156 protein-coding genes, 7 tRNA genes, 1 pseudogene and 1 riboswitch (1 of these 165 cut by a window edge) are annotated in these 169914 nt (G+C 34.6%); of the genes and pseudogenes, 68 read left to right on the top strand and 96 right to left on the bottom strand.

The window, feature by feature from the left end:
- The 7 genes from AR685_RS06225 to AR685_RS06255 all read right to left on the bottom strand — a co-directional run.
- Positions 1-1003 carry the 5' end (the start) of a peptidase domain-containing ABC transporter gene (locus AR685_RS06225; protein WP_059124040.1) on the bottom strand. 1154 nt of this gene lie to the left of the window's left edge, so only the first 1003 of its 2157 coding nucleotides appear in the window; the start codon lies at positions 1001-1003; its stop codon lies off the left edge, out of view.
- A 9-nt stretch (positions 1004-1012) separates the two neighbouring features.
- Positions 1013-2020 (bottom strand): MvdC/MvdD family ATP grasp protein, encoded by a 1008-nt coding sequence (locus AR685_RS06230; RefSeq protein ID WP_059124041.1) that lies wholly within the window; start codon positions 2018-2020, stop codon positions 1013-1015.
- Positions 2010-2969: an MvdC/MvdD family ATP grasp protein gene (locus AR685_RS06235; protein WP_059124042.1), complete on the bottom strand. Its 960-nt coding sequence runs from the start codon at positions 2967-2969 to the stop codon at positions 2010-2012. Before AR685_RS06235 ends, AR685_RS06230 begins: the two co-directional genes overlap by 11 nt.
- 83 nt (positions 2970-3052) lie before the next feature.
- Positions 3053-3247, bottom strand: a complete 195-nt coding sequence (locus AR685_RS06240; RefSeq protein ID WP_047442566.1) for a microviridin/marinostatin family tricyclic proteinase inhibitor — start codon at positions 3245-3247, stop codon at positions 3053-3055.
- Between the two features lie 102 nt (positions 3248-3349).
- The gene (locus AR685_RS06245; RefSeq protein ID WP_047442565.1) at positions 3350-4135 is read right to left on the bottom strand and encodes an alpha/beta fold hydrolase; all 786 of its coding nucleotides are present in this window, start codon (positions 4133-4135) and stop codon (positions 3350-3352) included.
- Positions 4136-4230: 95 nt separating this feature from the next.
- A complete protein-coding gene (locus AR685_RS06250; RefSeq protein ID WP_047442564.1) occupies positions 4231-4950 on the bottom strand; it encodes a pyridoxine 5'-phosphate synthase in 720 nt (239 codons plus the stop codon).
- Between the two features lie 89 nt (positions 4951-5039).
- Complete coding sequence (locus AR685_RS06255) at positions 5040-6305, bottom strand: mechanosensitive ion channel family protein (protein ID WP_047442563.1); 1266 nt, start codon at positions 6303-6305, stop codon at positions 5040-5042.
- Positions 6306-6468: 163 nt separating this feature from the next.
- Here AR685_RS06255 and AR685_RS06260 point away from each other — a divergent pair, with 163 nt between their 5' ends.
- The 3 genes from AR685_RS06260 to AR685_RS06270 all read left to right on the top strand — a co-directional run bounded on the left by AR685_RS06260 (position 6469) and on the right by AR685_RS06270 (position 8703).
- The gene (locus AR685_RS06260; RefSeq protein ID WP_059124043.1) at positions 6469-7644 is read left to right on the top strand and encodes a carboxypeptidase-like regulatory domain-containing protein; all 1176 of its coding nucleotides are present in this window, start codon (positions 6469-6471) and stop codon (positions 7642-7644) included.
- A gap of 70 nt (positions 7645-7714) precedes the next feature.
- Entirely contained in the window at positions 7715-8206 is a 492-nt protein-coding gene (locus AR685_RS06265; RefSeq protein ID WP_059124044.1) for a DUF456 domain-containing protein, read from the top strand.
- A gap of 5 nt (positions 8207-8211) precedes the next feature.
- A complete protein-coding gene (locus AR685_RS06270; RefSeq protein ID WP_059124045.1) occupies positions 8212-8703 on the top strand; it encodes a hypothetical protein in 492 nt (163 codons plus the stop codon).
- On the opposite strand, the gene AR685_RS06275 is transcribed toward AR685_RS06270, so the two are convergent.
- The 3 genes from AR685_RS06275 to AR685_RS06285 form a co-directional block, all read right to left on the bottom strand.
- On the bottom strand, positions 8690-9331 hold the full coding sequence (locus tag AR685_RS06275) for a uracil-DNA glycosylase (RefSeq protein ID WP_059124046.1): 642 nt from the start codon (positions 9329-9331) through the stop codon (positions 8690-8692). The two genes, AR685_RS06270 and AR685_RS06275, sit on opposite strands and share 14 nt — an antisense overlap.
- Before the next feature lie 4 nt (positions 9332-9335).
- A complete protein-coding gene (locus AR685_RS06280; RefSeq protein ID WP_131777601.1) occupies positions 9336-9899 on the bottom strand; it encodes a hypothetical protein in 564 nt (187 codons plus the stop codon).
- A gap of 141 nt (positions 9900-10040) precedes the next feature.
- Positions 10041-10550, bottom strand: coding sequence for a GNAT family N-acetyltransferase (locus AR685_RS06285; protein ID WP_059124048.1), 510 nt, complete (start codon positions 10548-10550; stop codon positions 10041-10043).
- Positions 10551-10684: 134 nt separating this feature from the next.
- Between AR685_RS06285 and AR685_RS06290 the strand changes: the two genes are divergently transcribed.
- The 5 genes from AR685_RS06290 (at position 10685) to AR685_RS06310 (ending at position 15794) form a co-directional block, all read left to right on the top strand.
- On the top strand, positions 10685-12832 hold the full coding sequence (locus AR685_RS06290; RefSeq protein ID WP_059124049.1) for an endonuclease MutS2: 2148 nt from the start codon (positions 10685-10687) through the stop codon (positions 12830-12832).
- A gap of 443 nt (positions 12833-13275) precedes the next feature.
- Positions 13276-13554: a hypothetical protein gene (locus AR685_RS06295; RefSeq protein WP_047442555.1), complete on the top strand. Its 279-nt coding sequence runs from the start codon at positions 13276-13278 to the stop codon at positions 13552-13554.
- Positions 13551-14213: an ATP-binding cassette domain-containing protein gene (locus tag AR685_RS06300; protein ID WP_059124050.1), complete on the top strand. Its 663-nt coding sequence runs from the start codon at positions 13551-13553 to the stop codon at positions 14211-14213. The genes AR685_RS06295 and AR685_RS06300 overlap by 4 nt, the downstream gene beginning before the upstream one ends.
- A gap of 33 nt (positions 14214-14246) precedes the next feature.
- Positions 14247-15044 carry a hypothetical protein gene (locus AR685_RS06305; RefSeq protein ID WP_059124051.1) on the top strand — a complete coding sequence of 266 codons (798 nt, stop codon included), beginning with the start codon at positions 14247-14249 and terminating at the stop codon, positions 15042-15044.
- A gap of 66 nt (positions 15045-15110) precedes the next feature.
- A riboswitch (cobalamin riboswitch) is annotated at positions 15111-15297 on the top strand.
- Positions 15298-15410: 113 nt separating this feature from the next.
- Entirely contained in the window at positions 15411-15794 is a 384-nt protein-coding gene (locus tag AR685_RS06310; protein ID WP_059124052.1) for an acyl-CoA thioesterase, read from the top strand.
- Between the two features lie 169 nt (positions 15795-15963).
- On the opposite strand, the gene AR685_RS06315 is transcribed toward AR685_RS06310, so the two are convergent.
- Together AR685_RS06315 and AR685_RS06320 are read right to left on the bottom strand one after the other, a co-directional pair.
- Positions 15964-16554 carry an HD domain-containing protein gene (locus tag AR685_RS06315; RefSeq protein ID WP_047442551.1) on the bottom strand — a complete coding sequence of 197 codons (591 nt, stop codon included), beginning with the start codon at positions 16552-16554 and terminating at the stop codon, positions 15964-15966.
- A complete protein-coding gene (locus AR685_RS06320) occupies positions 16551-17237 on the bottom strand; it encodes an XAC2610-related protein (protein ID WP_059124053.1) in 687 nt (228 codons plus the stop codon). Before AR685_RS06320 ends, AR685_RS06315 begins: the two co-directional genes overlap by 4 nt.
- A gap of 286 nt (positions 17238-17523) precedes the next feature.
- On the opposite strand from AR685_RS06320, the gene AR685_RS06325 reads away from it, so the two are divergent.
- The 9 genes from AR685_RS06325 to AR685_RS06365 all read left to right on the top strand — a co-directional run bounded on the left by AR685_RS06325 (position 17524) and on the right by AR685_RS06365 (position 25603).
- Positions 17524-17853 (top strand): PadR family transcriptional regulator, encoded by a 330-nt coding sequence (locus AR685_RS06325; RefSeq protein ID WP_047442550.1) that lies wholly within the window; start codon positions 17524-17526, stop codon positions 17851-17853.
- Between the two features lie 11 nt (positions 17854-17864).
- Entirely contained in the window at positions 17865-19586 is a 1722-nt protein-coding gene (locus AR685_RS06330) for a PspC domain-containing protein (protein WP_059124054.1), read from the top strand.
- Between the two features lie 302 nt (positions 19587-19888).
- Complete coding sequence (locus AR685_RS06335; RefSeq protein WP_047442548.1) at positions 19889-20485, top strand: 1-acyl-sn-glycerol-3-phosphate acyltransferase; 597 nt, start codon at positions 19889-19891, stop codon at positions 20483-20485.
- 37 nt (positions 20486-20522) lie between these two features.
- Positions 20523-20957, top strand: a complete 435-nt coding sequence (locus tag AR685_RS06340; RefSeq protein WP_047442547.1) for a PaaI family thioesterase — start codon at positions 20523-20525, stop codon at positions 20955-20957.
- 99 nt (positions 20958-21056) lie between these two features.
- Positions 21057-21512, top strand: a complete 456-nt coding sequence (locus tag AR685_RS06345; RefSeq protein WP_052187645.1) for a protease complex subunit PrcB family protein — start codon at positions 21057-21059, stop codon at positions 21510-21512.
- Between the two features lie 60 nt (positions 21513-21572).
- Positions 21573-22634, top strand: coding sequence for a hypothetical protein (locus AR685_RS06350; protein WP_047442546.1), 1062 nt, complete (start codon positions 21573-21575; stop codon positions 22632-22634).
- Positions 22635-22638: 4 nt separating this feature from the next.
- Positions 22639-23727 (top strand): RNA polymerase sigma factor, encoded by a 1089-nt coding sequence (locus AR685_RS06355; protein WP_082671894.1) that lies wholly within the window; start codon positions 22639-22641, stop codon positions 23725-23727.
- 10 nt (positions 23728-23737) lie between these two features.
- A complete protein-coding gene (locus AR685_RS06360; RefSeq protein WP_059124056.1) occupies positions 23738-24610 on the top strand; it encodes a hypothetical protein in 873 nt (290 codons plus the stop codon).
- Positions 24611-24634: 24 nt separating this feature from the next.
- A complete protein-coding gene (locus AR685_RS06365) occupies positions 24635-25603 on the top strand; it encodes a chorismate-binding protein (RefSeq protein ID WP_059124057.1) in 969 nt (322 codons plus the stop codon).
- Positions 25604-25761: 158 nt separating this feature from the next.
- On the opposite strand, the gene AR685_RS06370 is transcribed toward AR685_RS06365, so the two are convergent.
- The 9 genes from AR685_RS06370 to AR685_RS06410 all read right to left on the bottom strand — a co-directional run bounded on the left by AR685_RS06370 (position 25762) and on the right by AR685_RS06410 (position 34178).
- On the bottom strand, positions 25762-25956 hold the full coding sequence (locus tag AR685_RS06370) for a hypothetical protein (RefSeq protein ID WP_059124058.1): 195 nt from the start codon (positions 25954-25956) through the stop codon (positions 25762-25764).
- A gap of 3 nt (positions 25957-25959) precedes the next feature.
- A complete protein-coding gene (locus tag AR685_RS06375) occupies positions 25960-26562 on the bottom strand; it encodes a MarC family protein (RefSeq protein WP_047442541.1) in 603 nt (200 codons plus the stop codon).
- Positions 26563-26606: 44 nt separating this feature from the next.
- Positions 26607-28343, bottom strand: a complete 1737-nt coding sequence (locus AR685_RS06380) for a BatD family protein (protein ID WP_059124059.1) — start codon at positions 28341-28343, stop codon at positions 26607-26609.
- The gene (locus tag AR685_RS06385) at positions 28343-29080 is read right to left on the bottom strand and encodes a tetratricopeptide repeat protein (RefSeq protein ID WP_052187638.1); all 738 of its coding nucleotides are present in this window, start codon (positions 29078-29080) and stop codon (positions 28343-28345) included. The genes AR685_RS06380 and AR685_RS06385 overlap by 1 nt, the downstream gene beginning before the upstream one ends.
- A gap of 195 nt (positions 29081-29275) precedes the next feature.
- The gene (locus AR685_RS06390; protein ID WP_059124060.1) at positions 29276-30283 is read right to left on the bottom strand and encodes a vWA domain-containing protein; all 1008 of its coding nucleotides are present in this window, start codon (positions 30281-30283) and stop codon (positions 29276-29278) included.
- A complete protein-coding gene (locus tag AR685_RS06395) occupies positions 30283-31275 on the bottom strand; it encodes a VWA domain-containing protein (protein WP_047442538.1) in 993 nt (330 codons plus the stop codon). The genes AR685_RS06390 and AR685_RS06395 overlap by 1 nt, the downstream gene beginning before the upstream one ends.
- Positions 31268-32164 carry a BatD family protein gene (locus tag AR685_RS06400; protein WP_059124061.1) on the bottom strand — a complete coding sequence of 299 codons (897 nt, stop codon included), beginning with the start codon at positions 32162-32164 and terminating at the stop codon, positions 31268-31270. Before AR685_RS06400 ends, AR685_RS06395 begins: the two co-directional genes overlap by 8 nt.
- Before the next feature lie 50 nt (positions 32165-32214).
- Positions 32215-33078, bottom strand: coding sequence for a DUF58 domain-containing protein (locus tag AR685_RS06405; protein WP_047442536.1), 864 nt, complete (start codon positions 33076-33078; stop codon positions 32215-32217).
- 95 nt (positions 33079-33173) lie between these two features.
- On the bottom strand, positions 33174-34178 hold the full coding sequence (locus AR685_RS06410) for an AAA family ATPase (RefSeq protein ID WP_047442535.1): 1005 nt from the start codon (positions 34176-34178) through the stop codon (positions 33174-33176).
- A 250-nt stretch (positions 34179-34428) separates the two neighbouring features.
- On the opposite strand from AR685_RS06410, the gene AR685_RS06415 reads away from it, so the two are divergent.
- The 9 genes from AR685_RS06415 (at position 34429) to AR685_RS06455 (ending at position 42978) form a co-directional block, all read left to right on the top strand.
- Positions 34429-34899, top strand: a complete 471-nt coding sequence (locus AR685_RS06415; protein ID WP_047442534.1) for a DinB family protein — start codon at positions 34429-34431, stop codon at positions 34897-34899.
- A gap of 74 nt (positions 34900-34973) precedes the next feature.
- Complete coding sequence (gene rlmB, locus AR685_RS06420) at positions 34974-35774, top strand: 23S rRNA (guanosine(2251)-2'-O)-methyltransferase RlmB (RefSeq protein WP_052187630.1); 801 nt, start codon at positions 34974-34976, stop codon at positions 35772-35774.
- A gap of 65 nt (positions 35775-35839) precedes the next feature.
- On the top strand, positions 35840-36886 hold the full coding sequence (locus AR685_RS06425; protein ID WP_059124062.1) for a DUF6263 family protein: 1047 nt from the start codon (positions 35840-35842) through the stop codon (positions 36884-36886).
- 13 nt (positions 36887-36899) lie between these two features.
- Positions 36900-37520 carry a hypothetical protein gene (locus AR685_RS06430; RefSeq protein WP_059124063.1) on the top strand — a complete coding sequence of 207 codons (621 nt, stop codon included), beginning with the start codon at positions 36900-36902 and terminating at the stop codon, positions 37518-37520.
- A gap of 85 nt (positions 37521-37605) precedes the next feature.
- Entirely contained in the window at positions 37606-37839 is a 234-nt protein-coding gene (locus AR685_RS06435) for a hypothetical protein (RefSeq protein ID WP_059124064.1), read from the top strand.
- 107 nt (positions 37840-37946) lie between these two features.
- On the top strand, positions 37947-40487 hold the full coding sequence (locus AR685_RS06440; protein ID WP_059124148.1) for a YfhO family protein: 2541 nt from the start codon (positions 37947-37949) through the stop codon (positions 40485-40487).
- A gap of 122 nt (positions 40488-40609) precedes the next feature.
- The gene (locus tag AR685_RS06445) at positions 40610-40852 is read left to right on the top strand and encodes a GIY-YIG nuclease family protein (protein WP_317040565.1); all 243 of its coding nucleotides are present in this window, start codon (positions 40610-40612) and stop codon (positions 40850-40852) included.
- A 57-nt stretch (positions 40853-40909) separates the two neighbouring features.
- On the top strand, positions 40910-42208 hold the full coding sequence (locus AR685_RS06450) for a glycosyl transferase family 1 (RefSeq protein ID WP_059124149.1): 1299 nt from the start codon (positions 40910-40912) through the stop codon (positions 42206-42208).
- Between the two features lie 11 nt (positions 42209-42219).
- Positions 42220-42978, top strand: coding sequence for a hypothetical protein (locus AR685_RS06455; protein ID WP_059124065.1), 759 nt, complete (start codon positions 42220-42222; stop codon positions 42976-42978).
- A 14-nt stretch (positions 42979-42992) separates the two neighbouring features.
- On the opposite strand, the gene AR685_RS06460 is transcribed toward AR685_RS06455, so the two are convergent.
- The gene (locus AR685_RS06460) at positions 42993-43628 is read right to left on the bottom strand and encodes a hypothetical protein (protein WP_059124066.1); all 636 of its coding nucleotides are present in this window, start codon (positions 43626-43628) and stop codon (positions 42993-42995) included.
- A 138-nt stretch (positions 43629-43766) separates the two neighbouring features.
- Between AR685_RS06460 and AR685_RS06465 the strand changes: the two genes are divergently transcribed.
- Both AR685_RS06465 and AR685_RS06470 read left to right on the top strand, forming a co-directional pair.
- Positions 43767-44729 carry a YpdA family putative bacillithiol disulfide reductase gene (locus AR685_RS06465; RefSeq protein WP_059124067.1) on the top strand — a complete coding sequence of 321 codons (963 nt, stop codon included), beginning with the start codon at positions 43767-43769 and terminating at the stop codon, positions 44727-44729.
- 4 nt (positions 44730-44733) lie between these two features.
- Positions 44734-45489 (top strand): hypothetical protein, encoded by a 756-nt coding sequence (locus AR685_RS06470; protein WP_059124068.1) that lies wholly within the window; start codon positions 44734-44736, stop codon positions 45487-45489.
- On the opposite strand, the gene AR685_RS06475 is transcribed toward AR685_RS06470, so the two are convergent.
- The 3 genes from AR685_RS06475 to AR685_RS06485 all read right to left on the bottom strand — a co-directional run bounded on the left by AR685_RS06475 (position 45490) and on the right by AR685_RS06485 (position 50792).
- Positions 45490-47520, bottom strand: coding sequence for a TonB-dependent receptor (locus tag AR685_RS06475; RefSeq protein ID WP_059124069.1), 2031 nt, complete (start codon positions 47518-47520; stop codon positions 45490-45492).
- Positions 47521-47710: 190 nt separating this feature from the next.
- A complete protein-coding gene (locus AR685_RS06480) occupies positions 47711-48934 on the bottom strand; it encodes an MFS transporter (protein WP_059124150.1) in 1224 nt (407 codons plus the stop codon).
- A 184-nt stretch (positions 48935-49118) separates the two neighbouring features.
- Entirely contained in the window at positions 49119-50792 is a 1674-nt protein-coding gene (locus AR685_RS06485) for a glutamine--tRNA ligase/YqeY domain fusion protein (protein WP_059124070.1), read from the bottom strand.
- A gap of 161 nt (positions 50793-50953) precedes the next feature.
- Between AR685_RS06485 and AR685_RS06490 the strand changes: the two genes are divergently transcribed.
- Positions 50954-52084 (top strand): alpha/beta hydrolase, encoded by a 1131-nt coding sequence (locus tag AR685_RS06490; protein WP_059124071.1) that lies wholly within the window; start codon positions 50954-50956, stop codon positions 52082-52084.
- Positions 52085-52305: 221 nt separating this feature from the next.
- Here the strand turns inward: AR685_RS06490 and AR685_RS06495 are convergent, their stop codons facing one another.
- Together AR685_RS06495 and fbp are read right to left on the bottom strand one after the other, a co-directional pair.
- Positions 52306-53310 carry an o-succinylbenzoate synthase gene (locus AR685_RS06495; RefSeq protein WP_047442522.1) on the bottom strand — a complete coding sequence of 335 codons (1005 nt, stop codon included), beginning with the start codon at positions 53308-53310 and terminating at the stop codon, positions 52306-52308.
- A complete protein-coding gene (gene fbp / locus AR685_RS06500) occupies positions 53311-54327 on the bottom strand; it encodes a class 1 fructose-bisphosphatase (RefSeq protein ID WP_047442521.1) in 1017 nt (338 codons plus the stop codon).
- A gap of 237 nt (positions 54328-54564) precedes the next feature.
- On the opposite strand from fbp, the gene AR685_RS06505 reads away from it, so the two are divergent.
- The 7 genes from AR685_RS06505 (at position 54565) to AR685_RS06535 (ending at position 60188) form a co-directional block, all read left to right on the top strand.
- Complete coding sequence (locus AR685_RS06505; RefSeq protein WP_059124072.1) at positions 54565-55803, top strand: aspartate kinase; 1239 nt, start codon at positions 54565-54567, stop codon at positions 55801-55803.
- Positions 55804-55825: 22 nt separating this feature from the next.
- On the top strand, positions 55826-57667 hold the full coding sequence (locus AR685_RS06510; RefSeq protein WP_047442519.1) for a lysophospholipid acyltransferase family protein: 1842 nt from the start codon (positions 55826-55828) through the stop codon (positions 57665-57667).
- Positions 57668-57766: 99 nt separating this feature from the next.
- Positions 57767-57839: transfer RNA gene (locus AR685_RS06515), tRNA-Phe, on the top strand.
- A 116-nt stretch (positions 57840-57955) separates the two neighbouring features.
- Positions 57956-58028, top strand: a tRNA-Phe gene (locus AR685_RS06520).
- Positions 58029-58146: 118 nt separating this feature from the next.
- Positions 58147-59322, top strand: coding sequence for a thioredoxin family protein (locus AR685_RS06525; protein WP_059124073.1), 1176 nt, complete (start codon positions 58147-58149; stop codon positions 59320-59322).
- 7 nt (positions 59323-59329) lie between these two features.
- Positions 59330-59980, top strand: coding sequence for a DUF3575 domain-containing protein (locus AR685_RS06530; protein WP_059124074.1), 651 nt, complete (start codon positions 59330-59332; stop codon positions 59978-59980).
- 1 nt (position 59981) lies between these two features.
- Positions 59982-60188 carry a hypothetical protein gene (locus tag AR685_RS06535; protein ID WP_059124075.1) on the top strand — a complete coding sequence of 69 codons (207 nt, stop codon included), beginning with the start codon at positions 59982-59984 and terminating at the stop codon, positions 60186-60188.
- A 50-nt stretch (positions 60189-60238) separates the two neighbouring features.
- Here AR685_RS06535 and AR685_RS06540 read toward each other — a convergent pair whose 3' ends face one another.
- On the bottom strand, positions 60239-61435 hold the full coding sequence (locus tag AR685_RS06540) for an exo-beta-N-acetylmuramidase NamZ domain-containing protein (RefSeq protein ID WP_059124151.1): 1197 nt from the start codon (positions 61433-61435) through the stop codon (positions 60239-60241).
- A gap of 4 nt (positions 61436-61439) precedes the next feature.
- On the opposite strand from AR685_RS06540, the gene AR685_RS06545 reads away from it, so the two are divergent.
- Both AR685_RS06545 and AR685_RS06550 read left to right on the top strand, forming a co-directional pair.
- On the top strand, positions 61440-62669 hold the full coding sequence (locus tag AR685_RS06545; RefSeq protein WP_059124076.1) for an ABC transporter permease: 1230 nt from the start codon (positions 61440-61442) through the stop codon (positions 62667-62669).
- A gap of 122 nt (positions 62670-62791) precedes the next feature.
- Complete coding sequence (locus AR685_RS06550; protein WP_047442514.1) at positions 62792-63775, top strand: PLP-dependent cysteine synthase family protein; 984 nt, start codon at positions 62792-62794, stop codon at positions 63773-63775.
- Positions 63776-63825: 50 nt separating this feature from the next.
- On the opposite strand, the gene AR685_RS06555 is transcribed toward AR685_RS06550, so the two are convergent.
- The 3 genes from AR685_RS06555 to AR685_RS06565 are packed head-to-tail and all read right to left on the bottom strand — an operon-like array spanning position 63826 to position 65616.
- Positions 63826-64362, bottom strand: a complete 537-nt coding sequence (locus AR685_RS06555; protein ID WP_228376396.1) for a hypothetical protein — start codon at positions 64360-64362, stop codon at positions 63826-63828.
- A gap of 31 nt (positions 64363-64393) precedes the next feature.
- Positions 64394-64696 carry a chaperone modulator CbpM gene (locus tag AR685_RS06560; protein WP_047442513.1) on the bottom strand — a complete coding sequence of 101 codons (303 nt, stop codon included), beginning with the start codon at positions 64694-64696 and terminating at the stop codon, positions 64394-64396.
- 2 nt (positions 64697-64698) lie between these two features.
- The gene (locus AR685_RS06565; protein WP_059124077.1) at positions 64699-65616 is read right to left on the bottom strand and encodes a DnaJ C-terminal domain-containing protein; all 918 of its coding nucleotides are present in this window, start codon (positions 65614-65616) and stop codon (positions 64699-64701) included.
- Between the two features lie 94 nt (positions 65617-65710).
- Here AR685_RS06565 and AR685_RS06570 point away from each other — a divergent pair, with 94 nt between their 5' ends.
- Entirely contained in the window at positions 65711-66910 is a 1200-nt protein-coding gene (locus AR685_RS06570; protein ID WP_059124078.1) for a dicarboxylate/amino acid:cation symporter, read from the top strand.
- A 147-nt stretch (positions 66911-67057) separates the two neighbouring features.
- On the opposite strand, the gene AR685_RS06575 is transcribed toward AR685_RS06570, so the two are convergent.
- Both AR685_RS06575 and AR685_RS06580 read right to left on the bottom strand, forming a co-directional pair.
- On the bottom strand, positions 67058-67444 hold the full coding sequence (locus AR685_RS06575; protein ID WP_059124079.1) for a DUF779 domain-containing protein: 387 nt from the start codon (positions 67442-67444) through the stop codon (positions 67058-67060).
- A gap of 536 nt (positions 67445-67980) precedes the next feature.
- A complete protein-coding gene (locus AR685_RS06580; RefSeq protein WP_059124153.1) occupies positions 67981-69510 on the bottom strand; it encodes an aldehyde dehydrogenase family protein in 1530 nt (509 codons plus the stop codon).
- A 181-nt stretch (positions 69511-69691) separates the two neighbouring features.
- On the opposite strand from AR685_RS06580, the gene AR685_RS06585 reads away from it, so the two are divergent.
- Entirely contained in the window at positions 69692-70612 is a 921-nt protein-coding gene (locus AR685_RS06585) for a helix-turn-helix domain-containing protein (RefSeq protein ID WP_059124080.1), read from the top strand.
- Between the two features lie 38 nt (positions 70613-70650).
- Here AR685_RS06585 and AR685_RS06590 read toward each other — a convergent pair whose 3' ends face one another.
- From AR685_RS06590 to AR685_RS06645, 12 genes are all read right to left on the bottom strand, one after another.
- Positions 70651-71979 (bottom strand): hydroxymethylglutaryl-CoA synthase family protein, encoded by a 1329-nt coding sequence (locus AR685_RS06590; protein WP_059124081.1) that lies wholly within the window; start codon positions 71977-71979, stop codon positions 70651-70653.
- A 304-nt stretch (positions 71980-72283) separates the two neighbouring features.
- Positions 72284-74794 (bottom strand): M1 family metallopeptidase, encoded by a 2511-nt coding sequence (locus AR685_RS06595; protein ID WP_059124082.1) that lies wholly within the window; start codon positions 74792-74794, stop codon positions 72284-72286.
- Positions 74795-74804: 10 nt separating this feature from the next.
- Entirely contained in the window at positions 74805-75035 is a 231-nt protein-coding gene (locus tag AR685_RS06600; RefSeq protein WP_059124083.1) for a hypothetical protein, read from the bottom strand.
- Between the two features lie 4 nt (positions 75036-75039).
- Positions 75040-76359, bottom strand: coding sequence for a serine hydrolase domain-containing protein (locus AR685_RS06605; RefSeq protein WP_059124084.1), 1320 nt, complete (start codon positions 76357-76359; stop codon positions 75040-75042).
- Positions 76360-76454: 95 nt separating this feature from the next.
- Positions 76455-77249: a thymidylate synthase gene (locus AR685_RS06610; RefSeq protein WP_059124154.1), complete on the bottom strand. Its 795-nt coding sequence runs from the start codon at positions 77247-77249 to the stop codon at positions 76455-76457.
- Positions 77250-77356: 107 nt separating this feature from the next.
- A complete protein-coding gene (locus tag AR685_RS06615) occupies positions 77357-78106 on the bottom strand; it encodes an SDR family NAD(P)-dependent oxidoreductase (protein WP_059124085.1) in 750 nt (249 codons plus the stop codon).
- Positions 78107-78208: 102 nt separating this feature from the next.
- Positions 78209-78859: a hypothetical protein gene (locus AR685_RS06620; protein ID WP_059124086.1), complete on the bottom strand. Its 651-nt coding sequence runs from the start codon at positions 78857-78859 to the stop codon at positions 78209-78211.
- Positions 78860-78862: 3 nt separating this feature from the next.
- Positions 78863-79303 carry a hypothetical protein gene (locus tag AR685_RS06625; protein WP_059124087.1) on the bottom strand — a complete coding sequence of 147 codons (441 nt, stop codon included), beginning with the start codon at positions 79301-79303 and terminating at the stop codon, positions 78863-78865.
- A gap of 168 nt (positions 79304-79471) precedes the next feature.
- Entirely contained in the window at positions 79472-80818 is a 1347-nt protein-coding gene (locus AR685_RS06630) for an alpha-amylase family glycosyl hydrolase (protein WP_059124088.1), read from the bottom strand.
- Positions 80819-81105: 287 nt separating this feature from the next.
- Positions 81106-81702, bottom strand: a complete 597-nt coding sequence (locus AR685_RS06635) for an IS1096 element passenger TnpR family protein (protein ID WP_047442500.1) — start codon at positions 81700-81702, stop codon at positions 81106-81108.
- Positions 81703-81835: 133 nt separating this feature from the next.
- Complete coding sequence (locus AR685_RS06640) at positions 81836-82816, bottom strand: sensor histidine kinase (RefSeq protein ID WP_410492911.1); 981 nt, start codon at positions 82814-82816, stop codon at positions 81836-81838.
- Positions 82817-82915: 99 nt separating this feature from the next.
- Positions 82916-83593 (bottom strand): response regulator, encoded by a 678-nt coding sequence (locus AR685_RS06645; RefSeq protein WP_047443018.1) that lies wholly within the window; start codon positions 83591-83593, stop codon positions 82916-82918.
- A gap of 187 nt (positions 83594-83780) precedes the next feature.
- Here AR685_RS06645 and AR685_RS06650 point away from each other — a divergent pair, with 187 nt between their 5' ends.
- Positions 83781-86342 (top strand): TonB-dependent receptor domain-containing protein, encoded by a 2562-nt coding sequence (locus AR685_RS06650; protein WP_059124089.1) that lies wholly within the window; start codon positions 83781-83783, stop codon positions 86340-86342.
- A gap of 33 nt (positions 86343-86375) precedes the next feature.
- Positions 86376-87548, top strand: a complete 1173-nt coding sequence (locus AR685_RS06655) for a hypothetical protein (RefSeq protein ID WP_047442498.1) — start codon at positions 86376-86378, stop codon at positions 87546-87548.
- 248 nt (positions 87549-87796) lie between these two features.
- Here AR685_RS06655 and AR685_RS06660 read toward each other — a convergent pair whose 3' ends face one another.
- Positions 87797-89083, bottom strand: coding sequence for an adenylosuccinate synthase (locus AR685_RS06660; RefSeq protein WP_047442497.1), 1287 nt, complete (start codon positions 89081-89083; stop codon positions 87797-87799).
- Positions 89084-89212: 129 nt separating this feature from the next.
- On the opposite strand from AR685_RS06660, the gene AR685_RS06665 reads away from it, so the two are divergent.
- Complete coding sequence (locus tag AR685_RS06665; protein WP_047442496.1) at positions 89213-90313, top strand: hypothetical protein; 1101 nt, start codon at positions 89213-89215, stop codon at positions 90311-90313.
- 67 nt (positions 90314-90380) lie between these two features.
- Here AR685_RS06665 and AR685_RS06670 read toward each other — a convergent pair whose 3' ends face one another.
- Positions 90381-91970, bottom strand: coding sequence for an ABC-F family ATP-binding cassette domain-containing protein (locus AR685_RS06670; protein ID WP_059124090.1), 1590 nt, complete (start codon positions 91968-91970; stop codon positions 90381-90383).
- Between the two features lie 424 nt (positions 91971-92394).
- Here AR685_RS06670 and hpt point away from each other — a divergent pair, with 424 nt between their 5' ends.
- From hpt to obgE, 3 genes are all read left to right on the top strand, one after another.
- Positions 92395-92949, top strand: coding sequence for a hypoxanthine phosphoribosyltransferase (hpt, locus tag AR685_RS06675; RefSeq protein ID WP_047442494.1), 555 nt, complete (start codon positions 92395-92397; stop codon positions 92947-92949).
- Positions 92950-93074: 125 nt separating this feature from the next.
- Positions 93075-93653, top strand: coding sequence for an adenylate kinase (locus AR685_RS06680; RefSeq protein WP_047442493.1), 579 nt, complete (start codon positions 93075-93077; stop codon positions 93651-93653).
- Positions 93654-93733: 80 nt separating this feature from the next.
- Positions 93734-94717, top strand: coding sequence for a GTPase ObgE (gene obgE / locus AR685_RS06685; protein ID WP_047442492.1), 984 nt, complete (start codon positions 93734-93736; stop codon positions 94715-94717).
- Positions 94718-94772: 55 nt separating this feature from the next.
- Here obgE and AR685_RS06690 read toward each other — a convergent pair whose 3' ends face one another.
- Entirely contained in the window at positions 94773-95504 is a 732-nt protein-coding gene (locus AR685_RS06690) for a class I SAM-dependent methyltransferase (RefSeq protein ID WP_059124091.1), read from the bottom strand.
- A 141-nt stretch (positions 95505-95645) separates the two neighbouring features.
- Between AR685_RS06690 and AR685_RS06695 the strand changes: the two genes are divergently transcribed.
- Together AR685_RS06695 and AR685_RS06700 are read left to right on the top strand one after the other, a co-directional pair.
- Entirely contained in the window at positions 95646-96134 is a 489-nt protein-coding gene (locus tag AR685_RS06695) for a DUF6438 domain-containing protein (RefSeq protein WP_047443016.1), read from the top strand.
- Positions 96135-96296: 162 nt separating this feature from the next.
- Positions 96297-97556: a DEAD/DEAH box helicase gene (locus tag AR685_RS06700; RefSeq protein ID WP_059124092.1), complete on the top strand. Its 1260-nt coding sequence runs from the start codon at positions 96297-96299 to the stop codon at positions 97554-97556.
- 1193 nt (positions 97557-98749) lie between these two features.
- On the opposite strand, the gene AR685_RS06715 is transcribed toward AR685_RS06700, so the two are convergent.
- From AR685_RS06715 to AR685_RS06745, 7 genes are all read right to left on the bottom strand, one after another.
- Positions 98750-99514 (bottom strand): TatD family hydrolase, encoded by a 765-nt coding sequence (locus AR685_RS06715; RefSeq protein ID WP_059124095.1) that lies wholly within the window; start codon positions 99512-99514, stop codon positions 98750-98752.
- A gap of 5 nt (positions 99515-99519) precedes the next feature.
- The gene (locus AR685_RS06720; protein WP_059124096.1) at positions 99520-100032 is read right to left on the bottom strand and encodes a DUF4269 domain-containing protein; all 513 of its coding nucleotides are present in this window, start codon (positions 100030-100032) and stop codon (positions 99520-99522) included.
- A gap of 6 nt (positions 100033-100038) precedes the next feature.
- Positions 100039-100989, bottom strand: coding sequence for a GSCFA domain-containing protein (locus AR685_RS06725; protein ID WP_059124097.1), 951 nt, complete (start codon positions 100987-100989; stop codon positions 100039-100041).
- 95 nt (positions 100990-101084) lie between these two features.
- Positions 101085-102056, bottom strand: a complete 972-nt coding sequence (locus AR685_RS06730) for a polyprenyl synthetase family protein (RefSeq protein ID WP_047442485.1) — start codon at positions 102054-102056, stop codon at positions 101085-101087.
- 101 nt (positions 102057-102157) lie between these two features.
- Positions 102158-103300: an inorganic phosphate transporter gene (locus tag AR685_RS06735; RefSeq protein WP_047442484.1), complete on the bottom strand. Its 1143-nt coding sequence runs from the start codon at positions 103298-103300 to the stop codon at positions 102158-102160.
- A gap of 19 nt (positions 103301-103319) precedes the next feature.
- Entirely contained in the window at positions 103320-103958 is a 639-nt protein-coding gene (locus AR685_RS06740) for a DUF47 domain-containing protein (RefSeq protein WP_047442483.1), read from the bottom strand.
- A gap of 396 nt (positions 103959-104354) precedes the next feature.
- On the bottom strand, positions 104355-106070 hold the full coding sequence (locus tag AR685_RS06745) for a DEAD/DEAH box helicase (RefSeq protein ID WP_047442482.1): 1716 nt from the start codon (positions 106068-106070) through the stop codon (positions 104355-104357).
- 376 nt (positions 106071-106446) lie between these two features.
- Between AR685_RS06745 and AR685_RS06750 the strand changes: the two genes are divergently transcribed.
- The 3 genes from AR685_RS06750 to AR685_RS06760 all read left to right on the top strand — a co-directional run bounded on the left by AR685_RS06750 (position 106447) and on the right by AR685_RS06760 (position 109585).
- Positions 106447-107115 (top strand): DUF2461 domain-containing protein, encoded by a 669-nt coding sequence (locus AR685_RS06750; RefSeq protein WP_082671896.1) that lies wholly within the window; start codon positions 106447-106449, stop codon positions 107113-107115.
- 190 nt (positions 107116-107305) lie between these two features.
- Positions 107306-108100 carry an FkbM family methyltransferase gene (locus AR685_RS06755; RefSeq protein ID WP_059124098.1) on the top strand — a complete coding sequence of 265 codons (795 nt, stop codon included), beginning with the start codon at positions 107306-107308 and terminating at the stop codon, positions 108098-108100.
- Positions 108101-108106: 6 nt separating this feature from the next.
- Positions 108107-109585 (top strand): lipopolysaccharide biosynthesis protein, encoded by a 1479-nt coding sequence (locus tag AR685_RS06760; RefSeq protein WP_059124099.1) that lies wholly within the window; start codon positions 108107-108109, stop codon positions 109583-109585.
- On the opposite strand, the gene AR685_RS06765 is transcribed toward AR685_RS06760, so the two are convergent.
- From AR685_RS06765 to AR685_RS06780, 4 genes are all read right to left on the bottom strand, one after another.
- Positions 109578-110621, bottom strand: a complete 1044-nt coding sequence (locus AR685_RS06765) for a glycosyltransferase (RefSeq protein WP_059124100.1) — start codon at positions 110619-110621, stop codon at positions 109578-109580. The genes AR685_RS06760 and AR685_RS06765 overlap by 8 nt on opposite strands.
- A 104-nt stretch (positions 110622-110725) precedes the next feature.
- Entirely contained in the window at positions 110726-111580 is an 855-nt protein-coding gene (locus AR685_RS06770) for a glycosyltransferase (RefSeq protein ID WP_047442477.1), read from the bottom strand.
- Positions 111581-111633: 53 nt separating this feature from the next.
- On the bottom strand, positions 111634-113034 hold the full coding sequence (gene aspA / locus AR685_RS06775) for an aspartate ammonia-lyase (RefSeq protein ID WP_059124101.1): 1401 nt from the start codon (positions 113032-113034) through the stop codon (positions 111634-111636).
- A 71-nt stretch (positions 113035-113105) separates the two neighbouring features.
- A complete protein-coding gene (locus AR685_RS06780; protein ID WP_059124102.1) occupies positions 113106-114131 on the bottom strand; it encodes an N-acetylmuramoyl-L-alanine amidase in 1026 nt (341 codons plus the stop codon).
- 137 nt (positions 114132-114268) lie between these two features.
- Here AR685_RS06780 and AR685_RS06785 point away from each other — a divergent pair.
- The 3 genes from AR685_RS06785 to AR685_RS06795 all read left to right on the top strand — a co-directional run bounded on the left by AR685_RS06785 (position 114269) and on the right by AR685_RS06795 (position 114549).
- Positions 114269-114355: transfer RNA gene (locus tag AR685_RS06785), tRNA-Ser, on the top strand.
- Between the two features lie 14 nt (positions 114356-114369).
- Positions 114370-114444, top strand: a tRNA-Pro gene (locus AR685_RS06790).
- A gap of 31 nt (positions 114445-114475) precedes the next feature.
- A tRNA-Arg gene (locus AR685_RS06795) sits at positions 114476-114549 on the top strand.
- 55 nt (positions 114550-114604) lie between these two features.
- Here the strand turns inward: AR685_RS06795 and AR685_RS06800 are convergent.
- Positions 114605-114976: a hypothetical protein gene (locus AR685_RS06800; protein WP_131777602.1), complete on the bottom strand. Its 372-nt coding sequence runs from the start codon at positions 114974-114976 to the stop codon at positions 114605-114607.
- Between the two features lie 168 nt (positions 114977-115144).
- On the opposite strand from AR685_RS06800, the gene AR685_RS06805 reads away from it, so the two are divergent.
- Positions 115145-115219: transfer RNA gene (locus AR685_RS06805), tRNA-Pro, on the top strand.
- Positions 115220-115248: 29 nt separating this feature from the next.
- Positions 115249-115322 (top strand) — tRNA-Arg (locus tag AR685_RS06810).
- Positions 115323-115427: 105 nt separating this feature from the next.
- Here AR685_RS06810 and AR685_RS06815 read toward each other — a convergent pair.
- Positions 115428-116276, bottom strand: coding sequence for a bifunctional helix-turn-helix domain-containing protein/methylated-DNA--[protein]-cysteine S-methyltransferase (locus AR685_RS06815; RefSeq protein ID WP_059124156.1), 849 nt, complete (start codon positions 116274-116276; stop codon positions 115428-115430).
- Between the two features lie 177 nt (positions 116277-116453).
- On the opposite strand from AR685_RS06815, the gene AR685_RS06820 reads away from it, so the two are divergent.
- Complete coding sequence (locus AR685_RS06820) at positions 116454-117116, top strand: HAD family hydrolase (RefSeq protein ID WP_059124104.1); 663 nt, start codon at positions 116454-116456, stop codon at positions 117114-117116.
- Between the two features lie 131 nt (positions 117117-117247).
- On the opposite strand, the gene AR685_RS06825 is transcribed toward AR685_RS06820, so the two are convergent.
- The 3 genes from AR685_RS06825 to AR685_RS06835 all read right to left on the bottom strand — a co-directional run bounded on the left by AR685_RS06825 (position 117248) and on the right by AR685_RS06835 (position 119946).
- Complete coding sequence (locus tag AR685_RS06825; protein ID WP_047442472.1) at positions 117248-118639, bottom strand: decarboxylase; 1392 nt, start codon at positions 118637-118639, stop codon at positions 117248-117250.
- A 118-nt stretch (positions 118640-118757) separates the two neighbouring features.
- Entirely contained in the window at positions 118758-119387 is a 630-nt protein-coding gene (locus AR685_RS06830; protein ID WP_059124105.1) for a thiamine diphosphokinase, read from the bottom strand.
- On the bottom strand, positions 119377-119946 hold the full coding sequence (locus tag AR685_RS06835) for a cob(I)yrinic acid a,c-diamide adenosyltransferase (protein WP_059124106.1): 570 nt from the start codon (positions 119944-119946) through the stop codon (positions 119377-119379). Before AR685_RS06835 ends, AR685_RS06830 begins: the two co-directional genes overlap by 11 nt.
- 441 nt (positions 119947-120387) lie before the next feature.
- On the opposite strand from AR685_RS06835, the gene AR685_RS06840 reads away from it, so the two are divergent.
- Positions 120388-120885, top strand: coding sequence for a DinB family protein (locus tag AR685_RS06840; protein WP_047442469.1), 498 nt, complete (start codon positions 120388-120390; stop codon positions 120883-120885).
- A 197-nt stretch (positions 120886-121082) separates the two neighbouring features.
- On the opposite strand, the gene AR685_RS06845 is transcribed toward AR685_RS06840, so the two are convergent.
- The 4 genes and pseudogenes from AR685_RS06845 to lptB form a co-directional block, all read right to left on the bottom strand.
- The gene (locus AR685_RS06845) at positions 121083-122183 is read right to left on the bottom strand and encodes a linear amide C-N hydrolase (RefSeq protein ID WP_059124107.1); all 1101 of its coding nucleotides are present in this window, start codon (positions 122181-122183) and stop codon (positions 121083-121085) included.
- Positions 122184-123137 carry a helix-turn-helix transcriptional regulator gene (locus AR685_RS06850; protein WP_047442467.1) on the bottom strand — a complete coding sequence of 318 codons (954 nt, stop codon included), beginning with the start codon at positions 123135-123137 and terminating at the stop codon, positions 122184-122186.
- A 231-nt stretch (positions 123138-123368) separates the two neighbouring features.
- Complete coding sequence (locus tag AR685_RS06855; protein WP_052187744.1) at positions 123369-125093, bottom strand: ABC transporter ATP-binding protein; 1725 nt, start codon at positions 125091-125093, stop codon at positions 123369-123371.
- Positions 125094-125603: 510 nt separating this feature from the next.
- Positions 125604-126329, bottom strand: a pseudogene (gene lptB, locus AR685_RS06860) (LPS export ABC transporter ATP-binding protein); the annotation flags it as partial.
- Between the two features lie 326 nt (positions 126330-126655).
- Between lptB and AR685_RS06865 the strand changes: the two are divergent.
- Positions 126656-126946, top strand: coding sequence for a TM2 domain-containing protein (locus tag AR685_RS06865; RefSeq protein WP_082002064.1), 291 nt, complete (start codon positions 126656-126658; stop codon positions 126944-126946).
- An 81-nt stretch (positions 126947-127027) separates the two neighbouring features.
- Positions 127028-127756, top strand: coding sequence for a hypothetical protein (locus AR685_RS06870; protein ID WP_059124108.1), 729 nt, complete (start codon positions 127028-127030; stop codon positions 127754-127756).
- A gap of 87 nt (positions 127757-127843) precedes the next feature.
- Here the strand turns inward: AR685_RS06870 and hemB are convergent, their stop codons facing one another.
- On the bottom strand, positions 127844-128833 hold the full coding sequence (gene hemB, locus AR685_RS06875) for a porphobilinogen synthase (protein ID WP_059124109.1): 990 nt from the start codon (positions 128831-128833) through the stop codon (positions 127844-127846).
- Positions 128834-128951: 118 nt separating this feature from the next.
- Between hemB and AR685_RS06880 the strand changes: the two genes are divergently transcribed.
- From AR685_RS06880 to AR685_RS06890, 3 genes are all read left to right on the top strand, one after another.
- Positions 128952-129302 carry a T9SS type A sorting domain-containing protein gene (locus tag AR685_RS06880; protein ID WP_047443012.1) on the top strand — a complete coding sequence of 117 codons (351 nt, stop codon included), beginning with the start codon at positions 128952-128954 and terminating at the stop codon, positions 129300-129302.
- A 100-nt stretch (positions 129303-129402) separates the two neighbouring features.
- A complete protein-coding gene (locus AR685_RS06885; protein WP_059124110.1) occupies positions 129403-130314 on the top strand; it encodes an ABC transporter ATP-binding protein in 912 nt (303 codons plus the stop codon).
- Between the two features lie 4 nt (positions 130315-130318).
- Positions 130319-131629 (top strand): ABC transporter permease, encoded by a 1311-nt coding sequence (locus AR685_RS06890; RefSeq protein WP_059124111.1) that lies wholly within the window; start codon positions 130319-130321, stop codon positions 131627-131629.
- Positions 131630-131752: 123 nt separating this feature from the next.
- Here the strand turns inward: AR685_RS06890 and AR685_RS06895 are convergent, their stop codons facing one another.
- The 7 genes from AR685_RS06895 to AR685_RS06925 all read right to left on the bottom strand — a co-directional run bounded on the left by AR685_RS06895 (position 131753) and on the right by AR685_RS06925 (position 140118).
- Positions 131753-132196, bottom strand: coding sequence for a hypothetical protein (locus AR685_RS06895; protein WP_059124112.1), 444 nt, complete (start codon positions 132194-132196; stop codon positions 131753-131755).
- A 3-nt stretch (positions 132197-132199) separates the two neighbouring features.
- Positions 132200-133642: a hypothetical protein gene (locus AR685_RS06900; RefSeq protein ID WP_059124113.1), complete on the bottom strand. Its 1443-nt coding sequence runs from the start codon at positions 133640-133642 to the stop codon at positions 132200-132202.
- Between the two features lie 18 nt (positions 133643-133660).
- Positions 133661-134035 carry a hypothetical protein gene (locus AR685_RS06905; RefSeq protein ID WP_059124114.1) on the bottom strand — a complete coding sequence of 125 codons (375 nt, stop codon included), beginning with the start codon at positions 134033-134035 and terminating at the stop codon, positions 133661-133663.
- 350 nt (positions 134036-134385) lie between these two features.
- Positions 134386-135159, bottom strand: a complete 774-nt coding sequence (locus AR685_RS06910) for a LuxR C-terminal-related transcriptional regulator (protein WP_228376397.1) — start codon at positions 135157-135159, stop codon at positions 134386-134388.
- A gap of 246 nt (positions 135160-135405) precedes the next feature.
- Positions 135406-136050 (bottom strand): porin family protein, encoded by a 645-nt coding sequence (locus tag AR685_RS06915; RefSeq protein WP_047442460.1) that lies wholly within the window; start codon positions 136048-136050, stop codon positions 135406-135408.
- 129 nt (positions 136051-136179) lie between these two features.
- Positions 136180-137052 (bottom strand): succinate--CoA ligase subunit alpha, encoded by an 873-nt coding sequence (gene sucD / locus AR685_RS06920; protein ID WP_047442459.1) that lies wholly within the window; start codon positions 137050-137052, stop codon positions 136180-136182.
- Between the two features lie 186 nt (positions 137053-137238).
- The gene (locus tag AR685_RS06925; RefSeq protein WP_410492908.1) at positions 137239-140118 is read right to left on the bottom strand and encodes a M16 family metallopeptidase; all 2880 of its coding nucleotides are present in this window, start codon (positions 140116-140118) and stop codon (positions 137239-137241) included.
- A 200-nt stretch (positions 140119-140318) separates the two neighbouring features.
- Here AR685_RS06925 and AR685_RS06930 point away from each other — a divergent pair, with 200 nt between their 5' ends.
- The 5 genes from AR685_RS06930 to AR685_RS06950 all read left to right on the top strand — a co-directional run bounded on the left by AR685_RS06930 (position 140319) and on the right by AR685_RS06950 (position 143711).
- Positions 140319-141149: a GLPGLI family protein gene (locus AR685_RS06930; protein ID WP_059124115.1), complete on the top strand. Its 831-nt coding sequence runs from the start codon at positions 140319-140321 to the stop codon at positions 141147-141149.
- The gene (locus tag AR685_RS06935; protein WP_059124116.1) at positions 141146-141703 is read left to right on the top strand and encodes a YdeI/OmpD-associated family protein; all 558 of its coding nucleotides are present in this window, start codon (positions 141146-141148) and stop codon (positions 141701-141703) included. The genes AR685_RS06930 and AR685_RS06935 overlap by 4 nt, the downstream gene beginning before the upstream one ends.
- 86 nt (positions 141704-141789) lie before the next feature.
- Positions 141790-142356, top strand: a complete 567-nt coding sequence (locus AR685_RS06940) for a hypothetical protein (RefSeq protein ID WP_059124117.1) — start codon at positions 141790-141792, stop codon at positions 142354-142356.
- Between the two features lie 168 nt (positions 142357-142524).
- Positions 142525-143088, top strand: coding sequence for a DUF4256 domain-containing protein (locus AR685_RS06945; RefSeq protein ID WP_059124118.1), 564 nt, complete (start codon positions 142525-142527; stop codon positions 143086-143088).
- Between the two features lie 224 nt (positions 143089-143312).
- Complete coding sequence (locus tag AR685_RS06950) at positions 143313-143711, top strand: immunity 22 family protein (protein ID WP_047442454.1); 399 nt, start codon at positions 143313-143315, stop codon at positions 143709-143711.
- 85 nt (positions 143712-143796) lie between these two features.
- Here the strand turns inward: AR685_RS06950 and polA are convergent, their stop codons facing one another.
- From polA to AR685_RS18225, 20 genes are all read right to left on the bottom strand, one after another.
- Positions 143797-146664 carry a DNA polymerase I gene (polA, locus tag AR685_RS06955; RefSeq protein ID WP_047442453.1) on the bottom strand — a complete coding sequence of 956 codons (2868 nt, stop codon included), beginning with the start codon at positions 146662-146664 and terminating at the stop codon, positions 143797-143799.
- 316 nt (positions 146665-146980) lie between these two features.
- A complete protein-coding gene (locus AR685_RS06960; RefSeq protein WP_059124119.1) occupies positions 146981-147436 on the bottom strand; it encodes a hypothetical protein in 456 nt (151 codons plus the stop codon).
- A 30-nt stretch (positions 147437-147466) separates the two neighbouring features.
- Entirely contained in the window at positions 147467-148030 is a 564-nt protein-coding gene (locus tag AR685_RS06965) for a hypothetical protein (RefSeq protein ID WP_059124120.1), read from the bottom strand.
- A gap of 22 nt (positions 148031-148052) precedes the next feature.
- Positions 148053-149348 (bottom strand): PAAR-like protein, encoded by a 1296-nt coding sequence (locus tag AR685_RS06970; RefSeq protein WP_082671897.1) that lies wholly within the window; start codon positions 149346-149348, stop codon positions 148053-148055.
- Positions 149349-149360: 12 nt separating this feature from the next.
- The gene (locus AR685_RS06975) at positions 149361-150419 is read right to left on the bottom strand and encodes a hypothetical protein (RefSeq protein WP_059124122.1); all 1059 of its coding nucleotides are present in this window, start codon (positions 150417-150419) and stop codon (positions 149361-149363) included.
- Positions 150420-150421: 2 nt separating this feature from the next.
- A complete protein-coding gene (locus AR685_RS06980; protein ID WP_410492912.1) occupies positions 150422-152395 on the bottom strand; it encodes a type VI secretion system Vgr family protein in 1974 nt (657 codons plus the stop codon).
- A gap of 393 nt (positions 152396-152788) precedes the next feature.
- Complete coding sequence (locus AR685_RS06985; RefSeq protein WP_228376398.1) at positions 152789-153694, bottom strand: ankyrin repeat domain-containing protein; 906 nt, start codon at positions 153692-153694, stop codon at positions 152789-152791.
- Positions 153695-153697: 3 nt separating this feature from the next.
- On the bottom strand, positions 153698-154951 hold the full coding sequence (locus AR685_RS06990) for a PAAR-like protein (RefSeq protein ID WP_059124123.1): 1254 nt from the start codon (positions 154949-154951) through the stop codon (positions 153698-153700).
- Positions 154952-154957: 6 nt separating this feature from the next.
- Positions 154958-155809, bottom strand: a complete 852-nt coding sequence (locus AR685_RS06995; protein ID WP_059124124.1) for a hypothetical protein — start codon at positions 155807-155809, stop codon at positions 154958-154960.
- 108 nt (positions 155810-155917) lie between these two features.
- Entirely contained in the window at positions 155918-156322 is a 405-nt protein-coding gene (gene tssD / locus AR685_RS07000; RefSeq protein ID WP_047442434.1) for a type VI secretion system tube protein TssD, read from the bottom strand.
- A gap of 296 nt (positions 156323-156618) precedes the next feature.
- The gene (locus AR685_RS07005; RefSeq protein ID WP_082671899.1) at positions 156619-157473 is read right to left on the bottom strand and encodes a lytic transglycosylase domain-containing protein; all 855 of its coding nucleotides are present in this window, start codon (positions 157471-157473) and stop codon (positions 156619-156621) included.
- A 78-nt stretch (positions 157474-157551) separates the two neighbouring features.
- Positions 157552-160047 carry an ATP-dependent Clp protease ATP-binding subunit gene (locus AR685_RS07010; RefSeq protein ID WP_059124125.1) on the bottom strand — a complete coding sequence of 832 codons (2496 nt, stop codon included), beginning with the start codon at positions 160045-160047 and terminating at the stop codon, positions 157552-157554.
- Positions 160048-160241: 194 nt separating this feature from the next.
- Positions 160242-161003 (bottom strand): hypothetical protein, encoded by a 762-nt coding sequence (locus AR685_RS07015; protein ID WP_059124126.1) that lies wholly within the window; start codon positions 161001-161003, stop codon positions 160242-160244.
- Positions 161004-161024: 21 nt separating this feature from the next.
- Complete coding sequence (locus AR685_RS07020; RefSeq protein WP_228376399.1) at positions 161025-161975, bottom strand: hypothetical protein; 951 nt, start codon at positions 161973-161975, stop codon at positions 161025-161027.
- A 1-nt stretch (position 161976) separates the two neighbouring features.
- On the bottom strand, positions 161977-164829 hold the full coding sequence (locus tag AR685_RS07025; RefSeq protein WP_059124127.1) for a hypothetical protein: 2853 nt from the start codon (positions 164827-164829) through the stop codon (positions 161977-161979).
- Positions 164830-164840: 11 nt separating this feature from the next.
- Positions 164841-165308 carry a DUF4280 domain-containing protein gene (locus AR685_RS07030; protein ID WP_047442429.1) on the bottom strand — a complete coding sequence of 156 codons (468 nt, stop codon included), beginning with the start codon at positions 165306-165308 and terminating at the stop codon, positions 164841-164843.
- Positions 165309-165329: 21 nt separating this feature from the next.
- The gene (locus AR685_RS07035; protein ID WP_059124128.1) at positions 165330-166322 is read right to left on the bottom strand and encodes a hypothetical protein; all 993 of its coding nucleotides are present in this window, start codon (positions 166320-166322) and stop codon (positions 165330-165332) included.
- 100 nt (positions 166323-166422) lie between these two features.
- Complete coding sequence (locus tag AR685_RS07040) at positions 166423-167031, bottom strand: hypothetical protein (RefSeq protein ID WP_059124129.1); 609 nt, start codon at positions 167029-167031, stop codon at positions 166423-166425.
- Between the two features lie 387 nt (positions 167032-167418).
- Positions 167419-169194: a hypothetical protein gene (locus AR685_RS07045; RefSeq protein WP_059124130.1), complete on the bottom strand. Its 1776-nt coding sequence runs from the start codon at positions 169192-169194 to the stop codon at positions 167419-167421.
- A gap of 3 nt (positions 169195-169197) precedes the next feature.
- Positions 169198-169914, bottom strand: a 717-nt coding sequence (locus tag AR685_RS18225) for a phage baseplate assembly protein V (RefSeq protein WP_228376400.1), incomplete at its 5' end; no start/stop codon positions are given.

Below are 169914 nucleotides of genomic sequence, written 5' to 3' on the forward strand. Positions count from 1 at the left end.
CTTTCTGATCTAAGATTTTTCTCTTATTTAAAAAAATAAAAATCCAGAACACTGAAAGAACACTCAGGGTAAAAAAAAGTCCCAAAATAATCAGATTGTAAGTTCCCAAAACCACCGAAAAAACGAGCAGATTAATAAACGAAAAAAGGATTGAAAGCGTATTGGTAGAAAGAAACGAGCTGATACGCTGATGATCTAAAATGCGCTGCTGGATATCTCCTACTCTCTTAGATTCAAAATAGGAAACCGGAAGATGAATGAGCTTTTCTATGAAATCACTGATGAGCTTGATATTGACTTTCGTGTTGACTTTCAACATGATCCAGCTTCTGATTAATTCCATCAAACTGTTTCCGAGAAAGAGCAGAATTTGAGCTCCCACAATCATCAGCACAAGATTTTTCTCCTTCAGTTTTATTGCTTTATCTACCAAATTCTGTGTAAGAAAAGGAAAAATTAAAGTAATCACACTTGTGATCAATAAGGTGAAGAGCAGAAAAAACAGTGCTTTCTTATGAGGTTTTAAATATGTAAATAAAAAATTAAAACCATTTACGGGCTGATCTTCTTTCTTGCTGAAAAATTCATCGGTCGCTTTAATGAGCAATGCTTTTCCAAGACCGTTTTCATCCAGCCAGCTTTCTTTAAATTCTTTCGTTGTGAGCTCTAATTTTCCATATTCAGGATCGGCAATTGTTATTGTATTTGAATGAATCTGAGGGATAAGAACTACGAAGTGCTCTTTTTTCCAATGCAAAATACAGGGTTTTGGAGCTTCGGAAATCAGTTTTTCAAAATCAATTTCTACCGCTAAAGTTTCAAGCTTTAATTCTTCAGAAGCAGAAATCAAATCATGAAAACTCACCCCCGTTCTGGACTGAAACGTAATCAGACGCAGGTATTCGGGAGAAAAGTTTTTACCGAAAAATTTTGTAATTATCCTAAGACAGGTTGGTCCGCAATCCATCGAATCGAGCTGTCTGTAATAGGTAATTTTTGCCACGCTTATCTTTTAAATTAAAACAGTATTACTTCTACGTTCAGATTGATTACAAAGCAAATCTGCAATACTTTTGGAGATGGCATTATCTGATGTAAGATTATCGAGCCAAAAGAACTCTCCTGCAGCATTAATTTCTATAAAAAAATACTCATCTTCCGGAGAGACAATAATATCTATTGCTCCGTAATCGACGTGATAAACATCGAGAAGTTTTCTAATTTTAGATTCAATGTTTTCAGGAAGTTCAGTCTGAACCCATTTATCTAAAAGATTGACACCATCTTTTCTCCAGTCTACTTTTGCGTCTTCAGACTGCTGAGAATCAATCTCGAAGGTGTAAATATCTTTTCCTACAACGGTAACGCGAAGCTCTTTCTTCTTCTCAATCTTTTTCTGAAACTGCATCGGACAATACAGCAGAGCATCTAGCCGATCCAGCTGATCTTCATTAATCTGATTGGTAAAAACCACATTTTCTACGCCGTCTTCATAAATTGCAAAACCGGTCTGCATTTTTGTGATGACACTTTTATGTTTCAAAATAAACTTTTTTGCTTCCTCAGGATTATTCGTGATACAGGTTTCAGGAATTTTAAAACCAATTTTAGAAGCAATTTTCAGCTGTTCCTCTTTGCTGTCTAATCTTCTGTAAACACTTGGCTTACCCAAAGAATAGCAGTCTAAAGACTCTAAAAAACCAAAAAGAGTATTTCTGATTTCTCCCATGGCTGCACCGAAAAACTTCTGATCAAGTTCCTCTTTAAGTCCGTTTCCGATATTGTATGCGCGTCTGTACCAAACGGTCGCAATATCATCGAGCCTGAATTTCCCTTCGGCATTTTCAAGAAAACTCATCCATTTCCCATCCTGAAAAGCCGTCGTAAGCTTATTTTTTAACGGATATAAATCGACATCGAAACGGATGACTTCAAAACCGTTTTTATAAATGTATTCCGTGACTTTATCGATTGAAAAATTATCTTCCGTGTGGGTGATGATTAATATTTTATTGTTCATTGGTGTGTATTCTTTTTAAAAGATAATCTGCAATTCTTTCTGCAATCGGAAAATCCAACTCCTTTTGAAGCATTCCCCATTCTCCCTGAGGGTTTACTTCCAGAAAATAATATTCTCCATCGGTACTTTTAATCATATCAATGGCTCCGAAACACAAGCCCATCTCATTCATCATTAACGTTAAATGATTTTCAATATTTCTGGGGAGCTGATAGGCTGACCAAAAATAATCGTCCCGAACAATGCGCCAGTCTGTATTTTTGCTGTTATTAATTTTTCCTGTAAAATATTCCCCATCAATATAAACAATTCTTAATTCATAGTCTTTTTCGATATACGGTTGAAAAATCATCGGACAATACATGATATCTGACAGATGCTCAACATTATTTTCATCAATAATCGTTGTCGAAATCAAACTTTCACCATTCATATTCCTAGAAATAGTACCATGAAGTTTTGCTATTGCCTTATTATTGCATTTTTCCTTTATAAACTTAAGAATTTCATCCTCATCGTTGGAAAAAAGGGTTGCAGGAATTTTCAATCCGTTTTTTTTAGCAATTTGTAACTGATACATTTTATGAGCATCAGCCTTCTTCTCGTTTTCTAAAGGATTGATCCATGGCAAATGGTCCAACATTCTATACATATTGGCTCGCAGACTTTCATATTCACTGATAAAAATCTTTTGATAATCTTTGTCTAAATCCATGGGACACTCTATTTCCCAGGATTTACGATGCCATACTGCCGTAAAATCTGTAGACTCTGTACGATTTCCATCCGCATCGGTAATTGAAAAAGAACCGTGAGTGATACTCAGTTTTTGGCTGTGATTCAGCTGATCAGAATTAAGTCTGAAATAAGAAATATTCTTAGAATTCAGGTACTCAAAGAAAAGATCAATCGTATAAAAATCCTGAGAATGCGTAATGCAGAGAATCATGATGCGCTTTATTAAAAAAGGAAACTTAAAGTAAGTTTCCTTTGGATATCAATTTGTTAACATGAATAATATTAAAATACGACCTATACCGTAGATTCGTCGCCGTCAGACGGATATTTCATCGTTTGCTGACTGTCGAGACTTGGTTTTGTAACCCCATCCTTCAAAGGTGTTGTAGCTCCAAAACTTGTACTTCCTCCTTTCACCTCTTTAGAATCTTTAATCTGACTTTCTAAAAACGAAGCAAAGAATGGTTTTTTCAACTTTTTCTTTTCCATAATACATTTTTTTTATTGATTTGATAAATCTAAGTTACAAAAAATATATTTCCAAAGATAAAAAGATAACGATTTATGATAATTTTAACCTTTCTTAAATAATTAAATAGTTAAGAAATTTCTGACAACCTCGCTAAAGTCTACCGGATTATCGGCTTGAACCCAATGAGCAGCATTTTTAATCTTAACAAACTGAGCTTTTGGAAACTGTTGCTTGATGGCAAACTCATCCTGCGGTAAAATATAGTTTGATTTTTCCCCTGCAATAAATAAGGTCTCTCCGTGGAAAACTCCGTATTTAATCGCATTTGAGACAAACTGATTGTATTTCTCCGAAAGTGTTTTCAGATTAAATCGCCAGTTCAGTTTTTTTGAATCTCCGTTTTCTTCCCAATACAGATTTTTAGCCAAAAACTGTATGGTTGATTTTTCCGGAATATATTGCGTTAAAACGGCTTCAACCTCACTTCTTGACTTCACTTCATCAAAGTTTACCGTTTCCAATGCTTTAATAATTCCCTGATGATGCGGCGGGTAAGCTTTTGGTGCAATATCTACAACGATTAATTTCTCCACTTTTTCAGGATAATTGATAGCAAACTGCATCACGGCTTTTCCGCCTAAAGAATGTCCTAAAACATGAGCTTTATCCATCCCATAATGATGCATATAATTGACAATATCATTTGCCAAATCGTCGTGAGACATTTCTTCTGAATGAAAACTTCTTCCATGATTTCTTAGATCAATCAAATGAACAGGGAGTAACTCACCGAGTTCTTTTCCGAAACTTCCCCAGTTATCGAGCATTCCAAACAAACCGTGAAATACTAAAAGTGGTGTAGACGATAAATTCTCGCCGAATATTTTTGAATTTAAAATTTCCATTTTTTAGATATTAGATTTCAGACATCAAATTTCAGATTGCAATTTAACAATCTTATGCAAGTCTGTTATCTGCAATCTAAAATCTAATGTCTTATTTACCATTTTGCCAATCTCTTCAGATACGCCTGAACTGTATTTTCCATTCCCATATATAATGCTTCAGAAATCAAAGCATGACCAATGGAAACTTCCAACAAATTTGGAATATTATCTGCGAAATATTTCAAATTATCTAAACTTAAATCGTGACCTGCATTAATCCCCAAACCGAATTTTTCTGCTTCGACAGCCGTTTCAATATAAGATTTGATTGCTTCTTCTTTATTTTTGGAATAGTTTGTTGCATATGCCTCTGTGTACAGTTCAATTCTGTCGGCTCCCGTTTCTGCGGCAAATTTTACCATTGCAGGATTTGGATCCAAGAAAATTGAAGTTCTGATTCCCGCATTTTTAAATTTAGCAATAACAGATTTTAGAAAATCCATGTTTTTTTCACAGTCCCAGCCTGCGTTTGAGGTTATGGCATCATCAGCGTCAGGAACCAAAGTAACCTGTTCAGGTTTCACTTCCAAAACCATATCAATAAAATCTCTGTGCGGATTTCCTTCGATATTAAATTCGGTCGTCACCAAAGGTTTTAAATCATAGACATCTTTTCTGGTGATATGTCTCTCATCCGGTCTTGGATGAATAGTGATTCCGTGGGCACCAAATTCCTGAATTTTAATTGCAGCTTCTGTTACACTCGGCGTTTCGCCACCTCTAGCGTTTCTGATGGTTGCAATTTTATTAATGTTTACGCTTAGTTTAGTCATTATTATAGATGTTAGAAACAAGATTTTCGATATCAAATTTATGTGATTACATGAACTGAGTCCTTATCCCGAGTCTTATTATATTAAATTTATTTTGGCAGACCGATCTGCATAATCTGCAAATCAAACTCTTTGGAAGCAACCAAAAGATGGTCAAAAATATCTGCCTGAATCTGCTCAAATTTTTCCCATTTCGAGTCGTTTGCAAAACAATAGACTTCCATCGGAAGACCCTGAGTGGTAATTTCAAGCTGACGAACCATGATTGGGCTTTCCTTATCGATTTCACGGTCGTTTTCAAGATATTTCTGAGCGTAATATCTGAATACCCCAATATTGGTCAACTGTCTTCCGTTGATCACTTTATCTTTGTGCTGTATTTCTGCTTTCTCTAAATTGATCTCTGAAGTTTTTTCGTTCAGATACTCTGCAATAAGATTGATATCTTTCAACCTCTCAATCTCTTCATTATTTAAAAATTTAAATGAATTGATATTAAAAAAGATTGATTTTTTGATTCTTCTTGTATTGGATTCTGACATTACCTGAAGATTTTTAATTTCAGTGGTCAATAAATCATAAGTTGGAATTGACGAAATCGTTTTATCAAAATTGGTAATTTTGGTTGTCAGCAAATTTATTTCCAAAATATTTCCTTCGATATTATATTTTGGGATTCCGATCCAGTCGCCAACTTTCAGACTTCTTGATGTTGCTACGTGAATTCCTGTAATAAATCCTAAAATAGTGTCCCTGAACACTAAAACCAAAACTGCAGTAATCGCTCCTAAACTCCCTACAATCGTAGTTCCTTTAATACCAAAAACCACACAAATACTGACAATTGAGAATATAAAGATTCCAAGAATTTTTACGGTTTCTGAAATGGCGTTGATGGCCATTACTTTATAATAATCCTGTTTTATGGTAAAATAGTATCTGAAACCCGTCAAAGATCTGTATAACATGCCTGCAAGAATGAGTACCAATCCTAAATTTACAGATCGGTGAATGAAAATAGTAGTTTGTTTTAATGCACCCAAAAAGATTGATTCATGAATGGAGCCAACAATTGCCAAGGCGACAAAATGTGCCACAGAATTGGTAATCCGCGACTGGTAAATTGATTTTACAACAGGGTATTTCTCCTCATTATGAAAGAAACGAAAGACATAATTGATTATGATTTTAAAAATTAAATCTAAAACCATAAAAATACCAAACAGCAAAGCCATTTTCACGATAATATGAAAAACCCACTCAAATCCTGTGGGGGAAATCTTCGATATATAAATATATAGCTGTTCACTAAGTTCCTGCAAAAAACTTTTGGTATCTTTTATTTCGTCTTTCATTATCGCAAATTTAATAAAATTAGAATCAGCAAAACCTTTACCATAACAGATTTTAATAATTATTTTGAAAATTAATTGTAAATTCTATAAATTAAACATAAAAACAAAACACATTTAATAATAAATTCATTAATTTAGTAGTCTAAACCACAAAACTATTATCATGAGAAAACTTAACTTTTTTTTAATTTTTATCATTCTATTATCTTTCGGAGCATGTCGTTCTGAATCAGAAAATCCAACCGAGATTACAGAAAACATTATGAAAACCGGAAAAGTATCCGGAAAAGTAATTTCACAAAACGGGAGTAAACCTATTGGTGGAGCATCAGTTTTCACATTTGATGAAAAATATAAAATCTACCACACTTTTTCAGATTCTGACGGTAACTTTACGTTAGAAGCTCCCGCTGGTGCAAGAACAGTTTATATTCAAACAGGAAACGGAAGCAACTTCCGAACAGAAATTTCTGCTACGATTAAAGACAACGAAACGGTCAATTTAACTACTAATGAGACAAAGCTTAATCAGGTTGCGAAAATTGCATATGTAAAAGGTTCTTATGACAAGATCGAAGACATCATTACAAACTTGGGATATACTGCAACAGAAATCACCAATGCAGATCTTGCAAATATCAATACGCTTGCGCAGTATGATATTATTTTCCTCAATTGTGGTTCACGAAACTATGCAGTCAACCAATCGCTTTATCCTGTGATTGATACCAATTTGGCTATTTTTGTTGCCAACGGAGGAAGTATTTATGCTTCTGACTGGGATGTAGCTTATCTGGTCGGCGGTACAAATAGTACAGATAATTGCGGAGTTTCAGGAGGCTTTGTTCCCGACGCAAAATTATGCTCAAAAAACATTGGCTCAAGCGGTCTTGTTGCAGCAAGTGTAAATAATGCAGGTTTAACTGCCGCACTGGGTTTCAATTCATTAAATATTAACTACGATTTGGCATCATGGCAGAAAATCATCACGTACGATTCTGCATATTGGGAAGTTTTGGTAAAAGATGCTACAACTAACGATGCTCTGATGCTTAGAACCAATCAGTTTACCGCTACAGGAATCCCTACGACACCAATCGGAAATGCTCCGAATACGAATTTTACAACAGTTTGCATTACGCTTCCTGGTAATATCCAGATCAGCATTTCAGTTCCTACAGTTGCAGTTCCTTATCTAGTAGCACTCGGAGCTACCGTTGGTCCATGTTCTGGAGCATCAGGCAGCGGTTATATTTACTATACTACTTTTCATAATCACGCCACAGGAAACATCGGTAGTGCTGGTGTAATTCTGCAGTACGTGATTGTTAATCTTTAAAAATCGGCTTAAAAATTGATACTTAGATAAAGTGGCTTTTAAAAGTCACTTTTTTATTAAAAACTAATTTATGGACCACTCTTTAATCTCTATTATCAGTATCATATTACTTGTTTTGGGAGTACTAGGAACCTTCTTACCTGTTTTACCCGGATTGGTTTTAAGTCTTGGTGGACTTTTAATTTACAAATACGGAACAGATTCAGACATGCCAATGATTTATATTTGGGCATTTATCTTTTTGACCTTAGCTTCTGTCGTTTTAAATTATGTAATTCCCGCAAAAACGAATAAGAAATACGGAGGAACAAATTGGGGTAGCATTGGCTCTGTGATTGGAACTATTGTTGGGATTTTCATTCCTATTCCACTTGGATTTCTGGTCGGGATGTTTGCCGGGGTTTTCATTGGTGAACTGCTGCACGACAGCAAAGATATAAACAAGGCACTACGCTCAACCAAAGGAGCATTCATTGGATTTATCTACGGAACAGGTTTTAGTCTGGTCGTAGGTCTAGCAATGCTGATGGTCGTAGTTTTAGATATGTTTAACGTAATTTAAAAGAAATGTTTTACAAAATTATTATTTCCGGCTTTGCCTTACTGTTTTTAACAGACTGCAATGCGCAAAAAGATACAAACAATCCTGAAAAAGTGGTTAAAAGAGATCTTAAAAACAAAAAAATTGAGGGCAAGGTAATTTACTTTACAGAGGGTGAAAATAAATTTCTGCCCGAATACCAGATGAATGTCACTTTCAAAAATATTGCAGAAGACAGCCGCTGTCCTGAAGGTGTCACTTGCGTTTGGCAGGGAGCAGCAGTTGCCAATATTGAGTTTATGGGAACCACAACAAGGTCGATGACTATTCCACTGGCAACTACCGAAAATGCAGGCCGAAATTACCACAAATCAGCCTTGTTCAACGGTTATAAGATTTCGCTGGTTGAAGTAAACCCAGCCCCGGCTTCAGGAGAAGGAGCAAAAGCACTTGCCGGAAAATACAGAATCGGAATTATTATTACTAAAGACGGATCAAATTCTTCTACCAGGAAATAGGTTTTTTACCTTTTGAAACTAAATATTCATTAATTTTCGAGAAAGGTTTGCTTCCAAAAAAACCTCTGTACACAGAAAAAGGTGAAGGATGTGCCGATTTTAATATAAAATGCTTAGCCGGATCAATCAGTTCGGCTTTTTTTTGTGCAAAAGCACCCCACAAAACAAAAACTATATTTTCTTTTTTGTCTGATATTTCTTTGATGATATAATTGGTAAACGTTTCCCAGCCTAAATCTTTGTGAGAATTCGGAGTATGTGCACGAACGGTTAGAGTGGCATTAAGCATCAAAACACCCTGTTTTCCCCAGTCGTCTAACTCTTTTGAAGTTCTTTCAATTCCAAGGTCGCTTTTTAATTCAATGAAAATATTTTTAAGAGACGGCGGTGCAGTTACCTGTTCGGAAACAGAAAAGCACAAACCATTTGCCTGAAAATCATTATGATAAGGATCTTGCCCGATAATCACAACTTCAATATCATCAAAAGGCGTGATTTCTAAAGCTCTGAAAATCTGTTTTTTTGGCGGGAAAACTTTTGTCGTTGCATATTCCTGTTTTACTTTTTCCCAAAGATTGGTAAAGTAAGGGGTGCTTTTTATCGGGGCTAAAATTTCGGTCCAGGTCATAAATCTAATTTTTCTTAATTGCTTTTATATCGTCAACATAATCATATCCTAAAACACCCTTTGACAAAGTAAGTTCTACATTTTGATTAATGTTAGAAATTCCATCATAAAATTCTCGACTTATGGTCAGTCGTTCATTATTATCGAATTCTGTTTTAATGTATATATAGTATGTTTTACCGCTACCTTTAGTATTATTAACAAAATCTTTATAATTAATTTCTATCTTTTCTTTTCTATCGTCTAAACTTGTAAATCTATAATTAATAAAAACACCTAAAGATGGTATTAAAAGTAGAAAAAAGATGCTAAGACTCAGAACATTATTTCTTTTTGGTTTATCATTACTAAAATGATAATAAAATGATAGAATATAAACTGTCGAAACGCTAAAAATAAGACTTGCAAAAGCAGATTTCCAAAATAACTTATATCCACCAATCGTATTTTCAAAATACCTGCCAAATATTAAAATAATAAAAAGAGGTATTAAAAATATCAACTCAAAATTTTTAACTGGCTTCTTCCCTATTTTCTTATTAGTAAATAGCAGAATTAATTCGGACAAATTATATGACATTAAAACGAAAATCGGTAAAGAAATGAACATATACCCGAAATCTTGTACTGAGAAAAAAAGAATTAAAAGACATATTAAAACTATGGAAATATTTTTCAACATTTAAATCTGCTTGAAATTTTCAACAATTCATTTATTTTTCTTCAAACTAAACACCAAATTATCCGCAAAACCTACATCAGTACTATCCTCTTGCAAAACAAAATCTTGTTTCAACAGAAGACCTTTAGAGTTTTCATTGAACTTATTGGTAAAAGCTAAGATCGTCTGCAAATTTAATTCATTAAAACCAAAGTTTAAAACAGCAGACAAAGCTTCAGACATGATTCCTTTTCTGTGATGATCTGGCAATAATTCATAACCGACTTCTGCTTCTGTTCTGTCTTCAGAAAATCTGTATAGACAGATAGTTCCTATCAGATTCTGTTGATCTTTTGATGAAATCCCCCAATAAAATGTTTCATTATTTGGGGTTCTTTTTTTGATCGTTAAAATAAAATCCAGAGCATCGTAATTTGTTTTGGGAGGAATTCTATTGACAAACTGATTGATGATTCTGTTACTTCTGATTTTAAAAATGTCTTCAACATGACTTACGTCGATGGGTTTTAAAATGAGTCTCTCGGTTTCTAGTTTCATATTTCAAATGTAGGAAAAAACGTATTTTAAATTTAAATTAATCTTTATCACGGAGACCTTAAGATGATTTAAATTAAAAAATACATTTTCAATTTTTCAAATTAACTCATTTTCAAATTAATTATCTTTGCACTGTGTATATAAATAAAGCAGATTTAAACGAATTAGAGTTTCCGCAATTGCTCGCGGAAATTGCTCCTTTTGCCTATTCTCCAAAAACGAGAGAAAAAATCCATGAGCTTCTTCCGATGAAGATTGAAGCGGCTGAAATTTCATTAAAAAAAACTTCAGAATATCTGTCAAGTTTTGAAAGCTCCAATGCAATACCATTTGATGAATACGAAGATATTGAAAGCGAACTAAAGTTGATGCTGATTGAGAATTACCGTCTCGAGAACTCAGCTTTCATCAAAATAAAAACCCTTACCGAGCAAATAGGAAAACTTCAGAAGTTTTTCCCGACGATGCCCGATACGTTTCCAAATCTGATGCAGGATGCTTCTGCTTTGGAATATAAAAAAGAAATCATTGATAAAGTTGACAAAGTTTTCAACCGTTTTGGCGAGGTAAAAAGTGAAGCTTCTCCCATTCTGAAAACATTGAGAGCGGAGATTCAGGTAGCTAAAAAAGCCATACAGGAAAATTTCAACAGAGTTTTATTCAATTACAGTCAGAGTGATTTTTTGGATGACATCCGGGAAAGTATCATTGAAGACCAAAGAGTTTTAGCGGTAAAATCTGCGTATAAAAAAAGAGTTCCGGGACGAGTTCTAGGGCTTTCAAAAACAGGCTCTATTACTTTTATTCAGCCTGATAGCGTTGTGAAGCATTATTTTAAACTTCGCGAAGATCAGGAAGAGGAAAAGAAAGAAATTGATAAAATCCTGAGACAGCTTACGGCAGAACTGGCGGTCTTCCAGCCACAGCTTTGGAGATATCAGGTGTATATTTTTGACTTAGATTTGACGAGAGCTAAAGCTAAATTTGGTGAGTTGGTAAACGGAGTTTTACCTAAAATTAACCGTCACAAAACTTTAAAACTAAAAGATGCGTACCATCCATTATTATGGTTGAGAAATAAGGCGGAAAATAAAACCATTTTCCCTCAAACTTTAAGCTTAACGGAGCATAACAGAATCATCTGTATTTCCGGTCCGAATGCCGGTGGAAAATCGATTACTTTAAAAACTGTCGGATTGCTCCAGCTAATGATTCAGAGTGGAATTCTGGTTCCTGTACATCCAAAATCTGAAATGTTTTTTTTCGAGAAAATAATGACCGATATTGGTGACAATCAATCTATTGAAAACAATCTTTCGACGTATTCGTCAAGATTAAAGAAAATGGGTGGAATCATCCGTGAATCTAATCCTGAAACCCTTCTACTTATTGACGAGTTCGGAACAGGGTCTGATCCCGAATTAGGTGGTGCTTTGGCCGAAAGCTTCCTCGAGTTTTTCTATGATAAAAAAAGTTTTGCAATTATTACAACGCATTACACCAACATTAAACTGGTGGTAGAAGGGCTTCCGAATGCCATCAATGCTGCAATGCTTTTTGATGAAGAAACATTGGAACCGATGTATAAACTGGAGGTTGGACAAGCTGGTAGTTCATTCACTTTTGAGGTTGCGGAAAAGAATAAAATCCCGAGATTTATCATTCATTCTGCGAAGAAAAAAGTTGAGCATGACATCGTTAATTTAGATAAAACCATTGTGAAACTGCAGCAGGAAAAATTTGAAGTAGAAAAACTGAAAACCGACCTTGCCGAAAGAAAAGGATCCGTGGAAGACAAACGAGACAATCTTCAGAAACTGAACGAGCAACTTCAACAAAAACTTTTCAACTTTCAGAAATTATATGAAGATGAGCACCGTAAACTTCAGTTTGGGACCAAGATTGAAGGTTTTATCGACAGCTATGTAAAAGGCAAATCCAGAAAAGATGTTGTAAAAGATTTTGTAAAGATTCTTGAGCAGGAAAAGTTCAGGAAAATCGGTGCTGATAAAGACGAAACTAAACGTCTTCAGATTGTCAAAAGAAAAATCACTCAGCAACTGAAAAAAGAAGATGTGATTGAAAAAATCTCGGAAACCAACGAGAAAATTGAGGAAAAACGTAAAACCGACCGCGCTGTCTGGATGAAAGTGGGACAACGTGTAAGAATTACAGGAAGTACAAGCGTTGGAACGATTGAAATGATTTCTAAAAACAAAGTGACGGTAAATTACGGTTCTTTTAAGACATTGATTAATGCTGATGAACTGGAAAGAATTTAAGCCGCATGATTACATTAAAGAATCATCATTTTTTTTTGATCCTGTAGGTATTTTCGGAATTAAATCTTAATTTCAGTAATCAACCCGTTCAAACAAATGGTGAAAATTTTGACATAGATTTCGCATAGAGAACCATTTATAAGCGGAAAGAAATCAAAGACTAGTTTTTTTGGATATCAATTGTAAGCCCACTATGAATATGGTTGGAAAAAGGAGCCTACTAAGACCAGATTTTAGAATTGAGGAACATTATATAATTGAACTTAAATTTTTACTTTGGTAAATTGAAATTCCTGATAAGAAAAGAAATAAAAAAAATAGTTTTTTGTCATACTATTGATTTTGAGATATTTGTCTAAAATTAAGTGTTAAATTACGAGATCAATCCATTGGAGTGAAAATAATCCAACATAAGTAATAAAATATTATTCTTGTTTTAAAAAATGTTTACCAATATCACAATTATTTGGATATTCTACAGAAAACTGCTGATTCCTGCGGTCTTATTTTCTGTACTACTGGATCTTCAATTGGGATTGAATTTTGAAAATTTCGGATTATCCTTTTTGGTTCTTTTACCCGTAATGCATTACTTCATTTATGAACTAAGATTTAAAAACGAATATATTTTCTACGCTAACTTTGGATTTTCAAGATTATTTCTGTGGATTTTCACATTATCATTCGGTTTAATTATAAAAATTATCACGATTTTTTTATGAGTACACTTCATGTTGACAGCATCACAAAATCATTTGGTAAAAAGAAGGTTTTACAGGATGTATACTTAGGTTGCAAAACTGGTGAAATTGTGGGAATCCTGGGAAGAAACGGCATAGGTAAATCGACTCTTTTCCAAATTATTTTCGGAATTCTGAAAAGTGAAACTCAGTATGTAAAGTTCAATGATTTTATTTTAAAAAACCAATCTCACCGTAAAAATAGGATTTCATATTTACCACAATCTTCTTTTTTACCAAAAAATATTAAAATAAAAAAACTCATAGCTTTATTTTGTGACGATGAAAACTCTGCAAAACTTTTGAATACAGAATTATTAAAATCTTTCATCGATGAAATTCCGCGTAATCTTTCGGGTGGTGAACTAAGAATTCTAGAAGTTTTACTAATTATTTATTCTAAAGCTGAATTCATTTTACTCGATGAGCCTTTTCACAGTGTTTCGCCAAAAATTGTTTCTAAAATAAAAACTATTATTAAAGAAGAGTCAAAAAACAAGGGATTCCTAATTTCAGATCATCAATATCAGGATGTTTTGCACATTTCAGACAATATTTATCTTCTTTCAGACGCTCGTTTAAAACCATTACAAGATTTAACAGAATTGCAAAGGTTTAATTATCTTCCGAAAAACATTTAATTTATATCTTTGAACTATAAATATTGTTTCCCAATGACTGTCATCAACAAAGCGATTTATGTATCGATATTCAGTTTTTTTTGTCTTTCATTAATTGACGCTCAGAATAAAGTTCCTTTCGGAGTGGTAAAAGCGACTGAAGGATATGCAATGGTACGTGTTCATAAAGAGGACTACCGAAAAATCGTAGACAAAATCCGTATGAAAAAAGGCGACGTCTTTGTTTATGTAAAGCCAGCACCCGGCGAAACCGACTGGATCTGGATCAAATATCCGGAAAAAGCTGAAATTGAAAAGCCCTTTGTAAGATATGACAGCCTGACAAAAGAAGGAATGGTCAATAAAGACCGTATAGCCTTTATTGATCAGCTCCCACAATTTACTCCATCAAAATCTAAAAACGGAAAATCATTGATCTTTACCGACAACAGTAATCCTAAAATTCCTACAGCACAGAGAAGTAAAGTAGTAATTGACATTTATCCCTCAAATGCAGGTTACCGTAAACAGGAAAAAGATGCGGACGGAAATATTAAAACCATCGATAAAGTAAAACCATGGGGAATTGATAAAGAATTGCCAACAGGAATGACTGAGATCAAGTCAATCAGAGTGCAGCAACCGGGAAGAGGTTCTGTTTTCGTGAGAGAAGCGATCAAAAATATGTTTCAGCCAACAATGGATTTTGAAAATATCGGAGTGACATCCATCGACGAAGATCATATTTTCCTTTATATGATCAATGGATCAGGATCGAACCGCTACACTACACTCTGGACTATAAGAGAAGGAAAAGTAATCAGCCAAATTATTTTAAAAAATCCTGAATAATTCATCTATTTATTCTTATTTTAGCACACGAAAAGTCAATCGCTTTTAGTTTCGAGCTTTTTGCATATAACTTTTCAGAAAATTGGTTCTGCCTAACCGCAGATAAAAAGGGAACCGTGTGAAAATCACGGACTGTCGCGCAACTGTAAAGTAACCGAAGTCTTTATTAAAATCCACTGTGCAAAACAAAATGCATGGGAAGGAAGTAAAGATGTTACAAGTCAGGAGACCTGCCATTTTCTTTAGACAAAAAACTTTCGCGAGTTGAAGTTTGTTGATCTCATGGTTTATTTCAGGAATTCCTTGTTCCCGATATTTCTATTTGTATCAATATATTTCATTCTCGCCATAATCGAGTAATGAAATATGAATACAGAAGAAAGAATTGAAAATTCCGAAACCCGCATCTTTAAAGCGGTTTTCCCCAATACAACCAATCATTACGACACACTTTTCGGAGGTACTGCAATGCAATTGATGGATGAAGTCGCTTTCATCACCGCAACCCGTTTTGCAAGAAAAAGAGTGGTAACGGTAAGCAGTGATAAAATCGATTTTAAAAAGCCAATTCCAGCGGGAACCATCGTTGAGCTAATTGGGAAAGTCTCTCAGGTCGGAAAAACAAGCATGAAAGTAAATGTGGAAATCTACACCGAACAAATGTATTCTTACGAGAGAGAAAAAGCAATTACAGGTGATTTTACATTTGTAGCAATTGATGAATTTAAGAAACCAATCCAAATACTATAGTCCTTAGGTGGTTTCGGCGGGCAAAGCCCGCCGAAACCTTTTTTAATCTAATATTCTACGGCCAGAATACATCTAGTTTGAATTGATGATACTTTAAAAAATGTGTGGTCATATAAATTGATAAGCGCACGTACTATATACAAATTGCCTTAGTGTTGCTAAATTCATTCTACCTCAAAACTTTTTCAGCTTCAAGATTTTTAAGCATCAAAAACTGAAAAGCTTCTCCCATTTCGTCAGAGGCTCTGCTAATTGCATTTTCAAGCATTTTCCTAACCTGTTTTTCAGTTACCGCTGCTTCTGTCCAGCTTTTTCCTGATGTGTGAGAATTGAGAATAAATGGCATAATTCTGTCGATGGCACATGCAAAAATTGCGTCAGGAGTTTTTTCTTCCTCAAATTCAAGCCATAGATTAAAGAATTCTGATCGGATGGGCTCGTCTAAAATCCCGAAAATATTCTGAGCCGAAAGTTTTTCTCTTTCAAATTTTCCAACCATTGCTGCCTCATCAAAAAGGAAAGTGTCTCCTGCTTCAATTTCTACCAAATCATGAATCGAAAGCATTCTAATCACCCTCAACAGATCTATATCTGCGCGGTTTTTGGCGTAAGGGAAAAGAATCTGAGCAAGAATAATGATCTGCCATGAATGCTCTGCTGTATTTTCTCTTCGAGAATCATCAGCATTGTAATTTCTTCTTTGTACATTTTTTAACGCATCAATGGCGACAATAAAATCAATTTCTTTCTGAATTTTCATTTTGTTTCTTTATAATAGACCTCTTTAGGATATTTTGTGGTTTTTGTAAACCATTTATAATCTGTGAAATCTGTTTTCTTTGTTACAACATTTTCAGCATCTCTGGTATCTTCTTCAAACTCATACACCATAAGCGGATCCCGTCCAGAAATCACTTCATATTCTTTTGTGATCTGTAAGCAGCATCCAGATTTTAAATGAGCAATAAGTCTTTTTCTTTCGGAGTCTACTGTCAGCATTGTGAAATTCTCTTTAACCAAAGCTGTCATTCCATTATTTAATAAAAATTGTTTTTCTGCGGCCTCAAAAATAAAAATATCGTATAAAAACTGTGTGCTATTTCTTGAAGATGCGTTTATCAGTGCAACGTCTTGATAACCATCAAAATTGAAATCTTCGAAAATAAATGGAACTATCTCATCAGCCAATTTAATATTTTTTGAATTCAAAGAATCCGGTTCGATATTAAAAGTGAAATTATCTGAGGAGATGCGAGGAAATATTTTCGAAGTATTTTTATCCTTTAAAATGATTGTGGTCTTTCCAAAACATTCATTCTTACTACAGGTAGCAATGTCGATGTTTACGTTATATTTTTCAGAAATATCATTTAATTCAAAATGATTTTGCGCAAAACAGAGCGATCCGATCACACTCAAAAATGGTAGAAATTTGTAGTACATGGTTTTAGTTAGTTTTAGGTGGAAATTTACTATAAATATAAGAATAAATATAAATTTGAGATCCTAAAATGTACTTTATTCCCAATTACATAGAGTACATCAAAATTAATTAAAATTTAATCTCTTTGAAAATCAATTACTTAAACTTATTTTAAAAATATTTTCACTACTTTGTATTGCATATTACCATTTTAATTACATATCTTTGTAATGTAGAATCAGAGAAGGTTTAACTAGCTAGGAACTGAAAACTGATTTTATGTAACTAATTAACAAACTTATAAAGATGAATACTGAAAATACCAAAGCGCAAATGCGAAAAGGGATTCTGGAATTCTGTATTTTAAGTCTTATCAACAATCGCGAAATGTATGTTTCTGATTTGATAGATGAACTGAAAAAAGGAAAACTGGATGTAGTGGAAGGAACCCTCTACCCTCTCTTAACTAGATTGAAAAACGGAGAATTTCTTTCTTATAGATGGGAAGAATCTACAGGAGGCCCACCAAGAAAGTACTACCAAATTACAGAAAAAGGTAAAACTTTCTTAGCCGAACTGCAAAATACCTGGAAAGAACTTACAGATTCTGTAAACCAAATCACTCAAAAAATATAAAAAAACAAGCTATGAACAAGACACTCTCAATAGGACTCGCAGGTTTTTCTTTCACCATCGAAGAACATGCATATATAAAGCTCAGCGATTATCTCAATGCACTGAGAAGCTCTTTAGATGCTTCTGAAGCTGATGAGGTAATGCACGACATAGAAATCAGAATGGTTGAAATCTTTAGAGATTCTTTAGGCAAACGTGAAGTAATCAACGATACTGATGTAGAAAGGGTAATCGCTCAAATCGGGTCTCCTGAAAAGATCGAAGAACAGGAAGAAGCATATTATTCTGAAAAAAACACAAAAAGAGAACATGCTTCAGGTACTAATTACACCGATAAAAAACAATTATTCCGTGATCCTGAAAGACAGAAAATTGCAGGGGTTTGTGCAGGTTTAGCGCATTATGTAGGGATGGATATTACTGCAATGAGAGCCATCTGGTTAGGAATTTTCGTTCTAGGAATTTTTACGGTAGCCATCTCTTCATCATTGATTGGTCTACTATACATCATTCTTTGGGTGGTTTTACCTAAAGCAGAAACTGCAGCGGATTTTCTGAAAATGAAGGGAAAGCCTATGAACTTCGACAATCTTAAGAGTGAATCTAATAAGCTGGTACAGTTTGCCAATGAATCTACCCAGAGAGTCGGAGAAATTTATATCGAAAACAAACCATATATCAATAATGCAGGAAGCGGACTTTGGAATGTAATCCGTTATGTATTAGGAGGAATCTTCGCACTGATGTCTTTTGGATGTTTGATTGGGGTTTTTGTAGTCTTCGGTTTTATGGGCAATGACAGCTTCCCACCCATCAACGAAATGGATTTCTACTTCGATGGTGACGGCATGAAATACATCATAATGGTGATGATTGTTTTAGGAAGCTTAATTCCTGCACTTTTATTCGGACTGTTGAGCATGAAACTGATTTCACCAAAAACAAAACTGAAAAACACAGGTTGGGTAATTGGAGCATTGATACTTGCACTAATCGCAGTGTCTACTTACTTCGGAATCAGCATGGCAAAAAAAGATATGTTCTTTAAAGGTCACAAAGAAGATACGGAAGAGGTTGCAATACCTACAACTTCAGACAGTATTTATGTTGATATTAAACAAATCACAATACCTCAAAATTATAGAGGATACGAGGATGATATTTATTCAGATAAAATCTCTGTTTACGAAAAAGATTGGGTACACGTAGACGTAACAAGAAAAGCAGATATCAAAACGCCTTATCTAATCATTAAAAAAGAAGCTAAAGGCTACAATATTCCACTTAATGCAAGTGTTCCAGTAGAAATCGTTGGAAACAAGGTAATTCTTCCTAATTACATCAAATATCCATACGATCACCGCTTCAGAGATTACAGCATTGATTACGAATTGGTAATTCCTCAAAATGCAGTGGTAATTCCATTAAAAAAAGACGGAATCAACTTTGACGGAGACACAGACGGAAACGGAATTAATGACAATGAAGAAGACAATGATGATAGCGATGACAACAATAATGTAAGCATCGAGAAAAATAAAATTTCCATCAACGGTTCTACTATTGAATACAGCGATAGCGACAAAGACAGTGTCATCATCAACGGAAAGAAATATCAAAAAGATGAAGCAAAAAAAATCATGGATACTATGAAGATGAATATTGATAAAATGAAAGACGTAGATATCAAAATAAAAGACGGTAAAAAAGAATTTTCTATCAAAACCAAATAATTAAACTTGAGAGAGTGGCGGAAGGTGTGGATGAATAGCAACCGTTTGAAACCCACACCCTTCTACTCTCAAATAATTAGCAAAAATTTTCATCAATTAGTGGTTTATATATTAAAATTGTCTTATATTCGTAAAAAAATTAACCAACACAAAAACATCGAATCATGGTACAAGTAGTTTTAGAAATCGCAGTAAAAATCGCAGATTTAATCAGCGGATTATTTTAAGAGACATAATATTTCAATATATTTGTAAAGTATAACCATTGTTTGGTTATACTTTTTTGTTTTAAAATTAAATTCATGAAAAAGCTGATTGGCAAACTGATGCTAAAAATTCTAGGTTGGAAAGTTGTTTTACAGGGCGATGTCAACAGTCTCAACCGATGTATTCTTGTTGTAGCTCCTCACACACACAACATGGAATATCTTTTGGGAAATCTTGCCTATTGGACTTTAGGAAAACCTTTGAAAATCATTATCAAAGATGCCCATACGAAAGCTTGGTACGGTTCTGTTGTCAGAGGTTTAGGAGGAATCGGGATTGACAGAAGTCAGAAAAATGATCTGATTAATTTTGTGGCTAATGAATTTAAAAAAGACGATTTCAGTCTCGTAATAACTCCGGAAGGCACCAGAAGCTGGGTTCCGAAATGGAGAAAAGGTTTTTACCACATGGCCTTGGCAGCAAAAGTTCCCATCGTTTTGGCTGCCGGAGACTTTAAAAGAAATATTGTTTACCTCGGGTATACGATTCCTTACGAAAGAATTGAATCTGCTACATTCCTTGAAATCATGGAAGAAATTCAGAATTATTATATCAAATACGACATTGGACCCAAAATTCCATCGAACTGGAATCCTAATATTATAGGAAACGACACAGAAGGCGCTAGCTAGAACCCAGATTACACATTATATTTTATTCATCACTTATATGTATACAGAAGGAAAAACAAAAGAAGAGATATTAGAATTCATCAACAATTGGGGGGAAGAAACTTTTGCAAAAACCCTTGACATACACTTCATCGATATCGATCTTGAAAACGAAACATTGACCGCAACAATGCCGGTTACCCCAAATATTCATCAGCCTTTTGGGATTATGCATGGTGGCGCAAGTTGTGTATTGGCTGAGACGATGGGTTCAAGTCTTTCTAATATTTTCATTGATGGTAGTAAATATTTTGGAGTAGGAACCAATATCAATTCCAATCATTTACGAAGCAAAAAAGACGGTATCGTGACTGCAGTTGCGAGATTCATCAGGAAAGGAAAAACAATGCACGTTTCAGAAATTGAAATACGTGATGAAAAAGATCAGTTGATCAATCATACAACCATGACGAATAATATAATTAACAGATAATATTTAAAAGGCTCAATTTATTTGAGCCTTTTTTTATATACTTGCTGCAACCTTTTGAGTTTTTTTCATCTTATAATTGTAACCAAAAAATGATCAATTATGAAAAATTACCTACTTCTGTTCTTTTGTTCACTTTTCTTTATATTAAACTCCTGCGATGATAATGAAAACAACATTGAATATAAAACTCCAATAACTACGCAGCCAATTGGCAAAGGAAATCTTTCAGGAAGCTATGTTTCTCAGCAAAATATAGTCATTACAACTACCGCACAATGGACTGCACTCCTTAATAGCTTAGACTCTGTCAATAATATTTCAGGTGGTTTTACAGAAACCAACATCGATTTCAACCAGTTTATGGTTATTGCAACTTTTGATCAGGTTTTCTCAAACGGAGGACATTCTATTGACATTATTACCGTAGATGAGAACCCGCAAAACATTGTCGTTGATCTTGAAAAACTTCTCACAGGAAACGCAACTTCAGTTGTCACGCAACCTTATCACATTGTGAAAATACCAAAGAGCACAAAACCTGTTTTATTTCAATAAACTACTGCAACCTTTTGAGTTTTCTACATCTTATTAGTATAAACTTTTAAACAAAAACTTATGAAAAAACTACTTTTACCTTTTCTTGTATTAATCTTATCACTCTTTAATTCTTGCAGCAATGACCTTGATACAAATGAGGTTACAGAAAAAAATACACCTCAATCTTATGACGTATATGTTGCGGGGCGAGAAAACAGCAAAGCCTGCTTTTGGAAAAATAATGTAAAAACTGATCTCACCAATGGTGATAATTTACTTCCAATAGAGATTAAGGTTGAAAACAATAATATTTATGTAACAGGGAGCTTGGGTATCAATCCTGTATCGTATAAATCAATACAATATTTTTGGAAAAATAATGTAAAGACTGAAATCAAGCAGTATCTGAGTATTCAAAATAATGTACAGTATGATATAACCGGTTTTGCTGTAAACAATGGAGACATCTATTTCGCCGGTTACGTGGAAAACCCAATCCCTGCAAGTTCGTTAGAACGATATGAGCTTTGTTACTGGAAAAACGGAGTGAAAACCTTGCTTCGAAAAGGCCAGTTTATTCCATCTGCTGAAGGTGTTTTTATAAATGGTTCGGATGTTTATGTTTCTGCATTAGTTGTAGATAATAACCAAAACATTGACAGGGGATATTTTAAGAATACAACATACAATTCACTGAATAATCCCGACTATGTCTTCAATTTTGCAAAAAATAATAATGGGTTACACATTCTCTATAAGAAAAACTCTAAGTATTATTCTAAAAACATCACTACAAATACAGAAACATTAATTGGTGATTATACTGCATCACTTCCTTTTTACGGGAAGATAGTTTCTGACAAATCAACAAACGATTTATACACAACATATTATGGTAACGGAATAAGCTATTTCAAAAATAATACGGTAATTAATCCAACATTTTCAGCTTTGCCTTTCATTCAGGATTTGTTTGTTCTTAATAATAATATTTACATGATAAAATATAACACTCAAAATAGTACCTATAACGGAAAAGTGTTTATTAATGGTGTAGAGTCTCAAAATATAAACAGTTTGCAAAACGGAACTATCAATTATACTGGAACTTTCAACTCCATCCATGTAGTAGAAAACTAAACCGATGCCTAAGACAAAAACAGATTGGAATACAATATATGTCGATTTATCCCCAAAACTTTTGGGGATTTGTCGCAGATATATCGCAGACCTACAGACTGCGGAAGATCTTTTGCAGGACAGTTTTATTCTGGCAATGCAAAAAAGCCATCAGCTGAAAGACGAAAAAGCTTTATTTGGCTGGCTTAAAACCATCGTTGTTAATAACGCTTTGCAATATTTAAGAAGCAGCTGCAAAGAAACTTTCGTCTCCACAGAAATATCAGAAATCCCTGAACTATTGATCGAAATGAATAACTCTGACACAGAAAAAAATCACGTTTTAACTTATGATTTCACCAGAGAAGAACTGTTGAAGTCTATAGACAGTCTGCCATTGCATCACCGTTCGGTTTTCAATTTATATTTTATCGACAACAATTCTCATCAGGAGATTGCAAAATTATTGGGCATCAATGTAAACACTTCAAAATCACATTTGTTAAGAGCAAAAAAATCTGTTCAGAAGTATTTATTAAACAATTTCGTCAATCAGAATACTCCCAAGAAAAATAATAAGATCACACAACTGTTTATATTTCTGGGATTGGGTGGCTTGATGTGGGCGCAGACTTTTCAGAGCAAATTTGCAGATTTTAAAATTACTCCATCAAGTAATTTTTCAATTCCGGACGATATTTCTTTCAATACTGTTTCATTTTCTGGCTCCACTAAGAATTTCCAGAAAAAACTGATTATTACCGCAACATTATTGATTACCCTTATCATTTCAATCGTAGCATTTGAAGAAAATAAAGCAATTAAACAACCAATTTCTAAAAATGAATCTTCAAGTAAAAATGAAATAAAAAATGGTTTAAATAACAATTCCTCAAAAGCAGAAGCTAACAAAATAACCAATGTCCAAAACGAAGAATTTACCAAAATCAATTTAAAACAAGAAACAGAAAATCAAAAGACAGTTGCCAAAGCAATTCTTTCAAAGGAAACAAAATTGCATTCAAAAGATTCCGCTATTATTGCTCCCAAAAAAGTCATTGTTGTAAAAAAAGTCATCCAGAGAGACACTATTTTTATTGAAAGAGAAAACTAATAACTCAAACATGTTTTTAAGAACCATTATTTTTGTTTTCACAGTTTTACTACTGCAAACCACACAGGCTCAAAGAACGAAAACAGACACGATATTTGTTTATGAACAAGTAATTGTTTACGATACGGTGTATTTGGAGAAAGCAGTAAAAAGCAGGATAAATGACATTCAAATTTCAATACCCACAGTAAAACATCAACTTGTAGAAAACAAAATTTTTAAAATAAATAAAACAACAACACCGAAAAAAACTTTTTCCCAAAGTTTTCAATACGGTATTGAAGGAGGAATTGGTTTTAAAAACAGTAGTTGGGCAAAACAACTCAGCAGCGACAAGCAACAATTCGGGCAAAATCTTGGAATCTGGATTTCTAAAAGTGTAAGTAAAAATTTATATCTGATGATATCCGCCAATGTCTATCACTGGAACTCAACTTTTGATCTGGATGCGAATAAAGAAGATACTTATCTGAATGGGTTTTATTTCACGCAAGACAGCCAACCTTTGCTTTTTCAGAGATTTACCAATAAACATTTTGAATATTCAGCACAGCTGAAAATCTTATATGTATGGAGAAAATTCAGACCTTTTGTTGGTATTGCTGTGAATAAAAACAGCTATACAATGCAATTTTTAGTTCCTGAAAACAATGTTGTAAATAAGATTGATGATTTTGAAAGCAATCAATTAAATGTTGGATTTTCATTCGGTGTTCAATATAGGGTTTTACCGAAAGTACTGATAATAGCAGATTATCAGCAGTATTCATTAAATAATTTATCTTTAAAAAACAGCTCGTTTGATTTTGACATTTTTAAGACTAATAATACCTTTGCTGAACGAAAACTGAATCTTGGAATTTCTTATGTTATTTCCAAATAATAGTTTTCATAAAGCATCTAATTTATGATTTACTTCAAATTTCCTTTTGACGAAAAACTCTATTCAACAGACGAAAGTTCAGATAAAAAAGTAGTGATTTTCAAATCTTTTGACCAGACTGAAAGTATACTTTTTAATGGAAATACTGTTGAAGTAAATAACATTCCTAAAACTCTCTCCAGCAAATTATTAACCAACACAGAATTGGTTTTTTCAGCAGAAACTCATGAAGAATATGTAGAAAAACTTCAGGAAGTCATTAAGGTTATTAAAGAAAATAATCTTCCAAAGTTGGTTCTTTCACGAAGAAAAATTTTTAAAGATTTTAAAGACATCAATTTGGATGAAAGCTTTAAAAATCTTTGCCAATCGTATCCGAATGCATTCAGATATATTTTTATTAAAGGTGAAAACGCATGGATTGGCGCCTTCTCAGAAGTTTTAGGAAAATTCAATAAAACAACTCACGAGTTTGAAACAATGAGCTTAGCGGGAACCATTCCGGTATCTGAAAGCTGGACGGCTAAAGAAATTGAAGAACAAAAACCGGTGTCGTCTTACATCAGAAATGTTTTAGAAAAATTTAAAATAAATTCTGAAATTCAGGAATCCGAAACTCACGATCATATTTCAGGTAACATTAAACATTTGAGAACTGATTTTAAGCTAAAGATTAATCCTGAAGATCTTGACTCAATTATTGAAGAACTTCATCCCACACCAGCCGTTTGCGGAATTCCTAAAAATTTTTGTAAAGAAAAAATTGAGGAATTTGAAAAATACCCGAGAGAACTGTACGCCGGATATATCAGAATTGAAACGGATAACTTCATCCAATATTTTGTCAATCTAAGATGTGCAAAGCTTTACAGCGATGCAATCCATCTGTTCGTTGGTGGCGGAATTACCGCACAAAGTAATCCTGAAAAAGAATGGAGAGAAACTGAATTAAAATCTGAGGCAGTTCTTAAAAACCTTTGCTTTTCAAATTGATGTTTTGATGTGAAAGATTTTATGGATGCTATGAAAGTTATGCTGATGATTAAAGAAATAATCTGTGTGATTTTAAACAGCGTATATCAATCTATTTTCTAAACAAAAAATCCTCTTTCAGAAGCCGAAAGAGGAGTATATTTTTATCATAAAAATGATTATTTCTTCACTCCTATTTTACTCCATGTATTCAGGATAAAAAGTAAAAACAACCCGACAACACCGCAGATAATTGAAATTACAAACTTCATATTATCTTCTGATGATATTTCAGAATGCCAATCTATCGCATAAATATTAATGGCGATAATTACAATAAATACAATTAAAAATACTTTATAAAACTTCTGCATGACTTAAAAATTAATATAGTTCTGCACTAATTGTGCAAAGTTTGCTGTAAATAATTTAATTGAAATTGCTAACAGGATAATTCCGAAAACTTTCTGTAAAATCGACAAAGTCGCTTCTCCCATTTTCTTTTCTAACCAAGGCGCTGATTTCAGCACCAAATATACGAAAATTGTATTGAGAATGATGCCAAGAATGATATTGATGTCATTAAATTCTGCACGCAATGATAAAGTTGTCGTCAAAGTTCCTGCTCCTGCTACCAAAGGAAAAGCAATTGGAACAATTGATGCAGCTTTTGCTTCTGTTGTTTTATTAATTTCAATACCCAAAATCATTTCTAAAGCAATGATGAAAATAACCACAGCACCCGCAATTGCAAATGAATTGACATCTACCCCAATGAATTTCAGGATCTTATTTCCTACAAAAAGAAAAACAATCATGATCAATCCAGCAGTTACTGATGCTCTTTTCGCTTCAATTTGTCCGAATTTCTGTTTTAAACTTACAATAATAGGAATAGATCCGATGATGTCGATCACCGCAAAAAGTACCATAAAACAAGTCATTGTTTCTTTGAAAGAAAAATCCTGAAGAACTTCCATTATTCAATAATTATTAATTTCGCAAAATTATGAATAAAAAATGATTATTTACTAATCTGAGAATACAAATTGATAATATCTTTCAGAAGTTCACCAATTGCATCTTGAGATTTTACAGGAGTAAATTTTTCTATCTGAATTCTCTGGGAAAGATTTCTGTATTCCTCTGCTACAGAATTTCCCTTATAGTTTTCCAAAAACACTCTGAACTCATCTTTTGAGCTTTGAAAATATTGATTTCTCACTTCAGAATCCAACTCATCAAAAGTCTTAAAAAACTGATCAAAACTCTGACTGTCTTTTAGGTTTTCAAGATAAGTGAAGTAATCTCCAACATCCGTTTTCAAACTTTCTCTTATTTCTCTTTCGGTTTCAGCAACTGATCCCAAATCTTTCGGAGCTTTTTTTTCTTTAATTTTAATTCGTTTTTTCTGCCAATTTTTAAACAAGAGATAGGCGCAAAATAATCCTAAAAGAATACCAAGATTGATAAATACAACACGCCAATTGAATCTGCTTTTTTCCTTTACTTTAAATGTTGTTGTTTTTAAAACCGGGCTGTTTACAGTTTCTAATAAAGTATTGGTATATTCATTTACTTTTTCAACCGTTGTACGTGCTTCCAGCACTTGATCGTGTGAAAATGCAGTAAGATTTAAATTTTCCTGACCGAGATTTACATATTCTTTTTCAACAGGATTAAAAAATGCAAATTCTTCAGTTTTCACTTGAAGTACACCTGTTTTATTAGGAATAAGCACATAATTAGCTAGTACATAACCTTTCATTCCATCTATTCCTGCAATCACTTTAGAAGTAATCTTCGGTGTAAAAACTTCATAATCGGGAGAGCTTTGAATTTTTGGCAAATGCATATTTACTAAATTTCCTTCTCCAGAAACTTTTAAAATGACATTGACAGGTTTTTTAGCCTCTATTTTCTCTCTCGACTCGCGATAAACATCCACCGTGAAATTTCCTACAGCATTTTTAAAACCTTCCGGCGAACCTTCAGGAAGTTTCTTGACATTCAGTTTTACTTTATTGGAAACGATCTTGTTTTTATGAGCGTAAGAATTTACCGAAGCTGAAACAGATGGTACTTCCACATTTCCCGATTCGTTTGGAAATACAATGAACATCGCTAAAATCTGCGACGGCATATTTCCATAACCTGAAGGATCAATCTCAGATTTATGAAAGTTGACGGCGTGTACGTTGATATTGTCCTGCTCAGGAAGATGAATGTTTTTTACTTTTCGGAGATTGTCGATATTTCGCGAATACACTCTTAAAACCGCCACAGTAGGCTGATCCTGATAGACATCCCTATCTTCAATTTCCATATTGAGATACACATCATTATCTGTGCTTTTCGCAATTGGTTTTTTCTCAACATCACGGATGAAGATATCAAAAGGCTCCGTTTTATAGATTTTATTGTTGACTGTGACCAATACAGAACCGATTCTTATTTTCCCCTTCTGTTTAGGTTCAAGTGCGATTTTGGTAATATATTGTTCTACAGCGAGATTAGTTTCTGGATCTCTGACTCCCTGATTAAATGATCCATTACCTATGATATTGAATTTAGATAAATCCGGTAACTGAATCTTACTCTGCTGTACCAAATTATCACCATTTAATTCTAAAGTGATGATCAGGTTTACAATTTCTTTACCATTGTAATCACTTTTATCAGGCTTCATGTTGAGCTCTACCTGTCCGTAAGCAATTACGGACACAAAAGTGAACAATATGTAAAATAATTTTTGTTTCATCACCAATCTTTCTCATTGCTTTGAGGCATTGAGTAGGAATTCTTGTTTAAAATTCTTCTGGCGGTTTCCTTTTCTTTCTCGCTTACTTTATTCAATATGGAGTTCTCAAGATCTTTAGGCATTTTGCCCTGATTATTTTTATCCTTGTCAGGCTGATCACCTTCAGGACTTTCTCCCTCATTCTTCTGGCCCTGTCCTTTCTCCTGCTTAGGATCGCCATTTTTATCTTTGTTTTTCTGCTGATCGTCTCCTCCGCCGCCTTTACCGGATTTGCTGTCCTGATTTTTCTTTTGCTGCTTTTCTTTTTCTTTCAGTTTGGCAATCTCAAAATTCTTTCTCGTTGCCTCATTATATGGATCCTGCTTCAGCGATTGCTTATAAAAATCTGCTGCCTTTTCAGGTTGCTCCATCTGCATATATGTATTACCCAAATTATGCAAAGCCGCTGCTTTATCTGGAATGGTCTGTGAAAGGCTTTGTGCTTTCTCAAACTCTGCTTTCGCCTCTTCATACTTTTTGCTTTTATATAAAGCATTTCCTAAGTTGTAGTGCGCCGTAAAGTCTTTCTCGTTAGTTTTTACGGCTTCCATATATCTTGATGATGCACCGTCGTAATCTTTACCACTGAATTTCTGATTGCCTTCATAGACCAAAGTCTTATAGTTTTTCTGCCCAAACAATATGCTTGAGAACGAGAAAGCCATCAACAACGATAAAAATAAAATTTTAGTATTCATCACTTGCAAAATTATTCCTTTATATGTTAAGAAACAGTCTAGTAATTGTTAAAATTGGGTTAAAGTATTCACCGTATTAAGATTTTCACAAATACAAACCATAAGAATTCTCCAACTCATTAAACTACATTTCACTGCCTCTAAATTAATTTTAAATCAACATTTAGTTATACAAGTTATTGAACTAAAATTGCTCTACACATTAAAATCTCTTTTAGGATTAAATAGAAAAATAATGAGAAAGAAGAAAATAGAAACTGCCAAAAAATACTGATAGTAATGATTTGCATTCTGAGATTTAACGATGCTTTCCGTAGAAGATGCTTTTTTGTTTAACGCCTCTATTATTCTATCTGGTGCCTCATTGATATTATTTCCATCAATATAGCTCCCTCCCGTTGATTCTGCCATTTTATGAAGTGCTTCTGTCTGTCTTTTAGAGATTACAGTTTGCCCATTCATATTGCTTTTATAACCCATCAGCTGCCCAAACTCGTAGTCTGGAACCGGCGCACCTTCATCAGAACCAATCCCTACTGAAGTAACGATGACCCCCTCTCTATTTGCAAGTTTAATAGCTGCATTATCGTTCCCCTCATTATCTTCACCATCACTTAGGAGAACTACTTTCCTTGATCCTTTACTGATATCTTTAAACTTATCAACAGCGGTCTCCATCGCTTTCAGAAAATCTGTTCCCTGAATTTTCACTGAAGTGGTTTCGACACCGTTAATATAAGTTTCTGCAGAATTATAATCAGTTGTCAACGGCATAATTGAAGTCGCCTGACCCGCAAAAATAATCATCCCTACCTTATCGTTTTTGAGCTTCTGCATGGTTTGAATCACAAGATTTTTTGCTTCAACCAAACGGTTCGGCTCAATATCTTCCGCATTCATCGAATTGGAAACATCCAGCATAAAAATCACATTATTAAATTTCTGATTGGTCGTCACCTCTTTAGAACCGCTCAACAAATCAATAATCGAGAAAATCAAAAACAATGTCGCAACAAAATATAGTACCGGAAAAATTTTAATAAATCCTGATTTTTTTTCAAATAAAGCTTCCTGAAAACGACTTTCTGCAAACAAATCTCTGCTCTTCTTTTTCCATCTTAAATATCGGATGAGAAAAAAAGACAAGACAGGCAAAAGCAACAAAAGTAATAAGTACCAATAATTTCCTAAATACAATTCCATCAGCTTAAAAATTTATATAATACCCATCTTAATAATGCATCTAAAAACAGCATTCCCAAAGCAACCCAAAGGAAAATCTTAAAATATTCCTGATAATTATAAAGTTTAGAAACTTTCACATCAGATTTTTCAAGCTGGTTGATTTCAGCATAAACTTCCTCCAAACTGCTGTTTGAGGTAGCACGGAAATACTTCCCGCCGGTTTCCAGAGCAATTTCCCTTAACACTGGTTCGTCGATCTGCACCTGCGTTTCACTAAAAACAAGATCTCCAAAAGGGTCAACCGCAGTCGGCATTAAAGCAATGCCGTTTGTTCCTAACCCAATTGAATAAACTTTAATACTATTATTTCTTGCCAGCTCAGCGGCAACCTGCGGTGGAATTGCATTCTCCACATTGTTTACACCATCGGTCATCAAAATGATGATCTTGCTCTTTGCTTTACTTGTACGAAGATGATTTACTGCAACAGAAAGTCCTTCACCAATGGCTGTACCGGGATAGAGTTCTGCCGTATTCAGATTTTTAAACTCATCAATGACCACCTGATGATCTGAAGTTACAGGAACCTTAGTAAAAGCTTCGGAAGCGTAGGTTACGACACCAATTCTGTCATTCGGACGTTTTTCCACAAAATGAATGGCAATTTCCTTCAATGCTGTCAACCGGTCCGGCGAAAGATCTTTAGACAGCATACTCAGCGAAACATCCACCGCAAACATAATGTCTACACCTTTCGTATCATCTCTATCCTGAGAAATGGTAAACGTTCGCGGTCTTGCCATCGCAATGAAAAGACAAGAAAGAATAATGTATTTTGATACTTTAAGTAAAAAAAGAACGGGTACAATTCCGCTGCTCGCATTCATATTGTCAACAGTAGGAACCTTAATTCCTTTCAGTTTCTTTCTGCTTACATCTCTTACCAATAAAGGAATAAACAGAACAAACAGCAGTAAAAACCACGGACTGTAGAATTCAAAACTAAACATCTTTTCTCAGGTTTTCAAATTCTATATCCTTTGATGATCTTTTCACAAAGTCTTTGATCTCGTTAAAATCTTTTTCCATTGTCTGCTGATCAGGAAAAGTTTTGGCAAATTTCACCAAGTCACCTCGAAAAAAGACATCTTCAATAATTTTCTCATTGTCCTGCGAAATGGTATTGTTTTCTTTCATGAGATGAACCAAATCATCAGTCAGCAAAACATCTGCAGGAATTCTATACTGTTTTGCGATAAAATTTCTTGAAATATCAATTAGCTCAACATAAAACGAACGAAAATTTCCGTCTTCGATATATTTTTTCTTTTTTAAAGAATCCAGTTCTTTTAACGTCTGATTGGTTGCTACCACAGGAGAATCTTTTGATTTTCTGCCGTATTTAGCAATCATAAAAATTGCGATTATGAGGGCAATCAAAGCCAAAGCAGCTAAAATATACCATTTATACAGCTGCCAATAATCTGTCACATCAAGTTTTACATCTTTATTATTCATGATATCATTGATGACATCACCTTTTTGGGCTGTGTTCACCACTTCAATCTCGTAAGGAATGGTTTTTAAAACTTTTTCTCCTACCTTAAATTCAAGTTCCGGAATCGAATAAGTCCCCTCTTCGAACACTGCAAATTCAATACTTCTTTGGTATGAATTGGGTTGAGTGCCGATACTGTCTTTAATTTCCTCCAAATGAAAAGGGAGCAATTCGTCCTTTGGGGCAGCTTTTACTTCCTGATTGTTGAGATTATCAATTTTCACAGTAAAGCGATTGACTTCACCGAGAGCCAAGGTTTTCTTTTCAAGATTCGAGGAAAGTATCTGCGAAAAAGCGTTTGCACAGATGAAAAATGATAAGAGTAATACTAATTTTTTCAATTCTAAATAGTCAATTTCGGCTACTGCCTAATTTATTTTTTAATTTAAATTTATTTCTTCTGAAAGTAATGATACAACAATTTTGAGTAATCATCGCCAGTACCGATATTCATAAAGCTTGCTGAACTGTTGGCGAAATCTTCTTCTAAAGCTCTTATTTTCTGCTTTTGAGCTTCAGCAAAAGTATATCTCCATCTTGCGTTTGAAGTATTCACCCAAACCTGTTTTCCCGTCTCAACATCGCTGAAAAGTGTATATCCCACGTCAGGAATTTCGTTGTCTTTATCGTCAAAAATTCTCATTCCCAAAAGCTGATGTTTTTTTGAAGCGACTCTCAACATTTTAGAATCATAAGCATCTCCAAAATCTGAAAGTAAAAACACCAATGATTTTCTTTTGAAAATTCCCATCATGTATTCTAAAGATTTATCGATTTTAGAAACCGTAGGGACGTAATCTGCCGTCAGAATATTGCTGATAATTGACAAAATATGCTTTCTTCCTTTTTGCGGCGGAATCACTTTGTAAACCTTGTCTGCAAATAAAATCAGTCCCACTTTATCATTATTTCCGGCAGCTGAAAACCCTAAGCTTGCCGCTATTTCTGCAACATATTCTCTTTTCAGCTGGGTTTTTGTTCCGTAATCCATTGAAGCGGAAATATCAACTAAAATCATCATCGTAAGTTCACGCTCCTCCTCCATCACTTTCACGAAAGGCTCACGAAAACGCGCTGTTTTATTCCAGTCGATTCTGCGGATCTCATCTCCAAACTGATATGGGCGTACTTCAGAAAAAGTCATACCCTGTCCTTTAAAAGCACTGTGATACTGCCCCATCAAAGAAGCTTCCGTCTTCTTGCGAGTACGGATTTCTATCTGCTTTACTTTTTTTATGATGTCTTTTATCTCCATAAACAATTTGAAAACATGCTAATTTGAGAATTTGAAAATGCCAAAAAATTCATGAGAAAATTTTAAGCTGACACATTCTCAGTTTTAAAATTAAATTACGGAGCCTGAATTTTAGCCAAAATCCTATTCACAATTTCTTCAGAAGTTATTTCTTCAGCTTCTGCCTCAAAAGTCAATCCGATTCTGTGTCTTAAAACATCTTTTGCCAATTCTTTTACATCTTCAGGAATTACAAAAGCTCTTCCTTTTAAAAATGCATACGCTCTTGAAGCAATGGCCAAGTTGATCGATGCTCTTGGTGATGCTCCGAAACTGATATAATTTTTCAGTTCAGAAAGACCATATCTTTCAGGGAAACGGGTTGCAAAAACCATATCAAGAATGTATTTCTCAATTTTTTCATCCAAATAAATCTGGTTGACAATTGACTTTGCTTCAACAATATTTTGTAACGAAATCACAGGTTTTACGTCGTACTGATGAGATGTAGAAACCATTCTCATGACCTTTCTTTCATCCTCAAATTCCGGATAATCAATGGTACATTTCAGCATAAAACGGTCGCTTTGCGCTTCCGGCAGAAGATAAGTTCCTTCCTGATCAATCGGGTTTTGCGTTGCCAACACCAAAAACGGTTTTGGCAAATGCATCGTTTCGTCACCAATCGTCACCTGCTTTTCCTGCATCACCTCTAAAAGTGCTGACTGCACTTTTGCAGGCGCTCTGTTGATCTCATCTGCAAGCACGAAGTTCGCAAAAACGGGACCTCTTTTTATAGAAAAATCGTTTTCTTTAATATTATAAATCATGGTTCCTACAACATCTGCAGGAAGTAAATCCGGCGTAAACTGAATCCTGGAGAAATCACCATGAACAGCTTCTGCCAAGGTTTTTATCGCCAATGTTTTTGCCAACCCAGGAACTCCTTCAAGCAAAACGTGACCGTTACCGAGCAACCCAACCAAAAGTCGGTCTATCATGTATTCCTGTCCGATAATTACTTTGTTGATCTCCTGCCTCAAAAGTGAAAAGAAATAATTTTGCTCTCTTACTTTTTCCGTGAGTTGACGAATGTCTTCTGCTTGATATGAATCTGACATAGTTTAAATTAAAATAAGTGGTAAATTTCTGATAAATACTTGCACTAATCAACACAATGAATGCCATTTTTGAGTTAAAATTTGTTAAATATTACAGTCACTCAGACAGATTCGGAATCACATAAATCATTAATTGCATTTCTTTTATTTATAAAATCATAAAAAATACATAAATTTTACTTTAAACCCCTGTTCAAAAATTGTCATTTTCAGTTTATTAAACTATTTTTGGTGATTAAATTTTTGAAACATGAATTATCATTTTCAAGCTCACAGACAGGTTAGAAAAAACCTTTTGGATATCTTGCGGGACACTTCTCACGAAGACCTTTTATTAATCCCCGATGGTTTTAATAACAATCTGTATTGGAATATTGCCCACACCGTTGCCACACAGCAATTGCTGCATTATTACCTAAGCGGAAATCCGTTCAGAATTGATAATTACTGGATTGAAACTTACAAAAAAGGAACAATGCCCAATCTGAATGTGCAGAAGTCTGAAGTAGAAGATTTGGAATTTCTCTTAACTGAAACTTCAAAGATTTTAATGAAGGATTACGACAGTGATTTCTTTTCAGATTACACGCCCTATACCACAAGTTTTGGCATGGATCTGAAAAGCATTCAGGACGCAATCATTTTCAACAACATGCATGAAAGCCTACATTACGGCTATGCAATGGCGCAAAAGAGAGCTATTTTAGGAGAGAAATTCTAAACGAGCCGCGGAAAAAGAATCAAGTAAAAAGTGAAAGAGACACTTTTATTCATTTAAATAATAAATATAAAATTTTGGAAGATTTTCAACATAAAAACTCAAAACCTGAATTCAGAAATTCAGAGCCTAGTAAAAAGGATGATTTCATTTTCGGACTACGTCCCGTATTAGAAGCTATTGAAGCAGGAAAAACGATTGATAAAATCTTTGTGCAAAACGCTTTGCAGGGAGAGATATATGCAGAACTGAAGGCGGTTTTAGCAAAATATAAAATTCGTCCTAACTATGTTCCTGTTGAAAAACTGAACCGTTTTACAAGAAAAAACCACCAGGGTGTAGTCGCATTTATTTCAGATGTGCCTTTTCACAAAATTGAAAATATTATTCCAGAATTATTTGAGGAAGGAAAAGTACCTTTTATCTTGATTTTAGACAGACTAACTGACGTGAGAAACTTCGGGGCTATCTGCAGAACAGCAGAATGTGTGGGAATTCACGCGGTTGTCATTCCGGAGAAAGGTGGAGCACCAATCAATTCTGATGCAATCAAAACTTCTGCGGGAGCGATGTATAATATCAAAATCTGCAAAGAAAATAATTTGGCTCACGTTGTTGATTACCTTCAGCAAAGCGGAGTTTCTGTATTTTCAGCAACCGAAAAGGCGCAAAAATTGATTTACGACGTCAACTTCACTGAACCTTGCGCAATCGTTATGGGGAATGAAGAAACAGGAATTTCAAAAGAAGTTCTTCATCATTCAGACGAAAAAATAAAACTTCCAATTGAAGGAAAAACTCAGTCACTGAACGTTTCTGTAGCTTGTGGAGCAATTCTTTACGAAGCGATGAGACAAAAATTAGTAAAAATCAATTAAAATTTAAAAAGGTATTTTTTTTCCCAATCTAAAAGAAGGAATTTCTCAAAAATCGAATTCTATTTATGAAAAATATAGCAGCAATAGCACTCATCTCTTTAGCGATCGTTTCTTGTAAAAAAGAGACGGCAACCATTACCAAAGTTGACCCAAAAACCGGAAAAACCATTACCGTAGAGGTTCCGGCAGATTCTGTGAACAAAGTGCAGGCAAACCCGGCCATCAAAGATTCTTTGGGCGTTTTTACACAATCATTTAAATTAGAAAAGGGTAAAACATATCCTCTTACGACTTACCAAAGAGACGTTAAAACAATGACTGATCCACAGGGGAAAACCTTGAATGGAACCAGCGAATCTACTGATGAAATGAGCTTTACAGTAAATGATGTGAAAGGTGGAATTTACGATATCACCATCAATCTTATTGGAAAAAGAAGCTCTCAAAGTGCTGATGGTAAAACGATTGTTGTTGATACGAAACTTCCAATTCCTAAAGAGGATAATCTGAAAATGATTTGGAATGTAAACCGTGCGTTGACTGGTAACAAACTGAACATGAAGATGGACAGCAAAGGAAATGTAATCTCAATTACTGGTTTTGATGCAATCTATACCAAAATTTCAAATGCGCTTGGAAAATTGATAAAAGATGCCAACCAGAAAGCAAGTGCTGTAGCAGGTCTTAAACAAAGCTTTAATGAAAAAGTTCTAAAAGATCAGTTTGCTAAAAATTTAACAATTATCCCTAAAAAAGGAGTGAAAATTGGTGAAAAATGGTCTACAAGTGAGAATGCTGATGAAAGTGGAAAATTCAAAGTAGTTTCTAATTATGTGCTGAAAAGTGTAGGAAATGGAATCGCTGAAATTTCTATCACTGGAGGAATTCCCAAAAAAGAGGAGAAAAAATCTCAAGGCGAAATGACGCACAGCATGAGCAGCGAATTGGCACAAAACGGAACGATTAAATTTGACCAAAATACAGGCTGGATTACCCATCAGAATATCAATGTAAAAACCACTCAGGTGGAAACGATTTCAGACGGAAAGCAGTCTCAGAGTATGAAGAGCGTTTCAAATTCTTCTGTAATGGTGAATCCGTCTGGAAAGTAATATTTTACATTTAATGAAAAATATTATAGTTGTCTTCTTTCTTCTAATTTCAGATTTTGTGTTCTCACAATCTGGTTTTGAAAAAGGAGAATTCATTACAAAAGATGATGAAAAAATTGAATGTCTAATCAGCAAATCTCTTTATAGATATGCTCCCGATTATTTAGTATTTAAAAAATTTGAAAACGCACCCACAGAAAACATTTCCACCAAAAATTTAAAACAATTTTGGGTAGGTAAGAAAAAATTTATCTTCGTAGAGGTAATGATAGATATGTCTGCGTCATCGAACAATATTCCTTTACTTTCAACAAATCCAAATTTTGAAAACAATTTGGAAATGAGATGGCTAGAAGTTTTACTAACAGGCAAAATAAATCTCTACAAGTTTTATAAAAATGAGGTGGTAAGATTTTTTTATAAAAAAGAATCCGAAAAAGAAATAATACCTCTAAATTTTAAAGAATATTTGGCGGACAATACAATCATGCGTAACGAAGAATATAAAAAACAATTGGTAGAATTATTTTCAGGCTTTCCAAACATTAGTAAGAATGAAATTAATAAATTACCCTACAGAGAAACTCAAATGAAGAAGATTTTTGATATTTACAATAATGTTGGAAAAAATTAATATTGAAAAATTAATATATTCTCCAGATTGAGAATATTTATGTAGGGCAAACTAAAAATTTTAGTAAAATATAAATTTAAACGTAATGAAATACTTATTCGAATTCGTCCTCATCACGATAATACTATTTTTCGTTTGGAATATTCTGAAAAGAATTTTTTTCAACAAATTTTATAAATATACAGGCTTCAAACCTCAAGAGCGAGCTCAGAAAGAGAATATCAAAAACTCAAATACTAATATTGAAAAAAAAGTAAAATGGGACGCAGAGACTGTGGACTATGAGGAAATAAAAGATAAAAACAGTTCGAAACATTAAAGCATAACTTTACCGTAAAAGGAATTTTTACATTTTGTAATCTAAAAAATTCAGCAAAATATTCTGTTTCTTTGGCGGTTAAAAAAAATATCAACTCAATAACCAAAATGGCGAAAAATAAAAACTTAATTTACATTGCAATTTCTATCGTTGCATTCTTAGTTTTAGCATTTTTATATTCCACTCCTGTATTTACCGGGAAGCAGCTTTTTCAGCATGATATCGTTCAGTATCGAGGGGGAGCGAAAGAACTTATTGACTACAGAGACAGTTACGATAAAGAAACGTATTGGAGTGATTCTATGTTTGGCGGTATGCCTACCTACCAGATGGGAAGCCGTTTTGAAGGTGATATTATTAAAAAATTAGACAGCTATCTGAATATTCTTCCTAGACCTGTCAACTACTTATTTCTTTTATTTTCTGGATTTTTCCTATTGGGAATGGTTGCCGTGAGAAACTGGAAATATGCGCTTTTGGGAGCAACATTTTTCGGGCTCTCCACCTATTTCTACATCATCATTGCCGCCGGACACAACGGAAAAGTCAATACCATTGAATATTTCGCACCGCTTTTAGCTGGAATTTTGTTGGTGTATATCAGAAAAAAATACGTCCTCGGATTTATTGTCACTACCCTATTCTTCGGATTGCAGGTGGCTGCCAATCATCCACAGATGACCTACTATTTATTTTTAGGACTTGGATTTTTATTTTTATCCGAATTGATAAGAGCCATTCAAAAGAAAACTCCGATGAAGCATTTTCTGATTTCGTCAGGAATTATTGCAGGTGCGTTAGCCATTGGTGTCGGAATGAATTCTCAACGAATCATGGCCAACTCTGAATACATCAAAGAAACAGTCAGAGGAAAACAGATTTTAAATACAGAAAGCCACACCGCCGGAAATTCGGGGATGGATAAAGAAAGCATTCTGATGTGGAGCTATAGTAAGCTGGAAACCCTGAACCTTTTCATCCCAAGATTAATGGGAGGTGGAAGCCAAGAGCCTGAGGGAAAGGAAATGATGGAAAATATACAGCAACTGGTACAAGAAAACGTCACTTCGCAAGCTGAATATGACAGAATTTCTAAAGGTTTTGGCAGCATTACCTATTGGGGTGACCAGCCCGGAACTTCGGGACCCGCTTATCAGGGAGCAATTGTATGTTTTTTAGCTCTTTTAGGATTCTTTTTTGCCTGGAAAAAATACCGTTACTGGATTCTTGGAGCAACAGTTCTTACCATTCTACTGGCCTGGGGAAGCAACTTCATGCCGCTTTCAGATTTCTTCATCGATTACGTTCCTTTTTACAGTAAATTCAGAGCACCATCTTCGATTTTGGTTGTGGTGGAATTATTATTCCCACTAGTTGCAATTATCGGACTGTACAGGTTTTATACAGATTCAACTTTAGAGGAAGATTACAAAAAGAAAATTCTAACGTATGTGAGTGGTGGAGTTTTAGGCTTAACTTTATTATTTATTGTTTTCGGAAAAGCTTTATTAGGTTTTCATACGGCTAACGAAAAAACATATTTGCCTCCATTTTTACTCGATTATCTATCAGAAGAAAGATTCAAATTATTTAGGATTGATGCGATAAAAGCGCTACTCTATGTAGGAATCACTGCAGCGGTTTTATTTTTTAGCTTAAAACAGAAACTCAATCAGAATGTTGCATTACTCATTATCGGTGCGGTAAGTTTATTTGATTTGTGGACAGTCAACAAACGTTATCTTAATGACGAAAATTACGTTGATAAAATATTTGCTGAAAATCCATTCCAGACCGAAGGTTCAGATTATTTGGCTGAAAAAGTAGGTGATAATCCAAATTTACAATCTATTTTGGCAAGCATTCCAGTCAATAAAACTTTGGAAACTATTGCTGAAAAAGACAAAAAACATTACAGAGTTTACAATCAGGTTTTAGGTGTAACCAGTGAGACCAATACATCTTATTTTAAATCTTCCATTGGTGGCTACCATGCAGTGAAATTGAGACGTTATGATGATTTGTTGAATGAATACATTTCAAATGCAGACAGTGTAAAAACACCAAAAATCCTGAATTTACTGAATACCAAATACATGATTTTCGGTAATCCGCAGGAGCCACAGGTTGTTCCGAATCCTAATGCCAACGGAAACGCGTGGTTTGTTGCTGATCTAAAATTTGTAAATACTCCAGACGAAGAAATAAAATCACTTGGAAGTATCAATTCTAAGAAAACTGCAGTTATCAACGTTTCAGATAAAGGTTATTTGAACGGAAAACAGGTTCAGGCAGATTCCACAGCTTCCATTAATTTAACGAAATATGAAGCTAATGAATTGGAATTTAAATCTCAGTCTAAAACGCCACAGCTAGCTGTTTTTTCAGAGATTTATTATCCACATGGTTGGAAAATGTTTGTGGACGAAAAAGAAGTTCCATACATCAAGGCTGATTATTTGTTGCGTGCAGTACACGTTCCAGCTGGAGAACACAGTATCAGAATGGTTTTTGAGCCTGAGGTTATTGCTACAGGAAAATGGATTTCTTTATTATGTTTCGGATTGTTTGTCGTTTTAAGCGCTTTTGGAATTTTCTGGCTGAATAAAAGCAAAAAGAAAGAAGTTTTGATTGAAGAAAAGATTTAACATTCTGTCATTCTGAACGGAGCAAAGCGAAGTGAAGAATCTCAATAATATCTTAAAAAATGAAAACTTTAGGAACTCATAATTACTACGTTTATATTTTAACTAATAAAATATAAACGGTATTGTATACAGGAGTAACTAATGACTTAAAAATTAGATTGTACTGGCATCAAAATCCTGAAGCAATTGATAAACATTTCACCACGAAATATAAATGCTTTTATTTAATCTACTTTGAGCAATTTAATGATATTGAAACTGCAATCAAAAGAGAAAAGCAAATAAAAGGTTGGACAAGAATTAAAAAAAACAACCTAATAAAAGAATTTAATCCTACTTGGAAATTTTTGAATGATGAAATTTAATGAGATTCTTCACTTCGCTTTGCTTCATTCAGAATGACAACAACACTTTTTAAACCAATGCAGGAAAAAAAAATCCTTATCATAACCTATTACTGGCCTCCTGCAGGTGGGCCGGGAGTTCAGCGATGGTTGAAGTTTGCAAAATATTTACCGGACTTCGGCTGGAAACCCATCATTTTCACGCCGGAAAACCCGAGCTATCCTTTGATTGATGAAAGTTTGATGAAAGACGTTCCTGAAGATTTAGAAATTATAAAAACTAAAATCTGGGAACCTTATCAATTGGCTGAAAAACTTAATAAAAGCAATAAAAAATTCAAGGCAGGTCAGTTTGATGTAGGGAATAACCAAAGCTGGAAATCTAAGCTTTCGATTTGGGTGAGAGGAAATTTTTTCATCCCTGACGCTAGAGTTTTTTGGGTAAATCCTTCAGTAAAATATTTAGAGCAATATTTAAAAATAAACAAGATCGATGTTGTTGTCACTTCGGGGCCGCCACATTCTTTGCATTTGATAGGTTTAAATCTAAAAAAGAAATTTCCAGACCTGAAATGGATCGCCGATTTTCGTGATCCTTGGACTGAGATTTCGTATTACAAACATTTAAAACTCACCAACAAATCAGACAAAAAACACCGCCAGCTCGAAAGTGATGTTTTCAAAAATGCTGACATTACTCTAGCAACAAGCTACACCGATGCTGTAAATTTCAGAAAAAATGGAGCCAATGCAGTTTGCATCACCAATGGATTTGATGAAAGTGACGCTTCAAGCACCCAAACTATCCAATCTTCAAATTCTCCAACAAAATTCACACTCAGCTACATAGGTGTTCTCGAGCAACTCAGAAATCCTGAAAATCTTTGGAAAGCACTTGATGAATTAGTGAAAACAGATTCTGAATTTTCGGAAAATTTCAGATTAAAATTTGTCGGCAGAGTTGATGATAAGATTTTAAAAGCTATTGAAACTTCAAGCCTAAAAAATAATATTGATAATTTGGGTTATCTGTCGCATGAAAAAGCAATTGATGAAATGTCAAATTCTTCAATACTTTTAATTACTAATTTTCCGAACGAATCTTCTAAAGGAATTATCCCTGGGAAGATCTTTGAATACTTGGCGACGGGGAAACAAATTATTTCTTTCGGACCAGATGAAGCTGACGTTGCAACGATTTTAGATGAAACAAAAGCAGGAAAGCATTTCGGTTATCAGGATTCTGAAACAGTCAAGCAATTTATCTTAGCGAAATTTGAACTTTGGAAAGCTGGAAATCTTTTAGAAAACAATGGAAATATTGAGAAGTTTTCACGGAAAAATTTAACAAAACAATTATCTGAAATACTTTCTTGATAAATAATTTTATGAAAATTATAGTCCATCTGTTTCTTTTACTATTGTTAGCAGCATCTACAAGTTATAATAAAAGTGAAGATAAAACCCCTTTATTGATAGCCTCGCAAAAATTTAGTGATTTAAACCATATAGAAAGAGTACTGACAATTTATAACGATAGCAGTTATGTTTTTATTGAAACTAAAAATGAAATAAATCACGATAACATCGAAAAATGGGAAGGAAATCTTCAGATTAAAAAAGACACTATAAAGTTTTTACCTCTTCCTTTTGATTATAATAAAAGTGAAACAGCCGTTTTAAAAAATGGATTTATAGAGTTTTTAGATGGAGAATATTCAGATAGGATGAAAATATCTCAAACGTCATTATTAGTTAAAAATAATATAAATTTAAAAAAAATTAATAATTATGCAGTTTTTACTTTTTATAAGAACCATCATAATTCTGATTGGGAAAAAGACTTGTCAAATTACGACTTAAACACTGCAGAACTTCTTGAAATTGATTCAATTTTTAAAAAAGAATTTAAAAATAATAGAAAAGTACGCAAATATTCAGATTACTTGAAGCAAATTATTGCTGTGAAAAATACTAAAAATGAAATCATCATACGGTCACATTTTTTTTGTAGAACTAAATCTCTACTTGAAAGTTACGAATATTACGAAATCGATATGATGGACGGTGGTGAATGTAATGTATATTTTGAACTTAATCTGTCAACAAGGAGCATAACTTTTATTAAAATTGCAGGATTGGCTTAGGTTACATGATATTTTCATATCGTCCACTCATCGTTAATGACTGCCACCACATAATATTTGCCATCGAATTCCTCAAAGACAAAACGCAAAACATTCCAATCCATTCCACCGTTTTTTTCTGAGCCGGGAATGTAATTTTCTGTGAAATTGGTATTGGGATACATCTCTTTTAAATTATTAAGAGAATTACCTCCACCACGAAATTGATTCAATGAATATTCAGATTTGGTAAAGTCTTTTTTGAATACCCAATCTTTAAGATATTTATCTAATGTGGATTTATAAATTTCACCAGAACCGTCTCTTGAACCCCATGTAAAAATGGTTTTCGACGGTACAAATTTCTCAAAATCAGCTTTTGTGAAATGTTTATCTTCATTTTTATTAATGAAAGCATACATCGAAAAACGAACTCCTTTCTGTGGATGTATGTAATTGGCAAAAATATCGTAATAACCAACTTTGAGAGCCTGAAGAAGTTCATCATTGGTCTTTTTTAATGCAACCTCAGTTGATAATGCGTCTTGCTTGGTATCAGTTCTTTCGTTTGACCTTTTTAGATTATCGGTAGCAACTGCCGGATTTTTATCCTGCTTTTTTTCGCACGACAGTACAAATAAGAGTAAAAATATCGCAAAAGTTTTTTTCATTCTAAAATTTTAAGAAAAAGTCCAAAACCAGTGCCACAGTTGAGTTGAAGGATTGGAGACTTTTTTTGAGTAAAGTTATTGAGTCTATAATGATCATTAGTTACGCTTTTTCAAAATGTATTTTCGTAAATTAGTGAGATGGAAATTCTAGATATTCTGATTATCGGAGCGGGGCCAATCGGTTTGAATTGTGCTCTTGAAGCAAAGAAAAACAACCTCAGTTATTTAATTATCGAAAAAGGGACAATTGTCAATTCTCTTTACAATTATCCTCTGTACATGAGATTTTTCTCCACTTCCGAAAAATTAGAAATCGCTGAAATTCCTTTTATTTCTGCGGCTTCCAAACCGGGACGACAGGAAGCTCTAGAATATTATCAGGGAATTGCAAGACAAAAAAATCTGAATATCAATTTGTATGAAAAGGTATTAAATGTTTCTAAAAAAGAAGAAATATTTGAAGTTGAAACTTCAAAATCAAAATACCTGGCAAAAAATGTCATCATCTCCACAGGTTTCTATGACATCCCCAATCTGATGAATGTTCCGGGAGAAAATTTAGAAAAAGTAAAACATTATTACACTGAACCTTACCCATATGCAAAACAAAAAATAGTAGTCGTGGGATCGAGCAATTCTTCTGTGGATGCCGCTTTGGAAACTTACCGAAAAGGCGCTGAAGTCACGATGATTATCCGTCATTCTGAAATTTCTGAGAATGTAAAATATTGGGTAAAACCTGACATTGAAAACAGAATTGCTGAAGGAAGCATAAAAGCGCATTTCAATTCTCAATTAATAGAAATCAAAGAAAATTCAGTCATTTTTAAAGATGAAAATGGCGAAAATCAGGAAATTGAAAATGATTTTGTGTTGGCAATGACGGGGTATCTACCCGACTTTGATTTTCTTAAAAATGCAGGAATAGATTTACAAGGAGAATGTTTTAATCCGGTTTATAATCGTGAAACCATGGAATCCAATATTCCGAATTTGTATTTGGCAGGTGTTGTTTGCGGAGGTAAAGACACCCATCTCTGGTTTATAGAAAATTCAAGGATTCATGCCGAGATGATAGTTCAACATATCATTACAAAATAAAATCATGAAAAGAATTGTAATTTTAATAGCATTGTTACTGGGATTTAATTTTTTATCTGCTTGCGATTGTGTAGTCAGTTCGCTTGCTGAGAATTACAACAATAACCTTATCGTAGCAGAAATCACAATTTTAAACACCTATGATAACGATCTTGTAAAAAGAACCTACAAAGCTGATATTAAGTTTGATAAAATTTTCAAAGGAGTTCCCAATACAAGCACTTTAACCGTTAGTGGTTTAACAGGTTTCTCATCTGAAGATTTACTTGGTGACGCATGCGAATTTGGATTGAAAAAAGGCGACAAGTACCTTATTTTTCTAAGGAGTACAGAAGAGATTATTTCTACCTGCACTCCCCATTACCGTTTAGATAAAAAAGATGCTGCTAAAAGTAAAATTACCGCCACAGAAAACCTCTTTTCATTCTTAGAAAAGGCAACTGTTAAAAATTATTCATTCAAATCTTATTTTGAAAATAATAAGGATGGGAAATCAAGTTTATCCGGATTAAAAAACTTCAATCCAAAAAATAATTTTGCGGTCTATGAATTATTATTAGATAGTGATAAGAAAGTTTCAACTGTAAATATTATTTCGGGATTTGGAGATCAAGACACTGCGATTGCCAATCTTATTAAAAAGAATTTCTGGATACATCCGCTAAAAATTTCCGGTGACAAAATCAGAATTGCTCTTGTTTACATTCCTGAATACGTGAAAATAAAATACCGTGATCATATCAGTTCAGAATTGTATTAATTAAAACTCAGCGTTTACGCCCAAAACAAAATTTCTTTTCGCTGCAGGATTGTAATAACGGTTTCCGAAAGCGTTGATATCAAAACCGAGCACATAATCGCTATTGTACAAATTCTGAACTTGCACAAATAAATTCAGTCTTGCTGTTTCAAATTGTACAGGATATCTGAACTGGATATTTCCAATCAGATTCGAATCTGACCAAACAGTATTTGCATCATTCAAAGGCATTTTCGAGGTATAAAAATGAGAATAGTCAACCGAAAGCTTGTTGAAAAAAGTAAAATTAAACAAACTGTTAATAGTAGTTTTGGGAACTCCAGTTAATTCATTTCCAGAGAAATCAGTTGTACCCTGCTGATAATTTTTAAATTTAAATTCATAAAAGCTTCCTGAAAATCTGAATTTAAAATTACTCAAGAAATCATTTTTCAGATTGAAATTTTTAGACTCTAAAAGTAATTCTAATCCTTTTTGAGCTGTCTCACCGGAATTCACAAAAAATTCCTGACCACGGTCATTTTGTCTTCTCACAATCGCATCTTTCATTTGAAAATCGAAATAACTCGCTTCTGCAAACAATATACTTCCAAACTGTTTTCTGATTCCGATTTCTTTATTCCAGCCATATTCAGGAACTAAACTTAAATTAAATTCTTGATTCGATGAGCGGATTTCTTCACTGGTTGGGGAAGAATTTCCTTTGCCAACTTTTCCACGAACTGAAAAACCATTTCCGAGAAGATATGTCAGTCCAAAATTGGGAAGAAACTGATCTTTAAATCTAGTTTTCCCATTTTCTGATGCTGGATAAATCTTTTCCCACTCGTAAGAATTTGAATTTAAACTCAAAGAAATATCTGAAAATAGTTTCTCACTAAAATTCAATTTTTGCGATACAAAAAAGAATCCTGAGTTGTTTGTTAACTTATCAAAATTCTGCGGGTCACTTTCTACTCCTTTATTATTATCAAAATTTTTAATGAAAATATTGTTTATTCCACCTTCGAAGCCTATTCTCCATTCTGCAGAAACTGCATCCCATTGCTGCTGGTAATTCAAATGGGTTCTCAACGCCAAATTGCTCTCAAAACGATTCTCAAAATTGGTAATAAACGGATTTTCAAAATCAACATAGGAACCCTGAACTAAAACAAAATGCGACAGATTTGGCAGAATGTTAAACTCATTAGAAAGTCCTGCTAAAATCATTTTATTTCGAATTCCCGCGTTTTGTTCTTTTGCCCCAGGAACCGTCGCCGTCTTTGGTCTTGCCTGTTTTCTGTTGAGCTGCATTTGTTCTAAAGTTAATCCACCCGGAGTTTGATAATCCATATCTGAAAGGAGAATCATGGCTTTCAGTACTGCATTTTTTGAATACTGGAAATTATCCTTGATGAAAATCTGTTTACGATCTACAGCAGACTGCTCACGGTAAGAATCGCTACGATAATAATTCTGGAAAATTTGAAAAAAATGCTTTCCGAACTGTTTCGAAAAATTCGCACTTTCATTAAAAGTTCCATAACTTCCGACAGAAAGATTGGCCATAATCTGTTCTGAATTTTGTGTCTTCAGCAAAACCGCTCCTCCGGTTGCTGCTCCAAAATCACCACTTTCCGGTCCTTTAAAAATTTCAATTCTGTTGATTAATTCGGGAGAGATTATATTAAAATAGGTATTTCCAGAAGCATCAGACAAGATAAAATCATCTAAGTAAACTTTCACATTACGAACTCCAAAAGGCGATCTCAAACTGCTTCCACGCAGGGAAATCCTATAACTTCCGGGTGAGCGTTCTTCCATTCTTGCTCCGGCAATCTGGTTAACAGATTCAAGCAATCTTTCAGGAGGATTCTGATTCAATAAATTTTCAGAAACTACAGAAACTGATTTTGTAGAATTGATGAAAAAAGTCGGTTTTTTATAAGCATCAATTCGTACTTCGGAAATGAATGTCACAGAATCTTTTTCCTGAGAAAAGACTAATGAACCGTAAAAAGTAAAAGCTAAAAAGTAAAATTTGATCATGAAACTGTTTGTACCCTTGCATTAGCAAATATTGTACAGTTTTAGTTGAACCTGCATTAAATTTATTGTATTCATAAAAAAAGAAGCTGCAGAAATTCTGCAGCTTTGTAATCTATACATTCTTTGGATAGGACTTTATACTATCCTTTGCTAAATAGCCCGTTTGGGACTTAATACTTGAAATTTAATTCTATACTTTTTTATCTGTTATCATCCACGGCACAATAAAATAAAAACCAATGGCTATAATGGTCGCCAGAATTCCAGTGCCTATCCAGAGTATATTAAATCCAAATTTTTCAGCAATTAAAGTTCCTAAATAAGGCGTAACGATAAATGCTATCGAAAAGGAAATTCCATTCAGGCCCATGTATGCACCTTTATTATTTTTCCCTGAACGTAGAGCCGTAATGGTTGACATGAAAGGTAATGCCCAGATTTCACCAGCAGACAACAAACTCATTGAAATCACCAACGTCATAATGCTATGATCGAAGCCAAGCATTGCGTACGAAAGTCCGCAAATAAATGTTCCCAAAAACATGGTACGGGCCAAAGTAAAATACTTTTCAGCAATCTGAACCAATCCCATTTCGAGTAAAACCACTAAAAATCCGCTGTACCCTAAAATATAACCAATATTCTGCTGACTTAAATGTGCTGTATCTTTGTAAAATATTGTCAGAGTACTGAATAGCTGAAAGAAACAGATAGAAAACAGCATACAGAAGAAACAGTAAATCAAGAATTTACCGTCACTATAGGGCGAGTTTTCTTTCTTAATTTCCATAACTTCCCGTACCTTTTTTGCTTTTATTTTTGCCAATTTATTTCTTTTGTAGAAAAACCAGATATAGATTAAACCTGCCAATAAAGCTGCTAAAGCATTGCTGTAAAACAAAAAATCATAAGAAATTGCAGACAGAATTCCACCCAGTGCAGGACCAATTGAAAACCCTAAATTGACCGCCATTCGGTTGAGTGAAAATGCCCTTGTAATATTTTCAGGTTTTGCATATTTTGTAATGGCCACAGAATTGGCAGGACGAAATGAATCACTGACGATACTTTGCAGTAAAATAATCAATGCAACTCCAGCCTCTGTTTTAAAAAGCGGGATAATACAAAACAATGGTACACTCAATAATAAACTGAGATACTGAACTTTGTATTCGCCAATTTTGTCGGTTATAAATCCGCCCAGCCAAGAACCAATTACAGAACCAATTCCGAAAAAACTTAAAACAATTCCGGTATTTTCTATACTGAATTTCAGATGCGCAGTCATGTATACTCCCAAAAACGGAAGTACCATAGAGCCGGAACGGTTGATAAGCATTACTAATGCCAACATCCAGCTTTCTTTTGAAAGTCCTTTGTAAGAACTTGTATATAAATGTATAAGTTTCACAATTTTTGATTTAATGATTAATGACGTCACTTCGAGTAGATTTTTGAAGAAAATCGTATCTAGAAGTTCATTGATAGTTCTCGATACATTTTTCACCGCTTTGCGGAGAAAAATACTCGAACTGCCAAAAAAAAACAGGACTTAAAAAATTAAGCCCTGTTTCATTTATAATGATATAAATAAATTTTTACTCCGGCTTATAGGAGTCTTTTAATGTTACGGTTCTGTTGAATACAAAATTTGTATCCGTTGAGTCCTGATCTTTCGTGAAATAACCAATTCTCTGGAATTGAAGCGGTTCTCCCACAGCAACATCTTTTAAACTTGGCTCAGCAAATCCCTGAATCGTAGATACAGAATCCGGATTGATGAAATTTAAGAAATCTACATCTTTCTCAGCATCTGGCTGTTCAACAGTAAATAAATTATCATAAATTCTCACATCAACAGGAATTGCATGAGATGCAGAAACCCAATGAAGTGTTCCTTTTACTTTTCTTAAACTCTCTTCTGTTCCACTTCCAGACTTAGATTTTTCGTCATAAGTAGCGTAAATGGTTGTTATTTTTCCGTTTTCATCCTTATCCACTCTTTCAGCTTTGATGATGTAAGCCGACTTTAAACGGACTTCACCACCTAATTTTAATCTGAAGAATTTTTTGTTTGCTTCTTCCTGAAAATCTTCACGTTCAATATATAATTCTCTTGAGAAAGGAACTTCCCTTGTTCCTGCATTTTCCTGCTCAGGATTATTCTCAGTTTCCAGCCATTCTTCCTGTCCCTCAGGATAATTTTCGATAACTAGCTTTACCGGATCAACAACTGCCATGACACGTTTTGCAACTTTGTTCAAGTCTTCACGCACACAGAAATCCAATAACTGAATTGAAATAAGATTCTCTCTTTTAGCAACTCCTACTTTATCTATAAAATTTCTAATAGAAGTCGGTGTAAACCCTTTTCTTCTCATTCCAGAAATGGTAGGCATTCTTGGATCATCCCAACCTGTAACTACATTTTCAGCGACAAGCCTTTGTAGTTTTCTTTTGGAAGTAATCATATAAGAAACATTCATCCTGGCAAATTCCCTTTGCTTATTTTTAACCTTACCATCTTCGTACACCTGGTCTAAATACCAATTGTAAAGCGGCCTGTGGTTTTCAAACTCTAAAGAGCACAATGAGTGTGAAATTTGTTCAATATAATCGGATTCACCATGAGCCCAGTCGTACATCGGATAAATTTTCCATGTCGTTCCTGTTCTATGGTGAGGCTTATTTAAAATTCTGTACATAACAGGGTCACGCATATTCATATTTGGCGAAACCATATCAATTTTTGCACGAAGTGACATTGATCCACTTTCAAACTCACCGTTTTTCATCTTTTCGAATAAATCTAAGGATTCTTCAACAGGACGATTTCTGAATGGAGATTCCACTCCAGGTTCTGCAGGATTTTTTCTCTGTTCGGTAATCGTCTGTGACGGCTGTTCGTCTACATAAGCTTTACCATCTTTGATAAGCTTAACAGCCCAATCGTAGAGTTGCTGGAAGTAGTCTGATGCGTATAACACTTTATCCCATTTAAAACCTAACCATTCAACATCTTTCATGATAGAATCTACAAACTCCTGTTCTTCTTTTTCAGGGTTTGTATCGTCGAAACGAAGGTTTACTGGAGCATTGTATTTCTCACCCAAACCAAAGTTGATACAGATCGCTTTTGTATGACCTACATGCAGATAACCATTGGGTTCAGGCGGAAAACGGAAACGGATCTGATCATTGCTCATACCGTTTGCCAAATCATCTTCTATAATTTGCTCAATAAAATTGAGTGATTTTTTTTCTTCTTCCATTAGAGTAAACTTACGTTGCTGCGTGGATTACACAGCAATTTGCAAATTTAAGAAAATTTAAGGTTTAAAAAAAACGATATTTTTCATCTCAAATCCCAGTTTATATGAAAATTTTTCGGAACTTTATATCGTTTAAAATTAATTTTACAAAACTAATAATCATGGGTGTCTATATTCTCAGCAATCGTAAGATTGTTCGACATACTGGCGATATACTCGATTCGTTCTCCAACGATGAATATTCTATCCCAAATTTTAGGATTGCTAAATGTAATTTTACCAAATTCAATAACGCAACTTCTCAGTCAAAAAAGAAAAAAGAGTACTCCAATAGAAAAATTTTAGATTACAAACTATTCTCAGAACCTGAAAAACAGGGTTATGAAGAAGTTCTTGAGGTTTTATTGAGTGAAAAAGGTCTTAAAGATTCAAACTTAACTGCAAATAATCTTGGAGGAACTCAAAGAATGTTTTATGAATTATATAAAGAGATGTCTTCTACAAAATTGAGAAGTGATGTTTTGATATTTATTCATGGCTATGCATATACTTTTGACGATGAGTTGAAAGCTATTATTGATCTAAAAAAACTGTTTATTGATAATACTGAATCTCCTATTGAGCATATTTTGTTTGTGAGTTGGCCGGCTTCGAGCAGCTTGATCCCGATGACGTATTTTGATGATAAGGCGGCGAGTATTAACTCGGGAACTTCGTTGGTGAGGTTGTTTTATTTTTATACACAATTTCTGAAAGACATTTTCTCGCACAAAGATCTAAAACCTTGTAATCAGCATATCCACATAATGACCCATTCTCTAGGAAATCGCGTTCTTCAGAGCATGCTGTATAGTTTGAAAAGCGAAAATATACTGAGAGTCGTTGATCAGGTTTTGTTATTGAATGCCGATGTCTCTTATAAAGTGTTTGATGATGCTGAAGATTCTTTTAATAAACTTCCGTTGTTAGCAAACAGAGTTTCAATTTATTTAAACAGAAAAGACGCTATTTTAGGAATTTCTCAGTTTACAAAAAATATTCTTACCCCAAGATTAGGGAAAAACGGCCCTTCAAATATTGAGCAGTTTAAGGATATTATATCGATCGTAGACTGTACATTTATTGAAAATGATTTGAAAAATTCTTTCAAATTTGAATTCGGAAATCATTGGGGATACCTTTCGAGCAGTGAAGTACAGAATGATATTTTCCAAACACTGAACGGTATAGACAGGAATCTGATAAGCAATCGTGTAAAAAACAACGACTATACATTTACAGTTATTTCTTGAAAAAAAATTGGCGCTTAAAACACTTAATCATGATTATTATTAAAATTGGTACAGCCTTTGCGATAGCATACACATTTAAATCTAAAACTATTTATTATGAAAAATATTAAAAAAAAGTTATCTGATATTTTAGAATATATCAAGAAAACAATATTCATTCAAAAAGATGTGATTTAATCAAGCTAAATTTTCTTTTAAAAGCAGAATTATAGATTAAACAATTACTTCTTAAAAAACAATCGATCACCTTTTAATTCCAAATCACTTTTGAAATTATTGGTAAAAAGACCTCCTGTTCCTAGACCTTGAGGCATTTTACTGTTTTTTAGATAGGTGTATTGAGCGATTGCATTTAAACCAATATTACTTTCTAAAGCAGACGTTACCCACCAGCCAATATTATACTGATCTGCTAAGGATACCCATTCATCAGAACCCGAAAAACCGCCTATTAAAGAAGGTTTTAAAATGATATACTGAGGTTTTATCGTTTCTAAAAGCTGTTGCTTTTTATTCACATCAATAATCCCAATTAATTCTTCGTCTAAAGCGATTGAAGTTGGAGTTTCAGCGCATAACTCTGCCATACCGTTCCAATCTCCCGCTTTAATAGGCTGCTCAATAGAATGAATATGTAAATCCGACAATTGCTGTAATACAATTTTAGCTTCATCTTTAGAAAACCCTCCATTAGCATCCACACGTAATTCTAACTCGTCCTTGGAAAATTTTCGCCTCAACTTTTGAAGAATACTGTGTTCCGATTTCCAATCAACACCTATTTTCAATTTAATGCAATGAAAGCCCTCTGATAATTTTTCATGAATCTGCTCTTCCATAAAATAGATATCTCCCATCCAGATCAAACCATTAATCATCATTGAGCTTTTCCCTTCTGTAAACGAACTTGGAAAATAGAGGTTTCCTCCATGCTTTAAATTTAAAACTGCCTGTTCGTAGCCAAACCAAATTGAAGGAAATTCTTTTAACTCTTCTTTTAAAAAATTAAAATCCTGCTGAATATTTTCACAAAGCCATTCTAATTTGCTTTCATAATCCGGTCGATCATCAATACTCAGTCCTCGGAAAATAGCACACTCTCCTATCCCTTTATTTCCATTTTCTGAAATTTCAAGAATAAATGTTTCTTTTTCATACAAAACGCCTCGAGATGTTCCACTCGGGCGTTTGAATTTTAATAAATATTGTTGATAGTCTGCCTTCATTTATTTTACACTGTCGATTCGCATAAATTCTTCAGCTTTCTCAACCATATCGATACTTCCAGCAAAAAAAGGTATTCTTTGGTGAAGTTCAGTAGGTTCAACCTCCATAATTCTTCTGAAACCGTCAGTTGCTTTCCCACCCGCTTGTTCAGCTAAAAAAGCCATTGGATTACATTCATACAATAATCTCAATTTCCCGTTAGGAGACTGCCCGTATGACGGATAGATGTAAATCCCCCCTTTCAGCATATTCCTGTGAAAATCAGCGACCAGCGAACCTATATATCTCGAAGTGTAAGGACGATCTCCTTCTTCCATCTGGCAATATTTAAGGTAATTTTTCACACCTTGAGGGAATTTAATATAATTTCCTTCATTAATTGAATAAATTTTACCTGTTCTCGGGAATGTCATATTAGGATGAGAAAGATAATAAGTTCCCAACGACGGATCTAAAGTAAATCCGTTTACGCCATTACCTGTTGTATAAACAATCATGGTAGATGAACCGTAAATAACATATCCGGCAGCAATTTGGTTAATCCCTTTCTGCAGAAAATCTTCCAACTGAACAGGTGTTCCTGGCTCTGTAACCCTTCTATAAATGGAGAATATCGTTCCTACAGAAACATTTACATCAATATTTGAAGAACCATCTAAAGGATCAATCAATACAACATATTTGCTTAGGTGTCCGTTTTCACCACATTTTATGTCTATAAAATCATCATTTTCTTCTGATGCAATACCACAAACAACTTCTCTTTGTGAAAGAGCCGTGATAAAAATATCATTGGCAATTACGTCGAGCTTCTGTTGCTCTTCACCCTGAATATTCTGATTACCGGCGGCACCGGTGATATCTACAATTCCGGCTTTGTTTACTTCTCTGTTTACAACTTTTGACGCCAGCCTGATCGCACTTAGAAGACGTGAAAATTCACCAGTGGAATACTGAAAATCTTCCTGTTTATCAATTAAAAATTCCCCTAAGGTCTGTAATGGTTGATCTGACATTTTTTTGATTTTACTTTACTGCCAAATTTCGTAAAAATTATCAGACCAGAAAGAATTTTCTTTCAATTAAGTTAATAAACTCAATTACAAAACATTACAACAGAAATTTAAGTATTCAAAACAATTATGCAGTAATTATTAATCACCAAATCGTGCTCTTTCATATCTCGTCGTAAATTTATAATTTTGTCGATTCAAAAACTTTTATTTATCTAACAATTTTATTTTTAATACTAAATGAAAATTTTCAAGTTTGGTGGAGCTTCGGTGAAAGATGCCGAAAGTGTAAAAAATGTGTCTATGGTTCTGAAAAGTCAGGGCTTTGATAAATGTCTGCTTGTCATATCAGCAATGGGTAAAACGACCAATGAGCTGGAGAAAGTAGTAGAACTATATTTTAAGAAAGAAGACTACCAAACCGAAATTGAGAAGATAAAACAGAAGCATATAGAAATAGCCAAGGGGCTTTTCCAGAATGACCATGTTGTTTTTGATGAAATCAATTTGTTTTTTGATGATATTGTATCATTTTTAAGAAGAAACAAATCTCCCAATTATAATTTTGTTTACGATCAGGTTGTAAGTTGTGGAGAAATGATTTCAACTAAGATTGTCAGCGAATATCTGAACGAAATTGAGTTCACCAATCAGTGGTTAGACGCAAGAGACTATATCAAAACCGACGATTCTTATCGAGACGGGTTAGTAAATTGGGAGAAAACAGAAGAATTTATTTCAACTTTAAATCCTTCAATCTGCTATGTTACACAAGGTTTTATTGGTTCAGACGATAACAATTTTACCGTAACTTTAGGGAGAGAAGGCTCAGATTACTCTGCTGCTATATTTGCTTACTGTTTGAATGCTAATGCAATGACAATTTGGAAAGATGTACCAGGTGTAATGACTGGAGATCCAAGAAAATTTGAAAATGTTTCGTTGCTTTCCAATATTTCTTACGAAGAGGCGATAGAGATGGCCTATTATGGTGCAAGTATTATTCACCCAAAAACCTTACAGCCTTTACAGCAAAAAAACATTCCTTTTTATGTGAAATCTTTCGTAGATCCCACAAAAGAAGGTACAAAAGTGGGAGCTTCTGAAAAAAATCAACATGAAGAATCCTATATTTTAAAGGAGAATCAAACACTACTTAAAATATCAACAAGAGATTTTTCTTTTATAGCGGAAGACCATATGAGTTTGGTTTTCGGTTATTTATCAAAATATAAAATTAAAGTTTCACTAATGCAGAATTCGGCGATTTCTTTGGCTTTATGCTTAGAAGATAAATTTCTGAAGATTGATGAGCTGAACGAAGAACTTCAAAAAGTTTTTAAAACTGATGTTGTAAAAAATGTATCTTTATTTACTGTAAGGAATGCAAAAATGGAAAACATCGGAAAATTTTACCAGGAAAAAAGTGTATTATTGGAGCAGATTGCTAAAAACACACTTCAAATGGTAACACAATAAAACTAATCAGGACTAAAAACACATGAGCCTAATTTCGAAAAATGATTTAATCAAAGCTTCCGGCTTAAATAAAATGGGATTCCTCAAGAATCCTATTGCGTCGGCTGTGATGAGCGTTGCCAAAATAAATGAAGTAAACAGACTGTACGATAAATTAAAAGAAAAGGAAGGCAAGGATTTTTTCGACTCATTTGTTAGAGAAAGAAATTTAAGTTATATAGCATTTGCAGAGGATTTAGCAAAAATCCCAAAAACAGGACCTTTCATTTTAGTTTCGAACCATCCGCTGGGTGCTATAGACGGAATTCTTATGTGCAAAGTATTATCAGAAGTACGTCCGGACTTTAAGGTAATGGGGAATTTTCTTCTGGAAAAGATAAAACCGATGGAGCCCTACGTAATTTCCGTAAACCCTTTTGAGGGCAGAAAAGAAGCATACAGCTCCTCTTCAGGAATGCGCGGTACTTTAAAACATCTTGAAAATGGTGGTTGTGTAGGAATTTTCCCGGCAGGTGAAGTATCCAACAAAAATAATTCTTACGGAGAAATTTTGGACAGAGAATGGGAAAAACCCGCTTTAAAGCTCATAAAAATGGCAAAAGTTCCCGTGGTTCCGATGTACTTTCATGCAAAAAACAGCACTTTATTTTATCAGCTTGCTAAAATTCATCCTAGTTTGCAAACACTGATGCTTCCCGCAGAAATGATGAATGACCGCGAAAAGCCAATCCGTATCAGAATTGGAAAACCCATTACGGTAAAAGCCATGGATGATATGGAAACTATTGAGGAATTGGGAGAATTTTTAAAACGTAAGGTTTACATGATGAAGTCTTACTACGAAAAGAGAAAATCACTGGCGCAGGTTATCAATCTAAAAAACTTATCCTTAAAATTTCAGCTTTTAAGAGAAGAAAATATTGTACAGAACATTATTGATGAAACACCTAAAGAAGATATTTTAAAGGATATTAATAAACTGAAAGGTACAGATAAGATGCTTTTCAGTAATGGCAACTATGAAATTTATTTTACACCTTACGAGCAGATTCCGTCTGTGATGAGGGAAATAGGACGTCAGCGTGAACTCACATTCCGTGCGGTAGGTGAGGGAAGCAATCTTCCATTTGATTTAGACGAATATGACAAACATTACCACCACCTTTTTCTTTGGGACAATGCCGCCGAAAAACTGGCCGGAGCCTACAGAATGGCGCTTGGGAAAGATGTAATGAAAAAATTCGGCATCAAAGGTTTCTATACCAGTTCACTTTTTGAATTTGAGCAGGATATCCATCCCTTTTTCAAAAAAGTGATTGAGATGGGACGTGCTTATATCTGCGAAGAATATCAGCAAAAACCACTTCCTCTTTTCCTTTTATGGAGAGGAATTGTACATGTTTGTCTGAGAAATCCGGATCACAAATTCCTGATGGGAGGCGTTAGTATTTCCAATAAATTTTCTGAATTCTCAAAATCATTAATGATTGAATTTATGCGATCCAATTATTATGATTCTGCAGTGGCACAGTATATTACTCCTAGAAATGAATACAAAGTGAAACTTCGTGACAGAGACAAAAATCTTTTCTTTGATGAAATGGAATCTGACCTTAATAAATTGGACAAAATCATTGACGATCTTGAGCCTGAATTAAGATTACCTGTTTTAATTAAAAAATATATTAAACAAAACGCTAAAGTGATTGCGTTCAACGTAGACCCCAACTTCAATGATGCAATAGACGGATTGATGTATATCAGAATCAGCGATCTTCCTGAAAGCACAATAAAACCTGTATTAGAGGAAATGAGTGAGCAGATCAGGAAAGAACAGGAAAATAATACCACTGAATATCAGTAAGTTTTTAATTTTAGTTAAAAAAAAACAGTCAATACTTGCATGATATACCAAAAGATAGTACTTTTGCATCACTTTAAAACAACGAAGTAAATCAATAATGGTTTCTTAGCTCAGTTGGTAGAGCAATGGATTGAAAATCCATGTGTCCCTGGTTCGATTCCTGGAGAAACCACTTAAACCGCCTTTCATTAGGCGGTTTTTATTTCAAAACTGTTTAAAGTAAATTTGCAGAATTTAATATTAATTATTATTTTTGCATCACTTCAAAGAAGAAGTAAATCAAACAATGGTTTCTTAGCTCAGTTGGTAGAGCAATGGATTGAAAATCCATGTGTCCCTGGTTCGATTCCTGGAGAAACCACAAACCGCCTCAAAAAGGCGGTTTTTTTTGTGCTAAAATTTTCAAATCCATATAATATTTTAGCAATACCAATAAATCAAAATTAAGTATCTTCGCTTATTAAAATTTAGATTTGAAAATGCAAAAGATTATCTCCGGATTATTTATTTTTATCACCATATTCAGTTTTGCCCAGGACGAAATTCAATTTCAGGACATTCCTTTCAAAGATCTTATTGCGAAAGCAAAAAAAGAAAACAAACTTGTGTTTATTGATGCCTATGCTTCCTGGTGTGGTCCCTGTAAAATGATGGAAAAAAATGTTTTCACAAAAAAAACTGTAGGAGACTTTTACAATAAAAATTTCGTCAATGCAAGAATTGATATGGAAAAAGGCGAAGGAAGAGAGGTTGCACAAAAATTTGGTGTACGCTCTTATCCCACTTATTTATTTCTAAATGGCGATGGTGAACTGGTTTCTCAAAACTATGGGTACATGGAGGAAGGTATTTTTCTCGCAATGGCTCAAGACATCAATTCTCCCAACAATAAAAAAGGTTCGTTGAAAGAACGCTTTGCAAAAGGAGAAAAAGGAAATGACTTTTTAATCAACATTATGAAGCTTAATTCAAATGCTGATTATGAATTTGCAAAACAGGCATCAGAAAGATACTTTGAAAACAAAAAAAAGACCGATGAATTCACAAAAGAGGATGTAGGTTTTCTATTATATTTCTTAAAATCAATCGAAGATGTTAATTACAAAACATTTGTCTCTCAAAAGTCGGAAATTACAAAGTATTTACCTGAAGAAAATTATACTGAGTTTAATAATCAGTTGGTTTTAGCTAAGGTTGTACAAGAATCTATTGATGAAAAGGCAAAAAAAATAAATGAAGAATACTTCATGAAAACTGCAGAACCACTGGTTGGAAAAGAAGCAGCAATGCTTAAACTTAACCAAACAAAACTTGCATATTATGAACAGAATGCTAATTTCGCTGAATACGAAAAAGCGGCTTTGGATTATTATAAAAATGCAGATTCATTTGAACCTAACGAACTTTTAAAGGCTGCTTGGATTTTCTCTGATCATGTAAAAACAAAATCTTCACTGAAAAAAGCGGCTGAATGGACAGAAAAGTCTGTCATGAGAGGTGAAACTGCTGAAAACACTTATATTTTAGCAAAAATATATTTCGCTCTTGGAATTAATGATATTGCTAAAAACTATGCAGAAATGTCTAAACAGATGGCCGAACAGTCTGGAAAAGACGCAACTTTGGCAAAAGAATTATTAAATAAAATCAAATAAATACGCTTTGAAAAATAAAATTTTTATCGCAGTGTTAAGTTTATTGTCAATCATAAACATTAACGCACAAGAAACCCTAGCACAGGAAAATAAGTCTGCAGGTGAAAAAAAATTATATGTAAAAGGAAATGCGCTACTGATTCCTATCGCTGTAATCAATGCCGGATTAGAATATCAGCTTAACAATAAATTCACCATGCAAGGCGATGTTTTGATATCTCCATGGAAATCTTTTGCCGGACATGAAGCCCAAATTTATATGGGAACTATTGAAGGAAGATATTATTTCAAAGAAGCTTTTAAAGGTTGGCATGTGGGAGCAAATGTCTCTGTAGGAGCTTTTATACTGCAGAAACCACAATATTGGAATCAGGAGGGATATTATTATAATCCCAAAGGTTTTCAAACAAACTATGCTCTTTCGAATCTTTATCAAAAGGGATATGCAATTCTACTTGGCGTAGAAGGTGGTTACCAATTCAGACTCTCAGAAAACTGGAACATGGATATCTTTGCCGGATTTGGGACTTCACAAGACTTTTACAAAGGTTATGATCGTGTTTCAGGGGATAGATATGATGAAGCTACTGGTTGGAATAAGAGTGGCGAGATCATACCATACAGAGGTGGTGTAATGCTTTCTTACAGACTAAAATAATATGAAATTACTAGGAAAAAATCACATCATCATATCGGTGATTACTTTTGTAATCCTTTTCTTGATGAATTATTTGGGGAATCATGCAGCAGATAAATTGGAACGGGCGCTGATGACCGCTTTCGCAGGAGTTATAGGATTATCGATAGGACTTTTTATTTTAAATAAGGGAAAAGACGATAAAAATCCGCCACAGAATTTTGATTAAGAAATAATATTAAAAAATGTCAACTGCTATATAGTAGTTGACATTTTTTTTTAATCTTGATAGAGCATGTATTTCTTTCTGATTTTCTCAAATTGATCTAAGCCTGATTTCCAAGTAGCTCTGATTTCCTTTTCTGATTTCCCACTAACTATCTGTTTTCTTAACTCATCACTTCCAGCTAAAGTGTCAAAGAATAAATTTTTAAGAAAAAAATCTTGTTGAGGATTTTTATAATTCTTGTACGCTTTTAAAAGCCACTCTAGATTAAGCTCTCGTAAATCTGTTGAATGGTTGGAGAGATTTTCGCCATAACATAGTGTACCGTTTAAGAAAGGATCTTTAGCTCCAAAGTTTGGTTTGGGAGTGAATTGATAAGGCAAGTCTTTCGTCCACGCTGAACCATAGATTTGAAAAGGGAAGTCAGTTCCTCGCCCCACTGAAACTTGTGTTCCTTCAAAAAAACATAAACTCGGATATAGATTTATTGCTTTATCATTAGGTAAATTAGGAGATGGCTTGTCTAAAATCCCATAACGCTTTTGCTTATGGTATTTCTGCATCGGAATCAAAGTGTAGTTTGCCTGTACACCATTTTTAAGCCATTTTTCGCCATTAACCATTTTTCCGTATTCACCAATGGTCAATCCATACACCACAGGCACTTCGTGCATACCTACAAAACTTTCCCATTTCTTTTTCAAAACCGGTCCGTCAATATATCCGTCATGTGGATTGGGTCTGTCTAAAACTACAATTTCAACGTTATTTTCCGCTCCGGCCTCCATCAAATATGTTAAAGTTGAAATATAGGTGTAAAATCTCACACCCACATCCTGAATATCAAAGACAACAATATCCAAACCTTTCAATTGCTCAGGTTTTGGCTTTTTATTAGGTCCATATAGAGAAATGATAGGAATTCCGGTCTTCACATCTACTCCATTCTTCACTTTTTCGCCTGCATCTGCATCACCTCTGAAACCATGTTCGGGAGCAAAAATTGTTTTGATTTTAATACCGTTTTTTACTAAATAATCTACTACATGAGTTTTATCTTTCATCAAACCGGTTTGATTGGTCACTATTCCGATTGTTTTTCCTTTTAGCAGAGGCAAATACAATTCAGGTCGGTCGGCTCCGGTTTTGAAAAAATCCTCATCCTGCGTCTGAGAATAATATGGGTTGATTACTCCTAAAAAAATTAGGCAAATAAGAACTAAAGTTTTAATTTTGAAATCTAAATTCATAAGCTTGAAATTTCCTTTATATTTCTCTAGAAAAATAGCGTTTTCCAAAGATAACAAAAATAACCTTTCTCGGGTGATCATCTTCATCGGCAGGCTGTCTGTCGCTTTGGGAATCATTGTTTCTTTGATAACCGTATCTACAGGTTTCGGCTCAAAAAAAGCAATTAAAGAGAGACTGGCAGATTTCAGCGGACATATCACAGTAAAATCTACCCGTTCAAACTCATCCTATAATACTTCTATAATCGACAGTCAGGGTTTGAATATCAATAAGCTGAAAGAACTTCCCGATGTTGAAAGCGTACAGAAATACGCGATGGTAACAGGAATTATGCGGAACGAACACAGTTTCGCAGGAATTATCTTTAAAGGTGTAGGAAAAGATTTTGACAGCTTAAGATTCAAGAAATTTCTGCTTGCCGGAAAAACACCACATATCACAGAAGATGGGTACAATAACGGTGTTACTATTTCTGAGAAAATTGCTAATGACCTTCATCTTAAATTAAATGACAGCATTGTCACAGTTTTCGCAAAGGAAAATCAAAAACAGATTTACCGAAAATTTCAGGTGGTTGGAATTTACAAAACGGATATTAAAATGATTGACGATCAGTTCGTCATTGGAGATGTCAATCATGTAAGAAAAATTCAGGATATGGCACCTGAAGATATTGGTGGAATTGATATTTTCTTTAAAAATGTAGATGATATAGACAAAGACTCTCCGGAAATTGACAAACTGATTGGTTACAAAAATTACGCTGAAAAAGCAACTGACAAATTCCCTCAGATTAACGACTGGATCAGTATTTTTGATGTGAATATCGCACTCATTATTTCTATTATGTTGATTGTAGTGATCATCAATATCGTCATGGTTCTTCTCATCTTGATTATTGAAAGAACCAACTCAATTGGTTTGCTGAAAACTTTGGGTGCTACAAATGCACAAATTCGAGCAACATTTATCAATTACACTTTAATCATTATGGTTCCAGGATTGCTGTATGGAAATGCAATAGGACTTATACTTCTACTTACTCAAAAGTTTTTAGGAATTATTAAATTGAATCCCGAAAATTATTATGTAAGCACAGTTCCTGTCGATTTAAATCCGTTAGTCATTCTTTCAATATCTGCCGGAATTTTATTAATTTCAGGATTGGCTTTGATCATTCCGAGTTATCTGATCAGTAAAATTTCTCCGGTGAAGTCTATCAAATACAGCTAAAAGTTGAATAATGATAGTCATTGTGACCTTCACAAACTGAATGCAAAAAATCATTAAATGTTTCCTCTTCTTTTTAAGTGATTTGAAAGCCGTATCTTTGCCCCGCAGAAAAAAAATCAAGCATGAAATACGCAGAAAATATTCTCGAAACCATAGGAAATACACCTCTTGTGAAGATTAATAAAGTGTTGGGAGAAGATTTCCCGGCATTGGTTTTGGCAAAAGTGGAAACTTTCAACCCAGGAAATTCGGTGAAAGACAGAATGGCTCTGAAAATGATTGAGGATGCCGAAAAAGACGGAAGACTAAAACCGGGCGGAACCATTATTGAAGGAACTTCAGGAAATACAGGCATGGGGTTGGCTTTGGCAGCCATCATCAAAGGGTACAAATGTATTTTCGTAACCAATGCTAAACAGTCTAAGGAAAAATGCGATATTCTTCGTGCAGTTGGCGCTGAAGTGATCGTTTGCCCAACTGATGTAAAGCCGACTGATCCGCGTTCTTATTATTCAGTTTCAAAGAGACTTGCAAAGGAAACAGAAAACGGATGGTATGTTAATCAATACGACAATTTATCAAACAGAGCAGCTCATTATGAGTCTACTGCCCCCGAAATCTGGGAGCAAACAGAAGGTAAATTGACTCACTTTTTAGTGGGAGCTGGTACAGGTGGAACGATTACCGGTTGTGGGATGTTTTTCAAAGAGAAAAATCCTACTATAAAAGTGATTGGAGTAGATACATACGGTTCAATCTTAAAAGAAATACACGAAACGGGAGAAATTAATTTAGGCAACGCTTATACTTATATTACAGAAGGTATTGGCGAAGATATTCTTCCGGAAAATTATGACATGTCAGTTATCGATCATTTCGAAAAAGTAACTGATAAAGACGGCGCAATCTACGCAAGAAAATTGGCAAAAGAAGAAGGAATTTTCTGTGGATATTCTGCGGGAAGTGCGATGGCTTCTTTGGTTCAGATGAAAGATCAGTTTACAAAAGATGATGTGATTGTGGTATTACTGCACGATCATGGCTCTAGATATGTAGGGAAAATCTACAACGATGAGTGGATGAAAGAAATGGGTTGGTTAGATTAAATCAATCTCTTTATATAAAACAGAAATCAGAGCATTGGCTCTGATTTTTTTTATTTTAAAACGTTTTTCTGGACTGCCTCTTTCAGCAATTCGAAATCTGCTTCCTGCATTGATTTTTTCGGAAACATATAATTAAACTTCCCTTCTAATCCGATAAATTTATCGCTTATTTCACCAGCCGTAAACTCAGTCCAGAGGCTGGTTTCTTTACTATCATTAATATTTACTTTAAAAACTTTTGTATTGAACTCAATCTGATAAATCTCGGTATTCTCAAGAGTTTTCAGGTATTTCACCACCTCCTTTTTCCATTTTGAAACCTTATTGATGGCTAAAGAGAGATACACGGCACAAAGCAGAAAAAGAAAACTCATAAAGTAAAAAATCCCGAATTTCTCTTTGCTCAAATCGTCTTTGAAGAAAAACAATATCATCAAAATCAACGCAACAACCACCGTTGTAATCAATTTTCCTTTTACTGAAGGTGAAAAAAATAAACTTCCCTGATTTCCGTTGAGATAAATCTCTTCAAAATCTATTTTATTGATTTTTAGGTTGATGATTTTATCGTCATTTATTCTAGCCATATTGTGAGTCTTATTGTTTTACAAAACTAAATTAAATATCCTCATACTTCTCACTAATTGCCAAAAGTTTATTCATCAGGTCGCGATTTTTTTGATTTAAATCATCCATTTTTTGAAGCATGTGATGAATCACTTCTAAGCCGGGAAGATTTATTTCGAGATCATAATGCAAGTTGGCAAACTTTTCAAAAACCTGAAGATCTTCGTAAATCAAATAGCGGACTTCATCTTCAGTTTCTACCTTCAGCAGACCATAATCGACCAGGTCATCAAAAAAATTAATTTCGACATTGTATATTTTTACGAGCTCTTCCCGTGATATTCTTTCGCTCATGATTAAGAATTTTTAAGTTGTTCAAAAAGTTCTTTCTGCTTTTCCGTAAGATTTTTCGGTAGTTTCACATCATACGTCACAAACAAATCACCAAATTCACCATCTTTTTTATAGACCGGAAAACCTTTTCCTTTTAATCTCACCGTGGTTCCACTTTGAGTTTCAGGCTTCACTTTTAGATTGACACTTCCTTCTAAAGTCTCCACTTTTACGTCTCCACCCAAAACTGCAGTATACAGATCAATGCTAATCTTCGATTTTAAGTCATCTCCTACCCTTTCAAAATTCGGATCCGGAGTGATGTTGAATGTAATGTATAAATCTCCGGCCGGACCACCATTGAAACCAGGATTTCCGTGACCTTTCAGTTTTATTTTTTGTCCATCAGAAACTCCCGCAGGAATTGTGATCCTTACTTTCTTGCCGTTAATATCGAAAGTCTGCTGATGAGTTTTTGCGGCATCTTTTAAATTTAAATTCAGCTCTGCATGAACATCCTGTCCTTTGAATTTTCCAGATGCACTTCCGCGCGAATTCCTTCCGAATCCGCCACCTTCACCACCAAACATACTCTGAAAGAAGTCTGAGAAATCTTCACTTTCACCAAAATCAGTACCTGAAAAACCACCACCGTAGTTTCCACTTTGTTGTTGATATTGTCTTTGTTGTTGCTGAGCTTGTTCGTATTGTTCGCCGTGCTTCCAGTTTTCACCGTACTTATCATATTTAGCACGGTTTTCGGGATTACTGAGCACTTCATTGGCTTCGTTCAGCTCCTTGAACTGCCTTTCAGCTTCTTTGTCGTTGGGGTTAAGATCCGGGTGCAGTTTTCTTGCCTGCTTTCGGTACGCTTTCTTGATATCTTCCTGCGTTGCGCTTTTGTCTACGCCTAAAATTTTGTAATAATCTATATAAGCCATAGAAACAAATGTTTACTCAAATTTAGCCATTTCAAAGCGAAAAATAATGTAATAAATTGTTAAAAATAAATCTATCTTTACTAAAAATAACCGCATGCAAGAGGTCTTAAAAAACTATTCGGGAATTCTTTTTCTCCTTTTGGGGATCACTGTCGGAAGCATTATCGGCATTGTAGCTCAACAGATTGTGGAATACATTAAACCGCTGGGAGATATTTTTCTGAATCTTCTTTTTGTAAGTGTAGTGCCGTTGGTATTTTTTGCGGTTTCCAATTCCATTTCATCATTAGAACAACAATCGAAGTTTGGTAAGATTATTTTTACCATGTCCTTTACTTTTCTTTTATTCATACTAATAGCAGCTATTTTCACGATTGGGATGGTATATCTATTTCCAGTTTCCTCCATTTCAGGAAGTTCTGAAATCATTGCAGAAGCAACAAAGGAAGGAAATTGGGGTGACAGAATTGTCAGCTTTTTCACTGTGGGCGAGTTTACAGAACTCTTTTCACGAAAAAACATGCTGGCATTACTGATTTTCGCCTTCCTTACCGGATTTGCCGCAAGAAAATCTGGAGACAACGGGAAACCTTTCAGACTTTTTATTGCATCGGGTTATGAAGTCATGAAAGAATTGCTTCTCATGATCATGAAAATTGCACCGATTGGTTTGGGCGCTTATTTTGCGTATCAGGTGGCAACTTTAGGACCTCAGCTTTTTGGGTTTTATGCTAAACCATTAGGATTATACTATATCTCAGGAATTATCTATTTCTTCGTCTTTTTCTCTCTTTACGCTTTCATCGCAGACAGAAAAAACGGAATTAAAAACTTTTGGACCAATGCAATTTTACCTACTTTAACTGCTTTAAGTACCTGCAGCAGTTTTGCCACAATGCCTACAAATCTGGTCGCAGCGTCAAAAATTGGCATTCCGAGCTCGATTGCTAATTTGGTGATTCCGATTGGAACTACTTTGCATAAGAATGGTTCATCAATGTCTTCCATTATTAAAATATATGTGGCTTTTCAGATTATCGGCAGAGATTTTTTCGAGCCTTCAAACCTGCTTCTAGCTTTGGGAATTACTGTGTTCGTAAGTATTGTTGCAGGAGGAATTCCAAATGGTGGTTATATTGGTGAAATGTTGATGATTTCTGTCTATCAGTTGCCACAGGAAGCCATTCCTGCAGTGATTATTATCGGAACTTTGGTTGATCCTTTGGCTACTGTTTTAAATGCAGTGGGAGATATTGTGGCGGCAATGTTTGTGAATCGGTTTGTGAAAGTTTGATTTTCTGTATACACGAATTTCACAAAATATTTTTGCACCAAGAACACTCAACAGTTATCTTTTCTGTCAAAAATTTTAATGATTAAGCAGATTATAAAATTTATTTATAGTCTGTGAAAATCTTTTTCATCTGAAAAATAAACGGATTTACTCGCTTCTCTTCACCTCTTCCAAATTCTGTAATTCTTCCGAAGTAAATAATTTATATTGTACTTTAAATGTTTTTCCCAAAGGGGTTTCCAAAGAAAATCCGCCGGGGCCAAAACCTTCTAAAACATCTAAAGTGAAATGGGAATACTGCCAATATTCAAAGAGGTCGCGGTCGATCCAGAATTCGTGACCGTTGATCGCTCCGATCATCGCGTCGTTCATTCTCGGAAAGTAGCCGCCTTTCTCGAAACATTGCGGCTGTGTACCTTCACAACATCCACCTGCTTGGTAAAACATCAGTTCGCCGTGCTTTTTTTCGAGTTCCCAAATAAGCTCGAGGGCTTTTTCTGTAACTGAGAGTCTTGATATTTTTTTTGTTTCCATAATGATCTTCTTCAAAAAGGTTTATTGGTTTCAGTTAAATTTCTCTGTTCTTTTGGCTTAATCCAAAAGAACCAAAAAATCAAGACTGGAAACTCCGGCTAAAAATAATCTGTACTCACTAAAAATTCTAAACTTGCGCGAGAGCTTATTATTTTCTTCGGTTGAACATTTGTGTTGCGCTTCGAACAGAAGAATTTTTTTTACATTCATACAGTTTATTTTCTTAACGCCTCCATTTCCTAGGTCGGTTTTATGTCTTCAAACAAAATTTGGTTTATTAAACTGTGATTGAGCCGAGCTTAGCCTTTGTCTACTATTTTATAAAGTTAAAAAAAGTCTGACAAAACAAGCATTGTCAGACTTTACATAAACCAAATATAGAGATGTGTTTTGCACACCACTTTTGCGTGAGGGATAGGAAGGGTGGCGAGGAACTCGCCGGTGCGAAGCACCGAAACAAAGTGCAGCCCTGGATAGCCCGACCGTTTTCCCCGTGACAAACGGGGAAAACGGGCACGCCCTTACATATTTATTAATTAAAAGAAACCTAATTTGTTTTTGCTGTACGAGATCAACATGTTCTTTGTCTGACGGTAATGATCCAGCATCATTTTGTGGTTTTCTCTACCAATCCCCGACTGTTTGTACCCACCAAAAGGTGCTCCTGCAGGGTAAGAGTGATATTGATTCACCCAAACTCTACCCGCCTGAATCTGACGTGGCACATTGTACAGCTGATGCGCATCTCTCGTCCAAACTCCAGCACCCAATCCGTAAATCGTGTCGTTGGCAATCTTGATTCCTTCTTCTTCATCTTTGAAAGTGGTAAACGCTAATACAGGTCCGAAAATTTCCTCCTGGAAGATTCTCATTCTGTTGTTTCCTTTGAAAATGGTTGGCTGAATGTAATATCCTTCTTCAAGGTTTTCACCGACATGATTCACGTCACCACCCACTAACACTTCAGCACCTTCCTCTTTTCCTAATTTAATGTAAGACAAAATTTTATCTTTCTGAATTTTTGAAGCCTGCGCTCCCATCATCACAGTTTTATCCAAAGGATTTCCAACTTTGATCGCTTTTACTCTTTCAATTACTTTCGCGATAAATGCATCGGCAATGTCTTCCTGAACCAATAATCTTGACGGACAAGTACAGATTTCACCTTGATTTAAGGCAAAAAGAACTGCACCTTCAATGGCTTTATCTAAAAATTCATCATCTGCATCCATCACCGAACTGAAGAAAACGTTGGGAGATTTTCCACCCAATTCCAAAGTTACCGGGATGATATTTTCTGTTGCATACTGCATCACCAAACGACCTGTTACGGTAGAACCGGTAAATGCAGCCTTGTTTATTTTCGGATTCGTCACCAAAGCTCTTCCAAGCTCCGCTCCGAAACCGTTGACAATATTCACCACGCCCGCGGGAAGTAAATCTTTAATTAAATCGATCAAAACCAAGATTGAAATTGGTGTACTTTCTGCTGGCTTTAAAACCACACAGTTTCCTGCAGCCAATGCCGGAGCTAACTTCCAGACCGCCATAAGGATTGGGAAATTCCATGGAATAATTTGTGCAATCACGCCCAGTGGTTCGTGCACGATTAATGAAACCGTGTCCTTATCCAATTCATTATGTGAACCTTCATCTGCTCTGATTACTGAAGCAAAATACCTGAAATGATCTACTGCCAACGGTAAATCTGCGGCTAAAGTTTCTCTTACGGCTTTTCCGTTATCGATGGTCTCTACGATTGCCAAATACTCCAGATTCTGTTCGATTCTGTCGGCAATTTTATTTAAAATAATGCTTCTTTCGGTAGACGAAGTATCTTTCCACGTCTGGAACGCTTTTTCGGCTGCATTCACCGCCAATTCCAAATCTTCCTTCGATGAATGTGCCGCCTGCGTGAAAACTTTTCCGTTAACTGGAGAGATGACATCGAAATATTGACCATTAACCGGTGCGGTAAATTCACCATTAATGAAGTTGTCATATTGCTTTTTGAATTCCGGCCATTGTAAGACCGTATTTGATTTTTGTTCTGTTGCTGTGCTCATATTCGTATTGTTTTGATTTTTATCTACAACCAAATTACACCGACTGCTGTCAAACCAATAGCAAAATCCTACAAAAAAACATCATTATCGTACAGGGAGTATGATTTTATCATTTCATTAACATCATTGTAGTCATATAATTTCTATATTTGATAGAAGTCGCAACAAAAAAGGTTTAGAAATGAATGATCATAAGTTTTTATTGAATACTCCTGAATTAAAGAAGGAAAGTCAGCTTATCAACTTAGTTGAAAATCAAACTAAATTTAATCTCAACAACTGCGAATTCAGCATCTATGAAACTCACAAGTCGGCATTTGATATAAAACTGCATTTTGATACGATCGCTTTCACAGCAATGCTCCAGGGCAGAAAATACATGAAGCTGGAAAACAAAACCAATTATTTCGATTATTTTCCCGGAGAAAGTGTTTTGGTTGCGCCCGGCGAAACGATGATAATAGATTTTCCAGATGCCGATGAAACGCCTTCACAATGTATTTCTTTGAGTTTAAATCCTGAGTTCATCGAAAACTCTTTGAATCATCTGAACTATAATTTTGCGAAAGTAGATGAAACCTCATCCTGGAATCTGCAACTCGACGAATATTTTTTATTTAACAACAAATCACTCACTTCGGCGACCAACAATATTATGAGAATCGCTATGGATGATAATTCCGAGAAGGATATCATGGCTGATTTTGCGTTAAAAGAACTTTTAATAAGACTTATGCAGACACAGGCAAGAAGTATGGTAGAGAAAAATTTGGCTAAAAATAAATCAAGAATAGGTTTTGTGGTAGATTATATCAAAAACAACATCCATCAGAAACTTTCGATCGACAGTATTGCGAAATTGGCGTACGTAAGCAAGTCTAATTTCTTTAAAATGTTTAAAGATGAGCTGGGAACTTCGCCAAATGATTTTATCCTTCAAGAACGCATCAATAAAGCAAAGGAACTTTTAGCTTTAAAAAACAGCATTAAAGAAACTGCTTTCCAGACGGGTTTTTCTGATACGAATTATTTTACAAGAGTTTTTAAGCAATTGGTTGGGGTGACACCGAAGAACTACCAGAATGGAATAATTAGTTTTTAGCTAAAAAAGCACCTCATTGAGATGCTTCCTGTAATTATTTATTCTTTAAAACCGTAATATCTTGCTCCTAATAAGACAGGATTTTCATGTTCGACAGACTCTAATCCAAAACCACTGTATTCAGGATTTACAGAATGTTCAAGCTTTTTTCTGTGAAGTTTTTCATACGTATCAAAGTCAATAGCTAAACGTTCATTCAAATTTTCAAATAAATTCCATTTTGTGACAACATTTTTCCAATTATCAGAAACTTTTCCGGCAAAAACTTTAGATTTTGAACCGCTTCCGTACCCTAAAAATCCTATTTCCTGTCCAGCCAATTCTTCATTTTCATTAAAAGAAGTCTGTAGTCCTGAAAGTAAAGCCATAAAAATCGAAGCGGTATACATATTTCCGATCTCAGAAGATGCACGCTGTGTTTTTTCGATCTTTTCACTGATAAATTTCAGATAATCTTCAGATTTTGCTACCGCTTTCTGTTCTTCAGGATTCGAGTAGGAAAGTCCGTTTTCTAAGCTGTAAATTTCAGTAAAAACTCTCTTTCCATGGAATGCGTAAGGAAGATGGAAGATTAAATATTTCCAGTTTTGATAGGGTTTTTCTTTACCTGAATCTTCTTTATAGTGTTCATATGCTTCTCTGATTCTGTCCTGATAACACTGATTAGAATACTGGCCATCAAAAACCGGCTCGTCTGTGAAAATTTCGATTTTATCGGGAAAATTTTCTGAAGCATTTGTTAAATCTTCTTTTTTGAAATGACGTCTCGGTTTAAAGAAATCAAAAACACTTTCTGTGGCAACTCCCCAATTGTTTTCTATTTCAAGTAAATCAGGTTTTGCAGAAATTAGCAGAGAAACAGCTCCTCCACCTTGAGTATATTCACCAGAAGAAGCCAATTCGTATTTTGCATAATCGCTTGCGATAACCACAGCTTTTTTATCAGGATTTACTCTGACAAAATCTAATGAATTGTGAAGAGCATCAACTGCACCAACACAGGCGAAAGTCAAATCAACTACATCGCAATTTCTGAAGCACCTTTCGCCAAACTCAGCTTCCAAAACCTTTTCCACCATTTGCATTGCATAGGAAGCAGTAGGTTTTGCGGCATCGATTGCACTTTCTGTTCCTAAATAAATTCTTGAAATGTCTTTTGGATTGATTTCATAGTCTTTGATCAATTTTAATAAAGCTTCTGCTGCAAAAGTTGCTGCATCTTCGTGAACATCAGGAAGGCCCATTTTATGTAAGCCTAAACCCTTTTCCAGTTTTGCCGGTTCTATTCCTCTTTTTTCTGCTAAGTCTTTAATTTCCAAATACAAAGATGGCACATAGTAACTCGCTGCCTCAATTCCAAAACTCATAATCTTCTAATTTTAAAACGAATTTATAAAAGATAACGCAAAAAAAACTTCATTATCGTCTAAATTTTTGATGATTTATTAATTTTATTAGTTTGTGTTTGTACCAAAATTATTTTTAACGCAAAGTCTGCTAATATTTTTTTAATTACTGAATGTTTTTAAGTTCGCAAAGACGTTTGACTTCATCGAATCTTTTGATTTCACTCAGCTAAAACCACAATTTTTTTTAATCAGGAATTACTAAATGTTCAAACAAAAAAGCATCTCCAATTTAGAGATGCTTATAAAAAAATATGTCGATTTACTATTTGAAATTTTCAATAGCTTTGTTGATCGCGTCAATCTGAGGATTGATGCTGGAGGCCTTTTGAGGATTCTGTTTTAGAAGTTCCATCTTTTTAGCTAAACCATCTTTTAGCATCTGTGTAATCATCATTTTCACCTGAGGATTGTCTCCCATCTGACCTTTTGCCTGACCTAAAATTTTGGTAATACTTTCTGTTGCTTTCAGATTATCAGAAGTCATAATCCAATTGTATCCTTCTTCTGCAGATTTTCCCAGTTCCGGATTCTGGAATTTAATGAATGGATAAAATGCTACAAGTGAAGCAATATTTGACATTTGAGACGTTACTTTATTTTTAACAATAATCGGAAGCATTTTACTTAATAAATCTTCTGAAGCACCGTTTAAATCTATTTTATCCGCTAAAGTGTTTGCTTTTGATGGATCAACATCTAACGCCGCCGCTACAGCATTTCCTCTTACAGAGTTTGATACTGCATTGACCCCTTTCTCAAAAATAGGAAGATATTTTTTATCTTTCGTTTTTGCTAATGCCGCAATTGCTGCTCCCTGAACTAATGTTTTAGGATCATTTGATGCTAATTTTTCAACCTCAGTTCCTAATGCTTTCAATTGTTCAGCATTCGATAAATCCATCAATTCCAACGCTCTCTCTCTCACTCTGAAATAAGGATCCTTCAAAGCTGCCGATAATAATTTCGTCGCTGCAGGATTTTTTCCTACCTGATCTTTAATTGCATTTAAAGCGTTATATCTGCTTTTAAATTCTTTAGATCCTGTAAACTGCATCAGATTTTGCTCAGGAGTTTTTGTTTCAGTGATGTCCGCAACCAATATTCCGTCTGCATTGATATTAATTAAATCCGGATTTTTTGAAACATCAAAGCTGAATGTATTTTTTGCCGCTGCATTTACCCAGACCTGTTGTCTTTTTGGTTTTCCGTTGTCATAAACATCGATGGTCAAAGGAAACTCAAAAGGCAATTCCTGAGACTGATTGACAATAACAGTTACCTGTTTTTTTACAGGTTCGAAAGTATAAGAATAATTCAATTTTGGATGTCCGCTACCGAAATACCACTGATTGAAGAACCAGTTTAAATCCCTACCCGAAACTTTTTCAAATGATAATCTTAACTGATGAGCTTCAGCATTTTTGTACTCGTAAGTCTTCAAATAATCATTCATTCCGGCAAAAAAAGCTTCGTCGCCTAAGTAATTTCTCAGCATATGAAGAATTCCTCCTCCTTTCTGATACGTCACCAAATCGAAAACATCTTCACGTGAAGCATAATCAAATCTAACAAGATCTTTTTTGAAATCTGCAGGATTGTGAATATAGTGACCTACATCTTCCATCTGATGATAGTCTGCCTGATCCTTCCCATACTTATACTCATTCCAAAGATATTCTGAATAGTTCGCAAAAGATTCATTAACCGTTAAATTACTCCAGCTTTCTGCAGTCACCAAATCACCGAACCAGTGGTGAAATAATTCGTGAGCAATGGTGTCTTCCCATTTATTCTCATCGACTAGCTGTCCCGGTTTTTGTAGAATATCACTTCCATGAAGCGTTGCTGTGGTGTTTTCCATGGCGCCACTTACATAGTCTCTACCAGAAATCTGAGCATATTTTGACCATGGATAGTCGTAACCCAATTTTTTTGAGAAAAACTCAATCATTTCAGGAGTATTACCATAAATCTGTTTTGCGTATGGCTCATATTCTTTCTCGATGTAATAATCAACAGCAATATTTTTCCATTTATCTTTTACAACCGCATATTCACCAACTCCCATGAAGAAAAGATAGGTAGAGTGTCTTTTATCCATTACCCAATGATCTGTTCTTAAGCCGTTAGACTCTTTTTGAGAATCTTTTAGCAGACCGTTTGAAAGGGTCACATATTTATCAGGAACCGTCATGTAGATTTCCTGAGTTGTTTTCTGGATTGATTTATCAATGGTAGGAAACCATGCTGACGAAGATTCAGTCTCTCCCTGTGTCCAGATTTGGGTTGGCTTATCAGGATCCTGACCTTGTGCATTGATAAAATAAAGACCTTTTGCATCACTGATGGCCATGCTTCCTTCCTGCTTCACTTCGTTCGGACGAGCAGTGTATTTAATGTAAACTGTATAATCCTGATTTTTTTGATAGGTTTTATCTAAAGTAATTTTTAAAACATCATTTTTATAATCAAATTTTAAAGGAGATTTTTTTCCGTTTACATCTAAAGCCACTTCATGAATCAACATTCCTTTTGCGTCCAAAATCAACTCATTGGTTGCGTAGAAATACGGAGAGGCTGTTAACCATTCTTCCCCGTTCATCTGCTCTTTCTGATAGTCGAAATTGACTTTTAGTTTGGTATGTTTAAGTTCTGTAACTTTTGCAGATGTCGCTCTGTAGACTTTTTCTCTGCCTGAGGTTTCAGTTTGTGCAGATATATTTCCGGAAAACAAAGATCCCAATATTGCAATCGATAAAATGACTTTTTTCATTTCTTTATTCTTATTTTTTTGTATTATTTTTTGTTATGATCTCGAAAATATCGTTGACCAAAGTCTCGTAGTCGCCTTTTTTAAGCTGTTCTTTGGTCTTTGCAAAAGCTTTTTTCAGTTCGCTTTCAGGATTTTCATCATCAATGATTTCTACTGAACTTACACCTTTCAGTTGATGAATTGCATTTTGAAGCAATTCGAGATCAGCTTTTTCTTCGGTATTTACTTTTAGATATTTCATAAGATTATTCTTTAGTGAATATGGTTTCTATTCCACCTTGAATGATTCTAAACTGCTTTTTTGACGGATCAAAATTGACAACAATTCCAGCCATATCAAATTTAAAGCTATTTTTTGAAGTGGCTTCCAATGGAAATGCACTTTGCCCTGTCGCCTGAGCCATTAAAGTCTTATCTTTTATGAAAATATCAAATTTAACAGGAATATTTGCAGCAGAATATATTCCGACAAACTGCTGAAGTTCCACTTCAGAAACAGCGAATGATTTAAAATTAGGAATTTGAAAATCCTGTCCGCTGGCAATTTTCAACATATTAATCGCAATCTGGTTGTTATCATAATCTGACTGATTGGTCAAAGAACCCACCGCAACTTTCAAATCAGGAAAATAATAGAGAAAAGATTTGAATTCATCAATTCCGCCGTTATGTCCGTAGCCTGAATATTGATTGAAAGGAACTTTCACCAATCCGTATCCATAATTATCTGAAAAATTTTTCATTTGTTTCAGGCTTTCTTTCGTAATTAGCTTTCCATGTTCCAGGCCTAGAATAAATTTCAGGAGCTCTGTTGGAGTTGAAATGATATTTCCTGCACCACCCGGAATACTCATATCAGTTTCCGTAGATAAATGATAAGTTCCGTTTCGATAAGTATAAGATTTAGCCTGATTTTTTGAAGCATCTATTTTACCGCCAACCTCTGTTAAAGTCAGTTTCAAAGGTTTTGCTATTTTATCTTTAATTAATTCAGCGTAAGATTTTTTATATACCTTTTCTAAAATAAAGCCTAAAAGAATATAGTTTGAATTGCTGTATTCGAATTTAATTCCGGGATTAAAATCACTTTTGTATTTCTTAATAATTCCGACTAAATCTTTTTCTGTTTTCGTCTGAGTATTGTACTGCAGATACTCTGCTTCATCCGTAAGATTGTGAATTCCGGTTCTGTGTTGCAGAAGATTTTCGATGGTGATCTTTTCGGCATTTTCTATTTCAGGAAAGAACTGAGACAGTTTTGTACTTATAGCCAATTTTTTATCCTCAACCGCTTTCATCACCAACACCGCAGTAAAAGTTTTCGAAATAGAGCCAACACGATATTGTGTATTCATATTCGCTTTCTGCAGCTTTTCAACATCTGAAAATCCGACAACTTTGATGAACGAAGTCTGATCATTATCTGCGAAAGCAAAACTTCCCATTACTTTGTGATGAACATGTAAAGAATCAAAATAATTACTTAATTTTTCTCTGACATTATTTTGAGAAAATGCAAATGATGAAACACTTACCGCAACTAAAAAACAAACCTTTTTAATCATAATGGATATTTACTGATAAGTTGCTAAAACTCACAATTAGTTACAAAAAAAGTGAAGTTTTTAGGCTTCACTTTTATATTTTGTTTCATTAAGTTTTAAATTGCTACAGGCGCTTTAATTCCTGGATGCGGATCATAGTTTTCTAAGTTAAAATCTTCAAAATTAAAATCGAAAATATCTTTAATCTCAGGATTTAATTTCATTGTCGGAAGCGGTCTTGGATCTCTTGAAAGCTGTCTGTCGACTTGCTCAAAATGATTATTGTAAATATGAACATCACCAAAACTATGAACATAATCTCCCACCTCGAGATCACAAACCTGCGCCATCATCATTAACAATAACGCATAACTCGCAATATTAAAAGGAACTCCTAAAAACACATCAGCACTTCTCTGATACAATTGTAAAGACAATTTTCCGTCAGCAACATAAAACTGAAATAATGCGTGGCAAGGCGCCAAAGCCATATTTGGAATCTCAGCAACGTTCCATGCAGAGACAATCAATCTTCGTGAATCCGGATTTTTTTTAATCTGGTCAATCACTTCTGAAATCTGATCAACAACTTTATGGTCTGCTCCGTTCCAGCTTCTCCACTGAGCACCATAAACCGGACCTAAATCTCCATTTTCATCCGCCCATTCATCCCAAATGCTCACGCCGTTGTCATTCAGATATTTTACGTTGGTATCGCCTTTTAAAAACCAGAGCAATTCGTAAATAATTGATTTTAAATGCACTTTTTTGGTTGTCACCATCGGAAAACCTTCAGACAAATCATATCTCAGTTGATACCCGAAAACACTTCTCGTTCCGGTTCCGGTACGGTCGGTTTTATCGGTTCCGTTTTCTTTGATATGTTTTAGAAGATTTAAATAATTTTGCATTCCACAGTTTTTTGAGAGTTCAAATTTAAAGATTCTAATCCAAAAATGAATTAAAAAAAGCATTCATTTTAATGAATGCTTCGTATCGCTTTTTTAAATAAAATCTATTAAACCGCAGTATAACCTCCATCAACAAGATAGTAACCGCCTGTCATAAATGATGATTTTTCTGAACTTAAAAACAGTACCAATTCTGCTACTTCCTGCGACGTTCCCAATCTTCCCATCGGATGTTTTGCAACCAAAGCTTCTTTCACATCGCCACTTACACTTTCCAACAAAGGAGTTTCGATGTAAGCAGGTCCTACCGCATTACAACGAATGTTTTTCTGTCCATATTCTGCTCCGATATTTTTAGTCAAACCTACCACCGCATGTTTTGCCGCAGTGTAAGCTGAAGAAAGTGGCGCTGCCACCGTTCCATGGATCGATGCAATATTGACGATCACTCCGCCGTCGTTTTTTTCCATTTGTTCTAACTGATATTTACAGCCATAGAAAACTCCGTCTAAATTGACACTTAACACTTTTCTCCAGCTGTCTAAACCATACTCACCGGTAAGTTTTTGTTCGCCGCTAATTCCTGCGTTGTTACAAGCAATATCCAGTCTTCCATAAATTTCCACTGTTGATTTTACAAGCGCCTCCACTTGTTCTGCATTTGAGGTATCTGCCTTTACGAAAGATGCTTCACCGCCTTCACCTCTAATTTTTTCTACTGCTTGCTTTCCGTGCTCCTCATTGATATCTGAAACAATTACTTTTGCTCCCTCTTTAGCATATGATTGAGCAATTGCCAACCCGATTCCTGATCCGGCTCCTGTTACGAGAGCCACTTTATTGTCTAAAATTCCCATATGGATAAAATTTTATTATTTGTATTTAAATCTATCTAAATTTACGATAATCAGATTAAGATTCAATACGAAGCAATGATAAATTTTTCTTAAATTTTCCGGTTACCATACTAAGTTGACAGAAACATCTTTTGTGTTTCCTTTAATTAATTTAAGCTTTCCATACTTTTCTTTATCAAAAACTTTATCATTCCAATACTCCAAATTAACGGAACCGAATTTGATCAATTTTCTATATTTACTTGAATCTATGATGTCTTTAAGACCATAATCGATTCTGAGATGATCTATTGATTTCAATTTCCCCAACCTGCTGTTATCAATCACATCCCTGTCCCAATAATCAATCTGCAGATTTCCAATTTTCTTTACTTTACCTGATTTTTCTCTTTCAAAACTATCGTAATATTCTATCTCAACAGTTCCAATATTTTTAATCTTACCGTATTTCAAATCACTCTTATCTAAAGTGTCCCAATAGTCAATTTTTAAATGACCAATTTTTTTTAGCTTCCCAAATCGGTAAGCATCAAAATTTGCATCATCATAATAGTCGACCTCTCCATCAAAGTAGCCATTTTGAAAGCCTGAAATCTCTCCATCCTGATTTATTTTGACAAGTACATCTTCAACCAATAGATCTACAGATTGTAACTCATAATTCTGTGCTGAAATATTTGCTTTAATCTGCGCAAAAGCCAAAGAATGAACAATCACAAATAAAAAAGGCAGAAAGTTTCTAAGATGTATCATATTTTAACTGATTTCTTCAATGATTTGAGTGACATTATTGATGACAAATATTTCAGCTATTTTCTTGCCAAACATTGCTTTTGATAAAGGAGATTCACTCGAGATAGTCATTATTTTCATATTCTCTACCACAATCTCTCCTGCAGAAACGGAAATATAGAAAAAACCATTTTTTAACTTCACCAAAGCTCCGTTCTGTACTTTGTCACATGTTTCCGTATTTATCTTTTTTAGAAAATCCTGCTGATTCAACGTTTCGTTCAATTGCCTTTGTACGTTGTTGATTTCCTGCTGCAACATTTCACGACCTGTTTCGTATTTGTCACCCATTGAACTTTTAGTATCATTACTAGAAGCGCGTGTTTCCGCAATTAAATTTTCAAAAACAAGAATTTTTGCTGAAATTTTATCCTTAAGAGCCTGTAGTATTTCCTTTTTATTCATTTTGAAACTGATCTTTGATTTTTTATAATTAAATACAAAATGTAAACGATGCTTAATGAAGCAGTTTGAAACATTAAATTTTGGGTAAACCCATTTTTACTTCTTAAAATGAAAGCGGACTAAAGTCCGCTCCTATTGATATTAAAATATTCAAGGGTAATTTATATCTTATTTTTCAAAAACAGCAAAATCACCAACTTTAAAATTAAAATCTTTTCCTTCCCTGAAATCTCGTTTTGTTTTATCAAACACATTTGTAAAGTTTCCATTTACATTATCATCCTGAATGCTAAAATTGACGGGTTCTTTTGAAAAATTTAAAACAACTAAAACCTCATCATTTCCATTTTTTCTTACATACGCCAAGATTTTATCATTAGCAGTTGTGTTAAGAAGAAAAGTTGAAACTGCAGAATCTCCTCCTCGCAGTGCCGGATTTGATGATTTTAAATTTAATAAAGTTTGATAGAAATCTGCCATTTCATACTTGCCGTTCCAGCCGATGACATCTTTTTCGAAAAACTCTAATCTCTTCATGTTTGGAAGTTCCTGACCTGAATATAAAAGCGGAATTCCGTTCCAGGTTGCAGAGAATACGGCCATGGGTTTTGTGATATCACCGTATTTCTCAAACTCTGTCCCATTCCATGAATTTTCATCATGATTGGTAGTAAACCAAGCTCTCATGGACGAATCTCCTATTGCAGAATATTTTTTAAGCAAATCTGTAAGCTCTGTTATTGGTTCATTTTTTTTGTAGTAATCAGCAGATTTGTGCATCCATTTCCATGAATAGCTTGCATCGAAAACTTTACCATAATCAGGATTTTCGAGCTCATCGTATTCTCCTATAAAGAAAAGAGGCTTCAGTTTTTCAACTTCAGGTCTTGCCTCAATCCAAAAATCCACTTCTACCCATGAAGCTAAATCACATCTAAAACCATCGATATTGGTTTCTTCCACCCAAAATTTCATGGCCTCTATCATAGCTGTTCTCATCTCCTTATTTTTGTAATCCAGTTCGATGATATCATCCATTCCGGAAGCTTTGTGGAAACTTCCGTCAGGATCTTTCAAGTAAAACTCAGAATGCGTTTTTGTCCAAACATGATCCCAGCCCGTATGATTGGCCACCCAGTCGATTATGACTTTAAAACCTAAACGGTGCGCTTCATTCACCATATGTTTAAATTCGTTCATGGTTCCGAATTCCGGATTAATGGAAGTATAATCTGATGCAGCATACTGACTTCCCAAACTACCTTTTTTGTTGAGTTGGGCAATAGGTGTAACAGGCATAAACCAAAGAGTTTTTACACCCATATTTTTAAGGCGTGGCATTTCTTTCTCGAATGCTTTAAAAGTTCCTTCATCAGTATATTGCCTTAGGTTGACTTCATAAATATTAGTGGTATGTTTCCATTCTGTAGGTAAATCCATATTCTTTTTAATGTTTTTAGTGGTACAGGAGAGAAGTCCCAGACCGGCAGTTGCGAGTAAAATTGCTTTCCTCATATGCTTTGTTTTAACAAAAATAGGAATTTGAAGATGTAAAACGGAACTGTAACTGGGAAATTTGCCGCTGTGGCTTATTTTTTCTTATGCAAACCATATATTAGAGAGTCTTAATCCTAGCCCCGGTAGAAACGGTTACCCCGCACCAACAAGGGGCTATGGCAATGGCGCAAGGAGTAAGAGTGGATGACGCGAAATAGCTCCTTAGAACGTTGGATCGCTCGGAGACTTTTATATTATTTTCAAAAAAAAAGCCCTGAAACTTTTATATTCAGGGCTATATTATTTTAAATTCTGTCATCGTCGCTGTCATCTTCGTCATCGAAAACATCATCGTTGTAATCGTCGTCTTCATCATCAAAACTGTCATCATCTTCATCTGCAAAACTGTTTCCTCCACCAAAATCATCATCAAAACCAAAGTCATCATCTATTAAAGGCATTGCTGATTTTTTATTTTTTGAACCAGCCCCGCTTTTGCTTGGAGCTTTTAAAGGAGCATTACCAAATCTGAAAACGGTAATCGGATAATTAACCCCTTTTGTTTCGTCAACCACCTCTACCAATTCGCAGAAAAACTCCCAAAGGTCAAGTAAACCGTACTGAAACTGTGCTTTATCACCTGCAGTTTCAAATGCTTCATCGATGTAAACGTCTGACATAATCTCGCCATCACCTTCATCACTCATATCTTCCAAAGGAACACTCTTCACAATGGTACCATCTTCTTCAAGGAGATTAAACGTAGAAAGCTCATCACCACTGAGGTTAAATGCACTTTTGATTCCTAAATGAAGGTTCCACAGGGTTTGTTTTCCTTTTATTTCAACATCACGGAAAATATCTTCTTTTGTATCTAATATTACACGGATTTTGTAAACCATATCACTATTCCAATTTCTATTTTTACCTTATTTCTATTGATCAATTTCTGTTGCAAATATATAATAAATGAGATTTTAGAAAAGAATATTTAATGAATTTTTAGAATTTTTTTTTGCTTACATTTTACACGCATTATTTGCTTTTTTCTAGCATAAAGCTGAATTTAGTACCTTCAAGATATACACTTTCTACGGTAATGTTTTCGTTATGAGCTTCTAATATATGCTTCACGATTGCCAATCCAAGACCTGAACCGCCCTGTCTGCGGCTTCGGCTGGTTTCTACGCGGTAAAAACGCTCGAAGATCCTTGGGAGAAGTTCTTCTTTAATTCCCATTCCATTGTCTATCACTTCGATGAGCACTTTATTTCTGAGAATACTTGTTTTAACAACCACTTTAGCTTCCTGTCTGTTAGCATAATGTATTGCATTTGAAATAAGGTTAATAAAAACCTGGGAAATTTTTTGTTTGTCGGCTTCTACAAAAATCTGGCTGTGTAACGTCTGCAGTTGCAAAACGGTATTGTTTTTCTCAGCTTCCAAATCGAGAAGATCGAAAATTTCTTTCACTAAAATATTAACATCAAATTTTGAAACGGTAAGGTTGATTTCTCCGGCTTCCAGTCTGTTAATCATATCTAGATCATTAACGATTGCAATCAGTCTTTCTACAGAAATACCGATTCTTTCAAGATATTTATCTCTTATATTAAGATTATCTACACCACCTTCACTCAAGGTTTCTACATATCCCTGGATGGAAAAAAGCGGAGTTTTGAGCTCATGAGAAACATTTCCGATATACTCTTTACGATAACTTTCCATTTTCTTCATCACTTCCATCTCGGTGACTTTCTGCTGGTTAAAATCGGAAAACCTTTCACCCAATTCTTTTAAAGTGATGTTTTCCTGATTATCATAGATGATCTCTTCCGGTAAAATTTTGGAAATATTTCTTACCTGTTTTTTGGCGTAGTAACTGAAAAGCAATTCGAGAACCACATAATTAACCACAAACATAATTAATACACATAATATAAAGCCGATTTTAAAAAAAGAATTCTTATCGTACTTTTCATTAAGTGTATCAAAAATGATTACTAAAACAAGCATCACCAATGTCAAAAGACATGATGAGATAAAACTAAGTCTGTAAAATCTCAATTTTACAAATATTTTAAGGGTTATAAGTTAAAGATAGGAATTTTTGAATTAAACAATGAGTTTATATCCTATTCCTTTTAAGGTCTGAATGGTGTTGATTCCTAATTTTTCTCTTAGTCTTCTGATGTGCACGTCAATTGTTCTTTCACCTACGATAACATCATTTCCCCAAACTCTTTCTAAAATTTCTTCTCTTTTGAATACTTTCTCAGTGTTTGAAGCTAAAAGATATAGAAGGTCAAATTCTTTTTTGGGAAGTAAAAACTGCTGTCCGCTTTTTGAAACTCTAAAGTTATCCTTATCTATTACCAAATCTCCTACCTCAATTAATTTTGCATTATCAGACACCTGAGAAGTCAGCTGTAATAAAGCGTTTACTTTTGAGATTAAGATTTTCGGTTTAATAAGCTTTACGATATAATCATTAGCACCTGCCTGAAAACCTGCCAACTGAGAAAATTCTTCACTTCGTGCAGAAAGAAAAACGATCAAACTTTTTTGAAGTTCTTTTACTTTACGTAGTTCCTGACAAGTTTCGATACCATCTTTTTCAGGCATCATGACATCTAATAAGATAAGGTCAGGGATAATTTCTTTGGCTTTCTCTATACCTTCGTTTCCGTTTGTAGCGGTGGTCACATCGTAGCCTTCTTTTTCTAAATTGTATGAAAGAATTTCGAGAATATCCAGTTCATCATCAATTAATAGAATCTTTTTTTGGTTCATTTTCATTTTTTACAATTCAAAGTTAACAAAATTTAAGCAACACGATTGATAATTAGTTTTCATTCACATAAACTTAATATTACAGGACATTTCGTAATGTTTAGTTAAGAAATATTTAAAACTAACTAAACCATTTCCAACCCATTTGTTTTATTCCTTTGCACCGAAAGTAATTAGTAAAAAAGAAATGAATTTTAGAAAACTGAGTATCGCTGTATTGTTCCTTACAACTTCCGGAACTTTATTTTACGCTCAAGAAAAAAACGACACTGTAAAGAACGAAAAAAAAATTGAAGGTGTTGTAATTCAAGGTACCACTAAAAAAGGAGGTGAAGCAAACATCATCAGCGTACAGAGAAAATCTGTTGAAGTGATAGAAAGAGTAGGTTCTGTACAGCTTGAAAAACAAGGTGTAGGTGATGTCTCGGTTGCAGTAACTAAAGCAACAGGTTCACAAAAACAGGAAGGTAGCGGACAAATCTTCATCCGTGGTCTTGGTGACCGTAACAACTCAACAACAATTAACGGACTTCAGGTTCCTTCAAACGATCCTTTATTCAAAAATATCGATTTAAGCATCATTAAAACCGATATGATTGATTTTGTAGGATTAGAAAAAGTATACAACCCGAAACTTTGGGGAGATATGTCTGGAGCTAACGTTGATATAGTAACAAAAGTATACACAGGAAAACCTTACTTCAAGGTTAATTTAGGATCTTCTGTAAACTTCAACGCAATTCAGAAGAATAATTATTTCTTACAAGACGGACCAAACTATTTTGGCTCGGAAATTTTGAAGAAACCATCTAAAAATGCTGTATTAAATAGAGGATATGTTTTCACCACTTCTTTAAAAAATCAGGAAATAAACAATCCTTTTAACTCTGCATTAAGTTTTGATTTTGGAACTAATTTTAAGATTGGAGAACAAGGCAAATTAAGCATTTTCGGATTTGGAGGATTTGATAACAGCTACGATTATTTCCAGGGAAACACCGGTGGTTCATTTGATACTGCAAAGGGGCCTAATAAAATCTATGACAATTCTGAAGAATTTAAATATACCACCAATACTACAGGTCTAGTAAATATCAATTATAAAATTAATTCTAACCACAATATCAATCTGTCTTCAAATTACATCCACACTACTGAGCAAAAACTTGGTAACTATAACGGATACAACAGAGATTATTATGATGTGGATGTATCTCAGGATCGATATGTTACGCAATTAAGACGTGCGACATACAGAACCAATGACTTACTAGTAAATCAACTTAGGGGCGAGCACACAATCACCGAACCACTAAAAATAAGTTGGAACATTGGTTTTAACAGACTTGACAGTAGAAGACCTGATAGACAGCAAAATGTAACAATTTATGATAAACTTAATAATACCAGTTTCTTTGCAAGCTCTAACCCAGGTGCTAACAACAGATATTATGATAGGTTATTAGAAAATGATTATGTAGGAGATTTACATGCCGACTACAAACTTGGTGAGAAAGCTAAAATTACTCTAGGCTATAGCGGAAGATACAAGGATAGTGATTTTAAAGCAACTCAATATAACTTCAGGATTCTACCTGTACAAGGCTCTTATTTTGTAGACCCCAACAATTATGATTCTTTCTTTAACAATGCCAATTACCAAGCGGGGGGATTCTTTGATATTGTTACGTTTAGAGGTGATATAAAATCTAATGAAAATGCCTTCGTACCTCAGTATTTCACTTCAGAAATCATGAACAACGCGGGATATTTGAACGTGGATTATAAATTCTCTGAAAAACTAACCGCACAGGTAGGAGTACGTTACGATAACCTGAAACAAGAAATCATTTACAACACCGCTCTATTTGCAGATGGAGGAAAAGTCAATAAAGATTATTCTAAAATTTTACCGGCATTCAACTTAAAATATAGTCTGAATGACAAACACAATTTAAGATTAGCAGGTTCAAAAACATATACTACGCCATTACTATTGGAGGTTGCTCCTTTTGAATATGAAGATATAGATGAATCAAGTATTGGTAACAGAGACGCTTATCTTGCAGACAATTACAATGTTGATTTGAAATGGGAATGGTTCCCGAAGAAAAACGAACTGATCTCAGTTACCGCTTTTGGTAAACTTATCGAAAATCCTTTAGCAAGAGTAGTAATTGCTTCGTCTTCAAACTCAGTTTCATTTATTAATGTTGGAGACAAAGGTAGAGTTTTTGGTTTGGAAGCAGAAGTAAGAAAAGATATCTATGATTCTGGTAAAACAAGACTTTATACCTTCTTAAACGGAACATATCTAAATACAGAACAGGATCTTGATGATCAAAAAGTAATACGAGAAAACCGAAACAGTAAGTTTAGCGTAAACTTTAATTCAGATAAAGATAAAATACAAGGAGCTTCAGAATTTTTAGCTAATGCCAACTTGGGTATTGAGCAAAAATGGGGAAACAAAAATACGATGGATTTTGTAGTCTCTTACTCTTATATCTCTGATAATGTATATGCTATTGGTACTTTAGAAAAAGGCAATTTGGTAGACAAGGCATTCAGTACGCTAGATGCAACTGTCAAAATTAAATTAGCCAACGGAATGGGCTTCTCTGTAAATGGAAGAAACTTGCTTAATCCCTATTTCACTAGAGTTCAGGACAACAGTGTAGGCGAACAAATTTCTAGAAAATATAAAAGAGGAGCTGGTATAGGTGCTAGCGTTTCTTACGAATTTTAAATTACTGAAAATAAATTATAAAAATATTATAAAATGAAAAAGAACACTTTAAAATTATTAGCTGCTGCATTCATTATGTCGACAACAGCTGTAGTATTTCACTCTTGTAGCGATAGTGATGATGAAGAACTGATTATCACAAACCCAGGATCTGGTGCTGCTTCAGACCCTAACAATTTCAAGGGCGAAATCAAGTCTGGAGAAACAGTAACTTTAGATGCAACAAAGTTATACAAACTTACAGGTGCTCTAAAAGTAAAAGCTGGAGGTACATTAATAATTCCTGCAGGAACAAGAATTGAAGCTAACGGAGGTACTTCTGCTTATATCTTAGTAGAGCAAGATGGTAAAATCTTTGCAAATGGTACAGCTACATCTCCAGTTGTGTTAACAGCTCCTGCTCCGACACCGGGAAGCTGGGGAGGTTTGGTAATCTGCGGAAAAGCGCCAATCAATAGAGGATCTACTGCTACTTCAGAAGTAGGAGAAGCAATTTATGGTGGTACTGTTTCTAATGATAACTCAGGATCATTAAAGTTTGTAAGAATCGAATACGCAGGAGCAGTATATACTGGTACTAAAGAATTTAACGGACTTTCTCTTTTCGGAGTAGGTAGCGGAACAACAATCGATAACGTATCTATGATCAATGGAACGGATGACGGTATTGAGTTCTTTGGTGGAACAGTGAATGTATCAAACATTATTTCTGTAGGAAATGAAGATGATGCTTTTGACTGGACAGAAGGATGGAATGGAACTGCAACCAATATTTATACTAAAAGAAGAACAACTGGTGTAGGTAACAGAGGTATTGAAGCTGATAACAATGCTGATAACAAAGATGCTAACCCAAGATCAAACCCTACTATTAAAAATGCAACATTTATTGGTGCTACTTCAGGTGAAGCTGACGGATTAAAATTAAGAGAAGGTACTTACGCATCAATCGATAACGTTGTTTTGTCAAACTGGACTACAGGTATCAACGTAGAACACGATCAGTCTGTAACTTACTTCAATGGTCAGAACAAAATCACAAAAGTGAAATTTGACAACGTAACAACAAAGGCCTCTGTAAAAGCAACTACAGGAAGTGCAGCTGCTACTTTATTACCAAACACTTACACAGAAGATGCTACTGCAACAGGAGCTGGAAGTGGTACTGCAACACCAACATGGGCTGCAGGATGGGCTGGAATCTAATATTTAAGTAATTAGTTTCTTCATATTAAATTGAATCCCTCAGGAAAATTTCCTGAGGGATTTTTTTAAGCCTGCTTTTCCAGGAGAGTAATAAATATTTGCGAATAGACTCTACTCAGTTATTTAAAATATTATTGTGTATTGTAAATCAATAAGATTTACAAATAAAGTCCTAAAGTATCCAACACTTTTAACCAAAAAAATCCCGCTTTCGCAGGATTTTGATTGTATGTAGAAACTATTGTTATTTAAAATAATTCTTTTCTGATGATGTTCTGACTTCTTTCAGGGCCCACAGAAACTAAATAAACATTGATTCCTAAGTACTCTTCGATGAACTCAATGTATTTCTGAGCTGTGTCAGGAAGTTCGTCGTAGCTTCTTACTTTGGTTAAATCTTCATTCCAACCCGGTAAATCTTTATAAATTGGCTCGTAGTTGTACAATTTTTCTGTCGAAGAAGTGAAATAATCGATGATTTTTCCGTCTTCAGTTTTGTAATGCGTAACGATTTTTAGGTTTTCTATTCCTGTAAGAACGTCTAATTTAGTGATTACTAAGTTATTGATTCCGTTGATCATACAAGCGTGCTTCAAAGAAACTAAGTCTAACCAACCTGTTCTTCTTGGTCTTCCTGTAGTCGCTCCAAACTCACCACCGATCTGTCTGATGCTTTCTCCTAACTCATTGTCCAGTTCAGAAGGGAAAGGTCCGTTTCCTACTCTTGTGCAATATGCTTTGGCAACACCTATCAAATTCTGAAGTGAAGTTGGTGGAACACCCGCTCCTGTACAAACTCCTCCAGTTGACGGAGAAGATGAAGTCACGTAAGGATACGTTCCGAAGTCGATATCCAACATCAAAGCCTGCGCTCCTTCGAACAATACGTTTTTACCGTCTCTGATTGCTTCGTTAAGCTCCAACTCAGTATCAACAATTCTTTCCTGAAGCTGTTTTCCGATTTCTAAATATTCGTTGTAAATTTCTTCAACGTCTAAAGTCGGTTTTCCATAATATTTTTCGAAAAGAGAGTTTTTAACTTTTAAGTTTTTCTCAATTTTATCTCTTAAAATCTCAGGATTCAAAAGGTCTACCATTCTGATACCGATTCTTGCGATTTTATCTTCATAGCAAGGTCCGATTCCTTTTTTGGTGGTTCCGATCTGAGTTCCTCCGTGCTCTTCCTCACGGTAAGTATCCAAAAGAATGTGGTAAGGCATGATGACATGCGCTCTTCTGCTGATAAAGATGTGATCTGTTCTCAAGCCTTTGCTTTCGATCTGGCTCACCTCTTTAATGAAAGATTTAGGATTTACCACTACGCCATTGGCAATGATACATTTCCCTTTACACTGCAAAACTCCTGAAGGAAGAAGGTGCAAAACAAATTTCTCTTCACCCACATAAACCGTGTGACCTGCGTTGTCTCCGCCCTGGAAACGTACAACGTAATCAGATTTTGCCGATAAAACATCAGTGATTTTTCCTTTACCTTCATCTCCATACTGAAGACCTACAACTACGTAAGTTGACATATTTTACTTTTATTTTAGATTCGTACAAAATTACTTTTAAAAAATTGGGTGGGCAAATTTGCGGTGGATTTTATTTTTGGTGACTTTAATTTTAATAAAATCGTTTATATTTAGCCTAATGTAAATTAGATGGAAAATAACACGATCGAAAAATTACATAAGATAGCTGAGATTTGGAATAATTTCATTTTAGGATATAAATTTTGTAACAGTAAAATAAGGTTTACTGATGAAATTAAAACAAATTATTTTGGTGATATTCTAGGCTATTTCCATGACACATTCTCTTTAATTTCCGATGTTCCAAAAAATTCAGGAAATTCAACAAAATTTTCCTTTTATATAAGTTTTTTACAAGCAATATATGTACAACAAGATTTTGTAGAAGAATTACTTTATATTTTTAATTGTAAAAAAAATAAAAGTTATTTAAAAAAAGATATTAACTATTCTAAAAATAGAGAAATAAGAAATGAACTTGTAGGTCATCCGATTAGGAAAATCAATGGTAAATTTATTTCATCAACATTATTTAGTTACCATTCTAAGGATGACGAAATCGAATATTTAAGATATCATATAGATAATAATTATAGTTTTGAGAAAATCAATATTAAAATTGATGATGTTATAAAACGTCATATTAACTTTCTAGATACAAATTTCAACTTAATAATTAGGAAACTAGAAGTTATATTATTAAGATTCAAAAAACAAATAGAAGCCTTAGAAAAAAATATTTTAGTTCAAGACTTTGAAACTCTTCTTAAAATAATTTCAGCTTATTTTGAAAAATTTTTAGAATCAGATTTTATTTATGATGTTGAGTCATTAAAAGTCATCTATTCTAAAACTCATGACCATGAAAGATATAAGTATTTTATTGAAAATTTTTATTCAAGTTTAAAAGAATATATTTTCTGCACTAAGGATGATATTGATTTATTCACAGGTAAAAAAGAAAGTGATTTTTCAGAAATAGAATCACCAATAATTACAATAACAAAAAGTTCAAATCAAAATAAAAGTGAGGTTACTTATCATTATGAGTTAGGCAAACTTTCTACAAAAAGAAATTTTCATGATTTTGAATTTTTCAGTTCTCTTTTAAAATCTAAATGTAATAATGGTGACGTTTTAGCTGAATTAAACTATATGGAAGTAAACTTACATAATGATATTGAATATTACTGTGCTTATAAATATCTGAAATGGTCATTAAAAAATTAAATACCATTCCGCAGAAACCTTTCAACAATTGAGATTCCTGCGGAATGACAAACATTATGGATATTTCTTACTCTAAAAAAACCTCACTCACCACCCCAATCTCCCCCACAAACACCCCATCATGCGAAATCACCACTAAAGTTCCATGATAATGTTTAATTGAATTTGTGAGAATTTCCACATTTTGAAGGTCTAAATTATTTGTCGGTTCATCGAGAATAATCATATCGGGCGCTTTATTGCTGATGGAAAGTCCGCAAAGCAAAAGTCGCAGGCGTTCTCCGCCACTCAGAACATCACCTATTTTATCCCAACTTTCCTTTCCGAATAAAAATCTTGATAATAGTGTTTTCACTTCCGATTCCGGCATCGCATTGTCATTGAACTGTTGGGCAAAATCATAAACTGTCGCATTTCTGTCAATCAGAGAATATTCCTGATCAATATAAATAGTCTGAAAATCTGATTTAGAAATTTTCCCTGCAGAAGGTTGTAAATCTCCTAACAACAATTTAATCAACGTCGTTTTTCCTGAACCGTTCAAACCTTTAATTGAAATTCTGTCACCGCTGCGGATTTCAAGATTGAGATTGTCCTTCCAAAGATTTTCTTTATCATATTTAAAATTAATTTCCTCTGCCGAAATCAAAATCTTCCCCGAATGCATATTCGAATCATTAAAATTCACTTTCATCTGACCCGAATTTCTCACAGACGAACGCAAATCCCGCAAGTCACCGGAAATATCATTGATTTTTTCAGCGTGAATACTTTTCAATTTCGAAGAATTTTTCTCGGCATTATTGCGCAGCGTATTCATCATAATTCTCGCCACCCCAGATTTTTCCTGCTTTCCTTTTCCCCGTGCATCAAGTTTTTGCTTTCGTTCGATCGTCTCTTTTTCCTTTTCTCTAGCTTTTTTCAGCGCCCTTTCTTTCGAATGAATATCGTTTTGCAACGCTTCATTTTCAATTTCTTTTTGTTCGGCATAAAAATCATAATTTCCACCGTAGGTCGAAATTCCCTGATTACTCAGTTCAAAAATCGTATCCACTAGATTCAGCAATGCACGGTCGTGGCTGACGATGACAACCGTTGAATTCGTCTTCTCGATAAAATCGTACAATAGATTTCTTCCTTGCAAATCGAGATGATTGGTAGGTTCGTCCAATAAAATAATTTCCGGCTGATTGATTTCAATTCCGGCAAGAAAAACTTTTGTTTTTTGTCCACCACTCAAGCTTTCTAAGGTTTGATTTAAATCTAAATTTTCTAGTTTCCAATGTTGCAAAGCGATCTGACAGCGTTCTTCAATACCCCAATCCTCATTTAAAATTTCAAAATAGATTTCATCCACTTCCCCACTCGTAATTTTTTGAAGGGCATTTAGTTTTTTATCAATTTTTAAACATTGCGCAATGGTCAGATCATTAAAATTTCCGAACATCTGCGGAATATAGAACAGATCACCCTGAATATTGACGTTGCCTTCCAAAGGTTCAATTTCGTTAGCAATTATTTTCAGCAGAGTTGATTTTCCTGTGCCGTTGCTTCCGACCAAAGCAGATTTTGAGTGAGTAGGTATCGTTAAGTTGATAGAATTAAAAAGCAGATTCCCCGAAGGAAACCCAAAGGATGTATCGTGTAGAAAAAACATAACTTCTTTATTTATTAAGGTTAAACTTCAATAACTTTTTAGATTATTGTTGATTAAATATGAAAGAAATTAAATTCTACATGCGGGTTGTTTGGGTTTTGTATTGCAAAGATAGAGATTTCTCCTTTTGTCTTGAAACAAAAGGAGAAAAAATTCAAGGTTTAAAATCTTTCACTAAAAATAAATTCTGTTCTCTAAAAATTCTACCATAAAAAATAACTTTTAAATCTTCTTGAATAGCTATAAGCATAAAAGCCACCCCGTCAAAAATTTCTTTGAAATTTTCTCCACCCCTCCAGCGGAGGGGAATCCGAATTCGTAAAAATTTCAACAATTTCTTTTATAAAACAAGTTTCACAAACCTGACAGACCTCACAAAAAACTTTCATCAAAATTCCGTAACTTTGCCGCCTACTAAAATTTTATGGAAAGTATTCAAGTTCACGACAAAACTTTTGTCCCTTATTTAGAGGACGCCGAAATTCAGGAAATCGTAAAAGCTACGGCTTTAAAAATTTATGAAGATTACAAGGATGAAGTTCCTGTTTTCATTGGTGTTTTGAACGGAGTGATTATGTTTTTCTCTGATCTTCTAAAGCATTATCCGGGAGAATGCGAAATTGCATTTATCCAGATGAGTTCTTACTCAGGAACAGAATCTACCGGCATCGTTTACCAGAAAATGGAACTGACGAAGGACGTAAAAGACCGTCATATCATCTTGGTAGAAGATATTGTGGATACAGGAAATACTGTGGAAAGTTTATTTAAATATTTTAACGAAACACAGCGTCCTAAATCTGTAAAAATTGCTTCATTCTTATTAAAGCCTGAAGTGTACAAGAAAGATTTCAAATTAGATTATATCGGGAAAGAAATTCCAAACAAATTTGTTTTGGGCTACGGTCTTGATTATGATGAGTTGGGGAGAAACCTTCCGAATTTATATCAGTTGGAAGAAGGAACGATCAACCATTAAAACGGCTTTTGGCTATTTGCTGATTGCTTTTAGCTTAAAAAATTAAAAAGAAATAAATTTAATAATAACTAAATATAGCTAAAGGCAGGAAGCCGACCGCCCATTGCCAAAAGCACTTCACTATTATGATAAACATTGTTCTGTTTGGCCCTCCAGGAAGTGGAAAAGGGACTCAAGCTCAAAATCTGATCGAGAAATTTAATTTAAAACAAATCTCAACAGGTGATCTTTTCAGATTCAACATGAAAAATGATACTGAACTTGGGAAATTGGCAAAATCTTACATCGACAAAGGAGAATTGGTTCCTGATCAGGTGACGATTGATATGCTGATTGATGAATTAAGAAAGCCGACTGATGCTGCAGGATTTATTTTCGACGGATATCCAAGAACAGCTGTACAGACAGAAGCTTTGGAAAAAATCGTAAAAGATGAGTTGAATGACGAAATTGATGTTTGTCTTTCACTAATTGTTGAAGATAAAATTTTAGTGGAAAGATTGTTGAAAAGAGGTGAAACAAGTGGCAGAACCGACGACAGCAATGTGGAAATTATAGAAAATAGAATTAAAGAATACTATGCAAAAACAGCAGAAGTTGCCGAGCTTTACAAACAACAAGGAAAATATGTAGAGATCAACGGTGTTGGTGAAATCGACCAGATTTCTGAAATGCTTTTCGCTGAAGTAGAAAAAATAAAATAGTTTAAAGTTGTGAGTGATGAGTTATAAATTAATACAATTCATTCTCATAATTCATAACTCATAACTCATAATTGTAAAAAATGTCAAATTTTGTAGATTACGTAAAGATTCATTGTAAAAGCGGTCATGGTGGCGCAGGTTCTGCCCATCTTCGCCGTGAAAAATATATTCCCAAAGGTGGTCCTGATGGTGGAGATGGTGGCCGTGGCGGTCACATTATCATGAAGGGGAATTCACAGGAATGGACTTTACTTCCACTTCGTTACACGCGTCACGTGAAAGCAGAACGCGGACAAAACGGAGCAAAGAACCAGTTAACCGGAGCATACGGAGAAGACACGTACATCGAAGTTCCTGTAGGTACGATTGCTAAAAATGAGGATGGCGAAATTGTAGGTGAAATTTTAGAGCACGGTCAGGAAATCATCCTGATGGAAGGTGGAAAAGGTGGAAAGGGAAATGAGCATTTCAAATCATCAACCCACCAGACTCCACGTTATGCCCAACCAGGAATGGACGGACAGGAAGGGTACATTATTTTTGAACTTAAAATCTTAGCTGATGTAGGTTTGGTAGGTTTCCCTAACGCAGGAAAGTCTACCCTTTTGGCTTCTGTTTCGGCAGCAAGACCTAAAATTGCTAACTACGCTTTTACAACGTTAACACCCAATTTGGGAATTGTAGACTACAGAAACTACAAATCTTTTGTGATGGCAGATATCCCCGGAATTATCGAAGGAGCTGCAGAAGGGAAAGGTTTGGGACATCGATTCTTAAGACATATAGAAAGAAATTCAATCTTATTGTTTTTAATTCCGGCAGATTCTGAACATCACTTCCAGGAATTTAAAATTCTGGAGAATGAATTGAAAGAATACAACCCAGAATTATTGGATAAGGATTTCGTTATTTCTGTTTCAAAAGCCGATCTTCTGGATGATGAACTGAAAAGAGAAATATCAGCAGAATTTCCAGAGCACCGGAAACCATTATTCTTCTCAGGAGTTACCGGCGAAGGTTTGATGGAACTAAAAGATGCTATCTGGACACAGTTGCACGGATAAAATTTAAATAAAAATTATAGTAAAAGGATAAGCATTTTTGTTTATCCTTTTTTTATTATTTTGTACAGATAATTACGGTTTCATTATCACTCAGACCATGATAATTGTCTGATTTAAAACTTCTGATTTCGGTAGCAAAACCAGCATTTTTTAATCGGTTTTCCAAACCTGAGATAGAATAAATCCTCACATGATCCTTTTGCCCGAAATGCTTAAGTCTTTCTTCCGGTGATGAAACATTTGGGTCTTCATAAATTTCTCCATCTTTAAAAGGTGTTTGTATAATTGCAGTTCCTCTATTTTTCAGAACTCTGAACAGTTCGTTCATAGCCAGCTGATCTTCTGTAATGTGTTCTAACACATGGTAACACATAATGAGATCAAACTTACCATCCTCAGCATCAATTTTTGTAATATCATAATGATAATCTGCTAAAAACTCATTTTCAAAATCTGAAGAAAAATAGTCAATATCTTTCCTCTTTTTCATCTCTCTATATAAGATTCTGGAGGGAGAAAAATCTAAAACTTTTGCCTGCGAAAAAAGAAAATCATCGTTTAAAATCATAAAAAGTCGGCGTGTTCTTGATAAGCTTCCGCAAATAGGACAAATTTGATCTCCATTTCCCAATAATGCGAAATTCTTGAGCTTTGTTCCACATAAATTACATTGGCAGTTGTCACCATGATACATTGGAATCAGAAGCTTTCTGAAATCTCCCTCATAGCGAATCATCATATTTTTCGGTACTATCCTTTTCGCAACCGACTTTAAAAAGTTATACATATCAGGAATATCTTATAATTTTCAAAATAACAAAAATTAATTCGAAGAATATGACTAACACTGCATAAATACAATTTAAATAAACTGATCTATTGTTTGTTTGGAACACTTATTGAGAGACTCAACACAAATTTAAAAACAATGAAATATTTATTAGGTCTTTTTGCAATTGTAGTTTTATTCTCTTGCCAATCTCAGAAAGTAGAATCGAAATACTCAACGATAGAATATGAAGCTGGAGCATGCTTCGGGTTTTGTCCCATTTACAAAATGACCATTCAGGCAGACAGAACCGCAGTTTTGGAAGCTGAACATTTTAATTTCTCTAAAGGAACTTCAAAAGACGAATTTTCAAAACCTAGAGAAGGAACTTTCACAACAACAATTAAAGAAGCTGATTACAATAAACTGTTAGCTTCATTGAACGATTTGGATGTTAAAAGTCTTCAGGATAAATACGGAAGCCGTAACGTAAGCGATATGCCGACTTCTTATTTAAGAATTAAACTAGCAGACGGTACTTCAAAAAACACAGAAGATTATGGTAAAAGAGGTTCTGAAAAATTGATCAAAGTGTACCAGATTTTTGAAGATTTAAAGCAAAGTCAGCAGTGGACGAAAGTGAAATAACCAATTTTAATTAATTTAGTCTATCTTTGCAGTATATTTCGCGGCATTCTCAGCCAGTAAAGTAATTTTTTACTTAAAATTCTGTTAAAAGTTTTTAGCAGATTTGCTAAAAATGATGAAGTATACTGCTTCACCCGCACTATTTTAATACACAATACCATTTTGTTATTTACAGACTTAAACATTATCAAGCCCATTTTAGATGCGCTTCAAAAAGAAGGTTATGAAAAACCTACACCTATCCAGGAACAATCTATTCCTTCAATATTAGAACACAGAGATCTTTTGGGTACAGCTCAGACAGGAACCGGAAAAACCGCAGCTTTTGCGATTCCTATCCTTCAGAATCTTACTGAAAGAAAAGGCCCGAAAAACAATCATATAAAAGCCCTTATTCTTACACCAACAAGAGAATTGGCAATACAAATTGAAGAAAGTTTCAACTCTTACGGTAAGAATTTACCTTTAAGAAAACTGGTAATTTTCGGAGGAGTAAAACAAGGAAGCCAGGAAACAGCCTTGAGAAGAGGTATTGATATTTTGGTAGCAACTCCCGGAAGATTATTGGATTTTATCGCTCAGGGAATTATCAGTTTGAAAAATCTTGAAATTTTTGTATTAGACGAAGCCGACAGAATGTTGGACATGGGTTTTGTACATGACGTAAAGAGAATTATCAAGCTTTTACCCCAAAAAAGACAGACGCTTTTCTTCTCTGCAACGATGCCGACAGAAATTCAGAAACTGGCAGATTCAATTTTGAATACGCCAATCAAAGTTTCTGTAACTCCGATTTCTTCAACTGCAGAAACAATCAAACAGGCTGTTTATTTTGTTGATAAAGAAAATAAGCTTGAGCTTCTTACCCACATTCTTCAAAATAACATATCAGATTCAGTTTTGGTTTTCTCAAGAACGAAACACGGAGCAGATAAAATTGCAAGGAAATTACAAGCCAATAATATCTCAGCAGAAGCGATTCACGGGAATAAGTCTCAAAATGCAAGACAGAATGCTTTAAATAATTTTAAATCAGGAAGAACACGTATTTTGGTAGCGACAGACATCGCAGCGAGAGGAATTGATATTGACGAACTGAAATATGTTGTTAATTTTGAACTTTCGGATGTAGCGGAAACTTATGTTCACAGAATCGGAAGAACGGGACGTGCCGGCGCAGAAGGCTCTTCAATCTCATTTGTTGACGGATTGGATTTACTGAACCTGAAAGACACTGAAAAATTAATCGGAATGAAAATTCCTGTTGAGAAAAATCATCCTTTCCATACAGACAATCTGGTGGTGGAAAAAAGAGATTCAAACAACAAACCTTTTATTCCGAGACCGAAACCTGCAGGTCAGCAAAAATCTGATCACAGCAAGAAGCCGAAAAATAAAAGTAATTTTTCCAGAAAAAAATAAAATAGAAAGTCCTTCTCAATGCGAGAAGGACTTTTTTATTATATCTAATTCTTGTCTGTAGTACTGTTTAACAAAAAACAATAACTGACAATGCAAAATGGTAGTGAAGCAGCAACATAGGTAATATTCAAGAAGTTAGAATGATATCCTTTAATGATCTGTTCAATTACATGATCGCACATCAGAGAAAAAACAATTATTGTTGACAAATAAAATACCTGTTTAATATTTTTAATATAAAAAGAAAAAACAAAAGATAATACCAGAAAAAACAAGACTACAAAAATATTCGACTGACCCTGCATTTTTAAAGGATTATGCTTTAGAATATACTCGAAGTTTTCAGCCGGTAAAAGGACTGAAGCTAATAAAATAACTACCGTTAAAGAAAAAGCAATCAGTAATTTTATTTTTTGTTTTAGGTCAGTTTCCCAAAAAGGTTTAAATAAAAACAAAATCAAAGGTATTACAACAACACTTCGGGTAAGACACAATATTCCCAAAACAAAACCTAATAATAAAGGCTTTTCAAAATAGTTTTTTTCAAATTTTTTGTGCCACAAAAGAATGAAAACTGATGCTATAATAAATGACGAAATAAAGTCACTCTTGCAAACGGCTTCATATAAAAATGACAATGATATGAGTAAAAGAAAAATTCCGTAGAACTTAATATTATTATTCTTAAAAAAACCATATAATCGTACCTGAAAACAAAAGCAATGATGCAACCTGAATATATCCCACGTTACCTATCAAATAAAATCCAACTAAAAAAATTAGCTATCCCGGTAAATAAGACGGTACATTTCCCATAAAATTTCGGGTATCATAAATATTTTTCCGTGAAGCCAATAATCTAAAGAATATTCTATTGTCTGCCATCTGTCAATCTTTAATTGATAAGGATCTTTCATGACGTGACTGAGAAAAATATAAAAAACTACGCCTAAAAAAGTAAAAATATAAACAAGAGATTTCGTAATTTTTATCTTTTTGAAAAGAAAATTAAACCCTTTAAACATCAAAATCTGAGAGAGACAAAACAAAATAATCAGCAGAAAAATCGGCATTATATCTTGTCTTGTTCCGTATTTGATAATAAACAGCAAATTGATAACGAAGTAAATAAAAGACATTAAATACTTCATTATCCGAGTGTTTTCGAAAAAATCAAAAATTCTGCTGATCATTTATTTATTAAATAATTGCTTTGCATTCTCAGTCGTAATCCTGTCAATCTCGGCAAAATCTTTTTGATAAATATCAACCAATTTTCCCGCAACCAAATCCAGATAAGAACTTTCGTTTCTTTTTCCTCTGTATGGAACAGGAGCCAAATATGGAGAATCTGTTTCCAAAACGATTTTGTATAAAGGTATCTCATGTAAAAACTGATCGATTTTTCCGTTTTTGAAAGTCACTACTCCACCGATTCCTAAAATAAAATTTAAATCTATGGCGTGTTTTGCCTGTTCAAGATTTCCCGAAAAACAGTGGAAAATCCCTCTTAATTTCGGATGTTTTTTTCTTTCTAAAACTTCAAATGTTTCGTCAAAACTTTCTCTTGTATGAATCACGATTGGTAAGTCTTTTTCAATTGCCCAATCAATTTGCTGTTCAAAAGCTTTAACCTGAATATCTAAAGTTGTTTTATCCCAATACAAATCAATCCCAATTTCTCCGATAGCCGGAAAACTCCTTTCATCAAGGTATTTCTTTACAATTTCCAGTTCATTCTCCCAAGTTTCAGGTTTTACATAACATGGATGAAGTCCCATCATTGAGAATATCTGATTCGGATAATCTCTTTCAAGCTGAAGCATTTTCTTGTGGGATTCAGAATCAATTGCAGGAAGATAAAACTCCGTAATTCCTTTTTCTAAAGCTCTTTGAATGGCTTCTTTTCTATCTACATCAAATTCGTCTGAATATAAATGGGTATGTGTATCAATCATCGTTTTTAAAATTTTAATAGATCTTCATAAGGATTTTCTAAATTCAGCAACATTCCAAAAGCAGGTTCTGTTTTGATTCCTTGTTTTTTCAATTCTATTATTTTTTGCTTAAAATCTTCTCCTTTTTCCAATAATATTTTATGTTCTGCAATCATGTGTAAATAGGCGTTTTGATGAGTTGTTGGTTTGTTTTGTCCAAAAATTTCGATTGGCAAACCTTCAAGTTCAAAATTACAATTCGTTGATTCTATTTTGTTGATTATAGCTGTTTCAATTTTTAAATCTAAATCTGAAAAGATATTGGTTAAAAATTTTGAAAATTCAAACTGTTCCTTAACCTCGCATACAATATCCAGATCGCTTCCTTCAACATCAATTTCTATCGGAATTGTTCCTGCTAAAATCGGAGAAAAATCAGATAATTTCTCAAATATTCTGTATTTTGTAAGAACTTCATAAGCTCTTTTCTGTCTATCATTTCCGTTCCTGAGATAATCAATTTTGCTAAAGTCAGTCATCCGAAATCAGAATATTTTATGTTTCGTTTTCTGCTGCTGCATCGTCATTCTTTCATTAAGTTTTTCTCTGAATTCAATGTATTTCGGATCTGTCTCATCATCAGATCTGTGTTCTAAAGCTTTTTGAATTTTAAAATTTTCTTTAATAAAATCTTTAGTTTCCTCAGAAAAATAAGCATTCCCAAATTTCTCAAAAATATAATTGACAGCCTGCGCATTCGGATGAATCATGTCTTCCTCATAAAAACGGTAATCTCGAAGATCATCCATTAAAATCTCGTAAATTGGAAGATAATGACAGTTTTCTATTTCTGAAATCAACTCATGAATGGCCGTAATAAGTTTCGATTTGCTTACTTGATTCTCAATCATTCCGTCTTTGGTATGACGGACAGGTGAAACAGTAAACAATATTTGAAGATCATCTTTGCAGATATCCTTAAGATTTAAAATTGTGTCATAAATAGAATCTGTGAGCTCTTGATGAGTCAACAATCTTTTTCCAAAAAACTTTTGTGGAATTTTATGACAATTGGCAACGAGCTTTTTCTTAGGTTCAAATTCATAGATGAATGAAGTTCCGTAGGTAATAATCACCCAATTTGTATCCTGCAGAAACTGATTTCCTTCAATAATTTTTGAATTAATTTTCTCTAAAGTCTGATGAATAAATCTTGTATCGAAACTCGAATGATGATCAAGCGAAATATACTCATCATTGAACGTGATCAGTTCTTCTTCTTTATAAAAGTCAGAATCATGAAGTCTTTTGATAGAATTGTTAATCGAATATGGATTGAATAAAGTCCCGAAAGGATTGTTCACGGTCTGTAATTGTCCCTTATCAAACAATTCAGACATCTCAGAAGAGAAGCATGATCCTACTGAAAATATTTTATCTTCAATTTCAATCTTTTTTTCAGATTCAGCGATATTTACTTCGGTCCGGAATTTCATTTTATTACTTTGAAAACCTGAGAATGTGTCAATTTGAAAAATTACTATGATTCAATTGATCATTTTTTATATTTTCAAATTGACACATTTTCAAATTAACTTTCTCTTCTTAAAAGATAGTTTGCCAATTCAGCAAATGGTTTTTTCTTTTCTTCAGGAATATCAATTTTCGCAAGATAGCTTTGACCGATTTCGTTATGCTTTTCAATCAAACGTAACGCTTTCTCGTCAACCTTTGTTCTTCTGAAAATCTTTTCAACACCGTACACTTTATCGATGTTATCTGTTTTTTTTGAATACCAGTAATCCAATTCTTTTTTCTCCTCTTCAGTACCATGTTCTTTGGCTAAAAGATAAAGAACAGTTTTCTTATTTTCATAAATATCTCCTGCATGCTTTTTCCCAAATTGTGCCTGATCACCGAATACATCTAAATAATCATCCATAATCTGGAAAGCAATTCCGATGTGTTTTCCGAAATTGAAAATCGCTTTTGCATCTTTAAACTGCGCTTTTGCAATCAACGCACCAATTTCAAATGAAGAAGCACTCAAAACTCCAGTTTTATAGGTAATCATTCTGATATAATCATCAAAAGTCACATTTTCCTGAGTTTCAAAATTGATATCGTATTGCTGGCCTTCACATAAAAGCAGACCTGTATGAGTGAAAATTCTGATGCACGCTTTGAAAATATCTGGTTCAAGATCTTCGAAGAATTTATACGCTTTCAGCATCAATCCATCACCTGAGAGAATTCCCACATTGATTCCGTGTAAAGTATGAATCGTTGGTTTGTTTCTTCTTAAAGGTGCTTCATCCATAATATCATCATGAATCAAGGTAAAATTATGAAAAAACTCAATGGCCAAAGCGGGCTTTATGGCCTGTTTCATATCACCTCCGAACAAGTCACATGCCATCAACACCATAATCGGACGAAGACGTTTTCCTCCGTGTGAGATGATGTAATTCATCGGTTCGTACAATTCTGCGGGTTTATCTTTGAACGTGTATTTGGTAATGGCATCAGCAACAATCTGTTGGTAGGTGTCTAAGAATTCCATAAAAGTTTTTAATTTGAACAAAAATACGATTTTTCGAGGGGTTGTAAAACAAAAAACTTTGCCTGTTTAGACAAAGTTTAGTGATATTATATTTTTTTTAATTAAGCTAAAAAGGTCACCGCAAGATAAGTAATCGCAGCAACAATTGCTGAAATAGGAATGGTTAAAACCCAAGCCCAAAGTAAGCTTACTGTAATTCCCCAACGTACTGCAGAAACTCTTTTAGTTAAACCAACACCGATGATTGAGCCGGTTATTGTGTGCGTTGTAGAAACAGGAATTCCAAAGTGATCTGTAATGAATAATGTGATTGCACCAGCAGTTTCAGCACTTACTCCTTCCAACGGAGTCACTTTCGTAATTTTCGTCCCCATTGTTTTGATAATCTTCCAACCTCCACTCATTGTACCTAAAGCGATCGCAACGAAAGAAACTAACGGCACCCACATATAATGCTCTGCAAAATAATTAAAACGTTCAGCAGATTCAATATTTAAATAAACAGGATCCTGAAGCATATTTACGTGGTAGTAGATCAATGCCGCACCGATGATCCCCATTACTTTCTGAGCATCATTCAAACCATGTCCTAAACTGAACAAAGCAGATGATACTAACTGTAATCTCTTGAAAGATTTATCAGCTTTATGCGGATTTGATTTTTTATACAGATGTACAATAATTAAGGTAATGATAATTGAAATGACCATCCCGATAACCGGAGCAAGGAAAATAAACAGGAAAATAGGAATTACCTTGCTGAATTTCACAACATCCTGACTGGCAACTTTAGAAAAAGTCTGCTTTAAAGTTTCAAACATCCCTAAATCTGGAGTGGCAGCTACAACTTCACGGTAATCCATTAAGAAGGCGTGCATCAATGCAGCTCCCAAGAAACCACCAATCAATGTGTGAGATGATGATGAAGGAATTCCGAACCACCATGTCAAAAGATTCCAAGCAATAGCAGCGATCAATCCTGAAAAAATCACTTCCAGCGTAATAAAGTTTTCATTGACGGTTTTTGCAATCGTGTTACCGATTTTAAACTCACCAATGATATAAGCTGCGATAAAGAAAGCTGCAAAATTCCAAACTGCTGCCCAAAGTACCGCCTGAAACGGAGTTAAAACTTTTGTAGAAACAATCGTCGCAATAGAGTTGGCAGCATCATGAAAACCATTAATATAATCGAAGATTAATGCCAAAGCAATAATAACCGTAAGTAAAATAGGAAAATCCATTTTTTGTTATGTATTGTTTTTAAGCGTATTTAATCATGATGTTTTCAATCGTATTGGCAACATCTTCTGCTTTGTCGGTTACGATTTCAAGGTAATTTAGAACAGATGATATTTTGATGATATTGATGGCATCATTCGTTTCGAAAAGCTCTACCATAGAGTTTGAAAGAAGATCATCAGCAATATTTTCTATCGAATTTACTTTGATACAAGCTTCTTTTACCTGCTCCATGTTTTTGAAACCTTTAAGGTTTTTCATGGCATTCTGAATTTCAAGACAAGCCTTGTGAATCAACAATGAAAAGTCTGCATAAGCCTTCATCATCGGAGATTTGTACAAGAAAATATATTTTGTTGAAGCGTAGATATAATCTGCAATATCATCAAGACCTGTTGCAAGCGTGTGAATATCTTCACGGTCGAAAGGTGTGATGAAGTTTTTCCCCAATTCAATAAAGATCTCGTGAGTAAGCTCGTCATTTTTGTGCTCGTAGTCGCTCATCAGTTTCAACATTCCATCGTCGTTCAGATCAAAATCTTTTACTCCGTGGTTGAAATCATTAGACATCGCAACTAAATTCTCTGTTACTTTTTCGAAAAGCACAAAGAAGATTTTATCTTTTGGCTGAAATGCGTGGAAAATATTACCAATTGCCATTTGTAAATTGTATTTAATTTATTCGTGTGCAAATTTCTTAAAAAAGCATCTTAACAAAAAGCATCTAGCATTAATTTTTGTTAATATTGGATTAATATTTGTTCACATCTCAACCACACATAAAAAAACACATCTCAACAATCTGTAATTCAATTGTTTAAATAAAAAAAAGAAGACGACATTTATTCGCATTTAATTAACTAGTGTTTCTCAGAAAGTTTAATTTCAGCACAAAATCCACTATTTCTTTTGACCATTAACTGTTTTGAGCATGCTAAAACATTTGTGTATTTCGAATCAACGATTTGATGACGAAATTTCTCAAAGGACCGATAAAATTAAAGACAAAAAAAGCCGACAAAATTGTCGGCTCAAATTATATGTTAAGTATTAAGATTAGTTCGCCTCCTCAGCTCTCATATCTTTTCCTTTAAATTTCATTGATTGAATATTACCTAAAAGCTCGTTGCTGTAAGATTTTTCAACTTCAAAGAAAGAGAATTTCTCAAGAATTTCGATGTTTCCGATCTCAGCTCTCTTACTTCCTTTGCTTGATGTAGCTTTGTTAATGATTTCCAATACATCTAATTTTTTCAACTGGTCTTTTTTACCAAGGTTGAAGAAAAATCTGGTCATATTCTCATCTCTGTGTCTTGGCTTACCACCACGATCTCCTCTTCTCTCACCTCTGTCGCTACGATCTCCTCTGTCACGATCTCTTCCTCTGTCGCGATCTCTTCCACCTCTACTGTCTCTATCTCTTCCACCTCTGTCATCATCTCTGTTGTTGAATTTCTGATCCACCAGATCCTGTTTGTCTTTATAGTACAAAGCAAGGTCTTTCAACTGGAACTGTAGCAACTGTACAACCAATTCTTCTTTTGTGAAATTACTTAAATCAGGAACAAGACTTTGATCAAATTCAAAGATGTTTTCGTGCTCTGTCATCAGTTTTTCAAAAACTCCTGTTACCTGAGCCGAAATTACTTCGTCACCTGTAGGAATTTTCTTTTCTATGATGTCAATTTTCGTTGTAGATTTGATCTGCTTCAGCTTTCTGCTTTCTTCAGGCTTGATCAAAGACATAGAAATACCGTCTTTTCCAGCTCTACCTGTTCTTCCGCTTCTGTGTACAAAAACTTCAGGATCATCAGGTAAAGAGAAGTGAATAACGTGCGTCAAAGAGTTTACATCTAAACCTCTTGCAGCAACATCAGTCGCAACCAAAATATCGATATTTTTCAATCTGAATTTCTTCATTACCGTATCTCTCTGCGCCTGAGAAAGATCACCATGAAGAGCATCAGCTGCATAACCGTTCTGCATTAAAAAGTCTGCAACCTCCTGAGTTTCCATTCTTGTTCTACAGAAAATAATAGAATACTGATTAGGGTTTGCATCAATAAGTCTTTTAAGAGCTTCTTTTTTGTTACGGTAACCTACCACATAAAATTCATGCTTGATGTTCTTTTTAACTTCGTTAATAGAACCCACAGAAATACGGTGAGGAGTTGTAAGGTAACTTTTAGAAATTCTTTCTACTTCTTTGCTCATCGTCGCCGAGAACAAGAAAGTTTGTTTTGTTTCAGGAGTTTCGCTCAAAATTGTTTCCAATTCGTCTTTGAAACCCATAGATAGCATCTCATCTGCTTCATCCAAAACCAACCAGTGGATTTCAGAGAAATCAAGAGCTTTTCTGTTGATCAAGTCGATCACCCTTCCCGGAGTACCCACAATCACTTGTGGCTTATCTCTCAAAGAACGCATTTGATCCGTAATACTGCTTCCACCATAAACTGCTGTAGTTTTGATGTTTTTCATGTACTTCGAATAGTTGTTAATGTCTTTTGAAATCTGTAGACATAGTTCTCGTGTCGGGCAAAGCACCAAAAATTGGATTTTGCGACTCGTATCGTCAATCATGTCCAAAATCGGAAGCGAAAACGCTGCTGTTTTGCCTGTCCCTGTCTGCGCAAGTGCGATTAGATCGCGAATATCTGATTGAATAAAAGGGATAGTCTGTTTTTGGATTTCTGTCGGGCTTTCGTAACCCAGTTCGCCAATGGCCTTAAGGATATCAGGACTTAAATTGGTCTCCGTAAATAAATTCATTAATTGATATAAAATTTTTGCAAAGATACAACTAATTATTGGATAACGCTTTATCTAATATTAATGATTTGATAATTTTACTTTGGAAAAACCCAAGTATTTTTAAATTTACGCAAAAAAAGGATAAAAATTTTATTTTAAATTTAAACAAGTCTCAAATACATTCTATTTTATCGATTTATTTGAATTTTTCATTAATATTTATGAATCTTTAAATAATATAAAATAAATGCATTTCCCACCAATGCACAAATTATAATTGATGTCTGTTTTACAAATCATTCGAGCATTGCTTAGTGCGAAAATTCAAGGTCTCTACAGCGCAAAAACTAAAGTATGCTAAGATTTTTTTTTAAATTTGAATAAAATAAAAAACATGTCTGCCATAATCACTAATAAAACATTTGAATTCCTCAACAAACTGAAAAAAAACAACAATCGAGAGTGGTTTAATGAAAACAAAAATCTTTATACAGAAGCACAATCGGATGTTTTAAATTTTATCGAAAGTCTTATTTCTGAAATAGGAAAATATGATGAGAACCTATTGAAGATGGATGCCAAAAAATCAATGTTTAGAATCTACAGAGACACTCGATTTTCTAAAGATAAAATACCTTACAAAACAAATTTCGGAGCCTCACTAGGAATGGGAAAAGGTAATCAAAAAGGTGGATATTACTTTCACCTAGAACCAGGAAAATCATTTATTGCAGGAGGAATTTATATGCCGGAACCTTCTACTTTAAAAGCAGTACGCAAAGAAATTTCTTTATATGGAGATGATTTTCTTACAATATTAAATGACAAAAAATTTAAGAAATTATTCTCTGGACTGAGTGAAGACGACAAGTTGAAAAAAATTCCGCAGGGCTTTGAAAAGGAAGATCCTATGGGAGAATTTTTGAAGTTAAAAAGCTTTATTGTCGTTTACAATTTAAAAGACGAAGAAATTATCAACAAAAATGCAGCAGCCAATCTTTCAAAAATATTCGAAGTAATGAAACCCCTGAATGCTTTTTTAAACAGAGCTCTTGATTCTTAACAGAAAATTGAGACCAGGAAATATCAGAATATGGTACGACAATATTTTTACACAGGAGCTGAAAAATAGTTTACAATAATCTTTCAAAATAAATACCTGACAAAAACATCGTTGCCCGCTTACTAAAATAAAGCAGCAGATTAAATTGTCTCATTTTTCAGTATCTTTGTTCGCTTAAAGTTTTGTCAAAATGTCCTTATACCAGCAAATAGCCGAAAAACTACAATATATCAGTCCGAGTTTCTATAAACAGAGGTATTTTAAAAGTTTAAAAAATCTCACAAAAGAAAATTTTTCAGGTCGCAACGTTGAGCCGGAGCTTGTTTGGATTAAAGAGTATTTGCAGAACGACGCCGTAATCTTAGATATCGGAGCCAATGTAGGAACTTTTCTTTATCAGTTTGAAAACAAGCTGAAACACCAAAACATTTACGCTTTCGAGCCCAATAAAAAACTCAATATAAGACTGAAAAGACTTTTCCCTTCGATGAATATTTTTTCAGTGGCGCTTTCTGACGAAAATACGACTGCACAATTTAAAGTTCCAATCATTAAAGGAAAAATGGTTGCTTCAAGAGGAACCCTGAATACTTCTTACAAAGAAAAAGACGAAGAAAATTCTTACACAGAAACCGTAGAAGTGGTAAAACTGGATGATTGGACGAAATCTAAAAACATTCAGAAAATAGACTTCATCAAAATAGATGTCGAAGGAAATGAAATGAAAACTCTTTTAGGTGGAAAGAACACCATTCAGCAATTCAAGCCAACTTTGATGGTTGAAATGGAACAAAGACACCACAACCAGCCGATTTGGAACAAAATTTCAGAAGTGGAAAATTGGGGATTCGAAGCCAACTATCTCAACAGAAAGACATTTACCCTTGAAAAATTAACTGAAGAAATTTTACTTACAAACATCAGCGACGAAAAAAACAAAACCGACTACATCAATAACATTATCTTTATCCCGAAAAATCATTAAAATCTTATGAGTGTAGTTGCAAGACAAGGTTTTAAGTATTCGATAATTGGGTATTTAGGTTTTCTAATCGGAACCATTTCAGCGATTTTTATTTTCCCTAACGATTTTGAATTTTACGGAAAACTGAGATATATTTTACCAACCGCAGAAATGTTGGTTCCGTTTGTTGTTTTGGGTATTTCTTATTCTAATGTGAAGTTTTTCCACAAAGTAGAAAAGGATGGAAAAAAGCAAAATATGCTTTCCCTTTCTTTGGCCGCGATTCTGATTAACTTCTGCTTGTTTTCAATTGTCTTTTTTATTTTACCATACATTTTTCCTAATTTTAAAAATACCGAAGCCTGGAAAATTAAGGAAGTCATTCTTCCAATGATTTTACTTCTGTCATTCTGTACCATTTTCAATAAATATACTTCCAATTACAAACGAATCGTTGTTTCTAATATTTTCGATAATCTATTTCCGAAAATTGCCAATCTCGGAGCATTCTGTCTGGTTTTTTACTTTGCATTATCACAACAGATTGCCTACGCATTTTTCTTCGGAATGTTTGCCTTAATGCTTACAGGCTACATTTATTACACCAACAGGTTAGAAAAAATCAATCTTGATTTCAGCACAGAATATTTCAAAAAAGACGATTTCTGGAAAGAGTTTTCAAGCTATAGTTTTTTCGGTTTTTTAGGGACGTTCGGGAATTATTTAGCAATCAACAGCTTTATGATCGGCGAGTTTTTAGGAATGGAAGAAAACGGAATTTACTCAGTTTTGTATGCTTTGATTTCTTTAATATCTATTCCACAACTAGGATTATTTAACATTTCTGCACCAATCATCAGCAAAAACCTTGCAGACGGTGACATGGAAGAGCTCGACAGGTTTCATAAAAAGACATCTCTTTCACTGTATTTTCTTGGAGCCGTATTGTTTTCCTGTATTATGGTCGGTTTCCCTTTCCTTACGCATTTTATGCCCAAAAACGGTCTGCAGCTTCAGGAGTACACTCCGGTTATTTGGATTTGGGGCTCCGCTGTTCTGATTGATCTCGCAACAGGTTTTAACGGTAACATTATTTCGCTTTCGAAGTATTACCGTTTCAATATTTTGGTTATGCTTTTATTGGCAGGATTAACAATCAGCTTAAATCTATATTTCATTAACAATACTGAGCTCAAACTCATGGGAATTGCTCTGTCTACAGCAATTTCGCTTACGACGTACAATATCATTAAAATCATTTTCAATTATATCATGTTCAAGGTATCTCCGTTGAGCATTGAGATGATTTTCGTTTCGATTATCTGTACATTAGCGATTACAGTTGCCATTGTTTTACCAAATTTTGATAATCAATTCATCAATTTAGTTTACAAACCAGCTGTTGTTCTGATATTGATTTTTATTGGCAATCATTTTACCAAAATATTTCCGGTAGAGCAGTATCTGAATATAAAATTCATTAAAAGTGTCTTGAAATTTAAATAGAAATCAATTGATGTAGAATTACTTCAGCGTCTTTCTGAATTTTTTCTCTACTGAAATCTTGTTGAAAATTGTACTGAAAATTTTTAAGTTTTATAAACTGTTCAATCGCATTTTCTTCTTCCGGAATGATAAATTCAAGTTTTGACGAATAGTTTTTAGGAAAAACTGCAGGTTTACCATACTTGATGGCATCACCTAAATTTCCGGTCATTTTTGTCTTGCCGTAAATTTCTTTATTGCTGAAAAATTCTGTTTCCCTCTGAATAGGACACCAGAGAACATCAGCTTTTCGCATCCACTGATCGAAGTTTTCAGGAGAAACTCTTTCTGAGAAATACGTAATATTGATATTTTCGAGAGAGCGGCCAAGATTTATAATTTGTCTTAATTCATCTCCTGTCGCTTTTCCCAAAAAAACAAAAGTTAGATTTTCTTTATTATCGCAATTCTGAATGGTTTCAATAATATGCTTATAATTTCTTCTTTTCTGAGAAACTCCACCCGGAATTACAATAATTAAATCTTCATTTTTAGTTTTTTCAAAAGATTTCGTATAAAAAAGAGGCAGAAATTCAAACTGAACAGACGAAAATTCCTGATCAAGAACCAACTGATGTTTAGCTTTTGCGTACGTTTTATTTGCATAAAAAAGACCTTCTTTCCACCATAACTTCAAGCGGTAAATCAAATCATTTTTAAAAATATTTTTAATTAAATCTGATTTTGAAATTTTAGAAAAATTCAAATTATGAACAATAACCGAAGTATTATATTTCTCGCTTATGGCCAAAAAAGTATTGAAATAACGGTGAACCGTTCCAATGATCACTAAATCATATTTCTTTGTTGACAATTGATCTAGAATCATGGAAGAGTCTGATATATGAACAACCTCTTCTCCTTCTATAATTTGATTTTTAATCTTTTCAGAAAAATAATAATCTACAGAAAATTCTTTGGAATCATGCAGTAAATCAATAAAATCCTGTGCAATTTCTGCGTGGGTGTCGATTTCTATGTAGGCTATTTTTTTCAATCTAAAATTTTAAGTTTCGGCTAAGCCAAAGTAGATAATTTGCTTTAAGAAAACGTACTTCCCTCGACTCGCTCAGGATATGTCCGTTCTTATTCAATTTGAATTTACATCTTAAACCATTTCTTTTTGAACATACTCCAACGCTGCTCATTAATGATCTTCTGCTCGTTTTTTGAAATCTTCAACTCCAGATTTTGAGATTTGCACTTTTCGTACGAATTTATGATCTGAAACAGAAACGAGGGCGACTTTATTTTCATAGACTCCTTTGCCGCTGCAACATAAGTAAGAAATCGGTTTAATCCTAAAAAATAAAAATATCTACCGTAATAATCTGCAGGCTTTATCGTGTAATCTGCACCTTTTACTTTGATTAATTTCACATGTAATTCAGGTAAGACAATTTCTTCCCAACCTAAATTTTTAAGCAAAATAGAATCTATATTGTCCCAGCCTAAAGTCTCTCTCAAACCTCCAATAACTTCAAAACATTCTTTCCGGTAAGCTTTCATCGGGCCACGAACATGATGTTTATTGGAGTTGCCTTCATATACCCAATCCCCATTTTTTTCAACATAGAGTAAACCACCGACCAATCCGTATTCCGGGTGATTGACAAAAGCCCTCTCTACTTCAAAGAGATAGTTATCATTTAAAATAATATCGGCATCAAACTTACAGATGATATCAAAATCATCGATATTTTGAGTTTTTAGCCCATTTTTAAAAGCATTCACCACTTTTGAACCTGGCTGATGAGCAGATTTTTCGAGATCAATGGTTGCAAAACGAGAATCTGCATCTGTATATTTTTTGATGACTTCAGATGTTTTATCGGTTGAACCATCGTTCACAATCACTACTTTAAAATCCTTAAAAGTCTGTTGTTGTAAAGAATCTAGCGTGAAGGGAAGATGATCCTGTTCGTTGTGCGCGGGAATGATGATTAAAAATTTCAAATCGACTATTGAATTATTCTGTTGTGAAACGATTGAGTGATGTAAAAATTATATTATTTATTGTGCGGTCTCAGCATATTCTTGGGATCAAGAATTTCATCCAATCTCTCCTGAGAAAGCAGCATTTTTTCTAGCACCAGGTTATAGACGCTTTTTCCGGTCTCTAAAGCTTCTTTTGCGATCTGGGTAGATTGTTTGTAACCAATGTAAGGATTAAGCGCAGTTACAATACCAATGCTGTGTTTTACCATATTCAGACAAACCTCCTTGTTGGCCGTGATTCCGACCACGCATTTTTCACGAAGCGTATCGAGCGCGTTGCAGAGGAAGTGAATATTTTCCATAATGGCGTGTGAAAGAACAGGCTCCATTACGTTTAGCTGCAACTGTCCGGCTTCTGCAGCGAAAGTAACCGTCAAATCATTCCCAATTACTTTAAAGCAAACCTGATTAACCACTTCAGGGATTACAGGATTCACTTTTCCGGGCATAATGGATGAACCCGGCTGCATAGGTGGCAAATTGATTTCAGATAACCCGGCTCTCGGTCCTGAAGACAGTAATCTTAAATCATTACAGATTTTTGAAAGTTTCAAAGCCAAACGCTTCATCGCTGAAGAATATATGACGTAAGAACCAGTATCTGGAGTCGCCTCAACCAGATCTGGCGCTGAAACTACAGGATACCCTGTAATCTCTGCCAAATTTTTAGCACAAAGTGTGGCGTACCCTACCGGAGCATTGATTCCTGTGCCGATTGCAGTGGCGCCCATGTTGACCTCAACAAATAGATTAGCATTGTTGTTTAATTTAGAAATATCTTCTTCTAATGTGGCAGCAAAAGCTTCAAACTCCTGCCCCATCGTCATCGGAACCGCGTCCTGAAGCTGCGTTCTACCCATTTTGATTACATCCTGAAACTCCACGCCTTTTGCCCTAAAAGCTTCAACAATTTTTTTCAGTTTTTCAACTAAAGTTTCGTTCATCTGCAACAATCCCATTTTGATGGCCGTAGGATAAGCATCATTCGTAGACTGTGAAAGGTTGATATGGTCATTGGGGGAACAAAATTCATAATCACCTTTATTCTTTCCTAATTTTTCTAAAACTCTGTTGGCAATTACCTCATTAGCATTCATGTTGATTGAAGTTCCTGCACCACCCTGAATCATATCAACAGGAAACTCAGTGTGGAATAATCCGCCAATTAATTCATCGCAGGTTTCAGCTATTTTCAAATACAGATCCTGATCGAGTAAACCCAATTCATAATTGGTTTTAGCAGCTGCCTTTTTCACAAAAGCCAAACCTTTTATAAATTCGTGATATGATGAAAGAAGCTGTCCTGATATTTTGAAATTATTGATTGCTCGCTGTGTCTGAACTCCGTAATAAGCGTCTAAAGGAACATTGAGTATACCCAGTAAATCACTTTCCTGTCTGAAATTTTCCATTAAAATAGTATTAACAGTTTAATTTTATGTAAATGATAAAAAACGCACCATTTCAAAGATGCGCTCACTATTTATTTTGTGGGATATTTTTGATTCAACGACTGCAAAATTGCCCAAGTTTCCGCATCTAAAACACCACTGTAATTTTGTGGTCTGAAGTGATATTGAAGAGCTTCAATTGTTTTTTTTGTAGCATCATCCCATGTTCCGTTTGGCAGGATATCATAACCAAATTTTTGCAAAGCTGTCTGTACGATAAAAATAAATGATGGTTCATTATACTTTGTGTCAATATCGCTCTGAGCTAAAGTAATAAAATTCTGTTTTGTCATCTCATCATACCACATTCCTATCTGATATTCGTCGTATAATTTTTTCCAAGGAAAAAGTGGTCCCGGATCCTGTTTTCTTGTCGGTGCGATATCTGCATGCGCCAAAACATTGGTAGCCGGAATATTATACCGTACCACAATATCTTTTGCCAAAGCGGCTACTTTTTTAATCTGATCATCACTGAAGGATTCAAAAGTTTTCACTCCCGTGGCATCAGCTCTGTAGCCCATGTTTACAATTTCTATTCCTATCGAAGTATCGTTAAGATTCTTATCGCTACGCCATGCACTTACACCGGCATGATAAGAACGTTTGTTTTCGTCAACCAACTGGTAAATTTCGTTATCACCCAAATTGTTCACCAAATAATGGGCACTAACAGACTGCTGGGTAAGAACCTCAATTGATTTATCATCCGGTAAAACCGTATAGTGTAAAATCAGATATTTTTGTCTGAAATTTTGCCCAATTGCAGGGAAATGAGTTTTCACCACTTTGTAGCCTGCAGGCTTTGCAGAAACGATAGAACCGTAGCTAATAGTGTTGTCATTTTTGGTAATATCTGCAATATTCGTTCTGAAAAATTCCACCCCATGCTCTGTTGCCACTTCAGGTTTATTTTTTTCTGTAGGCGCTGGTTTTACAGTAGTTTTTGCTTGTGATGTAGACGTCCTAGGCTTATAAGTGCTTTTCTTTACATTTTTCTGTGAAGTGCACGAAAAAACGAGACTACTTAAGCCGATGATATATAATGTTTTACGCATTAGTTTATTTTTTTAACCGATTATCTCCTCAAAAATACACAATTTTTTTCTGAAAATTATTTGGTAAATAAGGAAATCTATTCTATATTTGCACTCGCAATAACGGAATAGCGATCATTCAAAAAAACGTTATAACAGGAGAGTTGCCTGAGAGGCCGAAAGGACATGTTTGCTAAACATGCGTACTGGTAACGGTACCAAGGGTTCGAATCCCTTACTCTCCGCAGCAAGAAAAATTCGGGGCGTAGCGTAGTCCGGTCATCGCGCCTGGTTTGGGACCAGGAGGTCGCAGGTTCGAATCCTGCCGCCCCGACTGTTTTAGTAATTTTCTCAAAATTACAAATGGGTGCGTAGCTCAGCTGGATAGAGCATCTGCCTTCTAAGCAGACGGTCTCAGGTTCGAATCCTGACGCGCTCACAAAAAAACTCACAATAGAATTGTGAGTTTTTTTTTGCTTTACACTAGAACACTCTTAATACCAAGTCTGAAATCCTTTAATTGTAAATTCTGATTTTAAGAAAATATACTGAGTATTTATTTTTAAACATTTCTGAGAATTCGTAATGTAAATGGATTTATTTTGGAAAAAGAAAAACCCATCTTTCCTTACATTAAAATCACACTCATCAACATTCATTTTTATTAATTCAGCCTTCAAACTTTCACCTATATTTTCAATTCCGTTTTGAGAGTAATTCTTATTGGATGTATGCTCTAAATTTTTAATATCCTTTATTGTTATTTTTGAGAAGGCTTCATATAATTTTTTTTCGACATTTAAATTTATAATAAATGACATTAAAACTATAAATAACAGTGAAAATCTTATTAATATTTTTTTCATTTTTGAAACGAGGTAAATCAATGATTCTTAGCAAGGTAAAGTTAATATTAAATATGATTAAAAATCTTAATTAAAACTTATTTTACATTTTATTTTTTAATTACAAAAAAAACTCTATCTTTGCACCCACAAAAAACAAGGTAATATTTGTTTTAGATGACCTTTTATCGGGGCGTAGCGTAGTCCGGTCATCGCGCCTGGTTTGGGACCAGGAGGTCGCAGGTTCGAATCCTGCCGCCCCGACTTTTAAGTAATTTCACAAAATTACAAATGGGTGCGTAGCTCAGCTGGATAGAGCATCTGCCTTCTAAGCAGACGGTCTCAGGTTCGAATCCTGACGCGCTCACTAAAAAGAGAAATCAGTATTGGTTTCTCTTTTTTATTTCTACATCATGCGTCTCTGCAATATACTTTCCTTTGACCTTACCTCTATAATTATATTATTCAAAAGCTAGTGGCTAGAATAAACCTTCGAACTTTCCCAACCAATTATCAGCTGTTTCCTGTCACTTCCCCACATATAACCTCCTATTTTTCCCGAAGATTGGATCACCCTATGACAAGGAATCAAAAACGCTACAGGATTACTTCCTATTGCTGTTCCCACCGCTCTTGAGGCTTTCGGATTTCCAATTTTATCAGCTAAGTTTCCATAAGTTGATAATTTCCCCATCGGAATAGTGAGTAAACTTTCCCAAACTTTGAGCTGAAAATCAGTTCCTTTCAAATGTAATTTAATCGTATTAAGTTTTGACCAATCTTTAGTGAAAATTGACAGAGCATTTCCCTGAAAACCATCCTGTTTTTCAGAAAAAGAGGCATTGGGAAACTTACTTTCTAAATCTCCAAATCCGTTTTCTTTATTTTCTGTGAAAGCCATATAGCAGATTCCTTTATAGGTAGAAGCTATGATAATTTCCCCAAACGGACTTTTATAAAAACTGTAGTTGATATTTAGATGCTTTCCGCCATTTTTATATTCTGCCGGTGACATTCCTTCAATGTTCACAAATAAGTCATGTAATCTGCTCGTACTTGAAAGCCCGGTCTCTAAAGCTGCATCAAACAGCGTTGCTTTTTCTTCTTTCAATAACTTTTTTGCGTGCCCAAGACTGATGAACTGCAGAAACTTCTTCGGACTTGTTCCCGCCCAATCGGTAAATATTTTCTGAAAATATGCAGGACTTAGATTAACCTTCTCAGCCACCTCATCCAAATTCGGCTGAAGTTTAAAATTACTCTGAATAAATTCAATTGCTTTAGCAATTCTTTGATAATCTATTTCGTCCTGTGTTGGCATTTCATTTATTTTATTGTACAAATTTCCAAAGAAAAACTGAATAAAAAAATCCATTTCCTGCGGAAATGCAATATATCCAGCTTTGTAAACATCGTGATCTTACACCAAATGCTTAATGAATGAACTCTAACCAAAGAAGTTCATAATAAAACTTTATTTTTGCATAAAATAAAGTTTATGTCATTAAAAGCTGTGCTGTTCGATATGGATGGCGTTATTGTAGATACAGAACCCCTGCACAGAAAAGCGTATTTTAAAACATTTAATCAACTGGGAATCGACGTTTCCGAAGAACTTTACACCTCTCTGACGGGTGCTTCAACGAAAAGAGTTTGCGATACTTTAATTGATACATTCAGTCTTTCTCAAACCTATGAAGAAATTGCTGCAATCAAAAGAGCTCATTTTAAAGATTACTTTTATAATGACCATGAATTTGATTTGATTTCTGGAGTAAGAGAATTGATTCAGCATTATTACGAAAACGGAGTTACTTTAATCCTGGCTTCATCAGCAACGATGACCACCATTAATATGGTTTTTGAAAAGTTTGAACTTGAAAAATACTTCAGTGGAAAAATCAGCGGTGCCGATTTAAAAGAATCAAAACCTCACCCTGAAATTTTCATTAAGGCAGCTGAAATGGCAAATGAGTCTATTGACAACTGTATGGTCATTGAAGATTCTACCAATGGAATTTTAGCAGCTCACAGAGCAGAAATTTTCTGTTCAGCTTATAAAAGCTTTCATACCCACAATCAGGACTACAGCCTAGCAAATATGGTGGTTTCAGATTACTCTGACTTGGAAATTGATAAGATTTCAACATATTTCAAATAAAAAGATGGCTCTCACAAATTTGAGAGCCATCTTTTTATACATTTTGACTAAAGCCAATCGAATTTATTATCTTTTATAAAACGGGCTTCCTCCGACAAGCTCAGGATGGCATACCCATTCCATTGAATGATTTAGTATCCTAAAATCTTCAAAATATCTTCAGGTTCCTGTCTTTCTCTAAAGATTTCATATTGGAATTCTCCATTTTCGTCTTTCTGGATCAGAATATGTCTTGGTTGAGGCATCAAACAGTGGTGAACTCCGCCATAACCACCAATTGTTTCCTGATATGCTCCCGTATGGAAAAAACCGATATATAGAGGTTTTGTATCGCTGAAAACAGGTAGATAAATGGCATTGGTATGCTGCTCAGAATTATAGTAATCATCTGAGTCACAAGTTAATCCACCCAAGAAAACTCTTTCATAAGAATCTTCCCAACGGTTTAGAGGAAGCATTATAAAGTGCCTTGAAATCGCCCAGGTATCAGGAAGAGTAGTCATGAAAGATGAATCAATCATGTTCCATTTTTCTCTGTCGTTCTGACGTTTCTGAGAAATGATTTTATATAAATTCGCACCGCTTTCACCAACAGTAAAGCTTCCGAATTCAGTATAAATATTCGGTTCTTCCACTCCTTCTTCTTCACAGAATTTCTTGATCTGAGAAACGATTTCTTCTACCATGTATTGATAATCGTAATCGAAATTCAGAGAAGTTTTAATTGGAAAGCCACCACCGATATTCAGTGAGTTCACTTCCGGAGCAATTTTCTTCAAACGTGCATACACACGAAGACATTTATACAATTCATTCCAGTAATACGCTGTGTCTTTGATTCCGGTGTTGATGAAAAAGTGAAGCATTTTCAACCTTGCGTTCGGATGCTCAGCAATTTTCTGAGAATAGTAAGGGATAATATCTTTATATCCGATCCCTAATCTTGAGGTATAGAATTCAAACTTCGGTTCTTCCTCAGAAGCGATTCTGATTCCGATATCGAAAGTAGTGTCTATACTTTCAGTTAATTTATCAAGCTCTCTGTAGTTATCCAAAATAGGAGTAATATTTTCAAAACCACTGTTGATCATATCTGAAATTTTCGCCAGATAATCATCGGTTTTAAAACCATTGCAGATCACTTCAATATCTTTGGTCACTTTACCTTCGTTGTAAAGAGATTTTACAATATCCATGTCGTAAGCAGAAGAAGTTTCAATGGAAATATCATTCTTCAAAGCTTCTTCAATTACAAATTTGAAATGGCTGGATTTTGTACAATAACAGTATCTGTAGTTTTTTTTGTAATCGATTTTCTCAAAAGCTTCCTTAAACCAGCCTTTTGCTTTCTGAATATTTTGAGAAATCTTCGGGAGGTAACTTACCTTAAGAGGCGTTCCAAACTTTTCAACAACTTCCATCAAAGGGATATCGTGAAAAGACAAATTGTTCTCAGAAACATTGAATTCTTCCGTTGGAAAATACAATGTCTGATCAATAAGTTCCGAGTATTTTATTTTCATTTTTTGACAAGTGAATTAAGAATGCAAAATTGCTAAAAAAGTTTGATTTTTTAGTTTAAATTTTCTTAAAGTTTTCACAGATTTGAAATTAGTAAAATCGTTATTTTCTATGTAAAAATCATAGATAATTTCGACCAACAAACAAGAGTAAATCTCCTTTTTGATATTCAATAGAAACATCATCTTCAACCGCAAAATTTCTCGTCCCGATTCTTGTGGTAATATTCAGATTTTCATTAGTTAATGGCCAGTTCAGACCATTCGTTATTACCCCTTCAACATTCGGAAAAGGATACAGTGAAATGAGTTTATTTTTCACATCCTTTAAAACAATTTTTTTTGGAATAAAAAAATACTCAGAAAATTCATCATGAAATTTGATCTTTAAATTTTCTTTGAAGCTGTAAGCAACCGTGAGATTTCCTAAAAAATGATCCTGCTCTCCTCCACTTCCGCCAAAAACATCGATGTCTTTAAATCCTTTTTCCAAAATAATCTCTAAAGCTTTATGAAAATCGGTTTTTTCCTGATCCGGAGTGTAAATGAATTTATCTTCATATACATTTTCGTCAGCTCCCGAATGCGAGTCAAAATCACCAGAGATGAAATCTAATTTTTCTAAAGGAAAATCAAGCTCTTTCAAATAGTGAAATGCGCCGTCTGTACACGCAATAAGACCGTATTTTTCAGGATTTGGAAATGATTTCGGAGCGTCACCATTAATGAAAAGTAATACTTTATCTTTCATTAGGATTCCAATATTCTTCCGGTTCGTCGTTGATTTTTGAAATATATCTTGCCAAGACGAAAAGATAATCTGAAAGTCTGTTTAAATATTTAATCAACTCAGGGCGCACTTCTTCAGATTCATTTAAAAAAACCAATGAACGTTCTGCTCTTCTGCAAATCGTTCTTGCAGCGTGTAAAAAAGTAGCAGATTTTCCGCCTCCGGGAAGAATGAAATATTGTAAAGGCTCTAATTTTTCTTCAAAAGCATCCATCCAATTTTCGAGTTCTTCAATTTCTGTATCGGAAATAATTAATGGAAGTCGAGATTTCCCGTTCGCCAGCATCAGTTTATCCACTGGAGTTGCAGCCTCTGAACCGACTGTAAATAGATCAAACTGAATTTTCTTCAGTTGTTTCAGGACCTCCTCATCCGTAATATGGCTTTTTGAAATTCCGATAAACGAATTAAGTTCATCAATATTTCCGTAGCTGTCAACTCTCGCACTGGCTTTTGAAACTCTGGTTCCTCCATATAAAGCGGTTTGTCCTTTATCTCCTGTTTTGGTATAAATCTTCATTGGTAAAATATAATTATTCTGAATGCCCAATTAATCACGGCAGTTTCATCTTACTAAATTAGTTTTTTTTACAAAAAGGAAAAAATGAAAACCCAAATGTTCTGAAAAAAACTGAATTCCTAGCCCGGATAGAAGCGGCATCCTTTTTTTCAAAAAAAGATACAGCGGATAGCCGGAATAGCTCCTAAAAAAAACACTTATTACCCATTACTCATAATAAAAGACCAACCCCGAAAGACTGGCCTCATTCAAAATTATTTATCTACCTCTACATATCTACTATTGAAACATTTGTGTATCGGATATCCATCTAACGTGAGAAATATTTAATTATTTGAAAAAAATTAAAATAATTTTTAAACATCAAAAATCCTACTGACAAACTGTTGTCATCGACCTCAATTATCTTTGTCATAAGATTAACAACTTAAAACAAAAATTATGACAACTACAGCAAATGCAACGACACAGTTTATCTCTTCAGCACAGTTATTAGAGCACTGGCAAGGACACAGAAACCTGACAAGAAGAGTCATTGAAATGTTCCCTGAAAAGGAATTATTCGAATTTTCGATTGGTGGAATGAGACCGTTTGCAAAATTAGCAGTGGAATTAATCAGCATTGCAGGTCCGGCTTTAAAAGGAATTGTTGAAACACAAATTGAGGAATTTTCTGAAGAAGCTTTTCAACCGAAAACGAAAGAAGAAATTCTTGCAAAGTGGGATTCTGAAACGGAAGTAATCAATCATTATTTTAATCAGATTTCTGAAGAGCGTTTTCAGGAAACGTTCAACTTATTTGGCCAGTATGAGTTTCCGGTGTATCAGAACATTCTGTATTTTGTGGATAACGAAGTGCATCACCGTGGACAAGGTTATGTTTATCTGAGAGCTTTGGGAATTGAACCACCATTTTTCTGGGAAAGATTTAGTCTCTAATTAAATTTAAAAAAAGCTTTCGGAATTTCTCTGAAAGCTTTTTTTTATTTAAAGATCTACAATACTGCCATTTACAATAGGTTTTACAAAAAATTGCATCGAGAAATTTTCGATTAAATAGCTGTCAGTGGTTCACTGGTTCTCGGTACATTTTTCTACTCTGTGCTGCAAAAATACTCGAACTGACGAGTTGAAATCTAGTCGGGTAATACAGATTGGAAAAATTTTCTGATATTTTCTTTTAGTTTAATAAAAATCTCAGAAGTTCCGAATTCTTTGTTGTCATAGCCAATCGGAAATCCTTTTTCAACATATTCGTTGTTTTTATTTACAGTTAATACCTGAAAATCATTATTAACTTCACCTAAATGATCAGTATGAATGTCTAAAAATTTCACATGAGCATTTTTAGAAAAATCAAGCTTTTTCAGATCAATGCTTTTTACCTCTTTTTTGAGGTCAGAACGAAAAGTAAGACTCATATTTTTCACATCAATCACAGTTTGCCATTCTCCTGCATGAATTGAATTTAAAATATTCCAGGCATACTTAACCGGTTTTTGGTCATATCTGTAGTTTTGCAATAGGTAATACGCACGGTTGTAACGGTCTTCCCATTTTCCCTGCTGGGCAAAATCAAATTTTTCATCTCCGCCCAAGAAATCAAATTTCTGAGCAGTTTGAAAATCTTTTGTGTATTGATTGTTGCATAAAAGTGGCATCGGCATTTCTTTATCCGTAAGCACTTTATATTTTCCGTCAAGCAAAGCGATGGTTGCTGAGTTCCCTTTGGCATCAGTGACAAAAAAATGACTTCCTGCTGCATTAGGCCACCAGTCGATATTCGGTCCATCATTCAAATGATCTACAACTTCTTTAACAGTTTTATATTGATCTAACTGATACTGGATCCACTGTGCCCAAAACATATTCGATTGTTTCGGATTAAAAACTTTCGTGGTTGCTTCGAGATACAGTTCTACAAGAAAAAGTCCTTTTTCATTGACTCCATAACACGGAAAATCATATCCTAAAAGATTAAAAGTGACGGAACCGTATTTTGAAATCCATTGTTTTTTGGAATTTAAATGGTCTGTCGTCAGATTTTCCCAGCTGATATTTCTTTTCTGAACATGCCGCTTGTTGACGACAATCATTCCGGGCATTGTTTTCCAGTTTTCATTAAAACCGACCACGCAATAATCTTTTCCTTTCAGTAAAAATGCTGAGCAGGCCAATGCAAAAGAGGAGTAAGTAAAAGAAATCAACAGTAAACTTCGTAAAAATAGGGTCTTCATTTATTTAAAATCTTTCGCAATTTTAGTAATTAAATTATTCATTTTGGTCTTCAATAATTCCGGTTCCAGAATTGTGGCGTAGTCTGCAAAAGTAATCAGCCAGCGCGGAAATCCTTCGTCGATCCATTCTGTTTCGAAGGTCATTTCTATTCCCTTTTCGGTTTCTTTTTCTTCAATCAATCCATAATAGCTTTTAGAATTGATTAAATAGCCCATTATTTTTTTATCAACCAGCAATTTAACTTTTGTAGTCGTTTTTGAGGCCACCCTTCGATGGTCATTGATTTTTCCATATTCCTGAAAAAAAGAAACTTCTGTTTTTGAAATTTTCAAAATTCTGTCGACCCTGAACTGCCTGAAATCTTTTCTCAGCGTACAAAAAGCCATGATATACCAGTAGGTAAATTCGTAAAAAATTCCAATCGCTTCAATGGTACGATTTGAAACTTGTGCACCAACACTCTGATATTCAATAGAAAGTTGTTTTTTCTCTGCAATACTTTCCAGAATAATCGGAATCACGTTTTTTATGGAATCATCAGATTTTGGACTGTAATCAAAAATATCAATCTGATTTTCAATATTCTGAATTAAATTTTTATCTGAATTTCTTAAGACCGAACGCAGCTTTTCCATTGCAGTTTTATAATGGTTTCCCAAACTTTCATGTGAAAATTTCTGCATCAGTTTTTCAGCCGTAATAAAACTTAAAACTTCTTCTTTAGTAAACATCACAGGCGGAAGTTTGTAGCCTTCCATCAAAGAATAGCCGCTCCCCGCTTCACCCACAATCGGAATTCCCGCATTTTCCAAAGTTTTTACATCACGGTAAATCGTTCTTACACTCACTTCAAATTTCTCTGCCAAATCCTGTGCTCTCACAATCGGTTTTGACTGTAATTGGGTTAGAATTGCGGTGACGCGGTCGAGTTTTTTGAGGTAATGGTCGTTCATTATTATGCAAATGTAATCTGTAAGTTTTTAAACGCAAAGATTTATTTTTTGTGTGATATCTAAAGGAGCAAAGGGTAATTGATAAATTGATTTTAAGATATCTTTTTTCAAGCTTAGGCGACTTGTCACAACCTTTGCTCCTTAAAAATGTGGTGCTTTTAATTAAACTTTGTGTTAATAATGCAACGGAAAATTCCAGTCGTGTAAATTATAAAATGTCAATTGACAAAACTAATTCTTAAAAGAATTTACCAGTTTATCCAGATTTAAGCTTCTCGCGGAAGCATCAAAAATTTCTCTGTACGTTCCGTTCATTTGCACCAGCTCATCATGTGTTCCGCTTTCTACCACTTCGCCCTTTTTCATCACATAAATTTTATCTGAGTCTAAAATCTGTGAAAGTGAATGCGAAATAATCACCACCGTTCTTCCTTCTTTGATGGCATCCAAAGAGTTTTTGATCTGTTCCGTGGCAATGGAATCTAAACTTGCTGTAGGCTCATCTAGGAAAATAATCGGCGGGTTTTTCAAAAACAATCTTGCAATTGCAATTCTCTGTTGCTGTCCACCAGAAAGCTGGGTCGCATCATGTTTATATTTTTCACGAAGATCCATAATCTGATCATGGAGGTATGCTTTTTTTGCAGCTTCCTGAATTTCTTCAAAACTCGCATTCATATTTCCATAGCGGATGTTGTCTTCGATACTTCCCTGGAAAATGTGATTCTTCTGTAATACCAAACCGAGATCATTTCTCAAAAACGAGTTTTCAAAATCATTGAGATCAACATTATCCAAGATAATTTCTCCGGAATCGGGAAGATAAAATTTACACAAAAGATTAATGATAGTAGATTTTCCGGCTCCACTCAATCCGACCAAGGCTGTTGTTTTGCCATTTTCTATGATCATGGAAACCTTGTTTAATGCTTTCGTACCGTTCGGGTAGGTAAAATTGACGTTTTTTAATTCGAAATTCCCCTTGATTTTATTTTCAATGAAATTTCCGTTAGGCTCTTCTTCGTTTTCAGCATTTAGAATATCGAAATATCCCTCTGCATAAATCATCGCATCATTCATATCATCGTAAATTCTGTGCAACTGTCGAATGGGTGCGGAAACATTATTAAATAACATAATATGAAGCATAATGGCACCAATTGTCATTTGTTGATCCAAAACCAGATAAACCGTCAAAAGTATAATCAAAACAACGCCGAACTGTTCGATAAAAGTCTTTAAACCATCATAAATAAAATTGGTTTTCCTTGTAAACATCTGACTGTCCATCAACTTCATCTGAAGATCATACTGTTTTTTTCCTTCAAATTTTTCACGGACAAAACTTTTAATCACCATAATTGAATTGATTAAATTTAAAAGTCCTGAAGTTTTCTGTTCGCGCTGATTTCTCAACTGGCGACGAACCCCACCCAGTTTTTTTGCCTGTAACGAACTGATATAAAAATAAATAGGAACGATAACCGTCGAAACAATTCCTACATACACATTTTGCATATACATGATAATCAAAGCTATAAATGCATTTGAAAATAAGGGAAGCATATCAATAAAGAAGTTCTGAACCAATTTTGTCAGGCTTTCAATTCCGCGGTCTATTCTAATTTGAAGTTTTCCTGATTCATGGTTTTCGTCATTAAAATAAGCAACTTTATAGGTTAAAATTTTGTCGATTGCAGACTGAGCTAAAACTGAACTTACGTTAATCCTTATTTTTTCACCATAAAATTTCTGTCCAAAATTGATGAAAATATTAAGCAACTCTTTCCCTAACAAGATGATAGAAATGATAATCAAAATATGAATCCCTTCATTCATCGGATTAGGCAAATGCGTCAGTTTTGTTACTTCATCAACTGTATATTTTAAAACCAACGGATTGACCTGAGCTGCCAAAGCGCCGAGAAAAGTCAGCAATAGAGTTCCGTAAATCATCGGACGATACGGCTTTATAAAAGGAACTAGCTGTTTGTAGATTCCAAATAAAGTAACGGTTCTGTTGAAGGGTTTTGCCATGAATTGGTGTTAAGAGAAAAACGTACCATTTCCCAGAGAAAAGGTACGTTTTATTATATTTTTCAGCAAACAATTTTGCTTTTAATTTACATTTTATCCTTCGTATACATAGGTCGTCAGATAATGCAATTCAGATTTACTAGCAGCTTTTGATTCAGCCTCTGCTTGCTCCAAAGAATATTGTGAATTGATTTCTTTACGCTGGAAAACAAAAGAATTATTAGCATTTTTATCTACTACATCAGCGAAAATATGTTCGATTTCAGAATTCGCTAACGAAGCAAAGCTGATATCTTCAAAACCATACATCAGTCTTAAATCATCATATTGCGCAAAATTTTCATTCACAAAACTCTGCAGTTGAGATTTAGAATCAAAATTGCCTGCCCAAATATTGTAGGCGTACGTTTTCTTGCTCGGTTTGTCGAAAATACTTTGGTAAACAAAATTTTCACCCAGATACGCTTCTCTTACCTGCGGGTCGTTTGCCAGTTCTTCAGGTAAACCTTCTTTCAGGATTTTACCTTCAAACATAATATAGGTTTTGTTGGTGATCGCCAACGTCTGCTGTACGTTATGGTCGGTAATCAGGATTCCGATGTTTTTATCCGTCAAACTTCTTACAATTTTCTGAATATCTTCTACGGCAATCGGGTCAACTCCCGCGAATGGCTCATCCAATAAGATAAAGCTGGGACTCGTTGCCAGACATCTTGCAATCTCCGTTCTACGTCTTTCACCACCGGAAAGTAAATCTCCACGGTTTTTTCGGACGTGCTGTAAAGAAAACTCTTCAATCAGCTCATCACATTTAATCTGCTGTTCGCGTTTTGACAGCTTGGTTAGCTGCAAAACGCCCATGATGTTATCTTCCACAGACAATTTTCTGAAAACAGAAGCTTCCTGAGCCAGGTAACCGATTCCTTTTTGGGCTCTGCGATACATTGCATCAGTCGTGATTTCTTGTTTATCTAGGAAAATTTTTCCGGAAGTCGGCTTTACCAAGCCTACGATCATATAAAATGAGGTCGTTTTTCCGGCTCCGTTCGGACCGAGCAAGCCAACAATTTCTCCCTGCTTAACTTCTACAGAAACGCCTTTTACAACTTTTTTCGGACCGTATTCTTTGATTAAGTTTTCTCCTCGTAAAATCATAGGAGCAAAGATAAAGTTTTTTTGAATTTAAATTTCAGATAAAAAAATGACTGCGCGAGTTTTATGATATTTTAATAAATCAAATTGAACATCCGCAATTTGTCATAACATTTAATTTAACGCAAAGCCAAACAAAGAATTTTAAATCTTGATCGTTGTTAAGTTATTCAAAGGCGTAAACTTAACAATGAAATACAATGTATTCTTAATGACGACAAATTGTGGACAATCGTATAAATCAATGTTAATTTTTCAGTAATCTTAAAATCTTCTGTAACGATGAAGATTTTAATACTACTTATCAAAAACAATGAACAAAATTTATTATGGAAAATTACGGTTACACAAAAGACGGCAATAGTCAACAACAAAATAACATGCCTTATAAATCAGAAAAGAAAATTCCGGCTGCGCTTCTGGGTCTTCTAGTCGGTTGGCTAGCTTTAAATAAATTCTATTTGGGATATACAAAAGAAGGAATAATTCAACTGGTTTTAAATGTCGTTACCTGTGGAGTAGCATCAATTATCCCATTTATCGAAGGAATTCTCTATCTTTTTATGAGCGATGAACAATTTGACAATACCTATGTTCACAACAAAAAAGGCTGGTTGTAATTCTAATATAAATTTTCCTTTTACGAATCTGATCAATTGATATTTTTCTTAAATTTAAATCACTAATCACATTTTAAATTTATGGAAAATAACCAACAATTAACAGAGTTACTTGCATTGGATCTCGGAGTTACTCTGATCAACCGCAGACCTTATGCAAAAGAAGTTTTCAAATGGCAGGATATCGACCTTCTTCCCCATTCTTCTGCAGACACATTGCTTTGTGAAATTTATGAATGGAATGGCAGAAACTGGAGAACAACCAACAACAATCTGATTGGTTTTCTCTTCTCCGACCAACAATTGAAAACCGTGAAAGAACAACTTTTGAATATTCCTAAACATCCGGCTTTAATTCCTGATTTTGAGTTTACCAAAGAAAGTATGGTAGAATACGGTTTGTCTTTACCATCTCTATTTAATATTGGAATCAATGGAAATATCAACAGTGCAAAAAGTTTTTCAGTACGCGTAAACGGAGTGACAAAATCCAGAATCACCAATATTGATTCTCCCGGCATTGAAATTTTAAGGAAATATTCTGAATTTACTGATGCAGAATCAAAAATGTATAGGAAGAATATTAAGTTTAATTATTTAAGCACGTCATTATTCTATGCAGAAAGTGTAGAAATTTTCCTTGAAAAGGAATCGGGAGTCGGGTTAGATGTCAGTTTTCAGACTCAGGATGTAGAAGTTGAAGCCAAAGTTGATACGGATACTAAAAAACATTTTGTTTTAAAATATTCTGGAAATCAGTCTCCTTTTGCAGCAAAATTTACCAAAGGAAAAGATTTTGACTTTAAATAGTTTTTTAAAGGTTAAAAGTTATGAATTATAAGTTGAAATATTATCGTTCAACTCATAATTCATAACTGATAACTCTTGACCTATTTTCTATCTGTTTAAAAGAATCGCAGCTTCTTTAGCAGCATACGTGAAAATCATGTCTGCTCCTGCTCTTTTGAAGCATGTTAAACTTTCAATGATGGCTTTGTCGTTATCTAACCAACCGTTTTGAGCCGCAGCTTTCAGCATGGCGTATTCTCCGCTTACATTGTAAACGGCAATCGGTAAATCGATGGCTTCACGTACTTTTGAAACGATATCCAAATACGGCAAACCTGGTTTAATCATGATGATATCCGCTCCTTCTTCCACATCTTTAAAAACTTCATTTAATGCTTCACGAGAGTTGTGAAAATCCATTTGATACGTTTTTTTATCTTTCGGGATTTCCATATTATCTTTCGGTGCGCTGTCTAAAGCACTTCTGAAAGGTCCATAGAACGAACTTGCATATTTTGCAGCATAGCTTAAAATTCCTACATCGTGGAAACCGCTTTCTTCCAACGCTTCACGAATCGCCAAAACTCTTCCATCCATCATATCGCTTGGTGCCACAATATCTGCACCTGCTTCTGCGTGGGAAACAGACATCCTTGCCAATGCTTCGTTGGTTTCATCGTTCAGTATTTTTCCATTTTCTATAATTCCGTCATGACCATACATTGAATAAGGATCTAAAGCAACATCCGGCATAATCACCATTTCAGGAACCGCATCTTTTATTGCTCTAATGGTATTTTGCATTAAACCATCTTTGTTCCAGGCTTCTTTTCCGGTATTGTCTTTTAAGTGATCTGACACTTTCATGTACAGATTGACTGCTTTTACACCTAAAGAAAACAATTCTTTACATTCTTTGACCGTTAAATCAATGCTTCGTCTGAAAATTCCAGGCATCGAAGAAATTGCCTCTTCTTTGTTTTCACCTTCCATTACAAAGATTGGCATTACAAAATCGTCTGTAGAAAGGCTGCATTCTCTCACCAAGCCTCTCATAGATTCATTCACTCTCAATCTTCTATTTCTTGAATACATCATTTTGGAATACTTTTTGTTTAATTTATTGCAAATTTAATATAAGTTTTACAAAAAACTGTTGCAGATGATTGTAGAATTTATTAGTTTTGTTAGTAATAATTATGCAAAATATCTGCGGATGAAAAAACTTTTACTTTTAATTATATTTATGGGTGCATTTGTTGGTTTTTCCGACAATGTTAAGGCACAGATAAAAGAGCCATCTTCTATATCACAAAAGTCTGATGATGGAGTTCTTACTGCGTATCCAAACCCAGCAAAAGATTTTTTGGTGGTAAAAGCCAAAGATTCTTCTCTAAAAATCAAATCAGTTATTTTCTACTCTATATTAGGAACACAAGTGGCCAATTACAATGTGAATACGAATAGGGCTGAAATCAACATTGAAAAATTAAAACCTGGAAAGTATCTAATACGTTACATTCTCAGTGACAATACACAAAAAGTTACTCAAATAGTAAAACAATAATATTAAATCCTGATCAACATCAGGATTTTTTCTTTTAGCAAAATTCTTTTAATTCCGTAACTTTCGGATTATTTTTATACCCATTATAAAAAACAACTGAATGCTAAAAGCTGAACATATTACTAAAACCTACAATGCAGGAAAAAAAATAGCATTGGATGATTTTAGCATACATGTGCCGAAAGGAAGTATCTACGGTCTTCTAGGCCCCAACGGAGCAGGAAAAACCTCTTTCATCCGTATCATCAATCAAATTACACAGGCAGATTCCGGAGATGTATTCATCAATGGAGAAAGGCTGAATCCAAATCACATCAAAGACATAGGTTATATGCCGGAAGAAAGGGGTCTATATAAAAATATGAGCGTCGGAGATCAAATTCTTTATTTCGGAGAACTGAAAGGGATGAAAAAAAGCGATGCTTTGGATGAAGCCAAAAAATGGTTTGAAAAACTGCACATTGACCAATGGTGGAAAAAGAAACTTTCTGAACTTTCCAAAGGGATGGCGCAGAAAATACAGTTTGTAGTTACCGTTCTTCACAGGCCACATCTTCTTATTCTTGATGAACCATTTTCAGGTTTCGATCCTGTAAATGCCAATTTAATTAAAGATCAAATCATTGAACTTAAAAATAACGGAACTACGATTATTCTTTCTACCCACAGGATGGAAAGCGTGGAAGAAATGTGTGATTATGTCGCTTTGATCGATAATTCTAAGAAAATAATTGACGGAAGAGTTTTTGACGTTCGAGAAAAATTCAAAAAAAATATTTTTGGAATTACGCTTTCTGATGTGAACAATGAGCAGCTTCAGAATTTCCAGAATAAGTATGAAATTTTCAACTTATCAGAACAGAATAATTTGATTTCATTTGACCTTAAAAATACAGTGAATCAAAATGACATTTTGCTGGATCTCGTGCAAGCCGGAAAAGTAAGATCATTCGACGAGAGAATCCCGAGTATGAATGAAGTATTTATTAATGCCATAGGTAATCATTCTTAAATTTATGAACAATATATATTTAATTACAAAAAGAGAATTTCTTACGCAGGTGAAGAAAAAATCTTTCATCTTACTGACTTTACTGGCTCCATTAATGATTATCGGATTTGGTGCCGTGATCGGATTGATGTTCAAAGCCAATGAATCTCACAATGTGATTGAAGTTGTAGACAACAGCGGACTTTTCGCAGGTCAGCTCAAATCTAATGACAAACTGGAATACATTTTTGTTCCGGTCGCGGATGAAAAATCTAAAATTAAAAATTTAAAGGGTAATGAGTCTTTAGATGGTATTTTGATTTTACCTCAAATGGCGAGTCAAAATTTTGATGATTTAGAAAAAAATACAAGATTGGTTATTAACACTAAAATCGGTCTTGATACCAAGCAACGTATTATTTCTGATATCAGCAATGTCATTAAGAAAGAAAAAATTAAGCAATTGGGTATCGCAGAATCTCAGTTGAATAATCTTGATAAAAATTTTGAACTCAAAACCATCAACGTTTCTGACGACAATAAAGAAGACTCTGACCTTGCTTTTGGGGTAAAAACCGGATTAAGTTTAGGTTTAATGTATGTTACTTTTATGTTCATTATTATTTACGGAGTGCGCGTCATGAGAAGTGTTTTGGAAGAAAAAAACAACCGCGTGGTTGAAATTATTATTTCTTCGGTAAAACCTTTTGAACTGATGATGGGAAAGATTCTCGGTGTGACGATGGTTGCTTTAACACAGTTTATTATTTGGATTACAATGTCAGTCATTGGAGCTTTGGTTTTGAATACAGGATTCTCATCCATTCAAAAAAATATTCCGGGCAGTAATGAAGAAATTTCAGACAAATTGGATATTGCTCAAATTGCAACTCAAGTTTCTCACAGTCTATTGGATTTAAATTTCCCTTTGATCATCTTTGTATTTATCGTCTTTTTTCTTTTGGGATATATTTTTTACAGTTCGATCTACGCAGCTATTGGTTCTGCAGTTGACAATGAGACGGAAACCCAACAATTCACCTTATTTGCCATTTTGCCCTTGACATTAGGGATGTACGGAAGTTTTTCTCTGATGAATAATCCTGATGGGCCATTAGGATTTTGGTTATCCATTATTCCTTTCACCTCGCCAGTAGCGATGATTGCGAGAATTCCTTACGGCGTTCCGGCTTGGGAAATTGCTTTATCTATTTTCTTATTACTAGCGACGACTATCTTTATGATTTTTCTTGCAGGGAAAATTTATCGAGTAGGAATTCTAATGTATGGAAATAAGGCTACACTGAAGGAGCTTTGGAAGTGGATTAAAAATTAAGTTAAAAAAAATAAAACTTAAGATCTAGTATACAAAAACGTTTCATGAAAATTCACGAAACGTTTTTTTTGATTACAAAATCTTTATGGTAATCGTTTTCATAACGAATTTTTATACTCTTCATCAGCGACACGTATTAGCAATCCCGGTATTACACGGGTCAGCTTTGTTTGTATTCTGTACACCAATGCTTCCATTTTTTTTCTGAAGCTGATTTTGCAGATTAGAGGATACTCCGTCTACCATATTGGAAAAGCTTTGCTGACGAATTTCTTTGGATATTTGCCGATCGGCTTCTAACCTATTTAATTCCGCATCCATCATCTCTTTACTTTGATTAGCCAAATCATTTGCCCAGTCCGAATATTTTGTGGTAAAATTTGAACCATATGTTGCAAGACTAACCAGACAATCTGTAAGTTTAGATTGAAGAAGGCTTTCTCCTTTATACATTTTAAGGGTAAGAGATTTACATTCATTTAATCTGTTGTCACCTTCCTGTGCCATTAGGAAATTAAATGTCAGGCAGAAAAAAATGACCTCTATTATTTTAGAAAATGTTTTCATAATCTATTTTTTATACAGTTCCAAAAGTTGGGTGGTAAAGCTTTGTAGCCCTTCTTGTAATTCAGCATTTCTTTTTGCTTTTCGCTGATTTTCTTCTATTTCTCTTTGCTTTCTTTCAGCTTCCAGTTTCTGTTCGGCAAGTTTGTTCACATTTTGCTGTACATCGTAACTTGTTTTGCTTGCGAGATACTTGTTTTTATCATAATACCCTCCTTGGAATTTATAAAACTTCCCATCTACAGTAGAGCCTATTGCATACAATAATGAATCATCAAATAGTAAATCCTGATAAGATTTCTGGTTTGTAAAAGAAATGTCAAATTTTCGTCCCCATTGCTTATCAAAATTTTCTTTATTATATAACCAAGCTCTTACAATATTATCATTATTGTCACGTCCGAAAATATTTAATGTTCCATCATCTGCTGTTTTATGCCAAAAGTGATCCTTTAAATATTGAGCTCGTACCGTTTTATCAGGAAAATTATTATAAATACTATTGAGCAACTGAGGTGTAATCTTTTCCTGCTTCCAATGGTTGTCATCATATTCTGCACTAGTAATTGGCAAAGTGTATATTTCAATATTCTCATCCGTCGCTTTCACCATAGAATTTGAACTTTCATTATAAAAATATCTATTTTGGGTCACTTCTTCTTTATATCTTTCCTTATAACCTAAATCCTGCAATTTACTAAGCACGGTATGCAAGGCTATTTTACTCGGATTGTTTATATATGTTGCTTCTTTTCGCAGTTCTTCCTCCACCATGATCCTAAATCCGTTTTTATAATAAAATTCTTGAATGTAATCTATAAAACGACCGTCTTTAGAATATACTTCCTTTTTTTTAACGCAAATTGGGGTACTATTTAATACAGTAAGTACAGGAGCTAAGGCAAGGCTAGTCTCGTATTTAGACTCAGGAACGAAAGCATTAATATTATTTGGACCTACAACAGCAAACTTCTCTTTGTTGTTATAAATATTCTGTTCACCTTTTGTTTCCAGCAACTTCCAGAAGCCTATCCCTATATCTTTTTTAAATTCTATTACGTCTTCAGTATTTTCAAAATAAATATAAACATCATAGATTGTTTTATCCGGATTAGCGCTTAAGAAAATTTGAAGAGGTTTATTATTTTTGCTAATTGTTAAGTATTTATGAAAGCTTCGAACTTCTTCTGTTCTATTTTTATCTGCAGTATAGACATACTTTTTATCCTCTTCCACCCCTGAAAAAGCATAACCTTTACTAGATATTTTTTCATCAAGTTCCAGCAAGGCGTTATCTATATTCTTCCCTAAAAGGTTGTATAATAAAGATTTTTCCGCTGTTGCATGAACTTCTTTTTTTATTATTTTTGCTGCGGGTTTCACTGCTTTTTTCTGAGCAGAAATGCATCCGAAAACCAGCAAAAAAAGTATTAAAATATTGGTTTTCATAATTTTTGTTTTTAAATATTATCGACAAATTGGTTGTTTGGTTGAAGTGAAAACAGCCTTGTTAAACTGAAGGCTTTTAATATATTTTCCATTCATTTTGTGTACAAACTCCGTGATTTCATTCGGATTGGTCTGATGCCCGTCTTCGAAATGTATTTTTCCGTTACCATCCAATAGTGCCACTGTATATGAGATCGTTTTGCTATTGTCATTTCTAACCTGAAAATACATATGAACTTGATAATTCAAATCAAAAAGTTCCACCATTTTCACTCTGTATTCTACATTGAAATTACAGTCCATTCCGGTAAAGGATTTCCATTCTGACCATTGTTGCGCGAAACCCAACCTGAAGAAAAGTAGAAATCCTAAAACTAAAATTTTAATTTTCATGATTAATGTTTTAATAGTTGGTCATTAGTTTTCAATAAAAGATTTAGAAACACTTAACTTAATACCCTGTACTTTAAATAAAGCCTCATTGCGCCCAGATTCAATTTCTCCGGCTCCTACCAAAGTGGGCATTAAAATGTATTATTATTTCAGGTATAATTTAGGAAAGACTATTTGAAATTTCCTTCCTTGCTTTTTTGATAAGTGTTTGAAGTAACAGTGAATGTCCGTGTGCATTTATGAATGCATCAAGGAGAGATTAAATAATAAGACTCCATAGATTATAGTTTTCTACAAAATTACCCTTATTATGAATTCAAAAAAATAGATAGAACTAACTATTTTTGCAGCTATACCCAACCTTCTTTTAAGGTTTTACGAACAAGCTCTAAAGGGGTTTTTACTTCTGCTTTTTCCATAATATTTCTTCTATGAGCATTTATGGTAAAGTAGCTGATTAATAATTCGTCAGCAATTTGTTGACTGGTTTTTCCTTCTATAATCGCTTTCAATACTTCTCTTTCTCTCTTTGTAAATAAATCGAAAGATTTTGTAAAAAAATGATCCTGAATGTTGTAATAGGAAGGTTCACCATCTAGACCAATAAGGGAAAAGCAAGGAGCTCCCTCCGGTTTTATATGGGTAATATCTGTATCTAAGGAAAGAGTACGGTAATAATTTTTTTCATCATAATCTACCTGTACCGCCTGATGAAGAATACGCATATAGTTTCCGTCTTTTTTCTTAAGGCGTAAATCGTATTGTACTTTATAAAACGGAACTTTATCAAAGGGGAGTGATTTGAAAAACTCGACTACCCTATATTCAAAATTTAAGAAATATGGCTTATCATCAGGATGCATGATCTCCATCATAAATTTTACAGAGAAATCCTGTGATTCATATCCTAAAATCTCTTTAATATTTTCACTTACCACTTCTAACTCTGCAGTGTACATGCTGAAAACATAATAGTAACAGTCTCCCGCATGGAAAATATTCAGTAATCGTTTATATATATCTATTTGGTTTTGTAATTTGTCACTATCAGGATGAGTTTCTTTATTAGTGACTGTTTTCCAAAATTTCTTAGCAGTTATGAAAAAATGATCATTTGTTTTCATCGCTTAAATTGTATTTATATTAAACCTATAGAAATAAAATAAATTTACAATAATTTGAAAATTTTTAGTTATCTCTAAAATACACAAATAAAATATAAAATCCGATAAAAATTACTTGTCTTTCATTCCACATTCTAAATGTGTCTCATGAGGTCTGAGCCACTTCTAAAAATAACTAGTCAATTCAACTATAAAAAAATCCCGAAAATGATTTCCGGGATTCTTATATATTCAATTACAAAAAAATTATTTAAAGATATAGCTTAGGCTTAAACTGAGAACCTGCTCAGATTTCTTTTTTGTAGAACTCGGATCTAATTTACTCTCATCCAATGTTGGATAAGTATCAGATAAACCAAAGTCATACTTTAAAGCCAATTCGAGCTGTCTTTTGTAGCTGTAACCTAAACCTGCACCTATTGCGAAATTAAAAGAAGCAGCTTTACCCAATTGATCTGTTCTGTAAATTTCACGAGATTCATCTTTAACTTTCTGATCAATTAAAAAATTAAATCTCGGACCAATCAATCCAAAGAATTCTGATTCTGCTTCAGAAAAATATCCTTTGAAGGAAACAGGAACACTGATGTAGTTATTAGCGTACATTGCATCATACCCAGGTATTCCTTTTGCATCTTTATCTTTCCCAGATTCTCCTGCTCCATAATATACTACTTCAGGCTGAAGATAAAACTGATTAGCTCCTCCCATGGGAATCAATGCTAAAACACCACCTTGAAAAGCAAATCTTGCCCCTGATGGATTATGCGCATTTTTTACTCTCGAATAGTTTCCACCAGCAGTAACACCGAATCTTGTGCTACTAAAATCTATTTGCGCGAACGATAAAGTAGAAAGAACTAATGCTGAGCTTAATAAAAGTTTTTTCATGTTGATATTGAGTTTTGTATTCGTATATTTTTTAATTTTTTAAAGATAAGTATTTATTCTAATGTTAAAAAAAAATTCACAAAAAAAGCCCCGTAAAACGAGGCTTATATTTTATTTCTTAAGAAAAGATTATCCTAAAATTTTTGCTACAGTAGCACCAATATCAGCGGGAGAATCTACTACATTGATACCGTTTTCTCTCATGATTTCCATTTTAGCTTGAGCTGTATCTTCATCACCACCAACAATAGCACCTGCGTGACCCATTGTTCTACCTTTAGGAGCAGTTTGACCTGCAATAAAACCAACAACCGGTTTTGTAGAACCACTAGCTTTGTACCATCTTGCAGCTTCAGCTTCAAGACCACCACCGATTTCACCGATCATAACCACTGCTTCAGTTTCCGGGTCATTGATAAACAATTCAAGAGCTTCTCTTGTCGTAGTTCCAATAATTGGATCACCACCAATTCCGATTGCTGTAGAAACACCGTAACCAGCTTTTACAACTTGGTCAGCAGCTTCATAAGTAAGCGTACCCGATTTTGAAACAATTCCTACTTTTCCTTTTTTGAAAACAAAACCTGGCATAATACCAATTTTAGCTTCGTCAGAAGTGATGATTCCAGGACAGTTTGGCCCGATCAATCTACACTCTTTGTCAGCGATATAAGATTTTACTTTTACCATGTCTGCAACAGGAATACCTTCTGTAATACAAACGATTACTTTGATACCCGCTTCAGCAGCTTCCATGATAGCATCTGCAGCAAATGCAGGTGGTACAAAAATGATACTTACATTAGCTCCTGCTTTTGCAACAGCGTCAGCAACAGTATTAAATACAGGCTTTCCTAAGTGCTCGCTCCCTCCTTTTCCTGGAGTAACACCACCTACTACGTTGGTTCCGTACTCGATCATCTGACCTGCGTGGAAAGTACCTTCGTTACCTGTAAAACCTTGTACAATTACTTTAGAATCTTTGTTTACTAAAATTGACATTTTATTGTTGTTTTAATTTATCTTTTTATTAATGCTCACAAATTTACTTATTTTTCTTTGATTGATGAAACAGAAAGGTGAAAACATAGAAATAATCACACGAAAATCATTAAGTAGAATAAATTTTCACTGCTCGCATCCTGATCTCAATATTTTTAATCATCTAAAGACTCAGCGAATTTATTTTTAATACCCAAAAATTTCTTCCAGATCCACCTCCTTTAAACTTCCCATTTTTTCCACTGCCTCAAGATTCAGGTTTTCCTTTTTTCCGATAATGGCTGTATTAAACTGGATTGGCTTTATTTCAGTCTCATAAAACTTTTTTATTTCATCAAAATTCAAACTTTCAATCTGACTGTAAATATCTTTTCTGACATCGTGGGTAATTCCGAGTTTCTGTAACCTCAATGTATTGAAAAAAATATTGGTTCTTGTAATTCTTGTTGAGGCTATTTGCTTTAAAGCTGCATTTTTCGCATTTTCAAATTGGGTGGTCACTTCGGGAAGCTCATCCATCAATTCGGTCATGGTGTCGACTGCGATCTGTAATTTATCCGGCTGAGTTCCAATATATGTTGTGATATAATCTGGATGTCCAATTTCTGCATTTGGCGTGTATGAAACATATGCAGAATATGCCAAACTCTTGCTTTCACGAATTTCCTGAAAAACAATGGATGACAGACCACGCCCGAAATACTCATTAAAAACGTTGATTTTTCCAAAATTTCCAGTGTTTACATGATGACCTTTTCCTATTTTGCTCATCTCCATCTGCACCATATCATAGTTGGTAAAATACACATTCCCCAAAGTTTCAGGTTCGGGATACTTCTTTGCATCAGGAATGCTACGACTTTGCGTTTCGATAAAATTTCCGATTTCGTTTTTAAATTTCTCAAAATCTTTTCCGTAGAAAAATATTTGGTACTGGAATTTAAATAAATTCTTGATCCTTTCTGTGAATGCTTCCACTTTAGTATTCTGAAGCTCATCTTTCGACAGAAAATCCAGAAATCTTGAGCCTTTCCCGAGTTTTGTATAATTCGTTAAAGCCGTCATGATTCGGTTTTTATCTTTCTTTCCTGCTTCCCGGTTCTCCAAAACTGTCTCTACAAACTGGATATAAATCTCCTGATCGGGCTGCACGTTTTTCAGCCAGTGCTGCAGTAATTCCACACCTTGTTTCATGTTTTCTTCCAGTCCGCTGAGCGAAATATGGAGCTGGTCTGAAGTCGTTTTAAAATCGTTGGTGATTCCTATTTTAAAGAATTCTTTTTTCAAATCCTCAGGAGAAAACCTGTCGGTTCCCAGATACTGTAAAATCTGCGTAGAAATCCCGAGTTCGCGGTCATGGTCGCTTCCAAACGGAAAAATAAAATGAACCTGCGCGATCTCGTTGTATTTGTTTTTTACGAAACTTATTTTTTTATCCTTAACAACATCTGTTTTTATTTCTTTCTGATAATCAATGAATTCAGGTTGGATATCTTCCGTTTTCTCATTGATAATTTCCTGTAAAAATTCAGATTGTGCGTCACGGTTTATTTTTATTGCCGTAATTCCGGGATTATCAACTCTTAACAATTTATCGTTAACTCCTTTTTCTTTGTTGATGACCACATAATTATCTTTAAAGAAATCATTTGCAAATGCAATTACTTCCTCTCTGGTAATTTCTGAATACTCATCCATCTCATTCAATTCCTGTTCCCAAGTTCTGCCTTTGATATAGGTATCATAAAGATTATTGGCTAGCCCACCAGCCGTTTCCAAAGCTTTCATTCTTTGAAGTTTAAAATCATTGATGATAGCAGGAAGCATCCAATCTGGAAATTCTCCTTTTTTCACCAAGTCAATCTGCTCCAAGACCATTTTTTTTGCTTCCACTAAAGTCTGATTCTCCTTCGGAACTGCAACCATAGAAAAGAATCCGTAATTTTTCAAGCCTAAGGAATAAGCCTGTGCCCAAAGCATTTTTTGAGTTTGATTGATATTCAAATCAAGCAAACCTGCATCACCTCTGTTGCTTAAAATATTCGCAACGACATCTGCGAGCATCGCTTCTTTTGAACCGTAGCTATCTGTTCTCCACGCCAACTGAACTCTAGGAGTGGTTGGACTGTACACTGTTCTTTCAACAATTTCAGTCATCGGTTGTTCAGTAACCGCGTCTTTTTTGGGTAATTCTTTATAAGGAATCGATCCGAAATATTTATCGACCAGTTTTACGGTATGTTCAAAATCTAAATCACCTACCAAAACCATCGCATAGTTATTGGGAACATAATATTCGTCAAAATATTTATGAATCGCCTTCATCGAAGGATTTTTCAAATGCTCTGGTTTTCCAAGTGTAGTTTGCTGTCCGTTAGGATGCGTTGGAAAAAGAGCTTCCATTAAAGAATCATTTACCAAACGTGAATCGTTATCCTGCGCACGGTTGAATTCTTCATAAACAGATTCCAACTCGGTATGAAAAAGTCTCAGAACCATCTCTGAAAATCGTTCTTTTTCAACTTTCAGCCATTTCTCCAATTCGTTGTTAGGAATATTGTTTTTATAAACAGTTTCGTCAAACCACGTATGGGCATTGGTTCCGCTTGCTCCAAGAGACGAAATGATTTTATCATACTCGTTGGCAATCGCAAACTGACTTGCTTCCTGAGAAATTTCGTCTATTTTTTTGTAAATCTCCTTTTTCTTTTCTGGATTTTGCTCGGCTTTATGTTGCTCGTATAAATCTGAGATCTGATCGAGTAAAACTTTTTCTTTTTCCCAGTTTTGTGTTCCGATTTTTGATGTTCCTTTGAACATCATGTGTTCAAGATAATGCGCTAAACCTGTATTATCAGAAGGATCATTATTACTTCCCGTTCTCACAGGAATAAAAGTCTGAATTCTGGGAGCGTCAAAATTCTGCGCCAAAAAAACTTTCAATCCGTTTTTTAGGGTGTAAATTCTGACTTTATTTTCGTCGTGGGTGACGGTGATGTATTCGTAATTGTTTGTGTCGTTATGAATCGTTTCCTTATATCTTCTATCAATCATATCTAAATTCATTTCACTCTCTGTTTTAAATCAGAATGCCTTACAAATGTAAGGATTCAAAAAATAAAAGCTACCACAATTGTTTATATTAAATCTATGATGTTGATTTATTTTTAATCTTGCATCTCAAGTTAAATTCTTCTTCTCAATCACTCATTTTTAAATCATTTTAAAGGGATTTTATTATCTTAGTTGTTTATTAATTTTAAATAATGAAACTCATTTATTTCCTCCTATTTTCCGTCATTGGATTTACACATGCACAGACCCACCGTTATTTTTACGAATTAAAATTCAAACAGGATTCTACACAAATTGAACCCCTTAAAAGCTACATGGTTTTGGATATTAACCCCGAAAACACCAAATACTACGATTACGTATTTCTTGAAAAGGATTCAATCAATAAAGCGAATCAGAGTGAAGGTCTTAATTGGACTAAACATATCCCTGTGACGAGAAAGAAAAACTCTAATGAAAATATCAATTTCAGGACCATCGATTTTCAACTGTACAGCTATGCTACTGAAGATGTCATCCATTGGAAACTGTCTGAAGAAACAAAAAAAGACGGTAATTTTACCGTTCAAAAAGCAACAACCAATTTCGGTGGAAGAAAATGGACCGCCTGGTTTACCAAAGAAATTCCTTTTTCGGAAGGACCTTATAAATTTAAAGGATTGCCGGGTTTGATTGTTACGCTTGAAGACAGTCAACAGCAATACGTTTTCAATTTGATGAAAAGCAAAAAATTAGCTCAGACCTACGACACGTCCAATATATTGGAAGTGCGGTACGGAAACAGCCCACTTCTTGTTGCTGAAAAAACATTTGTGAAAAAGCAAATGGAATATTACAATGATCCGATGCATAGAATGAGAGAGAAACTGAGAACAGGAACAAGTTCCAGCTTTGATTACAACGGAGTGAGGTATGCTGACGCCAACGATCTGATTCCACTTATGAAAGACGAGCAAAACTACATCAGAAAATACAACAATCCCATTGAAAGAAACAAGGCGATAAAATATCCTGTGAAATGACAGCAACCTTCTTCCCCAATCATCATGACTTCCGCAAATGGCTGGAAGAAAACCACCAGAAAAAAACGGAACTCATTGTGGGTTTCTACAAAGTGGGAACCAAAAAACCTTCGATGACCTGGTCGGAATCTGTAGATCAGGCCCTATGTTTTGGCTGGATTGACGGGGTGAGAAAATCGATTGATGAAGAAAGCTACAGCATCCGTTTTACACCAAGAAAAGCTAACAGTATCTGGAGTGTTGTGAACATAAAAAAAATTGAGATGCTTACAGAAGCAGGTTTAATGAGAACAGAAGGTCTTCAGGCTTTCAAACTTAGAAAAGAAGATAAATCAGGGATTTACTCTCATGAAAAAGAGTCTTCTTATCTGACATCTGATTACGAAAAACAGTTTAAAAAAAATAAAAAAGCCTGGGAATTTTTCGAAAAGCAGGCACCCTCTTATAAAAAAGTGATGATTCACTGGATAATGAGCGCGAAGCATGAGAAAACACGAATTTCACGTTTAGAAAAAACGATTTCGGTAAGTGAAAGTGAAAAACGTGTAACGTGAATGGCAAAAATCAAGAAGTTCAGTATGGCACATTGCTGTTTCATTCATTTAAATTTTGTTATTTTTAAGTCTCCAAACTCAAAAAAATGAAAGATTCTGCTGCTTTTCTACTCCTGATCATCTGTTGGTCATGCACACAGACGGAAACCAAAGATCAGAAAACGAGAGAGCTTGAAAAAAAAGAATTTAAGCAGAATACAATCAAAAGAGATTCTGTAAAAAATGATACCGTTGAGTTTACTTCTTACAATGATAACTTTGATTATTCACAGCTGAACGGTAAAAAAGGAAAAGAGAACATCGATTTTATAAACGACAATAACAACGACCGCAGTTTCCTACGGGGTGACCTTATCGCAATAGAATGGAAAAATGATTCAATTTACATTGCTGGAGATGGAGAAACTCCCCAAAATGCACAATGGATTGTTTCTGCTAAAAAAATCAAAGACGGAAACGTTTCAAAGTTCAGGAAAGAATACGGAAAAGAAATCAAATATCATTTTTCTAATGAGGATCAATTGTCGGGCAGCTATCTTGATCATCTTTATATACTTGCAGAATATTATATTGCCAATTCAAATAGAGATTTAATTAAATTAACCATTAAAAACAAGCAAGATCTAGCTTATTCAGTGGAGAAACGCAGCTGAGAGGACAAGCACTACTACGTACTGGGAATTTATACCGAATCTGACCATAAAATCAATACTTTTCAATGGCTTTACATTGATCCTGAAACTGACAAAATCTACGAGTACGATCTGCCCAATGACAGGCTGATTTATTTTCCTTAAATTTTAAACTAAAAACACTTCACCATGGCATCAAAAAAACAATTATCAGAAAGAGAAACTACAGAACTTCTTGACATTCTACAACAGCGTTTTGAGAAACATACCCAACGCCATACAAAAATGGAATGGTCTGAAATTGTAGAAAAATTGAAATCAAATCCGCAAAAACTTTGGACTTTAAATGAAATGGAAATTTCCGGTGGTGAGCCCGATGTGGTAGATTATGATAAAGAATCTGATGAATACTTGTTTTTTGACTGTTCGGCAGAAAGCCCAAAAAACCGAAGAAGTTTTTGCTATGACCGTGAAGCTTTGGATTCGCGAAAAGAAAACAAGCCACAAAACGACGTCTTGACTTATGCATCAGAAATCGGAGTAGAGATTTTGGATGAAACCCAGTACAGGTTTTTGCAGACCTTAGGAGAATTTGACTTAAAAACATCAAGCTGGATTAAAACTCCAAAAGAAGTGAGAGCCCTGGGTGGAGCATTATTCTGTGACCGCCGTTATAATACCGTTTTTGTGTATCACAACGGAGCCAATTCTTACTATGCTGCGAGGGCTTTTCGTGGTGTTCTGAAGGTTTAAATTATATAAAACTTTCGTCAGTTCGAGTGTTTCTCGGTGAAATGGAGAAAAATAGATCGAGAACCTATGAAATCCGCACCCAATATACTTACACAGCAATCACTTTAATCAAAAAGTTCTCGATATGATTTTCTCAAAATCTACTCGAACTGACGTTGTAACACACGAAAAACTTTTAAAATAAAAACTATTAATCTTATCTTTGGCGCTTCAAAAAATTTGGCATGAATACACAGTTTTTAGATTTTTGGGTAGGAAATTTTAATTCAGAAGAACAATTTTTACAGTTTGTAGAGGAAGATGATAACTATTATCTGAATGAAGAAGATGAGGACAGCTACATCTCAAAATTTGCAGAATCACAGGACACGGTTTGGTTTGACGGTGATTTGGCAGAATATGGTTTCGAGAATCTAAGCGATAATATTTACGAGAACTTTTCAGAATATTCATTTGCCGACCAGTGGCTTCCGGAGCTGATGCACAAAATCAACCTTTCCGAATTAAAATTTGATATCAACTCTATAATATTTGTAAGTCAGGGACAAATTCCAAAACCTGTTTCTATAGAAAATGATGATTTTTCTTTAGTGTATATGGGCGGAATTGAATTTGAGTATTAAAAGAAATGATAGCATCTTTTGATACTATCATGATTATTTAAAGTATAAAAACTTCCGCATTTTAGCGGAAGTTTTTTTTACATTTCTAATGCGCTTCCAGCCAGTTCTTCCCTACTCCAACTTCCACCAAAAGAGGAACCTGCGTTTCAATCGCATTTTCCATTTCGGTTTTAATAATATTTATAGCTACTTCCACCTCATCAACCGGAGATTCAAAAATAAGTTCGTCATGTACCTGAAGAAGCATTTTCGTCTGCAATTTTTCCTTCTCCAGTTCTTTCTGAATTTTAATCATTGCCATTTTCACCACATCGGCGGCACTTCCCTGAATAGGAGCATTCACGGCATTTCTCTCAGCGTGAGCCCGCACCACAAAATTACCGGAATTAATGTCTTTCAAGTGACGTTTTCTTCCTAAAATCGTTTCTACATAACCCTGGTCACGCGCTATCTGTACCTGTGAAGCCATGTAAGCTTTTAATTTTGGATAGGTTTCGTAATAGGCCTCGATCATCTGCTTCGCTTCCGATCTAGATAATCCGGTTTGTTCGGCCAAAGCAAAAGCTCCCTGACCGTATAAAATACCAAAGTTGACCGTTTTTGCCTGTCCACGCTGGGTTTTTGAAACTTCTTCCAAAGGAATATTAAACAGTTTTGCAGCCGTGGAAGCGTGAATATCTTCACCATCCTGGAACGCTTTGATCATATTGTCTTCACCCGAAATTTCAGCAATCAGACGCAATTCAATCTGAGAATAATCGGCAGAGATAATTTTCTTTCCCTCACCTGAAACAAACGCTCCACGGATTTGCTGACCTCTTAGCGTTCGGATCGGAATATTCTGTAAATTCGGATTTACACTCGCCAAACGACCTGTCGTAGCCGTAGTTTGTGAGAAATTGGTATGCACACGGTTATCATCCTTATCAATCTGAGACGGCAAAGCATCTACGTAGGTTGATTTTAATTTCTGATATGTTCTGTATTCTAATATATGCTGGATGATCTCGTGTTTTGACGATAATTTTTGAAGCACATCTTCGGAAGTTGCGTACTGTCCGGTTTTCGTTTTCTTGGCTTTTGGGTCGAGCTGCATTTTATCAAACAAAACATCTCCCAACTGCCGTGGCGAATTCATATTAAATTCTTCACCGGAAATTTCAAATATTTTTGATTCTAACTGTCTTAAATCATTTTCAAGGTCGATGCTTTCCTGAGCCAGCCATTTTTCATCAAGAGAAATTCCTTCGAGTTCCATTTTAGCCAACACTTCCATCAAAGGCATTTCGATGTTGTAGAAAAGATCTTCAAGGTTTTCTTTTTTCAATTGTGGTGCGAACAATTCATACAGCTGGAAAGTTACATCAGCATCTTCAGCTGCGTAATCGGTCTGCGTTCTCAAATCTGCATCTCTGAAACTGCCCTGATTTTTTCCCTTCTTACCAATAATAGTTTCAATGGAAACGGGTTTATAATTTAAATAAACTTCTGAAAGATAATCCATCCCGTGTCTTCCGTCAGGATTTAAAAGGTAATGCGCAATCATCGTGTCGAACATTGCACCTTTTACGGTCATATCATATTGCTTCAGAACTTTATAATCGTATTTTAAGTTGTGAGCGATTTTCAGCAAATCTTCTTTTTCAAAAAATGGTCTGAAAATTTCAAGTGTCTGCAAAACTTCGCCCTGATCTTCAGAAAGCGGAATGTAATATGCCAAACCTTTTTTATAGGAGAAACTCATCCCTACCAACTCTGCTTCCAATTCGTTCAAAGAAGTTGTTTCGGTATCGAAGCAAACTGCTTTTTGTTTTAAAAGATTCTGAACTAATATTTTCTGCGCTTTAGGATTATCAACAAACTGATAAAGGTGATCATTTTCTATGATGGTTTCTTTGGTAGAAGTTGCCTGATCCAATTCTTCAAAACTTGCGAAAAGATCAAGCTGACCAACATTTCTGGCAACTTTCTGCTGTGGAGTTTCTGAAGTTGAAACTTCTGTTTCACTGACAATAACACCATCTTTTTCAACGGTTGTATTTTTCACAGTAACTGTTTCAGTTGGAGCAAATGCACGATAGAGATTTTCGTACAATCTTGTGAATTCAATTTCTTCAAAAATTTCCTTTACTTTTATAAAATCTGGAGTTTCAAGATCGTATTGTTCCTGATGAAATTCTACCGGAGCGTCACAGATAATGGTGGCTAGTTTTTTAGATAAAATTCCACGCTCGGCAGAAGCTTCTATTTTTTCTTTAATTTTGCCTTTCAGCTGATGAGTGTTGGCTAAAAGGTTTTCGATACTTCCGTATTCTTTAAGGAATTTCATGGCCGTTTTTTCACCAACGCCATCCAAACCGGGAATATTATCAGATGAATCGCCCATCATCGCCAAGAAATCAATCACCTGTTTAGGGTGTTCAATTTCATATCTTGCTTTTACTTCTTCTACTCCTAAAATCGAAATTTCACCACCTCTGAAACCTGGTTTGTAAAGTTTGATTTTGTCAGTAACCAACTGAGCAAAATCTTTATCTCCACTTACAATAAAACTTGTATAATTCTCCTTTTCTGCTTTACAGGCAATTGTTCCGATCACATCATCAGCTTCGTATCCTTCGACGCCCAGACTTGGAACATGCATAGCTTCCAAAATACGATGAATATATGGAATGGCAAATTTAATTGCTTCAGGTGTTTCACTTCGATTAGCCTTATAATCAGCATAATCATTGGTACGAATACTTGCCTGACCGACATCAAAAATTACTGCTAAATGAGTCGGTTTTTCTTTTCTAATGAGTTCAATCAGAGAATTCATAAAACCAAAAATAGCTGTTGTCTCCATCCCGGAGCTGGTATATCTCTGGTTTTTTGACATTGCGTGATATCCTCTGAAAATCATTGCATAAGCATCTATCAGAAAAAGCCTTTTGTCCTGTGTTGCGTCCATATTTTGAATAATGAACAAATATAAGAAAATGGGATTGTTTGGGATGGATTTTTATAAAGCAAAAAGAATTATTTAAAAAAGATTACTTACATTAAATAATGTGCTAAATGTAGGAGTTTTAGTTCATAAATTCAGATCATTACCGAATTATTGTTTTCATGTTTTATGATTAAAATAATTAGATTACTTCAATTTTCACAGATCGTAAAACATTATTTCTTATTACCTTTAATATCAATATTATTACAAAAACCCTTCTAAACAAATAGTTTAAGTAAGAACAAAAATTTCAATTAATTACGGTGCGAACTTTTAACTATTTATTTTGCGAATTTTGTAAAGAATCTAATATTTTAAGATTTCCAATACTGTCTGGATTGCCTTGCTTTTCAGCTTCCAATAAAAAATATTTTGATTTTGTCAGATCACCAATCTGCATATAGCAAATGCCTAAAGAATTAGTTATCTTATCAAAGTACCCTTCTTTTTTTCCAATTCCGTTATTGTATGCAACTGTGAGATTAGATATTGCATTTTGATAATCCTTCTTTTCCATATATGAGAAACCGAGGGGTGCAACAACATCTGGATATTTATTTTTATCAACACGATTAAGATAAAACAATGTCAAATCGTATTGTTTATTTTCGTAAGAATCCCAACCATCTTTATAAAATTTGCTTTCACTGTCTGTAAAAAAATTATATTTAATGATTACGATGAAAAAAAATATTGAACATATTAATAAAATAATCTGTACTGCTCTTTTCATAAAATAAGTTTAGTTTTAAAATAGTAAGTTTTACCAAAACAATAATAATAACAAATAAATTATATCTATAAAAAAAATAAAACCCACCATTTTTAACTGAGTTATACCTCCATATTGATCAATTAACCACCCTGCGCCGAAAATATACATTATAAATATCCCGAGAAGAACAAAAAAATATTTTTCTTTCAAAAACTGAAAAATATCAAAGTAATAAGAAAAATTTTTATTCACATTATTTAAACTAAAAAAAGAGATTTTTTCATCATCAAATTTGTTTTGATTGATTTCTCTGTAAAACGTTAAGGTATCGCTGTTTTCAAATTGTTTAGAATTCCCAAACACATACCAATTTGTAACAAATCCTCTATAATTCCTTTCATATCTATGCTTTCCCGAATTATCCAAATAAAAGTAAACTCTTCTTTTACTGGCATGTTTATCAATGAATAATTTTTTTTTGAAATTTCCTTGTAAAACAGGATTTTCTTTTACCAACTCTAATTTTGAATCGACTTTGATAATTCTCGTAATAAAAATAGCTGTAACTATTAAAGGAAAAATAAAAATTAATGTGAATACTAAATTTTTCATACAATATTTATACTGTTTATTCTTAATCTTTTCCCGCTATAACAGTAATCTTAGCTCTTGCAGCAGCTTCTTCATTTTGCATAGCATTATTAAGATCACTAATTTGTGAAGCCAATGCCCAATTTGAAGTAGCTCTTAATACATCAATACCAAAGTTAATCGCCAAACCTTTGATTGCGCCGCCTAAAGTTGTTTTGATACCTGTGGAAGCATTACTTCTTAAAGAATTATTATACTGAGTGCCATGTACAGAATTCACATTCGTCGACGTAGCCGTAGTTGTATTTTGAGTAATTCTGACACTCGTGTTTGAAGCATTTACATTGATCTGGGAGTTTCCAATACTTGAATTTGGCAGACGATTATTAGCAGAGATTGTTGTGTTGGTAACTGTGGTTCCTGGTGGAGTGACATTACCTCTACTATCAGCAACAAATACTCTGTTTTGTGATATCGTAGATTGATTTATTGTAGTACTTTGATATCCTGATGTTTGTGCTTTAGCAATATCTTTACCAGATCCTAAAGCATCGGTAGCTGCACCATAAGATTTGTCCGTGGCCTCTACCATCACTTGGTTTTCTGGCATATCATTTAAATTGTACGCTTCACCAGTTACATAATTTTCAAAACCGGTTGCGTCCTTTATCTCATCGTACAAACCGTTTATCAAATATGAGGTTCCAAAAACCGTTGCCATACCAGTTCCCTGCGCAAATGCTGAGGCCAAACCAAACTCAGCATATGTTGCCATTATTGAAGTTCCTGCTGCGCCGACACCAATAATAAATGCAGAAGCTAAATAGGACACACAAACTATTGCTCCAACAGTTAACGCTGTCTCTGCAAGCACTTTATCGGTAAATTCATCAGCAGCTTTCTCAGAATAAAGAATCATTACATTACCTCCTAAAGAACAAGGTATCATCGAATTTTCTAATAATGGATGTTTTCCTACAGTAAGTACGTTGGTATCATAAGGCATCCAGTCTTTAAGTAAAATTCCACATATCGAGGGTATCATTGATATACCTGCACCAGCAGCTGCGCCAGCTGCCGCGCAAGCAGCTACAGCCAAAGCGCCTCCGGTAAGTACTGAACCTGCAACTAATGCAGCACCAACAATAGCTCCGATAATAGCACCAGCAATAACCATTTTCGCACACATAAAGTTACCCCCAGGCCTATCATCAATAGTAGCTTTAAAATAACCTCCTGCGATAGTTACCTTGTTTTGGCTGGTAACTTTTATTTGCTGTTTCTTCATTCCGTCAGAACATACTAGCCATGCTCCGTCGGGCACATATAATTTACTCATTTTGTTTTAAGTTTATATTAGCTCTATCTTATGCTCCATCGAATGGATGTAATTATTGCTCGCACGTTCTTTTATTTTAGATTGACAAAAAAGCATCATCCCTTTTTCTATATCAAAATGATATTCAATGGACCACATTAATGAATAATCATAATTCTCTTTTAAAAACTCCTTTAACTGAGAATTGTAAATCTCTTTCAAATGTTGGTTATGATAAGAATTACCTTCACATAAAAATTTTATTTTAGCGATATTCCCTTCCTTTTCTACTTTTCTTTTTACTGTAGTATTTACTTTTTCGTTATTAAAAGCTTGAGAATTATACTGCCTTTTTTCCTCTTCTATAAACTTCCCTGTTTGATTATAGTCTCGGTAGCAATCGTTGAAAAACAGATTATATAAAATATTATTTTTTATAAGCGGTAGTGTATCTTTAAAATCCTTGTCTCCACCCTCCAAAATATTTTTCTCTTCAATTGTATTGCTAGTTTCTGTTTCCAATGATTTTCTAAGTAAAACCCAATTAAACCATATCTCATCCTGATTAGCGATAGAATGTATACTACCACCATCTGTCATTTTAACAGTAAGATGCCCAAGAGGCTTGTTAAATTTCTGCATATATTCTGCAAACTGACGATAAATAGATTTAATGTATTTTACCTGATGTGAAACTTGCGTGATATCACTATAAAAACTATTTTCCTCTCTTCTCTTACTGACTTCCCAAATAATCTCAGTCTCAGAATCAATCATACTGTTTCCAGAAACCTGCAAATCAATTTTATGATTGATTTTATACGTACTTTTATTAATTTCTGCCTGTCTTAAACTAACAAAATCCAAAGATTCTCTTCGTTTTTTATTCTCAATTAAATTGATTTCTGAATCAGGTATATATAAATGGTTGAGCCACGTTGGAAATTGATTATCATCTTTAATCCATTCATGAGGAGACGAATTTGCATTATGAAAATCCTTAAGCAGTTTAACCTCTAAACCTAAAATTTCCGCAATTTTTTGAAGATTAAATGATTTATCTATCTGGTATATATGCAAATCTGATTTCATTATTAGTTTTCAATAATTTTTCCTCCTTTAATCGTAACATCTCCATCAATTTTCATACCTGCATCTGCTCCTTTTTTACCAATTTCTGTAAGAGAATTGCCAATTATTTTTGTTGTAGTTCCTTCTACAGTAATATTAATTCCTTTTATAGTAATATTTCCATCTTTATCCATGGTAATAGAGCTGCTTCCTGTTTCTAGTTTTATTTCTGTTTTACTCTTAACAACTATATTACCTCCGTTATCCATAGTTAAAAGACTGTTATTTTCACCACCAACTTCTATTGTAGTTTTTGTTCCAACTTTGGTCTCATGATTATTCCCAATCTTTTCATTATTATCATTACTCACATAAGTCGTAACATCCCCCGTTCCACTCAATGTAACATGATTTCCATTTCTGTCTTTAATCTCAATTCCCGCACCGTCATTTAAACAAATAATATTTCCGCTTTTACTGGATAAACTTTTCACGTTATTCCCGGCACCACCGCCTCCACCAACACCTCCATGGAACATCCCTCCCATGACAAACGGTCGGTCCGGATGCTGATGTACGAAATTGATAATCACCTGATCGCCGATTTCGGGAATGGCCATAAAACCACGGTTTTTGCTTACTTTATCACTGCTTCCTGCATCAGGAGTCATTACACGGATAAATTCTGAAGTATCCTGTCCGTTTTGCCAATCAAACTGGATTTTTACTCTTCCTTGGTTCAATGGGTCTGCATTTTCTGTCACTTTTGCAAACTGAGCTTCAGCTCTCGGAGTTTCGAATTCGGGACGCGGTATATATCCGCTGTCAGCAGCAATCGCTTCGAAACTCCCTGTATAATATCCTCTTGCATCGACTTCGTGAGTTACTTCCACCATCATTAATTTTGTGAAATAAGAAGTCTCATTAGAATCTGCTTTTCTCATCTCAACATCTGCCGTACAGCCAGGATATAAAAATGGAACAGTCGTTTCTCCAGAAGTAATGAAAACCTGCGAAGCTTTACTGCCAGCCGTTCCTTTCTGTGAAGCATCAATATCCATAAAAGATGCAGCCTTAATAGGAGCAACTCTTAATGATGGGGTTGTAAATGTTTTTTCTGAAATTTCGTATGCACGTTTTGCGATATCTGAAGCATGGTTAATTTTTGAATTTCCCGTCGTCAGTTTTTCATTTTTACTGCTGTTGTAGCCGTAGAAAGAAGGGTTCACGTGCTGTGCTTTCATCCTTACTTTTATATCACTGACGTTACTTCCGTAGGTCAACTTTACGGGTTGCTCTGAAGGCGGGAGTTTTCCGAAGTGGAGCACTTCGCCATCGTAAAAAAACTGCTCACCGTAAGCTTCTGCGATTCTTGCAAGATAATTATAGTGCGTTTCTTCGTATTGCGAACTGTAAGAAACATTTCCGTACTGCGCATCGACTCTGTAATCGAATTTGCTTCCGCCTAAACCTTCTTTAATGACATGATCGGCAATACTGTTTAAACTTATCGGCTGAGCACCTCCAAAACTTTGGATATGCGGAGCTGCATCTAACAAAACTGTTGGACTGAATCCACTCAGAACAATATTACCCAAACTTCCTTTTTCCTGACTGAAACCTACTTCTGTGATGACACCAACGAAATTTCTTTCAGGGCCATCAATGACATCTTTATATTTAAAAACCACTGTCAGTCTTTTCCCTAAAAAATTCTGTGCTTCTTCCAGATTATGGTTTTCAGCCGCGCCTAACGTATCGTGAGCAAGAGTAATGCTGAATTCATGATGCTTCACCGCACTTTGACTGAGTTTAAAATGCTTGAAATGTTTAATTTCTGTTCCCTCAATCACCAAATCAAGTTTTACGACCCGGTTGATTCCTAAAATCTGACTGGTTGCTATAGCCAAAGCATTGTGAATTTTTGACGTCGGCTGGTTGGCCCAGGTTTTTTCTTCAACTACAAGCGGATTATTGGTTTGTGTAACTTGATTCATAAATAAATCAGATTTTTGAACCATACCATTGACAGGCTCTGTAATCTCTGTATTTACTTTCTGAATATTTTCACTGACTTTACCTGTTGCTTTAGCAGAAACTTTTTCTTTTATATTTTTCGCAGTAGCGTTTCCTAGGTCATTTGAAAGCTGCGGTTTTGTGGTATTATCCTGAAACATAATATTTTTCTTTAAACTTGTGATTTTGGTGTTTTTTTATCTCATTTCATTTGATCTCATTTGAGACTACAAAATTTCCATGGTCTGTAGCATGAAAATTTAGTGTTTTACTTAGCATATTAAATTTAATCATAATATTAGTGATAGAAAGAATTCTAATAGAAAAATTCACTTTTTGTAGTAATACTACGACTCTTTTTTTTCACATCTTTTCTATTTTGAGAGCAAATTTTGATCTTCTATATATCTGTTTTCACCATAATTTTTGTTGAAATTCACAGATTTTTTGTCCCGCTCATTTAATTTCTCATATAAATCCACGCGAAGTTTTGCTTCCTCTATTTCGTTTTTTTCTACAGGAAATTTAATACCATACTTTTCCTGAAGTTCTTTTTTTATAGCAGAAATCTTTTCAAAATAAGCAGCGTTTTTAGAATTTTGATTTTTTACCTGTTTTCTTTCTTCAGAACTGATATACAACGCCATGGGAGAAAGTTCAGTTCCTTTTATAATAGGATTCCCTCCTTTTTCCATAAAGTATTGTGCCGTGGATACATTGCTTCTTGCTGCCGATTCCATAATGTTTTTTCCTAAATAAGAAGTATGATTCAAGTCTGCTCCATGTTCAAGTAAAAAATCAATCATCTTTCTTTCTGTATTTTCTGCTCCCAGCATCATTGCATCGCATAACGGACTACTTCCCACCGCAGGATTCGGACTGGCCTTATATTTAAATAGAAGCTTTACCATTTCATAATTATTTGTGGCAACTGCGTGTGAAAGTGGAGAATCATAAAGATGAGGAATAATGAGATTGGGATCTGCTCCGTTTTTAAGAAGTATTTCCATTGCAGGAAGATTTTCTACAATGGAAGCATACATCAATAAAGTATACCCTTTTGTACTACTTAATTGATTAATGATTTGCTTTTCATTTTTTAAAATACCTTCTAATCCTTGCTGATCTTCATCAAAAATTTTCTTTGCAGCCTCTAATTGTACTCCTTCAAAAAGTTTTTGAGGAGGATATTGATCTTTATTTTGAGTTTTTCGGGATCTTGTATCCTGACAGGAAAATAGGGTCATGGTAAAAAAGATTAAAAAAATTATTTTTTTCATAGACTATGGGTTTACTGCAATTACATTGGTATTAATGGTTGCAATCATCGCTTCTACAGCATCGGCATATGCGCTGTGGCCGCTTCCGAATGTTTTCAGATTCATTCCTTCATTATCCGGAATGTACCCGAAAATTTCGTTTTGCTCTCCCAATGCTCTTGGTACAGCACCGGTCAGACCTCCAAAAATTGCCAGTTTATTCAGACCGGGAATTCTTGAAATGGCAAGGGTTGATAACAGACCTTCTCTGTTATTCTGAAGTGCATTCAGAATATCATTACTGGTACTGTAATTGGTGATATTGGAAGTAGAACCTACCGCACCGTTTTCATCTAAATATTCAAGTGTATTATCATGAACTCCTCTCGTATTGAAAGTGTAAGCCGGTAAACCTGTATAATAAGATGCCATTGCGCTGTTACCTCCACCCAGAGAATGCCCTGTGAAAGAAACATTTCCGTTGGTTGCATCATCCATTTTATTCGCAAGGTTCATGGTTCTTTTTATCTGCGGAGTCTGAGCTCCAAAAGCCTGTCCTCCATCTTCAATAAACCAGTCATGATAAAACTGCATTCCTTTGGGTTCTGACCCCCGGAAAGCTACGAAATACTGTCCTGTATTATTATTTTTATAAACTGAAGCAAAAAAGCCGTCATCAGTATTGGTGTTAAAATCTTCAGGAACGAAAGTTGCGGGACCAAACATTTCATCGAGCACAGCCTGATCATCAGTGTTCATTCTAGTATAATCTCCAATCTGCGTTGGATCATCAGCATTATCTTTATAAGAATCCTGTGCCATGGCAGCGGCATTACTCAACTCAGTAATCTGAGCAGGTGTCGGAAGATGGAATTTCACTGTTCCGCCTAAAAAGCAATTCAATGTAGAATTTTGAAGTAAGGGTTTTTTGCCTTCTACTCTTACCTTCTGATGGGTATTGCTCCAATCGCTTCCTTTGGTTAAAAAAGAACATATATTGAGACAGTCGTCGATCAAAGCGCTTCCTGCCCAGGCTGCGGCGGCAAGCACGAATAAACCACCACCAAAAGCAGCAGCAATTCCGACTCCGGCAACGGCGCCGGCAATCATCATCTGCGGACAGATAAAATTATCTTTGAAGCCGTCATCTTCTGTCGCTACCAGCTTTTGACCATTTTTAAGATAAACACTGGATTGCGAACTGACTCCTATCCCAATAAGCCGTCTTCCGCTGGTGCACATAAGTGGAGTTCCCTGTGCGATATACAGTTGACTCATATTTTTCTATGTTAATAATTGAATATGATATCTGCAGACATAAAGCATTTTGTCATTGAGCTTTTCTTTTACATGAAATACAATTTCTGACAGGACCGAATCTTCATTAAAAACATATTCGCCTTCCATCATCAAATCATATTCTAAAGAAATATTTAAAGCTTTCTGATAATTCTGAGCATAAATTTCTTCAAAATCACCACTGTTGCTTTTTAATTTTCCTTTTACATTCATCTGAAAATTATCTTCCTTTTCTTCAAACTGATAACTTGTATCGTAGGTAATTTTCTCACCGGGGAAAAGTGTTGATAGCGTCTCTCTTTCTTTAAACTCACCTTCTTTTTGAAAATTGACTCCAGTACTTGGAAATGGGAAAAAGAATATCTGGTATAGAAGATTGGCTTTGATATTAGTTTCTATTCTGTGAAATTCCTGGTCATAGATCGTAATAATTTCGTTGTAAGATTCTTTTACAAGTTGGAGAAAACGCAATTCTTTGCGTTTGATTTCTTCCCATTTTCCCATTATGGTTTCCTGATTTTCAACCTCATCGATTGTTTTATCTTCGTCCAGAAGCAAGGATAAATTTTCTGTTGCTTTATTCACTTGATCTAAAATGTCATAGAACGGTTTCATCTGCGAATCAAAATGTATATACTTTTTATCGGAAATCAGAATTTCGATATGTTTGTATTCTCCGGGAATAATTTCCCAGATTTCTTCTGTTTCTGTTTCGTTGGCTTTTCCGTTACCGAGGGTAAGATATGATTTCACATTGACAGAATACTTTCCGTTTCTGTACCATGCATATTTAAAATTGTTGAAATCTTGAATTTCTTTTACTTCACTTTGATTCATGTCGGGGAAAGTTTAGGAAATTAAAGTTGATCAATGAAAATGACAGTATATGGAAAATGTGTATGAATAAAACTATCCATACACATTGATCATTTCATAAGCTGGAGATTATACTCCCGGCCAGATACCTTCGTATGCAGCTCCACCGTAGTTGATTTTTTCTGCACTTACCACAAAGCTGATCAGCATAGAATTTTGATCTACTGCGTCGAAGTCTACTTCGTGCTGGATAACATATCCGTTCTCCCAGTTTAAAGTAATCAAAGTTCCTTCTTCGTGAGACTTGTTGAAAGTAATTTCGCCTGAAGTTGGCTTGTACTTACCATTAAGCAAACTTTCAAGAATTTCAGATTTCTCTGTTGCTTCAATCGTTAACTTGATAAGCGCGTTGGAAGGATCTGATGCTACACGTCCCGAAACGTCTGTAGATCTTGATACGCTGTAATTAAGCTTTAATAATTTCTGTCCTTCGCTTCCGTTGAATTTTAAGATTCCTCTTGAATTGTCTGCCATGATTTGTAAATTTTAAACAGTTAATATTTAGTGATTAGATATTTTATCTACAGCTAAGATAGAGCCAAACATTGGCAGCAAAAAGTTTTTTACCTATTATTTCACATTTTGTAGTAGAACTACGATTCTGTGTAGTAGTTCTACTACTTTTGTTTTTATAAAAGTTAAAACCCTTTACAGCAAAGGGTTTCAAAAATTTCAAACAAATAAATTTCACTAGCTAATGAGAAAAATTAAGATAATTTAAGATCTGTTAACAAGTTTTAACAGATCAAAAACATTATTAATATTGCTGATTATTTTCTTCCCTCTTTAAGAGATCGGGAGAGTATGACATTTTTTCTTAATAAAAAATCGGGCATCAAATCAGTGGGCAAATAGAAAATACTTTCACCTTTCGTATTCAGTTCTTCTTCAATTCCCGGATTCCATGATAACAACTGTGATAAGTCTATTTTTAATTCTTCTGCAATAATTCTCAGACTGAAACCTGCGTTGATTTCTGTTTCCGATAAAGACGAACCTTCTTTCTCACCCGACCTAGAGTCAAACATTTTTTTCATCCTGGCATTGTTATAATTGGAGAGAACACTGCTTAGTTCACCCGTTGCGTAACATGCGTTCAGATACTTTTTAACATGGTTGACTGTTTCTGCTGGTAAATATTTCGAAAAAACATGATATTGGCTTGAGTTGGCAGACTGCATGGCTTTGGCAATATTACCTTCGCCGCAATTGTACGCAGCAATAACAGTCACCCAATTACCATATTTTTTGTAAAGATTTCCCAAAGAAACTACTGCTACCTTTGTACTTCTGTAGATGTCAGTTCTACGATCTTCGGTAAGTCCGTATTGATTGGCGTGAGCTGTCATAAACTGCCAAACTCCGACTGCACCTGCATGCGAGGTAATATTTCTGTCAAAATGAGATTCTATCATGGGTAAATTTCTTAAATGCTTAGGCAGTCCTTTTTTAGCTAAAGAATTTTCTATAAACTGAACAATGTCTTTATTTGCATTGATAATGCTTCTGTATTTCCTCACACTGCTTTCTGAAGTATCTGAAGCATCAAGAAACTGTGCCTGAAATGTTTGAAAACAGGTAAAATAGAAAACTAAAAATAATATTCGGCTTAAATAAGGTTTCATTCTCAAAATCTTATGGATTATAATGTTTAAACCGAAATGCTTAATAAATTAAGCATGGGGTTTGGATATCAATCATTATTATTCAACTTTCCACTCGATATTGTCCTCTTCCTGACTCCAGCCTACAACAAGTGTCTGTCCCGATTTCACTTCTTCCCGCACAATCATTTTTGAAATTGGTCTTGCTAATTGAGACCGGATAACTCCTGAAATCTGTCTTGCTCCATACTTACTGCTAAATCCGCCTAAGGCCAGATTTTTCACTGCTTCATCAGTGATAGAAAGCGTCATTCCTAATCTGTGAAGTGATTTATGAAGTGATTTTAACTGAATATTAAAAATTCTTTCGGCAATAGATTCCGTGATTGGTGCAAAAGGAATAATTTCTGTAATTCTTGCTAAAAATTCGGGTCTGAATCTGCCTGAATTTGACATAATCTGCATCAGAGAAGATGATTCAGGAACTTTTCCTTCCTCAAACTGTTTTACAATTTCTTCGCTTCCGATATTTGAGGTAAACAAAATTAAAGCGTTACTGAAATCTCCTTCTTTTCCTAATTTGTCATGCACTTTTCCTTCATCCATGATCTGTAAAAAGACATCGAAAACAGAATGATGCGCTTTTTCAATTTCATCAAATAAAACTACGGTATAAGGCTGTTGACGGATTTTATTCACCAACATTCCACCCTCTTCATAACCGACATATCCAGGAGGCGCACCATACAATAATGCCGCAGAATGTTCTTCTTTAAATTCTGACATATCAAAACGAACCATCGCTTTTTCGTCATTAAATAACAACTCTGCCATAGATTTTGCCAACTCAGTTTTCCCTGTTCCTGTAGGTCCTAAAAGGAAAAAAGAACCAATCGGCTGTCCAGGTTTATTTAAACCACTGCGGTTTTCAACAATAGCATCAGAAAGTACTTTCAATGCATGATCCTGACCCACAACTCTGCTTAGTAAAAGAGATTCCATATTCAGGAGTTTCTCTTTTTCCTGCGCCTGAAGTTTCCCGATCGGAATATTGGTTTTTGCCGCCATTACTGCCGCCAATTCAAGTTTACCAACTTTTTCTCTTTTTGTAGAAGCATGTTCTATCAATTCTGTAAAAGTATCTGCAATGACTTTCTGAAGATGCTCAATTGGCATTGAGTTATCAATCTGTGGCTGCTCTCTCAAAGATCCCCATAAAATCGGACTGATTTTATCTCTCAATAAATTGTAATTCCAGATTAATTCGTCAGCTTTATCTTTTTCATCTGAAAATTCTTCTGTCAGAATATTTTCATAATTTTCTTTCCAGTCTTGAAGTTCTTTTTCCGAAAGCTCATCCAGCATTTTGATTGCGGCCATGGTTCGATCAAGCAAATCGATTGCAGCATCCGGTAATTTTTTACCTTTTGCATATCTTTTCGCCAAACGTACACATTCGGGAAGTGCAGATTTATCAACTTCGATACCATGATGTTTTTTATAGCCATCTAAAAGAACATCAATCATTTTCACGCAGGTCTGTTCATCCGGTTCATTAACGGTGAGAACTTCGAAACGTCTGTTGAAAGCCTGTTCCGGCTCAATTATTTTCCTGTATTCTTCCTGAGTGGTCGCTCCTATAACGGTAATTTCACCTCTTGCCAATTCAGGTTTAAGGATATTTCCGATATTTCCGATGCTGCCTTTTGGATCTAAAAGTGAGTGAATTTCGTCAATAAAAAGAATGGCTTTTTCAATCTTCTTGCACTCGTTGATTACTTTTTTCAGACGGTCTTCAATTTCGCCTTTGTAAGAAGTTCCTGCCAATAAAGCACCTGTGTCTAATTCTAGCAAAGTTGCATTTTTAAGCATTTCCGGAACGTTTCCTTTGATGATTTCTGTAGCGAAACCTTCTACCAAAGCAGTTTTACCAACTCCAGGTTCACCGATAATGATGACATTGGGCTTTGTTCTTCTACAAAGAATTTCGACCAACATTCTCAGTTCTTTATCACGACCGATAATGTTTTCTAAAGTTCCTTGTCTGGCCTGTGCAGTTCGGTCTATGCAATAGCTTTTGATGGAAGGAAAAGAATTGTCTGAATAGTCTGATCCGTTAGAAAAAAGCGAAGAAATTTCACTGTTTTCTGATGAAGCGTACGGAGTATCTTTTCTGTACAAATTAAATATTTCGTGCTCTCTGAGAGGTAAAGATTTAAGTTGTTGTAATGTGAAAGCGACCTGAGGTTTTACGATTGCCGTCAAAATACAGATTGGGGTAATCTCATCCAAACCTAATTTTAATCTGATATCATCTGCCTCTTCAAGAATCTGATCGACAAACTCGCCCTCACCTACCTCAGCAGGAAGATGCGTGGTTTTGGGATAATCTTCGATGCGGACATCTGCCCATTCGTAGAAATATCCGGGATCTTTATCTATATTTTTTAAGAATTCATTAAGCCCGATATCTTTGTGCATTAAAGCCTGAAGAATGTGCGGACCGCCGTATGTAGCATTGTAATTCTCTCTTGCAATGGATTGGGCAATGTGAAAAAGTTGTTTTACTGTTTCGTTGGTAACTAATACTCCCATTTATTTTTCAATATTAATATTTGTGGTGACATTTTATTTTGGTGTAACTAAAATAAGTTTTTTTTGTCAATCATTAAAATTAATAATGGTTTATTTGAGTGAATCGTATTTATTGCAGTTCGTGACGATTTTAAAGAAGTATATATTGTTTAAATTCTTTTTTCAAGCGTACTTTCACATGATCACAATAGCCCCTACTTTTTTCGGCTCTGACCTTTTACGATATTGATATAACCAACCATAAAAAGTAAGCAGCCTATCGTAATGCAACTGTGAATCCAAAACCTTTTCGAAAAGTGATCTTTCGTAAAATTATTCCATGCTGATTTTCCGAAGAAGTAAGCCGCTCCCACAACGAGAAGTGGAATTAAAACATAAAAACTCCCAAATATTACACTGCTCTGAATCTTTTCAAATTTTGAAGTCAGCGCATATTCAGTAATTCCGGCCAGAATAATCAGTTCAAAGAAAATAAAAATCAAGGTGCCAATACCTGTCATCATCTTCAAATCAGTAATAAGTCTCGCCTCATTCGCTTTCTCGTGCACTACTATTTTTATTGTTTCATGAAGTTTTGGAGCGTCAGAACTGCCAAAGCCAGTATCAACCATGATTTTCTGTTGAAACCCGGTATGATCATGATACTGAACAATTGGATAAGCAAGTATTCCTTTGGAAGCTCTGCTTTTTTGAATTTTAAAATCTATAATCTGTGCTTCCCTGATATCGGTAGAGAAGTGGTCTTTAGCCGTAGATCCAAGAAATAATACCATCGTTGTGGTATAAAACACCAGCTTATAAAAGATAAAGCCTACGGCTGCAATGATAATGATTTTGGGTATGCTTTTTAGCCGTTTCTCCTTTTTCCACCATTGATAAGAAAGAAACAACATGAACAAAACAACAGCGACCGTTAAATAGATAGAATGATATTCCTGAATATTGACTCCGAACATAGTTTAATGACAATAAGTGCTTTATTTACGGATAATAACAAATTCGTTGCTGCCCTCAGGAAGATACAATAATATACGATAATCAGCGGCTCCTGACTTTTGGCCTTTTCGGATTAATGCGCCCCAGCCTTTTATGTCTAATGGAGATTTATGGTTAAATTCCATCGTATGATTCTTTCTTTCCAACGTTGCCAGCTTACCGCCTGCATACAATTTCAATTCATAATCCTCAAGCGGAATCATCATATTGGTGCAGTATTTTTCAACACTGGTTTTGTTTTCACTTACTGAAGTAGTCTGCTGCTCAGGAGTGCTGTAATAAAAGACAGCTGTTTCCGCCGCTCTTTTCTTTGTGAGATCTGCCCATTGGTTTCCATTGCCCTGGTTCAATATTTCTCTCACCTTTTCGTGGAAACTGACTACTTTCTTTTCCAGTTCTTTTTTATCCATTTTAGATAAATCCTGACCTTTGCTCCAGCCTGCTAAATCATAAGGAAGGTCTTTAATTTCAACTTCCCATTCCTGCTCAAAATAAGGGACAGGGGAGTCAGGCGCTTTGATTGAGAGCTTGGTATACGTTTTCGGATCTAAAATATCTCCTGTTCCTCTGTCTCTTACATAGCTTCCAAAAGTGAACTGACAAGACTTGATATCTTCCGGACTTACCGTTGTATCTCCCCGTCTGAATACCGGAAAGATCTGTATTTTAATTTTATATTTCCCGTTTTTCAATGCATATCCGTTCACATCTACTGATGAATTAAGCGGAGTATTTTCTTCTGATATTTTTATGTCGTTGAAATATATAGCAACCGGTATTGTTGCATTAGCGTTGATGGTATATGTGATTTGTTTTTCTTTTGCGGTCTGCTGTATCATTTCTTCACCTGTTTTATCTGTTGCTTTATTTTTCGGGTTATTACAGTTCGTATTCATTAGGAAAACAATGAATAGAAATACTAATTTTTTCATTTTAATCAAGTTTAAATTCATACGAAAATCCATCATGTAAAAGATACTTTTTTTCTGAAGGCTCAGCATCATTATCTTCTGTATTATTATTTAAATTATCGCTGTCTGTTTTAACGCTTGCCTTTATGGTTGCATACAATCCCTGGTATTTACATTCCAGTACTTTGGTCTCAGCATTTTTAGCGATATTCAGTACTGCATAGGCACTTCCCTGGAATTCAGCTTCCAGAGAGTAGATGTTTCCAAATTTTGCAGTTAAACTTCCTCCACATTCCACGCCAAATTTAATTTCCACTGATGGAGTTATATCATTCTCCATAAATCCGTCTATGGTATGATACTTCGTCGCTGTAGCTTCTATTTTAAATGCTCCGGAAACAAACAGATCCAGATAATAATCTATATCGAGCTGAATTTTATATTCATCTCCGCCCCCAAAAAAGTCAACTATTTTATTCCAAAAATCATCCGAAGATCCCACGGTATCAGCCACTGCTGTGATTCCTTGTATAGCCTGTCCTACATAAGGAATTTTGGTGGCTACAAAAAGAAGATCCAGACTTCCTTTTATTTCTATGAGCGGATCTGCTTTAAATTTCACTTCATATAACGTACCGATCTCACCACCTTCTTTTTCGCTTGCCACATAGCTCCATTTAACAGCTCCTGCAAAGGCAGGCTGACTTATTTCTACTTTGAACGGAATCTTGCTTAATTTCTTATTTTTACCGCCAAGATACGCATTACGCTGTTTATTTCTTTTTTTTACCTGATCTGGCCGTTTGTTTTTGTTTTCTGCTATAGCTTCATCCGCTTCTTTGTTAAAGGTTAATAAGCTTATGGTATTAACAACCCACATCGCACTGTCGATAATATTAAAAACGGGATGCTCGCCGGAAAATGTAATGGCTTCCTGTTTAATGTCATTATATCCCCATTCCAAAGCGACTTCAAACTGGCTGTAGTCCAAACGTCCTTCACTTACTTCCTGTTTTTTGTTTTTATAATTTTCATCCCGTGCATCCCGTTGTGCTTTTCGGATTTTTTTATTGTTTTTCTTATTAAAAAAACCTCCTTTGCCCAGATATTTTCTCTGGGTGTAAGATTTAGTCTGCCCTGTGAAAAAAGGGTTTTCTGCAGCCAGTTTAAAACCTACTTCATAATAGACCGCAGGATATACTTCCACATTCAGTGGTTTGCTGATGGCGCAGGAACTAAACTGGATCGGATATACCTGTTTTTTTACTTTTTCCAGGCTCATCATATCAATAACTTCATCACGGGAAGGTTTGGGATAGGCAACAGAGAAACTGATATCATTTCGTCCGATAGTCAAACCTTTGTATCTGCCCTGATCTTTTACAGTGACTGCTTTTTTCTCATGCCATTGTTCCGGCTTATCTTCGAACATGCAGTCACCTGTTTTCAGATCGTTAATGGTAATCTTAACAGGCTTTTCTTTTTCATCAGAAACAATCCTGTAATGGAGCTCATTTTTATACTTGTCTTTGAGGCGCTGAAACAGCGTGGATTTCTTAGTATTGTATTCCCCTGTGATTTCGGTGTACTGGCAAGGATGAAAGAAAGCGATATCAGTTTCCACCTGGCTCAGAATAACGACCTGATTGGAATTGGAGTCATTTACCTTTACTTCTTCCACTGCATTTTTATCAATTTTTAAAATACAGTCCTGAAGGATTTTTTGCTTTCCGGGAATACGGTCATGATAGACGACAGGATAGATTTCCAAACTATCTCCACACATAGTCTGCCATAAGGGATCTATAAATACAGCAAATTTTGACTTTTGCACATTAGGTTTTCCTTTGGCATCACCGTCGTATTTATTGCCGTCTTCTTCCACAAGATATCCTCTCTTAGCAGTAGAAGGAACTGTTTTTTCCTGATGTACGGAAACAGGTCTTTCAAAAAATTCTTTCTGTTTTGAGATATCTTCTTTTGTTCTTTCTTCCGTCTCGTTATTAAGATATTCTGTCGCAAAAAGTTTATCATCTGAATCAGTTATTCCTAAAGTGATCAGCCGGATCACCTGGTCTTTGTCCTTGAGCTGAACCTTTATATTGTTTCCATATAAAGCGTCTGTATAAATATTCAGATAAACTGAGGAACCAAATTTTAATGGGTTTGAAATTTTGATATTGTCTGCATTGGTCCATTCTGCGGTAATAACAGCAGCACTTTCACCTTTAGCATTAATAAGAATACCGTGTGGATATTTCCCTTGAGGCGTTGTCCCTTCCCAAAAAGGTTCAAGATATACCGCACCACCGCCTTCCAGAAATTCGCCGAATGAAAACTTAAAGCTGGATGTGCCGGCTGACATGGCTTCATTAAAGCTTTCTGCAGTAAGTTCCGGGCGTCTGTCACCTACAAGCTGATGTACCCAGCGGACAGATTTGTAATCATCCTGAATAGCCTTCAGATCAGCTTCATACTGCTTATTAATCCCTTCAACATTTTTATTGTGGGCACTACCGAGTTCTGAATATTTCTTTTTCCTGGCTGCTATTCCTTCTTCACGCTTATCAAAGTTGGAATCATAGGTTTCTTTTTTTATCTTACCCGCTTTATAATCTTCATGATTCTGAACAAGGAAATCATAGCTCTGCTGTTCCTCTTTTCCTATGGCATCACTTTTTTGGGTATAGTCTTTATTAGCCTTATCCAGATCTTTTTTTTTCTTTTGGTCTAATACGTCTTTCCGGTCTTTAAATTCTTTGATAAAAATATTGAAACTTTCAGCTTTTTTTAATTCCAGCCAGCCAATATCTTTGTGAAATGTCTGTCCTGGTTTGGATTCAACATATATATGTAATGGGCTCTTGTTATCCATAGGACTTTATTTTATTGATTGATAGGAATGTATTTTTTTGCGCCGCCTTTTATATTCACAAAGGGAAGGAGCTCTGCTAAAACTTCATCATCAGCATTCTTCACATTCTGTGCAGAAGCTTCGGCGGTCTGGCCATGATTGACGATCTTGATACAGTCTGGCCCTCCAATGGGACAGGTTGCCTTGCTGTCTTCCAGTAAAGCTTTTCCACTGTTATCCTGCAACGTTATTTTGTCATAGAAACCACTCCATTGAGTTACCACAACTTGGCAGGGGCTGTTATTCATTTTCGCACAGCTTCCGAAAGTATTTTTCTCGAAAGTTTTGCCAATATCCATATGGGTAGCCATCAGTTTTTTGCTGCCGGCATTATCATTGATGTAGCGTTTACTTTGTGTCTTTACCTGAAGTTTATCCGGAGCTGTTCCGAAGTTACACATACAGGTAGCACCTTGACAGACTAAATGTTTTCCGCTCATTTCTTGTTCTTTTAGTGTTTTTCAAATTGACTGAGAATTTTTCTGCTCATAGGCTTGAAATTCAATAATGTACTCTTCCCCTTTTTCAAAAGTTGAGAGATAGCCATTGATTGAAAATATTTCTCTGGTTTCCCGTTCAAATTTATACAATAGATCGATTTTGCCTTTAGATGAGTTTTTATTGAAACCGTCTTCATCTTCAGTTCCTGTTATTTTGAGTGCTATTTTATTTCCTTTTGTATATTCTTTGTGTAATGAATATTCTATGGTATATCCCGCATTCCGGGACAAACTTGAAAAGTAGATCTGCAAAAAGTCTTTCCCGAAAAAATTTGGATACCCTTTATAAACAGGCAAAAAAAACAATTTGTAAAAAATATTTCTTTCAAACATTCCTTTCTTCAGATTAAGATTTGTATAGGCCTGGTCCAATTGTGTCAGAATATGATCTGTGGTTTCAGACTGATAATAGTCTTTCATTTTCGGAAGGCAATCTGCTTTCCAGCGGTTAGCTATTTGTTCATGGTTAATGATATTTTCAAGACCACCATTTTTGTTTACTGAAATCTGAAGCGGATACAAAACCTGCTCTGCTTTTTCAAAGAGCTGTTCTATAACCTTATCAATTTCCTGATTGTTTATGTAAGTTTTTTCCTTGTTCAGCTCCAAATGAAATGGAGTTCTTTTTATCTCTATTCTGTAATGAATCTGAAGATCTTTAGGTGAAAATTTGATAATAACGCCATAAATTTTCTCACTAGAGACAGCAGGAAGATTCAATGTTGCACTTTTCAGTAATTTCCTGTCTCTGATCTCAAACTTATCCGAAGGAATATAAACGTATTCCACATACTTTGGTAGAGATAATGTCAATAATTCCTGAAAGTTACAATGCTTATTATGAAACCCTATCAGTTCTCCCGGAGTCATTTCATATTCTCCGGAAAATTCTTTAAGGTTTAAAATCCCTTCTATTTTAACCTTCTTATATTGTTTTATTACAGAATCATTCATTCTTATGTTGTTCTTTTCCTTGATTCAGCCTACAGAAATCTGCTTTATTGTGACTTGGGAATATCTATAGTTTTTATATTTTATAATTGTAAAAAATGTTTTAATACTGTTCTAAATCAGAAAAACTTAAGTCCTGAATTTTGGGTAGCGAAGAAACTTTTATTTTCGTAGTCCTTTTATTCAAGATTTCATCTGAACCTAATTCCTGCTCAAACTCGATTTTCGTTTTTGCTATTAAGTCAATTTCCGTTTCAAAAGTTTTATTTTTTCCATCCCATAATACGCGTGATATTTTAAGTAATTCAAAATTATTCTGCTTCAGCCTAAATTCATAATTGCTTTTTCTATTATTAATATCAGTAAGCATTTTTAGGTTACCATCTTCAATAAAAAAATCAGGAATCGGATTGCCATTGTGTTCTCCTTTTTTATCAGTTGGATACTGACTCTCAATAATTTTTGTAGAAGAAACCACCATTTGAAGTTTCTTATCAGGCTGCGAAAGGAATATTTGTAATCTCAAAGGTCTGGTTTCGTCCTTTAGATCCATTTCTACCATCACCTTATCATTTTGCTTATCATGGTTCAGATCGCCTTCTTCTTTTTGCACCTGAGACGTGTAATTGTCTTTAATATCCGTTTTTTGCGAATATACCTTAGTAGCTGCTAAGAGAAGAAGTAAAACAATATACAGTGACAATTTTTTCATAGTTCAGTTATTTTTTAATAATAAAACTTTACAATCAAAATATTTCCAACAACGATTGTAAGAAAGATTTTGCATCACCAATATGATAGAAAACCATATTAACGGTAATCCAATACACTGAAAATATTAAAATAATGAATAATATGAATATCAGAAATGTAAGTAACAGCTTATTTGAGACCTTTTTTAACAAATAATATATCAGTGAGAATATTATTGCAGGAACAATCGCTCCAATAAAACCAACATTCATAAAAACCTTAATAATACTTTTTATGTTTATTAATTCTTCATATCTGTGCAATACAATATACCAGCAGGATAAAATAATTGTACTAAAAACATAGATCAATAAACTTACTGTGACATTTCTTTTATTTCCCATATTTATTTCTTTTTATATCCAGGATTTTTTCCCGAACTGAAAGCACTTTTCAAACCTTCCTCTGCTTTCCCCCACAATTGGGTATGACTTAAGCTATGAGATGCCATCGCCAAATAGGGTAATGTACCCGGTCTTTTCAAGATACTGTCAAAGTTTTTTTCGTCCTGTGGTATAACTAAACCTGCATAATATTTGGTAATAAAAGAATCATATATCTTAAAATTTCCTCTTAAAATTTTAAGTTCTTTGTCTAAATTCCCTGTTACAACATATTCAGCGTCATCTATATAACTGATGATTTTTTTAAATTCCGGCGGTTTAATAAATTGACTGAATAACCTCATCAGCATATCTTCTAACTCTCGAGTATGTACCGCATTTTGTGCTCCTTTCAAAAAAGCTGCAAATTCATTTTTCTTTTTTCTGGAATTGTATGGATCACTTTCATAGATGGGCACATCTACAATAGTCAAACCTTTAGTTTGTTTTTTGGGAGACCATAATGTTTCATCAATACTATCAGTTATTCCTTTGCCTTCGCCAAATACTCCTGCCAATAAACTCAATAAGTAACTGTCTTTCGGACCACTCTTTATAGCAAACAAAATATTTAAAACTTTTAAACCTTGTGTAAGCTTCATGTTCTTTACCCAGGTAGCTTTGTCATAGCCTCCACTGATTGAAGCATAATTTTTGTGCACATCATAGGTCCATTGCTGAAGATTATTCAAAAGAGAAACGAAAGATTCTTTTTCTATTTGCAGGTTCGAACTTTCGATTTTCAGAGAATTAATGTACTTGATAAATTCCGCAGTGATAATATTAAATCCTAAAAAAGCTTTTGACATTTCCTGCCATGCCAAGGTTGCCTTGTTTTTAAAATCCTGCCAAATGAAGCTTTTCAGATACTTTGCGATAACATCAGTCTTTACCCCTTTCACTGTATTGATCCCTATTTCAAATCTCTCCATTTGGAAAGACTTCAGTAAGCCTTCCAAATTGTTCAGACTAAAATTAGCAACCAATTGCTGGGTCAAATCATAATCATTATGTACATTAATGATTTTACACTCTTTGTGTAATTTACCATGATTCAACTGATGCTTCTTTTGAAAAAAAGGTGTAGATAAATACGTAATACTTTTAACCTTCCATAGTTTGGGAAACTCAGTAATCTTACGAGGTTTTAGAATAGGTGATTTCGCTATCATTTCCTTACTGGAAATAAGCTCTGTAAATTGATTAATTACATTCCCCCCGTGCGAATGCCCAATTAAGTGTAAATGGACCTCCTGATTTTTCCATCCGGAATATACCCTCAATAACAAATCAAATAATCTTTCAGAAGCCTCGGTTCTTTCTTTAGTATCATTGTCACCGGACCAACTGAAAAATTCTCCTTCAATATGCAGATCCAAAAATTGAGGTTTAAGCTTCTTAATATTGTTCCAAAGATTATTTAAGCTCTGCTCAGTTTCTTTATTTGTTTTTTCATCAATGTATTTCCAATACGTTGTATTGGCATGATGTTTTTTGCCGTCTGTATTTCCAGGATCCGTAGTTCCTGCTACAAACATCACAATATCAATAATTCTACCTTCCGATTTAGGCGGGTCTTCAGGATTATCGCCGAACAGTTTTCCATTTTCAGCTGTTGCTATCAATCTTTTGGATGAAGAATAGGTCATTTTACCAACATACTCAGTATGCTGTCCCTTAACGATCTCAATAGAATCACCTTCTATGATACTTATCTTCGCAACATTATCGTTTGACATATCCTAATGCATATTGGTTTTTTCGTTAGCTTGTCCATTAATTTCAGTTTGAGAATGAATTTTATGATCCTTTTCACTATGAATTAATCTTTCTCCTTTTACTACCTTTTGACTATCCATTTCAACCTCGCTTTCTTTATTACCTTTAATAAATTCCATCATTTTGCCCACAACATTGGTCATAAAGTTCCCTCCAATCATCACGTTTTTCACTGCTCCCACACTTTGTGAGCTATTCATGGTAATACTTTCCGTTTTGTTCATACCAACGATATTGCTTTGATCTGCGCCTACAGAAGTATTCATATTTTGTCCTACCTTGATATCTAAATTTTCTCCTACATTAAAAGTCATATTTTTCGGAGCATTTACAGTAATATTCCCTTTCCCATCCATGAAATAGGTATTTCCACTCGGATCGATGATATTCACACTTCCTTCATCATCATTCATTAAAACTTTAATACCGCTTTTGGTTTGGATGGAACGCATATGATTGTTAATTCCACCGCCAAGTCCTACCTGACCATGAAACATTCCTCCCATCACAAAAGGTCTATCGGGGTGATTATGCACAAAATTCACCATCACCTGATCGCCAACTTCAGGAATCGCAACATAACCACGGTTTTGAGTAATCTGATCTGTTCCTCCCGCATCGGGACTCATCATTCTGATAAAATGCGTCGTGTCATTCGTCTGCCAGTCAAACCTCACCTG

It is taken from the genome of Chryseobacterium sp. JAH (assembly GCF_001507335.1).
Lineage (GTDB): Bacteria > Bacteroidota > Bacteroidia > Flavobacteriales > Weeksellaceae > Chryseobacterium.

Coding starts and splice junctions, on each gene's coding strand:
- AR685_RS06640 (WP_410492911.1), bottom strand. CDS start 82,816: ATGCTTGTTTTAGTAATCATTTTTGATACACTTAATGAAAAGTACGAT.
- AR685_RS06750 (WP_082671896.1), top strand. CDS start 106,447: ATGTCTGCCATAATCACTAATAAAACATTTGAATTCCTCAACAAACTG.
- AR685_RS06440 (WP_059124148.1), top strand. CDS start 37,947: ATGGCGAAAAATAAAAACTTAATTTACATTGCAATTTCTATCGTTGCA.
- AR685_RS06505 (WP_059124072.1), top strand. CDS start 54,565: ATGAAAATTTTCAAGTTTGGTGGAGCTTCGGTGAAAGATGCCGAAAGT.
- AR685_RS06755 (WP_059124098.1), top strand. CDS start 107,306: ATGTCCTTATACCAGCAAATAGCCGAAAAACTACAATATATCAGTCCG.
- AR685_RS06315 (WP_047442551.1), bottom strand. CDS start 16,554: ATGAAAATTCAGAAAGAAATTGATTTTATTGTCGCCATTGATGCGTTA.
- AR685_RS06490 (WP_059124071.1), top strand. CDS start 50,954: ATGGGTGTCTATATTCTCAGCAATCGTAAGATTGTTCGACATACTGGC.
- AR685_RS06405 (WP_047442536.1), bottom strand. CDS start 33,078: ATGGAGATAAAAGACATCATAAAAAAAGTAAAGCAGATAGAAATCCGT.
- AR685_RS06410 (WP_047442535.1), bottom strand. CDS start 34,178: ATGTCAGATTCATATCAAGCAGAAGACATTCGTCAACTCACGGAAAAA.
- AR685_RS06655 (WP_047442498.1), top strand. CDS start 86,376: ATGAAAAAGAACACTTTAAAATTATTAGCTGCTGCATTCATTATGTCG.
- AR685_RS06925 (WP_410492908.1), bottom strand. CDS start 140,118: ATGAATTTAGATATGATTGATAGAAGATATAAGGAAACGATTCATAAC.
- AR685_RS06840 (WP_047442469.1), top strand. CDS start 120,388: ATGACAACTACAGCAAATGCAACGACACAGTTTATCTCTTCAGCACAG.
- AR685_RS06475 (WP_059124069.1), bottom strand. CDS start 47,520: ATGATCAAATTTTACTTTTTAGCTTTTACTTTTTACGGTTCATTAGTC.
- AR685_RS06370 (WP_059124058.1), bottom strand. CDS start 25,956: ATGCAGAAGTTTTATAAAGTATTTTTAATTGTATTTATTGTAATTATC.
- AR685_RS06240 (WP_047442566.1), bottom strand. CDS start 3,247: ATGGAAAAGAAAAAGTTGAAAAAACCATTCTTTGCTTCGTTTTTAGAA.
- AR685_RS06250 (WP_047442564.1), bottom strand. CDS start 4,950: ATGACTAAACTAAGCGTAAACATTAATAAAATTGCAACCATCAGAAAC.
- fbp (WP_047442521.1), bottom strand. CDS start 54,327: ATGTCAGATCAACCATTACAGACCTTAGGGGAATTTTTAATTGATAAA.
- AR685_RS06760 (WP_059124099.1), top strand. CDS start 108,107: ATGAGTGTAGTTGCAAGACAAGGTTTTAAGTATTCGATAATTGGGTAT.
- AR685_RS06625 (WP_059124087.1), bottom strand. CDS start 79,303: ATGAATAAAAAGGAAATACTACAGGCTCTTAAGGATAAAATTTCAGCA.
- AR685_RS06470 (WP_059124068.1), top strand. CDS start 44,734: ATGAAAAGAATTGTAATTTTAATAGCATTGTTACTGGGATTTAATTTT.
- AR685_RS06350 (WP_047442546.1), top strand. CDS start 21,573: ATGAAAAAACTACTTTTACCTTTTCTTGTATTAATCTTATCACTCTTT.
- AR685_RS06960 (WP_059124119.1), bottom strand. CDS start 147,436: ATGAAAAGAGCAGTACAGATTATTTTATTAATATGTTCAATATTTTTT.
- AR685_RS07045 (WP_059124130.1), bottom strand. CDS start 169,194: ATGTCAAACGATAATGTTGCGAAGATAAGTATCATAGAAGGTGATTCT.
- AR685_RS06355 (WP_082671894.1), top strand. CDS start 22,639: ATGCCTAAGACAAAAACAGATTGGAATACAATATATGTCGATTTATCC.
- AR685_RS06245 (WP_047442565.1), bottom strand. CDS start 4,135: ATGGAAATTTTAAATTCAAAAATATTCGGCGAGAATTTATCGTCTACA.
- AR685_RS06260 (WP_059124043.1), top strand. CDS start 6,469: ATGAGAAAACTTAACTTTTTTTTAATTTTTATCATTCTATTATCTTTC.
- AR685_RS06285 (WP_059124048.1), bottom strand. CDS start 10,550: ATGAAACTAGAAACCGAGAGACTCATTTTAAAACCCATCGACGTAAGT.
- AR685_RS06390 (WP_059124060.1), bottom strand. CDS start 30,283: ATGGAATTGTATTTAGGAAATTATTGGTACTTATTACTTTTGTTGCTT.
- hemB (WP_059124109.1), bottom strand. CDS start 128,833: ATGATGTATTCAAGAAATAGAAGATTGAGAGTGAATGAATCTATGAGA.
- AR685_RS06645 (WP_047443018.1), bottom strand. CDS start 83,593: ATGAACCAAAAAAAGATTCTATTAATTGATGATGAACTGGATATTCTC.
- AR685_RS07005 (WP_082671899.1), bottom strand. CDS start 157,473: ATGAAACCTTATTTAAGCCGAATATTATTTTTAGTTTTCTATTTTACC.
- AR685_RS06605 (WP_059124084.1), bottom strand. CDS start 76,359: ATGATTAAAAAGGTTTGTTTTTTAGTTGCGGTAAGTGTTTCATCATTT.
- AR685_RS06735 (WP_047442484.1), bottom strand. CDS start 103,300: ATGGATTTTCCTATTTTACTTACGGTTATTATTGCTTTGGCATTAATC.
- polA (WP_047442453.1), bottom strand. CDS start 146,664: ATGGACGCAACACAGGACAAAAGGCTTTTTCTGATAGATGCTTATGCA.
- AR685_RS06495 (WP_047442522.1), bottom strand. CDS start 53,310: ATGAAGGCAGACTATCAACAATATTTATTAAAATTCAAACGCCCGAGT.
- AR685_RS06595 (WP_059124082.1), bottom strand. CDS start 74,794: ATGAAAAAAGTCATTTTATCGATTGCAATATTGGGATCTTTGTTTTCC.
- AR685_RS06450 (WP_059124149.1), top strand. CDS start 40,910: ATGCAGGAAAAAAAAATCCTTATCATAACCTATTACTGGCCTCCTGCA.
- AR685_RS06990 (WP_059124123.1), bottom strand. CDS start 154,951: ATGAGTCAACTGTATATCGCACAGGGAACTCCACTTATGTGCACCAGC.
- AR685_RS06570 (WP_059124078.1), top strand. CDS start 65,711: ATGCAAGAGGTCTTAAAAAACTATTCGGGAATTCTTTTTCTCCTTTTG.
- AR685_RS06295 (WP_047442555.1), top strand. CDS start 13,276: ATGTTTACCAATATCACAATTATTTGGATATTCTACAGAAAACTGCTG.
- AR685_RS06320 (WP_059124053.1), bottom strand. CDS start 17,237: ATGTACTACAAATTTCTACCATTTTTGAGTGTGATCGGATCGCTCTGT.
- AR685_RS06415 (WP_047442534.1), top strand. CDS start 34,429: ATGAATTATCATTTTCAAGCTCACAGACAGGTTAGAAAAAACCTTTTG.
- AR685_RS06600 (WP_059124083.1), bottom strand. CDS start 75,035: ATGAAATATCTAAAAGTAAATACCGAAGAAAAAGCTGATCTCGAATTG.
- AR685_RS06780 (WP_059124102.1), bottom strand. CDS start 114,131: ATGCGTAAAACATTATATATCATCGGCTTAAGTAGTCTCGTTTTTTCG.
- AR685_RS06670 (WP_059124090.1), bottom strand. CDS start 91,970: ATGTTTTTTCTACACGATACATCCTTTGGGTTTCCTTCGGGGAATCTG.
- AR685_RS06970 (WP_082671897.1), bottom strand. CDS start 149,348: ATGAGTAAATTATATGTGCCCGACGGAGCATGGCTAGTATGTTCTGAC.
- AR685_RS06525 (WP_059124073.1), top strand. CDS start 58,147: ATGCAAAAGATTATCTCCGGATTATTTATTTTTATCACCATATTCAGT.
- AR685_RS06235 (WP_059124042.1), bottom strand. CDS start 2,969: ATGATTCTCTGCATTACGCATTCTCAGGATTTTTATACGATTGATCTT.
- AR685_RS06890 (WP_059124111.1), top strand. CDS start 130,319: ATGAACAATATATATTTAATTACAAAAAGAGAATTTCTTACGCAGGTG.
- AR685_RS07040 (WP_059124129.1), bottom strand. CDS start 167,031: ATGAAAAAATTGTCACTGTATATTGTTTTACTTCTTCTCTTAGCAGCT.
- AR685_RS06665 (WP_047442496.1), top strand. CDS start 89,213: ATGGAAAATAACACGATCGAAAAATTACATAAGATAGCTGAGATTTGG.
- AR685_RS06800 (WP_131777602.1), bottom strand. CDS start 114,976: ATGAAAAAAATATTAATAAGATTTTCACTGTTATTTATAGTTTTAATG.
- AR685_RS06930 (WP_059124115.1), top strand. CDS start 140,319: ATGAAACTCATTTATTTCCTCCTATTTTCCGTCATTGGATTTACACAT.
- AR685_RS06865 (WP_082002064.1), top strand. CDS start 126,656: ATGGAAAATTACGGTTACACAAAAGACGGCAATAGTCAACAACAAAAT.
- AR685_RS06270 (WP_059124045.1), top strand. CDS start 8,212: ATGTTTTACAAAATTATTATTTCCGGCTTTGCCTTACTGTTTTTAACA.
- sucD (WP_047442459.1), bottom strand. CDS start 137,052: ATGTCAATTTTAGTAAACAAAGATTCTAAAGTAATTGTACAAGGTTTT.
- AR685_RS06855 (WP_052187744.1), bottom strand. CDS start 125,093: ATGATTTACGGAACTCTATTGCTGACTTTTCTCGGCGCTTTGGCAGCT.
- AR685_RS06620 (WP_059124086.1), bottom strand. CDS start 78,859: ATGATACATCTTAGAAACTTTCTGCCTTTTTTATTTGTGATTGTTCAT.
- AR685_RS06375 (WP_047442541.1), bottom strand. CDS start 26,562: ATGGAAGTTCTTCAGGATTTTTCTTTCAAAGAAACAATGACTTGTTTT.
- AR685_RS06485 (WP_059124070.1), bottom strand. CDS start 50,792: ATGGAAGAAGAAAAAAAATCACTCAATTTTATTGAGCAAATTATAGAA.
- AR685_RS06880 (WP_047443012.1), top strand. CDS start 128,952: ATGAAAAAACTTTTACTTTTAATTATATTTATGGGTGCATTTGTTGGT.
- AR685_RS06870 (WP_059124108.1), top strand. CDS start 127,028: ATGGAAAATAACCAACAATTAACAGAGTTACTTGCATTGGATCTCGGA.
- tssD (WP_047442434.1), bottom strand. CDS start 156,322: ATGGCAGACAATTCAAGAGGAATCTTAAAATTCAACGGAAGCGAAGGA.
- AR685_RS06310 (WP_059124052.1), top strand. CDS start 15,411: ATGAATACAGAAGAAAGAATTGAAAATTCCGAAACCCGCATCTTTAAA.
- AR685_RS06985 (WP_228376398.1), bottom strand. CDS start 153,694: ATGAAAAAAATAATTTTTTTAATCTTTTTTACCATGACCCTATTTTCC.
- AR685_RS06275 (WP_059124046.1), bottom strand. CDS start 9,331: ATGACCTGGACCGAAATTTTAGCCCCGATAAAAAGCACCCCTTACTTT.
- AR685_RS07010 (WP_059124125.1), bottom strand. CDS start 160,047: ATGGGAGTATTAGTTACCAACGAAACAGTAAAACAACTTTTTCACATT.
- AR685_RS06385 (WP_052187638.1), bottom strand. CDS start 29,080: ATGAATACTAAAATTTTATTTTTATCGTTGTTGATGGCTTTCTCGTTC.
- AR685_RS06900 (WP_059124113.1), bottom strand. CDS start 133,642: ATGAAAACCAATATTTTAATACTTTTTTTGCTGGTTTTCGGATGCATT.
- AR685_RS06820 (WP_059124104.1), top strand. CDS start 116,454: ATGTCATTAAAAGCTGTGCTGTTCGATATGGATGGCGTTATTGTAGAT.
- AR685_RS06555 (WP_228376396.1), bottom strand. CDS start 64,362: ATGGCTAGAATAAATGACGATAAAATCATCAACCTAAAAATCAATAAA.
- AR685_RS06455 (WP_059124065.1), top strand. CDS start 42,220: ATGAAAATTATAGTCCATCTGTTTCTTTTACTATTGTTAGCAGCATCT.
- AR685_RS06575 (WP_059124079.1), bottom strand. CDS start 67,444: ATGGAAACAAAAAAAATATCAAGACTCTCAGTTACAGAAAAAGCCCTC.
- AR685_RS06695 (WP_047443016.1), top strand. CDS start 95,646: ATGAAATATTTATTAGGTCTTTTTGCAATTGTAGTTTTATTCTCTTGC.
- AR685_RS06935 (WP_059124116.1), top strand. CDS start 141,146: ATGACAGCAACCTTCTTCCCCAATCATCATGACTTCCGCAAATGGCTG.
- AR685_RS06980 (WP_410492912.1), bottom strand. CDS start 152,395: ATGAATCAAGTTACACAAACCAATAATCCGCTTGTAGTTGAAGAAAAA.
- AR685_RS06365 (WP_059124057.1), top strand. CDS start 24,635: ATGATTTACTTCAAATTTCCTTTTGACGAAAAACTCTATTCAACAGAC.
- AR685_RS06995 (WP_059124124.1), bottom strand. CDS start 155,809: ATGAATCAAAGTGAAGTAAAAGAAATTCAAGATTTCAACAATTTTAAA.
- AR685_RS06905 (WP_059124114.1), bottom strand. CDS start 134,035: ATGAAAATTAAAATTTTAGTTTTAGGATTTCTACTTTTCTTCAGGTTG.
- AR685_RS06510 (WP_047442519.1), top strand. CDS start 55,826: ATGAGCCTAATTTCGAAAAATGATTTAATCAAAGCTTCCGGCTTAAAT.
- AR685_RS06680 (WP_047442493.1), top strand. CDS start 93,075: ATGATAAACATTGTTCTGTTTGGCCCTCCAGGAAGTGGAAAAGGGACT.
- AR685_RS06535 (WP_059124075.1), top strand. CDS start 59,982: ATGAAATTACTAGGAAAAAATCACATCATCATATCGGTGATTACTTTT.
- AR685_RS06580 (WP_059124153.1), bottom strand. CDS start 69,510: ATGAGCACAGCAACAGAACAAAAATCAAATACGGTCTTACAATGGCCG.
- AR685_RS06830 (WP_059124105.1), bottom strand. CDS start 119,387: ATGAAAGATAAAGTATTACTTTTCATTAATGGTGACGCTCCGAAATCA.
- AR685_RS06915 (WP_047442460.1), bottom strand. CDS start 136,050: ATGAAAAAACTTTTATTAAGCTCAGCATTAGTTCTTTCTACTTTATCG.
- AR685_RS06730 (WP_047442485.1), bottom strand. CDS start 102,056: ATGGAATTCTTAGACACCTACCAACAGATTGTTGCTGATGCCATTACC.
- AR685_RS06975 (WP_059124122.1), bottom strand. CDS start 150,419: ATGAAATCAGATTTGCATATATACCAGATAGATAAATCATTTAATCTT.
- AR685_RS06965 (WP_059124120.1), bottom strand. CDS start 148,030: ATGAAAAATTTAGTATTCACATTAATTTTTATTTTTCCTTTAATAGTT.
- AR685_RS06300 (WP_059124050.1), top strand. CDS start 13,551: ATGAGTACACTTCATGTTGACAGCATCACAAAATCATTTGGTAAAAAG.
- AR685_RS06815 (WP_059124156.1), bottom strand. CDS start 116,276: ATGCCAACACAGGACGAAATAGATTATCAAAGAATTGCTAAAGCAATT.
- AR685_RS06630 (WP_059124088.1), bottom strand. CDS start 80,818: ATGAGGAAAGCAATTTTACTCGCAACTGCCGGTCTGGGACTTCTCTCC.
- AR685_RS06325 (WP_047442550.1), top strand. CDS start 17,524: ATGAATACTGAAAATACCAAAGCGCAAATGCGAAAAGGGATTCTGGAA.
- AR685_RS06560 (WP_047442513.1), bottom strand. CDS start 64,696: ATGAGCGAAAGAATATCACGGGAAGAGCTCGTAAAAATATACAATGTC.
- AR685_RS06565 (WP_059124077.1), bottom strand. CDS start 65,616: ATGGCTTATATAGATTATTACAAAATTTTAGGCGTAGACAAAAGCGCA.
- AR685_RS06940 (WP_059124117.1), top strand. CDS start 141,790: ATGAAAGATTCTGCTGCTTTTCTACTCCTGATCATCTGTTGGTCATGC.
- AR685_RS06585 (WP_059124080.1), top strand. CDS start 69,692: ATGAATGATCATAAGTTTTTATTGAATACTCCTGAATTAAAGAAGGAA.
- AR685_RS06465 (WP_059124067.1), top strand. CDS start 43,767: ATGGAAATTCTAGATATTCTGATTATCGGAGCGGGGCCAATCGGTTTG.
- AR685_RS06660 (WP_047442497.1), bottom strand. CDS start 89,083: ATGTCAACTTACGTAGTTGTAGGTCTTCAGTATGGAGATGAAGGTAAA.
- AR685_RS06335 (WP_047442548.1), top strand. CDS start 19,889: ATGAAAAAGCTGATTGGCAAACTGATGCTAAAAATTCTAGGTTGGAAA.
- AR685_RS06340 (WP_047442547.1), top strand. CDS start 20,523: ATGTATACAGAAGGAAAAACAAAAGAAGAGATATTAGAATTCATCAAC.
- AR685_RS06850 (WP_047442467.1), bottom strand. CDS start 123,137: ATGAACGACCATTACCTCAAAAAACTCGACCGCGTCACCGCAATTCTA.
- AR685_RS06590 (WP_059124081.1), bottom strand. CDS start 71,979: ATGAGTTTTGGAATTGAGGCAGCGAGTTACTATGTGCCATCTTTGTAT.
- AR685_RS06435 (WP_059124064.1), top strand. CDS start 37,606: ATGAAATACTTATTCGAATTCGTCCTCATCACGATAATACTATTTTTC.
- AR685_RS06715 (WP_059124095.1), bottom strand. CDS start 99,514: ATGATTGATACACATACCCATTTATATTCAGACGAATTTGATGTAGAT.
- hpt (WP_047442494.1), top strand. CDS start 92,395: ATGGAAAGTATTCAAGTTCACGACAAAACTTTTGTCCCTTATTTAGAG.
- AR685_RS06425 (WP_059124062.1), top strand. CDS start 35,840: ATGAAAAATATAGCAGCAATAGCACTCATCTCTTTAGCGATCGTTTCT.
- obgE (WP_047442492.1), top strand. CDS start 93,734: ATGTCAAATTTTGTAGATTACGTAAAGATTCATTGTAAAAGCGGTCAT.
- AR685_RS06835 (WP_059124106.1), bottom strand. CDS start 119,946: ATGAAGATTTATACCAAAACAGGAGATAAAGGACAAACCGCTTTATAT.
- AR685_RS06740 (WP_047442483.1), bottom strand. CDS start 103,958: ATGGCAATTGGTAATATTTTCCACGCATTTCAGCCAAAAGATAAAATC.
- AR685_RS06255 (WP_047442563.1), bottom strand. CDS start 6,305: ATGAAAGACGAAATAAAAGATACCAAAAGTTTTTTGCAGGAACTTAGT.
- AR685_RS06230 (WP_059124041.1), bottom strand. CDS start 2,020: ATGAACAATAAAATATTAATCATCACCCACACGGAAGATAATTTTTCA.
- AR685_RS06720 (WP_059124096.1), bottom strand. CDS start 100,032: ATGACTGACTTTAGCAAAATTGATTATCTCAGGAACGGAAATGATAGA.
- aspA (WP_059124101.1), bottom strand. CDS start 113,034: ATGGAAAATTTCAGACAGGAAAGTGATTTACTGGGTATACTCAATGTT.
- AR685_RS06615 (WP_059124085.1), bottom strand. CDS start 78,106: ATGGGAATTTTAGACAATAAAGTGGCTCTCGTAACAGGAGCCGGATCA.
- AR685_RS06540 (WP_059124151.1), bottom strand. CDS start 61,435: ATGAATTTAGATTTCAAAATTAAAACTTTAGTTCTTATTTGCCTAATT.
- AR685_RS06910 (WP_228376397.1), bottom strand. CDS start 135,159: ATGAAAACAAATGATCATTTTTTCATAACTGCTAAGAAATTTTGGAAA.
- AR685_RS06460 (WP_059124066.1), bottom strand. CDS start 43,628: ATGAAAAAAACTTTTGCGATATTTTTACTCTTATTTGTACTGTCGTGC.
- AR685_RS06635 (WP_047442500.1), bottom strand. CDS start 81,702: ATGGTTTACAAAATCCGTGTAATATTAGATACAAAAGAAGATATTTTC.
- AR685_RS06360 (WP_059124056.1), top strand. CDS start 23,738: ATGTTTTTAAGAACCATTATTTTTGTTTTCACAGTTTTACTACTGCAA.
- AR685_RS06305 (WP_059124051.1), top strand. CDS start 14,247: ATGACTGTCATCAACAAAGCGATTTATGTATCGATATTCAGTTTTTTT.
- AR685_RS07015 (WP_059124126.1), bottom strand. CDS start 161,003: ATGTTCGGAGTCAATATTCAGGAATATCATTCTATCTATTTAACGGTC.
- AR685_RS07030 (WP_047442429.1), bottom strand. CDS start 165,308: ATGAGCGGAAAACATTTAGTCTGTCAAGGTGCTACCTGTATGTGTAAC.
- AR685_RS06690 (WP_059124091.1), bottom strand. CDS start 95,504: ATGTATAACTTTTTAAAGTCGGTTGCGAAAAGGATAGTACCGAAAAAT.
- AR685_RS06950 (WP_047442454.1), top strand. CDS start 143,313: ATGAATACACAGTTTTTAGATTTTTGGGTAGGAAATTTTAATTCAGAA.
- AR685_RS06945 (WP_059124118.1), top strand. CDS start 142,525: ATGGCATCAAAAAAACAATTATCAGAAAGAGAAACTACAGAACTTCTT.
- AR685_RS06825 (WP_047442472.1), bottom strand. CDS start 118,639: ATGAAAATAAAATACTCGGAACTTATTGATCAGACATTGTATTTTCCA.
- AR685_RS06345 (WP_052187645.1), top strand. CDS start 21,057: ATGAAAAATTACCTACTTCTGTTCTTTTGTTCACTTTTCTTTATATTA.
- AR685_RS06745 (WP_047442482.1), bottom strand. CDS start 106,070: ATGAATTTATTTACGGAGACCAATTTAAGTCCTGATATCCTTAAGGCC.
- AR685_RS06330 (WP_059124054.1), top strand. CDS start 17,865: ATGAACAAGACACTCTCAATAGGACTCGCAGGTTTTTCTTTCACCATC.
- AR685_RS06845 (WP_059124107.1), bottom strand. CDS start 122,183: ATGAAGACCCTATTTTTACGAAGTTTACTGTTGATTTCTTTTACTTAC.
- AR685_RS07035 (WP_059124128.1), bottom strand. CDS start 166,322: ATGAATGATTCTGTAATAAAACAATATAAGAAGGTTAAAATAGAAGGG.
- AR685_RS06265 (WP_059124044.1), top strand. CDS start 7,715: ATGGACCACTCTTTAATCTCTATTATCAGTATCATATTACTTGTTTTG.
- AR685_RS06550 (WP_047442514.1), top strand. CDS start 62,792: ATGAAATACGCAGAAAATATTCTCGAAACCATAGGAAATACACCTCTT.
- AR685_RS07025 (WP_059124127.1), bottom strand. CDS start 164,829: ATGGATAACAAGAGCCCATTACATATATATGTTGAATCCAAACCAGGA.
- AR685_RS06395 (WP_047442538.1), bottom strand. CDS start 31,275: ATGTTTAGTTTTGAATTCTACAGTCCGTGGTTTTTACTGCTGTTTGTT.
- AR685_RS06610 (WP_059124154.1), bottom strand. CDS start 77,249: ATGCAAAATTATTTAAATCTTCTAAAACATATCAAAGAAAACGGAACC.
- AR685_RS06650 (WP_059124089.1), top strand. CDS start 83,781: ATGAATTTTAGAAAACTGAGTATCGCTGTATTGTTCCTTACAACTTCC.
- AR685_RS06430 (WP_059124063.1), top strand. CDS start 36,900: ATGAAAAATATTATAGTTGTCTTCTTTCTTCTAATTTCAGATTTTGTG.
- AR685_RS06725 (WP_059124097.1), bottom strand. CDS start 100,989: ATGAAATTCCGGACCGAAGTAAATATCGCTGAATCTGAAAAAAAGATT.
- AR685_RS07020 (WP_228376399.1), bottom strand. CDS start 161,975: ATGAAAAAATTAGTATTTCTATTCATTGTTTTCCTAATGAATACGAAC.
- AR685_RS06380 (WP_059124059.1), bottom strand. CDS start 28,343: ATGAAACAAAAATTATTTTACATATTGTTCACTTTTGTGTCCGTAATT.
- AR685_RS06885 (WP_059124110.1), top strand. CDS start 129,403: ATGCTAAAAGCTGAACATATTACTAAAACCTACAATGCAGGAAAAAAA.
- AR685_RS06895 (WP_059124112.1), bottom strand. CDS start 132,196: ATGAAAACATTTTCTAAAATAATAGAGGTCATTTTTTTCTGCCTGACA.